We start from the raw sequence: 230,686 nt of genomic DNA, 5'->3' as shown, positions 1-230,686 counted from the left end.
AATTGTTTCAATTGTATAGCTAACATTAAAAAAATCTTTTTTAACTTCAAAATCACTAATTTCACAAAAAGATGGCAAAACCAATTTAAGCATATTAATTCTATCTATATATGAAATGACTTTTTGTTTTTGTTTAAAAGGAGAAATTAAAGTAGGAACAACAATAATTTTGTCTAATTCATAATTATTTTTTGCTTCATTAATTAAATTTATATGTCCCATATGTACAGGATTAAATGAACCACCAAATATTCCAATTTTCATATCTTCTCTTTTCTATTTTTTAATATCATTATCAAAAAATTTAACATTAAATGATTTATGTTCTTGTTCTTCTTTTAATAAATCTTTTCCTGTTTTTAAAACATTCTTTTTTAAAGAAAAATTAACTTCATTTATTATTTTATCAACCTTATAAAATTTTCTTGGTTCAACTTTTAAAATTTCATCAAATAAAGAAACATCCTTACCTATTTCTAATGTTTTTTTTAAATTGTTAACATATATTCCAATACCTCTAATTGGATATTCTTGCTTAAAATTAAAAAACAATTCTTTTCCTACTTTAAATATAATTTCTGAATTATTAATATAATGATTTAATAATTTTTGTTTAACCAATCATTTTCCATTTTGATTTCTTATTCTTAATGAAATTGCATTCCCAACTAGATTTTTATCATTTAATTTTATTGCTATATATTTAGATAATAAATCAATAACACCCATTAAAACATCTTCTTTTGTTATTCCTCCATTTTCAAAAGTCATTTCTTTTCCTTTGCTTTTTGGATCTAAAGTAACTTCTAAAGCATCACTTGATATTCCATTTGCTTTATTTATATATTCTTGAGCAAATTTTCCAAAAGTAGATATAGCTTCTAAAGAATTAGGATTTAATTGTGCTAACTTTCCAATAGTATCAATACTTAAATTTAATAATTTTTGTCCATTACTTTTACCTATTCCAAAAAATTTTTCAATAGGTAAATTCCATATTGATTCTTCTAAATTTTGTTGATTTAATAAAAATACTCCAAACGGTTTAGCTAAATTAGTAGCCATTTTTGCTAAAAATTTATTATATGAAATACCAACACTTATGGGAATTCTAAATTCATCATAAATATCTTGTTTAAGATTATTTGCAATTTTTAAAAGATTAATATTTTTAACTTTGTCTGTCATATCTATTCAACATTCATCGATAGAAAATATTTCCATTTGATTAGAATATTTTTGTTGAATATATTCAAAAATATCATTTGATAAATCTAAATATAAATAATAATCAGGAACAACAAAAATGGTATTTGGACATATTTTTTTAATTTTAAAAACAGGATCACCAGCTTTAATACCTAAATTTTTTAACTCATAACTAACAGAAGAACAGATAGAATTTTTCTCATTTTTAGAAACAGCGACTGGTTTATTTCTCAAATTAGCATTGATAGCTCGATGTGCAGAAACAAAATATGAATCAAAATCTATATGAAAAATAATTTTATTTTGTTTCATATAGTTTATATTTTAAAAATTCAATAATCATTTTCGCACATCTCTTTCTATTGTCAAATTGTTTTATATTATCAAAAATATTTAATTCTTTTAATTTTTCTAATTCTTCTATATTTAAGTCATTTCCGTTAATTAAATTTTCATATCATTCTATATATTTTTGTATTTCTCCTAAATTTTTATTTTTAATTAAATCGATAAAAATGTCAGTTGATGACATAAAAATTGAACAACCTTTACCATTAAAAACAATTTTTTTTAAAATTTCATTTTCTATTTTAAATTCAATTGTTAACACATCACCACATGTTTCACCATATTTTGTAAAATCATTTTGAAATTTTAAACTTGAATCTAAATTATTGGGATTTAAATAATGTTGCATAATTATGTTTCTTTTTTCATCATTATTATATTTCAAGAAAATCACCCCCTTTTTTTAAGGTTTCAACCAAAATATCAATATCTTTTTTAGTATTATAAATTCCAAGAGAAATTCTTACAAAAGATTCATTTTTATCTAAAATATTTTTATTATTTTCAATAAAAGGAACACAAAAATTTCCTGATCTTACATATATATTATTTTTACCTAAAAAATGTGCTATATCTTGAGAATTAATATTTTTTATACTAAATAAAAAAACTGAAGAATTAGGTTTATTATAAACTCTAATATTTTCTATTTCATGTAATCTTTTATAAAGATATTCACTTAAAATTTTAATTTGTAATTGTGAATTTTTATATCCACCAATTATATTGTTAAAAAAATCAATAGATTCATTAAACATATAAATAGCAGCTAAATTTAAAGTGCCAGGTTCATATCCATTTATGCCAGGTTGCAAAATTAAATTGTTATCCTGAACACTTGCTATTGAACCACCACCATAAAACTTTGGACTTAATCTCTTTAATAATGATTCTTTTACTATTAAAAATCCTAATCCTGTTGGTCCATAAAATTTATTAGAACTAAAAGCTATAACATCTGAATAATTTAAATTTACTTCTTCATTTATAATTGCTTGTGCTGCATCATTTACTAGAATAATTCCTTTTGTTTTACATATTTCATATAATTTCTTAATATTAATATCTTGTTTAAAAGAATTATTAATTTGAGAAATAGAAATAATTTTAGTTTGAGAATTGATATCATTAAAAATGTCATCACTATATTTAATCTTAATATTTTTTTCTTTTAATAATGCCACTCAAGGAGCAATATTGGAAGAATGATTCATATAACTTAATAAAATTTCATCATTTTCATCAAGAATATCTTTTAACATTAAGGAAATTTTATTTAATGAATCAGTAGTGCCACTAGTATAAATAACTTCATTTAAATTAGAATTTGTTAATTTAGCCACTTTATTTCTAACTTCTTTAATAATTGAGTATATATTATTTCCTAAAAGAGAATTAGCTGTTCTATTACTAATACAAAATTTAGTATAAAATTCAGTAGATTTTTTTATAACAGAATAAGGTTTTTGAACTAGTGCTGAATTATCTAGATAAACTATTTTTTTAAGCATAGGAAAATATTTTTTATAATTCTTAAGTAATGACATATTAAATTAATTTTAATATTTTTATTAATATTAAAAAATATTTGTCAATTATTTAATAAAAAAAATTTTTTAAATATTGTTAAATAATAACAAAATTATTAAATAATATTTTTTCATTAATGACTATTCTTAATATTATTTTCAATTTGGAAATTAAATTTTTGTTATATTTATTTTTATAATTAAATTTAGTGTATCATCTTCATCAATATGGCTTATATATTGAAAAATGAAAATTGTTTAGAATATATGGAAAATTTAATAAAAATAACTAAACAAAAACCTATATTTGATGCTGTTATAACAGATCCTCCTTATAATATTTCAAGAAAAAATAATTTCAAAACAATAGGGAGAAATGGAATAGATTTTGGAAAATGAGATTATGAGTTTAACCAAACAAATTGAATTAAAAAAGTTTCTCCATTAATAAAAGATGGAGGAACAATTATTATTTTTAATGATTACAAAAATTTTGGAGAAATAGTTAAAGAATTAGAAAAACAAGGTTTTATCATAAAAGATTTATTAAGATGAATAAAAAATAATCCAATGCCAAGAAATATTGAAAGAAGATATGTTACAGATTTTGAATTTGCAATATGAGCAGTTAAAGAAAATGGAAAATGAACTTTCAATAAAAATAAAAGTAAAAAATATATAAGACCTGAATTTAAATATTCTATTGTATCAAAATCAATAGACAAAATACACCCAACTCAAAAACCAATAGAACTAATTGAAGAACTTATAAAAATTCATACAAATAAAAATGATTGAATATTTGATCCTTTTATGGGATCTGGAACCACATGCATTGCCTCTTTAAATTTAAAAAGAAATTTCATTGGTTGTGAAATTGATAAATATTATTTTCAAAAAGTAAAAGATAGAATAGAAAGAAAAGAAAATATAAAAAAAGAAATAATTAGATCTCCTTTATATTATTTAGGTGATAAATATAAATTATTTTCTCAACTATATAATTTTTTTCCTGCCAACATAAATAATTTTTATGATGTTTTTGCAGGAGGCGGAACAGTTATAGCTAATGTTAATGCAAAAAAAATATTTTATAATGACATAAATAAAAAATTAGTAGATATTATAAAAATATTTGCTGAAGAAAATGTTTTCAAAATACTAAATGATATATATATATATATATATATGGAAAACATAACTCTATCAATTTATTAGATCCTAAAACTAAAAGAGTTATTTCAAACATTTATAATTCAATTAAAAATCAATATAACTCATTAACTAATAAAAATTCATATGAAGCATCAATTATTCTCTTAATTTTAATAATTTATGGTTTCAATAGTCAAATAAGATTTAATTCAAAAGGAGAATTTAATATTCCTCCTGGTAAACAAATATTAAATGAAACAAGAAAACAACATCTTGTAGATTTTTCTATTTCTCTTAATAACAAAAATATAGAATTTTTTAGCTTAGATTTTAAAGATTTTATAAATATACATATTAATGAAAGTGATAAAAATGATTTTTGATATTTTGATCCACCATATTCCATATCAAATGCTACATATAATATTGGATGAACAAAAGAAGATGATAAAAAATTATTTGAATTTTTAGACTTATTAACTTTTAATAACATAAGATGAGGGTTATCAAATTTAACAAAATCTAAAGGGAAAGAAAATGTTGAATTAATTAATTGGGCTAAAAAATATAAAGTTTTTTATTTAAATAAAACATATATAAATTCTAATTATCAAAGAAAAAACAGAGAAGAAAAAGATGAGGAAGTATATATAACAAATTATGAAAAAACAAGATTTTAATAAATTTGGAGGTACTGAATTTAGAATATCAGAACCAATAAAAGAATATTATTCTGTATTATGTTGAATAAATCAAGAACAAAATAGAGATACTTTTTTATCAGAAAATTTTGATTGAAATGAAGAATTTAAAAAATATGTTAAAAAAGAAAAAATTTATAACTATAGTAATGATAAAAAAATTAAAAATAGATTTATTTTTATATTGGGTTATTTAAAAAAATGGGGTTTTATAAAAGAATTTAATAAAAATAAAAAAATAGATTTTAATATAGAAATTGATAAATTATTTTCAAAAAATATTTTAATTGAAGATTTATTTTTAAAAATAATGTATTTAAATTGAAATGAATTTCATTCAATGATAGATTTTATTTTTAAATATAAAAAAGAAAAAATAAATATAGATAAATTACGTTGAGCATTTTCAGTATTTGACTATAAAACAGATAAATTTGAAGAAATATATTCTTTATCAAAAGAAGAAATTTTAAATAAAATAATAAATGTAAATGAAATTAAAAGTATTAACTCAATTTTTAAAAAACCACCAAAAGAATTAAATTTATTAAATGAAATATTTAATTCTTTTGGTAAAAATAAATTAATAAAAGAAGAAGAATTTATAAAAAATAAACCTAAATTTTTTAAATATATAAAAAAAATATTAAATATTGAACCAAGACAAAAAAATATTAATTATTTTCTAGAAATAAACAAATATATAAAAAATAAAAATAAATGAAATTTTTTATTTGATTTAAAAAAAGCTTCTATTGAAATAAATATAGATGATGAATATAAAAATATGTTTGATACATGATTAAATAAATTCGGTTTTATTGTTAATAACAAAGAAAAAGAAATATTTAAAAATGATTTAATTTCATATTTAAACCTAAATAATTTAGAAAAAATAAATAATGAAAATTTTTCTATTCTAAAAATATATAAAGATGAAAAATTTGAAAACATTGAATATCCATTTTCTTTTGAAGAAGTAAAAAATATATTAGAAAAAATTCAAAATAATGATTTTAATTTTAAAAACGCAAATCAAAATATTCAAAATACCGCTAATTTTGTTTTAGCTGAATATTTTGTTAATTTATTTTTTGGATATAAATTAAAATTAAAACCTTTTAAATTCAAAAATTTTTGTAATACAAGCCTTGATAATAAATTATTCCCATCTTTTTCAGCTCCTGGTAATAATCCTGATTTTGAATATTTTGACAAAGAAAATAATATTCAATATATTATAGAAACAACAATACATAAAAATTTAAATGAACTTATAAAAAATGAAAGTTTTCCTATTTCTAACCATGCTAAAAATTCATATATTAAAAATAATTTCAATAATAAAAAGAAATTAAAATTGTATTTTATTAATTTCTTAAATTTTTCTTCTATCCAAATAGATGAAATGAATAAAGTTTTTATTGCAATTTTTAATACAGTATTAGAAAAAATTAAAATAAAAAATATATGTTTTAAAAAATTTAATGAATTAAAAAATTTAGAATCAATTTAAATAAAAATATTAATATTTTTTTATATTATAATTTTTTTGAAAATTGATTTATATCAATTTATCGTAGAAAGTAAATTAATGAAAAATAATAAAAAAATTATCTTAACCTCATTAAATTTAGGAATTTTGACTTCTTTTTTAATTCCTTCTTTATCTATTAAATGTGAAAAAACAAAAATAGAAACAAACAAAGAAAAAGATAAAAAACAAAAAAAAGAAATAGAAAAAACTTTATCTAAATTAATAGAATTAAAAGAAAAAATTAAAAATTATCAAAAAATAAATGATTTTAAAAATGCTTTTAATGTTTTGGAACAAAATATTAATTCTATAAACTTAAAAGAAAAGGATAAATACCTAAATATTGTTAAAGAAACTAATGATTTAGAAAAAGAAATTAATGATTTATTAAAAAATAAAATTATGAAACCTTCTATATCCAATAATGAAATTTCTCTTTTTGGAGAAAAGATTAAAGTTATTTCAAAACTCTCTGATTTAGGAAAAGGATATGATTCTCCCTACATCTTAGAAGAACTTAAAAAAACAATTAATCAAAATATTGAAGAACAATTAAAAATAATTGATAAATATTTTGAAAAACCTTTTTCAATTGATAACAAATATCAAAATAAAATATTTATAGATATCAATGCTTCTTTTATTAATAAACAAAATGGTTTAACTTTAGTTTTTAAATATTTAGATGATAAAAATAATTCTAAATACTCTGTTTTAGAATTTAATGATTTAGGTAAAAATAATATCTTTAACCCAAATCAACATCATTTCCATACTAAAAAAGAATTTGTTTTTTGAAATGGTCAATTAACTATTCCTAATCGATTACCTTTTGAATTTATAAAAATTAAAGATTTATATGAAGAATTTAAAAAAATAGGTAATAAAAAATATCAAGCAGAAGAATTTACTAATGTTTTAAGTGAAATTTATGAAAATTTCTTACGTATAAATACTACAAAATTAGAAAAATCAAGTAAAGATAGAAAAATAGAATATAAAATTGATTTATCAAAAACTCATACACATGGAGATGAAGAATTACATTATGTTATTATAAGATATGTAAATGATAAAGAAGATTCTATTATCCAAGGTACTATTTCAGCTTTTAAAACAACAAATCCTAATCCAGGAAATAACCATGAAGAAGAAAATGAAGATATTGCTAAAATAGGAGATTTAACTTTTTATTTAAATACTAAACACAAAAAAATAGAAAAATCTAAAAACGTTACTGGAAAGGAATTTACAGATATAGCACAAGATTTTGCTAAAAAAAATAATATTTTTTTTGAGGGTTTTTTACCAGAAGAAAAAGCTAAATATTTAGATGAAAATAAAATTTTTGATAAAGTTGAAGTTAATAATAAGGCTTTAGAATTATTAAAAGAATATGTAGCAATAGATGGAAATGTAGATAATAATAAATATAAATATTTCTTTGATTTTCAATATGGTCATAGTCATAATTCTCATAATTATCATTTAAGAGTATTTATTAAAAATGTTTTAACTAATGAAGTAACATTTAAAGATTTTCATATTGAAAGTTTTTATTGAAAATAATAAATAAAAAAGTAGTTTTAAAGCAAACTACTTTTTTAATTTATCTTGGATATATTTCATTTATATGAGAAGAATTTTCAAATCAAATACCTAATTGTTTATTACGGGATTCTCTTTCAGCATTTTTTATTAAATCAATATATCAAGTGTTTTCATTATAATATTTACTATTTTTATCTTTACTTATATAAGAAACTTTTGCTAATCCTTTAGCAATAATTTCTTCACATAAATTATGGACTACATTATTTTCATCTACATAATAAATAATTGCTACATATCTTCCATAATGTTCAGTAATTTCGGAAGTTCCACCTTTTGTTTTTTGAGGAACAACATATATTTTATTTTTAGGATTTGTTAAAATACTACTTGTAAAATTAGAAGCATTTAAAGCATGTTCATGTTGTAGTCCTTCCGTGGGAACAAATTGACCATTAGTATTTCTTTTATATTTTTCAGGGGTATCTATACCTGAAAAACGATATCTATGATTTTCATTATCAGTAAAAGTATCCCCATCATTTACATTAGATAAAGTTACTAATTTTGCCTTATTTGCCTCTAAAATAGAGGAAATAGGAAAAGGTAAATTAGTGAGATTAGGTATTGGATTTGGTTTATTAGCATTTAATTTAATATGATAATATCTAACAGAACCTCATGTTTTTCCACTAGGTTTATGTATTAAGGTAAAACCAACTTCTAAATAATCACCGTAAATATATCTAGGTTTTCTATTAGGAAATCATTTAATTTCATATACATTATTTAAATTATGATTTTCAACATTAAAATCATTTGGAATTAAATATTGTGCATTTGAACTATCAATAATTTTATTAGGATCTTTTAAAGAAAACTTTAAATTGTTTCCATAAGTATCAAATTCTTCATTAGAAGGAATTTTTTGCTCATTAGTGTTTATGCTTGTTTGTAAAGTAGTAATAACATAATTAGAAGGATTATTTTTATAAACTTCAACTATCACTTTTAATTTTCAAGTTAATTCATCATAATACACTTTTACTTTTTTAAAATAAACATTTTGAATTATTTTATTATTATCAACTATTAAATAATCTTTGTTTAAAACAAAATTATTTATTTCTTCTTTTGTATATTTTTTATTTGGATTAGTTAATTTAAGGGTAAAATTTTTGACATATTCTTTTAAATTTTGTTTTTCTACTTCATTATTTTTTCCATTAAAGATACAACTAGTTGAAATAGTTGTTAAAGTTAAAATAGGAATAGATGACAAAATACCTAATTTAAATGTTTTTTTCATAAGTCTCTTTAATAATTATATAAAATATATTAAATAATAAAAATCTAGTTAAGGAGCATAATGAAATATAAAAGAATTTTAGTTAAATTATCAGGAGAAGGATTTGCTAATGATGCTAAATCCTTATCAATTGATTATGACTTAGTAGAAAACATTGCTTTACAACTTAAAAAAATTGTAGATAAAGGTATTCAAGTAAGTGTTGTTATAGGTGGTGGTAACTTTTGAAGAGGTGCTAGTGCTGAAAAAAATGGTATCCCTAGAAATCGTGCTGATTACATAGGAATGTTAGCTACTATTATGAATGGATTAGCATTAAAATCAGGTTTTGAAAAAGTAGGTCTAAAAACAAGGGTTCAATCTTCCATTTCTATTGATCAAAAAGTAGCAGAAAACTATGTTAATGAAAAAACTTTGAAATATTTAGAAAATGGTGAAGTAGTTATTTTTGTAGGTGGAACAGGAAGACCTTACTTTACAACTGATACAGCCGCAACTCTATTTGCTTCTGAAATTAAAGCTGATGTAATTCTAATGGGTAAAAATAAAGTTTCTGGCGTTTATGATTCAGATCCTAAAATAAATCCTAATGCTAAAAAATTTGACACAATAACCTATGATGAAATTATGAAAAATAATTTACAAGTTATGGATTTAACAGCTACCATAATGGCAAGAGATAACAACATTAATTTAATTGTCTTTAACATTTTAGAAAAAGATTCAATTGTAAAAGCTTTAGAAGGCAAAATTGAACATACTGAGGTGCATAAATAATTATGGAATTAGATTTTTATATATTAAATTTTTTAGAAGATTCAGAAAAAGTAATTAACCATTGCAAATTTGAATTATCTAAAATTTCTACTGGAAGAGCAAATCCTAATTTAATTAAAGGGATTAGAGTTAACTATTATGATACACCTACCCCATTAGAAGAATTAACTAATATAAGTGTTCCAGAAGCTCAACAATTATTAATTAAACCATATGATTTATCTTTTATTCATGAAATAGCAAAAGCATTACAAGCGGCTAATTTAGGAGTTAATGCCATCAATGAAGGAGATAAAATAAGAATGACTTTCCCAACCCTTACCACTGAAAGAAGAAAAGAAATGGTTAAAAGTCTTTCTAAAATAACTGAAAATTCCAAAATAGGAATTAGAAACATTCGTCAAGAAGTTAATAAAAATATTAAAAATGATGAAGAATTAACTGAAGATGAAGAAAAAAGATATTTAGATTCTATTCAAAAAGAAGTAGAAAAACAAATTGAAATTATCAATAAATTAATTGAACAAAAAGAAAAAGAAATAATGACAATTTAAAATTAAAAAAAATAACGTATTTATCTATAAAAAAGTAAAATACGTTATTTTTTAATATATTATTTTTTTGTAATTTTGATTTTGTTCATTAATAAAAATTAAAAATTTATAAGTTCAAGAACTGATTGCTCCTGCAAAAATTGGTTCAATAATCATTGAAGGAATATGCCTTATAAACCAAAATTTAAAAGGTAAAACTGTTGGAATTGGTTTAATTAAATTATGTCTTAAATAAGTAGCAGAAACTGTTAAAACTACATTTAAGATAGTTGCTAATATTGATAAAAAAATAAATACTTGTATTTTAGGTTTATTTTTAAATCTAAATATTAGATATAGAAAGTAAATAATTAAAGCATTAATAATCCTTGGTAAAACAGCTATATCAAAGTATTGATATCTAATAGAAAAACCATAAATAATAGCAACCAATCATGAAGAAAAACCAAATCCTAATCCTGTAACTAGAGCTCCTAAAAAACCTAAATTGCAAATAGCAAAAGTCATTATAAAAGGTAAATATGTTACTGTAACTAATTTTGGTATTATTGGTATAAAACTAACGAAAGGAATATAAATAGTTAAAATAAAAAAACCTAAATATGCTGAAATTTTAGGTAATAAATGAATTAAGTTATTATTAGCATAAAAAACTTTATTCATAAATTTTGCATATTTGTTATATGAATTATTAGGCATTATTATTCTTTATTAGGGTTTATACTAGATAATAAATTAGTAATATCATCAATTTTCCCAATAAGGGTTAAAGCATCATTTTGATGTAAAACAAAATCTCCATAAGGTAAAAAAGAAGAACCATTTCTATTAATTAAAACAATAGAAACTCCATTAGAAGATCAATTTAAATTTTTAATTAAAACATTTTCAAATGCTTCATTTTTCAAAGTGGTTGTTCCCATTACAAAACCATCAGATAATTCTTGAAGATTTTCAGCGTTTTTACTAAAGGAAGGGTTAGCAGCAAACAAAGCAGTTCTTACTCCCGCTTCAAACTCTGGTCTAATAATGACATCCACACCAATTTGTTGTAAAACACGAGCATGTCTTTTACTTGTTGCTCTTGCAATAATATTAGAAACTTTTAATTCCAATAAACAAGCTATAACTTCTATATTATCAGGCATAGCTACTACAACAGTATTGATTTTTTGAATATCCAAAGCTTTTAAAGCATTAATATCGGCGGCATCAGCAATCACTACTTTTTGTACCATATCAGCAAAAGGTTTAGCTTTTTCTTCTTCTTTTTCAATCACTAAAATTGAACAATTCATTTTAGATAATTGAGAAATAACTGCTGAACCAAAACGACCAGCACCTATAACACAAATATCTTTATTGTCATTTTTGAATTTAAATTTCATTAGACACCTCATTGATTATTTTTATAAATACTTAATAATTTTATTATTAAATATTTATTTTCAATTCATTAATTTAAACTTGTAAATTACTCAAGCGATAATTCTTTTTATTCTAGTAGAAGTATATCTTTTAGAAGTGCATCTTTCTATAAAATCTTCAAAGGTTAAAGCATCTAAGTTTTTTAGCAATAAATTTTCTATACCTTCAGAAATTAAAGGAATGGTCTTAATTTTTTCAAGTTCAATTGATTTTAAAATTTGTTTAAAATCTTGAAAATAAACACTTAAATCTCTATACTTAATTTTATTTTTTATGGGACTATATAAAGAAATATCATCACCATTTTTAATTAAAGTTCTTAAATAAGTTGCAGATGCTATATTATCTTTAGGTTCTAAATCAAAATAATTAACTTCTCTTTTAATAGCTATTGGTTCAATATTAAGAACAAAATTAACAATTACTTTAATATATTCATAGGCTAAAATATCATTAGGAGAATCAAATCTTTTTAAATTTCAATTACTATAAACTAAATTCATAGCTTTAGGATATGAAGTTTTTTCTTTTTTCATTACTTTTTTAACTTCTTGAAAAAATTCTTGACCTTTTTCTTTTAATATTTTTGCATTTTTTAACATATTTGTAACATCAGCTGTTTCTGAACCAAAAACTAATTTATTTATTTGATAATCATTTAATTTTAAAATAGCATTTTTAGCATAAATATGTGCTGCTTGTACACTTTCTTCAAAGCTCATTTTTATAATTTCATTAATTCCATATTTTTTTAAAATTTCTTTTCTTTGCTCAAAGGTTAGTAAATTTAAGTCTCCTCTTTGCGTAAAAACATCAGTTAAAATAACAATAATTTCATCATTAGGGAAATGTTCTTTAATTCAATTTATTTGTAATAAGTGACCATTATGGAAAGGGTTATATTCAGCAATAATTCCAATCCTGTTTTTTTTCATTATTTATCACTTTCTTTTAAATTGAATCAAGTATCCAAATGATGAATTGCAAAGTTGATATTTACACTAACTTTTTTAGATAAATCCAATAATTCTTTTTTTAAATGTTGTTTATTAAAAAAATAAGTATTTTTTTCATTTTTTAAATTTTGAGTATTAACAGATAAAGTAATTTCTTTTTGAATATTTTTTGCATAATTGATTATTTCTTTGGAAATATCTAAAATTTTATTTGTTTTATCTCTATAAGACATTATAAAAACTCGATTACTATTATCAATAATATGCTCATAGACTTTTTTAGTTTGATTATTGAAAGTAATTAAATCTTTAAATCAAAAAGGAATATCATAGTCAAATTTAACATTAGAATAATTGGTTTTTAACTCATAAATTAAATTAACAAATTTAGTTAATAATTCTCTTCTTTTTTCTAAATTCTTAAATTCTTGTGTGTATTGATGAGGTTCTATATCTAAATGAATACCTTTAAAATAATTAAATTCTTTTTGAACATTTTTATATCATTCAATTTTTTCTTTTAACTCTTTTGAATTATTAATCCACTCTTTTTTACCTAGTAAAAGATATATATCAAAATTCTTTTGTTTCAATTTATCTAAAAAAATTTTTTCATTTTGTCCTATTTTATAGACTTTTACATAAATTTCTTTAATATTATTTTTTTGAGCAAATTCTAAATGTTCATTTGTAATTTTTTTATAATCCCAAATTCAAGTACCTATTTTATTAGGTAAATTTAAATAATTATTTTTATCTTTTCTATTTATTTTACAAGAAAATGAAAATACATTAGTACTAAAAACTAATGTGGGTAATAAAACAAAATTAGTTATTTTAAAAAATTTATTCATATATTTCATTTCTATAATAAATTAATTATCAAATTGACTTTGATATAAAGTAGCATAAAATCCATTTAGTTTTAAAAGTTGCTCATGATTTCCTTGCTCAATAATTTCACCATCATTAACTACCAAAATTTTATCAGCATTTTTAATTGTGCTTAAACGGTGAGCGATTACAAAACTAGTTTTATTTTTCATTATTTCCATTAATGAATTTTGAATAATTTTTTCAGTATTTGAATCAATATTAGAAGTAGCTTCATCTAAAACAAGAATTTTTTTATTTCCTAAAATAGCTCTGGTAATAGCTAATAATTGTCTTTGTCCTTGAGATAAATTGTCTCCATTATTTTCTATAATGGTTTCATATCCTTTAGGCATAGTTTCAATAAAATTATGAGCAAAAGTTAATCTAGCTGCTGCTTCTATTTCTTTATTACTAACTTTTTCATTTAATAAACGTAAATTGTTTTTAATTGTGTCATTAAACATAAATGAATCTTGTAAAACAATTGCTAACATATCTCTTAAATTAGCAGAAGGTATTTTTCTTAATTCATGACCATCAATAGTTATTGAGCCATTTTCATAATCATAAAATTTAGAAAGTAGATTAATAATGGTAGTTTTCCCTGCTCCTGTAGGACCTACAATAGCAATGGTTTGGCCAGGTTCTGCTATAAAAGAAGCGTTTTTAAGCTGATATTTTTGACTTTTTTGACTATATCTAAAATCAACATTTTTGAATTCTATCCTTCCTAAAACTTCATTTTCATTAAGAATTTCAGGATTTTCAATATCTTTAGGTACTTCTAAACTTAAAAGTTTATAAACCCTTGAACTAGAAGCTACTCCTACTTGAGAAGTTAAAACCATATTTAAAACACTTTGAATTGTTCCACTGTAGTTATACATTAAAGCAATATAAGAAAGAATTAATCCCTCTTCAAAAAGTGGGTTTCCAAAACCATATGAAGGAATATTATTATTTTTGAAAGTAACTGCTAAAGCAACAATAACTAAAATCAATAAGTTTGATACCACCACAAATCAAGGGTCAAAAATTCTTAAAACTGCATCTCCAACAAAAGCCTTTTTTCTTATGTCGGTACTTATTTCTTGAAATCTATTTTGTACTAATGATTTTTGATTAAAAGTTTTAGTAATTTTAGAATTGGTTAGCATTTCTTCTACATAAGCATTTAAATCACCAAATTTATTTTGAACCTTAATGTAATATGGTCTAGCTTTTTTAATCATTAAAACACTAATTGAAAATAACAGAATCGACATAGATAAAATAATAATACTTAGTAATCCACTAAAGAAAATCATTGCTATAGCTGATAAAACTGTGTTAAAAAAATTGGAAAAAGTTTCATTTAACATTTGTAGCATAGAATTAGACATATTATTAACATCATTAACCAATATAGAAATTAAATTACCTGATTTTTGTTTATCATAATAACTAATTGGCATTTTAAGTAATTTATTCATTACTTCTTCACGCATTTTTGCTGAAATTTTAAAAGTTAAATGAACAAAAATTCGGTTTTGAATAAATCTAAAAATTCCATATAAAACAAAAGCAGAAACAAGATAAATTATTCATATTGTGAAATTTTTATTATCAAATAAATCACCATTTTTTAAAACTTCTTCATTAAAGAACTTTTTAACAATCATTCCAATGATAGAAGAACCACCAACATAACTTAAAGCATTACAAATGGAAATAAAAATTCCAAAAAACAATAATGCACGATCTTTTTTTAAGAAACGAAAAAGATTTTTGAAAAGAGAAAAAGTTGATAATTTATAAACATCTTTGTTTTTTTCTGACATCTTTTCCTCCTATTGATCTAATTGATTACTAAAAATTTCTTTATATAAACTACATTCTTGAACAAGTTGTTTATGTTTTCCTTGTACCATAATACTTCCTCTAGCCATTACTAGAATATTATCAGCATCTTTAATTCCACTTATTTTTTGAGAAATAATAATCAAAGAACATTTGTAATTATTTTTAATATTTCTTAATAAATTTCTTGTGGTTAAATTATCTAAAGCAGAAGTGGAATCATCTAAAATGATAACTTTTGGCTTTCTTAATAAAGTTCTAGCAATAGATAATCTTTGTTTTTGTCCACCGGATAAATTTTTAGCCCCTTGTTTTATTTTATGATCTAAACCATCTTCAAAATTATTTACAAAATCATAAGCACAAGCATTTTTTAAAGCTTCATTAATTTCTTCATCAGTAGCATCTGGCTTAGCAAAAAGCATATTAGATTTAATAGTTCCAGTATAAAGTAATGCTTCTTGATAAACAATTCCTAAAGAACTATTTAAATTTTGAGTATCAATTTCATTAACTTCATCATTTCCTATTTTGATAGAACCTTCTTTATATAAGTAATTATTTACTAATAAATTAGCTAAAGTACTTTTACCAGAACCTGTAGGACCTATAATACCTAAAACTTGATTTTCTTTTAAATTAAAATTAACATTTAGTAAGGAATAATCAGGTGAACTTTCATAATATTTAAAAGATAAATCTTTTACTTCAATATCATAATTAGTAATGGTTTTATTATTTTTTCTTTCTTCTAAATTAATTTTATATTCAAAAATTTCTATAATTCTATTAGCAGAAATTCTAGCTCTAAATAATGAAACTAAAAACATACTCATTATTAAAACACCAAAACTAACTATAAATAAATAATCTAAAAAAACATTGATATTTACAATTAATTCTTTATTAGCTGCTAAATCATATGGTTTGGTAGTAACTTTAACTTTAACTACATAATAAATAACTGCAATCAATAAATTTATTAAAGCAAAAAATAAAGGATGGCCTATAGAAAAAATAATATTAATTCTAAATTGTAATTTGTATCAATTATTATTTGCTTTTTTAAATTTATCTTTACGATGTTCTTGTAAATTAAAGGTTTTTATAACTCTAGCACCTAAAATATTTTCATTAACATTCTTAGTAACTTCTTCAATAACTCTTTGATTTTTTTTAATACTTGGACTAGCTGCTAAACCAATTGAAATTACAATAATCATAATTAAAGGAATAATAATTCATACTCCAATAGACATTTTAGAATCAGTTAAAAAGGCTAAAATAGCCCCACCTATAACCATAATAGGAGCTCTTATTAAAGCTGTTGATCCATTAACTAAAAATTCTCAAAATTCTGCTACATCATTAGAAACTCTGGTAATAATACTTTCTACTTTAATATCAGCAATATTTTTTAAAGATAAATTTTGAATTTTAGCAAAAAGTTTATCCCGGTAAAATTTACTACATAATTCTGCAGTATAAACAATTAAAGTAGTAGCTCCTAACATCGCTAGAGCATTAAATATGGTTAAACCAATAAAAGATCATATCAATCCCATTTTTGCTTTATTGTAATCTAAATTTAAAAAATTAATTCTTCCTGAAAAGAAAATAATATCTACATTATGACCTTTAGGACTAATAATCAATTTAATAAATTGGGCTATAACATTTGACATAAATAAAGAGACAAAAACAGTAATAGAAATTAAAAAAGCACCAATAAAAAACAAAATTTTATTTTTTAAAGGAATCATTTTTAACATTTTGTACATTTTCACCTCCTTTTTATTTATTTTTATTAATTAATAAAAATAACCTTATTTATTATAAAATAATGTTAATTTTAAAAAAGCATTTTTTAAGATTTATAGGTTAAAAAATGCTTTTTTAAACCTAAATCTAAGAAAAAATTAATTAAAAAAATCTCATCATTATTAGACAAGATCTTTTTAATTATTTAGCATTTTTAACAATAGTTATCAATGAAGAAAATGTTGTTGGTTCATTAATAGCTAATTCTGAAAGCATTTTACGGTTAATAGTAACATTAGCTTTTTTAAGTCCATTAATGAAAAATGAATAAGACATTCCTTCAGCACGAACAGCAGCATTAATACGTGCTATTCATAATTTTCTAAATGTTCTTTTAACTTGTTTACGGTCTCTAAAAGCATATGTTCATGATTTAACAACTGCTTGTTTAGCAACTTTATAACCAATTGATTTATGTCCAAAGTAACCTTTAGCTAATTTTATTCATCTTTTACGTCTTGCTCTAGTAACAGTTCCACCTTTTACTCTCATAAGATATCCTTCCTTATATTTATTATTTATTGAAGTAAATTATTTTAAATAAACTAAATTAAAGCTTTAAATCTTTTAACATCACTGGCATGCATTTGAGCAGATTTTCTAGATTGACGTTTTTGCTTTGTAGTTTTATTTTGTGCTAAATGTGAACGATAAGCTTGTTCACGCATTATTTTACCTGTTCCAGTAATTTTAATACGTTTTCTTAAAGCTCTTTTAGTCTTCATCTTCGGCATAGTTTTCTCCTTCATTTGCATCTTCATTATCATCAACAATTACTTTTTTGTCAACAATATTATGCAATTTTTTGTATTTAATAACTTTATTTTTATTAGGTTGTAAATAAAGATCTAAAAATCTTTCATTAACTAATTTAGCCTCTTTTGTGATTTCAGCAATATCTTCTAAAGTTGCAAAAAATTTATTAAGAACAGCATGACCTAAATCTTGTCTAGCCATTTCTCTTCCTCTAAATTTCAAACTAATTTTTAAACGATCTCCATTAAGTAAAAATTCACGTGCTTTTTTACTTTTAGTCATTAAATCATGTTCTCCAATCATTGGAGTTAATCTAATTTGACGATTTTGAATAATAGTTTGTTTTTCTTTATTTATTTTTTGCTTCTTTTTACGTTCATATTTAAATTTTCCATAATCTAAAATTCTTGCAATAGGTTTAGGTTCTACAGAAATAACAACCAAATCAAGTCTTTGTTCTTTTGCTATTTCTAATGCTTCAGAAGTTGTTTTAACCCCTATTTTTTCACCATTACTTCCTATTAAAAAAACTTTAGGAAATGGAATATTTTCATTAATCATATGCTCAGCACTAGGCTTTTTATTTTTTTGAAATGTCGATTGTATAATGTACTCCTTCATAAAAATAAAATACAAAGTGACCTATGTCACTTCTTCTCTCACTATATTTAAAGTATAATAAAACTAACTTTAATTGTAGCGGTGAACCCAAGACTATTGGTCATCAGGTGAGAAGTTTATTCTACTTTCTGCAATTAAATATTGCTTTTTTATTTTAACATAAATTTATTTATAATATAAATATTATTTATGAGAAAAGCAGTTAAAAACAGAAAACATTTAAGCATTCCTTTTTGAGAAATAAAGAACAAAAATGAATGAATAGAAGAAATTTCATTCAATATTCCAATAGAAATATTGAAGTTTTTATGTCTTTCTATTTTATCAATAGCTTTCATTATGCTTCAATATCAATTTCGTAAAAATACAAATTATTTATCATTGAGAAAATTATATTTATTTAGTTTTGGATTAGCTTTTGGAGATTTAAATATTTTAATTATTTTAGGTTCTTTTGCTTCTTTAATTATCTGATGATTAACTCCAACATTTAGAAAATATTATTTTAGATGATTTAAAAAATATATTATGGTTGATTACTGAATTTTAAGAAAAAAAATTGTGAAATTTATTTGATTAAATTTATTAAGTATTTCTATTATTTATTATCTTTTCATAGCAAATTCAAGACATTCTAAATGATATTTATTAAACTTTAATGAAATAGTTGATATTTATAAATATGGTTGATTTTATAGTTTTACAAATTTTAAAAATAACTTACCACAAGCATTTTTAAATATTGGAATTTTTTTCGATTCTATTTACAATTTAATTTATATTATTTCTTTTGGGCCTTGATTATTATCATTAATTTCAATTTTAATAATTGTTTTTTCTTGATATGAATTGATAACTTTAAATCCTAAAATATATCGAAAAAATATGAATGCTTCTAAGAAAAGTTTACCAATGATTGAAAAATATTTAAAAAGAAAAAATAGTATTTTTTACTATACTCAAACAGTTTCTAAATATTTTCAATTTTGTAAAGATAGTGCAAATGTCTTAAAAATTCATTTTATTAATTGCTCTTTTAAAGATTTAATTAAACAAATAAATAGAAATATCTCTTTACTTTCAGAACATTCTGCTACTTCCAAATATTTCTATAAAATAGCTAAAAAAGTAAAAAATGATTATTTTAATAAAGATTTGTTAATAGATGAAAACAATGTAATAAGAGATGAAGATATTATTTTTGATACTATTAGTTCTTATAGTTTAGAAAAAAATTCTTTTGAAAGAAATAAACCAATCACTTATAGTATTGCTTCTTTACCTACTAGAATAACAACTATGGAAAATGAATTTTCAAATTTAGAATATCCAATTAATCATATTGTTACTAATGAATATGATCTTAGCAATAATGAAATTCAATTTGTAAACATTAATAGAACTATTAAAAATGCTCTTAATGAAATAGTTGATGAAGAAGATAATAAAAAAACAAAAGAAATATACAATATTGATATTGAAAAATTAGAAAAAGAAAATGAAATTAATAATAAAGAAGTTACTAATTTAACTAATATGGATACAAAAGAATTATTGTTAGAAGCTTCAACCATTCCATCAGAAGAACAAATAGAATCTAACATTTTTTCTTCTTCACTTTTTATCAATGAAAGTAAAGAAGAAATAAATAAAATCAATGAAACTATACTTGATAAAAACTTACATAACATAGAAGAAAAAACAAACAACATTAAAAATGAAGAAATAAACAATCAGACTAATAATGAAGAAGATGAAGAAGAATGAATTTCTCCTATTTTATAATAAGAAGGTAAAATGAAAGAAGTGATTTGAAAAGAAATAGAACCTATTATTTATAATGAACATAATAAAGATACAATTTATTTTTTAGAATTTATAAGTAAATGAAATCAAGAATGAAAAGTAATGAATAAAATCATTCAAAAAGTTGAAGAATATTTTAAAAATAATAATAAAGTTGTATTTCTTCAAATAGATGCTGATGAATCGAGTTTATTTAATAATTTAAATTCTAATTTTGAAGTTATTAGAATTCCTACTCATATTATTATGGTGAATAAAAAAATCATTTTTAAAGGATATGATAATTACCCCAAAGAAATTTTTATTGATGTAATTACCAATATTTTGAATTAGTTATGAGTTTAGAAATAATAGAAAAACTTAAAAATATTCCTTCTAATTCAGGAGTATATTTATGAAAAGACAAAAATAATAGAATAATTTATGTAGGAAAAGCTATAAATTTAAAAAAAAGAATGAATCAATATTTTAAAGGTTCAATTAATTCTTATAAAACCACTAAATTAGTTGAAGAAATAACTAATTTTGACTATATTATTTGCAATAACAATAAAGAAGCACTTATCTTAGAAAAAAATTTAATAGAAAAATATAATCCTGAATATAACATACTACTTTTGGATGATAGAGGTTATCCATACATTAAACTAAAATTAACTAATAAATTAGAAATAACATTTACCAAAAAAATAAACCATTATAAGAATGAAAATGAAATTTATTATGGCCCTTTTCCTGATAATTATGGTGCATCTACTATTTTAAAATTATTGCAAAGAGAATCATTTTACAAAGATGGACTTCCTATAACTAATGTTAATCAAAATTATTGAAAAGAACAATTCGAAAGAATCAAAAATATTTTAAGTTTTAAAAATTCTTTATATTTAAATGAATTAAAAAATAAAATGTTGAAAGCTGCTGAATATGAACAATTTGAATTAGCATTAGAATACAAAAAAAATATTGAATACTTAAATAAAATGAAAGAAAACCAAATAGTTGAACTTCAAAATCAAAAAAACATTGATGCTTTTATTTATAAAGTTATTGATGATAAAATTCATATTTTATTTTCTTTTTATAGATGAGGTATTTTAATTAATCAAGATTATCAAACCATAGAGATTCATATCGATTGAAAAGATTCATTATTAGATTTTTTAAATTTGTATTATAAAAATAAAATTATTCCTGATTTATTGCTTATTCCTAATGAAATAAATAATTTAGAAATTAACTTTATTAAAAATTCTAAAATTATTTCCCCTAAAATAGGAACTAATAAAAAAATTTTAGATAACACTTTAACAAATTTAATTGCTTCAATTGAAAAAAATAAATTTAAAAAAGATAAAAATGAAAATTTAATAATTTTAAATGAAATTAAGGAATATTTAAATTTACCAAAAGTTAACAAAATTATTATCTTTGATAACTCAAATTTTGGTAACCAAAATTGTGTTGGTGTGGCCATAACTTATCTAAATGGAATCAAAGCAAAAAACTTATATAAAAAATTTAATCATGAATTAACAATGGGTTATAGAAAATCTGATGTTGAATATATGAATGAATCTATATCAAGATTTTTTAAACATGAAGAAAATCTTGATTATGATTTAATTATTGTTGATGGTGGAATATCTCAAATTCATGAAGCAAAAAAAGTATTAAAAACTTTAAATTTACAAATCCCTGTCATAGGATTAAGTAAAGACAATAACCATAAAACAAAAAATTTTATTGATTTAAATGAAAAAATAAATCTTATACAAGATAAAAAGTGATTAAATTTTTTATCAGAAATTCAAATAGAAGTAGATAGATTTGCAAAATCTCATTTTAGAAATAAACATAAAATTTCTTCATTAGAAGGAACCTTAACGAAAATAAAAGGTTTGGGTAAAGAAACAGAAAAATTGTTACTTGAAGTATTTAAAACTTATTCAGCAATTTATAATGCTAGTGAAGAAGAATTAAGCAAATATATTTCTAAAAATTTAGCTAAAAAAATTAAAGATTTTAACAAATAATTTAATTTATTTCACTTATTTATAGTTAAATAAATTAAATTTATTTTTTTATTTTTTAAAAAATATTACTTAATACAGTTTTAAAAATATATAATTGTAAATATGTCTAAAACAATTTCAAATAATAAAAGAATATCATTTGACTATGAAATCATTGATAAATATGAAGCAGGTATTTCTCTTATGGGTTGGGAAGTAAAATCAGCAAGAGCCAATACAATTAGTTTAATAAATTCTTATTGTTCCATATATAAAGATGAAATTTATCTAAAAGATTCATATTTTAAACAATATATGAATGTTAAATGTAAAGAATTTAGAACTAGAAAATTACTAATGCATAAAAATGAAATTGTTAAATTAAAAAGAAAAATAGAAACTGAACATTTAACATTAGTTCCTACTAAAATTTATTTTAATCAAAGATCAAAAATTAAAATTGAAATTGCTTTGGTTAAAGGACTTAAAAAATATGATAAGCGTGAAAAAATTAAAGCCCGTGATGTTGAAAGAAAAATTGAAAAAAATCTAAAATTTTATTAAAAAAAGTAAAGTTAACTCGCTTTACTTTTTATATTCAATAAAATACATCTTTTTATATTCTCCATTTAATGCTAATAATTCTTGATGATTACCAGACTCTAAAATCTCACCATTTTTTATAAATAAAATTTTATCAGCATTTTTAATAGTATTCAATCTATGTGCTATAACTAAAATAGTAGAATTATTAATAATTTTTTTAATGGCTTCATTTATATATTGTTCAGTAATAGTATCAATATTTGAAGTAGCTTCATCTAAAATAATAATTTTCTTTTTTGCAAGAATTGCTCTAGTTAAAGAAAACAATTGTCTTTGTCCCTCAGAAAAATTATTACCATTGTTATTTATAATAGTTTCATATTTTTCAGGCAAAGCATTTATAAAATTATCTATTTGGGTTAATTTACAAATATTCAAAAATTCTTCATCGCTTATTTTTTCATTAACACATTTTAAATTTTCTTTTATACTTCCATTAAATAATTGAATATCTTGGGAAACTATACTTATATTATCTCTTCATGATTTTTCATTGATATCAAAAATAGAATTATTATCTATCAAAATATCACCTTTATTAGGAATGTAAAATTTTGATAAAAGTTTAGAAATGGTTGTTTTTCCAGAACCAGTTTCCCCTACTAAAGCTAACATTTCACCTTGATTAATTTTAAAATTAATATTTTTTAAGGTTTCTTTTTTACTATCTTTAAGATAAGAAAAATATACATTTTTAAATTCAATATTTGCCTTATTTATAGTTAAATTAGTCAAATTATCTTGATTTATTTCGGGTTCTAAATTTAAAATATTTTCGACTCTTGATACAGATGCAGCACCTTTTTGAATTGTTCCTACAATTTCAAATACTTCCATCAATTTATTTACAAAGGTATTGATATACATTGTAAATGTAGTTAAAATTCCAAAAGTCAAAGGTTTAATTCCTCCAGTATAAATATTTCTTGAAATACATATTGAACCAACTACAATTATTAAAACCATCATAATGTTTTTAATTAGAAATGTTGAAGGTCTAATAGCATTTCAATAATGAACATTTTTAAGAGCTGGTTCTACTAACGCTTTATTATATTCATCAAATTGCACTTCTATTTTTTTATGTTGTTGGTGTAAATTTATTAAAGGAATAGCATCAATAATTTCTTCTATATAACCATTTAATTTTGCTTTTGAATTTTGTAAATTAACAAAATTTTTGTGCATTTTTTTAAAAATTATTCTTATAGGAAAAATAAAACAAGGAATTAAAACAATAATCATTGTGACTAATAAAGGACTATAAACAAACATTAAAGTTATTACTGCTAAAAAGAAAATTAAAGTAGGAATAGCATCTAAAAACAATGGATAAAATGCTTCTCTTAAATTTTGAACATCATCGGTTAAGGCCAACATTAAATCTCCTGGTTTAATGTTTTCAAAATAACTAATTGGCATTTTTTGTAATTGTTTGTATAACTTAATTCTAATTTTTCTTTCAAAAGTTAAAATCATTTTATAAGTTAAATGACTTGAAATCATATTCAAAATTTGAGAAATTGTTAAAGCTAACAAAATATAAATAACAAAAAATCAATATTTTTTTTGACTAAAGATTTCCTTATTAAAACTTTGAGGTTTAAAGAAAGTATCAAAACCATAACCTATTAATCAAGAAATAGCATTAGTTAAAATAACTGAAAAAATAGTTAAAACAAAAATTGAAATCATTATTCATTTTTTAATTCCAAAATATGAATAAATTTTTCAAATTTTTTTAATGTTGTTACCTTTCTTTTTATTGTTCATTTTTACCTTCTTGCGAATAATATAAATCTTGATAATACTTATTATTTTCTAATAAAGTTTTATGATCTCCTTGACCTACAATTTTTCCTTTATCTAAAACAATAATTTGATCTGCTTCCTTAATCGAACTTATTCTTTGAGCTATCATAATTAAAGTAGAATCTTTAAATTCATTAATAATATTAGATCTTACTTTCAAATCAATTTCATTATCAAGTGAATTAGTAGCATCATCTAAAATTAAAATTTTAGGTTTTTTATATATTGCTTGTGCAATAGCTAACCTTTGTTTTTGTCCTCCAGAAAGATTTTTTCCTCTTTGATTTATTTCGTAATCATATAAATTTTCAAAACTATCAATATAATTAGCACAAGATAAATTTTTAATTTTATTTATTCAATCTAAATCAACATTATTATTTGTATTAGCAAAAGTCATATTAGTTTTTATAGTTCCAGATAAAATTTTGATATTTTGAAATACTAAAGAAATGTTTTCATAAAAATTTTTGGTATCTATTTCATTAATGTTTTTATCACTAATATAAATATTTCCAGAATCTGGTAAATATTCTTTAACAAGTAATTTAATTAACGTGCTTTTTCCTGAACCTGCTTTTCCTATAATTCCTACAAATGAATTAGGTTTAATTTCTAAATTTATGTCTTTAATTCCATTTTCTGAATTAGGATAACTAAAATTTATATCCTTAAAAACAATATTTGTATTTTCAATAAAATTTTGATTATTAACCATAGGAATAGATGAATTTATATTCATAATTTCATCAAATCTTTTTGCTGAAACCGCAGTTCTAAATACTCAATTCATTGTAAAGAAACTTCTAACCACCCCATGAGAAATCATTGAAATATAAATATTAAATTGGTAAATAGTTCCAATCAATTCAGTGGGATTGATATTTTTAGATTTTAAAATTACTCCTGCTATAATAGCAAAAATTAAAGGACTACCCAAACCTACAAAATAATCAACCATTTTTCAAACTATAACACCATAGTTCATTTCTTTCTTCATTATTTCTAAATAATGATTGTTTTTTTCTTGATATCTTAATAATTGTCTTTCTTCCAAATTGTAAGATTTAATTAAAGTTATATTGTTAATATCTTCTTTTGCAATAGCATTTAAAGCGTCTAAAGCATAATTTTCTTTACGGTATAAAGGAAAAACCTTAAAAATTAAAATTAAAGCACTAATTGCTAATAAAGGAATAATAATGGCTAAAGATATAGATAAAGATGGACTAATAATAAAAGAAAAGACTGCTCCAAATACTACAAAACCTGGGCTAACTATAAAACTTCTTGTAACTGTCATTAATCCTTCAGTGATTTTATTAATATCATTTGAAAATCTGGTAATAATTGTTGAATAAGAAACTTTATCAATTTCTTTTTTAGATAAATAAATAATATGATCAAATAATTTTTTTCTTAAATAATAAGCAGCTAAAACAGACATTTTTCCTGAAACTCAAAAACCCAAAAAAATGTTAATAAAAGTAATAATTGAAAATCCAAAAGTAAGTAAAGACAAAACTAAAATAGGATTTAAATTAGTATTAATTTTTCAACCTAAAAAATATATTTTTCGAATATTAGTATCAGCCATTATTTGAATAAATTGCTTTGTCAAAAAAGGCAAAATCATAAACAAAAGAGGATCTAAAAGAGCTAATAAAGCAGAAATGAAAATCAAAAATTTAACATTTTTAGGTAAATATTTCATTATTTTTAACATAAAATTCACCTCTTTTTTTGTTTAAAAATATCAATTTTTGTAGAAAAAATTATATATAAATTAGCCAAAAAAAGTTTATTATTTTGTCCTTATTTATATTTATTAATATAAAAAGAGTAAAATATTATTATTACTTTTTTATTTATATTAATTTTATCAAAAATGATAATTTTTAGAAAGGATGATATGAGAAAAGATGCACAGACAATTAAAAACATTTTAATGCACCCTGATTATTTTAATAATTGAAAAATTTCTATCAATGCTTGAGTAGCTTCAAATAGAGGAAACAAAAAAATTCGTTTTATTAGTGTAAATGATGGTTCTTGTGTTAAGAATTTGCAAGCAATTTTTAAAGATGAAAAATTTGATTTTAATCTGTTGGATAGTATATCTTTAGGATCAGCCATAAAAATTGAAGGAACTTTAAAAGCAACTATTGAAGCACAACAACCAATTGAAATGATTGTTGAGAGTTTTGAATTATTACAAAAAGCTGGAGAAGATTATCCAATTCAAAAAAAAGAAACTAATATTGAAACTTTAAGAGAAATTCCTCATTTAAGACACCGCACAAATCTATTTAGATCAATTATGTTAATTCGTTCTACTTTAATTCAAGAAATACATCGTTATTTTATGAATAGAGATTTTATTTGTGTTTCTTCGCCTATATTAACCGGTAATGATGGAGAAGGAGCTGGAGAAACTTTCTTTGTGGATACTAAAGAAAAAGAACCATTTTTCGGGAATAAAAATGTTACTCTAGGAGTTACTGGACAGCTTCATGCTGAAAGTTATGCAATTGGATTTAAAAACGTTTATACTTTTGCCCCTACTTTTAGAGCTGAACATTCAAACACTAAACGTCATGCTAATGAATTTTGAATGATTGAACCTGAAATAGCTTTTGCTAAATTAGAAGATGTAATTAACCTTAGTGATGATTTATTAAAAAACGTTATTAGAGCAACTATTGCTAAACATCCTATGGAATTTGAATTCTTAACTCAAAATGTTGATAATAATTTAATGAACAAATTAAATAATTTTCTTGATAAAAAATTAACCATTTTAGATTACAAAGACGCTTTAAAAATTCTAGAAAAAAATAAAAATAAATTTGAAATCAAAGATTTTAAATTCGGTTTAGATTTAGCTACTGAACATGAAAGATTTTTAGCAGAAGAATATGTTAATGGCCCTGTAGCAGTTATTAATTTTCCTAAAGTTATTAAAGCTTTCTATATGTATCAAAACGATGATAATAAATCTGTTGCTGCTTTTGATTTATTAGTTCCTGGTATTGGTGAATTAATTGGTGGAAGTCAAAGAGAATCAAGATATGACAAATTAGTTCAAAGATCTTTAGAAATAGGTATTAAACAAGAAGAATTACAATGATATCTAGACTTAAGACGTTTTGGAGATTCAGGTTCAGCTGGTTTTGGAATAGGTTTTGAAAGATTAGTAATGTATGTAACTGGAATGGATAACATTCGTGATGTTATTCCATATCCAAGAACCAATGGAAATATCAAAATGTAAAAATATCTTATACATAACAAATAAAGAAAGGAAAAAATGAAGATTTCAATAATTTCTCCCATTGTTAATAATGATAAAGAATTAAAAGAATTTCTTTCAGGAATGTATTATCAAAATAATCAAGATTTTGAAGTTATTTTAGTTTTTAATAATATGACTAAAAAAATGTATGCTACTATTGAAAGTTATTTAGATTTCTTTGGTTCACGATTAAAATTCATTATCAATTCTAATAAACAAACTTTACAAGACAACATTATTGCTGCTTGAAAAATTATATCTGGTGAATATTTTAATATTCTTTTTAGCAATAATACTATTAGATACTATTTTTTAAATAGTATGAAAAACTTAGTTAACCTATATAACACTGATGTTATTGAGTTTAAACCTAGATTAGTAGGTTCAATAAGATGAAAACCTTTGACTAGACTAGAACCAATGAAAAAATTTAATTTTAAAGAAGATACTAGTTTTTTAGCCTATGCTTATCCTTTTATTTCAAACAAATTATTCAAAAAAAGTTTAGTAGAAAATTTATTAAAATATCAACCAACTTTTTCTAATGATTATAATTTTGCTATTGAGCTAAACTATTTACTTTTAATGAATGCTAATACCTATGCTTATAATGATCAAAGAATTATAAGAGAATACATTAATTATGTTTCTTGAATGAATCCTAAAAACTTCATCAATCAATTCAAAAAAATTATTGAAATGGGAAAAACTAAAGAAACTAAAATTACTCAAGAATTAGAATATGCTAAAAATTACTTCTTTCAAGTTATTCTAGCTGGAATTTTAGGTCTTTCAACTTTTATAAGTAAAGATGAATATAAAGAAAAAAAATCTTATCATTTAATTGAACAATTAGATATGCTAATAGATAAAGAAATTGAAAACAATGAAAAGTTTTATAACACTAATATCTATATGCATAAAGAAAATAAAGAAATAAAATTTTTAAGAGAAAAACAACCAATTAAAAAATGAAACGAACTTTTATCTAGTCTTGAATAAAAAATTACATAAAAACATAAATTTATGAGTTAGATTAGCAATTAATTTACTTGATTTATTTTTTATCTCTATTTTGTTTTTTCTAAATTATTTTATTTTTTTAAAAAATCCATATCATCGAAAAAAAAATTATTATTTATTTTTAATTTTTTCAATTTTAATTCTATTTATTTATTTTTTAATTATTCCTTATTTCTTTAACATGCGAACTTTTGGAGTATTTGTTATTAGGAAACAAGTTATTTTCAGTGAAAACATTTCTAATAAAAAACATATCACTTTAATTACAGTTTTAAAAAGAGGAATATTTACTTTTTTCTATTGAACTTTTATTTTTTTAATTTTTATGTTTTTTATTAAGCAAAATGAAATTCAAGATTTTGAAACCATTACTCATTTACTTAAAGAAAAGAAAATAAAATCTTATAAAAATACTAAACTTTTATTTTTTTATGATTTTTTAGCAATTATTTCTTCAATATGAAGTTTCTTCATATTAATTAACTACTTATTGAGTATATTTAAAAAAAATAAACTAGGAATTAGTGAATTAATTAGCAAAACTAGAATTGTGGATTTAAAACATTTTAATCAAGATAATTTATTAGAAAAAGAAACTTTTTTTCCTAAAAAAATTAAAAATAAAACATTTTCTTATTTTAATGAAATTAAAGATAAATCTTTATCAAAGGGGGAAAATATAAATGACTAAAAAAGAAATGATTGTTCATGAATTAAATGAACAACAAAAAGAAGCAGTTTTATATTTTGATAGTCCATTAAGAATTATTGCAGGTGCTGGTTCCGGTAAAACAAGAGTTTTAACTAGAAAAATGGCTTATTTAATTAATGAAGTAGGTATTCCAGCTAGTCAAATTCTTGCTGTTACTTTTACAAATAAAGCAGCAAATGAAATGAGTGAAAGAGTTTATCAATATTGTAATTTGCAAAACAATGAAAAATTGAATATTAGTACTTTTCATTCTCTTTGTGCAAAAATTTTAAGAATAGAATCACAAGCTGCTAATTTAAAGTCTGATTTTCAAATCATTGATGAATCTGATAAAAAAGAAATTATCAATAAAATTTGTAAAAGTTTAGATTTAGATACTCAAGATATCACTGATAAAAATATCATTAAATTATTTTCATGGGCAAAAATCAATATGTATGATGATGAAGATTTAGCTACAATCATGAAAAAGAAAAATGAATACAACGAAACTATTATTGTTCTTTACAAAAAATACAATGAGATTTTAGAAAAAGAAAAATATTTAGATTTTGATGATTTAATTCTTAAAACTAATGAACTATTTAGAAATAACCCTGAGATAGCAGATAAGTGAAGTAAAAAATACTCTTTTATTTTAGTAGATGAATTTCAAGATACTTCTTTAAACCAATATGAAATTATTAAAGTTTTAACCTCTAAAAACACTCATATTAACATTGTTGGAGATCCAGATCAAACTATTTATAGTTGAAGAAAAGCAGATGTTAATTTAATTTTGAATTTTGATAAAGATTTCCTTGATACTAAAACTATCATTTTAAATACTAACTATCGTTCAACCAAAAGAATTTTAGCTGCTGCTAATAATTTAATTAAATACAATAAAAATCGTTTTGTTAAAGATTTAATTACTAAAAATGAAGAAGGTGAAAGTATAGAATTTAATCATGCTTTTAGTCCTGAAGCGGAAGCAAGATGAGTTGTTCAAAAAATTAATGAATTAAAAAAGAAAAAAGTTCAATTAAAAAATATCGCTATTTTTTATAGATCTAATTGATATTCAAGAGCTTTTGAAGAAGAATTAATTAATGAAGGTATTAATCACAAAATATTTAGTGGTCAAAAATTCTTTCATCGCAAAGAAATAAAAGATTCCTTAGCATTTTTAAGAGTTATTTATGATGGTTCTGATGTTTCTTTACACAGAATATTAAATGTACCACCTCGTAAAATAGGTGCAGTAGCTTTAGAAAAAATTGAAAAAAAAGTTGAAGAGGTAAATAAAAGCATTTATGACACTTTAATTGAACATTATATGGATATCACTGTAACCAAAGAAACTAAAAAAGAAATTGTTAAATTACTTAATGCTATTAGAAAATATCGTAAAGCATTGGAAACAAATAAAATTCATTTAGTTTTAGACAAGTTTTTAGAAGAAATTGGTTATTATGAATATATTAAAGGTGATGCTAATTTAAGAGGAACAGCATGAGAAAATGTTAAAGAATTAATTAGTTCTATTGCTGAATGAGAAAAAAGAAATCCAAATAAAGGAACAAGTGAATACTTAGAGCATGTTTCTCTCCTTTCTGCTGGAGATGAATTTGATAACTTTAATAATTATGTTTCTTTAATGACAGTGCACGCTGCTAAAGGATTAGAATTTGATAATGTTTTTATTGTTGGACTTTCAGATCAATTATTTCCACATAATCGTTCTTTAACTTCTTCTGATAATGAAGAAGAACAATTAGAAGAAGAAAGACGTTTAGCATATGTAGCAGTAACTAGAGCTAAAAATAAACTGTTTATTTCTGATTCACGTGGTTATTTATACAACCAAGTAGAAAAAACACCATCTCGTTTTATTTCCGAAATGGGAATTAATCTTAATGATTTTATTATTCAATATAATATTGTTTCTAATTTTGATGAAAATGAAAATGGTAAAAAAACAACTATAAAATTTGTTCCAGGAGATATTATTAGTCATACCATTTATGGAGAAGGTGAAGTTTTACAAGTTACTCCTTTTTCAATCGTTGTTAAATTTATTAAATATGATGCTCCTAAAACTTTAACAAAAAATCACTCTTCTATTAGATTATTAACTAAAAATCAATAATTTAATTAAACAATTAAAAATACCAAATCGGTTATGATTTGGTATTTTTGAATCTTTATTTGATTATTCTGATTTAAGTTGTCATTCAAATTGGTGAAGTGTTTTATTAGAATCTTTAATTCCAAATTCTCATCTCATTGTTTTCTTTATAACTTTTGTTGCTTTACCATTTTTTCCATTATAAGCACAAATATGTTTTTTAAATACTTCTAAATATTTAGAATTTTTATATTTATCTTGAAAATTAATTCTTAATGGTTTATCCGCTTCGCCTTGAGTTCTACCATATAATAAAGAACCATTCATTATGGTAACATCATATTTTTTTGTTTATGGCATAGTTATAGTTTTAATAGCATCAAAATCTTCTTTGTTTATATTTTTAAAAACATTTTCTATACTGTTTGTAAAATCTTGAATCATCTCATCTAACATTTGATCTTCTGTTTTTTCTTTTTGTTTTAAATCATTAAATTCTACAACTCTTGTAAAACTTTGATTTTGAGCATTAGAAACTTTAATAGTTACTTTTAAAGTACCTTTTTCATCATTAGCTTCTAATGTTTTTTGAACTGTTAATGATGGTAATAAACCTTCTGTATCAATTATTTCAATATCATTTTCTTTTACCTGAGAAGGCATTGTTTGTGATTTGTCTAAAGTATCCTTTAAATTAACTTTCAATTTATTTACATATTCTTGATCAAAAGTTGTTGCTTGAGTTTTAAAACCAGAAACTTCATATTCTTTTGAAATTTGTTTATCTTGTTGTTTAAGAGTAACTTTAACCTTCAAAGTACCAGTATTATTGTTAGCACTTCCTTGAACAATAGAAATTTCTTTTGTTATAGAACTATCGAAATTAACTTCATTATTTGATGAATTTAATAACTTAAATTTAGAAACTTCTAAATTTTCAGAAGCTAAATGAGTAGAAGCTTCTTCATAAGTTACTTTTGATATTTTTGCTAATTCATCACTTAGAACATTTTTAACAAAATCATTAAATTCTTGTTCTTTAAATTCACTATAAATTTTTGTTCCTTCTGAGTCTTGTGCTATATATCTATATTTAAAAGTAACTTTATTTTCAGCTTCATTTTTAGTGAATTCTGTTATTTCAAAATTTATTTGTTTATCAACTATTCCTTGTTTTAATTTTAATTTATTTTGTTCAAAATCTGATACTTTTATAGTGTTAGTTGTATCAGGATATTCTAATTTATTATTGTTTGCATATTCATCTAATTCACTTTTACTAATTAAATTATTAGCAACAGAAATAGTAGAAGTAATTAATTTTTTACCTTGTCTTTTATTACTTGATTTTGTATCATCTTTACCTAAATAATATGAAATAGTAATTTTTTTAGTTGCTTTATCATAACTAAACAAAGCACTTTTTTCATTTATAGGATTAACACTTGATAAAAAAGTAGTTTTTTTATTTAAAAGAGCAGATGATTTAATTTTAAATTTAAAATCATTAAAACTTTTTAAAGTATGTGATGAAACATCATATATTAATGTTTTATCACTTGATTGTTCTAATTCTTCTAATTTATTTAAGAATGAATATGTATTCATATCACCTTGAAATTCAAAAATATCTTGTGCTAACGGTTCTTGTTTTCTGATAAGTTCTAAATCAGTTTTATGACAATTAATATCAAATAATTGTGATTCTTCAATTCCATCTTTTTCAAAAGTTACCTTAAATTCTCTTGTACCTTTATTAATTTCAGAATTAGTTGCAGAAGAATGAGTATATTCTATACTTTTAATATTAATTCCTTCATCTGCTATTTTTTTTCATTCACTTGGATTCTGAGAATTAGGTAATAACCATTCAAGTTTATTTTTTAAAATGTCTTGAGTTAATTCATCTGCATCATATTCATCAAAATTAGAATTATCTTGATGATCTTTATTTGTAAAACTAATCTTTTTTACTATTTCTTTAAATTCATCTTTTGTAATTTGATGTTTAAATCCTGTAATTTTTACTTCTTTATATGAAGATTCTAAAGTTCCATTTTTGTCTTTTAATTTAAATTTAGCAATAATTGCATCTTCATTAGGAACTAATTCAATTTTTTGATAAGTAATTTCATATTTTGATTCTTCATAATTAGAAAATTTTAAATCACTTGAAACAACTTCTTTAGCAAATTTTGTTGCTTTATTTTCTACATCTACTTTTACTTTCGCAGCTTCTTCATCTAAAATTTCAATAGGAGTTTTTTCATGTAAGAAATCAGAAATTTTGATTTCTTTTTCATTTGATGTTAAATTATGTTTTTTATCTTTTAATTTAAATTTAACCAAAACTGCATCTTCATTAGTTACTCTTGTAACACTTTGATCTACAACTTCATAAGTTTCTGTATCACCAGTGTTTTCAAATTTTAAGTTTGTAGTATTTATATCTTTAGCATATTTAGTAGCTTTTCCTTCAACATCAACTGTTACTTTTTCTAATTGTGCATTTAATAATTCAGTTGGAGTTTCTTCGTGCTTAAATCCATCAATTTCTAAAGTTTTTTCTTCAGAAGTTAAATCTAAATCTTTAACTTTTAATTTAAAAGTAACTTTAATTTTGTCTTGTCCATCTATTTTTTGTACTGATTTTGCAGAAATTTCATAATTTGCACCAAAACCTTCAAATTTTAAATCTTCAGGTTTAATATCTTTAGCTAATTTTTCTGTTTTATTTTCTACATCAACTTTAACTTTAGCTAATTCTTCTTCTAATAATTGTTGTGGAGTTTTTGTAGTTGTTTCTTTAAAACCGCTAATTTCTAAAATTTTTTCGACACTAGTTTTTTTAGTAGTTTTATTTTCTAATTTAAATTTAACTAAAATAGTTTTTTCATCTTTTACTTCAATTTTTATATCTTTCACATTATATTTATTAGAATCATAGTTTTCAAATTTTAAATCTTCAGGTTTAATATCCTTTGCTAAAATATTTGTTTTATTTTCTACATCAACTGTAATTTTTTGTAATTCTGCCACAAATTCATCAGTAGGGGTTAAATTTTGTTCTTTTTTAAAACCTGAAATAGTAATAACTTTTTCAGTGCTTTCTTTTTGTGATTTTTTATTAAATAATCTAAATTTAACTTCTAATGTTTGATCTTTAGCTTTAATATCAATTACTTTTACACCATATTTTTCTTGATCATAATTAGAAAATTTAACATCGTTTAATGTTACATTTTTAGCTAAAATATCTTTTTTATTATTAACATCAGCTTTAATTTTATTTAATTGTTCATCAAAATTTTCAGCTTTTTCTTTTGGTTTACTATCATCTTTACATTTAGAAGAAAGAGAAGCTGGTAATGTTAACAATGTTACTGAACCTAAAATTGTTAACAGTTTAAATTTATTCTTTTTCATACAAAATTGTCTCCTATTTAATTTATAATAATTTAAGATGTATTAATTTTATTACAAAGTTAGTTTAATAGGGTCTAAATGTTAATATTTTCATAAGGTTTTATAGTTAAAAAACTTAAATTATGAAAATAAATATTTTTTCTTTATTATGCTTATTTTAAGGAGAGAAAATGAAAAAAACAATTTTAATTGTTATTGATGGTCTAGGGTTAAGAGATGAAAAAGTTGGAAATGGTTTTAAATTAGCAAAAACACCTACTTTTGATGATTTATTTGCTAATTATCCTAATAGTAAATTACAAGCTAGTGGTCAATATGTTGGACTTCCAGAAGGACAAATGGGTAATTCTGAAGTAGGACATTTGAATATTGGAGCTGGAACTATAGTTTATACAGGATTATCTCTTATTAATAAAAGTATTAAAGATAATACCTTTAAAAACAATGAACAATTTTTAGAAGTTTTTAAAGATGTAAAAACTAATAATTCTACTTTACACTTAATGGGATTGCTAAGTCCTGGAGGAGTTCATTCATTAGAAGATCATTTATTTTATTTATTAGATGCTGCATATGAATATGGACTTAAAAAAGTTTCTATTCATGCTTTTGGTGATGGACGTGATGTGGCACCTAAATCTATTAAATCTTCCTTAGAAAAATTACAAAGTATTTGTGATAAATATAATTATCAAATCGCTTCTATTGGTGGAAGATTTTATGGTATGGATCGTGATTCAATGTTTGATAGAGTAGAAAAACATTATAATGCTCTAATAGGTAAAGATGGAAATCACTTTGATAATGTTTTAGCTTATCTAGATAAACAATATCAAGAAAATATTACTGATGAATTTTTAATTCCCGCTTTTAATCCTCAAGCAAATTTAATAAAAAACAATGATTCAATTATTTTCTTTAACTTTAGACCTGATAGAGCAAGACAAATGACTCATTTATTTATTGGTTCTTCTTTATATCCTAATACTCCAATGAATCCAGTTAAAATTAACAAATTCTGTTCAATGATGAAATACGAAGGAATTAAAACTATAGTTGCATATGAAGAAATGCAAATCAATATGCCAATTGGAAGGGTTTTAGAACAAGCAAATAAATCACAATTAAGACTTGCCGAAACCCAAAAATATGCCCATGTTACTTACTTTATGGATGGTGGAAATGATATTGAATTTAAAAATTCAAAAAGAATTATGGTTCCATCATTAAAAGTAGAAAGTTATGCTGACGCTCCACACATGTCTGCAAAAGAAATAACTGATGAATTATTAAAAAATGCTCTTAATTATGATGTAACTATTATGAATTATGCTAATCCAGATATGGTTGGCCATACAGGTGATTTAAATGCTACTATTGAAGCAGTTTCATTTTTAGATACACAAATTAAAAGAATTAAAGATTGAGCAGAACAAAATAATGTTACTTTCTTCATTACCGCTGATCATGGAAATGCTGAATTAACTGAAGATATCCATGGTAATCATTTAACTAAACATACTTCTAGTCCAGTAATGTTCATTTCTAGTGATAAAAGTTTAAAATTAACAGATGGAAAATTAGCCAATGTTGCTCCAACCATTTTAGAATATATTGGAGTTAAACAACCTAAAGAAATGGATGAAAAATCTTTAATTATTAAATAATAATTATTGCTTCTCAATAATTAAAGATTATTAAACAAAAATTAAAAAAAGTATTTCCAATAACAAGAAATACTTTTTTTAATTTTAAACCATTGGATCTCAAGGTTCTAATTCAATAATTTTATCTTTTGCTTCTTCTAAAATTGATTGATCTACATATTTTTTGTTAACTACAACTTCAAAATTATATTTATCAAATCATTCATCAGTCATTGAGTAATAACCTTTTTTACCTACTTCATCACCTCATGAATTTTCTACTTCTCAAGTTATAGGATTACCTTTATCATCTAAATTAACTCCTACAAAAGCCATAGCATGACTAACAGGAGAAACAAAATATCTTACTCTTTCTTCTTTATTTAATTTATTTTGGAAATTAAATACTTCTTCATAATTAAATAATTTAGTATCAAAAATTCCAGTTTTATTATCAGAATAAGCACCCACATCACAACCAAATCACACAGGTTTATTATCTTTTAAAGATGCAATAGTTGCTTTTTTCATAACATCTAATGTTACATTGATGTTATTAACTACAGGAGCTTCTGAAACTGATTTTCAATATTTGTAATTAATAGTTGAATTTTTAGCATGTTCAGGACGTGGATCATCTACTAAATCTACTAAATCTAAATATTCGCTATCAGTATATTTTTTAAGAAAATCTAAAGGAGTAATATTTTCTATTTTTTGATAATTTTTATCTTTATCACGGTATTCATAAGTAAATTTCTTTGGTGGCATTCCAAGAGATTTTACTAGCACTTGATAAATAGTATATAAACCATCATTTTTAATTTTTAAAATACTTTCTGATGATTCCTTATTTTCTTGAGCTTTTTTAATATCTACAATAGTGTTAATAGTAACATAATGTAAAATAGTATTCATTTGGTAAGTATTACTTGAACTAAAAGTTTCAGGCATTGCAGATTTTGGACAAATTCCATATTTAGAAATTAAATTAGGAATAAAACCTCAATATCCACCATCACTTACTGGATCTTTATATAAAGTTGTAAATAAACGAGTATCAATAGTAAAACTTGGATTTTCAATAGCAATATTAAATAAACTATTAGCTTTTTCTAATTTGTCATAAAAATGAATAAAATTTTGTGAAAATTCAAATTCTTCAACCTTTAAAGATTCTAGAATTTTTGTTTTCATAACATTGAAAGTAGCAAAAATTCAACATCTACCTGATTTTTTTTGATTGGTAATTCCGGCTTTTTTTGTTTCTACTGAAAATTGAAAGCTATGATTTCTTAATACTTCGTTATTAAAAGAAACTTCATTAGGTCCAACTTTAGCAACTGCATTTTGAATAATTAAATTAGTTTTATCTTTAGCATATTTTTTAGCAAAATTTTCTAATAAATTTTTATCTATATTCATTTTTTCTCCTTATTTATAGTTAGATAAAGAAACTTGTGATATTTAAAATCACAAGTTTAAATAAAATTTTTATTCTTTTAAATCTTGAGGATCATTAATAATTTTTTCTATTTGTTCTCATAATGTTTTATATTCACCATAGTTAAGTTGTTTTTCTCAACCACCATACATTGCGTTACTTGGAGTTTGAACTAAAAATTGTTGTCATTCTAATTCAGTAAAAGTTTTTGTTTTATTATCATATCTTTTACCTTTAGTTCCCTCAACTTTGGTTAAAAGTTCTTTAATAGTATCAATATATTTATTTCTTTCTTCCATTGGTAAATATTTATAAGCATCATCATAGAAATCATTAAAGTCATCACCTATTTTCATAGTAACTCTTAATTTAACTTTATCTCCGGAATTAGCATCAGATTTTTTAAAGTTTCATCCTTCGGTGTTATCACTCATAGCATTCATTCTTGTATTTTTAGAAATATTTTGTCTTCCATTCATTTGCATTCATGGGGCATCATCATAAGAATTTTCACCTTTAATAGGATTAACTTGTTTCAATCAAAACATTCAATCTTTAATATATTGTTTTTTAACTCCAGCTCTTTCTAAGTTTTTCTTTAAACCTTCAATAACTTCTTTCTTTTGGTTCATATTTGAATTAAAGAATACTTGTCCACCTTTTTCAAAAACATAATTGATAAAATCAATAGCTCCAGGAATAGCTTTTCTTATTCCTTTAATATCATATTGTTCTTTATCACTAGGTTTAAATCCATCTCTCATAGATTTAGCTTCTGAATAATCATTAGCAAAAACAGTTTCATCAATATCCATAAATACAGCAGGAATAAACTTACCATTTTCTGGATTAGTTACTGAACCAGTTGTATGATTAACTTTAGTTAAATCAAATTTATTTTCTGCATTTTTAATTAAATTATCAAAAGCAGCTTTTGCTAAAGCATAGCTTTGTAATTGAGCCACCTTAGCTTCTGCTGATTTAACAAATCAAACTACAGAACCAATTTTTCCGGCATTTTTATTTAATTTTTGGATAATTTCAACTTTTTGTTGTTGAGTTAAAATATTTTTAGTATCTAATGAATCTACAAATTCTTGTTTTTGAGCATCTGTTAAAGTAGGAAATTTTTCTTGAAAAAAAGTTAAAAAATCTTGATAAGTAAATTCTTTTTTAGGTTCTGCTTTATTTTCATTAACACAAGCAGCAGATAAGGAAATCATTGGGGCAACACTAGCTAAAGCTAATCCACCAAACAATATTCTTTTATTTAATTTCATATTTTTTCTCCATTTTATAATTTGTTAATATTGCTTAAAATAGTTTATTTTGTTTAAAAAAGCTAACAAAATAGGTAATCAAGCATACTTATATTTATTAATTATTTATTATATATAAAATAATATGTATATATAATATATATAAAAATATTTTATTTATATTAAGTAATGATGGTTCTTACCAAGGAGAAAAAATGGCAACTAAAAAAACTGAAATAACAAGCACAATTGTTCAAGAAATTGGTATTCTTTCAGAAGCAGCTAATGGATATAAAAAAGAAATTAATTTAGTTTCATGAAATGGTTCAAATCCTAAATATGATATTCGTGATTGAAGTTCGGATCACCAAAAAGTATCAAAAGGAATAACCTTAACCAAAGATGAATTAATTGCTTTAAAAGATGTTTTAAACAAAATGGAAATTTAATTTTTAATTTAATTAAAATGTGGAAAATATCTTTTTTCACATTTTTATTTTTGTTAAACAAAAAATAAGGAGGAATTAAATGTTAAATTTTTTGGAAAATAGAATTCAAAAATCTATTGCTAAAATGGCTAAAAAAACTGTTGTAAAAGAAGAAGATATTTTAGAAGTTACAAGAGATATTAAATTAGCCCTTTTAGAAGCTGATGTTAATTTAAAAGTGGTTAAAGAATTTATCGCTAATGTTAAACAAAAAACTTTAGATTCTAATTTAGTTTCTTCTTTAAACGCTTCTCAGCAAATGATTAAAATTGTTCATGAAGAATTAGTTAATATTTTAGGTGGACAAGTTCAAGAATTAAAAATTACTTCTAAACCTTACATCATAATGATGACAGGATTACAAGGTTCGGGTAAAACAACTGCTGCTGCCAAATTAGCTTATTATTTTAGAAAAAAGAACTATTGTGAAAAACCTATATTAATTGCTGCTGATATTTATCGTCCCGCTGCTATTCAGCAGTTAATTACACTTGCTAAAAGTATTCAAGTAGATTATTATGAAGAAGGAATAAATACTTCTGCCCAACAAATTGTTACTAATGCTTTAAGAGTTGCTAATGAAAACAAAAATGATTTAATTATTATTGATACTGCTGGACGTTTAGCTATTGATGAACCTTTAATGAATGAATTATTTGATTTAAAAAAAATTTCTTCCCCAAATGAAATTTTCTTTGTAGCTGATGCTCTATCAGGTCAAGATATTATTAATGTTGCTAACGCTTTTAATGATAAATTAAAATTAACTGGTAGTCTTATAACTAAACTAGATTCAGATGCAAGAGGTGGGGCTGCTTTAAGTATCACTAAAGTATTAGATTTACCAATTCGTTTCATTGGTACTGGTGAAAAAATATCTAATCTTGATTTATTTTATCCAGAGCGTATGGCTGATAGAATCCTAGGAATGGGAGATGTCAAAACTTTAATTGAAAAAGCAGAAGAAAATATTGACCCTTCAATGGCTAATAATTTAGTTGCTAAATTGATTAAGGGAGAATTTTCTTTAGATGATTTGATGAATAATTTAGCTCAAATTAAAAAAATGGGTAAAATGTCTAAATTAATCAAACTTATCCCAGGTCTAGCTAATAAAATATCTGATGATCAAGTTGATAAAACAGAAGCTAAAATGGCAATTTATGAGATAATTATTTCCTCTATGACTGCTAAAGAAAGAAAAAATCCCAAACTTTTAAGAAATGCTTCTCGTAAGGAAAGAATATTAAAAGGTTCAGGAAGAAGTCCTCAAGAGTTTAATCGTTTGTTAAATGATTATGATGCAATGGTAAAAAATATGCAAGAAATGCTTAAAAAAATTAAATCTGGGGGATTTGGAGATTTATCAGGAGTGATTAAATAATGCATAATAAACCACCTATTTTTAAAAATCCATTTTGAAATTATGATGGCACAGGTAATCCTTTACATGGTTATTTTGGAATGGATAAATATTTATATTGAACCATTATTGCCTTTGCTTTTATAGCATATTTTCTAATATGAGTTTTTAGAAGAACAATTCATGATCATTTTAAAACTAGTGATGATGGAACTAAAAAGATTCAAAGATATTATTTAATTTTTGTATCTCTTATTCTTTTATTTATGCAAATATTAAGAACAATATGAGTAGTTGATAAAAGTTATGGGCGCATTTGAGAAGCAATTCCTTTACAATTTTGTCGTTTAATTTTGATTTTAATTACCGGTTTAATTATTTTTAACAAAATTGAATATATTCCTTATATAACTCCTTTTTCAACAGTTGCTGCTTCTATAGCGCTTATCGTTAGAGAAATGCCAAAATCCGTTGGTATTGATTCATATTTATTTTGAGATTTTCTTTTAATTCACCTTTTTATTTTAATTTTTCCAATGGTAATTTCTTCTATTAAACAAATTAGATTTACTATTTATGATTCTATATTTAGAATTTCCTTCATTGTATTTTTTGCTTCTATAGGATTTATCATTAACATTGTTACACTTAAATTTGCTCCAAAAGAATGAAGAAGTAATTTCTTTTTTATAGCCCCAAATGAATCAAATGGGTTACCTTTATTTAAAAATAAACCTTCTTTATGACCTTTAACTTCCTTAGTATATTTAAGTTTTTGCTTATTTTGAGAAACTCTTTCAGGTATTACATATTGCTTACAAGATAAAATTTATATCAATAAAATTGATAACTTTTGAATTTTTAAAATCAAAAAATCAGATAATTTTAGAAAATTCTTTAATATCAAACATTGAAGATTATATAAACCTAAAAAAGCTCTTATTAATTATTCTAATAAAGAAGATTTAGATAATGAAAATATAGATTTTGAATTAGATAATCAATAAACTTGCAAATTCAATTATTTGCAAGTTTTTTTATCTACTTCAAATTGGTTTGCTATATGTATTTTTATTTTGATTTCTTTAATTAGTTATAATAAGATAACTATGAAAAACAAAACTAATTATTTGCCTCTAATTTCAATTTTAATTCCTGTTCATAATAGTGAAAATGATTTTAATTCTTCTATAAAAACCGTTTTAAATCAAACCTATCAAAATTTAGAAATTATTTTTCACAATGATGCTTCTACTGATAATACAGAAAAAATATTAAAAGAACTTTCTAAAAACGATTCTAGAATAAGATACATAAATTCTTATCCTAATGTAGGTATAGGAATATCCAGAGATAAATTAATTAAAGAAGCAAAAGGTGAATTTGTTTTTTTTATCGATAGTGATGATGATTTAGTCAACCCAAAGATTATTGAAAAAGCTGCTAAACATTTAAAAAATAATTTAGATATCTTATCAACTCAATTTAAATATAAATTTGATTATAAATTAGGAAAACCTATAATCAATAATATGGTTAAAAGCTTAAAAATTAAACCAACCGCTATTCAATATTATTCAGAAACTACCATTTTTTCATGAGGACATTTTTTTAGATTAAATTTTTTAAAAGAGGCAAATGCAAATTTTGGAAAAATAAAAAATTATGAAGATATTGCTGAAATGGGAAATTTATTTTCAAAATGTAAAAATTTTAAAAAAATAAATTTATATTCAATAATTTATCACCGAAAAAATAATTCATTATCTTGTTTTGATCAAAATTATCAAAACAAGATAATTCAAATAAATAAAGCTTATGAATTAAATGTAAAAATTATTTCTAGTAATTTAAAAAATAATTTAAGTTTTAATGATTTAAATAAAATAATCAATAATGTTTTTATGGAACATTTGTCTTTAATAAGTGTTTATTATTTAAATATTAAAAATAAAGACTTAAAAAAAGAATTTAAGTCTTTTATAAATAATATTTATTTAGAAATTCTTGATATTTATCAAGATTTTGATATTAAAATAAAATATCATCATATTTCTGATTTACCAATTTTTTTAGTCAAATTTTTATTTAAAAAAAATTAAAAATTCCTATTTTTTAAATTAATTAAATTTTTTTTGATGTTTTTGCAAAAAGTGGACATATATAAGTGGAGGTAAATTTATGTATAAAAAAATCACCAAAACTCAATTTCTCAATGATATAAAAATTATCAACATCCTATATATGTTGTAGAATTAAAACAAAAGGAAAATCTTTTAGAATATAAAGCAATTTGTAAACTAGATGATTTAAAAGGTCCCAAAACCATAAAGGAGCCTCATATGACAGTGGGAAATTTAACCATTCAAGAATTAACTAATATTATTAGTGATGTTTTTGATAAAAAATTTGATGAAAGATTAAAACCTATTCAAGAGGACAAAAAAAATATTAAAGAAGATATAAAAGAATTAAAAACAGATGCTAAAATGCTTAAATCATTTCATATTAAAGAAATTAAAGAATATAATAAAAATAATAAGTAATTTTTCATTGTACTTTGTAAATTAATTTATTTATAAAATAAATAAATATAAGTAAAATATAAAGGTTATGAATAACAATAAAAATAAGGTTAAACTTTTTTTTAAAAATATTTGAATAAAATTTAAAATCTGAAAGCAAAACACAACCAAAGTTAAATATATATTCATTGTATATTTATTATTAATTATTTCTGCTTCTTTAGTTTTATTAACTCCTATATCTTATCAAAAGGGTATAAAAGTTTCTTTTTTAGATACTTTATTTACTACTATTTCTGCTTTCAGTGATACAGGATTAACTACCGTTAACACTTATAAAACTTGATCTATTTTTGGACAAGCAGTTATTGCTATTATGATTTTTATAGGTGGTTTGGGGTTTTTTGCTCTTAAAATTTTTATTGTTAATTTTCTTTTTCAAAGAAAGAATCAATTATCTGATGTAGAGTTAGTTAGTTATGAACGCGGTGGTAACTATGGACATACTTCTAAATTAATTTTTTCTTCTTTAATTTTTTTAATTTCTACTACTTTCATTTCTGGATTTATTTTAACTTTTTATTTTTATATTGTTACTCCTAATGCTACCACAAGAATTGATGCTTTATGAGAAACTAATCCTGAATATCATTTTTTAAACCCTAAAGGTAATTGATCATTAGCATTTAGATATGGGTTTTTTCATTCTATTTCTGCTATCAATAATGCTGGTTTTGATATTATTAGTTCTCATTCTTTAATGCCTTATTATGGTAATTATGGTTTACAAATTATTTTTGTTATCTTACTTTTTATAGGTGGTTTGGGATATCCTGTTATTTATGATTTAGTTTTATTTTTTAAAGCAAAGATTTTAAAAGATAAAAAAATACAAAATTTTAAATGAAGTTTATTTACTAAAATATCATTATCTACTTACTTTTTAGTTTTAATTTTTGGTTTTTTAATTACTACCCCTTTTGAAATTCTAAATTCTGATCCTGATAAATTTTTTAAATCAAATAAATATGGAAGTAAACTACAAAAAATTTGAGCTTTAATTTTTATGAACTTATCTACTCGTTCTGCTGGTTTTTCAACTATTGAATTATCTGATTTAACAAAAAGTACTATTTTAATTTTTTCAGTTTTAATGTTTATAGGAGCAGCACCTGCTTCTACTGGTGGTGGAATTAGAACTACTACTTTAGGTGTTGTAATTTTAACTATTTTTTCAAAAATCTTTGGTCGTCCATCTGTAAGAGTTTTTAAACGCAAAATTGATGATGAAAATACTAAAATGTCTTTATTAGTTTTAATCTTAAGTAACTTTTTAGTCCTTTTTGTTTCCTTAATCTTAGCAACTAGTTTTAATACTTATGGTGGTTCAATTGATAGCAATCAATTTAGTTATTTAGATTTAATTTTTGAAGCTTCTTCTGCCTTTGGTACTTCAGGTTTAACCACTGGAATTACTCCTAAATTAAACATACCTTCTAAAATAACTTTATTAATTTTAATGTTTATAGGACAATTTGGGGTTAGTTCTACTTTACTTGTGTGAGGTAAAAAGAAAAATTATTCATATAAATATGAATATGTTAGTGAAAATATTGCTATTGGATAAAAATGAATTTAAAAAAATTCATTTTTTTTAATAAAAAAAATTGTGTGGCCTTATAATATGGCTACTTATGAACATAGAAAATAATGAACAGAATTTAGACAATAAAATCAACAAAAGAAAAGATTTTGTAAATAACATTATCAAATCTTTTAAATTTACTAGTTTAGATATAGCTATCTGTGGTATTTTTTTATCCATTCAATTAATTACAATGGTAATTAGTAGAATGACAATTTTAAGAATTATTCCCTTAGATTTAGAATTTCTATTCTACATTATCTACGGAGCAATTTTAGGACCTTTTAAAGGGGCTTTGCTTGCTTTTATGGGAGATGTTTTAAATATGCTCATTGGTGGAACTATAGGACTATGATATTATGGATATGCCTTAGTATCAATCTCTATTCCTATTATTAGTTTTTTATTTGTATATTTATTTAAAAAAAATAAATATTTTCAACTAATATTTCCAATTTTTGTAATTACTTTAGCTATAAGTATTGCTATTTTAACCTTATTAAAATTTTCTAATAATGGACGAATCTTTTTACAAACTTCTAGAAAAGGTAATAAATATCCCATTTCTATTAGTATTATCATCATAATTATGAGTATTTATATTCTTTTTGCTCTTTTAACTGTGATTGCTTTTTTTGTTATTTATAAAAAAACTCAAAAAGAAAAATGAAAAAATTATTTATTAATTTTTAGTTTAATTATTTTTATTATTGTAATTTTTAGATGAACTTTTGGTTCTATGCTTTACATTGATTATTTTAATAAAATTAAAGCACCACAAAGTCCTAATCCTATGTCTATTAAAGAACATTATTTATTATTTACTTATCCTATTATTATTAAAAGCCTTTTTACTATACCTATTTATACTGTAATTGCCACTCCTATTTTTAATGTAGTAGAGATATTAAAAGAAAAATACCTAGATAAAAATAACAAAGTTTCTTATTAATTTATATAATTAAATAATTATGAATGAAGTTTTAAATAATCATTTAACCAAAAGTAGAAAAATAAGAATTGAAATTATCAATGTTCTTTACAAATATGAACTTTTAGAAAAAAACATTCTTTTAGATAAATTATTTGAAGAAGAAAAAGAACTTTCTAATGAAGCTTTTAAAAAAATAGAAGCTATTAGCAAAAACTATAATTTTTTTAAAGAAACTATTTCTTTATTTTTAAATAATAATTGACAATGAAATCGTATTTCTCCACTTATACGAGCAATTTTGATTTTAGCTGCTTTTGAAATGATGATTATTGATCAACCTAAAATAGTTATTAATGAAGCTATAGAAATTACTAAAATGTATTTTGATAAAGACAATGAATATAAAATGGTAAATGCTATTTTAGAAAACATTTATAAATATTATTTAAAAAATGAATTATTAAACAAATAATTATAAGCTTATAATTATTTTAAAGTTATATAGTAATATATAACTTGTAGAAAGCACTTTATATAATGAAAAATAAAAAATGATTTGTGTTAACCTTATCATCAAGTTTTATTACTTTGCCTTTAATTACCTTTAATGTTTCATGTAATTGAAAAAATAATCCATCTGAACAAAATGAAGAAAATAGTAATATTCCAGAACAATACCAAGAAGCATATTCTAAACTTAAAGAATTTAAAAATGAATTATTAAATACTCAAAAAACTTTATTTCAAGTTTTAAATAAACCTCTTGAAGAAAATTTAAGCAAAGATTATCAAGAACTAATTAATCCATTTTTGAAAATTATTCCTAATTTAATTGAAAATGAAAAATTAAATAATAGTCAATCTTTAACTTCGAAAATCAATGATTTACTACAAAAATATCCTTCTAATAACACATTACAAAAAATCATAGGAACTAAAGAAAAACCAAGTATTTTAAATAAAATCTTAACTAGTTTAGTTAGTTTATCAGAAGATGCTTTTCAGCAATTAAATGCTAATGCTAACTACTTTCAATATGATGAAAATAGTAATTTAAGTATTCATAAATTAGTTCCTCTTATTTATGAAGGACTAGAAAAAATTGAAAGTGGGCAAATTATTCCTATTTCTGAAATTGAAAATTATTTAAAAGAAGCTTATAGCTATATAGCGAATAGAATTATGCATCCAAATCCCAAGAGTTTAAAAAATTTAGAAGAAATTGAAAAAATTAAAGATAATGAAATTGATAAACTTATCAAAACTTACAATAATTCTTCTGCTAGCGGACACAATCATTCACATTCTAGTTTGAATATGCTTTGAGAATATAATTGAAATATGCATTTATTAAATAAATATTTAGCTTCTTCTAATAATGAGTTAAATATTTCTAAATTAGAAGAATTAGTTAAAAATGAAAATCAAGAAATTAAAGATTTTATTGTTATTTTAAAAAATATTATTAGTAAGTGAAATACTTTTTCTTGAAGTAAATTAACTTCTTGAGAAAAAACTTTAGAAAAACAAAATTACTTTATGTTAATGAATAAACGATTTAAACTCTTAAAAAATCAACTTATTGAATTAAGTAAATTATTTAAAATAACCAATACCAACAATATTTTTCCTAAAATATCTTTAGCTGATGGAACTGAATTATAAAAAATATGAACTCTTACTTTGAGTTCATATTTTAATTTAATTAAATAATTTAAGAAATAAATGAAACTGAATTTGCAGTAGAACCATTAGCAGTTTTTAACGCACATTTCAATTTAACTTCTTTTATTTTAGTTCCTTTATTACCATTACCATGTTGATTTCATAATTTAACAGTAATAGTAGCAGTATTTTCATCTGTACGTTCTACATTAGTTATTTCATATCCAAAGTAATCTTTATCATAACCAGATAGGGTTAATCATTTAGGTTCTATTTTTCCTGTTGGTTCATTTATAGCGGTATTTAATTGAGATGAAAATTCTGGTGTCGCTTCTCATTTTGTTATATTTTTAGCTTGTGTAATAAATTCTTGATCTCAATCAGTTTGATAATTTGTGCCACTAAGTTTTTGAGCTATTTGTACTTCTAAAATACCTTGGCTATATTGAACACCAGTTTTGGTTCTTATAGAAATGGTTGCTAATAATTTTTTTCCTTGACGTGATACACTATCAATAGAAACATCATATAAATCTTTATCATATCCTGTAACATTTAAAAATGTAGAAGGAATTTGTAGACTATCATTATTTATAAAATCATCTTTTTGAGAAGGAGCATCCTTACTTCATTCTAAATTCATTTTCATAAATTCTTTTTTCCAAATTTCATCTCAATTAAGACTTTGAGAACCATGAATAATAGAAGCTTTAATTTTGAAAATATTAAAGAAATGAGTTAATCTTTCAAAATATCATTTTCCATAGCCTTTTTGATCATTACTTAAAACATAACGACCTTTTTGTTTATTTAAAACATCATTGTATATCATTTCAAGAAATCCAGATGCTACAACATTTCCTTTGCTATCTTTAGCACCTTCTAATTTTGCTTTAATACCTTTTGGAAAATCATCAGTATTACTATTGTGATCAACTTTATCAGTTAATGTTTCAGATTTAACAATATCATCATATACTGAAGCAGTATAGTTTCTTTCTATAAGAGAATTTACTTCATCAACTAATAACTCAAAAGCTTGGAAAGCTTCATCTCTTTCTTTAATAGTGTTATTTAAACTTGAAGTAAGAGTTTCAATATTTTTTAAAACACCATAAAGACTATTAGTATTTTCGCTATCTGAAATATGACCTAATGAAGTAATTAATTTTTTAATAGTTTCTTCTTCGATTGTCTTAACTTTTGCTTCATATTCTTTAAAAATTGATTCAAATTTTTTCTTTTTTCATTGATCTTTTGAACCATTGTATGAATTTTGTTTTTTTGTAGGAATTTCTTTAAGTATTTTTAAACTATTTTCTATTTTTGAATAAATATCTTTAATTTCACTTAATTCTTTATCTAAAGGAGTTAAATCAAAAACAGCAGAATTACTAAAAATTTGATCATTCATAGTTATTTTTGCTTGTTCATATCCTTTTGTTTTATAGTCATCTTCTACTACTTTATATGCTTGAAGCATTTTGGTTAATCTATCTTGAAATTTAGCAATCAATTCATTAAAATAAAGTTTATGTTGTCCCGTTGTTGATGTGTATTTAGAATCATTGTAATTTTCTATAGTAACATATGATCAATATGAGTTTGGAAAACCCGCATCTGTTAAAAGAGATTTAAATTTTTGGATATTGTCATTTTCAATTTTATTTTTATAACTTTCTAATGATTGTTTAAATGAATCTTCACCAATAATAGCTTTTTCTAATCTAGAAACTAATTCTTTTATTTTTTCATAAAAGAATTTGGTTCTTACATTATTTTTATGATAATTACCATTATTTGTTTTGGAAATGTATTCTTTAATACTTAAATTATCCATTGTTTGTTTAACATTTAGTGCTTCAGTAATTTCCTTATGTAATAATTTATTAGAATCAGAAATAGCAATTAAATTGTTTTCTAAAAATTGATACTCATTATACAATTTTTCATATTGTTCTCTTTCATCAACAGTTTTAGAAGTTGATAATTGAGTATAAGCATTATTTAATTCTTCATGAATAGCATTAAAATATGCTAAAGTTCTAGATTCATAAAAACTAGATTTTTGTTGATCTTTATAGTTGTAAAACATTTTTTCTGCTGCGTTATCAAGAAAAGTTTTAAATTCTTTTATGTAATTTTCATAACCTGCAACTGCTTTTACAATTTCAACTTTGTTAATATTTTTATCATCATCTCTATATTTAGAACAAACTATGTAGTCTTTATAATTATCTAATTCAGAAGAATTGATAATTTTATAATCTTCAATACAGAACTTATTATTTTTGTTAAAAAATTCTTTTTTTCAATTTAGAATATCTGTAAAAATATCTTGTATTGCTTGTACTTTTGCTGCCTTTAATCTTTTCGCTTCTTCTAATCTTGCATTTAAACTATCATAAAAAGTTTGATTTCTAGAAGGAGTTTTTTCTTCACTACTATTTTGATATCCTTCTGCTTCTTTTAACAATGCATCAACTATATTTACATAATCTCTATGTATTTCTTGATAAGCTATTAAATCCCTACTAAAATCAATTTCATTAGAAGAACTAGAGTTTAATGTACCTCATTGGGTTGGATTTGTTCCTAAAGTCATAAAAGTTTTATAATTACCTAATTTTTCAGGAGTAATATAAGTATTATGTTCAATATTTAATTCAGTTACTAAATTAGCAACTTTTTCTTCATATTCTTTTAATTCATTAACTTTAGCTTCATAAGTTTTAACTCTTGAAGTAATTTGGGCAGTTAAATCTTGCAATTCATTTTCATCAATATATCTAGGGCTTTTTAAATCTCCTTTATCAAATGCTTTATTATTTCAAGCATCATAAATAGGTTTTAAACCATCAATAGCATTTTCTCATATCGCTGCTAAATATTTACCAGTTTGTTTTCCTCTATTAAATTCTACTTCTGCTTTTTTAGCAAGTAAAGTAATTCAAGCATCAGTAAATGCTTTTCTTGATTTTTGATATGATTCAAATTTTGTAAAATAAGGATCAAAATATTTAGTATCAATTTCTGCGGCTTTATTGTTAGATGGATCACCTCATAATAATTTTAAATTATCTAAATTATTATTATTTTTGTAAGTATCAATATCATTAAGAACTTGAGATATTTTTTGATCTAAATCATCATAAGGTTTTTTATATTCAATGTTCATTTTATAGGTTTCTCTATAAATAGTCATTTTATCAGTGATATATTTTTTTAGAGAATTATAGATAGAAGTAATATCAGTTAAATTTTTATTAGTTTCTATAATTTGTTTAAAGTCAATACCTTTAATTGAATATCATTTTGAATAAACAACAGTGGTTTTATTAGGATTATCATCAGTTGCTTCTTTAACAATTTTTGAAAATCTATAATTAACAGTAAAGGTTTTTGAATTTTGATCAAATTCTAAAGCTTTTAATCTATTTGGATTATTAACAGAACTAACCCCTGCATATTCTACTTTAATAGAATCATCAATATAATTTTCAGAAGTTTTATCTTTAATACCAAAGTTAATAAATTTATTTATTAAATCTCTAGTATATGCTTCTCTATCAAGATTATCTTTGATTTTTTCATTTCAAATTTGTTCAATATCTTTATTCAATTCAGGGTGGTTTTTAGGTTCAACTTTTAAGTTTTGATTATATTTATCGAATTGTGAACTAATAGTTTTGAAACCATTATCTGAAAAGGTTCTAACAGTACCAAAAAGAATTCTAATTCCAGCAACTACTTTGTAAAATTTATCAATAATAGTTAATCTACCTGTTACATCATCTGCATAAAAGGTAGTTTCAATATCATATTTTGAAGTAATTTTAGAATCTAATGAACCTTTAATTTTTTCTGAATTAATTTCTGAAGGAAAACTATTTATTTTTAAATTAGTATTATCAATAATTCTTTTAACACTTTTTAATGAATTAATTTCTTGATCAATAGATTTTAATTGTTTTTCTGCTTCATTACTCTTTGAAGAAATAAGATCGTAATTATTTTTAAAATTTTCTCATTTTTCTTCAATATTACTATTTGAAGCTAAAGCATTATAGTAATCGGTTTTTAATAATCTATATACTTCTGTATATTTAGGATCACTAGCTGCTTTATCTAAAATTTCTTTAGCTTTTTCAACTTTAAATTGCATATCATTACGAGTTTCTTCTCTGTATTCATGTTCTTTCTTAACTTCATTTAAAGTTTTTAACAAAATTTCAGTTTTTTCAATAAAACCTTTTTGATCTGTATAAGAAGCGGTAGAATAGTTTTCTGCTTCTTCAATTTTTTCATTAAGTTTTAATTTCAAATCTCTATCCATGAAATTAAATTTTTCTTTTCCGACTGCTTTATCTAAATAAACTTTAGCAGCATTAATTTGATCAATTAATGCTTCTTTAGCAATGGTTTTATTTTTATCTTTATTATTTGCTTGATATGTTCAAACCCCAATACCTGCACCAGCTGCTGCAAGAGCTAAAGAACCACCTACTGTTAAACCAATAATTAAATTCTTTTTACTTTTTTTGTTTGTCATCCCCATTGGATTATATGGGGCAGGCATACCATAACCAGGATTATATACACCAGGTAAAAGTGGTTGTTGTAAGGTAGGTAAATTAGTAAAACCAGTATAAGGTGCTATTTCTTGTGCTTGATATAATGATGGAACATTATTAGGATTATTTTGTGGAGTTGCAGGAACCAATGCTGGAGCATTAGATAAATCCGGACTCATAGGTTGTTGAACTTGATTAGGAAAAACATTAGCATTTTGCATTTGCATATTATTTTGTGCTAATGGGTTGGGTTGTTGATTTAAATTTTGGTTAGCAAAATTTTGTTGTTGACTCATTATTGGATTTTGATTGAAAGCATTGTTTGGTTGAGTAAACTGATTAGGTTGTTGATTTTGAGCAAAAGCTTGCATAGGATCTTGTCCATTTACTTGCATTGGATTTGGTTGTTGCATATATTGAGGATTAACAAAATTATTACCTTGTGGATTCATAGGGTTTTGCATCATATTTTGTTGTTGAACATTATTTTGATTTTTATTCTTTTTCATAATATTTCCTTTACATTAGATATTTAATTTTGTTAACTAAATATTACAGAACCTCATTGTGTACTTGTTTTATTAGCAATTTCCATTAAACTAGTAACTTGAATTGCAATTTTATCTGGATCGGGTTGAGTAGAAAATGTTTCACTAGCTTTTTCACTTTCAGATTTTAATTGTTCATATAATCTTTTTGATTCTTCACTAGTTCCTGATTCATTATACTTTGTTTGATTAGAAGTTAATCAAGCTTTAACTTTTTTATTTCTTTCATACAGAATTTTAGATTGGTTTTTATGTTTATCTACTTTATTTTTAAAGTTTACTAAATCTTGGTTTTGAAATTCATTAATTTTATTTCTTAAAGTATTTTCATCATAATTATTAGAGTTTAAGAAATCTTTATATTTTTTTTCAATTTCTTGTGCTTCTTTTTGTAAATTATTTCTAGCACCAGAATTATTTGATTCATAATCTCCTGAAACCAAAAGATAATTATTATTAAAGTAATTATCTGAATTTGAGGGGTTATAAACTTGTGATTTTCATTCTTTATTAGAGTTTGTTAATAAATCTCACAATTGATTCATAACTTCTTTTTTATCTTCATATCTTTTTTTTCTATTTTTTCAATCTGCTAAAATTTTTGCAAAAGTATCTTCTCATTTCTTCTTATCAATTTCAACTATTTTATTATTTTCAAATGATTGAACAAATTCTTTTTGAGTTTTTATATAGTTATCAAAATTACTATCAAAAATTTCTTTATGGCCTTCTTTTGTTTCATTATCATAATTCTTGTTTACAGTATTTTTAATAAAATACATTATTGATTGATTATTATTTTCATCAAAAATTTCATTATTTGTTTTTTCAAGTAATAATTTTTTGGCATGATAGTTATTTGTTGCTTCGATAGTACTATTAACTGAAACAGTAGTTTGTAATTCTGAAGTTGAATCAGTTTTTTTAATGAATTTTCTAGTTTCAACATCATAGCCAACAATTAATTCATGTTTAATAATATAAGTTATAGAAACTCTTCCTTCACTTTCTAAATCAATACTTTTAATTTCATATTTAAAATTAGAGTTTAACTTAGTTCTATTTTCAATTTTCATTGAGAATAATTTTGATAATTCTGAATTTTTAAAAATATTTTCATTAGATTCAAAATTATTCACACCCAAACGACTAATTCATTCATCATTCTTTTTTCTAAATTCTTGAACTAATTTGTTTACTGCTTCTTCTGTTCATTCAGGTTTTTGATTTTCAGAAAGTAAAATAGGAGTTGCATTCAATGTAGGGGTATCATTGGTATTTTGAATACTTTTGCTATTTTTAACTCCACTAACTACTTTTCCTCTTTTATCACTTACCAAAACTTTTTCATTAGTTCCATCCAATGGATAGTAATATTTAATGTTTAATTTTAATTGTCCAGTTTGATCATTAGGAATTAAATCACAAGTTGGTTGACCATCAACTTCTGATTTATAGTATTTTTTGTGGATATTTGTATCTTCAGCATTTAAGTTAAATACTTGATCTATATTACTACTATTGAAATCTGAAGGGTATAAATTTGAACTATCACTATTAACAGCATAATGAATATCTTGTAATCTTGAAACTTCATCTAAGAAAGTACGTAATTTTAATGAATATTCATTTTGAGAATTTCTAAATTTTTGAACTTCTGCTTCTAATAATTTTCTAGTAGTTTGAACATCTTTTAAGTCAAGATATTTAATTAATTCATCACATAACAATTCATATCTAGTTTTAAAATATCTTCTAATTTTTTCAAAACTTGATCCACCTGAAGCACCATTATTGTCAACTGAATTTAATCTTTCTTTGATTGAATCTCATAAAGATTTATCACGTGATTCAAATTTTTCAGTATCTTTAATGTTTTTAATTAAATCTTTTTGTCTGTAATAACCTTCAAATTCTTCTTTATAACCTACAACCTTGTTTTTAATTGTTGATAAAGTTGTTTTAATAACTGCTATTTGATTTGACTTTTGAACTTCATCAACCATTTTTCTAATTTCATCTTTAGTTTGTTTGCCTAATTCTGCTAAATAATCAGATTTTTCTGATTCTGGTTTTTCATTTAATGAATTAACTAAATTTGATAAACTATTTTCTTGATTTTTAATTTCTTGTAAAACAGAATTTTTTTGATCTTTAGCTGCTTTTTGTTTCAAAAAAATAGAAGCTGTAGTAATTCCACCAGCTAAAACAACTAATCCTACTGATACACCAATTGATGTAGCAATAATTTTTTTCTTTTGTTGCTTTTTAATTTTTTCCGCAACATTTGGATCATACATTGCATATTGTGGATTAAAAGCAGGTTGAACAGTCATTAACTCATAAGTGAATTGATTTGTAGGCATAGGCATCATTGTTGTTGGAAACATAGAATTAGGATCCATACCTTGATTTTGAACTAATGCTAAACTATTATTTGCATTTGGATTCATACCTGGTTGCATAGGATTTTGTTGTCCCATCACCATATTTGGATCTACTCCTGGTTGCATTGGGTTAGGTTGTTGTCCCATCATTGCGTTTGGATCAAAATTTGGTTGCATAGGATTTTGACCATTTGGTTGCATTGGGTTAGGTTGTTGTCCCATCATTGCGTTTGGATCAAAATTTGGTTGCATAGGATTTTGACCATTATTGAAATTGTTATTATCCATAAATTTTCCCCTCATAAATTAAACAAATAACAACTTAATAAAATAAGTCATAATTTATATTATTAATATATAAATAAATTGTAATATAAAATGCTTAAATACAGATAGCATAAATTATTTGCATTTATTTTATTTTTTTCACCTTATTTATAGTTTGAAAAATAAAAAATTACCTATTAAAAAATAGGTAATTAAGTAGTGATAAATTAAATATATCAAATGGTACGCTCTAGAGGACTCGAACCTCCGACCCAATGGTTAAAAGCCATTTGCTCTACCGCCTGAGCTAAGAGCGCATTTAATAATATCTAATTTATAATAACACAAAAAACTTTTTTAAAATATTTTTTGTAGTAAGTTTATAATTAAAAATATGTACGGCCATGTAGCTCAGTTGGATAGAGCACAAACCTCCTAAGTTTGGTGTCGGTGGTTCAAACCCGCCCTTGGTCGCCATTTTTTTATTTCTTATTCATAAATTAATTTTCCTTTAACTTTTTCTTTTTCAGGTTCAAGTTCAATGATTTGAAGTTTAATATTATCTCCTGGTTTTAAAATTTCACTAGGGTTTTTAATGTAATGATTGGGATCTTTTTTAAGTGCTGAAATATGAATAAAAGCAGATTGTTTAATTCCAATATATACAAAAACTCCAAAATCAGTAACATTTAAAACTGTTCCATCAATAATATCATTTAGTTTTAAATCATTGATTGATAATACATCTTTTCTTAATTTATATCCCTCTTTACTATCTCTAATATCTTTTGAAGGGTTTTTTAATGAATCTAAAATTAAGTTAATGTCATATTCATTAGAATTTAATTCTTCAGCTAATTTTTTAGGGTTTTGTCTTTCTAATAATTGAAGATCAATTTCATCTAAATCCAATTCAATTAATTGAATAAGTTTTTTAGCTAAATCATAAGATTCAGGATGAATTTGTGTCTTATCAAAAAAGTTTTTAGAATCATGAATTCTTAAAAAACCTACTGCTTGTTCATAAGCTTTTGCTCCCAATCCTTTAACTTTTTTAAGTTCTTCACGATTATTAAATTTTGAATTTTCTTTACGATATTCAATAATATTTTTAGCAGCAGAAGTTGATAAACCAGAAATATATTTTAAAATTTCTTCAGTAGCGGTATTTAAATCTACACCTACAAGGTTTACTACTTTATCAACTTTATATTTTAATTGTTTTTCTAATTCTTTTTGATTAACATCATGTTGATATTGACCAACTCCTATTGATTTAGGATCAATTTTAATCAATTCATTTAATGGATCTTGATATTTTCTTCCAATATTAATTGCACTTCTTTCTTCAACATGAAGATTAGGAAATTCTTTTTGTGCTAAGGGAGAAGCTGAATAAACAGAAGCACCTACTTCAGAAACTACAGCATAAGCAATATCTTCATTAGGATTTTTCTCTGATCTTTCTTCAATAATAGAAGCAATAAAAGCTTCGGTTTCTCTAGAAGCGGTTCCATTACCTATGACAATAACATTAATTTTATAAAGATCTAAAAATTTGTTAACAATTTCTTTTGCTTTTTCTACCTGTTTTTTAGGAGGATTAGGAAAAATAATATTTTTTGCTAATAAGTTACCATTAGCATCTAAAGCAACAATTTTACATCCATTAACATAAGCTGGATCAATTGCTAAAACTCTTTTATTTTTAACCGCTGGAAACAAAAGCATTGATTCAAGATTTTCTGCAAATAATTTAATTGCTTCTTTTTCTGCTCTTTCAAATAAATCATTTTTAATTTCTCTTACAATTGATGGGATAATCAATCTATCTAAAGAATCTTTTAAACTATTAAAAATAATTGAACCAGTTCTTTTGATTTTAAAATATTTATTATTTAAATCATAAATAATTTTCTTTTGGTTAGTTTCTAAATCATAATTTAAAATTTTTAAATTTTCTCCACGTGAAATAGCTAAAACTCGATAGTTAGGAATATGATTTATTTTTTCTCTAAAATCATAATATTGTTTAAAGTTTTCTTTAGTATCTTCAGCATTTTTCTTTAATGAAGTAACTATTTGTCCATAATTTAAATATTGATCTTTAACATAATTTCTTGTTTCAATATCTTGTGACATAATTTGAGAAATAATAAATTGTGCTTGTTCAAGTGCAAATTCCACTGATGGAACTTTATCATTTAAATATTTTTCTGCTTCTTTAAAAGGGCTGAAAGTTTCATTATCTGCATCCATAATAGCTTTAGCTAAAGGTTCTAATCCTAAAGCAATAGCTTCTGAAGCCTTTGTTTTTTTACCAACTTTAAATGGTTCATAAATATTTTCAACTTCGGATTTGGTTTCAGCAGCTTTAATTTTATTTTCAATTTCTTCAGTTAATAAATCTTTTTCTTTTAAAATATTAATAATTGCTTCTTTACGTTTATTTAATTCTACATTGTAAACATAAATATCATTGATTTGAGCGATTTGTTCTTCATCTAAACCATTTGTAGCATTTTTTCTATATCTAGCAATAAAAGGTATAGTTGCTCCTTCTGCCAATAAGTCTAAAACTACTTTAACTTGTTCTTCAGTTAATTTAAGTTTTTTAGCAACAAAAGTAATGGAAATATTATTCATTTTTTCTCCTTGTTGTATCATAAAATAATTATTAAATTATATATATTTTAATTTTTAAGATACTAATAATAAAAAAGTTCTTACAAAAATGTAAGAACTATCTTTTTAACTATTTGTAATATTAAAAAAATCTAAATATGATTTTCCTGCTTGTTTTCTTTGAGCATGTAATTTTTGTAAAGATTCTGAAATGGTTCTTCGATTTTTAAATTCACTTCAAGGAACTAATAAATAAGTAGTTTCATAAGCATCAATACTTTTATGATGAATATTATGTTTATCAATATTACTTGATTTAATCGGATCATCTCAAGTGCAATCAACAAAATAATATTTATTATTTACTTTAACCATATTTCAAGCATGACCCTCCACTTGATTATTACTGTTAATTGCATCACCAGTAATATACCATGAAGGAATATTTAAAAAAGTCATAAATTTTTGAAACATTCTAGCATATCCTTCACATACAACATCGGTTTTAGCAACAAAAGCATATGGACTTCTTATTTTATATTTATTAGTTTCATTATCTTGACCTAAAAAATATTCAGTATTTTCAACAATTCATTTATGAACTGCTTTTATTTTTTTAATATCATCAAAATTTTTACTAATAATTTTAGGAATCACATTTCTTACTAATTTATCCACTTCTAATTCTTCTCCAGCATTTTCAGTTCGATAATCAAAATTAAAAGAATAAGCATTATTTAAGGGATTTTTAAAATATTTAGTAAAGGTTATATCATTAAAATAATTTGAACCACCAGTTAAGTCATAAACCATATCTAAAATATTTGTACCATCATCCGGATTTTTATCACCTTCAAAAATAAAAGGTTTAGAATAAGGTTTGTTATTAACTTCTGCTCTTCCAGAAGTTAATAATTTTTTTCTAAGGTTAAAAATATAATCTTTGTTTAAGTATTTAGTGGAATTAATTTTATTTATAAAATCTAACTTTTCATAATCAACATAATAAGCATCTTCTATATCAAAAACTAATTCAAAATTTTTAATAACTTTATTTAAATATTCATCTGTTTCTTTAAAAACTTGCATATAAAAATCATAATTAATTGAAAGATCTGAAAAATTTTGAGTATTGATGCTTTGTATAACTTTTTGAATCCAAGATTTATATGGTAATAATGTTGAATCATTTATAGATTTATTATTTGATCTGTTAGATAGATCTAAATAATTATTAATAAAATTTAAAAATGCTATTTTGTCATTTAAATATCTATTTTCTCTAAAAGAATATTTTTCAAAAACTAGATTAGTTACTTTAATAATTTTATTTTTTAATTCATTAACAGTATTTATTCATTCTCTAACAACATTATTACTATTAGAAAATTTTGCTTCTTCTTTACCCAAAATATTATTAATTTTATTTAAATAAAAAGTTTTTTCTTTTTCATTAATTTTAATCATTTCATTAGTTATTTGTTGTCTAGCAATTTTTTCGGTTATAGGATATATACTGGAAGAATTTGAATTATTATTTTGAGAATCTTTATCAAAATTATTTTGTTTATTTTTATCAATATTTTTTTTAAAAAAATTAGTAGGAAAACAAGAACTAGAAAAAATAACAGTTGCAAAAACTATTAAACTATTTAAAAATAAAATATTATTTTTTCTATGATTTTTCATATCTTTTATTATAAGTAAAAATTTTATTTAAAAATAAAAATATGAATTTATAAATACATACAACATTATTAAAATTAGTGAGTTATTAGTTTATTAAAAATAAAAAATTCCTATTTTTCAAATTAATTAAAATTTTTTTGACATTTTTGCAAAAAATGGACATATATAAGTAGGTAATACACCAAAATTAAATTTTTTAATTAATGGAGAAAAAATGATAAAAAATAAATTAACAAAAACATATATATTTAAACAAATTTCTAAATATGATGATATTAAATACTATATGATTAATATTAATGAAAATAAAATTGTAAGATTTATTATTGATTGTAATTTAGATAAACTAAAAGTAGTAGAACCACCAAAGTAGCCAGATATGACGGTAGGAAACTTAACCATTGAACAATTAACTAATATCATTAGTAATATTTTTAATAAGAAATTTGATGAAAAATTTGATCAAAAGTTTGATGAAAAAATCAAACCTATTATTGATGAAATTTCATTAATTAAACAAAAAATGGTTACTAAACATGATGTAATAGAAATTATTGAGCAAAGATTAAAACCTATTGAAAATGATGTTAAAGAAATGAAAGAAAATATTAAAATGCTTAAATCATTTCATATAGAAGATATTAAAAAATATAAAGTTCAAAAATAATTATTGAAAATTAAATTTTCAGTTTTAATAAAAATCGGAAAATTTAATTCCGATTTTTATATAACAATAAATTAAAATTTTATTTTTGGTTTTTAAACATTAGTTTTAGTAAAAACATATCAAGTTCAATTCTTAACAGGAATAACATCAAAATTTTGAGAAAGAATAATATATGTAATTAATCCTGCAATAACTAATAAAACTAAAAAATCTCTTCATGAAAAACTTAATTTTCTATATCTTGTTCTTTTAGCATATGGATCATATCCACGGGTTTCCATAGCATTAGATAAATCATCAGCTTTTGAAAAAGAAGCAATAAAAAGTGGAATAACTAAAGTAGTAAAAGATTTTACTTTTTCTTTAAATTTGCCATTTTTAAAATCAACGCCACGAGATGCTTGTGCTTTCATTATTCTTTTAGATTCATCTAAAAGAGTAGGAATAAATCTTAAAGCTAAAGAAATAATCATAGCAATAATATGAACAGGAATAAATAAAAATTTTAATGGTCACATTAAATCTTCTAAAGCTCTTGTTAATAAAATTGGTTTAGTAGTATTTGTTAATAAAGAAGTAGTAATTATCATCATATAAACTCTTAAAATTAAAGATAAAGTTCTTATAATGTTTTCTTTAAAAACCCCATATCCTAAAATTTTTCCATTATCTATTTTAACTTTATTAATTCATCATTCTTTTCCAAATCAATTAATAATATGATAATCTTCACCTTTTAAATTATTAACTGTATATAAATTAACTAAAAAAATAACAATTCCAATTAAAATTGGCATTTTTCATAAAGTTATTAAAGGTAATATTCTTCTATTAGCAACAATAAAGGCTATGAAAATAGGAATTAGTAATAATAAACTAGTAATAAAATAATTACTAATAAAAACTAAAACAATATAAATAATATTAATAATGATTTTGACTCTAGGGTCAAGTCTATGAATAAAACTATCTCTAGGCAAATAACGACCAAATATAGATTTCATTATTTACCTCCTTTAGTTTCTAAATATAAATTTAAATAAATAACTAATTCTTCTAAAGTTTTTACCTTAGGTACATCTATACCTTTATTTCTAAGTTCATTAGCAAATTCTAATAATCTAGGAGGTTCTAATTTATTTTCATATAAAAAATTAGTATCATTTAAAACTTCATAAGTTTCACCATCTTTAACAATTTTTCCATCTTTAAATAAAAGAACTCTTTTAGTAACTGATAAAACATTATCTAAATCATGTGTAACTATAACAACTGTTTTACCTTGTCCATTTAATGCATTAAAAATATTTAAAATTTCTTTAACTCCAGCAGGATCTAATCCAGCAGTAGGTTCATCTGCTACAATAACATCAGGTTCCATAGCTAAAATACCTGCTAATGCCACTCTTCTTTTTTGACCACCTGATAATCCAAAAGGTGATTTTTCCAAATAACTTTCATCAAGTCCAACTAATTTAAGATATTTTTTTGCTCTTTCATATGCTTCTTCTTTTTTAACTCCAAAAGACATAGGACCAAAAGCAATATCTTGTTTAATAGTTTCAGAAAAAAGTTGATATTCAGCAAATTGAAAAATAATTCCAACTCTTTTTCTTAAATCCTTTGATTTTTTAACTTTAGTTCTAAAGTTTGTTTCAAAAATAGTTTTTTTATAAGTTTTGCCAAATCTCTTTTTTTCTATCTCAATTGGATATTTTTTTCTTAAAGAAAAAGAATCTATAAATTTAATATTTTCTTTTGTTTTTTTATTAAATTTTTCATTTTGAAAAACTCATTCAATTGAACCTGAATTAGGTAATAATAAAGCATTTAAATGTTCTATAAAAGTGGTTTTTCCTGAACCTGTTTGCCCTATTACTCCTACATATTCTCCCTGATTAATTTGAACACTAACATCATCAAGAGCTTTTGTTTCTAAAGGAGTTTTTTTATCAAAAATATGAATTAAATTATTTATATTTATTTGCATAATTGATTTATCAATTCCTCCTTATCATATGTTTCTTCAATTCCATTTAATTTTTCACTTAATTTGTAAATAAAAGGAGAATCTATTTTAGCTTTTTCAATAATTTCAGGATTTTTTAAAATTTCTTTAGGTGAACCAGTAGCCAAAATTTGTCCTTTATAAAACACAATACAATAATCTGCTAAAATTGCTTCATCCATATCATGTGTAATAGAAATTAAAGTTTTACTTTGTTCTTTTTGAATTTTATGAATAATTTCTAAAATTTTTCTTTTTCCAGCAGGATCAAGCATAGAAGTCACTTCATCAAAAATAATAATTTTAGGATTTAGAGCAAGAACAGAAGCGATTGCCACTCTTTGTTTTTGTCCACCAGAAAGATACTGGGGTTCTCTTTCTAAATAGTCAATCATTTCTACATTAGTGGCTAATTCATCAATAATTTTTTTCATTTCTTTTTGTGGAACTCTTTGATTTTCAAGGCCAAAAGCAATATCATCTTCCACTGAAGCCCCAATAAATTGATTATCTGGATTTTGAAAAATAATTCCTATTTTTTTTCTTATTTCTTTAATAGTCCCTTTATTTATTTCAATGCCATCAATTTCAATTTTTCCACTTTTTGGTTTATACAAAGCAACTAATAACTTAGAAAAAGTACTTTTACCAGAACCATTATGTCCTAAAATAGCCACATATTTACCTTGTGGTATTTCTAAATTAATTCCATCCAAAGCATTTGTTTTATTACCTGGATATTGAAAAACTAAATCAGTTATCTTAATCATGTATTCTATTATAATATGAAGCAAAAAAATATAACTAAAAGCAATTAAAAAAATAATTGGTTAATTTATAAAATCATTTGTTCTTTTTAATAAATAAACTTTTATTTATATCTAAAAGGAATATTAGAAAAAATAATAATTATGCTTTTTAATATAAAATTATTATATTAATATTTATTAATATAAATTATCAAGAAAGGAGAATCAATGAGTTTTAATAGCAAAATGATTTTTCTATGACCTTCACTTCTTCTAAAATATCTAAAATTAATGAGAAAAGCAAGGAGCTATAAAAGAAATCCAGAAGGTCTTTTCCCATTAGAAAGAAATAATTTATTGTTAGCATATGCTAAAAAATTTGCTAAATGATACAATGTTAAACTAATAATTGAAGGTTATGAAAATTTACCCAATAATGGGCCGGTAATCCTAACTCCTAACCATAAGTCAAACATTGATCCTATTTTGGTATTAGCAGCATTAGAATCACAAAGAAAATCTGAAAATATTCCAAATAAAATGCCTTGTTTTTTAGCTAAAAAAGAATTAGAAAAAAACAAAACTATAAAAAAAGTTGCTAGTTTATTAGATACATTTTTTATAGATAGAAATAATATTCGTGAAGCTATAAAAACTCTAAACGATTTTGGAACTTTTATTAAAGATTATGCTAGGTATGGTGTAATTTTTCCTGAAGGAACAAGAGTAATGGAAGATGATTTAGGTGAATTCAAACCTGGTGCATTTAAAATAGCAATGAAAGAATATTTACCTATTATTCCTGTTGCCATTAGTGATACAAGAGATGCTTTAAACAAAAAAAGAAATAAAAAATTAATTATTAAAATTAAATTCTTAACCCCTATTAAACCAAGTAGTTTTATTTCAATGGATACTAAATTTTTAGCTGAAAAAATTAGAAAATTAATAGTAGAAGAATTAGAAAAAATGAAAGAAAATAATTAAAAAGGAAAAATATGAATAGTTTATATGAAACAGATGATAAACGTTTTGACATTAAATTAGAAAATTTTGATGGACCTCTAGATTTATTATTAAGTTTAGTTCAAGATAAAAACGTTAATATAATGGATATAGATTTGGCAGATTTAGCAACTAAATATTTGGCCATTATTCAAAATTTAAAAGAACAAGATATTGATATTGCTGGTGATTATCTTGTTATGGCTGCTACTTTGTTACAATTAAAAACTAAAATGGTGCTTTATACTCCAGAAGAAAAACCTGAAATTGAAGAAGATAAAAGAGAAATTTTAAGAAGATTAGCAGAATATCAACAATTTAAAGAAATAGCAACAGTTTTAAAAACAAATGAATTAGATAGAAAAAATATTTTTATTAAAGCTCCAAGTAATGTTGAAGAATTCTATGCAGAAGCTGATCCTTCAAAATTAGATGGTAATTCGAACCCAATTACTTTAATTAAAGTATTAAGACAAATGTTTGAAAGAACTTATGCTCAACACTTAAGACAATCAAAGTTAGAAACATTTACTTTAACGCCTAAAGATCAAATACCCTTTATTAGAAATTTATTTAAAAATAAAGATGAAGTAACTTTTGAAGAAATTTTTGTTCTACCATCAATAAATCACTTTGTGATAACTCTAATTGCAGTTTTGGAACTTTCAAAAAGACAAGAGATTATAATTAATCAAAAAGAACAATATGGAATAATAACATTTATTAAAGGACCTGAATATGAAAAATAAAATATTAGAAGCATTATTATATGTACAAGGTGATGAAGGATTAACCTTAAATCAAGTAAAAGAAATTTTTGGTTTACAAACTATTGCTGAAGCTCGAAAAGTAATGAATGATTTTTTTAAAGATTACAATGATAAAGATGGAGCTTTAAAAGTTGTTAATTTTAATGATGTATATAAATTAGCTACAAGAGAAACATATAAAGATTACATTACAAAAATGGTTCAAGTAGTTAAAAAACAAAGACTTTCAGCTGCTGCTATTGAAGTTGTTGGAATTGTTGCTTATAGACAACCAGTTACTCGTTCAATGATAAACAACATTAGAGGAGTGGCTAGTGAACAAGTTTTAAACTCATTATTAACAAAAGGAATGGTAGAAGAAGTAGGGATTTCTCCCACTCCTGGAAATCCAATTTTATATGGAATAACCAATAAATTTTATGATTACTTTAAAATTAAATCATTAGCTGAATTACCTAAATTAACTGAATTTAATTTCGTTGATGGAACTGAAAATGAAGCAGAAGACTTTAATTTATTTGATAGTCAACGTCAAGATTAATTAAAAACTAAAGGTGCATTTTTGCACCTTTATCTATTTATTTTTATATGTTTAAATACCAATGCGATTCTAATGATCAAGGAAGAAATTTATATAAAATTACTATTAAACTTTTTCCTTATTTACCTATTTCAAAGATAGAAAAGATGTTTAGACTTAAAGAAATTAAAGTTAATAATAAACGAACTAATAATAAAAAATGATTACTAAACAATCAAGATGAAATTATTTATTATTGTAATTATAAAACTAATTTGAATTTTGAAAAAAATGAATATATTAGTGAAATAAAAAAACCAAAATTAAAAATAATTTATGAAGACCAAAATATTTTATTAGTTGAAAAAGATCATAAAACAAATGTTCATAGTGAAGTAAATTGTTTAGATGAACAAGTATTAAATTATTTAAATTTTCATAATAATTCTCCTTTTAAACCTTCTCATATTGGAAGATTAGATAGAAACACAAGTGGAATTATGATTTATGCAAAAAATTACTCTACTTTAAGATATTTACTAGAAAATAAAAATACTATTCAAAAAACATATTTATTAAAAAATAATATGAAAACCCCAATTAATCAAATTGTTAAAAACAAAATAGAAATTGATGAAAATAATAAAAAAGTAAATGTTTATAATGAAAAGTCATCAAAAGGTAAATTAGCAATTACTCATTTTTTTAACATTGATAAAAACATTTATGCTGAAATAGAAACTGGAAGAAAACATCAAATTAGAGCAACAAGCGCTTGATTAGGATATCCAATTATTGGAGATCAAAAATATAATAAAAATTTTTCTAAAAATGATATGCGTTTATTTTTGCATTGTTATAAAGTTCAATTTAGAAATTTGGAAAATGAACTAAGTTATTTAAATAATAAAGAATTCATTTTAGAACCCAAAAAATGAAAGGAATAAAATGGTTAAACCAACAAAAGAACAACTTATAGAAATTGTAAAATCAATTATGTTAGAACCTAAACCAGAAGTTATAAACCAAATTTTAGAAGATTGAAATAATTTAGAAGATGAATTAAAAGTTCTAAATAAAATTGATACAACAAATATAGAACCTTTGTCTCATATAGATGAAAAACCTTTGATAGATTTTCTAAGAGAAGATGAACCTAATATGAATTCATCAATAAGTAAAGACAATATTTTAAGTAATGCACATCAAAAAGATACTGATTATGTAATAGTAAATGATAAGGTGGTTAAATAATGAAATTAATTAACTTAGGTGATTTTGAAAAGGCAAAAAAAGAACTTTTAAATGATGATAATAATGCAGTTTCTTTTATTTATGAAAAATCTATTAAAAATTTAAATTCTAAAAAAGCTTTATTAAATGATGCAATTTTTACTATTAAACAAAATTTTGCTACTAATGATGCAATTACTAATAGCTCTTCACAAATTCTAAAAAATTTTTTTCCTCATTATAATGCAACCGCAGTTCAAAAATTAATTAATGAAGGAGCAATTAAAGTTGCTAAAGTTAATTGCGATGAATTTGGACTTGGAGGAACAGGAACTTTTAGTGGTTATGGATTAATTCATCATCAAAAGGATAAAAATCGTTATGCTGGTGGTTCTTCTTCTGGTTCTATAGCTACTTTTACCAAAAATATATCTTTTGCTTTAGCTTCAGATACTGGAGATAGTGTACGTTTACCAGCTTCATATTGAGGAAAAGTTGGATTTAAACCTAGTTATGGAGCAATTAGTAGATATGGAATGTTTGCTTATGCTTCTAGTTTAGATACTGTTGCTTATTTTGCTCATAATGTTAATGATATTGCTTTAGTTTCTCAAAGTTTATTTGGTAAAGATGAAAAAGATTTTACTTCTAAAGATATAGATTTAAGCAATATTAAAAAAAGCAAACCTCAAAAACTTATTATTTTAGATCTAGATTTTTTAAAACCATATGTAAAAAATAATTATGATAAGTTAATTAAAAATCTTCAAAAAGAAAATATAAAAATAGAAATAATAAAGCCAAATAAATATTTACTTTTTGCTATTAAACCAGTTTATAACATCATTTCTTTTTCTGAAGCTTCCTCAAATTTATCTAATCTAAATGGGATTAGTTTTGGAAATACCATAGATGGCGATAATTGAGAACAAATAATGACTAACACTAGAAGTAAAGGTTTTGGTTATATGGTTCAAAAAAGATTAACATTGGGTTCATATTTTCTTCATTCAAATAATCAAAAAGATATGTTTGTAAAAGCACAAAAAGTAAGAAGAGTTATTAAAAATTATTTTGATAAATTACATAAAAGAACAGATTTGGTTATTTTTCCTTGTTCTTCAGGTATAGCACCTCTTTTTAATGAAAAAATTAACAATGGTTATATGGACTATATTTTAACTGGTGCTAACTTAACTGGCAATCCTTCCCTTTCTCTTCCTTGAATAAATTACAACAACTTGTTTGTTAATTTATCCTTAGATGCTGCTATTTATAAAGATGAAAATTTATTATCATATGCTTTATGATTTGAAGAATTTATAAAAGGAGATAAATATGAATAATTTTGAAACTATTATTGGTATAGAAATTCATTTAGAATTAAATACTAAAACCAAAATGTTTTCTCCAGCTCCTATTGATTTTAATGCTATTCCTAACACTTGTGCTAATCAAATAGATTTGGGATATCCCGGAACCTTACCTTTAATAAATAAAGAAGCAGTTATTTCAGGAATAAAATTAGCTAAAGCTTTGTCTATGGAAATTGATGATGAATTACATTTTGATAGAAAGAATTATTTTTATACAGATTTACCTAAAGGTTTCCAAATTACTCAATTTTATAGACCAATTGGTAAAAATGGTAAATTAAAAATTCAACTTAAAAATGAAGAAAAAATTATAAATATAGAAAGAATTCATTTAGAAGAAGATACTGCTAGACAACATCATAATGAATACACTCAATTAGATTATAATCGTGCTGGTGTTCCTCTTATCGAAATTGTTTCATATCCTGAAATGTGTTCTTCTGAAGAAGCAGTTGCTTATGTAGATATGATTAGAAGAACTGCTTTAGCATTAGGCATTTCTAATGCCAAAATGGAACAAGGTTCTTTAAGAGCAGATGTTAATGTTTCAATTAGACCAATAGGATATCAGGGATTTGGAACTAAGGTTGAAATTAAAAATATGAATAGTTTCAAAGCAATCAAAACTGCTATAGATTTTGAAATAAATTATCAAAAAGAACAAATTCTTAAAAATATTCCTATTTTGCAACAAACCAAAAGATTTGATGAAAATAGTCAAAGTAATATAGTAATGAGAACTAAAACTTCTGCTATTGATTATAAATATTTCCCTGAACCAAATATTCCATTTATTAAGCTAAGTAAAAAATTTGTTTCATCTGTTAGAATAAATGAATTGCCTTGAGAAAAAAAGGAAAGATATCAAAGAGAAAATATTTCTCCTATTTACATAAATAGTTTATTAGATGACATAGATTTATCTAAATATTTTGATTCTATTAAATATAAAGATCGTGAAAAATTATCTAAATTGTTTTTTGCTGAAATTGTTTCATTAGCAAATTTCAAAAATATTCATCCTTTAAATTTAAATATTTCTAATAAATTACTTGAAAAATCGTTAGAACTATTAGATAAGGAAGTAATTTCAGGTAAATCATTTAAAAAACTCATTACTTTATTGCCCAACTTTAAAGGTGATTTAAATAAACTTATTAAAGATAATAGTTTAGAACAAATAAGTGATAAAAACATTTTATCTAAAATGATTAATGAAATAATTGATACAAATCTTAACCTGATAAATGAATATAAAGATAGACCCGAAAGAGTTATTAAACAAATTTTAGGAAATGTAATGAAAATTTCTAATGGACAAGCAAATCCAACTATTGCTAATGATTTAACGTTAGAAATTCTAAAAAATAAGTAAAATTAAATTAATATGAAAAAAGAATATCAAATTATTCCTTTTTGAAAAGAAAAGAAAATAAAAAATATTTATAACAGAGAATTAAAAAATTCTTGAATAAGTAAAAATATTGTAAAAAAACAAGAAAATAAATTTGTTTTTTTTGAAAAAATTATTAAATTTTTCATAAAAATTATTTTATGAATGGTAATTTCAAAAGTTGTTCTTAAAAACAAAACTAAAACTAATGAATTAATTGATCGAACTTTTAAAAAATTTAATTCAAAAGATTTTGGCTTTATCCCATATTCTACTGCTTTTTATTTTCTTATTTCTTTTGTCCCTATTATCACTTTACTTATTTTTATGCTTTCAATTATTCCGGGATATGAAAAAATATTTGTTGAACAAATTATCAATAAAATTTTGCCTGGGGTTTCTAGCTTAATAGATTTAAGCAAAAGTTTAACATCTTTAAATGCTGCTGCCACATATACCACAATTATAATTTTGTTAATTTCTTCTATTTGATTAGCATCATCGGGTTTTGGTAAATTTATATATTCTCAAAATTATATTTATAATCATTCTAATTTAGGGAATTGATTAAAAAACAGGCTTAAAGGAATGCTTATAGTTATTGGAATTATCGTTTATTTATTTTTAACTTCTGCTTTTTATATATTTTTATATGACGCTTTTAATAAAAATATAAGTAACTCTTTAGCACAAAATATATATTTTTATACTTCTTTCTTAATTTATTTATTTATTATCACTTATCTTGGAATAGGAATGTTATACAAAGCTGCTCCTTCTTTTAAATTATCATGAGCAATGATAAATCCTGGAATACTAATTACTACTATTCCTATTGTTATATTCATAGGTTTATTCGGTTCTTTAACTTCTTTAATAAATTATGGGAAATATGGAATTGTAGGAATCTTTATGTATGTTGCTATTTTTATAAGTTTTTTAACTTACTTTATGTATTTAGGAATAGTAGCAAACGAAGCTTATTACAAAACTTTCTTTTCAACTCGTACTATATCGAAAAATAATAAATTTAATTAAAAATATGTAGAAATTTAACCTACATATTTTTCTTTATTTTACTATAAACAAGTGGAATAAATTATTTTTCTATAACTAATTCTATTTTAAAAGTTCCTATAATTAAATCATTAACTTTTAATAAATATTCAATTAAATGAAAATTTGGTTTAGTTTCTAATTTTTCTAATAAACTAATAATTTCTATTTCTCCAACTGTTTCTATATTATATTTATTTAAAACTTCTTGTCCTAAAACAAATTCTAAATTAGAACCTACTGAATTAATATATGCTTTATCATTTTCTATTTTTATAGAAACTAATGTATTGATTTCAGGGTCATTAAATTCATAATGATAAAATCCATCTTTATTTTCGAATTTCAATAATTCTGAAGTGAATTCAACTTTTCCAGGTTGACCATTTTGCACATATTCTGACTTAAATTTTAATTTCATTTCTTTAATCTTTCTTTTATTATTGTTTCGCCAAATAAATAAATTGCTTTAGCTAATTCAGGGCCATGCTCTACATAAGTAGTTGCTAATCTAATAGGCATAAATAAATTTTTACCTTTTTTATTAGTTAATTTTTGAGTTTCATTAATTGTGTTTTGAATATTTTCGATTGTAAAAGTAACTTCATTTAAAAGTTTTGAAAAAGTTTTAATAACTTCGATATCATTATTCTCTATTTGTGGGACAATTGTTTTTGAACTATCATCATATATTTTTTTATATTCTAAAATTTGAGAATAAGTATAAGCATTTTGTTTATATGTATCTACAAATAATTTAATTCATTCTTGATTTGATTCTTTACCAAGTTTTAATATTTTTATTAATTCTAATGTATCAATATTTTTAATATATTGTTTTGAAAACCATTGCATTTTTTGAATATCAAATTTAGAAGGAGATTTGCTTAATCTACTTGGATCAAATGCTTTAATAATTTCTTCATATGACATTATTTCAATATTTTCAGCAGGTGATCAACCTAATAAAGCTAAAAAATTAAAAATTGCATGAGGATGGTAACCTTCATTTTTATAATCTTCAATAAATTGTTTTAAAGAAGTATCTCTTTTTGAAAGTTTTTTTCCTTCCATATTTGTTATTACTGTTAAATGTCCAAATAATGGTGGTTCTCATTTTAAAGCATCATAAATAGCTAATTGCTTAGGAGTATTAGTAATATGTTCTTCACCTCTTAAAACATTAGTTATCTTCATATCATGATCATCAACAACTACAGCAAAATTATATGTTGGATAACCATCACTTTTTTGAATAACTCAATCACCAATTTCGTTAGAGGCAAAAGATATTTTTCCTCTAACCAAATCTTCCCATTCATATGTTTTATTCTTTGGCATTTCTAAACGAATAGAATAAGCTTTTGCCTTATCTCTTTTTTCAATTTCTTCTTTAGAAAGCTTTAAATAATTTCTATCATATCTAAATGAAGGAATACCTTTTTTATTGCTTTCTTCATGTTGTTTTTCTAATTCTTCAGCAGTGTCATATGCTTTATAAGCTAAACCTTTTTTGATAAGTTCGTTCGCTATTTCTTGATATCTTTCAAGTTTTTCACTTTGGCGGTATTTGCCACAATTAGGATTAGGTTTAAATGGGCTTTCATCAGGAATAATTCCTAACCATCTTAAATTATCTAATTGCGATTTTTCTCCATCCTTTACATTTCTTTTAACATCTGTATCTTCTAATCTAAATACAAAATCTCCACTAAAATGTTTAGCATATAAATAACAAAATAATGCTGTTCTAGCTCCACCAATATGTAAATATCCAGTTGGACTAGGAGCATATCTAGTTCTTATTTTTTTTATATTCATAATGTTTATTATTATACATTTATATTGATAAAAATAAAAATAGTAATAACTTTTTTAATTATCACTATTTTTATTTTTATTCCTATTTTATAGGTATATTCATAAAATTTATTTAGTTATTTCTAAGGTTTTATTATATATTTCTATAAAAAGATTTTCATCAATTTCTCTTTGTGCAAAAAGAATATTTTTAAAACATTTAAATATATAAATGATTCTATCTTGAACATTATCAAATTTTACATTTGTATCAAATGAAGAATAATTTAATGCTCAAATAATAAAATATTTATAAAATCCTTTTTTAGTTCTTATGTAAGAAGCGTTATTAATATATGAAAAAATCATATTTAAATTTAAAACATTTTCTCTAAATATCCATTTTTTCTTTCTTATAGTGAAATTAATATTATTTTTATAATCATATTTAAACAAATCAAAATTTTCTATTTCATCATAAGTTATTTTTATTTCTTTTAACTTTTTTTGTTTTGCGATATTTATACATATTTTTATCATTACATAAAATGTGTATATTAATGAAGCTATAGAAATTCCTAAAAATGTCATATGACTAACTTGATAATCTTCATATTTTAGTTTATTATTCAAATTCATATTTAAAACTCGATAGTAATCCAAAATAACTAATACAAAAAATAAGCTTATTATTATATTTATTAAAATTGAAAATATATTTTGTAATAAGTAAAACTTCAATTGCTTTTGTTGAAACTTAAAAAATACATTCTTTTTAATAGATTTATCAATAAAATTATTAAAAATATGAATAACACCAGTATCAATAATTGGGATAACTGAAAGAAAAGCAAAAATTAATGTAAATAATAATTCCATAAAATTCCTTTTATTCTAAAATCTTTTTTAAATATTGTCCGGTAAAACTATCAGAAATTTTTGCTACTTGTTCAGGTGAACCTGTTGCTACTACTTTACCACCATGAATTCCTCCACCAGGACCTAAATCAATTAAATAATCACAAGATTTAATTACATCTAAATTATGTTCAATAGTTATAATAGTATCTCCTCCATCTACAATACGATTTAATACATTTAATAATTTTTTAACATCATGAGTGTGTAATCCCGTTGTTGGTTCATCTAAAACATAAATAGTTTTTCCAGTAGGTTTTTTTTGTAAATAAGTTGCTAATTTAATTCTTTGTGCTTCTCCACCTGAAAGAGTTGTAGAAGATTGACCTAATTTTATATAACCCAAACCAACATCTATTAAAGTCTGTAATTTATCTTTAATAATATTTCTATTAGCAAATAAAATATATGCTTCATCTACTGTTAAATCCAAAACATCAGCAATATTTTTATTGTGATATTTTATTTCTAATGTTTCTCGATTATATCTTTTTCCATCACATTGATCACAAGGTATAAAAACATCGGGCAAAAAATGCATTTCAATTCTTATATAACCATCGCCATCACATTTTTCACATCTACCACCAGGAACATTAAAACTAAATCTTGATTTAGTATAACCTCTACTTTTTGATTCTTCAGCAGAAGCAAAAATTTCACGTATATCATCAAAAACAGAAGTATAAGTAGCAGGATTTGATCTAGGAGTTCTACCAATTGGGTTTTGGGTAACTTGTACAATTTTGTCTACATTGATTAATCCAGTAATAGATTCAAAACTTCCTACTTTTTTATTAATTAATGATTTAGTTAACATTTTTTCAATACCTTTAACTAAAATTTCATTAACTAATGTACTCTTTCCTGAGCCAGATACACCAGTAACCCCTACTAATTTTCCTAAGGGAAATTTAACTTCAATATTTTTTAAATTATTTTCTTTGGCTCCTTTAATAACTATAACATTGCCATTACCACTTCTTCTTATATTAGGAACTTCTATTTTTCATTCTCCTGATAAATATTTTCCCGTAATTGATTTTTGAGAATTTTTAATATCATCTATGGTTCCTTGAGCAACTACTTTACCTCCATGAATTCCTGCTTCAGGTCCTATATCAACAATGTAATCTGCCATTCTCATAGTTTCTTCATCATGCTCAACAACAATCAAAGTATTTCCAATATCCACCATATTTTTTAAAGTAGCAATAAGTTTTTCATTATCTTTTTGATGTAAACCAATAGAGGGTTCATCTAAAACATATAAAACTCCAGAAAGCTTAGAACCTACTTGAGTAGCTAATTTAATTCTTTGACTTTCTCCACCAGAAAGGCTTTCCGCAGTTCTATTTAATGTTAAATAATCTAACCCTACATTTTCTAAAAATGAAAGTCGATTTATTAATTCATTTAAAATTAAATTAGCAATTTTATTTTCTTCAGCAGTTAAATTTAAATTTTCTATAACTAATAAAGCATCATGAATGGACAATTTAGAAAAATCTTCAATATTTAAATCATTAACTTTAACTGCTAATGCATATTTATTTAATCTAGCACCTTTACATACTGAACAAGTAAAAGTCCCCATATATTGTTTTAATCAATCTCTAATTCTTTCAGAAGTTGTTTCTATGTAAAGTCTTTCAATTTTAGAAACAATACCTTCAATTTTTTTACTTCTTCGTAATTTATTACCATTAACTGATTCTAAAACATATTCAATTTCTTCAGTAGAACCATACTTAATAAGTTTAATTTCTTTTGCAGTTAAATTTTCAATAGGAGTATTAATATCAATATCATAATGTTTTAATAAAACTTCAAATTCTTGTCATTCAAGATTTTGAGAATTAACAGTATTTTGAAAATATTTAATTCCACCTTCTTTTATACTTCTTCATTTTTCTGGAGCAATAGCATCAAAATCAGCCTTTAAATCTACTCCTAAACCTTTACAATTTTGACACATTCCATAAGGAGAATTAAATGAAAATAATTTAGTGTCAATTTTAGGCATATCAAAATCTTTGTAAATGCAAGAGTGTTGTTTAGAATAAGAAGTAATATTTTTATCAATCACTTCTACTTTAACCATTCCTTTACCATAATCAATTGCAATATCAATAGCTTCTGCTAAACGATTATAATTTTCTTCATTTAGAATTAAACGATCAATAATAATATCTATATTATGTTTTTTATTTTTATCTAACTCTATTTTGTCATCTAAGGTATAAATTTGTTCATCTATCTTAACCCTTATAAATCCTTCTTGTCTCAATTTATCTAATAAATTTACAAAAGTTCCTTTTTCATTTTCAATTACCGGAGCATAAATAATTATTTTTGAATTTATATCATTTTTATAAATGGAATTAATAATGTCTTTATTAGTTTGTGTTTTGATTGGAATATTATGATTTGGACAATAAGGAATTCCTATTCTGGCCATCAATAATCTAAAATAATCATAAATTTCTGTAATGGTTCCTACTGTTGAACGTGGATTATTGTGAATAGTTTTTTGTTCTATAGAAATAGAAGGAGATAATCCTTCAATAGAATCGACTAAAGGTTTAGAAGTACCTCCCAAAAATTGTCTAGCATAGCTACTCAAACTGTCTACATATCTTCTTCTTCCCTCTTCATAAATAGTATTAAAGGCAAGAGATGATTTTCCTGAACCAGAAAGACCAGTAAAAACTACTAATTTATTTTTAGGTATAGTTAAATCTATATTTTTTAAATTATTTTCTTTAGCTCCTTTAATAACTAAAAAATCATTATAATTGCTCATTATTTTTCTCCTTATTTAACTATAAAATAGTTATTTCCTTTAAATTTAATTCTAATGAATAAAGTTTTAAATCTTCTCCTTTTTCAAAACAATCAAAATTAAGGATTTGCTTAATATCATCTATTGTTCCATAATCATTATTCAAAAAAATAAAATAGCTTAAAAACTTTAATGCATCTTTTTCATATTCTAAATAGTCGTAAAGTCAAAAAAGTCCATCTTCAAAAGAAAGTTTTTGAAGACATTTTTGAGTGCTTTCTCCACCATAATACACAAATAAATCCGGATTAGAAAAATGGTGATATTTTAAAAAAATTAAAAGTAATACAATAATGAATTCATCATATTCATCATCTAAATCTATTAATATTTTATTTTCATTGATTTTTTTAGATAAATAATTTTTAACTTCTTTATCTAAAATTGGAGAATTAATTAATATTTTTTTAATTGCTTCATAAATAGAAAATTTACTAAATTTAAGAGTTTTAAGTTTAGAGTTGCTTTTAATTGAAAATAAATTTATTAGCATATTTACTCCTTATTTTCAATTTCTGAAATTAAATCTCTAATTTCAATTGCTTTTTCATAATTTAATTCTTTTGCCGCTTGATTCATTTGCTTTCTCAAATCATCAATTATTTGTTGTTTTCCCAATTTTGAATTTTTGTCTTTTGCCTCATTTGTATTTTTAAAATAAAATTCAATAGCACCTTTTAACCCATCACCATTTATTGGTTCAGGAATAGGTTTGATAATTGTTTTGGGTACTATATTATGTTTTTGATTATATTCAATTTGTAAAAACCTTTTATATTTATTGTCTTCAATAGTTTCTTGCATACTTCTAGAAATCGTATCAGCATAAAAAATAACTTTACCATTAGCATTTCTTGCTGCCCTACCAGAAATTTGAATTAAACTTTTAGTACTTCTAAAAATTCCTTCTTTATCAGCATCTAATACCATAATCAAACTAACTTCTGGTAAATCAATTCCTTCTCTTAATAGATTAATACCAACCACCGTATCATAAATACCTTTACGCAATTTTCTAAGAATTTCATTTCGTTGAAAAGTATTATATTCAGAATGAATATAAGCGATTTTTTCATTTTTAGTTTGAAAATATTTAGTTAACTCTTCTGCCATTCTTTTTGAAACTGTTAAGATTAAGGTTCTTTCATTTTTTGCTTTTTGTTTTTGCAATTCATCATAAATATTTTCTATTTGGTTAGTTGAAGGTCTTACTTGAATAATAGGATCTAGAAGACCTGTTGGTCTAATAAATAATTTAGTTATAACTCCTTGTGTTTTATTTAATTCATAATCTGCAGGAGTAGCAGAAATATATACCTTTTGAAATTCTTCAAATTCTTCTTCAAATTCTTCAAATTTTAAAGGTCTATTATCTAATGCTGATGGTAATCTAAATCCATAATCAACTAAAGTTTTTTTGCGTGAATGATCACCATTATACATTGCATTTAATTGAGGTATCATCATATGTGATTCATCAATAAAAAGTAAAGGTTTAATTTTAGATAATTTAAAATAATCTAATAATGTATATGGTCTTTCCCCTGGTTTTCTACCATCCAAAAATCTTGAATAATTTTCTATTCCTGAGCAAATTCCAAATTCTCTTAATGAATCTAAATCATTTCTTGTTCTTTCTTCAATTCTTTGTGCTTCCAAAAGCAAATTATTATCTTGAAAATATTTAATCCTTTCTTCTAATTCAATTTCTATTTCATTACAAGCTTTTTCCATTATGTCGTTACTTAAGGTATAAGCATCACCTGGAAAAATTTTATATTCTTTAAAATCTTGAATTTTAATTCTTGTAATTTTATCACATAAGCAAATATTTTCAATTTCATCACCAAAAAAATCAATACGTATAAGTTCATCACTGGCATAAGATGGTTTAATAAAAATTGAATCACCTCTAACTGTAAAATTACCTGTATTTAAATCCACATCATTTCTTTGGTAATTTCTTTTAACCAATATTTTTAAAAAATCATTACGTTTAATTTTTTGTCCTACACTTATATTGTAAATGCTTTGAAAATATTCATTTGGATTTAATTCACCATATATGGCCGCAACTGAAGCAACTACAATAGTATCTTTATTAGTTAAAATAGAATTAATAGCTGATAATCTCATAGCATCTAAATCATCATTTATTTTGCTAGTTTTATCTATGTAAGTATCACTAGATGGTAAATAAGCTTCTGGACGATAATAATCAAAATATGAAACAAAATATTCAACTTTATTATGAGGGAAAAATCCTTTTAATTCACTATATAGCTGACTTGCTAGAGTTTTGTTATGAGATAAAACTAAGACTGGTCGATCAATTTCTTTTATAACATTTGCTATAGTAAATGTTTTCCCAGAACCTGTAACCCCTTGCAAAACTTGATTTTGCATTCCTTCTTTTATATTATCAACCAATTCTTTGATAGCTTCTGGTTGATCACCAGAAGGTTTATAAGAAGAAACCAATTCAAATTTCATATCATTTTCATATTGTCCATTTTTCATAATTAAAATTATATTTATTATTAAAAAATAACTCCAAAAATAGAGTTATTTTATGTTTTTCTTACAATTATTGTTCTGCTGGTTGTTCAGCACTATTTTTATTAACTTCTAATAATTTTTCTTGTAATTCTTTTATTTCAGCATCTTTTTTAGCTAATTCATTTAAATAATCATTATTCTTATCTTTAATAGTAGTTTCTAATTTTTCAATCTTAGCATATTTAATATGCATCATAAATTGAACTACATAAATTGTAACTTGTAATACTTGTCATACTAAAGCATTTAATATGTAACCTTGAATTCCTAAATTTGCTAATCCAAAAATTCAATATAAAATTCAACATACATTAGCAATTAAAAACACAACTACTAAACCTAATGACATTCCTTTAAAATTTTTAGTTTCAAATGATTTAAGGATTTGAGGAGCAAAAGCAAAAGTAGTTAACATAGGAACAATAGTTGATAATACAGAAGTTGTATTAGCATCAAAATTAACTTTCATAAAGGTTCCTATCATTCCGGCAATAATAGAAGATATTGAGATGGAAGAAGCAATGCCTAAAACTACTCATTGCATTTTTTTTCTTTTTTCACCACTTGCATATTTATACAATGTATATAAATCAGCAATATAAATTAAAGAACAAATTGCGTTAGCAAAAACCGCTGGTACTAATTTATCTGCTGAAAAACCTCCAAAAATTACTCAACCATTTATAGCAACAAAAAATATTCAAAATGAATAATATTTAATTTCTCCAACTTTTTTTTCTTTTAAAATTTTCACTAATTGTGGAATACTCATAGAAATAGTCATAATGGCTGCTACAAGTCCAAATAAAGAGGCTAAGAAACCTGAAGTTTGATAATTAGATTTCATACCAAAAAATTCAATAAATTTTTCCATAATATTATTAATTATAAATAAAAGATGTTTATGTAAAAGAATTTTTATTATATAAATTTAATTACTTTGTTTTATAATAATCTACTATATTTTTTGATAGAAACATTTTATTTTTAAAAAAGGAGGTGATTATGAATTTTGAAAATTTTAGAAAAAATTTTATTAATGTTATTACATCTGATAGATATCATGATTTATTAGAAATATATAATTTAATACACTTTGAAACTATTCAATGAATGAAGAAAAAAAATATTGTTTTTGTTTGTTTACCTATAACTACACAATCTATATCTAGCCCAATGGGTATAGGTTCTGACTCAAAACCATATAAAGTAAAATCAATTGAAAATAATAATGAATTTTATTTAGCAGATTCTATGCAATTTTATTTAGAACTTTTGCTAAGAGCAAAAAATTTAAATAAAGTTGGATATTTCACTAATACTTTCAGAGGAGAAAATGTAGATAAAAGACATTTACATCAATTTAATCATTTTGAAATAGAGATAAAAGGAGATATAAAATTATGTAAAAATTTAGCTTTTAATTATATTAAATATATAGTTAAAAAAACTATTTTAAATCTCAAAGATAACAATTTAATAAAAACCAATTTAAATAATTTGAATGATTTTATCAACAAAAAATATTACGATTTAGATTATTTTGATGCTATATCAATATTAAAAAATGATTGTCCAAGTGGTATAACAAATAAAAATAATATAAACTCAATAGGGGAAAAATACTTAATTAAAAAATTTAATAATAGTGGTATTTTTTTAAATAATTTTCCAGCAAAATTAGTACCTTTTTATCAAAAAAATGTTTCTAATAGAGCAATAAATTCTGATTTCTTAATAGGAATAGGTGAAACCATTGGAATGGGTCAAAGATGTGAAACATATGAAGAAACAATAAATTCCATTAGATTACATAATAATAATCCTAATGAATATAATTGATACTTTAAAATGAAAAAAGAAAAACCTATGCAAACTTCTGGATTTGGTGTTGGAATAGAAAGATTAATATTATTTTTAATAAATGAAGATGATATAAGAAATGTTGTTGTTTTACCAAGGGATACAAATGAAAATATTGAACCATAAAAATGAATTATTTGAATTATTGAATAATTCATTAATAGAATACAATAAAAAAAACACAACTAATTTATCTTTAATTATTACTGGTTCTTATGCTTTATCAGAATATAAATTAACTAATAGAAAACCAAATGATATAGACTTATCATTTGTAGGTAATACAAATTTTTATGTTGAAAAAGATTTTATTTATTTTTTGAATTCAAAAATTAATTCTTTTATAGAAAGAGAAGATGATAATTTAATTACGCTAAATTCAACTAAATTTGGAAAAATTGAATTTGTTTTATTTAATCATATAGATAAAAGCTGAATAAAACCTATAAATGAATTTTTATATATTGTTGATTCAATTTTTTTAATATTAGGAAAAATAACAATGTTAAATTACATTATGTCTGATTATTATTTACATAATGATAAATATGAAAAAATTACAAATACTTTGAATGACATTATTTTTATAGATAATAAAATAAATTTTTTCGAAAATGTAAATTATGAAGAAATAAAAACATACTTATTCGCAATAATAAATAATTCTTGTTTAATTTTCATTTATTATAAATACGATAAATTTTTATGGTGACAAAAATATAATTATTTTATTGAACAAAATAAAATTTTTATGCCTATATTTTTGAAAATAAATGATTTTTTTGAAAATATAAAAAAAATAAAAAATATAACTAATTTCATTTCCTTTAATGAAATTTTAGTAAAAAATTTTTATGATGGATTTATGAAGAAAATAATAAATGATTATGATTTTATTTCGCCTTCAGGAAATGAAGATATATTTATAAACAAAATTTTTAATAATATAAATAAAATAAATGGTGGTTATATCTTAAATGAAAATGAAACTTCAAATCTACTATTCATATCGCATTCAGATGAAGCTACTGGTATTTTAGTAAATGATCAAATTTATAATTTAGGTACTATAAATTGAAAACCAACAAATAATTTGGACTTATATGATAGAAAGGGTAATAAAATTTATCAAAACATAAAATTTAAAATAAATGATAACTATATTTTTTCAACTGAAAAAAATATAAAAATAAATAGACCTAAAATTGAATTTTTAAATAAAAATGAAATTAAATTAAATAATAAACAACCATATTTTATAGTTTCTAATGAAAAATCAACAATAAAAAATTTTAACTTTTCTAATAGAAATAATGATAATAAAATAAATGTATTTTTATTAAAATGAGTAATTCAGAATTTTACAAAAATACCTAATATTCTATTAACTAAAAGTGAAGAAGTTGGACTTTCAGGAATAAAATCATTGAAAAAAAATATAAAAAGCAATATGTGTATTAATTTTGAAGTATCAGAACAAGACAATTGAGAAAAACATGGAATTTTAATAAGAATAGCTGATTTTTTTACTCCATTAAAAATTGATTTTTTTGACAAAATAAGTAATTTATTAAATATATACTCAATACCATATGATATTTATTATGGTTCGGGTTCTACAGATATAACTGAATTAAATGATATAGATAATTCTATTACAATAGCAATACCATCTAATTCAATACATTCAATGTCTTCAATGATTAACATAATAAATATTATTTATTTATTAAAATCAATTTGAATATTAAATGAAAACTTAAATTAATAAGGAATCTATATGCAAGCTAAAAATAAAACTAAATATTCAAGTTCTTTAATTTTATCAATGATAGGTTCAGAAGCATTTAAATTAGGAACAGCAGTATATATCTATAAATTTACTAATAGTTTTTGATTAGTTTCAATTTTATATTTACTTATTCAAATACCTACTTTCATTTCTTACTTATTAAACTATAAAATAACTAAAAAAGGAAATTTAAAACATATTCTTTTAGGAACTGATTTGGCAAGTTTTATAGTCCTTTCTATAATATTAGTTGGTTATTTTATAATTATTAAAACTAATAATTTATTTGGTTTTTCTATCTTTTTATTAGTAATAAATTCTCTTTTGAGTATTATTCATTCTTTTAGATTTATAGCTTTAAAAACTATCATTTATTATGTTTCTGATAATGAAAAAGATATAAAAACTTATAACATCTTAACAACTATTTCAACTTCCATAGCGCTTTTATTAGCACCTATATTTTCTTTAATTTTGTTTAGTAAATTACCTTTTTGAACTCTTATATTATTAAATATGGTTACTTATTTTATTTCTGGATTTTTATATTTTTCATTTAAATTAAATGAAAATTCACTTGAATTAGTTAAAGAACAAAAAGAAGATAATCCTAACCAAAATATTAAACAAAATAATATTTTAAAATGAATTTATACTTTCTCTGCTAGTTTTATTATAGGCATATTTTTATTCCCAAAACAATCTGGAATGTCACAATTTTTTAAAATTATAGATTTTGATCCAAATAAATGATCTTTCTTTTTAACTATTATTTTTGCTATTTTTGGTTTAATAGGTAGTTTATTATCTTTAATTATAAGAAATAAAAATATTAAGTTAATTTGAGTTTTAATACCAATGAATTTAATCTTCTTAATAATTATTCCTATTTTATTTGTAAATATAGATAATAAATTTAAAAATATAGCATATTTAATCACTATTGGATTTCAACAAATGCTTTATTCATTCTTCATTACTATTTTTTATACTAACTCTTACTTTTTATTTAGTAAAGATAAATTTAAAAATAACACAATCTATACATTAATTTTTAGAATTATAAGTTCATCAATAATTATTATTTTATTAACTTTAATAACTAATAAATTTAACTATTTCATTAGTTTTGCAATATTTGCTTCACTAATAACTATTAGTAGCATAATAATTGTTATTAGTGAAAATTTAATAATGAAAAACAAAAAAAATAACAAGTAAAATTAAGCTTGTTATTTTTTGAATCCTATATTTCTAGGCAAATACAGTATGTTTTGTAAATCATTGTAACATTCTAACCGGTAAAAAGAAAATTCCATAAATACCAAATGTTACTAATGTTAAAAGTAATCATTTAATATAAGGGCCCAATAATTGTACTCCTGTTCCATTAAATTTTAATCTTTTTCCATTTATAACAGTATGTGAAATAAGTCATCTATTAAAAAATACAATAACTCATGGTAAAGCTAAAAATAATGTAGCAGCAGATAAAATTACTAATAATACAAATAATAATCTCATCCCAAACATACCCCATAATTGATCCAGTTCATTGTGATTCTGATTTGTAAACTTGATTTTCCATAATTTTCCTTAATTTATTTAAATTTAATAAATATTATTTAAATTAAAAAATCTCAAAATTGCATAAATATGTCAAATTGGTCTATTTTTGTCAATATTTGATGTTTTAATTGAATTAAAAAAACTTTTTGTTGTGGATTTAACAATTTGCTATTTACCCAACTTATTAAACCTTTTAAATCATAAATATTAAAGTATTTATATTCATTATCAGTAATTTTTCATTCTGATAATAAAAATGGAAAAATATCTTTAAATAAAATATCATAAAAAGTTTTATATTTTTTCGGATAAATCAATCAAAATTGCAATGTTTTCTGATACTAAATTACTATTTATTGATAAAGGATGTTTCCATATTTTTTTATTAATGGATTCTCTTATATAATATCACTATATTTTTCTAATATTTGTTTTGCCATTTGTTTTGATTTTTGAAACATAATTTCTGTTTTATTAGCTAGATAAACTAATTCATTATCCGTTATTGATGAATTCATTTCATATTCATATTTTTTATCTTTTTTACATGAAACTGACATCATACTAATAAAAGGTATAGAAGCAATAAAACTTAATCCTCAAAGCATTTTTCTTTTCATATTTTATTAATTCCTTTCTATTATTAGAATAATACCAATAATAATAACTAATTTAAAAAACGTATTTACCTATAAAATAGATAAATACGTCAAATTATTAAATTTTTAAAGTTTGTGTAAACGTTTAATTTCTTTAAATTTTTCTAATTCTTGATCACTAGATAATACAAAATGATCGCCATTTATTTTTTGTCATTTAGGTTGATTATTTTCATCATAATTATGCATTGTTAAATCATATTGGTACCCCAATAAAGAACCTTTTTGTGATTCGATTGAAGGGACTGCATCTAATAAAGATTTAGTATAAGGATGAATTGGATTATGAATTATTTCTTCAGTTTTTCCAACTTCTAATAAAGTACCTTTGTTGATAACAGCTATTCTATCCGATATATATTCAACCATTCTTAAATCATGAGCTATAAATAAAATAGTTAAATTAAATTTTTCTTTTAGTTCATTAAAAATATTGATAACTTGTGCTTGAATAGAAACATCTAATGCAGAAATAGGTTCATCAGCAATTAATAATTTAGGCTTTAAAATAACTGATCTACATATACCTAAACGTTGTTGTTGTCCTCCAGAAAATTCTAATGGGAATCTTCCTAAGGCTGATTCATCTAAACCTACTTGTTTAAGCATATTGATAATTAGCATTTTTTTAATTTGCTTATTATTAGAAGATGATAATTTTTCTTTTTCTGTTTTTGCATTATCCATATATTCTTTTAAGGGAAGATATATACTAGGTTTATCTTGGCTTCTTAAAACAATTTGTTCATATATTTTTTTAAAAACATATTCATTTGATATCTCAGGACTTTTATTAATTTCTTTAAAAGCTTCAGAAATTTTTTCAAAAAGTGGATTTTTTGAATCATTTTTGTTAATTTCTTCATTTAAGTAAGATATTACATTTTGATCAAAATCAATTTGAAATAAACCTTTTAGATTTTTACTATTAGTAAGTCCTTCTGAAACTACTCATTCAACATTTTTATAAGGATTTAATGAATTAGTAGGATCTTGAAAAATCATTTGAACTTTATTAATCATAAATTGAACTAAATCTTTATATGTTTTTGAAATTTTAAAACCTTTATACATATTTTTAGGAATAATTCTATCTTCAATTTTTATATAACCAAAATCATGTGGAGTTAAACCAATAATTGCTCTTCCAGTAGTAGATTTTCCAGAACCTGATTCACCAACTAATCCTAAAACTTCTCCTTCATAAATATTTAAATTTAAATTTTTAATAGCATAAAATTTTTTTGTTCCTGAAGTATAAGCAATATCTAAATTTCTAATTTCAACCAAAGTTTTTTGATTTTCTTTATGAGAAAGCATTTGTTCTGTCCCATCTATAATTAAACGACATTTTTGCTTTCCAAACATTCCTTTTTCACAATAATATTTAGACATTATCACCTTCTTTATTATCTGATGATTTTTGATTTAAATTATTTTCTTCTTCTGATTTTCCAATAAGTTCTTGCACTAATTGATTATGTATATTTGCTTTATTTTTATAAAAATTAAAAATATCCTCTTTTACATAATAATTTTTTCCATATAAAGAAATAATTTTTTCTTCATATTTTTTTCAAAGTTTTTCAATTACTTTTGGAGGTGTTACTTTTTGAGAATGTTCATTTAATAATTCTGATTTTACAAAATGAGTTGGTGATATTTGATAAAATGATGGTTCTTTTTCAAAATCTATTTCTAAAGCATATTCATTTCTTACTGCAAAAGCATCGCCTTTTATATTATTTAAATTAGAAGGAACTGCTCCATTAATAATATGCAATTTTTCACCAGTATTGAAATCTGGCATAGAAGAAATTAAACCTCAAGTATATGGATGCATAGGGTGCATTAAAATTTCTTCTTTGGTACCCGCTTCAATAATTTGACCAGCATACATAATATTAATATAATCAGCTATAGAAGCAACTACTCCTAAATCATGAGTAATAAAAATTGTAGAAATTTTAAAGGTATTTTGTAATTCTCTAACTATATCTAAAACTAAGGCTTGAACAGTCGGATCTAAAGCAGTTGTTGGTTCATCCATAATCAATAATTTAGGTTTTAAGGAAACAATGGCTGCTAAAGCAATTCTTTGTATCATTCCACCAGAAAGTTCATGTGGATAACATTTCATTACTTTTTCTGGATTATTGATTTTAGTTAATTCTAAATATTTAATTGCTTCAAGTTTTGCTTCTTTTCTCTTTTTAACAATTTTATTTATAAGCATGCCTTCTATTATTTGTTCACCTACTTTCATAGTGGGATCTAAAATAGACATTGGGTTTTGAAAAACTGCTGAAACTATTCTTCCTCTTAATTTTGAATTTTCTCAATCTTTCAAGGTATAGTTTTGAACTTCCATTCCATAAAGTTTTACTGAACCACTTTCAAAAATAGCATTATTCCCTGTTAGTCCATATAAAAGAGAAGTAATTACTGATTTACCAGAACCTGATTCACCTATAATTGCATGAATACAACCTTCATAAGTTTTAAAACTAGGTCCTCTTAAAACAATACTTTTTTCTTTAGGGTTAGCTGGATTAGCAAAAGATAAATATACATCTTCCACTTCTGCTACTATTTTTCTTGGCTTATTAAAAACAAATTCCATTTTTGCATTTTCAATATATTTTTGAAATTCTTCGAATCTATTTTCTGGTTTTTTTATTTTAAACCAAATAGGAATAGTTGTGGTAAAAAAATGTTTAGTGTTTTTATATAAATTAACAAAAGATTTACCTAAAGTAACTCAAAAATTTTCTTTTTTAATACCTTCCATAATTCTTATACTTTTGGGTTCTGGTTTATTTTGATATTCTAAATAAGTTTTAAATAATCTTGAATAACCTGAATCATTTAGAGAAACTTCAGGCTCAAAAATTTTTAGCTCTTTTGGAACAATAATTTGTTCTTCCTCTTGAATTTCTACATTATTAGTTAATAAATTTTTAATATTACTTTGAGTTGATGTAACTTTTTCTTCTTCAATTATTGTTTCTTTTTTAATTTCTTCACTAATTTTTATTTTTATATTTTTAGTTGCTTTTTTTTGTTTTAATTCATTTTTATTATTTTTTTCTTGTTCTTGCATAACATATTCCTATCTTTGTCTTAATAAACTATCTTGAACAGCAGCAGACATTAATTGAATACTTGTAGTAACTAAAATAAGCATAGTAGAAGGAATTAAAACATAACGTGGTGAAGTAGCAAAAATTTTAGAACCCTCATTAATTAAATTTCCTAAAGTTGATTTATTAGGAATTGAAAGTCCGATGAAAGCTAAAGAAGTTTCAGAAAGAATAACACCAGGAATATGAAACACAATTTCTGTAATCAATAAAGGTAAAACTACTGGTAAATAATTTAACAAAACTCTATATGTAGGAGTGCCTAATATTCTAGATGCTGAAACTCATTCATAATTTTTTGCTCTTAAAACTTGAGAACGCATTTGGTTAGCTATTCCTGTTCAAGAGGTAAAAGTTAAAGCAAACACAATTACTCAAAATGTTGGATTTAAAACAATAGTAATAACAATTAAAACAATTATTGAAGGAACATTAGAAATTATTTTAATTATAAAAGTCATTATTTTATCAAACATACGATAATGTCCCATTAATATTCCAAAAAATAAACCTAAAGTTACTTGAATAATTGTAGTTACTAAAGCTAAGGCTAAAGAATATCTTAAACCTCATCATAATCTAGCAAAAATATCTCTACCTTTTCCATCAGTTCCTAAAATATGACCATTTTGAAAAAAAGTATTAAAAGCATGATTAGTATTTAATGATTCGGGATTTTGAGTAAAAAAAGGAATAATTAAAGCACATAAAATTAATAAAGCTAATGTTACAAAACCAAAAATTCCACCTTTGTTTCTACTATATCTATAAAAAAATTCTATTCATGGTTTTTGTTGAACATGCATAAATGAAGTTTCACGATATTTTATAATTTCACCCATCAATTTGTATTTTTGATAATTGATAGGTTGTAAAAATTTATTTGGTACTAATTTTTCTTCTTCAATTTCTAATTGGGTTTCTAATTCTTTAATTTTTGACATATAAATTTTACCTCCTATCTTTTCTTTCTTACACGTGGGTCAATTAATTCATAAAGAACATCTCTTAAGGTATAAGATAAAATGGTAATTAATGAAAATAATGAAACCATAAATAAAATAATATTGTAATCTTTTGAAGTAATGGCTTGAAGTAATAAACCTCCAGAACCAGTAATAACAAAGATTTGTTCAACAAATAATGAGCCTATAAAACTTCCGAAAATAACCACTGGGAAAAAAGTTGCTATAGGAAATAATGAAGGCTTAAGTGCGTGTTTTCAAACAAAACGGGTTTTTGATAAACCTTTTAAATAGCAAAATTTTGCATGTTGAGAATTTAATTCACGATTTAGTTCAGCTCTTATATATTTAATATAAACAATAATTGAACCTAAACTTAAAGCTAAACCTGGTAAAACATAGGTTGCTAGATTTTTTTCATCAAATAAATATGGAATATTTAATGCTCTTCCAATTAAAAGTAATAATAAAGCAAAAACTAATGAAGGAATAGATGAAAAAATTGAAACTACAACCGTTGCTATATGATCAGGTAATTTATCCGGATTCATTCCAACATAAACTCCAATAGGAATTCCTATTCCTAAAGTTAATATAACCGAAAAAATACCTATATAAAAGCTTTTTAAAAATCTAACTCATATAAAATCATTAATTTTAGATCCTGGAAAAACTGAAAATGATAATCCAAAGTCCCCTCTTAAAAGATTCTTTAAATAAATCCCATATCTTTGCCATAAAGGTAAATTAAGTCCATATTGAGCTTCAATAGCTTTTTTCTGTGCATCATCTAAATTAGATGAAATAGCAGTAGAACCAGGAACTGAATTAATCAAGAAAAAAGTAATAGTTATAACAATTCAAGCGACTACTAAAAATTCTAAAATCATTAAAAGTGCTTTATTAACTCCTTTAATGGCTGGGTTTTGAATATTTAATATTTTTTTATATCAAGGAATTTTTATTTTAATTTTATTTTCAAAATCTACAAAAGAATGGTTATAAGTAACTTTTTTAGAAGTTTCTAAATTTTTTATTTCTTGTTCATCGAAAATTTGAAATTGATTATTTTCATTTGAATTCATTTATACTCCTAAAATTCCATCTTTGTAGGTAAGGTTTTAATTGGTGGTTTTTTAACATCATAAGCATATTGTAAAGAATAAGTAAATAAGCTTGAAACTCCGCCAACTCTAGAAATTTCTCAATAGGTATCTACTTCCATTAATGGTACTACTGGTGCTCCATCACGAACAATTTTTTCTAAAGCAGCAATTAAAGCAATAATTCTTTTTTCTGTATATTTTTGTGCTTTTTCTTCTTCTGTAAATTGTCCAGCAAAAAATGCAGAATATCTTTCAGTAAATTCATTTATAGTTTCATTATTTTTAATTAAAGCTAAATCAATAATTTTTTGTCAAATATCTTGATCAATTCTTAATCTTTCTCTAGTTTTTTCAGTCTCTGGAGGAATATTTAAAGTTCCATCAGATTTTCTAGTAATTCCTAATTCATTAAAATAAGTTTGATAAGTTCAAGAACCAGCAGGATTATTTCTAAATCCAGAAGACTTTTGATCTTTTTTATTTATTTCATCAGGTTTAAAGAATACTCTTACATATGAATATGAATCTGTTCCAAAAGTATCAAAATTACGATAAATAATATCAAATTCACCTTTTGTTCTTGAATCTTCATAAACATTTTCTGGCAACCCTTTAATTTCTAAATCAATAAAATTACCAAAAGCTTTTTGTAAAGCATCTTTCAAACCTATTCCTGCATTAAGTTGTTCATCAGTAGAATTATGAATAAATTTTAAAGTTATCTTCTTTACATTAGGATGTTTCTTTTTAAAATTTTCTAAGTATTTTTTAGCAATTTCAGGTAAATAACTTTTATCGGTACGATCAACATGTTCAAATTTAAAACTTTTTGATAAATGGTCAATGTGAGAATAATTTTGAACAGGAACTAAATGTTTATCATCCACTTTTGTTAGCATATCATCATGATCAAAACCTAATTCAGTAGCATCACCAAAACTTGAAGAACTTTGGCCAAAAGCAGTCCAAGTGTTAACAGGGAAAGATGAGTTTCAACCCACAATATTTAACATTGCATTTCTATTTATTGCATAATAAATAGCGTTTCTTAAATCATTATCATTTAAATAACTATTACCATTGGTTTCTTTATCTAAATTAAAAGCTAATGCAATGGTTCCAAAACCAGCAGATTTATTCATATTTTTACGATATTCTAAATTAGACCAATAATCAATTTGTTGAATAGCAGGAATTCTAGTTGAGGCAATATAACCATCATCATACAACGCAGAATTTAAATTAGAATCTGAACTAAAGAATAATTTAATTTTGTTAGAAATAGTTCTATCAGAAGAATAATACTTTTTATCCTTAACTAAAGTCATATATCCTTGAGGACCAAAAACTAAATCATCAATTTTAAAAGGTCCATTAGTTAAAAATGTTTTTCTATCCAAACCAAAGTTATTAATTCCACCAATAGATTCAATAAATTTACGATTAACTGGAATTAAAGTACTATTTATATCGCTATATGCATTACTTAAAGATGTTGGTTCATAAGATTCATATTCTACTCTTAAAGCATATTCATCATGAGAAAATACTAATCTTTTAGCATAAGTTGACAAATCTATATTTTTTGCCGCTTCATTAGGATCTTTTTCAGTTTCATTCAAAAGAGATAGTTGTTCATTATATGATAAATTTTTAAATTCTTTATCCTCTTGTGCTAAAGCAACTTCATATTTCTTTTTAAAATCTTTGGCTTTTTGTAATAATTCTGAAAAATCCCATTTTTGATATGGATCACTAAAAGTATATTTTCTTACTTTTGTAGCAATTCTTTTAGGAATTTTTTGTAATTGTTGAGGAGTATATTTATTGATGTCATATTCAGGATTAGGTAACATTAATTCACTAACTTCTTTAGTAGGATCAAAATTAGGAGAATAAGGAATGGAACTAATAATTTCATTATTAGAATGATCAAAATATAATTTTCCAGAATACAATCCAAATTCTAATGCTGCTTCTCTAATTGCATCTACTTCTTTTTCATCACCTTCATTTTGAGAAGGTCATAAAGCAGAAAAAGGTTTTTCATAATCTTTATTTATTTCTCCAGTAGCTTCATAAATTAATTTACCATTTTTATCTTTTATTAATTTTGGATAACCGAAAGGATTTTTATATGCTTCTTTATATTTACGCACATAATTTTGTTGTGCTTCAATCATTTTAGAAGTAGATTTAATTTTCTTTTGTAATAAATCAGTTTGTTTTTGACTACCAGTATTAAAATCAGCAATGTAATGTAAAGCATCTATATAATCATCCGATTGTACTAAATCATTATTCGATCATCTACTTAAACCATTATTTAAATTCATTGTCATAGATAAAAATTTATTATTAGCAGTTCTAATTGCATGAATTTGTTGAAAGGTTCCATTAGGTCCCACTAAGGTTCCAGTAGTTGCGCCAAATTGATCTAATGAATAAAATTGTCCAGACGGTTGAGTAATATTATCAGCATAATTTTTTAAAAAATCATTCATAGTATTAGAATTTTCATCACCACCATAAATTCCCATTTTAATCTCTGGTAATGAATATAATCTTTTTAAACTTTCATTGGGTCCTGATTTTAAAGGTGCTTCTACCAGGGAAGGTAAAATTTTATTTACAGACAAATATTTAATGTAATTTAAAGAATTTAAAGGAGCGGTAGCTAATCCTAAATCATAATCAATTTTTTGACTACTACAAGATACTAAAGCTATAGGACTAAATGCTAATGGTAATAAGGTAGCAAAAAATATGGTTTTATTTTTTTTCATCTTTTTCCTTTCTAATATACATTAAATTGATTTTGTACTTTGTAAATGGCTTTACCATTTTCTCATCTTACTGAAGTAGGTGCTTGTGAATAAGTTTTACCATTTTCTGAAACAGATTCAGTTTTACCTAAATACATTTCTGAAGCAAAAGTTCCTTTTTCATCTGAAGCAAAATATACTTCATATTCATTTCCAGGAGTTAATAAAGCATTAGAATATTTTGAAACAATAGCATAATCACTAACATAAGAATCAAAACCTATTCCAGCAATAATATTTCCTTTAGAATCACTTCATTTGTATTTTTCTTCTGCTAAATAATGTCTTTTAGTTTTATTTTTATCTTTGGAATTTTCTTCATTATCTAAATGTTGTTCTTTGTAATAAAACATATTATTACTGTTCTTAATATTAATAGGTAAAGTTTTAATTTCTCCAGTTTTCAAATCTTTAAATGCTAAATATTTAATATTGCCTTTTTGAGTTAAATGTTTTGGTAAATATCCATAAAAAGCAACTGCATCTTTATCTTTATCTCTTCATATTCCGCTTAAAGTTCTTCTTCCTACACCTTGTGATTGGATGTAATATTGTCAATAAGCCCTAGCTCTAGTTTTTACTCTATTACCTTCTAAATCAGTTATTCTAATAGAATCATCTTCAATATCTTTTCCTTCATCATCATATAATTTAAAGTTTAAAAATTCACGATATCATCTATCTTTAAATCAACCATTATTATGAGTTTGAAGTTTTCCAAAATATGAGTTTCTAAAATTGAAATTATCTTTAAAATCTTCCTTATCAGATAAAGCTTCTCTTTCTTTTTTAATTCCAAAACTGTTTGCTATATTTTGTTGTTCCTCATCTTCAATTTGATTTCCATACAATAAAGCAGCTAAAACTGATGCTTTAGAATCTTTATTATCTTCATCTCTAAATTTAATTAATGATTTTAATCATTTCTTAGTATCAGTAGCATCTACAACATATTCTAATCCAGTAGTTGCTTCTGAAATTCCACTTAAATATGAAGGCATATTACCAAAATTTGCTTTTGAAGGTGAATAAGTTATTTGTAAATTATCTCTATTGATTACTTCAGCAAAATTATAAGTATAATCTGTGAAAAATTCATTAAAACGTCTTTCATTTTTTGAATTAAAGTAAGCTAAAGCATCAGCGGAAGGTGCTATTTTCTTAAAGGTTCCATTAACAAAAGTTAATAAAATATTTATTAAAGTTGCACGTTTATTAATTAAACAAGCAAGCATTTGTTCAGTTTGTAAAGTAATTTTATTATCTAATAATAAATAATCAACTGAAGTTAAATGATTAACATTAATTCCTGCTCCATTAGCAAAATCTTCAATAGTTTTGATCAATTGATCTAATCCAAATTCAAATTCATTATCTTTTCCAAAAACATTAAATTTATTTGTTTTATATTTACCAAAACCTATTTTTTGATCAAAAATTCAAGCTAAATCTGGATTAGTTTTTAAATCCATTAATTTGAATGATTTAGTAAAAGCAGCAAGTGGACTTTTGGCATAACGAGCCATAATTTCATTTGCTAAATCTTGTTCTGTACCATGTTCTACTAAATTTGTTAATTTAGTTTTAAGGGCAGCATCTAAACTTTTATCCTGTAATAAAGCAACTTTTAAAGCTCTACGAAACGCTCCAATATTAAATTTAGTTTTAACATAAGAAACATCTCAATTTACCTTTTTATTGACATTATCCAATTTTGCTCTAGTTAAATCTATTGAATTAAATTTCATTCATTCTTTAACTGAATTAAAGAAAATATCATCTCCATAAAGTTTATTAGAACCACTAATATGATAAATAGAATTAAATAAAGAATCGATAATATTTTTACTTAATAATGCAGAATTTAAGAATAATTTTCTAGTTTTTTGCATATCAAATAAATCTTTTAATTGTGGATTAGGAAATTGTCCAACTAATTTTCCATCATCACCTGTTGCTAATCATAAATGTTTTTCTAAACTATTACCCACTAATGAAGATCCATATTTATTTAAAGGTTTAAGAATTTGTTTTACGTTAAACTCACCTAAAGCGGAACCTAAATCTTCATATAAAATATTATTTTCAAAAGCGTTTTCTAAATTAGCATTTGAAACATATGATTCATTAGAATTAATATAAGTTTCAAAACCAGAAGCAGTTGAAATTCTTGTTCCATTAGAACCACCTAAAACTGCTAATTCTAATAATTCTTGATAAAAAGTCGACTTATTAGTTAAGTTGACAAAATAATTATCTTTGTCTATATTCGAAGGTAAGGGTTGTCCATAAATATTTCCTTCTTCATAGTAATGAGTAGGTTTTGATAAGTGTTCAGCAGTCATATTGCCTTTGGCAAAATCACGGTTGTTAACATATTCTTTATATCAATCTTGTGTAGGCTTGTAGTCTTTAGCAGTTCTATTTAATTCAGCTAATTTTGTAAAATTAATTCCCATTTTCGGATCAATAGTTAAAGCAGTAGTCGAATCATCTCATCCATTAATTAGGAATTTTTTAACAATTAAAGTTTCAATATTTCCTTGAACTTCTTTAATTTGATTTAAAATGTATTCAACTGCTTTTTCACCATAACCATCTTTATAGTAAAGATCTTCATTTAAAGGAGCATTGATAATAGGATTATTTTTATTATCATTTATAAAGACTTTTTTGAGAATAAATTTGCCTCTTATTCCTTTACTTTTATCTTCAGGAACATATTCAAAATCAGCAATTGCTTTTTGAATGTTTAAACTTCCATCAGAATTTAATTCAATATCGATAGGTTTGCCAGCGCCATCTTTTAAAATACCTTTAAGAATTTCTAAAGAACCCTTTTTAAATACATATCTTTTTTTGGTAGCATCTCAAACCATATATTTAGCTTCACCTGAAACAGAAGGATTTAAAGTTCCTGAAAAAGTATCTAAAGTATTTGTTAACCAAAGATCAAATAATGATATTCTTTTGTTTTTATCGTTTAAAGCTTTTCTTCTTTCTTCTAAAGCTTGTTTCATACCTTCAAAGTTTTGAATAAAACGACGTCTTTTGTTTTTAATAGCTTTAGTAACATCCGGATCATTGATTTCAGTTCCTCAAATGTCTTCTTGCTTTTCTTCTTCATAACCAATAATTTTTCCTTGGTTATCAAATTTTGGATACATAAATGATGGATATTCACCATTTTTTTCATCACGAACATATTTTCCATTTAAATATGATCTAGTTGCTAATTCTAAGTTAGTTCTAGCTTTTAAGTATAAATCTAAAGCTTCACGACTATAGTAATTGGTAATACCTGGAGTTGCACCTGGGGTTAAAGCTGAAACAAATAAATTACGATTATTTGGATTTTTATCCCCTAGATTTTGAGCGCCATTTAAAGTCATATGATGTCCATATTCATGAGCAGCAACAAATTTTAAGAAATCAATAGCAATGCCTTTAAATTGTGGATTAGTAGCTTTTAAAATTGCTCATAAACCAATTCTGCTATCTTTAGTAAAACCTAAATATTTACCATTTTTAATTACATATTTAATTTCTCCAGTTTCTTCATCAATTTCTTGTTCAAGATGAGGACCTTCTAATCATTCAGCGGCATAAGGAACTTTTTCTAAAACTTCATCAAGTAAATTTTCATATCCATCACTATATAAAGCATAGCCTTTTTCTAAATTACCTTGTTGGTTTTTAATATCTCCTTCTTCTCTTAAAATACGAGGAACCATAACTTTTTTATAACCCAAAGTAGCTAATAAATCAGTAGCAGTTGATAAAATATTTCTATTTGCTTTAGCATCAATACCAAATTTAGCATAAGTGTCAGTAGATTTATAGCCAAAGTGAGTTCATTCTTCTTTATATGAAGCCTTTTCTCTTAAAGTGAAAACTAATTTTCTTTTATCTTTATTAAAACTCGAAACTGAAACTTTTTTAATTAATTTATCAATTGCTTCTTCAGTAGTATCTTTGGTAATAATTCCTTTTTTAAGAAGTTTTTCTCTTAATTCAATTTTTGTTTTAGCAAGGATTAAATCATTTTCATTTTTAATTTCATGATAATTTTGATTTGATGAAAGTAAATATTCTCTACTTTTAAAAATTGCTTTAGTAATTGCAACTTCTTTATTTAATTTAGAAGCAGCATTAATAGCATTTAAAATAGCTTTATTTTTAATAGATAAAGGATTATTATAGAATTTAACAACTTCAGAAAAAATAGAGTAATTTATAAAATAACTTTCCAAAGCACTTAAACCTTCTTTAAAATTGCTTTCTATTTGTTGATTATGAATATTTGCTTTGGCTAAAATAACTCTATTTTCATCATTTTCTTTATCAATAATTCCTTCTTTTTCACTAGCTAAAGAAATTTTATTAGTGGTAATTTCATTAATGCTTGTATTTAATTTATTTAACTCTATATTTAAAGTTGCTAATTCTTTTATTAGTTCATCTTTTTTAGGATCGGTAGGATTTAAAGTTGCAAGTTCATCTGTTTTTTTGGCTATATTTTTGTTAATTTCTTTAACTTTTTCTTTTTGATTTTCTAAAACATAATCGCTTAAATTTAAGTAATTTTCTATATAAGAAAGATGTGAATTAACTTTAAATGTTAATTCAAAATTATCATATATACCTTTATAGTAATTTTCTAAAGCTTCATTAAATTCTGGTAAAGCTTTTTTATATTTTTTATCAAAATCTAATTCTGAAAATTTTGAAATTTCTTTTTTATATTCTAAAAGTTTTTTATTTTTATTTGATTCTGCCTTATCTAATTCCTTAATAGTCGCATTTAATTTTTCTAATAGATTTTTAATTACGGGATCATTTTTTAAATCATTGTCTAAATGAGCATAACTTTTTGAAATAAATCTTTTATTAATTTTTTCAAGTTCTTCATTAAGTTTTTCTCTTTTTGTTTTTAAATTCTTTTGTTTAACTTCAAGCGCTACTAAAGCATTGTCAACTTCTTCTTTTGCTAAACCTAATAACCTTTTAATTTCTATACTTTTTTCATTATTTTCTATTAGTTCTTCTTCCAATAATGTTAAAGCATTTTCATAAAAAGGTAAAAATTTAATTCTATTAGAATCAGTGATATCTTTATTTTTAAGTTCTTTAATTATTTTATTAACTATTTTAATTTTAATAGTTAATTCAGCTTCTTTTTGTTCTACTTCTTTTAAGTCATTACCACTTGTTACATATTTATTAATGGCACTATCATATTCAGAAATTGCTTCTCTTAATTCTTCTTTTTCTTCTTGTTTTTCAATATCTCTTTGAAGATTTTTAATATAACCAGTTAAACTATTAGCAGAACTTTCATTTTGATAAGCTTCTTGATAAATAGGAGAATTTAAAATTAATTCTTGATTTCTTTCTTTAATTTTTCTTAAAAGCTCAACAAATTTTCCTTTCCCTTTATCTGGATCAAAATTCAATACTGATGGATAATCATTGTTTAATTCATCTTTTAAAGTAAGTAATTCATTTTTATCCTTATCTAAATCTAATAATTCTTTTTTAAGTTTTTCAACCAATGTTAAAGTATTACTATTGTTTATTTCAATAGCACCTTGTTCTTTAGCAATTCTTATTTGTTCTTCTAAAACTTTTAAAGCTTCTTTTTTACCATTTAAATTTTCAATTTTTGTTTTTATATTCGCATTATTTTGTACTGTATCATAGAAAGTTATATAACTTTGTAGATCTAATAATGAAAAATTACCTTTTAAAGCATTTATTTCATTTTCTTTATCAACTATTGTTGCAGTTTGAGTATTCAAAATTGCTAAATATGAATCACATTTTTCTTTAATTTCATTAGAAGTTGAAATATTTTTCAAGTTTTCAATTGCAATTTTATTATCATTTAAATTTGTATTTAAACCATTAATAGAAACAAGCAATTCATCAATTCGTTTTTTGATTTTTTGACTTTTTTCTAGATAATTTTCTAATGCTCCTAAAGTAATTTCATCATCTATTTCTGTAGCATCTTCTAATATATCTTCTATTGAACTTTGAGCACTATCTAAATCTTTTTTCAAATTTTTATATGATTCAATAATTTGTTTATAAATAGCATTTGTTGCTTCTAATTTTTCATTTTCATCTTTTAAATAAACCTTTATATCTTCACTTGTATTAACATCATCAATTAATAACTTATTAGATTTAATTTTTTCTTCATTATCTTTAAAGAATTTTTCTAAATCTTTTTGAGTTTTTTTAGCCTTTTGAATGGTAGTTTCAATTAATGATTTATGGGTTCCTGTAGCAAAAGTTTTAATTTGATCAAATTTAGAGGTATATTCAGTTTTTTTCAAATTGAAAACTTCTGTTTTTAAATCTTCAATTTCATTTACTAAAGTATTTTTTTCTTGTATTTTAGTTATTAAATCTTTTGATTTTTGGATAACTTCAGGAGTTGCTTTTAATAATGGAACAATTTCATCTATATGATCTTCATTTTTAAGTAAATCTAAAATATAACTTTGTTTTTTATTTTCAAAGTCCCTTGTTTTATCTTCAATTATTTTAATTTTTTGTTCTAATTCATTTGATAAAGCTTTAGTATATTCTTCTACATATTTTTGATAATATTCAGCTAATTTAGGATCATTAATGTTGATTGTTCTTAATAAATAATTCAATTTAAATTGAATAAGTCTTATTTGATAATCTTTTTTAATAATTTGAATTTTAGTTTGATAATATTCATTTTCTTTAGTTTTATGTTGTTTTGTTAAAACTAAAGCATTAGTTAAATTAATATCAAATTTAGCCATTTTAGAAACTTCAGCATATTCTACATAATTAGGATCAGATTTTAAGGTCTCTCATTTACTTTTTTCAAGATTTAATTGATCTTGCAATGGTTTAATATAGGTATTAAATACATTCCAATCAGTAGTTCAATTAGGATGATCTTCTTGTGTTTTTTTAAGTTGCTTTTCTAATTCTTCAATTTTCTTTGCTAAATTTTTATTGTTTTCAACAAAAGTTTTTTTAGAAATATAAAAAGTTTCTCATTTTGTTTTAACTAATTCTAAATATTTGCCTAAATTTTCAAAATTATTTTTGCAAAAATCTTCCCATTCCTTAGTTGAATATAAAGGAGAATTCAAACTTTTAGTTCCAGGCATTATAAAATCTTTAATCTTTAAATCCCCTTCTTCATATGAAGAAGTTTCTTTATCATAAAAATAGAAAGAATGGAATAATAAGTTAAAAATTTTTCCTGAATACTCATTATTTAAACTTTTGCTTTCTTCATCTATTTCATATATTTTTTTAGTTAAATTTAACTTTTGAGAATTAATTGATTTTAATTCTTCAATTAATTCTTTATATTGCATTTTTACTTTTGCATTTGGATGAGCTTTATTATAATCTTCAACTAAAGATTTAAAATATGGAGAATAAGCATAAAAATTATTTGCTTCTTCATCATTTAAATTATTTTTGTCATTTAAGAAATTATTCAAATTATGAAAATCTCTTCAATTTAAATAATTATTAGTTGCTGTTAGTTTTAAAGCTTCATTACTAATTATTTGATTTGGTAAATATGCTAAATCTTGGTTATAAACCACCAAAGAATCACTTAATAATTCTTTTTCATCAACTTTTGAAGGTAATTTTAATAAATTAAAAATGTCTAAATATTTATTTTGATAATCTTTAGCAAAATTAAACATTCTAGTCGCATATTCTTCTTGTTTTAAAATATCATTGCTTGTTTCAAATTTTTTTGCTAATAATTCTAAATAATCATCATTTTTTACTTTAATAAAAGTTTCAAAAATATTTAATTGTTTTTTAAATAAATTTAATCTATTTTCTAATTTTTCTAAAGTTTTAGGATGAGAATCATTTAAATTTTTTAAATCTATTTTTAACTCTTTTAGTTCATTATTTAATTTGGTTAATTTTGCTGTTAATTCTGGATTTAATGGACTTGGATTATTAGCATTAAATTCATCTATTTCCTTTTGTTTTTTTTCTATTAAAGATTCTAATTCTTTTTTATTACTTTCATAATCTGTATTTTCATTTTTAATATCAATTATTGAAGAATTAATTCTTTCTTTAATAAGAGAAAGGCCTTGATTTACTCTAACAATTTCTCTACTATAAATTTCTTTAACATAATTTAAAGCTTGATTTAAACTATAACAATTAGGTAAATCTATATCAGTGTCAGTTAAAGCGTTATGTATTTTTATTTTATTAAAAGCATCATATAAATTATATGAAGTACCATCAGTAAAAGTTAATTTTAAATATCTATCAATAACATTTTCTTCATTAGCACCATTGTTTTCAAAAGTTACATCTGCAATATATTTTTCTTGTAAATCTTCTACATCTATGTCATTTAAAATACCAAATTTATCATATTTTTTGTATTCTTTAATTTTTTGTTTAAGATTATTTTCTGCTTCTTGACGGTTTTTTCCTTGAACAATTAATGAATAATATATTTTATCTAATAATCTAGATTTTTCATAATCTCTTAAAGTATGATTCTTTAATTTTTCTGTTCATTTTGTATTAGGTAATACATATACTTTGCTTCCTATTAAACTTCTTGTATCAACTATATTTCTAAATGAATATTTTTTAGTTGCTTCATTAGACATATTTGCAGCAGCATTATAACCAGGAGTATTAGTTAAAATTTTATTTACTTGTGAACTTGTTAATAATTTTTTATTTAGTTTATATAAAAGAGCATCAGACGAATTACCTCTACCACTTAATTCTGAATAAGCAGCCAAAGTTCCAAAAAAGGCATCTGGATAAAATTTTATGGTCATATATTCTTTATTTTGATCACTATGCGAGCCTAAAGTAATACTATTCCCTTTCATTTCTACACCTTTTACTATAGAAAATTCTTTTAAAGTTACAATTTCAGGTCCTCATGAAACATTAAACATAAATCAATCTGTAAATTGTTTGAAATCTTTTGCTGTAACTGCTTCTAAATATTCATTAAAAAAATCAAAAGAACCATACTTTATATTTAAAGTAGGATATCTTTTATTAACATTATAAAAATGCTGAACATATTCCTCAACAGTCATTTTTTTAGTTTTACCATTTTCTTCAAAAAACACTTCATCTTTATCTAAATCTACATTAGCTAAAATTTTACTTTTATCACTAGTTAGAAAATAACTTTTTGCATCTTTAGTTTGAACAAACTTATTTTGTAAAAAATAAGGCTTAGTTGGGTTTTCTCTACCTAATCTATCTGATGATTTTTTAGAATAAGCATATAAAGATCCAAGGGTAATCGAAGTAGCTAAAATTAATGCTCCAAAAGAAATAGCATATTTAGGTCAAACTTTTGTTTTTCAATTCAGTTTATGTTTTTTCATATATACTCCTTAAATAACTCTTACATAATAAAATAAAGTAGACATTATTTTTTGCCTACTTTAATATTATTTATAAAAATATTTAATCAAACATTAAGCAAAAAATCAAAAACATTCTATTGTTTTTTCATATCAATAGAGATATTATTTTTTATGTTGCGTGTTCAATTTTTCATTATTAACATAATGTATTTATTATATATTAATAATAAATAATGAAATTAACAAAATAAAATTTCTTATTTCCTATAAATTGCATTCCAATATTAAACAAAATGAACCACCTAATTTTTTTAAAAAATAAAAAAATTCCCAAAATTAAAATTAATTAAAATTTTTTTGGCATTTTTACAAAAAATAGACATATATGAGTGGGATAAAAAATATCCTAGAAAGGAGGTAAAGTTGCCTATAGACAATGAAATCAAAGAAATTCTTGTAACTAAACAAGAGTTTAATAAAAAATTGGTGAATTTGTAAATCCACAGTTACAATTAAATATATAAAAGATTTAAAACTAGTGGAATGCAAGACACTTTGTGATTTGAGAAATTTAAAAGTTCCTAAGCCACCAAAGGAGCCAGATATGACAGTTGGAAGTTTAACTATTCAAGAATTAACTAGTATTATTAAAACTGTAGTTGTTGAAAATACCCTTTCAAAAAAAGATGTTGTTCAAATGTTAATCAAAGATTAAAACCTATTGAAAAAAGACTTGATATTGTAGAAAAAAATTGATAATTTAGATAAAAGAGTTACTAGATTAGAAAATCTACATATAAATGATTTAACCTAAAAACTTAATTTCTTTCTTTCAAAATAATTAAAAAATTGCTTGTGATAAGCAATTTTTTAACAAATTAAACAGTTTTAATAAGTTCTTCTTTAGATTTGTTTTTACCTTTTAAGTTATCTCTTTCCACATGTAGGATTTGAATAGCTTCATTACCACGTGTGTGTTCTTCTTGTTTTTGTTTTCTTCTAAAACTTAAAATAGCTGCTTCTAAATCTTCTAAACTATTTGCTTCTGCAATAATTTCTTGGCTTGATACTAATTTTGCTTTGTATTTATACATAAAATCTCCTTATTATAATTTCTTTTGCATTTTTTTGTTTTTAGCGGCTTCTTTTGCATTTTTTGCTAAATCTTCACTAGCGATTTTAGATTCTTTTGTTTTAATTATATTTTCTTCTGTTTTATTAATGTTATGAATTTCTTGAGTCATAGTTCCTAAAATTTTTTCACCATCTTTTTTAACAGATTCCTTTTTCTTTTTTGCTGCTAATTCTTCAAAAAAACTTACATTATTTTGTTTTTTAGTTTCTTTTTTAGAAGATTTAACATCTTTTAAAGAAACTTTTGTTCTTTTGGTTTTTGCTTTTTGTTTATCTTTTTTAATATTTGATGATTTTGTTTCTTTTTCTTGAATTACTTCTTCATCTTTTGTATCTTCAACATTTATTTCTTCTGTTTCTTCTTGAATGTTTATTGTCTCTGTATGATGAATAACATTATTTGCATCTTTTAATTCATCTAAATCTTTTTGTTCTTGTTCATTAGATACTTCTTCAATTTGTTCAATATGTTCTTGATTTTCATCTAATAAAATTTTTTCAGAATTTTCAATTTCTATTTTTTGATCGTTAGATAAATTTTGAATTTCTTCATTATTTGTTATTTCAATAGATTTTTCAATATTTTTATTTGAAATAACTTCTTTTTTTTTGTTCTTCATTAGTTTTAGAAACATTTAAATTTTCATTTATTTTTTCATCAGTAATTTGTTGAGATTGTTGTTCTACAACCATATTGTTTTCTTGGGCTGTTTTTTCTTTATTATTTAATATTGCATTTTTATTTTTCTTAGCTAATTTAGTCAATTTTTTTTGTTCTTTTTTAGCAAGTTTTAATCTTTTCTTTTCTTCTTTTTTTTGAAGTTTAAGACGTTTTTTTTCTTCTTTTGCTAATTTTTTTTGTTCTTTTTTACTTAAAGGAGGTTGCTCTTTTAAAATTTCTTGTCTAAATTCTTTTGTTGTTTGTTCATTAACGAAATCATTAGTTGAAGATTTATCTTCATTTTCTACTCTGCTACTACTGGAACTACTTTCTTCTTCTAATGATTTTGATTCATTAATATTTTTATCATCATTTTGTTTTGTTTCTTGATTAGAATTCAATACTGACACAACTAAAGCCGGTTTAATCAATCTATCATACAATTTAAAACCTATTGAATGTACCATTTTAATTGAATGATCAGGTAAATTAGGATCTTCAACTTGTTCTAATATTTGTTGTGTATTAGCATCAAATTGTTCTCCAACTGTTGGATAAATTAAGTTAATATTTCAATCTGAAAAAACATTCTCCAATTGTTTGACAATCATATCAAAACCAATAATAAAATTCTTTACAACTGGATTTTCATTTTTCTTACCACCTAAAATAGCCATTTTTAAACTAGCATATGGTGATAAAAAATCTTCCATAAATTTTTGTAAAGCATACATTTTTGCTTCTTTTTTTTGTTCTTCAAATAATTTAGAAGTTCTTGCTTTTTCTTCTTTAACTTCATCTTCTGCTTTTTTTGAAACTTCTAAAAGTTTTATTTTAAAAGTTTTATTCATATTTTGAATTTCTTGATTATGTTCATTTGTTTTTTTGTTTAGGTTTGTTTTTGTTTGTTCAAGTTCTTTCTTTAATTGTTCTATTTCTTTTTTTGTTTGTTCAAGTTCATCTAAACATTTTTTATATTCAGAAGGTTCGTGTTCATGAATAATAATTTCAAATTTAATATTTTTACCTTTAAATGGTTCATATTCATATTTATCATCTGCTTTAAACTCTAAAATAAAGTTTTGACTATATTTAGTATTTAACAATAATTTATCAAAACCAGGTAAAAATTCATCAGCACCTAAAATTATGGTTTTATTGGTTAATTCAGGTTGTTTCATTTTAACACCGTCTACATAAACAATAACGGTAGCTCTAATTTTGTCTCCTTGTTTAAACATAATCATAGGATTTTCTTTTGGCATATTAGAAGTGGTTATATTTTGATTTTGCATATTTTTTTGATTATTCATATTTACTCCTTAATAAATACTATCCTTGTTTTTTGTTATTCATCAAATCTTCTAGCATTTGAATTGCTAGCAATCCTTTTTCATAGTTCATCCTTGATGAACCAACAACACTTATTTCTTTAATTTTATTATTTTTTAATTTTTTAGAAATAAAAGCACTATTATCAGGTCTAATCGCAATTTTAATATTTTGTTCTTCATCTACATTTGCTTCAATTGTTTTCCATATAGACTGATGTTCAATTAAATCCAAAATTTTAGGAAGATCTTTTCGAGAAATCTCATTAGCTAAAATAATATTATTTTTTCCATAAATTTCATTTTCTTCAGAAACTTTAAATTCAAAAATATCATTTACAAAAGATTCTATTAAAGTTTCACAATTTTTAATTACTCGAGAAAGTATAGGAATTAACTGATTTACCTTTTGAGATAAAAGAACTAATGGGGTTTCTAACAACCTTTCTTTAAAAATTCTTATCGCTATTCTTAAATCATCAATAGAATTTTTTTCATCTTTTATTGTTATTAATTTAGATTGAACTTCACCATATGAAGTAACTAAAATAATTGTTGCTTCTCTTTCATTAATTGGAACTAATTGAATTGATTTTAAAGTAGCATCAGAATTATCAAGAGAAGTAATTAAAGTTAAGCCTGTAATTTCACTAATATTTTTAGCAGCTTCTTGAATAGTTGTATCAACTGAAATTCTTCTTTGGGAAAATAAATCTTTTAATTTTTCTCTTAACTCACTAGCATCATGAGATATTAAATTTTCACTATAATATTTAAAACCCAAAATAGAAGGAATACGACCACTAGAAGTATGAACTTTTTCTAGCATTTCTAATTTTTCTAGATCATTCATTATGTAACGAACTTTTGCTGAAGATGCATTCAAATTGTAGTGTTTAATTAAATATTCCGAACCTATTGGAACACCTTCTTCAATATATAGTTCTATGATTTTCTTTAAATATTCATTCTTCTCTTCACTCAATTCGAAATTCATAATTAAAATTATACCTTAATTATATAAAAATGGTAATGTTTTAAGAACAAAACTTATAGATAAATCAAATTTATTTTTATCTTATTTTGCTTAAATATAGACAAAAAAAGAAAAATAAAAAAACAAAGTCGAATATGGCTTTGTTTTTTTAGGCTACAGGAATTACTTTCTTTTTTCTTCGTAAAATCCCTTTTCAAAAAGCAATTAAAATAAGGGCTAAAGGTAAAAGAATTGTCAAAATTACAACCACAATATAAATTCTAAATCACATTTTATTTCTATCTTTTTTAGAAGCTTCAATTTGATTATGTAATTCTACAGATTTTTCACCTAAAAAATCATCTAAATCTGCTAATCTCTTTTTATCTATTAATTTCATAGTAATAAATGCTGCTATTAATGAACCCATTATAGTGAAATTAATTATTGTGAATAAATTAACATTTCCAAATGCTCTTTCTAATCATTCTTTTCAATTTAAATTAATAGCTACAAAAGAAATTACTTTTCCATTTTCATCTAATCCAAAAGTTCATGCTCCTGAAACATATAATCCATAAACAATTAAAGAAAATAATCCATAATAAGTTAAAACAAAAACTAAAATTCAGGTTAAGTTAACACCTTTTAAAACTATTCTACGATATGCTAAATGAAAAGCATTAGAAGAAACATAATCACCCGCTTGAACTGCATCTCTATATCTTTGAATTGTATGATTTCAAGTAGAATTTTCAATTAAATTTTTTATACAAGCAAAAAAAGATATTAATCCTGTTATTCCGAACATTACTAAATATCCAACATTTTGTCTACTTAAAATTTTAGGAAATAAATTAGTATATATAATTGTAAATGCCACAATAGACAAAAGCATTATAGATAATCAAATAAAAGCTAAGGTTAATTTTAAAACCTTTTCTGCCCTTATAACTTTATAAACTCTAGGAGATAGTTGATTTTTAGGATCTCTATAAACTTTGCTATCAAAACTGCTAAAAGAAGAAATTTGATTGTTTTGAACAATTTCTAATGTAGCACTATTTTTTATTGGCACATATTTCAAACTACTACCTCCTTTATTTATTTCTATTAATATTTATTATATATAAAGAAAAAACTTTATTTACAAAAGATAATTAATTTAAATTCTGCCATTTTTAGCATAAAAAAATGAAAAATAGGAATTTTTTAAAATGTTTTAGAAAAAAATAAAAATATTTTTAAACTTTTTGCAAAAATTGGACATATATAAATGGAGGAAAAAATGCAAAAAGATTTAATTAATTTTTACTATAAAGATTTAATCTCCATTAAAGAAAAAGAAGAAGCAGTAAAAACCATTTGCAAAATGGAAAAAATAAATGCTGAAGCTAATAGGAGAATAAAACTTTTGCTTAAAACAGATGAAAAAAATCTAGATTATAAAACTCTTTTATTATCAAATAAAAATAATCATTTTAAAAAAGTTCTAGATTCATTAGACCCACTAAGTTATTTAATAATTTTAAACACTTACATTAAACAACATAATGACAAAGATTGAATGGATGAATATTTTTCAAGATCTACATATTACAAAAGACGCAAAATTGCATTAGAGGAGTTTCTTTATTTATACTTTTGTTAATAATTATCCAATCCATCAAAAAAGTCATATTTCATTAGATAATGAAAAAATAAATAAATATCGAAATTATAAATTTCATTCTAGTAGTGAAATAAAAATCGATGATCCAGAACTTAAAGCCAAGTATTATGAACAAAATGAAAACCTCAATTTTGAATTTTTAATTAGAAAAGTCTTAGCTGGCGATGTTTTTGAAATGTATTTCAAATTCCCTAGATATTATGATTATGAAAAAATATATGTTAAAAGCATTTCTATAAATAATGAAAAAGCAATTACTTTTTCAGAATCTAAAAATGAAAGATTCAATTTTTTTCATACCATTTTTAAAAAGAAATGATCAGAAGTTAAAACTATTAGTGTTACCATTGCAACAAAAACTTCATATGAAGAAGCAAAAGAAAATACTATTCAATTAATAAAAACAGATGACAACAACAATCATATTGAACAATCTATTATTTTTAATGAAAATAATGAATTAAAAATAAGTGTCCCTGAAGTTTACCATCTAAAAGTGGAACATCAAAAAATTACTCCAGAAAAATTCTATAAAGATATCATAGTTAAAAGAAATAAACTTTTAAATACCAAAAAAATAACTAGTATTGCTTCGATATATTTTATTCAAGATAAAAGAATATATGATGATGAAAACCAAAAATCAAGTATTTTTGATGATATTATCGCTGATGAAATTCGACATTTAATAAAAATAAAACAAGAATTACCATTTGTTAATATAAATAAATTAATCACCTATAAAAAAGGTGAAAAAGAAAATTCTAATATTTTAAATTATATAAATTATGGTTTATATGAAAAAGAAATTATTTCAAAAGAAAAGAAAATTTATGATTATGAAAATAAAGCCTTTATAAATTCATTTGTTTCTAATACAAATGAAGGAATAATGATTCCTTATCATTATTATGGTGATTATTCTGGTACATTTGAATTTCAATATAAAATAAATGATAAAAAAACTATTAAATTGAATTTGAATTTTTTAGATAATGTTCAACAACCTTTATTACATCCTAATTATGGAAAAATAAAAATGAAATATCAAGAAAAAGATGAGTCTTACTATAAACCTATTGAGTATTTTAGATATTTTATGAACAATGAAAATATTTTAAAAAATCTTGTTTCTAAAACTAAAATGCAATTTATAGAATTAGAAAATTATTTATTAAAGGAATAAAAAATGCTTACAAAAAATGCAAAAATTTTTATGTCAATAGGTATAGGTTCTATAGTAGCCGCTTCCATTGCTGCTCCTATAAGTATATATTTAATTAAAAAACAAAATCATAGTGATGAACACTCAAAAATAAAAAAACATAATGAAGATAAAATAGAAGAATCTGTATTTCCTAATTTAGAATCTAAACAATATTATGATTTTATAAGATATACAGAGAATGGCACTTTTTGAGATAAAAATATTGTAGGTGCTGTAATATCGGATGTCATAAAAACTTTAAAAACTACTGATGGTGAAATAAAATTTGATTATAAATTTTCTGAAGAAAATAAAAAAGTAGAAATTTATTTTGAATGAAAAAATATAGATACTAATCCTATTTATAAAACTTATACTTTTTCTATACATAAATAATCTTTAAGTATAATTAAATTATGAATATTGAAGAAAAGATTATTAAAAAAATACAATCTTTAACCAAAAAAAAGGTTGATATAGATTCTACAATAAATGAACTAGCATTAGATTCGTTAGATTTAGCAGAATTATTATTTGATGCTGAAGCTGAATTTAACAAAACTATTGCCGATGATGATTTAAAAAATCTTAAAACCGTTAAAGATATTATAGAAATGTTTTCTAAATAAAAAAAACTCCAAATTTTGGAGTTTTTAATTTATTTTGCTGAACTAACTTCTTTAACAAAATTTAAATTTGTATTATCTTTATAACCATTTATTCTTTTTGCTAAATCAGCATATTGAGCAGGTGATAAATCTGCCATAACAACTTCTAACTTGATTTTTAAATCACCAGTTGAAGTTTTTGTTCTAACACCTTTTCCAGGTAATTTTAAGATAGTACCATTTTTATAGGAATTTTTCATTTTAATACGTTCTATACCATAAGGTGTGGGGATTTGAATAGTATTTTCCAAAACTATATCTAAGAAAGAAACTGGAACCTTTAAATATAAAGTATCACCTTCACGTTTAAAGAATTTATGTGGAGAAACTTCTATAAATAAGTATAAATCACCAGAAGGGCCACCATTATTACCTTTTTGTCCATATCCTTCAACTTTAATTTTTTTGCCATTTTCAGTACCAGGTGCAATATTAAAGGTAACAGTTTTAATTTTCTTAAGAATTTTTTCACCATTACATGATAAACATTTTTCAGTAATAACTTTTCCTGAACCTTTACATCTAGGACAGGCAGAAACAACTTCAGTTTTTCCAAATAAAGTAGTCTTTACAACCTTTACTTTTCCTAAACCTTTACATTCACCACAAAGTTTAATAGCACTTTTTGTTTTAGCACCAGTTCCATGGCAAGCTAAACAACTTTCATATTTGCTTAATTTTTGTTCAATTTTTTTACCAACCATTGATTCATGAAATGAAATCTTTATTTTGGTAATTAAATCTTGACCTCTTGATGGCTTTGTAGAACTAGTAGAAGAACTACCAAAAATATCTTGACCACCACCAAAGAAAGAACTAAAGAATGAATCAAAGCCACCAAAACCAGATGAAGATGATGAAGAAGAAGATGAAGCGGCATCAGGACCATCTGGACCATATAAATCATATTCTTTTCTTTTTTCAGCATCACTTAAAGTATCATAAGCTTCATTAAGTTCACGCATTTTCGCATCACTAGAACCATCTTTTAAAACATCAGGGTGATATTTCATTGCTAACTTACGATAAGCTGTTTTTATTTCTTTATCAGTTGCACTTTTGGCAACTCCTAAAACTTCATAATAATCTCTTTTACTAGCCATAATGTTTCTATTTTAGCACATTTATATGTTAAGTGCTAATTATATTTACAAAATCTAAAACATAAGTATTTAATTATGATTAAATTTTGGATTTTAATAATGAAAAAAAGTTTAAATTTAAATTAAAAAAATAATCAAAATAAAATTTCCTAATCAATCTAATTTATAGACTAATTAGGAAATTTTAATGAATATATTTTTTAAATAAATCATCTTTTTTATTGATTTGATATTGACATTTAATAAAAAATATTAAGTAAATTATTGAATAAATAATCCCTAGTGAATACATTATTAAAGAAGTTATTTTAAAGCTTATCATTTTTTAGCAATAAGATAATCACTATGCAAAGATATAGTTATAAATAAAATAAGACTTAAAACTATAAAAATAGTTAAATATATAATTCATTTAGCATTTTTTATAGTTTTATTTTCTTGCTTTCATTCATATAAAACAAGTGCTTTAAATCATATAAAAATGAAAAGAAAAACAAACATAAAAATTAAGAATAAGTAAAATAAAGCAGTGCCTCTAACTAATTTTTTTTATAAATTAAGTTTAAAGCATTAATTGATAATACTAAAATTCCTAATAAAGAGAAAATAAATAAAGAAATAATAAATAATAATCATTTCGTGTTTTTATTCATATTACCTCTTAAAACTGAGATCATTTACAAATGTTGCCCAATCTATAAATGTTCCTCCTATATTAATAATAAGGCCTATACCTACAAATAAAACTAATAACCCTATAAACAAAAGAATATTTTTCATTTTTTCATATTCATTCCTTTAATATTTTTCCTAAATATAAAAATATTTTGTCCTATTTCTAAAGACAAAATATTTTGAATATATTATTTTCCTAATTTAGCAAAGTAAGTTAAAGTTCTTACTAATTGTGAAACATATGACATTTCATTATCATATCAAGCAAACAATTTATAGATTTTTTGTCCATTTGCTTCTTGAACTTTTGTCAAAGTAGAATCAAATATTGAACCATAGTGTGAATTAATAACATCAGAAGAAACAATTTCATCTACTTCATATTTCATAGTTTCGTTTGCTGCTTTTTTAAATGCTGCATTTAATTCTTCTACTGTAGGTTCTTTTTTCAATTGAACTGATAAATCAACAAATGAGCCTGTAATTGTAGGAACACGTAATGAAAATCCATCTAATGCTCCTTTTGCTTCAGGAATTACTAAACCAATAGCTTTAGCAGCACCAGTTGTTGAAGGAACAATATTGTGTCCTGCAGCTCTAGCTCTACGTAAATCACCTTTTCTATGTGGACCATCTTGTAACATTTGATCACCTGTAAATGAGTGAACAGTGGTCATAAATCCATTAATTAAACCAAAGTTTTTAACCAAAACATCTACAACAGGTGCTAAACAGTTAGTAGTACATGAAGCACCAGAAATAATTTCATCATCTTTAGTTAAAGTTTTGTGGTTAACATTATAAACAATAGTTTTAACATCTGAACCAGCAGGTGCTGAAATAACAACTCTTTTTGCTCCAGCTTCAATGTGTTTGTGTGCCAAATCTTTTTTAACAAAGAATCCAGTACATTCTAAAACAATATCAATTTTTAATTCACCTCATGGTAAATTAGCAGGATCTTTTTCTGAAAGAACTTGAATTCTTTTGCCATTTACAACAATAGCATTTTCTTCAACTTCTACTTTATATTCTAAAGGTCCAAATGCTGTATCATATTTTAATAAATGAGCTAACATTTTAGGATCTGTTAAATCATTTATAGCAACAACTTCAACTTCTTTATTGTTGGTATCTAATAAGTTTCTTAAGGTTAAACGACCTATACGTCCAAAACCATTAATAGCAACTCTTTTTGCCATATATTCTCCTTATATTTAAATTTATAAAACAAGCTTGTTATGTATTTAAATCAAATACTAATTCATTATAATACATTTTATTTTTCATATATAAATTGCTATAAAAACCAAATTAAAATAATAAGAAAATGCTTCCATATTTTTAAAATAAAAAAATAAACTTTCAATTTAAATCTCAAAAATGGGATTTTTTTTATTTTTATTTTTTTAATAAATATCTATTGGATATTTATAAAATCCTTTAATATATTACATAGACACTTTTAAGGAGGTATTTATGAATAAAAAACCTATCATTTTTAGTGATGTGGATGGAACTATTTATACCAAAGATAATTATGTTTCTAATTTCAATTTAAATATCATTAAAAAAAATAATGTTAGTTTTAATATCGCTACAGGCAATCCTATTTGTCCAAGAATGTTAAAATTAGCAAAATTAACCAATGCTGATTATATTATTGGATCATCAGGTGCACAAATTTATGATAATAAAAGGTTTAAATTTGTTAATGAAGTTGAAATAAATCCTTCTACTGTTAAAAAAATTTTTGAGTTATTTATTAAACATAATGTTTCTGCTGCAGCTTGATCTAGTGATGTATTTTATGTTTTTAGAAATGAAGATATTGAATTTTTAAATCAAATTTATTTTAGATATGAAACTTTTGATCAATTTGAACTTATTGAAAATTTAAAAAATATTAAAAAAGTTTCTAAAATAGAAGTTTATTTTGAAAATACTTCAAATGTTGATGAATTAATGAAAGAAATGCAAAATTATGATGTGCAATTAATTAAAACTCATATGAATTTAGAAATTTTACCAATTGGTTCATCAAAAGGTTCAGCTATTATGTGAATGCTAGAAAATGTTTTTAAAGGTTATCAAAAAGATGATGTTATGACCATAGGTGATTCAGAAAATGATTTTTCTATGTTCAATGGATTTAATTTTTCTTATGCTATGGATAATGCTAAGGATGAAGTTAAAAGCAAAGCAAAATTTGTAACCAGTAATGTTAAAGCTCATGGTTTAGCTCATGCTGTTTTAGATTATATGAAAAAGAAAAATTTCCCAATTAATGACAATGAATAATTATTAGAATATTAGGTTAAAATTTTAGCTTAATATTTTTTATATATTTATCACAAGCAAAAATTGCATCTATCCGCAAAAATTGCTTGTGATTATTAAAAATCATAATAAAATTTAGAATATAATTATTACAAGCAAAAATTGCATCTATCCGCAAAAATTGCTTGTGAAAGACTATTCTTATGTTAATACCAAGAAAACAATATCTAATGCAATTAATATCAAAAATGAATAATAATAGAATTAAAGTTATTACCGGAATAAGAAGAGCGGGTAAATCATATTTATTATTTAAATTATTTAAAAATTATTTATTAGATTCATCAATAAAAGAATCTCAAATTATAGAAATATCTTTAGATGATATTAATAATATTAGGTATAGGAATCCTTTTAATTTATTTAAATATTTAGAAAAAATTAAAAATGATAAAAAATATTATATTTTATTGATGAAATTCAATTTTCAATCACCGAAAAAAATCCTTATACATCAAATGATAAAGATAATATAACTTTCATTGATGTTCTTCTTTATTTAATAAAAAAAGAAAATGTAGATATTTATATAACAGGAAGCAATTCTAAAATGCTATCTAGTGAAATTTTGACACAATTTAGAGATAGAGCAGATGAAATATATGTTACTCCTTTATCTTTTAAAGAACTTAATGAATATTATAAAGACCCAAATATAACATGAAAAAATTATATTGTTTCTGGGGGTATGCCTAGATTAATAGAATTAGAATCATTTGAAGAAAAAAGTAAATATTTAAAAACACTAATAGAAGAAACATATTTAAAAGACATCATTGAAAGAAAAGAACTTAAATCAAAAGATGAAATATTAAGCACTTTGTTAAATTTTATTTCTTCATCAATAGGTTCTTTAACTAATTCTTTAAAATTAGAAAAAAGATTTCGTTCTGAAAAAAAGATATCTATTAGTCATAGTACAATAAACAATTATTTATCTTATTTTGAAGAAGCATATCTTATTAAAAAAAGTAAAAGATATGATATCAAAGGTAATAAATATTTTTCAACTATTACAAAATATTATTTTACCGATATAGGTTTAAGAAATGCTATGTTAAATTTTAGACAAATAGAAGAAAAACATATAATGGAAAATATTATCTATAATGAACTCATAAGAAAAGGATTCAATGTGGATATAGGCGTTATTGAGCATAATGCATCAGAAGACAATAAAAAAATAAGAAAACAACTAGAAATAGATTTTGTTATTAACAAAGAAAATAAAAAATATTATATCCAATCTGCTTTTTCTATACCAAATAAAGATAAACTTATTCAAGAAATAAAACCATTAACAAAAATAAATGATTCATTTCAAAAAATAATAATTCTTAAAGAAGATATTGTACCTAGATATGATGAATTCGGAATTTATTACATTGGTATAAAAGATTTTTTATTATTGGAAGATTTATTTTTTTAATTAAAAAAGGAAAATATGAAAAAAGCTTTAGAATTAGATCAATTTTTTACTTGCACAGATACTGTTAAAAAATGTCTCAATACATTAAAAGATTTTTGTATAAAAAATCAAATAGAAACTAAAAAAATATCATTTTTAGAACCTTCTGCAGGTAATGGTCAATTTATAAAAGAAATAGAAAGTATTTTTAATAATAAAAATATATTAGCATATGATATAGAACCTAAAAATAAAAATATAATACAACAAAATTTTTTAGAATTAAATATACCTAAAAATATTAATATGATTACAATTGGAAATCCTCCTTTTGGATATAAATCTGGATTAGCAATAAAATTTATTAACAAATCTAGTGAAATTACCAACATTATTGCTTTTATATTACCTTTACAATTCACTAGATGAAATGTTCAAAAACAAATTAATGCAAATTTAAAATTAGTTTATTCCTCTGAACTTCTTCCAAAAAATTCTTTTTTTGTTGAAGAAACGATAAAAAATATAAATTGTATATTTCAAATTTGAATAAATAAAGAAGATAAAAGATTTTTACATCTCCAGGATTTAAGAATAAAAAAAGCCCCATCAATTAAAAATGAAGATTTTATCTTGTATATTCATAACAATACGAAAGAAACTCTTAAATATTTTGATAAAAAAAAATATGAATGAAATTTTGCTGTTCATAGACAAGGTTTTTATGATTATTCAAAAAAAATATTTAATCCTGAAGAACTAATAAAAAATAGACAATATCTTTTTGTAAAATATGTAAATCCCATTTCAAAAGAAATATTTAAAATATTAGACTTTGAAAAACTTTCTAATTTAAATACTGTAATAAAAGGTTATTCAAATTCAAATGTTGTTGCTGAATATGAAAAAATTAAAAAGGAAAAATTTAATCAATAATGAATGTAGATAAAGCAACTAGAATTTTAAATAAAATGGTGATTGATAAATTTAATGAATCTAGCATTAATGAAAAAGAAAAAATTATTCATGAGTTTTTAAGTATTGATAACCATAATAAACCAATTAGTTTTAGAAATAAAGATTACAAAGAAATAGAATATTTTGCTATAAATGTTAATCAAGAATTTAAAAATATTATTTCTTCCATATTAAATAAACACATAATAAAAATAGAGGAAGCTAATAAAAATAACAAAAGAGATTCAGATGTTATTATCAGTTATATTAATGAAAATAAAAATATACAAACTATTAATGGAGAGTTAAAATTTGGATCAAAAACTGATGCTAACATAGGATTAAAAACTTTTGATAAAATCTTTACAATAACAGATAAAAATAAAAGTTTTTTAAAACTTTTCCAAAATATAAAAGAAAAACAAATTGATTTTATTCAAACCTTTCCAAACAATACTGAAGAAGAAATATTAAAAAATCTTGAGTTCAATATAAATAATTTATTAAAAGAAATAAAAACATTTAATATTATCATTAATAATGAAAATTTAAACAAACTATTAACAACAACTGGTTCAATAGATAAAATAAAAAATGATTTTCCTTTATTGAAATTTAAAATAAATTGGAATAAAAGTATAAATAATTCAATTAAAGAAATAAATGATTTTATTCCTAGTAATACATGAGAAATTGAATCCATAGACGTTTCAAAAAATTCAAAAATTAGAATTCAATTTATTATTTCAAGTGAAAATAATTTAGTTAAATTTTTACTTAATTGGAAAAATTCTTACATTTATAATGGCAAAAAATATAAAGCAAAATGTGGTTTAGGCACATCTTCTTTTAATGTATGAATTCATAGAAAAAATTAACCAACAATATATTTAATATATTGTTTTTTATTTATTCTTTTTAAAATAGAATTAAAATTATATTTATAATGAAAAAAGATAAAGATTTTAATAATTTTGAAGCTATTGTTATAGGTGGAGGACATGCAGGATTAGAAGCAGCTTTTGCTTTAAGTAAAACTGGTCATAAAACTGCACTAGTTTCTTTTGATTTAGAACATTTAGGAATGTTACCATGTAATCCTTCTATTGGAGGTCCTGCTAAGGGAATTATTACTAGAGAAATAGATGCATTGGGTGGTATGCAAGGACTATGAGCTGATTTAGCAACTATCCAATTAAAAATGTTAAATGAATCTAAAGGTCCAGCAGTTAGGGCTTTAAGAGCACAAATAGATAAAAGTAAATATTCTAAAATGATTTTAGAATATGCTAAAAAACAACCTAATTTAGTTTTAATAGAAGATACCGCAGAAGAAATTTTAGTAGATAAAGATAATAAATTCATTGGTTTTAAATTAACCAATAAAAAAATTTTAAATGCTAAAGTAGGAGTTATTACTACTGGTGTTTATATGAACTCTAGAATTTTAAGAGGTAATGTTATAACCATTAGTGGTCCTGATAATCAAAAAACTACACCTAAATTAAGTCAATCAATGGACAAAGTTGGTTTTACTATTCAAAGATTAAAAACTGGAACTCCTCCAAGAATTTACGCTGATAGTATAGATTTTTCAAAAGTAGAAAAAGAAATTTTAAAAGATATTAATCTTTCTTTTTCAAATCGTTCTAATGTAAAAATGCCTACTCAAATTGCTTGCTATTTAACTTATACTACCCCAAAAACTCATCAAATTATTTTAGATAATTTGGAAAAATCTGCAATGTATTCAGGTTTAATTGAAGGCATAGGTCCTAGATATTGTCCTTCTGTAGAAGATAAAATTGTTAAATTTAAAACTAAAGAAAGACACCAGATCTTTTTTGAACCTGAAACTGAAGATCAATCAATAATTTACATAAATGGATTATCTACTTCAATGCCAGTTGAAGTTCAAGATCAAATGATAGCTTCAGTACCAGGTTTAGAAAATGCTAAAGTTCAAAAATATGGATATGCTATAGAATATGATGCTATTGATCCCTTAAATTTAAAACCCACTTTAGAAACAAAAATTGTTAAAAATCTTTACACAGCTGGACAAATAAATGGAACTAGTGGATATGAAGAAGCAGCAGCGCAAGGTTTAATTGCTGGAATTAATGCATCGCAAAATTTAAAGAAACAAGAAGAAATTGTTATTTTAAGAAATCATGCATATATTGGAGTTCTAATTGATGATTTAGTAACTAAAGGAACTAAAGAACCATATAGAATGTTAACTTCTAGAGCTGAATATCGTTTATTATTAAGAAACGATAATGCTGATATTAGATTAGCAGAATATGCTTTAAAAACTAATATGATATCTCAAGAAGAATATGATAAAGTTATCAAAAAATATGAATTAATTGACAATAAAATTCAAGAAATTCATACTTCTTATCTATCAACAAAAAATCCTTTAGCTAAAAAATATAATGTGGAAAACGGTATTTCTTATCTACAACTTTTAGCACGTCCTGAGGTTGACCCACATGATGTAATTCCAGATTTTCCTTATTTAGAAGAATTAACTTCAATGGTTAGATTATATGGATACATTAGAAAACAAGAAGCAGATGCTAAAAAAGCTATAAGACTAGAAAAAGTTTTAATTCCAGAAAATATTGACTACAAAAATGTTCCCAATATTGCTATTGAAGCGCAACAAAAACTTATTAAAGTTAATCCTGCCACCATTGGCCAAGCTTCTAGAATAAGTGGAGTAAATCCTGCTGATATTCAAATGCTTATGTTTTATATTGAAAGTCAAAATAAAAAATAATGGAAATTCAAATAATTGCAGTAGGTGGATTAACTTTAGAATTTAAAAATGTTTTTAATAAGTATATAGAAAGCGTTTCTCATTTTACAAAAATAAATATTGTAGAAATTAAAGAATTTTCAGAAGAAAAAAATATTGAAATTAAAGTTAAAAAAGAAACTTCCTTAATTCTTTCAAAAATTAACAAGAATAACTTTGTTATTCTTTGTTCATTACAAGGTAAACAACTAAATTCCATTGAATTTGCACATCTAATTAAAGAACAAGAAAATAGAAATCTTACTTTTATTATTGGTGGATCTAATGGTGTAAATGAAAATGAATTTAATAATGTTTTTAAATTGTCTATTTCAAAAATGACGTTTCCACATCAACTATTTAGATGTTTGTTAGCTGAACAAATATATAGAGCTTTTTCCATATTAAATAACAAAAAATATCATAAATAATTTATACTTAAAATACTTATATTTTAAAAGAGGAGGAAAATGAATAATAGTTCAAGAACTGATTTTTCTAATTGAAACATTTTTTCTAAATGATCAATTAGAAAAATTTCATTTGTTGCTATTTTAATAGCAATTTCTGTAACTTTTACCATCATTGGTGTTCAAATTGTTCCTCTTGTTGCCATTCCTACTTATAAAATTAGTTTTATAGGTTTACCTGTTAAAATTTCTGGTTTTATTTTCGGGCCTTTAATTGGTTTTATTGTTGGATTTATTAGTGATTTCATTTCCTTTATGATGATACCTAATGTTTTTAATCCTTTGTATACTTTAGCTACCACAGTAGATGGATTAATTTCTGGAATTGTTGGTTGATTATTTGTTAAATTTTTAAAATATTTTTTTGGTGGAGAATTTAGATATACATATTTAGAATCAGAAATGGTTAAAACTAAACATCGTATTGATGATTTAATAATTTATAGTCCTGAATTAACACCTAAAATTAGAAAAAAAATTAATGCTTTACAAAGAAGAATAATTTTTTTAGGTGAAAAAAGAAAAAATATCTTAATTAATGGAACCAAAAATCAATTAATGAACATTAGTCTTACTACTGCCTTAATTATTCTTTCCATTATTTCTTTATTAATAATTTGAGTTGTAGGATTTAAAATTAGCCAAAAGATTTTAGATCAAGGTGTTATTTCTAACAGAATAGCTATTATTTTAATAATGTTAATTGGTTATGCTTTTATGTCTATTTTTCTTATTATTGCTAGATTTAAGATGAAACCAAGTAAATACTTAATAATTGTTCCTATTGTTATTTTCTCAGCTATTATTGAACTTATAAATGTTCCTTTATTATCTTTAGCTGATGTAACTAGTTTTACAAGTGGAACCAATAAACAGGAAAAAATATTTTTATTTATTTTTCAACATATTTTCTTTAGCCCTATTAAAATTTGATTTAATATGTTTATTATTTTCTTTACATATAATGTAATCGCTCCTTTGATTTATAAAAATGAAGATATTTATTATTAAAAAATATGTACTTTTGAATAGGTACATATTTTTTAATAATAAATTTTTAAATTAAATTAATTCATCATAAACATCATCACCAGTTTCAGTTACAATAGGAGCACCAAAATTTTTAGCAATAATGTTTCCTAATGTACCTAAACCATTAAAGTTTGGCAAAACACGTGGTTTTTTAAATTGTTTAGAATAAATAGTTGCTGGTAAAAATTCACGAGTATGATTAAATCCTGGATATAAAGGATCATTTCCATGATCAGAAGTAATAATTAATAAATCATCTTCTTTCATAACTTGAATTAATTTAGCAAGTTTTTGATCTAAAGTAGCAATATTTTCAGCATAACCATTAACATCACGACGATGTCCATAATGCGAATCAAATTGAACTAAATTAGTAAAAATCAATTCTTTTGAAGTATCTTTAGAAGCCAAATCAATAGTAATGTCCATTCCATTAGCATCTCCATCTGAGTGGAATGATTCAGAAACACCTTGACCTACAAAAATATCATTAATTTTTCCAATTGCTAAAACTTTAACTCCAACCTTTTGCAATTCATTTAAAATCATTGGACGAGGCACATTGGCATAATCATGTCTATTAAAAGTTCTTGTATAATTTCCATTTTCTCCAATAAAAGGACGAACAATAATTCTACCTACATTTCATTCAGGTTTAGAAGAACAAATTCTTCTTGCTTCTTTACCGTATTTATATAAATTATCTAAGCCAATTCATTCTTCATGAGCAGCAATTTGTAAAACTGAGTCCATTGAAGTATAAACAATAATTGAACCATCTCTTTTTTGTTGTTCAGCATATTCATTAATCATTTCGGTTCCTGAACCTGATTTATTACATACTATTTTTCTTCCATCAAAAGCTTTACTCAATTCATTAATCAATTCTTGAGGAAAACCATTTTCAAAAAAAGTTGGAAAAGGAACTTCTGTTTTAATTCCCATCATTTCTCAATGACCTGCTAAAGTATCTTTAGCATTAGAAACTTCTTGAACTTTTGCTGTATAAGCAATTTGATCTGGCATATGATAATTACCATCTAAAGTTGCTATATTACCAATACCCATTTTTTTTCAAGTATCTATTTTAAAAAGTTTAGATTTAGAAGCGGATAAAATTGTGTTAGCTCCTGAATCTCCAAATGCCTTTTGATCTCTATCGGCTCCAATACCAAGACCATCAGTAACAATCATTATTACACGATTAAATTTACCCATTTTTTCTCCTTCATTATCAAATAAATTTATAAACAATAATAATATAAATTATATATATATTAAATATATAATGAAAAAACATAATAATTATAAATTTATAAATTCCAAAAGTAAAATACCTCTATTTTAAGCACTTATTAAAGTATTAAATTTTTAATGTTGTGATAAGACAAAAAATAAATTTGAAAACAACAAAAATTAATTATGACTTGATATCATAATATGTATATATGTTTTTAATAAAAATATAAAAAATGACCAAATGGTTATTCTTTTTTACACATAAATTTATTAAACTAATAAATAATTTCAAAAATGAAAATTAAACTAAAGGAATTCATACTATTAAACTTTATTAAAATTGAAATGTCTGCTTAAAAATTCACGATTATAAAATCGTGAATTAAATATTTATTACTCTTGGTTTTCTTGAGTGTTTTTTATTTCATTTTCATTGGCTAAAACTAATGAATTTTTAGCAATCATTGCTTTTTTAATTTTAATTCTTTTAGATATAGCTTTTTCAAGTAGATCCATTGGTAATGACATTCCTCAAATAATGGTATAAAAAGTAAAGGCACCAAAAAATGTAGCTGGAACATACAAAATAGTAGTCATTCAAGGTTTAAGATCTTTAACCCCTGGAATATCTGAAAAGAATGGAGAAGGTTTTCTGTGTGACATATTAAATAAATTAGGTCAATAATTGGTTTTATCTTTTAATTGATAAATTATTTCATTTCCCATTGTTATTAAAGAATATTCAACAATAAATACAATTCCTGCTCACATAAAAGTTTCTAAATTAAATTTAACAATTTTTCTAAAAGCAGTTCAAAGCCCTAAAGCCATTAAAATACCATGATAAATCATTGTATGATTAGAAATAAAAATATTCGCAATAAATACATCGCCAGGATAAAACATTACAAATAAACCGCATCATAAATTAAATACACTTAAATATGATAAGAAAGCATTAGATGCTTTTTCATATTTTGAAGGAATTAATAAATAAATAGGAATGATATAAAGTGGCATCGAACAAAGCATTAAAGGTATAAATTCTGGATGATTTTTTCATGTTGAAAAATCTCTTCCTGAACCATAAATTTGTTTTAAAAGTTCTACTACAAACAAAATTAATCAAAATGAAAAAAAGATTAATTTTGTATTACCTTTAGAAGGGTTTTTAAAAAATATAATCATTAAAGTAGCTATTAAAATAAAAACGCCAAATCAAATTAAATGAAATAAACCATATGCTTTGGGACTACCATTAGCAAATTCTTTGCTAAATGATAAATATAATTTATTTTCTTGAAATGGAGACAAAGTTTTTGTTGCTAATGATAAAAAATCTGTCATATTTCATATCCTTTCAGTTAAATAAATATCTAAAAAATATATGAATATGATAGCACTTTATTTTTAAAAGGAAAATTTTAAGGGGTTTTATAGTATATTTATTTATATTAAATAAGCAATAAATTTCATTTGAGGTAATTATGAACAAAAAAAAGAATTTAAAATTTTTATTACCAAGTTTAATAGTAGGAATGGTTATTCCTAGTTTTTCTGCTTCATGCTGTTGTAAAAAAGTTCCTAATGAAGAAAACAAAATTAATTGAAAAATTGAAAATTACAAAAATAAAATCAATTACCTTTTAAATTTAAATAAAAGTAATTTTAAAAATGATGAACAATTATTAAATTTAAAAAATGAAATTGAAAGCATTTCAAAAAATAAAGTAAATGTTAAAGAAAAAATAGATCTTTTTAAAGATCATTTAGTTAAATTTGATGAAGATAAATATATTCAAAATTTTGAAAAATATCTCAATTTGCATGAATTATTACCTCTTTTAAAAACTAGAATTGAAGATTTAAAGAAGGAACTAGAAAAAATTAATCAACAAGAAATAGGTAAAGAATTAGATTTAAAATTCCAATCATTAAGTGTTTCTTTATTAGATGTTAAATCAAACCCCAAATTTACTATAAATCAAAAAATGGAAGATTTAAACTATAAAAAAATTGCTTTAGATGTTGTAGGTGAAAAAGTTGAAAAACTTTTTGCTCCACATAAAAAACAAGCAATACAAGAAATTAAAACTTTAGTTTCCAATTTATTAACAATTGTAAAAGAATGAAATACTATTGATATAGATCCAGAAGATGCTAATGAAAAAGATGATTATGAACAAAGTATTCTATTTAAAATTGAAAAACAGCAACTTAATTTAAAAGATCAAAGTTTTGCTGAATTAGTTAAAACTAAAAATCTTTTAAACAAAATTGCTATAAATATAAATTCTATTAAAGATAACAATATTGATAATTTATTAACCCAATTACAAGAAGGATTTGAAAATATCAACGCTCTAATTGACCAAAAAAATAAAAATGGTGAATTATTATTTGAAATAACGAATGAAGAAAAAAGTAAATTACTTGAAGCACAAAAAATATATAAAGAAATTAAAAAAGATATTTTAAATTATGAAACCACTCAAGTTATTGAGTCAAAAAATAAATTAGATCAAATTGTTAATGACATAAATTTAATAATCAACAAATATGAAATGATTTTAGCAAAAGATTCATTAAAATTTGCTATCGAAGAAGCTAATTTGTGGTTATCTGATGCAACTGGTCAAGCTGCTGGTATATCTAATTACAAATTACTAGAAATAGAAATTAATAAGGCCAAAAATCAAACTTATGTTGATTCTTTAACTTATCAACAAATTAATGAATTAGTTCAAAATATTGAAAAAATAATCAATAATTGTATGCTTCATTATACTTTAAGAAAATCTATTGATGAATTAATTATTAATTCTAATGAAATTATTGAAGAATGAAAAGTATTAGGTAATAATCAAAATGCTCAAGATTTGCAACAAATTATTGATCAAAATAAATACATAAATGATGAAAATTTAACTATTCAAGAATTAGAAATTAAAGAGAAAAAAATAAAAGAAGCAAAAGATAAATCATTTGTATCTTTATATAAAACTAAATTCTATGCTAAATTTACTGAAGCAACTGAAGTTTTTGAAAATCTAAAAACTAAAGGTTTACTAGATGATGCAGAAGAATTAGATCAATTAATAAAAACTACTAAACAAAAAATTATTGATGGGGAATATGGTTCAGATAACTACAAAGATGAATATCAATTTTTTGTAGATAAAATAGAACAATATAAAAAATTACTTTAACAATAAAAACCATACTTAAAAAAACAAGTATGGTTTTTATTGATTTACTTAAATATTTTATTTGTTAAAATAAAATATGAATGACGATGGTTGCTCGAGTGGTTGAAGAGGATAGTCTCGAAAACTATTAATGAAGTTTTTCATTCAAGGGTTCAAATCCCTTACCATCGGCCATTTTTTATTTTAGTCTTCTTTTCAATGCTTCTTGCAAATGAATATAATATTTTCCTTTATTATCTTTTCAATAAGCTTCAAAATCTTCAATATATCTTGTCATTGATAAATTAAGAGTATATACAATTTTTGGATTATTTATGTATTTTATAGCTTGTTCTGGTAAAAAATTATAATCATTACCGTCTATTAAAGCATTAAGTCTAACAATGTTTTGAACTAATTTTAAAGTTGTTAAATAAAACTTATATTTATCTCCTCTTGCAGCTATTCTAGATAGATTAGAAGATAAATAATCTGTTTCTCCAATTAAATCTAAATATAATTCAATCTCATCTACAATTTCTTTTTTAGATAAATATTTAATTTTTTTAATACTTGGTGCATTAATTAGGGGAACTTTATTAAATTCTTTTATTTTAGATTGATATATTATTTTATGTGCATCTTCAAGTTTAGAAAAAATTGCTAAGTCAAACAATGTGTCATCAATAATTAAAGATACAACATTTTTTCTTTTCAAAATAGAATCTATCTTGGAATCATTAGTTAAAAGATTCCTTAATGATAAAGCATTGATAGGGGAAATTACTGCTATATTAATGTCAGAATATCTATTAAAATTACCATTAACTAATGAACCTGTTAAAAATGCTGAATCTAAATAGATATCTTCCAATTTGTTTTTAATATAATCAAAAGCTATAATTTTATTTAATGGAATATTTTCAAAATCATTTATAGAACTAATGTTAAATATTAAGTTACTATAACCAAATCAAATATTATTTATTTGATTACTTTCTTCTTTTTTAGCATAATCATTTATTCCATCAATTAAATTCTTTTCAGAAAAATTAAAATATGGAATTTCTTCATATTTTTCTGGTATTAAAGTTTCTAAACATTTTTCTTTTGGAGTATTAACATAAAAAACATAAGTTGAAAGAGGATCTATTTTATTTAAAATTAAATTTAAATTTTCTTCTAATCCAGAAAACTCAACTATACAATTTTTTGTTTTTAAAATTTGTTTCAAAAGTTGTTTAAAAACTAATTTTTCTTTATCTTTTGTGAAAGAACCATATTTTTCTCTAATATTATCAATAGAAATAACTTCAAAATTAGTTAATTCTTTTAATTTTTGAACATATAATGATTTTCCTGAATTTATATTTCCAACAACAAAAAATCTTATAAAATTTTTTCCTTTAAAAACTTTAATTTTATGTGTTTTTAGATAAATAAATATTGTAATAATAGACATTAGTGAATATAATAAAATTGCATTATGTAATATTATTATCAAAATATTTTCATTAAAATTAAATGAAATATTTATAGTAAGTAAATATAAAATAATGGAAGCTATAAAGATAAAAAGTTTTTGGATTATCAAAATATGAACAATTCCACTAGATAATATAAAAGTGTTAACAGCAATATTAATTATAAAGATAACAAAACTTAATAAATAAATAAAATAAATATTAATATCAATATTTTCTTTTTTTATAAAATAAATTCCAATAGAAATAGATAAAAGAAAAATAAAAATAAACAAAAAATTATAAAAATTATTTTTTAATGAATTAAAATGTTTCTTTCCTGTTTCTTTTGAAATTCAAAATATTAATGGAGAAAATAAAACTATAAAATTTAAATAATTATTTTCTAAAATAGAACTTAATTTATTATTAAACATATTTTTTAAAAAAACATAATAAGCAATTATTTGTAATGAAAAAATTATTAAATTAAATATGATTTTTTTTAAATCCTTTTTTAAAAAATAAAAAGTAATTTTTTTATGAATAATTTTTGTTTTATTAACCTTTAATTTAATTAAATAAGTTAAAAGTATAGATATTAAAAAAATAGATAAAGACAAAGTTTTAGAAATATTTTTTAAGATCATTTCATTCATTGAAATGTGAATAAATTTTTGAAATGTAAAATCAAAAAGAATATTAAAAGATATATAAATCAAAAATAAAATAATAAATAAATAATTTTTATTTTGAAAGCACAAATAAATAAAGAACATTGATGAAATTAAAATCAAAAAATAATTTAAGTTGTTAATCTCAAAATTTAAAATAATATCTAAATTTTTAAAAATGTTTTTGAAATTTTGATCAATAAATTTTAAAGTAAAAGGAATAAACATTCCTATTAAAATAAAAATAGATAAAGAAATAAATAACATAAACAAAAAGAAATTTTTAAAATAATTGTCTGTGTTTTCCTTATCATTTAATTCTTTTCCTAAAAGAAAAAATGAAGAAAAAATTGATGTTGGTATTAATATGAAATAAATTATTTTTATATAAATAAATTGATTATTTAATAAATTAAAATTTTCAATTGAATTAGAATTAACTTTAAAAACATCTTTTCAAAAAATTTGTTGATAAAACAATACAAACAAACTAATTAAAAAAATAGGCAATATAAATTGTCAATCTATTTTTTTAAAATACTTTTTAAATTTCATATTTCTCTCTCTTTCATCTATACTCAATATTATTAATAATATTGTAATAAATTAAACAAAAAAGTATCAATTACGATACTTTTTTGATATGGTGCGCAAAGAGGGACTTGAACCCTCATGCTGTAAAGCACTAGAGCCTAAATCTAGCGTGTCTGCCAATTCCACCATTCGCGCAAAAATTGATTAATTGGTATGCTTTATACATTTTTTACATTAAATAAAAAATGTATCCTATTGGATGCATATATGGTGCCGTCTATAGGACTCGAACCTACGACCTACTGATTACAAGTCAGTTGCTCTACCAACTGAGCTAAGACGGCTTAAATGGTCGAAGATAAGGGGCTCGAACCCATGACCTACGCCTTGTAAGGGCGCCGCTCTCCCAACTGAGCTAATCTTCGAAAATGGTAGTCTGTACGGGAATCGAACCCGTGCGTGCATGGATGAAAACCATGTGTGTTAACCGCTTCACCAACAGACCAAATATGGCGCCGATTATAGGGTTTGAACCTACGACCAACTGGTTAACAGCCAGCTGCTCTACCGCTGAGCTAAATCGGCAATAATAAATGCTTTTCTATTATATATAAAAATATAACTTCTATATTTTATATAATAATTTAATTTTTTTATAAAAATTTTGTAAGAAAAAACATTTGTTTTATTTTGAAGAAAATTCCTCTTCAAATTCTGGTTTTTGTGTTTCTACTGTTGGTATAAATTCATCATCATTAACACATAACATTAAAATTCCACCCACTAATGAGCAAAATAACAAGGTAATAATCCCCATACTTGTTAAATCTTTTCTTGATTTTGCTTTATTAATTGTTTGTAAAGCTAAAATACCAACAATCACAGGAATGATCAATCAACAAAGTAAAACCATACCTATGATAATAAAAATTTTTGCTACTTTTAACATAAAAAAATTATATATAAAAGTAAAATAAACATTTTCAAAATATTAATAATCTATAATTAATTACATACTATATTTGTTAGTTATTAAATTAAAATTGGAGGAATATATGAAAATAGGTTCATATAAAGATGCTTTAAATGCTATTAAAAAATATGATAATATTATTATCTTTCATCACATAAGACCTGATGGAGATTGTTTAGGTTCACAAGCAGGATTAGCTGAATTAATTAGACTTAATTTTCCAAAAAAGAAAGTTTTTACTATTGGAGATAATGTTCACACATTTGATTTTATGAACTATTATTACCATCCTTTAGAAATGATTGATTACAATAATTCTTTAGGAATAGTTGTAGATGCTTCGAGTTCAGATAGAATTGAATGTTCAAAATTATTACTTGAAAAAAAATTTAGTGCAACTTTAAGAATAGATCATCATCCCAATGGCAGTGACATTGAATATGACTATCTATGGGTAGATGAACACTATGTAGCAGCTGCAGAAATGATTGCAGAACTATCAAAATTATCTAAATGAAAAATTAATGAAAAAGCTGCAAAACATATATTTTTAGGAATGGTAACTGATTCTGGAAGATTTTTATTCCCTGATACTTCTGCAAGAACCCATGAACTTGCTTCCTACCTATATGAAAAAGGCAAAATGAATCCTCAACCTATATTTAAAGAATTAAACAAAAGAACAATGAAAGAAATTAAATACATTGGTGAAATTCTTTCTAATTTTAAAAAAGAAGGTAGAGTTTTATATTTTAATGTTACAGAAGAAATACTTAAAAAATATGAAATGAATGATTTAGAAGCAGCAATTTATGTAAATGAATTAGGTAACATTGAAGATAATTCTTGCTGAGCATTCTTTATTCAACTAAAAGATGGAAATATTAGAGGAAGATTAAGATCTAATGGCCCTAAAGTTAATGAAATCGCTAAATTACATAATGGTGGGGGGCATGATAATGCTGCTGGTTGTATGTTAACTTCATGAGATGAAGTTCCTACAGTTTTAGCTGAATTAAATAATTTAATTAAGGAGTTTGGAAAATAATATGGCAAATTCACATATGCAAATAGGAAGTTTAAATGAAGCAACTGAAAAAATTAAACAATATGATTCAATAGTAATCTTCCATCATATTAGACCTGATGGAGATTGTTTAGGTTCACAAGCAGGATTAGCTGAACTTATTAAAACTAATTTTCCTAAGAAAAAAGTTTATAAAGTTGGTGATGCAAATGGATCATTTAGTTTTTTAAATTTAACTTTTGATAAAAATATAACTAATGAAATTTTAAAAAAATCTTTAGCTATTATTCCAGATGCTAACTTTAAAGAAAGAATTCAAAATCGTGAACTTTTAGATAAAAATTTATTTGCTGAAACTTTAAGAATAGACCATCATCCTAATGAAGATGACTTAGATAAGTGTACACGTTGAGTAGAATCTAATCGTATTGCAGCAGCAGAAATGGTTGCAGATTTAGCATACACAAATAAATGAAAAGTTACACCTTATGCAGCAAAATGTATTTTTACAGGCATAGTAACTGATTCTGGAAGTTTTAGATATAGTGATACTTCCGCAAGAACTCACTTTTTAGCTTCATTTTTATATGAGTCTGGTTTAAATACTGATGATGTTTTTTCAGGATTATCAGCTACTAGTCTTGAAGATATTAAATTAACTCAAATATTATTAAGTAATTTAAAAACCAATGGCAAAGTGGCTTATACAACTATTGATTTAAAAACCACAAAAGAATTAAATAAAAAACCTAATGATGTTGTAAGACCTAATATGATAGGAAATATTAAAGGCTATCCATTATGAGTTCAATTTAGCGAAGAAGAAGATGGAAGAATCCGTACTGAATTTAGATCTAATGGTCCATGTGTAAGAAATGTTGCAATCAAATGAAATGGTGGGGGGCATGAAAGAGCTTCTGGAGCCATTTTAAATTCATTTAAAGATGTAGAAAAAGTTGTAGAAGATTGCAATTTAGAAGTTTTAAGATGAGAACGTGAAGGAAATGAAAACCAAGTAAAATAAAATGTAGGAAACCCTACATTTTTTTATTTAATGACAATCAATAAATGTGACTTTTACCATATTTTTTATATTTATAAATTGTAAAACCATTAGGAATAATAATGCTATTTGGATCATTTGTTTCCATAATTAATAAACCATTATTATGTAAACAATTAGAATTGATAACTTCAACTAATGTTTCATTAATAAGTGAATAATCAAGAAAAGGAGCATCAAAAAAAATAAAATCAAATTTTAAATTAATTGCTTTTTCTTTTAGAAAAGAAATAACATCACCTTTATATAAATCAAAATTTTCAATTCCTAAAGCATTAATATTTTTAATAATTACTTCTTGAGGAATCTTATTTTTTTCAACACCTATCGCCTTACAAGCACTATTACTGAGTGCTTCAATAGACAAAGAACCACTACCACAACAAAGATCTAAAACCACCGATCCTTCTAAATCAAATCTAATTGAATTAAAAATCGCTTCTTTATTTTTATCAGTAGTAGGTCTAGTGATTTCTAAAGGTGGTTGTTCCAATATTCTATGTCTATATTTGCCTGAAATTACTCTTAACATAATATAAAAATTATAAATTGTATTTCTAAAAAACAAAATATCTTATTTATATTTTTTACAAAAAATACTATAAAATAGTTAAATACAAAAAAATATAAATTTTATTTGCTATACCATTATATGGTTAAATTTATATATTATTTATAATATATAATATTGAATATGAAAAAAGAAACTTTTGATTATGACTCCATTCATATAGTTAAACTACCTAATAATGTACTTAGAAAAATTTCTAAAGATGTTCCAATTCCTTTATCTCAAGAAGATATAGATTTAGCAGAAAAAATGATTTTTCATATTGATGATAGCCAAAAAGATGATTCAAAATTTCAAGCAGGTGTAGGTGTGGCTGCAGTTCAATATGGAATTTTAAAAAGGGTTTTTTATATAAATAATCTTTTTGATACCAAAGAAAAAGGAATGCGTGATGTTTTATTTAATCCTAAAATTATTTCTAAATCTAAACAACTTGCTTCCTTATCTGAAGGCGAAGGATGTTTAAGTGTTCCATTAAATTGAAAACATAATCAAGTTCATGGATATGTTCCAAGAAGTTATAGAATTGTAGTTGAAGCATATTCTTATTTTGAGAGAAAATGAAAAATATATGATGTATTTGGTTATAGAGCCATTATTATGCAACATGAATTAGATCATTTAGATGGACATGTGTTCTTTGATAGAATAAATACTGAAAATCCATTTGATAAAGAAGATTTAATAATTATTTAAAAAGGAGAAATTATGCTACAGGATGTAATTATAAATAATAATAAATTAGATAGTTTTTTTAGTGGGTTATTAGATGCGGCAAGCAAACCTTGAATGATGGCCATTCCTATTGTTTTAACAATTATTGTTTTTGCTTTTGGAATAATTTTAGGTATTTTTAGAGGAGTTGTAGGTTTTTTAATAAGTTTTATTGCTAACATCTCAGGTTATATAACAGGAACTTTTACTGCCGGACCTATTCTTGATGGAATTAATAAAAAATTACCAGATAATAATTTTTATCATCAACATTACAATATATTTAAAAGTTTAACAATTCCATTAGTTGTTTTTCTTTTCATTATTTGTTTTGCAATTGCTGGTGAAATTATTTATTGAATTTTAAGGAGGTTGTTATTAAAACCTATGAATATCAATAAAAATAATGGTAAATCAAATGCTGTACATCGAACTCTTGGAGCAACATTAGGAGTAATTAGTGTAGTTCCTGTTGCTATTTTTACAATCAATAGTGCTGCTGTTGTTTCACATAGTAATGTTTATTCTAATTTCAATGATAAATTGGTTCAATATTTAACCTTTAAAAGAGGTAAAGGTTTATCTTCTGAAATGTCATTAGTATCTTCTGGTATGAAACTTTATTTACAAAAAAATGATCATAATGAAAATGGTGTTAAAAACTTTGTAAACCTTATTGGTGGAATGATAAAAATGAATCCTGAAGGGGTTGAGAATGTAGAAAAAGGTTCTAAAAATGAAGAACTAATTAATAAAAGTAAAACTTTTATGAAAGATACTCTAAATTCTGAATTAGGTGAAAAATTTATTGGAAACTTCATTCAAAAATGAAGAATATCTGGAGGTAAAAACTTTAATAAAAAAGATATTGAAGATATAACCCAAAAGAAAATAGATGATACTATCAAAAAAATTGGAACTATTGGTGGTGTAACTGAAAAAGGTAAAGAAAGATTTGCTAATGCTATCAAAAGTACTTTAGGTGAAGAATATACCAAAAATAAAGAATTAGTTGATCAAAAAATTAAAATGATTTCAGATTCCTTATTTAAATAAACTACAAAAAATCTTGTTTTTTAGCAAGGTTTTTTTATTATTTTTTATATATAACATATAATAAATAATTATGGAAAAATCAATGTATAACTCTATATCTAAAATCAATGAAAAATATGATGAACTAATAAAAAAACTAGAAACTAAGGAAGTTGTTGAAAATATTAAACTTTTTACCAAAATTACAAGAGAAGCAAATTCAATTAAAGATATTGCCAGAGTATTTAAACAATACATAAACGCTGAAAATAACTTATTAACTGCTAAAGAACTTTTAAATGAAAAAGACAAAGATATCATAGAATTAGCTAAAAATGAAATTGATTTATACAATGAACAAATGAAAAAATATGAAGATGAATTAAAAATTTTAATTCTTCCTAAAGATGAATCTGATGAAAGAGATGTAATTATTGAAATAAGAGGAGCAGCTGGTGGAGATGAAGCAAACATTTTTGCTGGTGATTTATTCAAAATGTATTCAAAATGAGGAGTTGATAATGGATATAAAATAAAAATTATCGATTCTTCAACTGCTGTAGCTGGTGGTTTTACTCAAATTGTTTTTTCTGTTAAAGGAGAAAGAACTTTTGCTAAATTAAAATTTGAATCAGGAGCACATAGAGTTCAAAGAATTCCTGTAACTGAAACTCAAGGTAGAATACATACCTCAACTGCTACTGTTACTGTTATTCCTGAAATTGATGATGATGTAGAAATAGAAATTAATCCACAAGATATTAAAATTGATACTTATCGATCTTCAGGTGCTGGAGGTCAATCAGTTAATACGACTGATTCTGCTGTAAGAATCACACATATTCCTAGTGGAATTGTTGTTTCTTCTCAAGATGAAAGATCTCAAATTCAAAATCGTGCAGTTGCAATGACTATTTTAAAATCAAAATTATATGAATTAGAAATTCAAAAAAAACAAGCAGAAGAAAAAGGATATAGAAAATTAGCTGGTCATGGGGATAGAAGTGAAAAAATAAGAACATATAACTATCCTCAAGATAGAGTAACAGATCATAGAATTGGTTTTTCAACAAGTTTAAAAGTTGTAGTTGAAGGAAAATTAAATCCAATAATAGACGCATTACTAGCAGAAGAACAAAAACAAAAAATTGAAGAAGTAAATTTATAATGGCTACTAAAGATGAATTACTTTTAGAAAAAAGAAGATACGGACTTGAAGAAACTATATCACCAGAAGAACTGGAAAAACTATCACTAGGATACCCTATTCAAAAAATTATGGGATATATAGAAAGTGATAACATAAAAATTAAATTAGATAGAAAAGTTTTAATCCCTAGATATGAAACTATGGAACTTGTTGATATTATAAAAAATAATTATTTAAAAAATAATATAAAAGTATTAGATATATGTTGCGGTTCCGGATATATTGGACTAGCATTAAAAAAACATAATCCTTCAATTGAAGTATATGCTTCAGATATTGATGAAGAATCTATTTTGTCAACACAAGAAAATGCCATTTTAAACAATTTAAAAATTAATATATATAAATCTGATTTGTTTGAAAAAATACCCAAAATTAAATTTGATTTAATTATTTCAAATCCACCTTATCTAGACAAAAGTGATATTTTAGATAAGTCTGTATTAAATTTTGAACCTCATAATGCATTATTTGCTAAAGAAAATGGTTTCTTTTTTTATAAAAAAATCTTACAAAAATATTCTAATTTTCTTAAAAAGAATGGATATATTTTTTTTGAAATAAACCCTATTCATAGTGAAATTTGAAAAAAAATTAAAAATGCACAAATACTAAAAGATATAAATAATAAAAATAGATTTGTAATTATAAAAAACTAAATTTTAAAGATTCCAAAAGTAAAATACACCTAGAAAAAATCTAGATGTATTTTTACTACCTTTTTTGTATAAAATTTAAGTGTAAATCACTAAACAAAAAAACTTATGAATATAAGTATAAACATTTTATAAGGAGTATATTTTCTAGTTAAATTTTTGATAAATTTAACTAGAAAAATTTTAAAAACTAATATTTTGTTAATATTTTGATAAGCACTTAAAATAGAGGTATTTTACTTTTGGAATTTATAATAATTTATTTTTTAATATATTCATTACCTAATTTAGGTGGTTTTTTTATTGCATTTTTTATTAAAACATAGAATTATTTTTTATAAAGTTTCATTGTATCTTCTAATAAATTCATTAAACAAATTGAAAATAAAAGCAAGTTGCATATTACCATTAATTTCAATTTCATTTTGAGCACTTTCAGTTAATTGTAATTCTGAAAGTTTATCTTCTGCAATAGAAACAGCTCTAATTAAAAAAGCATTGATATTTTGTTTATTTCAGTTTTCAGGTTCATCTACATCTATTTCAATTTTATTTTTATTTTTTGAATCTTCAAGATTTTTAATTATTATTATGCTTCTTTTATCTAAAGTTTCTTTTCAATCAATTTCTATCATTATTTACCTTCTTTCATTTTTTTTATTTTACATTCATGTGCTTGTTGTCTCCTATAAAAAGCTTCCATACTTCCTTCAAGATACAATGATTGTGGGGTATCCATTTTTTGATTATTATCAATTTTTTCATTTAATATAAATTTATTTTCAAATTTTTCATTAAACATATCTGTGGTAATTGTATTTCCATCTATTAAAGTTCCAATATTAGCATTGTGGGTTACAATAAAAACTTGTTTTCCAGCTTTTACTTGTTCATTTAATAAAGGCACAATTTTTTCATAAATAGTTTTATTATCTAAATTATCTTCTACTTGATCTAATAATAAATATTGTTCATTAGATACATTAGATAAAGTTTTAATAGCATGAGTAACTCCAAATAAAGTTTTTTGTCCGGTAGATAAGTTTTTATATTCTTCATCACCAGCATATACTTTAATTTTATCTTTAATTAAATCTTTGACTATTTTTTTTATATCATAAGAATTTTTTATTGAACCTAATAATACATCTGCAACAGTGTGAGTTTTGTTAGATGAATTAACTCATTTATTCAAAATAGAATATTTTTCTTCTTCTAAGTCTTCATTCAATATAAATTTTTCTAGTCTATATTCAATATTTTCATTTTGAGGATCTTTTTCATTTAACTCTCAATTGATATTAATATCTTTTTTTATTATTTGTTGATATTTATTTTTCATTTGTTTTAAAATAATCCCCATATTTTTAAAATAATCTATTAAAGTAGCTTTATCAACTTCAGCTTTTTTGTCATATTCCAATTGTTGAGTAAATTCATTTTTTGCTTTTTTAAAACTTAATGAAAAACAATTTAATGCTTTTTTATTTTTATTTAATGCTTCTAAATATTTTTTATAAATTGTAATAGATTTTGTGTTTTGTTCTATATCTAAGTTTAATTGTTTATAAAAATCTTTTTTAATTTGTTCATTTGTTTCAAATATTATTTCATTATTGTTTTCAAACAATAAATCTTTATATTTTAAATTTAGACTTTTTATATTTTGAATAATATCTTCAATTTTTGATTGTTTTTGATCTATTTTATTTTCTTCATTTTCAATTGAATAATCTAATAGTGCTAAATTTTGTGAGAAAAGATTTTCATATAAACTAAAATCTTTTTGAAATATGATTCCTAATGGTAATGGTTTTTCTTGCAAAAGAGTATATTGTTGTTGTTCTTTAAAGAGTTCTTCAAAATCATTAAAATCTCTTAACATATCATTACTATAAGATATTTTTTCTACAAATCTTTTTAATGCTTGTTCTTTTTGCTTTTCAATATGTTCAGATGAATCTAATGAATTTTTTCTATTATCATTTTGACTAATGAAACCAGGAAGTTTTTTTTGAATTTCTAATATTCCTTTTTCTTTAGTATTATCTCTACTTTCTGATTCATAAATATAAACAAAATCTTGTGCATTAATTTCTGTATCATCTATATTTATAGATGCTATTTCAAAATTTGCTTTATTTCGTAATCAATCATAACCATTTTTAAATATTTTTTTATTAACTATTGCTTCAGCAATAATTTGTAATAAAGTACTTTTTCCTGTACCTTTTTCTCCAACAATAATATTTACTGGATTATCTAAATTTAAAGTCAAGGTTTTATAATTATTCTTTATTTTTATATTTTTTATCATATTCCAACCTCTTGAAGCTTGTTGTTTTTTATATTGTTTTTAATTTCTTTATAAGTTAAATTATTTGAATCTTCTACTTGAATATAAGAACAGTATTTTCCATATTGAGGGTATTTACTTCATGTGTGAGTATCGCTAAAATATACAACTGGAATTTGATTATTTTCTTGTAATATTTTTTTCTTGTTCTTACTATTAAAATCTGTGACATCTAAAGCATCAATTTGCTTATTTTTTATATCGTCTCAACTCATATTATCTTGAGCTTTTCCAGCATGCGGAAAAACCATAAAATCAAAACCATACTGATTAAATAAATTTATTGCTTCTTCATAAGTAAATTTATTATTATTGAATCTAAATTCTTTTGTTGTCAATTGGTGCAATTTTTCTAAATCATTTTCTGGATTGAAAATAAAGATTGATTGTCCTATTTGATTATTAAATTTTCTTAAATTAACTTCAATCCCGGGTAAAAGTAAAATATCAATTTTTTGTTCTTTAATTATTTGTTGTCTTTTTAAGTAACTATCTAAATAAAAATTGTCATGATCAGCAAATGATGTTATTCTAACTCTATGTTTTTGTAATATTAATAATTTTTCTAAATCAGATTCTGAAGATATGTTACTACCAGTAAATGAAGAATCAGTGGAATGAACATGCAAGTCTATTTTTACTCAATCCATAAGTACCTTTCTATCTTAAAATAAATTAAGATTTATTTTATTTTTTTTAGAAAATAAGTAATCATAAATTTCTTCATATTTACTTACAGAAATAACTTTTGTGTCATTAGATAATATAAATTTTTTAATATCTTCAATATCACTTTCATTGCTTTTTGGTATAAAAATGATATTGTTTTTATTTTCTATAGCCCCTAATATTTTATTTTTTATACCACCAACTGGATAAACAAAACCTTTAGAAGTTATTTCACCAGTCATAGCTATTTTTTCAGAAATAGCCAATCCTTTTAATTCTGATAAAATTCCTGTTACTAGAGCTATTCCAGCACTTGGACCATCTTTTTCAAAACTTCCAGGCATATTTAATACAATTTTTAAATTATTAAAGTTTATATTGTTTAAACCAAATTTTTCAGTGTTATTTTTAATATAAGCAATTGCTACCATTAAAGATTCTTTAGTTGATTCTTTAATAGAACCTAAACATTCAACTTCAAAATGGTCATTTTTAATTATGGTGACTTCAGTTTCAGATACACCACCTCCACCAATTCGTGTAACATAAAGGGTATTAACTAATCCAGGTGTGTTGCATTCATTATTTTTAACATTATGATTTTCTATTTTTCCTAAGATTTTAGAAATGTTATCAAATGTAAATTCATAACTAGTAATTTGTTTTTCATTAATTAATTTTTGTATATGGTGTGCTAATTCAATTAAAGTTGCTTTTAATTTTCTAACGCTACCTTCTCCATCAGTATAATTTTTTATGATATATTCAATAGCCTCATCATCAAATGAAAATAATTTGTTATTTAATATTTCTTCTTTACGTATTCTAGGTATTAATATTTTTTTTGCTATTGATATTTTTTCTAATTTAGTATAAGGTTGTAAATTAATAACTTTACATCTATTTAATATTTCTGGTTTTATTTGTTCTATATAGTTAGCTGTTAATATAAAAATTGTTTCCGATAAATCATATGGAATTTCTAAAAAGTTATCCTTATAGTTTTTGTTTTGTTCAGGGTCTAAAATATCTAATAAAAGTGAATCTAATGATGCACCTTCTGCAAGACCACCTTTATTTCCCATTTTATCCACTTCATCTAATAGGATTACAGGATTAGAAGTTTTGGCATTTTGATAAGCTTTTATTAAAACTCCAGAATGAGAAGATTTATATGCTCTACTGCAACCTTTTATGAATATATCATCAGAGCTTAAACCATTTAATGAAATTTTTTCAAATTTTCTATCTAAAGCATATGCAATAGTTTTTGCAATTTGGGTTTTTCCTACACCAGGAGGACCAACTAATAAAATTGGTTGATATTTACAGATATCCCCAAGCTTACTATCAAACATTTTAGGTGCTAATAAAATGTTTTCATTGTTTTTAAATGTAATAAGATTATTATTTATTTTTTTTCTTTTATAGATCATGGAATGAATTAAATCTAAAATTTGATTTTTTATTTCAGATTGTCCATAGAAATATTCATCAAATCTTTTATTAATTTCATTGATATTGTAATTTTCTTTAGCAATAATTTTTCAAGGTAAATCTTTTATTAAGTTAGTTACTCTTTGAGTATAGCTGCTTTCTGACATAAACCCTTCACTATTTCCATATTGAGGGTTCAATTTTTCTAGTTCTTCTAGAACATATTCAGGATATTTATCCTTTAAATCATATTTATATTCTAAGCAATAAATATTATTTTTTTTATCAAAACTTTGTTTTGATTCTGTTGTGAACTTCATTTTAAGTCCATCCTTTCATTTTTTAATTAATAGCAAGAAAATTTAAAAAAATGAATTTTTAAAATTTATTAGTATAGATTCATATACAAAAATTTGTATTAAAAAATAACCTAATCAAATCGCTATTATTTTGTGTAATGAACTTAAGAATGATATTAAATTGAAACAAATCAATTATCTTTATTCATGCTTGACTTATGAAATTTTCTAGCCAATAAAGGGTGAAAATATATTAAGTTTAGCAATTGTCATATCATATTGATAAGTTATTACATAAAAAGTATAGCACATTTTTTAATATATAAATTCCAATATAAATTCCAAAAGTAAAATAACTCTAATTTAAGTACTTATTAAAAAGTTAAATTTATTAAATTCTGAAAATGAAAATGTTTTATTGTATTTTAAGCTTTTATTTGGAAATAATTTTAATCATTATGATGATAATAAAATCTTATAAATAGATATTAAATTATGGTTATTCAATACTTATAATTTTTATTATAAGAAGTATTATTAAAAGTTTTAACAATTATTATGAATTGTCTACTAATTTAACAGAACCATTTAAATATTTAATTTAAAAACTAGTATATGTCAATATTTTGGAGTTGTATAATTCATATAGGTACTAGGTACTTGTAGAACTTTTTATATTAAAAATTCAAGTGCAATACAATTAAATTTTATTTTGATTGTATTGCACTTGAATTTTTAATTAAGAAATAGGATCCATAAAACTTAAATCCTATTTTAAAAATTAATTTTTTTTCCATATTTATCTATATTTTAGATAAATTAGTTAATTTTATTTAATTTATTATTAAAATTATAATTTTGAAAATTTAAATTTTTATTTTCTCTTTTAAGAATATATTCAAATAAATTTTCATCCAATTCTTTAATAAAATGTTTAAATATAGCATATATTAATTTATGTGGTATAGCACTTGCAGGACCAGATTCTGATAGTTGTTCATTTACCATTTTATTTTTCTGATTAATTTGTTTACCTGAACGCATAACAAAATCCATTGCTCCCATTCCTGAATTTGTATTTCTAGCTTTTATCATTTTTTTTAAAGAAGCAATTCCTATCATTCTACTATCCAAAGAAAAATTTACCTTTACATTTGGGTCATCTTTTAAAACATAATATTTTTGTCCATCTATAATTTTAATTTCATATGGAGGGACTATTTTACCTTTTTCTAAATTCATTTTTATATTAGATAAAAAAATAGTGGGTTTAGAAGTTAAAAAACCATATTTACCTAGTGAAGCTTCATTTAAGAAAAGATTTTTTTCAAAAAAATATGATTTGTTATATTTAATATATTTTCACATTAAAGAGTGTTTTGGATTTTCTATATATCAATATTTAGGTTTATAGAATTCAATTAGTTTTATTGTGTTATCTATACAACGTTGACCCAATCTTTTTATAAATAATTGAACTTCACCATTTAAATTTTTAGTAAAACCACCTTTTAATTTTTCAAATTCTTCTAATGTTCTTTCAGTTAAAGAAGTTTTAGTTTCATCTTCATATTTTCAAAAACAAGTCCCCCCACCTTTCATATTTAAAACACAAGAAAAAGATTGACAAAGCGGGGAAGCAACAATAATATCGGGATGAGGGAAATTTTTCATTTTATCTATAATGTTATCTTGTGATAAATCAATTTTAATATGATTTTTTCTAATAGGTTCAGTTACATCAAAAGTATAAATTTCAAAATATTCTTCTAAATCAAATTCTTTTATTGTATTGAAAACACTATTTTGACCACCACCAAATAAGTCTCAAACAATATATTTAGTTTTCATTTATTTCTCCTTCATTTATATAAAAATTTAATAAATCATCAATATTGTTTAGAAAATTTGTAGATTTTAGGTAAGTTAAAAATTGCTCATATAAATTTTCATTTTTTAAAGAATTAATAATATTTTCAAAAGTTTCTTTTGATAATTTTTTATCAGAATTATGAATACTTTGATGACAAATTTGACATAATGGTATTAAATTAATTTTAGAGTGAATAAATTTTCAATTCAATTCTTCTCCCTCATTTAATCATTGTTTTTTAAATAAAGATCTAGGGATAAAATGATGAAAATCAATAGGAACATTTAAATTAGTACCTTCTAATGATTTTTTAGTATTTTCTCAATCTATTTTCATTCTACATTTTGTTTTATTGAATTTATGTACAAAACAAGAATAATTTGAAAGTTCATATAAATCTTTTTTGTATAAATAAGGAATTGCTGGATCATTTTTTGAATGATAAATATTAGAAAATTTATTTTTTGAAAAACTCTCATTAATATTTTTTGACATACTTACATATTCAAATAATTGAGAAAATTCATTATTATCATTTAGTGTAAGAAATATGTATTTAACTTTTTTATTATTTTTTTTATATTGTAAACCTAAAAATTCACTATATATATTTAAATCAGAAAAGTTAAAATTTATAAAACTATTTGAACAATCAACTTTTTTTGAATAATCAAAAAATCAATATGAACTTAATATAAAATGAATTATTTCATTGTTTTGATCTTTATAAGAAGAAATTAATATTACATCTTTTTCATTTTGAGCTTGTTTTAAAAAAGAATCATTTCTTATTCTAATTTGTTCTGGATTTGTTTCTAAACACATAGAAGTTATATGAACAAATATTAGTGAATAATTATCAAGTCTATAATTTGAATTATTTTGTAAAAAATTAAATAAATTAGTTTGAGCAAATTCTTTATAGGATAAATTTATATTTTTTAATTTATTTTGTATATCTTCATATAATTTCATATTAGTAAAATAATACTAAAATAAAACAATATATATAAAAAAAAGAATTATTTATATAGTATTTTTATTCAAATAGAAATTTTTTTTGAAATTATGAAATTTCTGTTTTTAATGGTTTTTTATTTATTAAAAAACAAATAAAAAAATAGGATTCATAAAACTTAAATCCTATTTTTAGAAATTAATTTGTAGAGTAAAAAATGTTTTTTGCTTTTTCGGCAGTTTTTCTCATTGTCCTAAGTTCAGAAAAATATATTTTGCTTCATTTTTTACGACTAACAATATATAAAATACCTGGAAATATTAAAAGTAAAAACAATATTAGAAATGTTTTAAATACAAATTGTTTTTTTAAATATGCTTCTTTTACTTTTAATAAATGAATATTAAATTCTCTTTCTAAAGTAACTAATTCCATATAATTTGCAATATTATTATCTCTATTCATTGTTACTCTAGTATCGGTAACACCAATTGTTTGTCATCCAAAACTTGAAAATAAATCAATTAAATCTTGTTGTTGAAAAGAAAAGTAACTTTTTGTATCAATAACTTTTGTTTCTAAAGCCATAACCCCCCACTTTTTAATAAAAATTAAAAAAACATAGATTGGAAAAATCAAATACAACACAATTTGAATAAAATTTAATTGTGTTGTATTTGATTTTTTTAATATAAAAAGGTTCTATAAACACTGAAAAACTCATATGAGTTATAAAAATCCAAAAATATATCAAATTTTTTATAACAAAATATAACTAAAATTTTGTAGAATAAAAAAACTACATTTAATTAAATAACTAATAATTTTTATTATTGTTGCTTTCAATTAGAACCGTTTTCAATCTATAAGAAGTATAGTTTTAATAATAGATAACAATTTGGTAAAAAAATTATTAACTTTAATTAAAAGTAAAACTGAATATATAAATATTTTATTAAACAAATTTAAAGAAAAAAGAGAATTTTTAGTTAAAAAAGCAAAAAATAGTCTAAAAAAATGGAAAAAAATAAAAAAATTCCCAAAATTAAAATTAATTAAAATTTTTTTAGCTTTTTTACAAAAAATGGACATATATATATGGAGGGCAAAAAATCCTCCAAAAAATCTAATTGTCAATTTTATTTCAACAACATCAATTTTTTTATTTTAAAACACAAGGTTTTAATTAATTTCCAATTTTATTCATATATTTTTAAATAAATTTAAATTCTTAAATAACAAAATTATCTTTTTATTTCAAATAACTTTAAAAATTGAGCATTTGTAATTTTCTTTCTTTATAAACCTTACCTTTCAAATTTATATGAATAAAAACTCTTCATTTTCATTATTTCCACACCCCCCTTTCTAAATAAAATATCCATATCGAGGTTCAATTGAGAAATTTATTAATTTACTTGTCTTTTAAATATGAAGGAAATAACTTCTATATATGAAAGGCTTTAAAACAAAAAGAAAAAATAAATTTAGATGATGTTAATTTATTTTTAAAAACTTTAGAACAAGAACATATAAAAGTTACAACTATATATGATGATGATTACCCAGAAGTTTTGAAAAAATATGATGCTTTACCATATGTTATTTTTTACAAAGGTGATCTAAATATTTTAAATAATAAAATCATTGCTTTATCAGGTGATTCTTTAGATGAAAATTCATTAAATTTTTTAAATAATTCTTTACCTATATTTTCTAAAAATAATGCTTTAATTATCGGTTCCTACAAAGCATTAGAAAAAAATATTATTGAGTATTATAGAAAAAATGATAAACATATCATTCATGTGTTAGCTTCAGGATTTGATTTTTTTAATCAAGAAATAAAAGAAAATGAGTTATACATAACTCAATATCCTATTGGTTGTAATATTAAATTTGATAGATTAAGAGAAAAAAATTCAATAATAGCTAAAATAGCTGAATCACTTGTTATTTACAATTCAAATATTAAATCTAGTATTCAAAATATGGTTACATATTTTACACAATATGGAAAGGAGGTATACTGCTACCCTAGTTTAAATGAAAACGATGGAAATTTCGCTTTAATTAGAGATGGTGCTCAAATTATAGAAAATTCCATTGAAATATGTTATTACTTATAATTTGTTTCTAAAATTTCTTCTTTCTACAAATATATGTGTTCTATTAATTTTTTTATAATATAAAAACTCCTTTCTAATATTATCCCAATTTAATAATAGTAATAATATATTTGCCTCCTTATATATAAGGAGGTTTTTCAATAAAAATGACTAATATTAAATACAAAGGTATTTAAGTATGCTAATATAATTATTAAATACAAATTTTATTAAAGGAGTAATAATGCTAGAAGTAGATAATCTATCAAAAATTTTTAGTGATAAAAAATTATTTGAAAATGTCACCTTAAAATTTACTGAAGGAAATACATATGGAATTATAGGAGCAAATGGTGCTGGTAAATCTACATTTTTAAAAATATTAGCAGGAGAAGTTGAATCAACTTCTGGTTTTGTAAAAAAAGATAAAAATGCTAGATTAAGTGTACTTTCTCAAGATCATAATGCTTATAATGAAATGATAGTTACAGAAGTAGTTATAATGGGTAATTCAGAATTGCATAAAATTAAAGAAGAAAAAGATGCTATTTATGCTAACCCTAATGCCACTATGGAGGATTATGAAAAAGCCGGAGAATTAGAAGATAAATATGGGGAATTAGGAGGTTGAACTGCTGAAAATGATGCTCAAGAACTTCTTTCCGGTTTAAATATTCCAAAAGAAAAATGAGAAGTTCAAATGAAAGAATTAACTGCTAATCAAAAAATAAAGGTTTTATTAGCAAAGGCACTATTTGGTAATCCTGATATTTTAATTATGGATGAACCTACTAACCATTTGGACATTCATTCTATTAAATGACTTGAAAACTTTTTAATTGACTATCCTCATATAGTTATTGTTGTATCTCATGATAGTGATTTTTTAGATTCTATATGTACTCATATTGTTGATATAGATTACAATGAAGCTAAAATGTATACAGGTAATTACTCTTTTTGAAAACAATCTTCTGAATTAGCAAAAGAAATGATGAAACAATCTAATGAGAAAAAAGAAGTTCAAATTGAAAAATTAAAAACTTTTATTGCTCGTTTCTCTGCCAATGCTTCAAAATCTAGACAAGCAACTAGTCGTAAAAAACTTTTAGATAAAATTACTCTTGATGAAATTAAACCTTCTAATCGTAAATATCCTTATATAGCATGAGAATTAAATCGTGATTTAGGAAAAGATGTTTTAACAGTTGAAAATTTAAGTTATAAAAATCCTAATGGTGAATATTTATTTAGGGATGTTTCTTTTACCTTAGCAAGAGGTGAAAAAATGGCTCTTTTAGGGGAAGATGACATTGCTAAAACTAAATTATTACAATGTTTAGTAGGTGAAATAAAGCCCACTTCTGGAAGTATAAAATGAGGTCAAACTATTAAAAATAGTTATTATCCAAATGATAATAGTAAATATTTTAATGAAGATATGACCATTATTGAATGATTATCAAAATGGCCATTAGAAAATACAACTGAAGAAACTAGAGATGTTTCTGATCAAAGAATGCGTGGTTTTTTAGGAAGAATGTTATTTTCAAATGATTCTGTCTTTAAAAAAGTTTCAGTCACATCAGGGGGAGAAAAAGCAAGGCTAATGTTCTCAAGAATGATGCTTTTAGAAGCAAATTTTATCATTTTAGATCAACCACTTGATCATTTAGATACTGAAAGTATTGATTCAGTTATAGAAGGGGTCAAATCATATAAAGGTGGAGCAATATTTACAACTTACAACTCTGCTTTTATAAATAATTGTGCTAATGTAATTTTAGATATAAATCCAAATAATAGTTTTATATTTCATGGTAGCTTAAATGAATATGAAGAAGCTATGGGATGAAATAAAGAAATTAAAAAATAATTTTTATTGTATTTATCTATAAAACAAAAAGAAACAACAAAAATACTTCGTTTCTTTTTTTAATTTTTAAATATTATTATTAATCAACATTAAATTCTTTAGCAAGATTTTTTATAAGGTTTATTAACTTATCAATTCTGTATTTTTCTTCAACAGTATTGTATTTTTCTTCATAAATATTTTTAAGTGTTGCAATATTATATGGAGAACTAAAAAAAGTTAAAAGGTTATTTTTATTTCTTTCTTCTATAATATCTAAAATTTCATTCAAAATAAAACTAGAATATTTAGCATTTTCCAAGCCTAAATTATCAATAATCAGAAAATTAACCTTTTTTAAAAGTTCAATAACTTTTTGATTTTTTTCTTGTTTTTTTTCTTTGCTGTTTTTAACAATATATTGAAATAATTTGTCATTCAAAATATAAGATGTTAATATTTTATTAGAAGCAAAAAAATTAGCAAAAGCTTGCATTAAATAGCTTTTTCCTGAATTAGATTTTCCATATAAATATATACCATCAATATTCCCAAAATTATTTTTTTGTAAAATAGATTTTGTTATATTTTTAAATTCTTTTAATATATTTTTTCTATTACTTGAAGATAAATTAATTGTTTTTAACAAACAATTTTCATCTGGTTCAGAAATATCAGTCAAAATTAAATGAAGAAAACGGTTTAAACCATTAGTGAAATTACTTTGTGTCTCTTTTTGAACAAAAACCAACTTTTTGTTTGCTTCTCTTCTTATTTCATAACCTATTTTGGCATTATCACTATTATCAAAAAATTCCTTTATTTTAAGAAATGAAATAATATTATTTAAAATTTCTTCATCAGTTACATTCATTGTCTTTATTAAATCTAAAATTTTAGGTTCTGATTTAATGAATTCAACAACTTTTTTTTGATCGTAAGTTTTTTCATTTTGTTGATTATTCATTAGTTATCCCCTAAAATATTTGATTTTTGTAAATTTTCAAAATATGAAAGTTTATATAAATCTTTTTTAGAAACTGCTGTTTTATTTTTATCTTTCATAATAATATCTAAATGTTTTTCTAATGCTATAAAAGAAATAACTTCTTTTTTTATTAAATCTAAAATTATTTTTTTGACATAATTTAAATTTATTTTTCCATTAACTTCTTGCGCATAAAAGAAAACTAAATTAATACAAGGGTCAATCATTCCTGCTTGTCTTGCTTCTTTAATTAATTCTATTATTCCTTCTGTAGGAATTTGATATGAAATTTGAGAGAAAAAATATCTAGAATCTGTTTTTAAAATTGCTTCATAAGGATTATCATATTCAAAGTTTTTTAAATCTAACTTTTCTTGAATATCTAAATTAATTTCTGTTGTATCACCTAATAAACTATGATCAAATTCTTTCGCTTCTTGCAATACCTCTTTTAAACAAGCTAATTCTTCATTTTCATCAAAAACATCATTATATTTTGCTGAAACATTTTCAAGATAATGTGAATTAGTCATTTTTAAAGAAACTTTATTTTCACCCAAAAGATGTTCAAATCTTTTTTTGCCTATAATTTTTGACAATTTATTAGAAAGTAAAACATTCTTTTTAAAAGTGATAGCATCCAATGGTTTTTCCATTAAAAAAATAGTAGCATGATTTATTTCATCAATAAAAGTTGAAAGTAAAGATAATGATTCTAATTTAATTCTTGCATCATTTAATGCTTCTAAATTCATACCTAATAAATAGGTTAAACTTTCATAGTCATACATACCTTTTTCATTAATTACATCATAAGAAAGATCTCTTAAATATTCATATAAGAGAATTGCATTAGTAGATAAAATTGGAGTATAAAATTTACGAAGATTTATTAAATCTTCTCCTGAAATCCCTTTTTCTTTTTTTATTTTAAAAAATGGATAGCGAATATTTTTTAACATAATTTTTCTCCTTTTTATCTTTCTTTTTTGTTGTCTATATTTATTCTATTAAATATATAGAAAGTATTTTTTAAAGATTAATAAATATTTACTTTTTATTGTTTTATTAGCATAGATATCCACAAGTCTTTAATATTAAAAAGTTGAAAATTTAAATAAAAAAAGGCATTTTTTAGCCTTTTTGTATATTTAATATTTTTATTAACAAAAGAATTTTGCTATTTTTTTACATTTTTTAACAATAAAAATAAACAAAAATTAAATTTCTTCTAATTGATTTAAAATGGTATCTAATTCTAATTTTTCTAATAAAGAAATAGGGGTTTTTTTATCTATAAAAAATTGATAATTTTCAATATTTTTATCCATATCTACTAGTCTATTCAATACTGCTAAACGTTTACATTTAAAAGCACTTTCTTTATCAATAATTAATTTATTTTTAACCGATTCTTTACATTCATCTAAATGTTCATAAATATTTTCCAAAGTATGATATTTATTAAGTAAATTAATAGCAGTTTTATCCCCTATTCCTTTTACTCCTCTTAAATTATCAGAATTATCCCCTGCAAGTCCTTTAAAATCGGGAATTTGTTCTGGTTCTATTCTGTAGTAATCATAAAAATTTTCATAATCAATAGTTATATATTCTTTATTGTATGAATCATATTTATAAACAATAGTATTTTCATTCACTAATTGCAAAAGATCTTTATCTTTAGAAAAAACAATGTTTCATAAATAATCATTCGAAGCAGCTAATGTTGCTATTAAATCATCTGCCTCATCTCCAGATTTTTCTAATCAAGGAATTTTCAAATCCGTTAATAATTGCTTAACATATTTAAATTGTTCAAAAATAATAAGCGGTGCTTTTTCTCTACCTGCTTTATAATCCGGAAATTCTTGTTTTCTTCATGTGTTACTATCAGAATCGAATGCTACAAACATATATTTTGGTTTAAATTTTTTTATTAATCTAAACAAAGTTGTAAAAAATACATGAATTCCATTAGTAGTAATTCCTTCTTTGTTATGCATTGGTTCATAATAAGGACTATAAGAAGCATAAAAAGATTGGAACATTAATAAATTACCATCAACTAATAAAAATTTTTCGATCTTAGGCATTTATAACTCCTTCAATATCTTTAATTCTAAAAGTATCATTAACACAATAAAGATTTAATTTAGCTAAATTACCTACTTTTAAAGGTAAATATTTTTTAGTTTCAGAAGTAGTTAAAAAACTAGTTCCAATATAACTACTATCGCGATATTTAATTATGTATAAATCTCTATTTGGTAATTTTTTATATTCAACAATTTCTACAACGAATTTACCTTCTTTATAGCGAAATAAATCAATTAATTTAAATTCTTCCTTTTCATAAGGGACAGTTAAAAAGGCATTATAAATTGAGCCTAAATATTGTTGTTCTTTAGAAGCTTCATATGTTATGTTTTGTGGTTTTTTATATTGTAAAAAATCAGCATATTCAAATCTTTTTATTTCATTTTCTTTGTCTTCTGGATCCTGAATATCCATAATTGCTTTAAAACTTTCAGATATTAAATTAAATGTGTTTTCTACAGTTTCCATATTACCATATCTTCTAAAGGCATTAGATTGGATTAAAAGATTAATATTGTTATCTTTTAATCCAATATCTTTTAATCTTAAAAAAAGTACCATTAAATTATTTCAAGAAGGAATAGTTTTTTGTAACTTAGTAATTTTTTCAACTGTTTCCATTCCTAAACCCTTAATCATTTCAAAAGGTAAATAAATAGAATTATCTACAATTACTGCTTCTTTACTAGAAAATTGAATATCAGGAGATTTTACTTTACAATTTAAATTTTTAATTTCATTAGCATATTTATTTATTTTTTCTTGATTTCCAGAAGCATTAGAAATTAAAGAAGCATAAAAATATAAGGGATATCTAGCTTTATAATAAGCCATTTTCATTGTTAAAAATGAATAAGCCACCGCATGGGATTTATTAAAACCATAATCAGCAAATTTTTCTATGTTATCATAAATTTCATTAATTAAAGAAGAGGGAATTTTATTTTTAATAGCCCCTTCATAAAAAATACTTCTATAGGCTTTCATTTTAATTTCATCTTTTTTAGAAATCGCTCTTCTTAATAAGTCAGCTTGACCAAAACTCATAGAAGCAACTTTTTGTGCTATTTGCATAATTTGTTCTTGATAAACAATAATTCCATATGTTGATTTAACTATATCATCATAAAGAGGATGGATTTTTTTAATATTTTTCGGGTTTTTCTTATTATTACTATATTCAGAAATATATTCCAAAGGCCCTGGTCTAAATAAAGAAATAATAGCGTATAAATCATTAAAAGAATCTAAATGAACTTGTTTAATAGTTTTACGCATTCCATATGATTCTAATTGAAATAAACCCTCTGTATAACCTAAATTAAGCATAGCAAAAGTAGTAGGATCATTTAATTCTAAAAAATCCTTCTTCACTATATTTTCAAAAAATTGATTAGGTTTAAGATATTTTTCCATATCTTTAATTTCAGTTAAGGTTTTTAACCCTAATAAATCAATTTTTAGCAAACCAAAATTTTCCAAATAATTCATTGGTAATTGAGTTTGAAAATATAAACCATCATTTGTGGGGCAAGTAGGAACAATATCTACAATTTTTTTAGATGATAAAACAATACCTGCAGCATGAGTTCCTTGTTGTCTTGGTTGTCCTTCAATTTCTAAAGAATAAGTTAAAAGATCAGGATAATCTTTAATTAAAGATTTAAATATTGGATTATCTTTATAAGCGCTTGCTAAAGTTTCCCCTACTTTTAAAGATTTAGAAATTCTATCAACAATGGGTAAATCAATATTTAAAATTCTTCCAACATCTCTAATTGCCATTTTGGCACCAATAGTTTGAAAAGTTGAAATTAAACAAACTTTATCTTTGCCATATTTTGTAAATAAATAATCAATAAGTTCACTTCTTCTATTATCCTGAATATCAATATCAATATCAGGTCATGAAACTCTTTCTGGATTTAAAAATCTTTCAAAAAGTAAATCATGTTCTAATGGATTAATTTCAGTAATATCTAATAAATAAGAAATTAAAGAACCAGCAGCCGAACCTCTGCCAGGTCCTATAGCAATATTTTGAGATTTTGCTCATTTAATTAAATCAGCAATAATTAAAAAATATTGTTGAAAATTTAAATTACAAATAGTTTCATATTCATAATTTATTCTTTGTAAAACAGCTTGTGAACTAAATCTAATTAAATTATTTTTCTTATTTTTTAATCCTTCATTAAGCATTGATTTTAATCTAAATTTAGCATCTTCATTAGATAAATTATCAAAGTTTGGTAAATCAAGAGTTGGTTTAGGAAAAACTACATTACATTGTTCAATAATATTGTCAATTCTTTCAATAATAATTTGATTATTGGTTGGATTATCTTCAAAATTAAAAAGTGGTTCTTTTGATTCTTGCAAATTTGAAATTTTTTGAATTACTTTTAAGGTTTCATATTGATCTCTTCATATAACTTTGTTTTCTTTGACTAAAATAGCATTAGAAATTGAAACATCTTCATCATTTACAAAATAATTTTTAAAATCAAGTTTATGTATTTTATTTGTTTTAGCATACAATCCATAGACTGGATGATCAATTACAAACAGATTTTCATCATTTAATTCATCAAAATTAATAAAAATGTTAGATAAGGCTTTTAAACTTAAATTATTAATTTTAATAAAACCTTGATAGTTTTTAGCTAAAACTATGAATCTATAATCTTGAACATCTAAATCAATTCCTATAATAGGTTTAATATTTTCTTCATCACATTTTTTTAAAAATATTCCCAATCCAAATAAATTATTATGATCGGTTAGAACTGCTGTATCTAATCCATTTTTTTTAGTTTCTAAGACCAAATCATTAATTTTAATTAATGAATCTAAAAAAGAATACTCTGTATTATTGTGCAAATTAATAAATTTTTTCATATTTGTCTTTCTATTTAATTTATTTAATATTAAAAGCACTAAAAAAACATCTAGTGCTTTTAACTTTTTAGATTATTTTAATTTTAATGTCTGAATCAGCAAAAGAAATATCTGAATTATAAATAACATTAGATTGTTTTTTAAAAAATAGATGCATTTTGATATTTCCAGAAATAAGAATAAAACGATGCGAATTAAATAAATTAGGAAATTTTTTTCTAATTTCTATAAAAGGAAATTGTTTTTGAATAAAATCATTGATAGATTCGTTGTTTTTAATTTTACCTTCAAATAAAACTTTTTCATCATCTATAAATCAAGAAATTTTATAAGTTTTTATTTGTTCTTTATTTGTAATTCCTAAAGAATCCATTGAAATATCTTCTAAAAAATAATCATTATAAATGATACTTACTTCTTTATTTCCCAAACTATCAATGTATCCTTTCATAGTGTTATTAAATTTATAATCACCTGAAATATAATAACGAATATTATTGTGAACAAATTTACTAAACAAATCTTGAATATAATTTACTGAAATTTTTTCAAAAAATAATCTTTTAGGATTTAAAGTTTTTATAAATTCATCTTCTTTATTTATTTTTGACGAAGTTATAAAATAATTAGGCAAAATAATTTGTTCTTTCTTTTTCGTTTCTAAAATTTGTTGAAGCATCTTAATTCAATAAATATCTTCTTCTTTATCCACTTGATACATTATCATTAATTTGATGGCATAATTACTATCTATAACATTTTGCACAATCGATAGACAAGGAATTATGTTTTTTCCATTTACTAAAAATAAATAATTTTTATCTAATTGACTCAAACTTAAAGTAAAATCGCCTTTAGGTTTAGAAAAATTAAATTTGGTATTTATTGTTCAATTATTAAAAATTTCACTAATCGCCCAATCTTCTTCATTTTGATAAACTACAATACTACTTGAATTGCTAAATGAAGATTTAACAGGAGAACCAATAAAATAAAAAGATCTTGTAGTTTCTATTCCATCTTTTTTTATTGAAACATCTATATATTGACCAGCTTTAAAAAAAGAAATTTTTTCAGCGGTAACAAAAGTTAAAATTTTTATATTATTAGCAACATTAAAAATGTTTACAATATTGCCAGCTTGATTTTTCGGAAAAAGATTAGAAGCAACTAAATTAGGAGCAGTATAAAAAGGAATATCTATATTTGAACCTTTTTTCTTTAAAAGCTTCAAATATTTTTTTTCTGCTTTGGTTTTTTCTTTTATAAACTCAAATTGATCAAGCATTTTTCTCCTTTTTATTTATTTTTTTCTATATTTTTCTTATAATCTTTTTCAAATTGTTCAGAATAATCATTAACATTGTCAAATTTAATATTTTTGGTTTTATAATTATTTTTTTTGTTTTTTATTGTTGTAATTTTATTATTTACAATCATTTTTTTAGATATTTTCTTCTTTTTATTATTTAATAATTTAGTTTTTTCTTCTAAATCATCCATTGAATTTCTTGGAGGATAAATTATATATACAAAATCATTTAATTTTTGTTTAGAAATATTTCTCTTTGGCACTTTTAAAAGTTTAGGAGAAAACATTTTAAATTGATGTTTAGAATTTTTATATACATGTATATTATCTAAAATTGCCACATTCTCTCTATATTTATGATTTAAAACAATAGATAAAATTGCATGATAAATTAATAAATCGGATTTTTTAGCTCTTAATTTTGTTAAATGTAATTGATGTTTAGTTCTAGGAATTCTTAACTTATATTTTTGAGGAAAAATAATTTTAGAAGAATTAATTATGACTAAAGCTATATCATTTTCTTTTCTTGATTTTATAATTTTACTATTTTCATGTAATATTAAATTTGGTTCTATTTTATGATCAAGAATTTTTGAAGCAAATTTAACAATAGTGTTAAAACTTATTTTAGCAGCATCAATTAAATATCAATCTTTTGAAGCATATTTCTTTTCAAATTCAGTAATGCTCTTCAAGAAAATATGGAATTTTCTTTGCTTTTTAACTTTTTTATTTTTATTCTTTTTAGCTTTTAATAATTTTGCTTCCTCTTTAAGAGCATTGTCTGTTTCTCTAATTTCTTCAATAACTTCAGTGTTAACAACATCTTCTTCAATAACAATATTTTCTTTTAAATCATCTTTAGCAAAATAATCAAAAATTTGTAAATCAAGAGCATCTTTGTTTTCCATTTTAAGAAGACTTTCACCCTTCTTAAGTTTAATTGGTTTAGATATTTTTATTTCTTCATTTTCATTAATAGAAGAAAAATCTTCAAAGTTTTCTAATAATTTTTGTTCATTAGTAGAAGGTAATTTTAATTTTTGTTTCTTAATTTCAAAAATTTCTTTTTGTTCTTCAATTATTTCTTTTAATTTATTTTTATTGCTTTCTAATTCTAAATTAACTAATTTTGTTTCAAAAATTGAAGTTAATAAAGCATTAGAGGTTGTAAAGCCAAAAATTCCATCTTGTGTAGCAAAATGTAATCCTTGAATATTTTCTTTGCTTAATTGATTTTTAAGAGATAAAAATATGGGGTTATAAGTAAAGATTTTTTTACCCAAAAAAATACCTGATTTATTTTTAGTATATTTTGCAATTTTAATGGGTGAAAGAATATAAGAAGCATCTAAATTTTCAAATAAATTATACCCAATTACTTTTGATACAAAATTGATCATCATATTTTGAATATAATTTTCATCCAAATAAATCATTTCTATTGGTCTATTTAAAAAGAAATTTCCATTATATATAACTTCAATATTTAAAATTACCATACCTTTTTCATTTAATTCAGGATTAACAAAATTTAAACATTTAATTAAAGCATTATTTATAATAATTGCTTCTTTAGAAATATTTTCATCAATATTTTTATAGTCATCATCATTGTAAATATAAGTTAAATAACTTTTTAAATTAGTTTTTGCTAAATTTGTTCTTAATCCTAAGTTAAAAAACAAAGTTTGTGAATTGTTCTTTTTTACTAAAGTATTTTGCAATTGAAATTTAGGTACTATATCTTTTCCTATTAAGTGAGCTAAAACATAATTATCTTGATAAGAGCTAATAATTTGATTAGTTAAAAATGTACCTCTTGAAGTTTCCACTGCTTGAATTTGATTATTTGAAACAATGATTTTTTTAATTTCAGTATCTAACAAAATATCAGTACCTTTATTGATAGCAAACATAAAAAGTTTTTCAACTAAATCTTGTGTTTTATTAGTTAAAGTTGCAATTCCAAAATTAATTACTTCATATAATTTAACTAAAAATCATCATGCTGGTAATTCTTCATTAAATTCTCCAAAAGAAAGCATAAAAGCACTTAAAATTCTTCTTAATTCAGGGTTAACTTTCAAATCATTATATAAATCTTGAACAGTATAATCAAAATATTTATACGCTTTATGATAATTTTTATTTAATTGCGACATTGAAAAATTTTCAAAATTTAAATAAAATGCTTGTTCATAAATTTGATAATATTCGTTAGCAATTATTATCATTTCTTTTAATTTAGTTCTAGATCCCGGTGCTATATTTTCAATATTATTTAAAATATTTCGATTATCATATGGAATAGTTTGAATAACTTTTCTTATTTCACTCTGTTTATCCAATATATAAGTCAAAATATTACTATCAATTTTGTAGTCAACAGTAATATTTAATTCATTTAAAATCTTTAATAATAAACCTGGATTATCTTGAGTACCTAAATTGGTAAAAAAAGGAGTAGTTAAATCAAAGGAAAACTTATTTTTAGAAATAGTTTTATTAATACCACCTATTTCTTTTTGTTCTTCAATTACTAAAACATTTAACCCTAAATAAGAGGCATAAGCAACAGAAAGTAAGGATTCTAAATTAGAACCTAAAACAATTAAATCATATCTTTTTTTCATTTTTATTATTTCTTAGTAATTTCATCCAAATCTAAATCATCAACTAAATTAATTAATTTAGTTAATTTTTGTTCTATAAGTTTAGAACGATCAGCAGCAGCTTTTTTAAGTGCTTCATCTTTTTCACTATTTTTTACTTTTTTAGCAGGTTTTTTCTTAGTTGCTTTTTTTAATTTAGCATCATTTGCCGCTTTAGTAGCTAACAATTCATCAATAGACATTTTTGCTTCTGCAGCAGTTGCTTTAGGAACTTTAGTACCTCTTTTATTTTCAACAATTCTAGTTGATGGGTTTTCTACTTCTTCATAACCACCATTTAACAATTGAGAATAATTATTTTCTAATGGTTTAGAATCAACAAGTAAAACTGATCTAATTGCATTGTTAGTATCATCATTTTTAGGTTTAGTAGTTCTTTTTCTTGTAGCAGGTTTTTTTGTTGCTGTAGAAGTTTTCTTTTTAGTGGAAGCTGTTTTTTTAGCAGTTGTTCTTTTTTTTGTGGTTTTTTGCTTCTTAGTTTCTTTAACGGGCTCTTCTTCAATAGGTTTTGATTCTACTCTAGATAATTTTTCTGGTTCAATTTCAATAGTATTAGCTTGTTGTAATTTTTCATCAATAGGGGTTGTTTCAACAACATAAAATTTTTTCTTTGTTTCTTTTACTATTGGTTCTTCTTTTATTAACTCAATAGCTTGTGGTTCAATTTCTTCAATTGCTTTTGGTTCTTCTTTTTGTTCTATTGATTTTATATTATTTTCTGCTTCTACTGACAATGGTTTAGATTCAACATTTTCTAAAATTGGAATAAATTCATTTTTTTCAACATAAACCACACTAGGTTTTTGTTTTTTATATAAACCTGAAGCAAGTTCATTTTGATTTTCATTGTATCTTTCTAATAAATAAGCTTTACGTTCATCAATTTTAATTTGGTTAACATCAATTTGTGGTTCTTCTGATTTTGGAGTTTCAATAGGTTGTTTTTCAACATAAATTATTTTTGGTTCATTTTCTTGATACAAACCTGAAGCAAGTTCATTTTGATTTTCATTGTATCTTTCTAATAAATAAGCTTTACGTTCATCAATTTTAATTTGGTTAACATCAATTTGTGGTTCTTCTGATTTTGGAGTTTCAATAGGTTGTTTTTCAACATAAATTATTTTTGGTTCATTTTCTTGATTTGAATTTATTTTTTCTTCTTGTAATATTTGATCTTCAATATTTTGGTTATTGTCTTTTTCTTCAACCGCTTCTAATTTTTCTAATTTATTTTCTTCTACTATTGCTTCTTCTAATTGTTTTTTATTTTCATTCAAATTTTCTTGTTCTTGTATTTTTAAAGCTTCTTCTAATTTAACTTCTCTTAAAGGTTCTTCTTTTTGCTCTATTTTTTCTTTTTCCTTACTTTTTTCTAATTTAACTTTTGATTTTTTGGTTAAAACCTCTTTTTTATCGTAAAAAGCATTTCCATATCCAAAACATAATGGAAGTAAAATGAAAAATAAAAAAGTTACAAAAATGAATAAATATAAAATCAAAAATAAGTTATCTACAGTAAATCATGAATTTATTTTTGCTATATTATCTAATGTATTATTTATAAAACTATCAATTGCTTTATTTTTTAAATATAATTCCTGTAAAGGTAGAAAAATACCAAAAGTTAAGAATATTAAAAATGTAAAAATAACAAAAATAGCTAATAACTTATCTAATTTTCCTAATTTAAAATATTTTCTTTTTTTACCAATATAAATCATTGATAAAATAAAAACTAATAAAAAACCACCCGCTATACCAGAACCGAAATATAACAAAATAATTTGTTTAAAAAATAATTCTAAAATGTTATTTATTTTTAATTTATCATATATTAGATCTTTAATACCATATCAAATTCCTAATAATAAAACTACTAATAACAAAATTGATGTAAAAAATATAGCAGCACCCGCTACTCTTTTAACAACATTTTTATTAGTAACACTACTTTTTTCTTGAGCTTCTTGTTGCATAAAATTCCTTAAAATCAATATAATATATAATTATTTATATTATTATATATTAATCAACTTAATATATAGTTTTGCTATATAAGAAAATATTAAAAAGCATCTCCAAATTATTGTGTTAAAGATGCTTTTTTAATACATTATTTAAACATTATTTATATTATTAAAAAATAAACTTACATAGTGATATTAACCAAAAAATGTTTTAATAAATATTATTAATTCAAGATTATTAAAATTTGTATCTTTTAATATCTTCAACATGAAATGATTTAAGCATTTTGATATTTTCTTTGATATATTTTTAATATCATTCTCAATAACATCAAAACATTTTTCAATAGGTTTTAACCTTTGATCAACAATTTCAATAACATCTTCTCTTGAAAGTGTATTTTCAACCACCACAGTTTTGATAATACTGGTTAATTCTTGAATGTTTAAGTTTCCTACAGTCATATCAGGCTCCTTTGATGGTTTAGGAACTTTTAAATCATTTAAATCACAAGTTGCTTCACATTTTATTATTCCCAAATCTTTTATATATCTAATTGTAAACTTTGGATTTTGAAATTCTCCAATTTTTTTATTAAATTCTTTTTTTGCTTACTAAAATTTCATTATTGTTATATTTTTTCATTAGAATCCTCCTGGTAAAAATGAATATATTAAAATAGCTTTATTCACTTATATATGTCTTTTTTATGAAAAAAGTAATAAAAAAATAATAATTTAACAAAAATGGGCTATTTTTACACTTTTGTTAAATTATTAAGTAGAAATATGAAATTCTAAGTTTAAAGATAAATATTTAAATTAGATAAATTTAATAAAAACACAATTATTTATTTTTGTAATAATTTTCAATGTCTTGAACGTGAAAAGATTTAAGCATTTTGATATCTTCTTTTATTTCTTTTATATCATCTTGAATGGGTTTTATTTCTTGTCTAACAATTTGAATAACATCTTCTCTTGAAAGTGTATTTTCAACCACCACAGTTTTGATAATACTGGTTAATTCTTGAATGTTTAAGTTTCCTACAGTCATATCAGGCTCCTTTGATGGTTTAGGAACTTTTAAATCATTTAGTTTACAAATAGCTTTGTATTCTAAAATATTTTCCTTTTGTTTTAATTCTACAACATATATAGGATGTTGGTAGTTTTTTATGTCATTTAGAAATTGGGTTTTAGTGATTTTTTTATACATAGAATTTACCTCCATCTTATATATGTCTGTTTTTTGTAAAAATCTCAAAAAAATTTTAATTAATTTTAATTTTAGGAATTTTTTTAAAATAAAAATATCTTCAAACTTTATTTTGAAGATATTTTTGGTGAAAAATCAAATGGTGCCCAAGACAGGACTTGAACCTGCACGGATTTCTCCAGTAGATTTTGAGTCTACGGTGTCTACCATTCCACCACTTGGGCATACCTCTTAATTTTATCTTAAATTAATAATGATTTTTAATTCTTTCATAATTTTTTTTATTTTTAATGTAATATCATTTTAAAATTTCTTCTTCTGAATAATTTAGAAGTTTTGCACATCCTAAAGTTAAAGCTAACATTTCTCCAATAGAATATTTATTAATACTGTTTATAGAACTAGAAATAGTTGAAAATAAAATACCCAATTGCTCATTAATATCATTTGACATTATTAATGGCTCAATTTCGGGTTCTACATTTAATTTATAAGCAAAAGAACCTAAAAAATGTAATAAATCAGCAAATTCTTCTAATGCTTTTTCATTATCTACATTCTTTTTAGCTTTTCAATATTTAAAAGTTTGAATTTCATTAGCAAATTCTGCTGTTTCTACAAGCAAAGCAATAATTTGCATTCTACGATATTTATTTTTTGATTCTTCATCTTTTGAAAAATTTAAATCATTTCTATTTGCTATCGCTTCATCTAAAGCTCTTTGCATTTTAAAAATTTCCGATAAATTCATAATGAAATAATACCATAAAACAAAAAGAAACCTTTTAAGGTTTCTTTTAGGTGTATTTAAACAAATGGTGCGAACGAATGGACTTGAACCATCGACCTCACGATTATCAGTCGTGTGCTCTAACCAGCTGAGCTACGCTCGCATAATTCTTATTTATTTTATCATATGTAAAACAAATAAGAAAGTAATTATTATAAAGAATAATATTAACGTTTTGAGAATTGACGTGCACGACGAGCTGAATTCAAACCAGGTTTTTTACGTTCTTTAGCACGAGCATCACGTGTTAACATTTTTGCTTCTTTTAATTTATTATGATTAGATTCAGATACTTCTAGTAAAGCTCTTGCAATACCTAATCTAATTGCTCCAGCTTGTCCTGATAAACCACCACCATGAACATTTACTAAAATATCAAATTTATTTTGATTTTCTGTTAAAACAATTGGTTGTAAAGCATCTTTAATATATAAATCAGAATTTAAATAAGCTTTAGCTTCTCTTTTATTAATAACAAATTTTCCTTTTCCAGGACGTAAAATAACCCTAGCAGTAGAAGATTTTCTTCTTCCTAATCCACGGTATTGAACAATATTAGCAGCTTGTGATAAAGGTTTGGTAGTTGTTTTTTTAGTTGTTGTAGCCATAAACTATTTTACCTCCAAAATTTCTGGTTTTTGTGCTTGTTTATCATGTTCTGCACCTTCATACACAAATAAATTATTTCTTTGTTTATTTCCTAATTTAGTGTGTGGCAACATACCATAAATAGCTTTTTCTACTAAAGCACAAGGTTTCTTTGCTCTTAATTTAGCTGCAGTTATACTTTTTAAACCACCTGGGTATCCTGAGTGTGAGTAATAAATTTTATTTTCTTCTTTTTTTGCTGTAAAAATTGCTTTAGCTGCATTAATAACAATAATATTGTCACCCATATCTGCGTTTGGGGTAAAAGTTGGTTTGTTTTTTCCTCTTAAAGCAGATGCAACAAAAGTGGCTAAACGTCCAATAACTTGACCTTCAGCATCAACAACAAATCATTTTTTATCGCTTTTTTCACGATTAACAATAGTTGTTTGTCTCATCATTTCTCCTTATTATTTTTAAATATTCAAAACGTTAAATTTCAAAAAAATATAAATGCTTTATTATTATAACTAATAAATAAAAAAGACAGGTATTTTTTATAACATAAATTACAAAAAATTTAATGTAATAAATTAGTTAATTTTTACAAAAATTAACAATTACAAAATAGAACAAAAAATATTTTTATTCTAGTAATTTTTTGTTTTTAACTCAATAAAAATTTTGTAATCATTGCTCTAAATTATTTAAATAATTTTCGACTTCATCCAAATTTTTTGTAGTGTTTTTCTTAATTCATTCTGTTGTAAATAAAAAACTACTTTCACTTTTAAAAGTTTTTATGTTCATGGTTTTTTATCTACGTTCATTTTCATCTGTTTGAATCTGTTTGAATCTGTTTGAAAATTATTTTCATCATTTAGATAATTTAATTTTATAGATTAACTTCTTCTTTATTAGATATTAATTCGGTTTCAAAAAGGCTTTGTTCTAAATTAGTTATATTTTCAAATGTTTTTATATATATTTCATCAGCTTTTTTAATTTGAATTTTTTTCTTTTCCAATTTATCATCAATATCAGTTGTTTTATTATTTAAATCATAAAATAAAAAAAGTTTTATAAATTCTAACAAGTTCAAATATGAAATTAAATTATAAAAATAATTTATTTTTGATTTTCCTTCACAATCTATTATTGTGTAGTATTTATTTAATATATTTTTATTATTTGCAATAATTTCATTTATTAAAGTATTGTCTAATAAACCTTCATTCCTATTTTTCAAAATATTTTATAAATTTATTTTTTTATGCGAGATAAAACTGTAATACAAGCTGTTTCTGCTTTTAAAATTCTTTTCCCTAAAGAAATAAATTGGCAATTTTCTTTTTTTGCTATTTCTATTTCTTTTTGTGAAAAACCACCTTCAGGTCCTATAAAAAAAATAGAATTTGTTTTTAAAATAAAATCATCATAATTATCATTATCATAATTTTCATATGCTAAATATTTATGAAAATTTCAAAATGTTTTTAAAACATTTTGAAATAATTGTGGTTGTTCTAATTCAGGTATTTTATTTCTAAAAGATTGTTCTGAAGCATTTTTTAAAATAGTTAAAAATCTATCTTGTTTATCTTTAATATATTTTATTAAAGAATGATCACAATATTCTGTAATAGTAGGAATAATTTTAGTTACTCCTAATTCTGTTGCTTTTTGCAAAACTAATTCAAAATTTTTCATTTTAATAATGGGTAATGCTAAAATAACAGAATTATTGTATTCATGATTAATATTTAATTTTTTAATAATTTTTGCTTTATTTTCTTCTACTACACATTCATAAAATTCATTTTTAAAATTTAATAAAATTTTTTCATCCGGTCTTAATCTAATTACTTTTAAATGATTTATTAAATCTTTATCTAATTCAAAATAATCATTATTTTTTTTATTAACAAAAAATCTAAACATTTTTCCTCGTTTTTTAATTAAAAAACAATACAAATTTTTCTGCATTGTTTTTTATGAAGGTCTTAAATTATTATGTGGTGGTAATTTTGGTGTTTGATTTTCATCATCATTATCTTGATTTTTATCAGATGAATCATCTTTATTAGAATCATTTTCTTTTTTATCATCTAACATAGTTTGAGAAATAACTTCTTTTTTTTGTTGTTGATAATTCAAAATCATTTCTACAACAAAATAAATAATTAAAGTAACAGCACCACCCATAATTGCTACATCTGCTACATTAAAAGTACCTATTTCTCTTCCTATTCATTTTTCTAAAAAAGGAACATATAATATATCTAAAACAGATCCATTTATGTATACAAATCTATCTATCATATTCCCTATATTTCCTCCTGCCATCATCCCTATAAGAGCAACAACAGTTTTTCGTTCATACATAAATAATGGTAAAACCAATAAAAAGATAAATACTAAAATACTTAAAGTTTGAATCAAAATGGTTTTTCCTTCAATCCTAGGAGAAAAAGTTACACCCGCATGTAATACTGAGCGTGAACCTATAATTCCTCAATTAAATAAAATTCCTGATTTTGCAGCTTTTTTTTCAGCATTTTCTCACTTAAATAAAGTTATTTTAGTGATTTGATCAGTAAAAACTACAAAAATTAAAACTAAAAAGAAAATAGAATAAGCAACAAGAATTCTTTTTTTATTTTCTTTAAGTTTTTTTATTCATTCATTAATAAAATTTTTAATTTTTTGCATTTTTAGTCCTTTTTATTAACTATACTATAACATAAAGGACATAAATTATCTACAATTTTTGATTTTGGAAAATGATTTCAACATCTTAAACATTTTTCTGATTCAAAAATGTCAATAGAATTTTTTAAACCAAATTCCACTTTTCCTACCATTAGTAAAAATTTTAAATCTAATGATTTAATAAAATCACTTTTTGTTTTTATTACAACTTTAGCTTCATTTGATCTTTTTATTAAATTGTTTTTAATAGCATTCTCTATAATAACATTTACTTCATCTCTTAAAACAAAAAATTCATCTCATTGCTTAAGAATTTTTTCATCAAAGGTATTGTTTTGTTCTAATCTTTCTAAATGTACAGAAATTTGTTTATCTACTTTTGATTCAAAATTATCATAAGCATCTTCAGCGGTAGCAGGTAATATTGGAGCAATAGCTTTAATTAAAAAATCAGTAATTTCATAAAAATTGGCTAAAGTCATCATTCTATTTTCAGAATTAAATTCTTCAATATATAAAATGTCTTTTGTAATACTCAAATAAAAACTTGATAATTCCACAATAAAATTATTTAAATGTTTTACAACATTTATTAATTTATATTCATCATATGCTTTAATAACTTTTAATTTTGTTTCTATAAGTTTTTCCTTAATATAACTATGAACACCTTTCCTTACAGTTTGTGGATTGTATTTATAGTTATTTAAGTTCCCTAATAAAAATTTAATAGTGTTTCTAATTTTTCTATAGATTTCTGCATTTTGATTCATAATTTGTTCTGAAATAGAAACATCATTAGAATATTCACTATTTGCTACTCAAAGTCTTAAAATATCAGCTCCATATTTTTGAACCATTTTTAAAGGATCAACTGTGTTTCCTTTGGACTTAGACATTTTTTCACCTTTACCATCTAAAACAAAACCATGAGAAAGTAAATTTTTGTATGGTGCTCTTCCAGAAAAAGCTACAGAATTAATTAAAGAAGAATTAAATCAACCACGATATTGATCGCTTCCTTCTAAATATAAATCATATGGCGCACTATATCTTGAATCTATGTCCACTCCTAAAAAAGTTGTTCCAGAATCAAATCAAACGTCCATAATGTTATTTTCTTTGGTGAAACCTTGATTTTTATATTTTTCAGGTAATAATTCTTCTGCAGAAGAATCAAATCAAATATCACTACCATATTTTTCTACTAAAGAAATAATATGTTCAAATAAATCTTCTTTTAAAACAGGTTTTTTATCCCTATCATAAAAAATAATAATTGGGACCCCTCATTTTCTTTGTCTACTAATGGTTCAATCATGACGATCAATTATCATATTTGATAATCTCTTTTTAGATCATTCTTGTGAAGCATTAACTTTATCTAATTCATCAATAATTTGATGTTTAATTTTATCAATAGATACAAATCATTGGGGGGTGCCTCTAAATAAAATTGGTTTATGTGTTCTTCAATCATGAGGATAAGAGTGAAGAATGGTTCCATTATTTAAAAGTTGATGTTTTTCTTCCAATTCTTTAATAATTAATTCATTAGCTTTTTCATAAAATTGGCCTTGATATTGTAATCCTTTTTCGTTAATAGTTCCATTATCTTCTATATGCATAATCATATTAAGGTTCTCTTTAATTCCAATTTGGAAATCATCTTCTCCAAATAAAGGAGCAATATGAACTAATCCTGAACCAGATTCTAAATTAACATGATGTCCATATACAACTGGACAAAGATTTTTATTTAAAGGAGATAAATATTTTAAACCTATCATTTCTCTAGATTTAAATTCAGAAATTATTTTTGCTTCTTTAAATTCTAAAGTATCAATAACTTTTGTAAATAATTCTTTAGCAACAATATAAAATTTTTGTTGATATTCAAAACGGACATAAGTAATTTTTTCACCAACCGCAACACCAGCATTAGCTAACAAAGTTCAAGGAGTAGTAGTTCATATAATTAAATTATCTTCTCTTTGAAATTGTTTATTTTTATTTAATTCTTCAACTTTAAAAGCTACAAAAATAGAAGGAGATTTAATATCTTGATATTCAACTTCTGCTTCAGCAAGAGCTGATTGAGAAGAAGGAGATCAATATACAGGTTTTAAACCTTTATATACCAAACCATCAAAAACCATTTTTTTAAATAATCTTAATTGTTGGGCTTCAAATTTTTTGTCCATTGTAATATAAAATTTTTTAAAATCACATAAAAGATTAAATTTTTGAAATTCTTGTTTTTGCTTTTCAACTTGACTTAAAGCATATTCAGCTGCTTTTTTTCTAAGTTCAGAAGTAGATAATTCATCTTTAGATTTAATTTTTGATTCTAAAAGCATTTTATGTTCAATAGGTAAACCATGTGTGTCTCATCCGGGAACAAAAGGAGTATAAAAACCTCTTAAAGATTTATATCTAATGATAATATCTTTAAGAATTTTATTCATAGCATGCCCCACATGAATATCTCCATTCGCATATGGGGGACCATCATGTAAAATAAAAGGAGTATTGTTTTTGTTCTTTTCTAAAACTAATTCATAAATTTTTTGCTCATTTCACCTTTGAAATATTAATGGTTCTTTGGTAACTAAATTTGCTCGCATATCAAAATTAGTTTTAGGCATTATCAATGTTTTTTTTAAATCAATTTCATTATTCATATATCTCCTTATTTTTTGTTTTGAATAGTAGTTTTAATAAAAGTATCAAAAAGTGGATGTGAAGTTAAAACTCTAGAATTAAATTCTGGCTGGTATTGAACCCCTACATAAAAAGGATGATTTTTTAATTCACAAACTTCAATAGTATTTGAATTAGGATTAAATCCTGTTAATTTAAAGTTATCATCTTCTATTTGATTAGTTCATTTTGAATCTAAATCATAACGATTACGATGTCTTTCATAAATTAAATCTTGTTTATAAATATTATGAATTAAAGAAGATTTAGTAAGAAGTATTTTGTCTTCACCTAAATGTAAGTAATTTTCAATTTCAGGATGTGTATTTTTAAAAATAAATGTTCCATTTGGAATATGTTTTTTAAATTCTTCTGAAGTAGGACTTAAAATATTTTTTCTTTGTGCTTGTTCAATAATCATTGCTTGAAAGCCAAAGGCTAAACCTAAAGTAGGAATTTTATTTTCTCTTACATAATTAGCAATTCTAACTTTAGCTTCAAAACCTCTAAAATTAAATCCAGGTAAAATTACTGCTCCATCATAATTATTCAAAATAATGATATTTTTATCATTTGCTAAAGTTTCTACATCTAACAAATCATAATTAAATTTTACTTCTTGATGAATAGAAGCTATTTTTAAGGCCATAATAATTGATAAATATGAATCTTCTAAAGCAGCATATTTACCTACTAATGCTATATTAATATTCTTTTTATTTTCTTTACGATTTTTTTCTACAAATTGTTTTCAAGGTAATAAAACCTTACCATCAAATTTAGATTTCATTTTAAAATGATTAAGAATAATATCACATATATGTTGTTCTTCTAAATACAAAGGAATTTCAAATATATTAGCCATATCTGGAATAGAAATTACATTTTTAGGATCTAAAAATGAAGATCTTGCAATTTTAGTAATAATACTTTCATCTACTTCACCTTGTGATCTCAATAATAAAACGTTAGGATTAATGCCAAAAGATCTTAATGTAGCAATAGAAACTTGTGAAGGCTTAGATTTATATTCTTTTGAAGCAGATAAATATGGGACAAAGGCAATATGATTAAAAAATACATTTTCTGGATACATTTGAGCAAATTTACTTATAGCATAAATGAAAGGATTAGATTCTATATCTCCAACTGTTCCACCTATTTCAATAAGCATAAAATCAGGTTCATATTTTTTAGCATTATCTAAAATAATATTAATAATTTCATCTATAACATGAGGAACAATTTGAACAGTTTTTCCTCCATATACTCCATTACGTTCATTAGCAAAAATTCTTGTATAAATCTTCCCACTAGTAAAACTTGAATCTTTAGATAATTTAACATCTATAAATCTTTCATAATGACCTAAATCTAAATCTGTCTCTCCTCCATCAGCAGTTACAAAAACTTCACCATGTTCAATAGGAGACATTGCTGAGGGATCGATATTTAAATAAGGATCTAGTTTTATAGCAAAAATTTTATATCCTCTGGCTTTTAATAAATTACCAATACTTGCATTGGTAACTCCTTTTCCTAATCCTGATAAAACCCCACCAGTTTCAAAAATAAATTTTGTTTTCATATTACCTTCTTAATATAAGAGTAAATTTAATATAATAATTTTATATTAAAAAATAATTTGAAAACTCTTATTATGAAAAAAGGTTTCAAATTATTTTTTCTTTTTTTAAGTTAAAAATTCATTTTTTATTCTATTTTGTTTTAGTTAATTCCCAGATATTATCAATAATTTGATGTTTTTGAAAATTAAATTTTCACCCATCTTTTATATTATTTGTTTCATTAACTAAATCCTGATTAGTTAAATGATTATGAGGATTTACATATTTAAACCCATGTAAAGAAACTGTGTAGCGTTTAGATAAAGCAGGTTTGTTTTTATGAAAAACTTTCATTTTAATTTCTACTGAAGCTAAACCTTCTTTTTCATCATATTTATCTAAAACTTCTATAATTTCATATTTCAAAAATTTATATTTTAAATTAGTATTGGGAATGCTAAATTTCTTCATTGCTAATAGATAATCAGCTGTAAAATATTTTAATTCTGCTTCTGGAATTTTATTTATTAATTCTGGTTTTTTATCAATTTCTTGTTTTATCTTGTTATTAGATAAAAGACTATCAATAAAATCATTCATTTCCTTTTTTGTATTTTCGTCAACTATAGGAGTTGGAGAAATTTTTCAATCTTTTTTATTATTGATTACATCATAAAATTCTTTGTACTCATTAGTACAACGCAAAACTGCCGCATTACTAAAAATAATGCTTGAAATTGATGCTATTGGTAAAATAATTTTTTTATTAAAAGTTAATTTCATTTTGTCTTTCTAAATTTTCAATGCTTATTTATTGAAATTATACTTTTTTATTAAAAAATAAAAATTCCTAAAATTAAAATTAATTAAATTTTTTTGACTTTTTACAAGAAAAATACATATATAAATAGAAGTAAATTCTATATATAAAAATAATTAAAATTCAAATTTATAAAAAACATAAAAACTACCAGCAACCTATATTTTTTAGAATTAAGAATAAATCATTTATTCATTTTTTATAAAAAAAACAAATTGTTCGTTTGACAATTTGTTCAAAAATTATTTTAAAGGTAAAACTTTATCAATATAAAAGTATTTAAATAATGGATCGGCTACATGTTTATCTCTAAAATCTTGGGAATTTAAAACTAATGAATGATCAAATAACATTTGGTTACCAGGATCATTAGGATCTTCATAATTTGTTTCATGATCACTTCAAGTTAAATCAATAGGATATCAACCTTTTTTACCATTAATATCTAAATAAACTTCATTCCAAGCGTGTAATTCAGAATCATTTTTGGGATCTGTTGAATGTGAAATTCCATCTTTATAACCTCTACCACCAATATATCTATTAGGAATACCTAAATAGTATAAGAATAATGATAAAGTTCTTGCATAACCATCACAAACTACTTTATTTTTTGATTTTAAAGTGATGTTATATGGATCAGCTAATGAAAGACCCGAAGCATTTTTATATGAATTTAATTCTTCATCACTAGCATATTCATATTTCCACATTATGTAATTTACAACTGCTTCAACTTTTTGTAAATCAGTTCATCTTTCATCAACTATTTCATTTAATTTATTTATAATAAATCATTTTAAATCTTCAAATTTTTCATCTTGAGTTAAAAATTTAAGTCCATTTTTAAGTGTAATTTCAGTTGCATCTTGTTTTTTTTCTTCTACATAATCTCAATTTGTAAAACTAAAATCATAATCATATCCATCACCAGTTAATAAATATGCCTGTCTTGCTAATTCTAATTCAATAGCTGAAGCCTTTAAAATTTCTTCTTTCTGATCTTTTGAATAAGGTTTTTTAGGATCTTCAAATTGGGATATATATTCATTTAATCATTCAGGAGCATCTTTAAACTTATATGTATCTTTTGAAAATTTTTTAGCTAAATTTAAAGTAATTTCTTTATTTTTTCTTTTTAATAAGGCTTGTCTAAGTTCTTCTTTTTTTGGTTCATCTTGTTTTTGATTAATTTTCAAACTATTTAATTTTTTTTCTCTATTTTTTTGAAAATAACCATATTCTTCTTCAGGAACTAAATCTAGCATTCTAGCGAAAATTTTAATAATTTGTTCATCAATAATTCCAGTAGTTTTTGTTTTTTTATTTCCATAAATAAGATCGATTGAAATTATTGCTGATTCTATAAATTCTGATTCTTTTGATTTTCCCTGTTCTATATAATTTATAAATTTAGTTGCCATCCCATCTAAATTACTTGAGGCTTCTTCAATCATCTTATCAAATTTATTTTTGTAATATTCCTTTAAATTGTAATCAGAAATTTTTTCAAAACGAGCAAATTTTTTCATAGCTATACGTTTATATTTACTTATTTTTTCTAAATCAATATGTATTCTTTGAAAATATTCATTATATAACTCAGTAATTCTTTCTTTAGATATTTTAGCATTAGGTATATTTAAAAATTTTTCTAATTTATATATAGCAATAAAAGTAGAAGCAGTCGCCTGTAATAAAACTCTATCAACTTTTTTATCTTCCAATTCATATGATTGCAAGTCATATCATTTTTTATCTTTATAAACATCATGAGTAAGATTTTCATATGAAAAAGAAGTTAAATCATCTTCTTTTTCAATTTTCTTACCTAATTCTTGATTAAGTTGTGGATTTTGATTTTCATTTGGTTTTTGATTTGGATTATTTGGTGTATCATCCTTTTTACATTTAGCAGAAATTAAAGAAATGGGTAAAATTACTAAACTAGAACTAGCTAATGTAAGAAAATATTTTAATTTGTTTTTAAGCATATCTATTCCTTTTTATAAGTTATGAATTAATATAATAATTATAAAATATAAAGCCAAAAGATAAAAAAATCTTACTTCATCATATAAAGTAAGATAAAAATATTATTTTAAAGGAGTTGCTTTATCACTATAAAAAATTCTAAATAAAGGATCAGCCATATGTGAATCTCTAAAATAATCATCTTTTAAAAAGTATTTGAAATTATAATCAATACCACTTTTTGTTTTGCCATCATTTCATGTTAAATCAACTGGATATCAACCTTTTTTACCATTAATATCTAAATAAACTTCATTCCAAGCGTGTAATTCTTCACTTCCATTAAGTTCACCCTTACCACCATAATATCTAGTTGGAATATTTAAGAAATACATAAATAAAGCATAAGTTCTAGCATATCCATCACAAACTACATTACCACCAGAAACAATATTATATGGATCAGCTAATGAATAACCTTGAGAATTTTTATATTTCTTAACTTCACTATTAGTAGCATAATTATATCTTCATAAAATATAATTATGCACAGCTTCAGCTTTTTGTAAATCGGTTCATCTATCATCAATAATTTGATTCAATTTATTGATGATATATTCTTTTAATTCTTTTCATTTTTGTGAAGAAGTAGTTCATTTAAACCCTTTTTCTACATCTACATAGTATTTATTATTATTTTTAGCAGGATCTAATGGATTGTATTCATTTAATAAACTAAAATCAATATTTCAACCTTCTCCCATTGCTTTATAGATATAACGTGATAATTCTAATTCATGAGCAACAGCATGCATTAATCATCATTTAGTATCATTATCAAATGGTTTATTTGGGTTTTCAAATTGAGATATATATTCCGCAAATCAATTAGGATCACTTTCCATATTAAATTCTTGATTATATTTTAAATCATATTCAAGTTTATATCTATCTTCGCTATGTTCTGAAACTATTTTTCTTAATTTTTCCAAATAAGAATCAGAATGAGTTTGATACATTTTTAATTTAGAAAGTTTTTGTTCTTTATCTTTTTCAAAGTAATTATGTCCTTTTTCAGGAACTAAATTAATTAACCTTTTAAAAGCTTTAATTTCTTTCTTATTTTTATTGTTATTGATAGCACTTTTTGCTTGATTAACAATTGTAGCAGCTTTTGTTTTTAATTCATTTAATAATGATTGATTATTTTGTTCTAAAAGTTCTCTAAATTTAGAATCTAATTTTTCCATTAAAGTTTCTACATCATTAATTACTTTATTAACATATGGAGAAAAAAATGAATATAAATCATAGTCACTATTTTTAAAATTAGTAAATCTTTCTTCTATTAAAGTCCAATATTTTGTATATTCTTCAACAGATTGATATACTTTTTCAAATGTTTCATCATACATTTCTTTTATTTTTGATTGATCAATTTTTGTAGAAGAATAACTATTTAAAGCATATTTTCTATTATATTTAGAAACCACTGAAGTAACATCTATTTCATTAGAACTATGATTATGTGAACTTAATTTATAAAGTGATTTTTCATCTAAATTTAATAATTCTTCATATGAATAAGATTTCAATTCATTTAATTTTGGAGGATTAGTTAAAATACCACCATCATTAATTTGTGGATTTGAATTACCTCCTGGATTTTGATTATTGTTGCCAGGATCCGGATTAGATGGGTTTTGATTATTTCCTGGATTAGTTTGATTATTAGAACCTCCAGGCAATTCTGGTTTTTGTGGGTTATTTGTAGTATCTTTACATGACAAGGTAAAAATCGGTACTAATAAAGGACTAGTAAAAGTTAATAATGCAGGTAAAATGAATTTTACTTTTTTCATATATTGCTCCTATTAAATAGTTTAATAATTTTTATAAATTATAAATATTAATTTTAAAAAATAAAAAAAACACCTAAAAAGGTGTTGATCACATAATGAAATGGTGGCTCCGGCAGGGATCGAACCAGCGACACACGGAGCTTCAGTCCGTTGCTCTACCAACTGAGCTACAGAGCCATGGCGGTCCAGACGGGAATTGAACCCGCGATCTTCTCCGTGACAGGGAGACGTATTAAACCACTTTACCACTGGACCATATGGTTGCGGAGATTGGACTTGAACCAATGACCTTCGGGTTATGAGCCCGACGAGCTACCAAACTGCTCCACTCCGCGACATATATTTAGTTTTATTTTTGTTTGATGCTCTTTATAAAAGAGCAAATGGCGGGTGATGAGGGATTCGAACCCCCGCGGGCCGTGAAGCCCCTGATAGTTTTCAAGACTATTCCCTTCAACCAGGCTTGGGTAATCACCCATGGTGGACCTAACAGGATTCGAACCTGTAGCCAACCGGTTATGAGCCGGTTGCTCTAACCGTTGAGCTATAGGTCCTTAACAGCTAGATTTCCATATGGTAGCGTCGAAGAGAGTCGAACTCTTGACCTTCCGGGTATGAACCGGATGCTCTAACCAACTGAGCTACAACGCCATATAAATGGTGGAGAGTATGGGATTCGAACCCACCGCCTCCTGCGTGCAAGGCAGGCGCTCTAGCCAAATGAGCTAACCCCCCACAATGGTGAAGAAGACAGGATTTGAACCTGCGACCACTTGGTCCCAAACCAAGCGCTCTACCAAGCTGAGCTACTTCTCCACATTGTAATGCTATAAATAAGCATAAAAAATTATATAGTATAAAACAAAAATAGAATTATATTATTTTTGACTTTTTTACTTTTTTGAGATTTATTTTAATAATCTCTTTTGTTATGATAGCATAAGTTAAAAAAATTGTAAATATTTTTTATATATCTATATTAAAAACTTATAAATTGCAAAAAACCTCTATTTTAAGTACTTATCAAAATATTAGTAAAATATTAGTTTTAAAATTTTTCTAGTTGAATTTATCAAAAATTTAATTAGAAAATATCACTTCCTATAAGAATTAATTAAATTTTTTACAAAAATAAATTAAACAAATATTTTCTTATACTGAAAGAACATTGGAAATTTTTGTGTTACTATAAATATTTCTAGCATAAGAATTAACAAAATTCATAAATTTTGTAATATCTTTTCCAACATAAAGATCAATAGAATTACCTTTAGGAATGTATCTACGTAGCATTTATGGCTATTTTGAATACTTTCTTTTTCTGCCGAAGAATATAGATAACAATGATAAATATCTTTTATACTTTCTATAATTTTCGCTTTCGTTATCTATTGTTAATATTTTAATATTTAAGTCATATTGTTTTATAAGTTTTATTAAATTTTCTTTTACACTTTTATCAGATCATTGAGTAAAAGCAAAATAAACATTCTTATTTTTCTATTTAACAAAGTTAAAATGCTATAGCTATCAAATTTAACACCAATTACTATATCAAGTTCATAATCATTATTATTAAGTCTTAAATTTATAGATTCTAGTCTTTCAGTTATTAGCTTACCTATACTTTTTTCTTTACTTCATTTTTAATAGCTTTTTAATGTTTTTGCCCTTATCGCAGATAAATATGGAAAAATATTTAATTCAATACTTATTTTTTACCTTTTTTAATTAAAGAATTTCTCTTAATTGTCAAGAAGAAATATGATTTGAATTCACTTTCAAATTATTTTTATTTAAAATTTCTCTTCAATTATTTTCCTCAATTATAAAGTGTTCTTACTTATATTCATAAGTTTTTTGTTTAGTAATTTAGACTTAATTTTTATACAAAAATCAATTTTATTTTTTATCATATATAATTATTTACCTTTCTTTTCGGACTTAAATTTTATACAAAAAAAAGTAGTAAAAATACATCTAGATTTCTTCTAGGTGTATTTTACTTTTGGAATCTTTAATCTATAAAAGTTTTTTAATCTTGAAAAACAACAGAAAAATAAAAAAAGCCCATATAGGGCAATGTTCTCTGAAAACTGAATAGTATAAAATGACTAGTGATGATTCATTAAAATATCTTAAATACACATTACTTTTAAACCTATCAATTTATTAGTACTAGTCAGCTGAACACATTGCTGTGCTTACACTTCTAGCCTATCAACCTCGTCGTCTACAAGGAATTTCAAGGGAATACTCATCTCTGAGGAGGCTTCCCACTTAGATGCTTTCAGCGGTTATCCTTTCCATACTTAGCTACCCTGCTATGCTGCTGGCGCAACAACAGGAACACCAGTGGTATGTCCGTTCCGGTCCTCTCGTACTAAGAACGGCTCTCATCAATATTCCAACGCCCACATCAGATAGGGACCAAACTGTCTCACGACGTTCTGAACCCAGCTCGCGTACCGCTTTAATGGGCGAACAGCCCAACCCTTGGAACCGACTCCAGCTCCAGGATGCGATGAGCCGACATCGAGGTGCCAAACCTTGCCGTCGATGTGATCTCTTGGGCAAGATAAGCCTGTTATCCCCAGGGTAACTTTTATCCGTTGAGCGACTGCTATTCCACAATAAACAGCCGGATCACTAAGTCCTGCTTTCGCACCTGCTCGACTTGTAAGTCTCACAGTCAAACACACTTTTACCTTTGCGCTCTACATATGGTTTCTGACCATACTGAGTGTATCTTTGAACGCCTCCGTTACTCTTTAGGAGGCGACCGCCCCAGTCAAACTACCCACCACGCACTGTCCCCCTACCGGATTATGATAGCAGGTTAGAAACTCAACATACCAAGGGTGGTATTTCAAGGTTGACTCCACCAGGACTAGCGTCCTCGCTTCAAAGTCTCCCACCTATCCTACACATGTTAGGCCAAGTTCCAATACGAAGTTGTAGTAAAGCTCCATGGGGTCTTTTCGTCTTGATGCGGGAACCCAGCGTTTTCACTGGGACCATAATTTCACCGAGTCTAGTGTTGAGACAGTTGAGAGATCATTGCGCCTTTCGTGCAGGTCAGTATTTAGCCGACAAGGAATTTCGCTACCTTAGGACCGTTATAGTTACGGCCGCCGTTCACCCGGGCTTCATTTCAATGCTTCGCATAAGCTAACAAATCCATTTAACCTTCGGGCACTGGGCAGGCTTCACCCCCTATACATCACCTTGCGGTTTAGCAGAGAGCTGTGTTTTTGATAAACAGTTGCCCCTCACAATTTACTGTGGCCTATATAAATATAGGCACCCCTTTTCGCGAACTTACGGGGTCATTTTGCAGAGTTCCTTAACACTAGTTTTCTCGCTCGCCTTAGAATACTCATCTTGGGGACGTGTGTCCGTTCTCGGTACGGGTTTCTATAAGAATATACGGTTAGAAGCTTTTCTAGGAAGCGTGAAATCATTCAATTCCTTGCGTATGCATCATACCTCCCGGTTATACAATGCGGATTTGCCTACATTGACCAGTAAATATTTGCCCCCAAATCCAATAATGGGTAGAACTATCCTTCTCCGTCACTCCATCACACTTATAGAAAGTACAGGAATATTAACCTGTTATCCATCGGTTACGCTTTTCAGCCTCACCTTAGGTCCTGACTAACCCTGGGTGGACGAACCTTGCCCAGGAAACCTTCCCCAATAGGCGTCGTAGATTCTCACTACGAATCGTTACTCATACCGGCATTCTCACTTCTTATCGCTCCACCAGTTCTCACGATCTGACTTCGTCGCAATAAGAACGCTCCTCTAACGTACATAAAGTACCCGTGGCTTCGGTATCGTGTTTTAGCCCCGTTACATTGTGGGCGCAAAACCTCTTGACTAGTGAGCTATTACGCACTCTTTAAAGGATGGCTGCTTCTGAGCCAACCTCCTAGTTGTTTATGAAGTTTCACAACCTTTTCCACTTAACACGATTTTGGGACCTTAGCCGACGATCTGGGTTGTTGCCCTCGCGAGCCGGGACGTTAGCACCCCGGTTCCGACTGCATGACAGTACACACTGGTATTCGGAGTTTGATTATAGTCAGTACTGCTAGGCGCAGCCATTCCATATTCAGTGCTCTACCACCAATGCTTAACATCACACGCTAGCCCTAAAGCTATTTCGAGGAGAAACAGCTATCTCCAAGTTCGATTGGAATTTCTCCACTATTCACAAGTCATCCAGGCACTTTTCAGCGTACTGTGGTTCGACCCTCCACTAGGGGTTAACCTAGCTTCAGTCTGCTCATGAATAGATCACATGGTTTCGGTTCTATATCAACATACTAATTCGCCCTATTAAGACTCGATTTCTCTACGGCTACGCTTTTTTCCGCTTAACCTCGCATGTTAACATAACTCGCCGGTCCATACTGCAAGATGTACGCCATCACCCATTAACGGGCTCTGACTAATTGTAAGTAAGTGGTTTCAGAATCTATTTCACTCCCCTCTCGGGGTTCTTTTCACCTTTCCCTCACGGTACTAGTTCACTATCGGTGTCTAGTTAGTATTTAGCCTTACCAGGTGGTCCTGGCAGATTCAGACAGGGTTTCACGTGCCCCGCCCTACTCAGGATACAGTCAAGAGATTTAAAGATTTCGCTTACGGGGGTATCACCCTCTTTGCCGCTTCTTCCCAAAAGCTTCTGCTATCATTTAAATTTTGTAACTCTATGTAGACTGTCCTACAACCCCAATAAAAATTGGTTTGGGCTATTCCACGTTCGCTCGCCGCTACTGATGGAATCATTATTTATTTTCTCTTCCTCATGCTACTAAGATGTTTCAGTTCACATGGTGTCTCGATCATAACCTATTGATTCAGTTAATCACAACTAGGCATAACCCTAGTTAGGTTTCCCCATTCGGAAATCCCCGTTTCAAAGCATATATCCGGCTCCACGAGGCTTATCGCAGGTAATCACGTCCTTCATCGACTTCTAGACCCAAGGCATCCACCACAAACTCTTACTTATTTAAAAGTACAATATAAAACCTATTGTTGATGTGTATTTTAAGACATTTCAATGAATCATTATTATTTACATAATGATTACTCGATGAATCAAAACAAATTGACAATTATTTGTTAATTTTATTTTTGATGTCGTTGTAATATCAAATTTACTACTATTCAGTTTTCAAAGAACAATTGAGAGAATGTTCTCTCAAAACTAGATATTAGCTAAAAGATCAAAAGCTACATGACTTAATAAATAAAATAATGATCTTTAAAAGGTTAAAACTTCTTTTGAACAAGAAGATGTTTTGTACTCCGTAGAAAGGAGGTGATCCATCCCCACGTTCTCGTAGGGATACCTTGTTACGACTTCACCCCAGTCACCAGTCCTGCCTTAGGCAGTTTGAAAAAACCGACTTCGGGCATTACCAGCTCCCATGGTGTGACGGGCGGTGTGTACAAGACCCGAGAACGTATTCACCGTAGCGTAGCTGATCTACGATTACTAGCGATTCCGACTTCATGAAGTCGAGTTGCAGACTTCAATCCGAACTGAGAACGACTTTTTGAGATTTGCTCCATGTCACCATATTGCTTCTCTTTGTATCGCCCATTGTAGCACGTGTGTTGCCCCACTCGTAAGAGGCATGATGATTTGACGTCGTCCCCACCTTCCTCCCAATTACTTGGGCAGTCTCCTTAGAGTCCTCAACTAAATGTAGTAACTAAGGATAAGGGTTGCGCTCGTTGCAGGACTTAACCAAACATCTCACGACACGAGCTGACGACAACCATGCACCATCTGTCATTCTGTTAACCTCTACTATATCTCTATAGCTTTGCAGAAGATGTCAAGAGTGGGTAAGGTTCTACGCGTATCTTCAAATTAAACCACATGCTCCACCGCTTGTGCGGGTCCCCGTCAATTCCTTTAAGTTTTACTCTTGCGAGCATACTACTCAGGCGGATCATTTAATGCGTTAGCTGCGTCGATGAGTCTCCCATCAACTAATGATCATCGTTTACGGCATGGACTACCAGGGTATCTAATCCTGTTTGCTCCCCATGCTTTCGTCTCTCAGTGTCAGTGTATGTCCAGTTAGCTGCCTTCGCCATCTTGGTGTTCTTCCATATATCTACGCATTTCACCGCTTCACATGGAATTCCGCTAACCTCTACATAACTCTAGCTTGCCAGTATCCAACGCGAGTTGGGGTTGAGCCCCAAAATTTAACGTCAGACTTAACAAACAACCTACAGACGCTTTACGCCCAATAATTTCGGATAACGCTTGCAACCTATGTATTACCGCGGCTGCTGGCACATAGTTAGCCGTTGCTTTCTAATAAGGTACCGTCAAGCTAATATCATTTCCTATACTAGTTTTTCTTCCCTTACCACAGCCCTTTACAACCCGAAGGTCTTCATCAGGCACGCTGTGTCGCTCCATCAGACTTTCGTCCATTGTGGAAAATTCCCTACTGCTGCCTCCCGTAGGAGTCTGGGCCGTATCTCAGTCCCAGTGTGGCGGATCAGTCTCTCAACCCCGCTAAACATCATCGCCTTGGTAGGCCATTACCTTACCAACTAGCTAATGTTGCGCACCCCGATCTCTCAGCGAAGCTTTGAAGCTCCTTTTATGTAATCTTCATGCGAAAATCACAAGTATTTGAAATTAGCGTCCGTTTCCGGCCGTTATGTCAAACTAAGAGGTACGTTAAGTACGTGTTACTCACCCATTTGCCGCTAAGTTATTGCTAACTCCGCTCGACATGCATGTATTAGGCACACAGCCAGCGTTCATCCTGAGCCAGGATCAAACTCTCGAAAAAATTGACTGTCATGTATAATAATATCTAGTTTTCAAAGAACATTTCATTAACTCATTAAATGCTTAATAAATTAACTTTACTATTATATACATAAATTAAAATAAAAATTAAAAAATTTTATTTATTTTTTTATGAATATATTTTTCTATCTTTTGAAGTATATTTAATAACCTAACTCAAAAAATAGTGTTTTAATTATACACTAACAAATAAATTATATATGATTAAAAAAATAAGTCGGTTTCGACTTATTAATATTATTTATTATTAGGAAATATATTTATAGGAAAAATTTTATTATTTTGTTTATTAGTAGAAAGTTGAAGAACTACACCATTTAATTGAACTGGGTTACTTGATACTTTAAATTTTATGTAATCTCCATATCTCATTTTACGATAAACTTCTTCAAAATTAGCACCTATTGCTGCATTAAATGGTCCACACATTCCTGCATCTGTTATATAACATGTTCCATTAGGTAGCACATGAGCATCATTAGTTTGTACATGAGTATGAGTACCTAATAAAGCATGAACTTTACCATCTACATATAAACCAAAAACATTTTTTTCACTAGTGGTTTCACCATGGAAATCTATAATATGAAAATCTGATGATTGTCCATATTTTTCTAATTCATCAAAAACATCAAAAAAGTTATTTGCATATTCTTCACCTCAAGGAGCTAATAATTGATTAAAAGTAATACCCATAAAGGAGGTTACTCTTATAGTAATATCATTTTCTAATGCAAAAACTTGGGTTCCATGCCCAGCATATGATGATTGAATATTTAAAGGTCTTATTACATCTTCATTATTAATAATAGATAATATATCTTTTTTTGCTCAAACATGGTTCCCTAAAGTAAAAGCATTAACACCAGCTTCTTTCATTTTTAAATAATCTTCTTGAGTCAATCCTTTTCTTGAAGAAACATTTTCACTTTGAGCTATAACGAAATCAATATCATATTTATCTATCAATTCTTTTAAATTATCTTGAAGACACTTAACACCAGGTGCTCCAAAAACATCACCTATAAACAAAACATTAACTTTTTTTTCTTTATTCATATCTATAAATATTCTTTCTATTTTTTTTATTCTAATTCTGCTTTAGTTGAGTTTAAAATTTTATTTTCAATTTCATTCTTAAAATCAAGATTATTTAATAAAAATTCTTTAAATTGTTTTTTACCTTGAGCTATATTTTTATCTCCATATGCATATCAGGAACCTTTTTTAGAGAAAATATTTTTTTCTACTCCTAAATCTATTAATTCTGATAAAGCATCAATTCCATGAGAAAAAACAATTTCAGTAGTAATACTCTTATATGGAGTAGATAATTTATTTTTTACTACTTTCATTTTTACTTCATTACCGGTGATATCTTTACCATCAGTAATGGTAGTAGATTTTCTAACTTCAATTCTAATAGAGGCATAAAATTTTAAGGCTCTACCACCAGTAGTAGTTTCTGGATTTCCAAACATAACTCCTATTTTTTCTCTTATTTGATTAATAAATAAAATAGTAGTTTTATTTTTACTTAAATTTCCAGTAATTTTTCTTAATGCTTTCGACATTAATCTAGCTTGTGAACCAATTTGCTGATCTCTCATTTCTCCATTTAATTCTGCTTCTGGAACTAATGCTGCTACTGAATCAACTACAATTAAATCAACTGAACCTGATTTAGCTAAGATATCAACAATCTCAAGTGCTTGTTCTCCTGAATCAGGTTGAGATAAAATTAATTTATCTAAATCAACACCTAAATTTTTAGCATAAATAGGATCTATAGAATGCTCTGCATCTATAAACGCTGCTAGTCCATTTCTTTTTTGTATTTCGGCAATCGCATGTAAACATAAAGTAGTTTTTCCGCTACTTTCAGGACCATAAATTTCTATAATTCTACCTTTAGGGTATCCACCTATTCCTAATGCTTCATCTAATAGATAAGAACCAGTAGGAAATGTATCAATTTTTTCTACTTGCTCATTTTGACTAAGTAGCATTATTGATTCATCTCCAAATTTTTTCTTAATTTCATCAAGAATTTTGACTACTTCTTGATTTTCTAAAACGTTATTTTTTTTATTCATATTTGTTTTGACCTCCACCTATATATGTCTTTTTATTAGGTGAAAGTTAAAAAAATAAAAAATTTTAACAAAAAGGGCCTCTTTTTGTTAAAAATATAAGATTTTTACTTTCTAAGTTGTAATTCTGATAAACATTTATTGTAAGTTTCAAAATCATTTTCTTTTAAATGTTGTAATAAAATTCTACGTTTTGTGATTTTTGCTAAGAAACCACGACGTGAATGGTTATCATGTGGATTTTTATCAAAATGAGTTTTTAAATCTTCAATTTCAGCGGTTAAAATTGCGATTTGAACAAATGAATTTCCTGTATCTTTAGGATTCTTTCCATACTTTTTAATAATTTCAGCTTTTTTTCTTTTATCGATCATATTAATCTCCTTAATTGATTAAATGTTTAAACCTAGTCATATGTTAAATATTAACCAAGCATAAATTAAGCATTATTAAATGCATATATAATTCTATAACAAGTTTTATTTAATGTCTAAATAATATTTTTTAATTTTTATAAAATCATCTTTTTTAATAACTTGTTTTTCTCCATCAGCAAAAAATCTAATATTTTTTTCTACAATAATATTTACATTTTGAATATCTTTATTTTTATATTTAAAATCTAAAATTTGAATTTTATATTTTTGATCTTTTACCAAAAGAGCACATTTATATTCATAATCATTATATTGCATTGTAGAAGCATATATTCCATTAGGCAACATAACTAAATTTTCTTTAAAAGATAAATTATGCTCTAAATCTAAATTAGCATTAAAAGAATAAGGCATAACTAAAAGTGTATTAACTAATTCTATATCTCCTAATTCTAAAGATTCTTTAATAAAAGAAGAAGAAATTTTTGCAGAATTTTGTAATTTTAAAATATCTATAGAATAAATTTGATTAGGAAATTTTTGTTCTAAAAATTCATAATTTCCTTGCCCTTGATAACCAAAATGAAAATCTTTACCAATAATAATTTTGAAATCTTTATTATTTTCAGTCAAAATATTTATAAATTCCTCTGCTAAATAATTTTTTACTTTACTATATTCTAATTCTATTGCATATTCAAAATTTAAATTTGCAAAAATTTGTAGTCTTGCTTGTAAATTTGAAAAAATAAATTTATTAATATTTTTAGGTAAATTCTCAACATCTTTAAAATAAATTAAAACAATATCATGTTCATTATTTTGTTTCAATTCTTTTGCTTTTTCATAAAGTTGATGATGTCCTATATGAAAAGATTCAAAAGCGCCAATTATAAAAATAGGGCTTTTGAATCTAGGAATATTATTAAATGGATAAATAGTTAAATCAGTCATATAAAAATTATGCTACTTAAATTAATTTTAATTCTTGCAATTTTATATATGCACCATCATATTCACAATCAAGTGCTACATCATTAGCAACTTTTTTTAATTCATCTGAAGAATGATCCATAGCCACACCATAAAAAGCATCTCTTATCATTTCATAATCATTAGAAGAATCGCCAAAAGCAATTAAATTATCTCGAGAATAACCTAACATTTTACATAAAGTATTTAAGGTTTCTGATTTAGTAATACCTTTAGGGCAAATAAATAATCCATTAGTTCATAAAGAATTAACTTCTAAATCCATATGTTTTTTTTGAATTAATTCATTTGCTTTTTTTGAACATCAATTACTATTTTCTATTCCTTTAGCAATAAGCGTAATGATATGCATATGATCTTTTTCTAATTTATCATAATCAACATAAATCATTTTTTGATGATGAGGTCTTAAAAATCAAGTATCAATATTAGTTCCAGGAGAATAAAAACCATATTTTGTATCCATTATGGTAAAACCAGTACATTGTTTTGTCTTAATAAAAAATTCATAAATGGTTTTAAAATCGTCAAAATTAATAACCTTTTCAAAAACAAGTTTTTTATTTTGAACATCATAAATAAAAGTTCCATTAGCTCCAATAAAATAATCTAAAGTAGGGACTTTATCTAATAAATTACCTATAGTAACAAATTCTCTAGCAGAAGCAATTACTGTAATAATATTTTGTTTTTTTAATTCTTCAAACATTTTAGCAGTTCTATCACTAAATTCAGTTATTCCATTAGGTAAAATAGTTCCATCAACATCAAAAGCAGCAATTTTAATTTGTTTTTTTAAAACATTTCTATCTAAATCTAGCATTTTTTCTCCTTAATAATACAATTACCAAAAAGTTTTTTGGATTTTACAAAATTATTTGTTATTTCTACAATTCCATAAATTTGATTTTCTTCTTTTTCTAACAAATCTCTTGCAAAATAAATCCCATTGTTTAAATTTGTACTTAAAGTTTTTCCCATTAAAAGTTCATATTTTTCCTTTTTGGAACTATCGAAATACATATTAGGTAAAATTTGTTGGTATTTAATTTTAACAAAGTTTTTATCATTTAATAAAGATTTAGATAAATTACTAATAGAAATTCTTTCTAATTCCTTCATATAAGCAAATGTATTAAAAGCTATTGCTACATCATTAACTAGTGATCTTATATAAGTTCCATTAGAAACTTCTAGTTTCACATCTAATTCTTGATTAATTTCATCAAAATTTAAAATTTCTGAATTAAAAATAGTTATTTTTTGTTCATTTAATTTAACGTTTTGGTTTTTTCTAGCTAAATCATATGCTCTAATACCATTAATTTTTTTAGCAGAAAAAATAGGAGGTAATTGTTTTATTTGTTTTAAAAATCATTGATTAATTTTTTCTAAATCATTAAAAGTGACTTTATATTCACTTGTATTAACAATTTCTCCTTCTTCATCATAAGTAGAAGTTTGAGTTCCAAATTTAATTTTAGTAATATATGTTTTTCTTTTACTATCTATATAAGAAATTAATTTAGTATATTCATCTGTAGCAACTAATAAAAGTCCAGTTGCTAAAGGATCTAATGTTCCTGTATGGCCTATTTTTTTTATTTTATTTTTATTAGCAAAATCTTTTATTGCTTTAAAAGATGAAATATTTTTTTCTTTATATAGTAAATAAAACATATATACTTCCTTAAATTAAAATAAAAAAATTCCAAAATAAATTTGGAATTTTATTGGTATCTTTTTAAGATAAATGGAGCAAATGAGGGGAATCGAACCCCCGTATCCAGCATGGCAAGCTGGTGTTCTACCATTGAACTACATTTGCAATTTAGATATTCTATATTTTACAACATCTAAATAATTATTTTTTAAAAAATCCCTAGTTTCTTAAATCCAAAATTTATTTAATCTTAATATGGGTTTTGATGTTTAAAAGCTTTTAATAAATTTTTAAATAAAGAAACAACAGTTAAAGGACCTATACCTCCAGGAACTGGGGCTATTGCCTTAACTAAATCTTTAATATCTTCTAAATCAACATCACCAATTAATTTAGTTCTTTCAGTTGCATCATCTAAATTGCAACCAACATCAATAATAGTTACACCATCATGAACATTTTTTCTTTTGATTAATTTAGCTTTTCCAGCAGCAGCAATAATTAAATCTGCATTTTCTGTTCCTCTTAAACCAGAATTAATATTATAAGTAGAAACTAAACCTTTACGTTTTTTAAGTAAAAAGGCAATTGGCTTACCAACTAAATTAGATCTACCCACAACTGAAATTTTCTTATCTTCTATTTCTAAATTGTAGTAATCTATTAAAGTTAAAATTGCCATAGCAGTAGCTGGAGTAAAATAAAAAGCATTATTAGAATTATAAAAATTAAAACTATTTCTAGTAGAAAGACCATCAATATCTTTTTCAAATTGAACACTATCTAAAATTACTTGAGGAGCAGTGGTATTAGGTAAAGGTAATTGAATAATTACACCATCACTTTTTTCATTAATAACATCAATTTGTTTTAATAAATCTTTTTGACTAATATTTTCATCATATTTATATAAAGTAGCTTCAACGTCAAGTTGTTCTGCTTTTTTTAGTTTATATTCAATATATTTATTACTTGAAGGATTATCTCCAACTTGAACAATTGCTAATCTTGCTTTTCTTCCAATGTTTTGACTTGCTTCTTTAAATTCAGCAATTAATTTTTGAGTTTCAATTTCATCAATTTTTTTACCATCTAATATTTCCATTTTAATCCTCCAATTCTTTTGTATATTTTGATAATTCTTCTTGATATTTAAGTAATTTTTCTTTTTCTAAATCCACTTTTTCTTTAGGTGCTTTATTTATGAAATTAGCATTAGACAAAATTGTTTGAGAGCGATTGATTTCAAATTCTAATCTTGTTATTTCTTTTTCAATTCTTTCAATATCTTTTTCTTTATCTTCTTGCGTAAGTTTTATAAATAAATTACCAAAAGATAAAGTTATTAAAGAATCTTCATTTTTTTCTATATAAGCATTAGCAAGAAAATTAACAATTGAAATTTGATTATCATCTAAACTAAAATTACCATAATAATTAATTATATCTTTTTTTGAAATACCTTTCTCATCACGATATTTTCTTAAAGTAAAAACTAACTCAATTATTTGTTCTACTGATAAATGATTTTTTGTCTTATTTTCCTTTTTTATAGTTATTTTAGGATAATTTTTTAAAAGTATTTCTTCATTAAAAACTTCAAAAAATAAATAATCTGTAATAAAAGGTAAAAATGGGTGAATAATAATTAAAAAACTTTTTAAAATTTCCAAAGCAAATTTTTTATTAGGTTTAATTTTTAAAAATTCTACATATCAAGATGAAAAATCATTGTAAATAAATTTTGCAATATTATTTCCTATAATAGTAAATTCATATTTTTTCATTGCTTTATCAATATTATTTTTTAATAAAGCTAACTTATTTTGAATTCAATAATCAAATTCAGAAACTTTATTTTCATCATTTGGTAAATTTTGAATATAACGAACTATATTTCAAAGTTTATTATTTAAGGTTCAAGCGCTTTTTACTTTATCATCAGTATATTTTAAATCATAACCTGGAGAAGAATTAGTAATAAGAGCTCATCTTAAAGAATCAGAACCAAATTCATTAATTACTTCAATAGGATCAACACCATTATTTAATGATTTAGACATTTTTCTATTTTGTGCATCTCTTACTAAACCATGAATCAATACTTCATTAAAAGGCTTTTCATTCATAAAATGTAAACCAAAAAAATACATTCTTGAAATTCAAAAGAATATTAAATCATAACCAGTAACTAATAAATTAGTAGGATAATATCTGTTTAATTTAGAATCTTGATTAGGTCAACCTAAAAAAGAAAAAGGAGCTATTCCTGATGAAAATCAAGTATCCAAAACATCTTCATCTCTAGTTCATTCTTTGCCAGGACATTCTTCTTGAACTTTAATTTGATCTTTATAATACCAAGCAGGAATTTGATGTCCTCATCAAAGTTGTCTAGATATATTTCAATCATATATATTTTCAATTCATTGTTTAGCTATCTTAATGAATCTTTTAGGAAAAAATTTTACTGTTTCTTTAGAAATCAAATGATTTAATAATTTTTTTGATAAAACATCCATTTTAACAAATCATTGAGGTAAAACTAAAGTTTCAATAATAGCATCACTTCTTTCGGAAAAACCAACATTTGAAATTGTTTCTTTTTCTTTTAAAATTAAATCTTTTGATTTTAAATACTTAATAATTTCAATTCTTGCTTTTTCTCTAGTCATTCCAAAAAATGGAGAATTTTTTTCACTTATTAAACCTTTTTTGTCAATAGTTTCATGTATTTCTAAATTATGTTTTTGAATAATTTGAATATCAATTTCAGCATGAGCTGAAAGTTTCATTAAACCAGAACCAAATTTTTTATCTACATAACCATCGGCAATAAAAGGAATTTCTTTATTTGTTAAGGGATGAATAATTTTAGCATTAGCATATTTTAAATATCTTTGGTCAGTTGGATTATAAACTACTGCAACATCTGAAAGCATAGTTTCTGGTCTAACTGTAGCTATAGTTACATATTCATTAGAATTTTTTATCAAAAATTTAATGTAATACATAGTTTGTTTAGTTGGTTTATTAATTACTTCTATGTTTGAAATAGCAGTCATTAAAATGGGATCTCAATTAACAGGTTTTAAACCTTTATAAATAATTCCTTGATTATATAATTCTATAAATACCTTATTTACAGCCTTATTTGACAAATTATCTAAAGTAAATCTTTCATTTTTATAGTCCAAACCAAGTCCCAATTTTGCTCATTGTTCTCTTATGGTTTGAGAATATAAATCTTTTCATTCTCAGATTTTATTAATAAAATCTTTTTTGCCATAATCTAAACGACTTTTATTTTCAGTTTTTAATAATTCTTTTTCAACTCTTGCTTGTGTAGCTATTCCAGCATGATCCATTCCAGCAATGTAAAAAGTGTCAAAACCATTTAATTTTTTGTATCTAATAACAGTATCTTGTAAATAAGTATCTAAAGCATGTCCAATATGAAGTTTACCTGTTACATTTGGAGGAGGTAAAAGAATAGAAAAAGGTTTTTTAGTTTCATCATGTGTACTAAAAAAAAGTTTATCTTCTCATTTTTTAGAAATTTTAGCTTCAAATTCTTTGGGATTGTATATTTTTTCCATTATTTTTACCTACTTTTACATACTAAAATTAACATTTATAATTATACCTTATAAAAAAAGATGCTTTATTTGCATAAAGTCATCATTACTTATTTTTTTTATCAATATTGGTTTTAAGGATTGACATGAAAGCTTCTTGAGGAACTTCAACAGTTCCTAACAACTTCATTTTTTTCTTACCTGCTTTTTGTTTTTCCAATAATTTTTTATATCTAGATGGATCAGAAGCATGTAATTTAGCTGTAACATCTTTTCTAAACGCTTTTATTGTTTCTCTAGCAATAATTTTTCCACCTATAGCCGCTTGAACTGGAACTTCAAAATTTTGTCTAGGAATAGCTTCTTTTAACTTTTCACATAATTCTCTAGATTGAGGATATGCTTTGTCTCTATGAGCGATAATTGAAAAAGCATCTATCTTATCTCCATTTAATAAAATATCAACTTTTACTAAATCAGAATCACGATAATCGATTAATTCATATTCAAAAGAAGCATAGCCTTTTGTTGTGGATTTTAATCTATCAAAAAAATCAAAAATAATTTCACCTAAAGGCAATTCATATTCTATTTTTGAGCGATTAGAATCAATATATTCTAGATTTAAATAGGTTCCTCTTTTTTCTTGACATAATTCCATTGTATTACCAATATATTCATTAGGAACTAGAATTGTAGCATGAATGTAAGGTTCTTGGATTTTTTCAATAAAAGTTCTATCAGGAAGCAAAGAAGGATTAGAAATTTTTTCAATGTTTTTATTTGTCATAAACACTTTATATTCAACTGAAGGAGAAGTTGCTATAACTCCAATATTATATTCACGATTTAATCTCTCTTGAATAATTTCCATATGAAGCAAACCTAAAAAACCAACTCTAAAACCAAATCCTAATGCTTTAGAAGTTTCTTGTTCTCAAGTTAAAGAACTATCTGATAAGGAAATTTTTTCTAAACTATCTTTTAATTCAGCATAATCTCTTGTATCAATTGGATAAAATCCAGTATAAACCACAGGTTTTTTTTGTTTATAACCAGGTAAAGCTTCTTGTGCTGGATTATTACATAAAGTAATAGTATCTCCAACATGAACTTCTTTAGCATCTCTAATAGCCGCTGATATCCATCCAACTTCCCCAGCTTCTAAAAAATCTTTTTTTTGCTCATTGGGATTTCTAACCCCAAGCTCAATAACATGATATTCCATATTATTTGACATAAATTTAAATTCATCATTAGTAGAAATTTTCCCTTGAAAAACTCTAACTAACATTACCACACCTCTATAGGGATCAAAATAAGAGTCAAATATTAATGCTTTTAAAGGTTTATCATCAAAAGCATTTTTAGGATAGGGTACATAATCAATAATAGCTTGTAAAACTTGTTCACAATTTAAACCCGTTTTTGCTGAAACACAAACTGCATTATCACAAGGTAAACCTATAACATTTTCTATTTCTTGTTTTGTTCTTTCCACATCAGCAGAAGGTAAATCAATTTTATTAATAATAGGAATAATTTCTAAATTATTTTCAATTGCTAAATAAACATTTGCTAATGTTTGAGCTTCAATTCCTTGTGTTGCATCAACTATTATTAATGCTCCTTCAGAAGCAGCTAATGACCTAGAAACTTCATAAGTAAAATCAACATGACCAGGAGTATCAATTAAATGAAACACATAATCTTTATATTTCATTTGAACCGCATTTAATTTTATTGTTATTCCTCTTTCTCTTTCTAAATCCATTTGATCTAAAAATTGATTTTCCATATCATGAGAATTAACTGTATTACTTAATTCTAAAAGTCTATCTGCTAAAGTTGATTTTCCATGATCTATATGAGCAATAATTGAAAAGTTTCTAATCTTTGTCTTATTCATAGTAAAAATTATATTTTAAACTAGTTAAAATATAAAATAACAATCTTTTAATTTTTTATTTTTTCTAAATTAACTATAAAATAGTCTAATAAATAAAAAATATACTATGTGTTTTTCATATTTAAAAAAGATATATTTTTGTTTCTAGCTTTTAAAAATTTCTTTCTCTCATTAGTCATTTCATTATTTGGAATTTGTAAATATTTTTCATCAATTTTATTGTTTATTTTTTGATGAATTTCTGGATTCCATATAATCTCCCCATTTATTTCAGAGTAAGTAAAATAATTTTTATCAAAAAAACCATGTACATCACGTGATAAATCCAACAAATTATTAGAAGAAATAATTTGTTGCTTTGAAGTTTCTATAATATTTTTATATTCATTTGTTTTATCAATATTTTGAATATTTATATTTTTCATAGAAGAAAATAATTGTATTAAAGAACTAATAGATTCATTTTTTATATCAGAAACATTCTTAATATGTGCTCTTTCATAATCTTTATCAGCATTAAAAACTTTAATAGAAATAGGTAAATTTTTTCTAAAATTTTCAATACTTTTAATCAATTGTTTCTTAATATTAATTAATTTATCAAAAGATTCCTTTACATCATTAGCTAAAAAATCTATTGTATCTTGTTTAGAAGTTAAAGAATTAAATTCTTCCATTCCTAAACAAAAAATTTCTAAAAACTTTATTAAATTGGTATGTTTAGAATTTAATAATTCTAAATATGCAGGATGTACTTTTTCTAATTTTTTTAAATCAACTTTTAAAAAATCATTTATATTCTTTTTATCTATTAATGAAAATTTAACAATTTTGTCAAAAAACATAATAAAATTTTCTCGTCATTTTTCAACAAAATTTGCTTCAGATATATACATTTGTGCATTATTGGGTTTTGAAAAACTCCCTGTTGGATTATTTCCTGAAATAATAGCAATAACATTTTTTAAGGTACTTTTATATTTATTTTTAAACCATAAATTTGCTAATCTTAGTTGATTTTCATCTAATTCTAAAATCAAATTTGATTTTTTATTAGGTCTTATGATTTGATTTTTTGTATTATTAAATATATGTCTAATCAAATCTTCTCTTAATTTATAATTTGAATTTATTGTTTTAAATCAACTTTCTGTTGTATATAAATCTAATTTAATTTTAGAAAATTGTACATATCAATCATAAATTTCACCAGTTAATGAATTTCCCGAAAAATAAAGAATTCCTTCACATTTTCCAGAATTTTTTTCTCAATTTTTAGTACTAAATTTATATGAATAAGTTTCGACATTTATAGACATTTTATTATCTCCTCAAATATTTTTTCTAAAACTTCAACACTTATAGAATTGCCACAAATATATAACATTTTGCTTTCGTTTAACAATTTTGTTTGTAATACATTCTGATAATCTTTATTTTCAAACCCCATATATAAAAATGCTTCCTTTGATGTTATGTATCTCAAAGTTTTATTTTCTTCAAAATAAAACTTTAATCTGCTATTTGCTCCACTAGCAGTTAAAGTTGGTCCATAACCATGAGGTAAATATATATATGCTTCTGAATTAAAATTTGTATAATCAATCAATCTCGCTTTTGTAATCTTATTTTTTGTTTTATAGAAATTTGAAATTTTATATTTTTTAAGTAAATCTAAATATTTATTTGAATTTGAAATATTTATAATTTTGTTTAAATTATTTTTATTCTCAATAGGTGGTGGAAAATAAAAATCTTTTTTCATTTGATTTTTTAAAATGGAAACTAAAAAAACACGTTCTCTATTTTGAACGCTTCCATATTCTGTTGAATTAACAACTTTTCATTTAGAAACATAACCTAATGAATCTAATTTTTTAATTCATTCATTAAATTGATTAATAAATTTTTTACTTGTTAATGCCTTTACATTTTCTAAAAGTAAAACCTTTGGTAAATTATTTTTGTTAAATTCTAATATTTTTTCAACTTGTAAAAGTAATCCAGATCTTGTATTTTCATTAATTCCTTTTTGTTTCCCTTGTTGTGAAATATCTTGGCAAGGAAAAGAATAAGTAAAAATATCAATATTTTTAGGTAATTCTCTTAAATCATTTATATTAATAGAATTTAAATAATCTAATCCCCCCCCCCGAGGTTTTAAGCTTTGTTTTTAAATATTTAACATTTACAAAAGAATATAAATAAGGAAATAATTTTCTTAATTTTTCTTCATTTATATTCTTAAAATAATTTTTATTAACGATATTTTTACTATTAGCACTGAAGGGAAATTTTTCTAATATTTCTATCATTTGTTCTTTGGATAAATCCATTTCTTTATTTATCAAACCATAATTGATACTAATGTATGCTACTATTGCATCAATATAAAAATCACAAGCACCTAAATTAATTAATTCAAAGTGCATATTAGTTGAAATATTTTTTAATGCTTTTGTTTGTGCACCCATTCCAGAAAATGCTTCATACAATTTAATTGTTTTCATCTTAACAATTTTAACGCATTAAAAATTTTTAATAACAAAAGCACACCTAAAAATTGATATGCTTTTGTTATTTTTCTCTATAAAATAGTAATATTCATTAAAATTATTTAAGTTTATGTTTTAATATTTTATTTTATTTTTTTATGTTATTTTTAATCAAAAATAACATTGTTAATTGATTCTAATTATCTACTGCATTATCAACAATTATTAGTTAATTTATGTTAATGTTTTATAAAAAACCGAAGAAAAAAATTTCTTTCGGTTTTTTGTTTAAAAATTAATTATCAGAATTTTTAGCATTGGTCATTGCTCTCATAACAGATTTGATTTGTGCTTCTGAAGCTTTTCTCCCCATTTGCATAAACATAACTCTAATCATTTTTTCAGTGATAGGAGGGTTTTCTCTAATTTGTTTTTCAAACATTTTTTTTGTTATTAAAAAACCTAAAAAAGCCCCAATAAATCCTAAAAGAATTCCTATACCAATACATATTCCAATTCAAGCACCTGTACCCATTATTTCTCCTTATGCTATATTTATTTATATTTTAATATAAAGATATTACTTTTTTATCACTTTAATATAATTTGTTGTTCCATCATTATCTTTATCTAATTTGAAATATATTTTTAATTGGTTATTGCTTTTAAAAAAGTTAGATCATTTGTTATTTGTATGGCCGTAATCTTTTGGATTTAAATTAGGATAAGATTTTTTAAAGAATTCTACAACTTGTGAAAATTGTATATATCCTTCTTCATCATCTTCTAAAAGATTCATAATATTTCTTATTTCTTTTATCAATCAACTTATTTCTTTTTCATTATTAGATAAATTTGTTTTTTTAGAATTTAATTTATTTTCTTTTTTACTATAACCTTCAACATTTATAAAATTATCAAATAATTTTTGATATTCTTGATTGGTTTTATTTGTTCCCGCTCCTATTACTTTTTTGTTTCTTTCTTTAATTTTTCTAATTAAAGGAGCAAAATCGCTATCTGAAGAAGCAATACAAAAAGTATCTATATAATCTCTATCAATTAATTCCATTGTTACAATGGTTAAGTTTATATCAGCAGTGTTTTTCTTATCTTTATGATTTATAGTATCTACTTCTAAATCTAAACCATATTTATTCATTTTTTCTTTTAAGTTTTTATCATTCAAATTATTATAAAAGGCTTTTTTAATAATAATTTCTTCTGTCGAAATATTTAATTCATCAAATAATGTGTGTATATGATCATCATTGTTAAAGTTTTCATAGTCTATTAATAATGCGGTTTTACCAAAAAATTTTTCTTTAGTTGACATAATTTGCTTGGTATAAAAAATAGATGCTTAACACATCTATTTTAAAAGTTTTTAATTATTTATCAATTTTAACTTTAACACTAGGTCCCATACTTGCACATACAACAATGTTTTGAATATAAGCACCTTTTACAGCAGATGGTTTTAATTTTTTAATTAATGAAATAATGGTTTGAGCATTTTCTGTTAAAGCTTTAACATCCATACTTGCTTTACCAATAATGGTATGTACAATACCTGCTTTATCAGTACGGTAGTTTGCTTTACCTTTTTTAAGTTCTTCAACTGTTTTTTCTGGAGTAGGTGAAACTGTACCAGTTTTAGGGTTAGGCATTAAACCTTTAGGTCCTAATTTTTTACCGTATTTTCCTAATAAAGGCATCATTGTAGGGTCAGCAACCATAACATCAAAATCAAAGTTATCTTCTTTAATTTTTTGTTCTAACGCAGGACCATCAACTACAATATCAGCACCAGCTTTAGTAGCTAATTTTTGTTTTTCTATATTATTTGTAACTACTAAAACTCTTACTTTTTTACCAGTACCATTTGGTAACAATACTGAACCACGTAATTGTTGATCAGCTTTTCTAACATCAAGATTTAATTTTAAAACTAATTCTAAAGTAGCATCAAATTTTGTATAAGCATTTTCTTTTGCTAAAGCAATAGCTTTGTCTAATTCATAAATTGCTGCTCTATCAAATGAATCATAAGCAGTTTGAAGTTTTTTACCAATATGTCTAGCCATTAGTTTTCTCCTTCAGTGTCAGCTAATAATTTAGCTTTAGCTTCTGCTTTTTCATCAGAAATAGTTTTAACTTGAATTCCTTGACCTTTAGAATCTTTTAAGTTAGCTTGTGCTTCTTGGATAGCTGCTTCTTTAGCTTTACCAGCTTCAGCATCTTTTTGTGCTTTTTTAGCTTCTCTTTTAGCTTTAATTACATCATCATAACCTTCAACTAAAATACCCATATTTTTAGCAGTGCCAGCAATAATATGCATTGCTTGTTCTACACTATCAGTATTTAAGTCGGGTAATTTATATTCAGCAATTTGTTTCAATTGATCCAATGTAATAGTTGCTGCAATAGTAGTTTTTGAATTTGCAGAACCTTTTTGAATATTTGCTGCTTCTTTTAATTTATAACTTGCAGGTGAAGTGAATAATTTAAATTCAAATGATTTATCTTTATAAACGGTAATTTGAACAGGAACAGGTTCACTACCTCTACTACGAGTTGCATCATTAAATGCTTTGGTGAATTCAGGCATATTGATACCAACTCCAGCTAAAGCTGGACCTGGTTTTGCTTGACCGGCATTAAATTGTAATTTTGCAACACGAACAACTTCTTTTTTAGCTGCCATGTTTATCCTTTCAATAAATGTGGTACTAATGATATTTTTATGTATCTCCCACTAGTTAGAGGCAATTTTATATTTAATAAATTGCGTTTGTATTATACAACAAAAACCACCTTTTTAGGGGTGGTTTTATATTATGATTTTTAAGCTTTTTTTTGTAATTTTTGCTTATATGGAATTATATGAATATGAGTATGAAAAACAGTTTGTCCTGCAGGTTCATTAGTATTAATAATTAACTTGAAACCACTTCCTGGGAACTTATCAATAATTTCTTCTTTTGCTAATTTTTTAGCTATTTTTATTAAATAAATTGTTTCTTCTTCACTAGTTTCTAAAATGTTTTTAGTTTTATTTTTAGGAACTACCAAAAAGTGACCTTTTCTTATAGGAAACTTATCATAAAAAGCAATACATAAATCATCTTCATACAAAATGTTGCTTGGTATTTCTCTATGTATTATTTTTAAAAATATATCATCCATATTAATCTCTATTTTTTAATGAATTTTTCGTTTTTATACAATTCTTTTAAAACAGGATCATTAATTTCTAATAAATATCCCAATGTATAAAATGCTGATTTAGCAGTTTCATATAACGAATTGTCCTTTAAATAAAGTAAATATGACAAATCATCTAAATGTTTTTCAAATAAAGAACCTTCAAAAGTAAATTTATTTACTTTTTGATCTTTACCATCTTTATCTTTTTCAGTAAAGGTTTTTGATAAAGGAGCTATTTGCATTAAGTAAGCAATTAAAGTAGTATTACCTGATTTAACTAAATAACCATTAGGATTTTTTGATAATTCTTCAGCAGTAATTAAAGAACCTAAAACTGGTTGATAAAAACCATATTTATTCTTACGGTTAGTATTTGCTAAAAGATCTTTTTTATCTCAATTTAATCCATATTTTTTAGCATCATCATAAATTATTCCTTGGTAACCTTCTAATTTTTCTAAAGTTTCTTTTTCTTTTTCTAATTCTTTAGAACTTAAATCAGCTACTTGTTCAAGGTTCATTTTTTTAGCTTTTTGAGCATCTTTAACATATTTATTAAAATCTTCATATCCTTTGATAGAAGGATTATATTGAATTTTACCAGCAACACCATTTTCGCTAGTAGTTGAACCTAATCATAATTGAGATGGTTTTTTATTAATTACATATTTTAATAAATTGTAATTTTTATTTACATATTCTTTAGAATTTTTTTCATAATCTTTATCAATTTTTTTAAGTTGATCAACATTTTCTAAAGTTAAATACTTATCAACTAAAATAAATTTTTCAACTTCATCTCTTATTTTAGTTTGACCAGTATTTCATAAAGTTAAAAATTGTTCTTCAGTAGGAACTTGATCTTCCTTAACTTCTTTAATTGAAAAATTGGTTTTTTCAAATTTTCCATTATTTCATTTATAAAATTGAATACCTTCGACTTTTCAATCAACTTCTTTTTTTAAGAAAAATTGACTATCTGAAGCAATTTTTGATCTTCAATAAAGTTTAAAAATTTTATAAGCATCTTTAAATAATTTATGATTTTTATCATTCATAGCTTTTTCATAAGCTAATGGATCTTTTGTAAAATCTAATCCATATAATGAAGAAATAGTATTTTTAGTTCATAAACTTTCCATTTCAGCTTTTCTAGCTTTTTCATTTAAAAAGTTTTTTTGTGCTGATAAAGTTGAACTATCTTTTTCTATTCCACAAGAAATAGCAACAGTGGGAATTAATGCTAAAGATGAAGAAATAGTTCCTAATAAGATTTTTTTATTTAATTTCATATTTCTTCCTTTCTTATAAATCTTCAATATCAAAAAGTTTTAATATATGATTTAATAATAATTCTTCAGCAGTTTTGCTTTTATCATAAGTTCCATCTGCTTTTGCTAAATATATTTTCTTGTTATCATCATCTTGTTTAAAGTTGCTATTTAATTTATTTTCAAGTTGTTTTTTAAGTCATTCAGTAATAGCTTTGCTTGAATCAAGAACTAATTTTTTAGCTTGACCAGTTTTCATAGTTTTAGCAGCAGCACTAATATCATTTAAATCTTGATCAGTGTATTTTTCTTTGGTTTCTAAAGTATTTTTAAGATTAAAAATATTTTCTTTAGTTTTCATAAATGTTCTAAAATCATTGTTTCCAATTAAGGTATCAACAATATTTAAATCATTTGCTAAATTGGTATTTATTGCCTTAATTACATTAAATGAAGGAATAGGTAATTTAGAATCTTCATTTTGGATTTTAGTTTCATAATCTTTTTTGATGAATTCTTTTAATTGTTCAACACTTTCAACTTTTTTGTATTTTATTAACTTAATACCTTTTGAAGTTAAAACCAATCAAGTATCAGGTAAATCTTTAACTTTATAAATAGTGTTGTATTTTCCATTAGTATCAACAAAGATTTTTTTAATTTTTTCTAAAATCATTGTTTTATATTTATCATCATCATATTTAGGTTTTGAATCAGATTTTAAAGGATTAATTGCTTCTTCAATTTTTTGTCCATATTCTAAAGCTGCTTTTTTATTTGCTTCTTCTTTATTTTTATCTATGTAATCAAAAGTTGGAGAAACATTTCCTCCCAAATCAGTAACCATTTCATTTGCTATTTTTTTCAATTCTCCAAATAAATCAATTTCTTTAATGTTAGCAGCATCCACACTAGAAAAAGCTTTTTCTAATAAACTTAAACCTAAATCTAAATTATCTTTTCCAAAAAGTGATAATCCACTAGTAATACCAGTTGAACCATAATTAGTAGAAGAATCTAAAGAAAAAGTTTCTTTATCAGTTAATAAAGTATTGTAAGTTTGTTTTTTTCAAGCATTAGCATCTGAATCTTTGATATTCATAAAGTTTTCTAAAGAATCAAAAGTTTCTTTTAATCATTCATAACCTTGTTTATATTCATAGTCAAAAGCATTATTTTTCTTATTCATCAATCAGTATGAGAATAAATATTTAATTGCTTTACGATCAGCTTTTCATTCTTCTTTTTCTTTAGTAGGAGCAGTGCCAGGAAGTACAAATGAATTAAAAATATATGGTTTTTTAGTAGCAAAATATTCTTTTAAAAAGATAGAAGCATCTTTTCATTCATTTACAAAACTTTTAGTCATAAAAGTGTGTGCTTTACCAATTTCTTTTCCATTTTTTACTTTTCTAAAATAGTTTTCGTCCTTTTTATAGAATTTAAAAACTTTTTCGCCTTTTTTAACAAGAATTTCTGAAGTAGCTTTACCATTAGCGTCTAATTTGTAAATATTACTATTTGCTGTTCTATCAATTTCACTACTTTTATCATCACTACTCAATTCAAATCTTCTTAAAGCATCTTTTCTAATTTCTTTAAAAGTTTCTTTTTCAATAGCTTCATCTATAGTTTTTGCTTTATCATAATTTTTTGATAAAAATTCTTTAAAGAAACCTTCTCAAGTTTTAGCACCGTATCTACTTTTATATCCAGATTCCGCATCTTTTAATAAATTTCTATGTTTTGTTTTAATTTCATCAATAGATTTTAATGCTAAATTTTCATTAATAGTTTCACCACTTTGAAGAGATAAATTTCAAAGTCTTTGATATTCTTTAGAAGCTTTTTGTTCTTGTTCATATAATCAATAAATAGCTTGTTTGGCAACTTCAGAAATTTTTGCTGAATTGTTTAAATATTGATTGTTATTTTTAGCTAATTCTTGGATTTGCTTTAAAGTATAAGTATAAGTTTTACCATCAATGTTATATGTATATAACTTAGAATCATCTGCTAGAGCAGGTTTAGTTTTTACATAAGTAGAATTAACAACTAAAGGAATAGTAATAGCTGAAACAATTGAAGCACCTAAAACGGAACCAGCAACAATTAGTTTTCATGAATGGTTTTTCTTTTTAGTGTTTTTAATTGTTTCTTGTGGTTTATTCATTTCTTGTTGGATTGCATTTTTTTCCATCAATCTTTCAAAGAAACTTTGTTGTTTTTTACCCATAAGTATCCTTTCTAAAAACTCTATTATTAATAGTTAATAAATATATGTATATTTTACTTTAATAATATTTATTTAATTGTTATAACTAAAAAAATATGAATTATTAACATTTTGATAATAAAAGAAGATTTTAACAAGGATGAACGCATAAATAAAATGCTGTTTTTTATTACTTTGTTATAATAAAAATTATGAATAAAAAAGACAAATTTTTAATGGTTTTTTTAACAATTATCACCTTTGGATTTATATGAATTTATTGATCTAAACTTAAAAATAAAGAGGAAAATGTAATTAAAAAATCTTCTAAATTACCCTTCAAAATAGAAGAATTAGTAAATTATTTAGGTGGAAAAGAAAACATAATTTCTGCTACTAATACAATATCAAAAGTTAAAATTGAAATTCAAGATAATGAAAAAATAGAAGTTGAAAAAATTAAAAAAATAAAAGGAATATCAGGAATAGTAATTGGTAATTTTTCAATTTCTCTAATTGTAGGAAATATTTCCGAAGAATTAACTAAACAATTAAATAATTTAAATAAATAATCCTAAAAATGTAAGAATGGACAATGTTATGAAAATAGATAGTCAATATCAAGTTATATTAGATAATCTTTTAGATGTAGCACCTAATGATGCTGCTATTTTTACAAAAATAAATAATAAATATGCTTTTGATTTCAAAAGAATTTTTGGTGAACAAGCATTTAATTATGTATATCAACAAAAAAACTTTGATATGCCTATACTAGAAGTTAACTTATTAAAAACCATTAATGAGTTAGAAAATATTGAAAATCCAGAAGAAATTAAAAAAATCCTTACAAATAATAGTTATGAAATAAGTGATAATTTACTACGTCTTTTAGATAAAGATTTAACTTTAGGAAAAGAAAAAATTATTAATGATATAAAATTAAATTTTCAAAAGCAAAGTTTAAAATGAAAATTATTTCTTAATAAATCAAAAGAAATTAATAATGAGACAAATATTTGACCAATGAATTTAGGTTTTTTATTTGTTAAATTATCCATTGATGGAAAAAGCATTTATGGTCCTTTATTTTTTAAAGAAGTATATATGGAAATTAGAAATAGTAGACCATTTTTAATTTCAAATGGAGAAATAAAAGCTAATGAAAAATTGATGTTTTTATTAAAAAATGCTGGTTTTGATTTAACCATCACAGATAATTATTCAAATTTTACAATAGAAGAATTAACTAAATTTGTTTATGAACAATGAAAAGATGTATATAACTGTTATGAAAATATAAATGATAATTTTGAAAAAATATATCCAGAAAATATCACTAATGAAACATTAGAATTTGCCAAAGGAATTGTTTTAGGTTTATTCCAACCATTAGGTGGATATGTTAGAAATAGAATGATGCAAATTCTTGGAAACAATGAATTAAATGACATTCTTTCTGTTGAATTTAATAAAAATATTTATAAAAATAAAATTAGAGATGCTATTTTAAACCCTAAAACTAGTATTTTTAAAATTACTTCTACTAATTTATCGCAAGATAAAGCTATTGCTTCTTCTCTTAATCAAAACACCATTATATGAGGTCCACCAGGAACTGGAAAATCACAAACCATTGTTAATTTATTAGCAAATATTTTGGTATACAAAAAAACTGCTTTAGTTTGTTCACAAAAAAAAGCAGCACTAGAAGTTATCAAAAATAGAACGGGTGAATTAAATCAATTTTGTTTATTTATGTTAAATTCTAAAAATATGAATAAAAAAAATTTCTATACTCCTATTAGAGATTATTTAGATTTTTTAGAAAATTTCGATAATAAAGCTAACATTTCTCCTTTAAACATAATTAATAAAAAAGAAATTAATTATGTTGAAAATATAAAAGAAATATCAGAAGATAAAAGATTTATTGAAGTAAGTAAAATTGTTTCAGAATTAAAAGAAGTTTGAAATTCTTTAAATCCTAATATATGAAAAAAAATATTGGAATTACCTAGAAATTTAAAATATGCTGAACCAATAAATTTTGATAACTCAAAATCTTTTATTAAATCTTGATTAAAAGTTAATAATCTTAGATTTAAAATTTTAAATCACAATAATTGAAAAATTAAATCTTTAGGTATGAATGTTTATACAACATTTAAAGATATATCTTTAAATTTAGAAAAAATAACTAAAAATCTTCAAAAAATAAAAGAAGAAGATTTTGAATACATTAACAAAGTTATAGATTTATTGCCAGATTGAGAAAGAACAAATATTTCTGATATTAAAATGTTAAAAAATTTTATTAGCAAAAATATCATTGATAAAATTTCCAATTTTACAAAAGAACAAAAAAATGAATATATAGAATTTGCTGCTTCTGTGAGATTAGCAAATTTAGAACCATATAAATTTATTAAAAAATTCTCTAATATGATTAAAATCTTCTTTCCTGTTTTAATAGTTACTCCTGATGCTGATTTATCTGCCTGAGAAAAAGAAGAATTTGATTATGGAATTATGGATGAATCTAGTCAAATCTTTTTAGAAAAAGGTTTACCAATTTTATATTTAGCTAAAATTAAAATTTTAGCTGGTGATGATAAACAAATGAAACCAAGTAATTGATTTGGTATACGCCAAAATGATGATTCTATTTATGGGAAAGTTGATTCATTATTAGATTTTGCAACTAGTTTAGGTTTATATAGCATTTTATTAGATAAAAATTATCGTTCTAATTATGCTTCTTTAATGACCTTTAGTTCTAAATATTTTTACAATTCAAGTTTAGATGTAGTTGATTCATTTCATAATGAAAAATTAGAACCTATTGAAGTTATAGACACTAATGGTATTTGAGAAAATAATAAAAATGAAGTCGAAATTCAAAAAGCTATAGAAATTACTTTGAAATATCTGCCTTTTTATGAAAAAATCATTTTGTTAAGTTTTAATGCTAAACAACAAGATGCTATAACTAATGAAATATTTAATAACTATCCAGAATTAGAACAAGCTATTGAAAATAATAGATTGTTACTAAGAAATATTGAAAATATCCAAGGCGATGAAGCTGATTTAGTTATTATGTCAATTGCTTATGATAAAAATACTCAAATTCATAGTACTTATGTAGGTCGTTCTGGTGGTATGAATGCATTAAATGTGGCTATTTCTAGAGCAAAAGATAAAATGATTGTAATTAAATCATTAAAAGCAGATGAACTTATATTAACTACTGATAATGAAGATGCTAAATTATTTAAAAATTGACTAAGATTTTTAGAAATGTCTAATTTATCAAGACAAAATTTTTTAGATATTAATCAAGCAACTATTTTAGAAAAAACTACTGAATTAAAATTAGATTCTCCATTTAATGAAGAAATAAAATCATTTTTAAATAATTTAATATTAAAAAATGAAAACTTATCTTTATGTGAAAATGAATCAATTGGAACAATCAAAATTGATTATGTAATCAAAAAAAATGATATTCCTATTTTATGTTTTGTAGTGGATGAATATAAATATAGTAATAATTTAGAAACATTCTTAACCTTTATGGATTTAATTAAATTTATAAGAAATAAAGGTTATACAATTTATCATTTAGATAGAATAAACTTTGAAAAATATAAAGATGAAATAATTAACACTATTTCTTCTATAAATAAAGAAAAAAACTTAAAACCTATTTATGAAACAAAAGAAATTCCTCTTGATTCACAAGAAAAAATAGAACAAAACAACCAAATAAATCAAGAACTACCAAGGGAAGAAAAAAACACTAAATCATTTGATGAAACCACCAAAGAATGAGAAGGTATTTTAAAAGATTTTGATAACAATAAAAAAGAAAATAAGGAATAATATGGAAAAAATATCTATGAAACGATTATTAAAATTCTAAATACTAATAACAAATATATAAATGAAGACAAGAAAATATTACAAGCAAAAGTTTATGAAGATATTTCAAATTATAAATTCCAAAAATAAAATAAACAATACTAATTAAATACATAATTAAATATAAAAAATAAAATTTATATTAGAAAGAAAAAATGAAAAAAAACTTAGAAAATGAATCAAAGTCTCTTGTGAGTGAAAATAAGTTTACTTGGATAAACTTTTATCAAGAACTTACAAATAAATTATTAGATGAGAAACAAAAAAATCAGAATTTTAATTTAAAAAAATTTATATTACAAAATAATATAAGTAAAAATAAAGATGAAGAAATTATAGAAAAACATATTGAAGAAAAATTTAAAAATTATGAAGATATAAATCCTTTTACATTGTTTGCAATATTTAATTATAGTAATAATAGTGAAAAATCTATTTACAATAGAATATCAATATAGCAAAATATATAGGTAAAATTTTTCATATTAATCAAGATTTATTCCCTAAAGATCTTAAAGGAATTCCTACGGTATTCGCATGACAATTATTTATAAATGATGAGCAAGATATTAATGAAAAATTTTGAAAAATATTCGAATCAACAATAAAAGTTACTAAAGCTGAGAATGATGAATATAACGAAAAAAATGAAAAGTATTTTAATGACTCTTTACTGGAGGCATGAAATAGTAAGCACATTAAAGGGATGATAACTATAGGATTATTTTGAATAAGACCTAATCATTTTATTAGTTTAGAAAAAAATAATATGTCAGAAATAAAAAAATTACTTAACATTAGTGAAAATTCATACTATAAAAATATATTAAGAGATTCTGATAAAAAAACTTTATCTAAAGAAGAATCACCAAAATATTTAGAATTGTGTAAAAAATTAAAACAAGAATTGAATATAGATTTTCCGCAATTTTCACTTGATGCATATAATAACAAATTAAATACTAAAGAAGAAAATGCTATAGTTTTTGATCTAAAAAGCAAAAACTATATTTTGTTTGGACCTCCAGGAACAGGTAAAACCTATAGCGCTAAAAAAATGGCACTTAAAATATGTGAAAATAAAGAAGAAAATATTTGATTCACTACATTTCATCAATCTTATGATTACGAAGATTTTGTGGAAGGTATAAAACCTGAAACTAGTACAAAAAATATAGAATATAAAATAAAACCTGGAATATTTAAAAAAATATGTGAAGAAGCAAGACAAAATCAAAACAATAATTATGCATTAATTATTGATGAAATTAATAGAGGTAATATATCAAAAATTTTTGGTGAATTAATCACATTAATTGAACCTTCCAAAAGAGCTGGTGAAAATAATCAAATTATTGTAACTTTACCTTACTCTGGCGATAAAAATAAATTCAGTGTTCCTAAAAATGTTTACATTATTGGAACTATGAACACTGCTGATAGATCTATTAGTATGATAGACGTTGCTTTACGTAGAAGATTTGATTTTATTGAAATGATGCCTGATGCAAATAAACTTGAAAATATAACTATTAAGATCAATGATTCTAAAATTAATTTAAAAGAAATGCTAGAAACAATTAATAAAAGAATAGAAGTACTATATGATCGTGAACATACAATTGGTCATACTTATTTTATGGAATTAGCAAATGAAAATTCTTCATTTGATGATTTAAAAAAGATATTTAAAAATAAAATTATTCCTTTGCTGCAAGAATATTTTTATGAAGATTATCATAAAATTCAAATGGTGCTAGGAGATTATCAAAAAACAGATGAAAATAAGTTTATTCAATCTATTGAATATGTTAACAAAAATATTTTTCCTAAACTAAACGATGATTCTCTTGATATACAAGAAAAAATATATGAAATTAATGAAGATGCTTTTGACAATCCTGATAGTTATATAAACATATATAAAACAGATCCAGAAGAATAATATTAAAAATTATGAAAAAAATCTCAGTAAAAGAATATACAAAAATTACTTATTCTAAATCAATCAATAATCCAGAAAAATATTTTGTTATAGACAAAGATTTTTTTGATGATTTTCATAATTTTATTACAGGTTTTAATAATCTTGGTACAAATAATGAACCTTTGGACATCGTTAAAGTAAAATATGAAAAAAATATAGGAACTGTGATGATTCCTCAAAATTATGTTGGTGTAATAGAAACAAAAAAAGAAACCAAATTGAAATTTTACCGAAAGTATATACGAACAGTGGACAAAAAGAAGAAGAAAAGATAACAAAAAAAGTTTTTATTAAAATGTTAGAATCTATGAAAAATTTAATTAGTAAAAACTTTAGTGGTACAAGTCTTGATATTGATAAATTAAGTATTTATGAAATATATATCCGCATATACATAAATGAAGTTGATTTATTAGTCAAAAAAGGTTTGAAATCAAATTATGTTTTTTGTAGTGAAAACATACATAAAATTAAAGGTAAATTAAATATTAAAAAACACATTACTAAAAATATTGCACATAAAGAAAAATTTTATTGTAATTTCTGTGATTTTAAACTTAATAGACCTGAAAATAGAATTATTAAATCAACGCTTTTAAAAATATATTTTAAATCCGAAAATTCCACAAATAAAAAACGTCTTTCACAATTATTAAATTTTTTTGAATTTGTAAACCCTTCAATAGATTATGAAAAAGATTTTTCTTTGATTTCTCAAACTAGAGAATTAAAAGAATATGACTTAATTTTAAAATGATCTAAAGCTTTTTTAAAAAATCAAAGTTTTACAACTTTTTCTGGTAATTTTAAAACAATATCTTTGCTTTTCCCTATGGAAAAATTATTTGAAGAATATATTGCTTTTCATATAAAAAAAATTATTAATAATGATAAAAAAATGAAAAATTGAAAAATTTTATCTCAGGATAGATCATATGAATTATTTGAAGAACCAAAAAAATTTCACTTAAAACCTGACATAGTTATAACTAGAGATGATAATTCAAAAATTATTATCGATACTAAGTGAAAAAATCTTATTAATAACCCTGATAAAAACTATAATATTTCTCAACAAGACATGTATCAAATGTATGCTTATAGTCAAAAATATGATGCCTTAGAAATTTGACTTTTATATCCTTTAAATGCAGAATTTGTCAAAAATAATATTGAAGAGAAAAATAATGAAATATACTTTATAAGTAAAAATTCCTCTGGTAAACCCGAAACCATCATTAGAATATTTTTTGTTGATTTAGTTAATATTGATCAATCATTAGAAAAATTGAAAAAGAATTTTTTAAACCCTTTCTATATAGCGGTGGATATTTGTGAAAAAGTTTTATTCCAAAATCTAAAAAACATAAAAATAAAGTCGACAAAAAACAGTGCTATAAAACTCACTTATGATTTTATAATAAACAATTTATGAAAATCTAATATTGAAGCAAAAGAAGAATTGGAACAAGAGATAATTAAATTGTGAAATACTATAAAAGAAAAATATAAAAACTATGAAAATAACTTTTATAATGATTTAAATGAATTTGAAAATAAAATAAAAAATTTATACAATCAATATAAACAAAAATAAACTGAAAATTGTGAAACTTGAATCTATAAAAATATTAAATTCAAAACTAATATTTTTAATGAAAACTTAAGATAAGGAACATTTTACCTTTAGAATTTATAATTTTTATCTAAAATCTAATTTTCTAATAACTTTAAATCAATAATTTGATTTTTATCAATTGGTTTAGGTTGAATAAACATAATCATATATATAGGTAAATAAATAACTTTATTTTTTTGTTCAATATTACCATTACATAAAACATATCCTTTTTCTAAACCAAATAATTTATCATCTAATAAATTATTCAATGCAGAATGTCTTTTATAATCTTTTCCGCTTTTAACTTCTATTGGTATTACTTTATGTTCTTTTTCAATTAGAAAATCAATTTCTCCATATTTTTTATTTGAATGATAATATAAATTATAATTATGTGCTTTTAACTCTTGAGCAACAACTGACTCATAAATACTTCCATAATTACCAACATATTCATTTAATATACTTACTTGATTACCTTCATACATTTTATATGTCAATAAACCTATATCAGATAAGAATAGTTTAAAAAGTGTTCTTTCTTTACTAACTAAAAGTGGAAAAGTAGGATTATTAACGTTATAAACAAATAATCCAACCCCACTATTTTTTAATCATGTAAAAGAAGTGTCATATTGATAAAATCTTGCTTTTTCATTTAAATTTTTAAGTATAAAACGTTTATTTTGAGCATTTAATTCACTAGGAATTAAATCATAGATATCTTGAATAAGTAATTTATCTTTTTCTCCATATTTAGAAATATCAAATCTATATGATTGATCTATTTCTTTTAAATTTTGATTAACATTATATATATTATTAGTTTCTACAAAGGTGGTAACTGCTTTTGGCATTCCTCCAATTACTAAATATATATGAAATAAATTTAAAAATTTCTTATGAATAATTTCATCAATAGGTTCTACTTTTTCATAACAATTTTTTAAATATTTAATTGTTTCTAAATTTGTTCCTATAGCTCATAAAAATTCTTCAAAATCCATAGGATACATTTGGATTGTTTCTAAAAAACCAGCTGGTATAGACAAAATCTCATTCATTTTTATACCTAATAAAGAACCAGAAAAAATGAATCTATATTTTGAGTTTTGAATTAAAAATTTAATAGGAGTAATAGCATCTTTTGCTTCTTGTATTTCATCTATGAAAATAATAGTATTATTTTCAATCATTTTCGTTTGAGATAATGAAGAAATCTTTAACAGCAAATCTTTAGAATCCTTTGCAGTATTAAATGCTTCTAAAGCTAATTTGTTCTCTATGAGATTTAATTCAACAACATTATTTTTAGTTTCTTTTAAAAATTCTTTAATAATTGTAGTTTTACCTATTTGTCTAGCACCATCTATAAGAAGAGCACTTTTGCTTTCTTTATATCATTCTCTTATAGTTTCTATAATCTTTCGTTTTAACATATTTAATTTCCTAATGTAGTTTTATAAAATAGTCTTTATAAATAAAAATTGCATTTTTCTAACTTAATTATAGTATAAAAATTGCATTTTTCTAACTTAAAAAGAGGGGTTAAATTGCATTTTTCTAACTTTTTTGAAAAGGTAATTTAAAAACACATAGCTAGAATGAACTATGTGTTTCGTTTTTTTATGTTAATTATTATATAGGTTTATTAAAGAACTTCTACAGAACCACCAGCAGCTTCTACTGCTTTTTTAGCAGAAGCACTAATAGCATGTAAACTAATAGTTAATTTTTTAGTTAATTTTCCATTACCTAATAATTTAATAGGTAAATTACGTTTGATAATGTTTTTTTTGAATAAACTTTCAGCATTAACTATTTCATTTGTTTTGTAATTGTTTTCTAAAGTATCTAAATTGATAATTTGGTATTCAATATGGTTAACATTTTGAAATCCTCTTTTACCAATTCTACGGAATCAAGGAGTTTGACCCCCTTCAAATCCTAAACGATGTCCACTACGTTTATTTTGTCCTGATTGACCTTTACCAGCTTGTTTACCTTTACCAGCAGCATGACCTCTACCCACACGGTGTTTATCTTTTCTAGCACCTTCAGCAGGTTTTAATGAATGTAAATTTCTTTCCATAGTAATCTCCTATAATAGATCTTTCACATCTTTATTTCTAATTGCTGCAATTTCTTCAGGCATACGCATTGCTTGTAAAGCTTTTACAGTTGCTTTAACAATATTTGCTTTTGAACGTGAACCATAAGTTTTAGTATAAATATCAGTATAACCAGCTAATTCAACAACAGCACGAACAGTACCAGAAGCTATAATTCCTTTTCCTTTAGGAGCAGGTTTTAATAATACTCTTGATGATAAGAATTTTGCTTGTTGTTCATGTGGAACGGTGATTTTATTAAAAATAGGAACGGATACTAAATTATTAGTTGCATCTTTAACTGCTTTTTTAATTGCATCTGGAACTTCATTAGCTTTACCATGACCAAAACCAACTTTACCTTTGTGATCACCAACAACAACAAAAGCAGCAAATGAGAATCTTCTTCCTCCTTTTACAACTTTTGTTACTCTAGCAATATCAATAACTTTTTCAGTTAATTTTAATCCTGCATCAAAGGTTTTTGAATTAAAGTTTTCACCATTGTTTTTTGATTTATTTTTGTTTTCAGAATTACGATTGTTATTAGGTTTTTTTTCTCAAATTTGTTCTTTGTTATCTTGTTTGTTTTTGTCATTCATTTTATTATTAAATCTAGGATTTTTGTTAACTACTTCTTTAGTTGCATGTGAAGATTTTTCTACCATAGGTTTTTTAACTTGTTTTTCTTGATTTTCACTCATTAGAATTTAACTCCTTTAGCATTTTCTCTAACAGCTTCTGCAAAAGCTTTAACTCTTCCATGATAAATATAACCTGAACGATCAAAAACTAATTCTTTAATTTTTAAAGTAGTAATTAATTTAGCCATTCTTTCTCCTGCTTCTTTAGCAGAAGCAATATTTCCATGATATTTTCCATTTTCTAAGGTTGAAACACTTGCTAAAGTATTTCCTTTGGTATCGTCGATCAATTGAGCATAAAAGTTTTGGTGAGATTTAAAAACACATAATCTAGGTTTTTTAGCAGTACCTGAAAGATGTTGACGAATTTTTAAATGTTTATGTTTACGAGCATCATTTCTTGAAACCATAATATTTCTCCTTTTAAACTGCAACTATTTAGAAGCAGTTTTTCCTTCTTTACGACGAATTTTTTCACCTTTATATGCAATTCCTTTTCCTGAATAAGGACTAGGACGACGAACATCATGAATAATTGAAGCAAAATGACCAACTAATTCTTTTTCAATTCCACTAATGGTAATTTCAGTAGGTTTAGGACAAACTACTGTTAAACCTTGAGGAATATCTAAATTAACTAAATGAGAATAACCAACAGCTAATTCTAAAACAGTACCTTTAAGAGTTGCTTTATAACCAACCCCTTTAATTTCTAATTCTTTTTTAAAGCCTTCTGAAACCCCTTTAATCATATTAGAGATTAAAGAGTTAGTAGTTCCATGTAATTGTTTTGTATGTTTTTCTTCATTTGCTCTTACAGTAGCAATTGTGTTATTTTCAATAACAATAGCAATTAAATTTGAAAATTCTTTAGTTAAAGTTCCTAATTTACCTTTAGTTGTTAAAGTTGTTCCATTTAAAGTAACTTCAACTCCTGTAGGGATTTTAATGATACGATTTCCAACTCTAGACATAGTAAATTACCTATCAAATGTAAGCGATAACTTCACCACCTACATTTTCCTTTCTAGCTTGTTTTTCAGTCATCATTCCTTTTGAAGTTGAAATAATTGCTGTACCATAACCTGAAATAACATTAGGTAAATCGTTGGTTTTTACATAAACTCTTAAACCTGGTTTTGAAACTCTCTTAATGTCAATAATTGCACTTTGAGAACCTTTGTATTTTAAAGTAACATCTAAAACTTTTTTGGTTTTTTCGCCAATAACATTTACTGCTTGAACATAACCTTCTGCTAAAAGAATATCTAAAATTTTGGCTTTTTCCATTGAATAAGGAATAACTACATTTTTATGTTTTCTTTGATTAGCATTTTTAATACGCACAATCATATCTGAAATAGGATCAGTTAAAAACATCTTATCAACTCGCTTTCTTCATGCCTGGAATTTTTCCTTCATGAGCTAAATTTCTGAAACAAATACGACATACTTTGTATTTTCTTAAAACAGCATGTGGACGCCCACATAATTCACAACGTGTATAAGCACGGGTAGAAAATTTAGGATGACGTTTTGCTTTAACTTTTAATGATAATTTTGCCATAATTATTTTTCTCCTTTTGCGAAAGGTAAACCAATTAATTCTAATAAACTTCTAGCTTCTTTATTAGTTTTAGCAGTAGTGATAATTTGGACATCTAATCCCTTAATTCTACGAATTTTATCAAATTCAATTTCAGGGAAAATAATTTCTTCTTTAATACCTAACATATAGTTTCCTCTACCATCAAATGATTTAGGGTTAGCACCTCTAAAATCACGAATACGAGGCATAGCTACATTAATTAATTTTTCAAGAAAATCTCACATTCTAGTACGTCTTAAAGTTACTTTACCACCCATAGGCATACCTTCACGTAATTTTCAAGAAGCATTTGATTTTTTAGCTTTAGTTTCAAATGGTTTTTGACCAGAAATAATTGTTAATTCATTAATTACTTCTTCAATTGCTTTTGAATTTGAAACTTCTTTTCCTGCGGTCATATTTAAAACAATTTTTTCAATTCTTGGAACTTCCATTAAAGAAGAATATTTATATAAGTTTGTTAATTCTTTAACAACTTTTGAATCATAGTGTTTTTTCAAATCCATAATTAAATTTCCTTCTTGGTTTTTCTAGCAAGTCTTGCTTTAGTTCCATTTTTGTTAACTTTTGTTCCAATTTTTGTGTAAGTAGCAGGAGTACTTTTGGTGCCTTTTTTAACTAAAAAAGCAACATTTGAAGCATTAATAGGAGCTTCAACTTCCTTAATTCCACCTTCAGTATCAGTTTGAGAAGGTTTTTTGTGCTTGGTTACTTTATTAATATCTTTAATAATTACAGTGTTAGCTTTATGATTTAATGAAACAATTCTACCGATTTTGCCTTTTTCTTTTCCAGCAATTACGATAACTTCATCATTTTTACGTAATTTAATTTTATTCATAAAATCTCCTTACTAAAGTACTTCAGGTGCTAAAGAAACAATTTTACTATATTTAGTATCACGTAATTCTCTAGCAACAGGGCCAAATACCCGAGTTCCTCTTAAAGTACCATCTTCTTTTACTAACACAACTGCATTATCATCAAATTTAATATGTGAACCATTAGCACGACTAATTCCATAACGGGTTCTCACAACCACAGCTTTAACAACTTGTCCTTCTTTAATAGCTCCATTAGGTAAAGCTTTTTTAACAGAACAAATAACTACATCACCAATATTAGCGATTTTTTTTCTTGAACCACCTAAAATTCTAATTACACCAATTTCTTTAGCACCTGAGTTATCAGCAACATTTGCTTTTGATAATTCTATAAGCATAATTAATTTGCTCCTTCAATAGCATGTTCTTTAATAGATACTAAACGAAAATGTTTGGTTTTAGATAAAGGTCTAGTTTCCATAATAGTTACAATATCATTTAATTTAGCTTCATTATTTTCATCATGAACTAAGAATTTTTTACTTGATTTGTAACGTTTTGAATATAAAGGGTGAGCTTTATAGGTGTCAACTTGAACAGTAATGGTTTTAGTTCCTTTAACAGAAACAACTTTACCCACTAATGTTTTACGAGTATTTCTTTCTTCCATAATTATTTAGCCTCCCCTTCTCTTTGTTTAATGATGGTTAAGATTTTAGCAATATCTTTTCTAACAGCTGAAATTTTGTGAGATTGATCTAATTGACCAGTTGAATTTTTAAAACGTAGAGTTCATAATTCAGCTTTTAAATCAACTAATAATTTATTTAATTCTTCAGTTGACTTTTCTCTAATATCTTTGAAAAGCATTAATTATTACCTCCTTGTTCTGCTTTAGCTTGTTCTTCAGTTTGTCTTGCAACAATTTTTCATTTAAGTGGTAATTTATGTCCACCTAATCTTAAAGCTTCACAAGCCATTTCTTTTGAAACACCTGAAACTTCAAACATTACTGTATTTACTTTAACAGGTGTATATCATTTTTCTGGGTTACCTTTACCAGAACCCATACGAACTCCAATAGGTTTTGAAGTTTTAGCAAAGTGAGGGAAGATTCTAATAAAAACTTGTCCTTCACGACCCATATGTCTAGTAATAGCAATACGGGCTGATTCTATTTGTCTAGCATCAACTAAACTTGCAGTTGCTGCTTGCAAACCAAATTCACCATAAGCAACAGTGTTACCACGGTATGCTTTTCTTTTATTATATGGTCTTAAAAAAGGTTTACGATATTTAGTTCTTTTTGGTTGAAGCATTTTTTTCATCTCCTTCCAAAATATCACCTAATGAAATTCATACTTTAATTCCAATAGCACCATAAGTAGTTCTAGCGGTTGCAGTTGCATAATCAACTTTTTGTCTTAAAGTGTGTAATCTCATTAATCCTTCTGAATAACCTTCGGTTCTAGCCATATCAACACCATTTAAACGTCCTGATACAGAGGTTTTAATACCTTTTGCTCCTGCTTTTAAAGCATCACGAATAATTTGTTTTTGAGCAATACGAAAGCTTTCACGGTTTTCTAATTTAACAGCAATTGCTTCTGCTGCTAAACGAGCATTAAGTTCTGGTTTATCAATTCCAACAACTTGTAAATTAATATCAATTTTTTTATTTTTTAAGTATTTTTTAACTTGTAAAGTTAAAGCTTCAATGTTTTTACCACCTTCACCTAAAATTACAGCAGGTCTAGCAGTATTTACATATACGGTAATTTTGTTGTTTTGATTTCTTTTAATTTCAACTTTACCAATTGAATATTTACGTACTAATTTATCAAAAAATTTGTAGATTTTTGCATCTTCAACTAAATATGAACCATAATTAGCTTTTTCAGCAAATCAAATAGTATTATGGGTTTTAGTTACACCATAACGAAAACCATTTGGATTGACTTTTTGTCCCATAAATTATTCTCCTTCTTCCAAAGTAATTGATATATGTGAAGTACGTTTTAAAATTTTGAAAGCGCTTCCTTTTGAATGAGGTTGAAATCTCTTCAAAGTAGGTCCTTCATTAACTAAGAGTTCTTTAATAAATAATTTAGTTGCATCCATCCCATGATTATGGGTAGCATTTGCAATAGCTGATGATAATAATTTTCTAATTAATTCAGATGCTTTTTTATCAGTGTTATTTAAAATACCATTTGCTAAAGCAACACTTTTACCTCTTACTAAATCAGCAACTAATCTTGCTTTTCTAGCAGAAATTCTTTGCATATAAACATGTGCTTTTGCTTGTGGTTTATTAACTTGTTGTGTTTTTGCCATAACTATTTTTTACCTTTATCAGCACCATGACCTGTGAATGTTCTAGTAGGAGAAAATTCACCTAATTTATGTCCCACCATATCATCAGTTACATATACATCAATAAATTGTTTACCATTATGTACTTGAAATGTTAAACCAACAAAACTTGGGAAGATAGTTGAACGTCTTGATCAAGTTTTAATAGGTTTTTTAGGTAATTTCTTTTCTATAATAGCATCAACTTTTTTGAGTAATGATTCATCAGCGAAAGGTCCTTTTTTAAGACTACGAGCCATTATTTAGTATCCTTTCTTCTTCTAATAATTAATTTATTTGAAGATTTCTTAGTTTTTCTTGTTTTAACTCCAAGAGCTTTTTTACCTCAAGGGGTAAGAGGAGCTTTACGTCCAATTGGTTGTTTACCTTCACCACCACCATGTGGGTGATCTACTGGGTTCATTACAGAACCACGAACAGTAGGGCGAACACCTAAATAACGATTACGTCCAGCTTTACCAATATTAACAAGTAAGTGTTCTTCATTACCTACTTCACCAATGGTAGCACGACAATGTGAAAGTATTCTACGTGTTTCACCAGATTTAAGTTTTAAAACAACATATTTACCATCTTCATCTTTACCTAAGATTTGTGCAGAAGTTCCTGCACTTCTAGCAATAATTCCACCAGCACCAGGTTGCATTTCAATATTGTGAACAAAGGTACCTTCAGGAATGTTTGCTAATGGTAATGAGTTTCCTAATAAAATATCAGTTTCATTACCTGAAATAATTTTTTGTCCAACTTGAATTCCTTTAGGAGTTAAAATGTATCTTTTTTCTCCATCAGCATAAACAACTAAAGAAATGTTTGCTGATCTATTTGGATCATATTCGATAGTTTTAACAATAGCAGGAATGTTGTCTTTATTACGTTTAAAGTCAACTAAACGGTAGTATCTTTTTACTCTACCACCATGATGACGTACAGTAATTTTTCCTTGGTTATTACGTCCAGCATTGTATTTTAATTGAACTAACAATGACTTTTCAGGAGCATGACCAGTTAAATTATTTTTGTAGTCAAGGGCAGACATATTTCTACGACCATTACTAGTTGCCTTGTAATGTTTTATTGCCATTATTGAATTTTCTCCTTGCTTAAAAATAGATGTGGATTTTTCTTCTAAGCAAATATTTTTCCACTATTTTTCTTCTTTTTTAGTTGTTGCTTTTTTAACTGTAGTTTTTTTAGTTTCTCCTTCTTTTTTAGGAGCAGCTTTTGAAGCAACTTTTTTGGTTACAGTTTCTTTTTCAGAAGAAGTTTTTTTAGATAATTTAGCAGCTAATTTTTCTTCTACTGCTTTTTCTTTTTTAACTTGTTCTTCTGATTTTTCTGTAACTTTTTTCTTGGTTTCTTTAGCTTCTTCTGGGTAGAAATTAATTTTTTCTCCTTTAGCTAAATAAACATAAGCTTTTTTATATCTATTGGTAAAACCATTAAATCTACCAACACGTTTTGGTTTTTTACCAACTTTAATGATGTTAACTTTATCAACTTTTACTTTAAAAATAAATTCAACTGCATGAGCTATTTGATATTTGTTAGCATATCAATTAACTTCAAAAGTTACAACATTATTGTTTGCTTGTAATAAATTGGTTTTTTCTGTTTGAATAGGCTTTTTAATAATTTCTGTTACTTCCATTATTTAAGTCTCCCTTCAACAATTTCTAAACCTTCTTTTGAAATAATCATTACATCAGCACCAATTAAAGATTCAACACTTAATGAAGTTGGTTTACAAATAGAAACATTAGGTAAGTTTCTTGCTGAACGATAAACAATTTCGTCATTTGTAACAATTAATACAGTTCTTAATTTATTTACTTTTAAAGTAGTTAACTTATTAAGAATTTCTTTAGTTGAAATACCTTCAAGTTTTAAATCATTAACAGCAACTGCTTTTTCAGCGGCAAGCATTGTTAAAGCAGATTTTAATGCCAATTTACGAACTTTTTTATTTACTTTAAGAGTGTAATTTCTTTCTGGTGTAGGTCCAAATGCTCTACCACCACCTACAAAAACAGGTGATCTTAATGAACCTGCACGAGCTCTACCAGTTCCTTTTTGTTTTCAAGGTTTTTTACCTGAACCTGAAACTTCTGAACGGTTTTTAACATCATGTGTACCTTGACGTAATGAAGCTCTATCTGCAACAATAGTATCAAATATAGCTTGTTCATATATTTTTTCTAAGAAAAATACTTCTTTTGATAATTTTGAATTATCAAAATTCAAGGTAACTTTTTTAGGTTGTTTTTTAGAAACTTTTTCTGCTTTTTTAGGAGCAGGTTTTTCAACTTTAGTTTCTTTAACTTCTTTTTTAGGTTCTTCAACAGGTTTTGCTTCTGCAACTTTTTTAGTTGTTGCTTTGGTTGTGGTTTTCTTAATTTTTGGTTCTTTAACTTCTTCTACTTTAGTTTCAGCAGCTTTAGTAGATTTTTTGGTAATTGTGGTTTTCTTAGGTTTTACTTCTTTTTTAGGTTCTTCTGTTTTTTCAACAGCTCTTTTCTTAGTTATTTTAGCAACAATTTTCTTTGCTTTTTCAGCTTGTTCAACTTCAATAGAAGATGAAGAAGTTAAAGCATCAATCAATTCATTAACTGCTTCTTTAACTTTTTCTGCTTTTTTAGCAGCTTTTTTATCTTTTTCAGTAGGTCCAATAACTTTGGTTACAGTTTTCTTTTTAGGAGCAGCTTTAGTAGCTTTTTCTTTTTTAACTTCTTCAGCCATTATTTATCTCCTTCTTTAGATTCTTGTTCCATTTTAGCTTCAGCATCTAAAATCAACTTTTCTAATTCTGTTGAATTCATTCCAACTGTAACTTCAATATTGAATTTTTTAGCTTTTTCCATTAACTCATTCATTTTCATAACTTCTTTCATATCAACAAGTTTAATAGCTTCATGAGCTTGTAAACCTTTGATTGCTTCTTTGATAGTTACAAAAGAATTTTTAGCTCCTGGAATTGAACCTTTGATTAAAAGTAAATTATTTACTAAATCAACTTTTACAATTTCTAAGTTTTGAACTGTAGTTCTAACATTTCCTAATTGACCAGGCATTGTCATACCTTTAACAACTTTATTTCCACTAATGTCCCCTAAAGAACCAGTTTGTCTAACAGGTTGTGATCCACCACCACCACCGTGTGATTTAGGACCAATATGTTGGTTTCATCTTTTGATGGTACCAGCAAAACCTTTACCTTTTGAAGTTCCTGTTACGTCAACTAATTGACCAGCAGCAAAAATATCTGCTTTAACTTGTTGACCTAATTCGTAACCTGACATATTACGAATTTCTTTTACGTATTGCTTAGGTGTTGTTTTAGCTTTTTCAAAATGACCTTTTTCTGGTTTATTTGTTCTAGAAGATTTTTTATCAAAAACTCCTAATTGAATTGCATCATAACCATTTTGATCTTTTGAAAGAATTTTAGTAACAACATTTGGTTGAACTTCAACTACAGTAACTGGGATAGCAAAACCTAGTTCAGTGTAGATTTGAGTCATTCCAATCTTACGTCCTAAGATTCCTTTCATCATTTTCTCCTTATGAAAATTTTTCTCTTATAAATTTAATTTATAACGACTGTAGCTTGCTTATAGCAAGTCAGATTTATTTAGTTGTAATGTTAATTGAAACACCAGAAGGTAATTCCAATCTTTTGATTTGATCTAATGCTTTATCATCAAAATCACTAATAACAACTAATCTTTGAAATGTTCTAGATTCAAATTGTTCACGTGATTTTTTGTTAACATGTACTGATCTTAAAATTGTAACTACTTCTCTTTTGGTTGGAAGAGGAATAGGGCCACTAACTTTAGCTTTATTTTTTTCTGCAACTTCTACAAGCTTTTTAGCAGCAAAATCAGCTTGAGCATGATCAAAACTTTTAATTTTGATATTTAATTTACTCATTGTTGTATCCTTTCGTTCATTAATGAACTTTACTCCACAAAAATTACTTACTACCACCTCTACAACATAATTTTGTGATAGTAACAACCTTTTGCTTCATAGTAATAGTTGCGTTAATATTCTATTACAAAACCTTAAAAAAATAAGTAAATAATTAAAATTTTAATTATTAATATATTAATATAAGGAACTTAAATAATAAGAAAAGTAAAAAGTCATTTTTTCAATGTTTTTTTAAACATTTTTTAACTTTTTACTTTTGTTAAAATTATGTTTTTTACATTATAAAAAATTTTAATTATGTTTTTTTAATAACATTATGTTTCTAATAATCTTAAATACACTAAAAAGCATTGTTTTGTAATTTTTTTATATATTTTTAACTTTAAAATTTAGTTTTTCTACAATATTATCTATTATATATTTATAAAAAATAGTAATTAATCATTTATAATAAAGAGGTATTTTCATATGTATGAAATATGTCATATAACTTTAATTTATTATAAAAATAATGAAAATTAATATACTATAAGGAGAACAAATAAATGACTAATATAAGTGTTTTTGCTCTTGGTGGTTTAGATGAAAATGGTAAAAATTGCTATGTTTTAGAATATAAAGAACAAATTTTTATCATAAATTCTGGTACAAAAGTGCCTATTAATTCTAATAATGGTGTTGATACTTTAATCCCAAATTTCACATATTTAGTTAAAAATAAAGACAAAATTAAAGGTATTTTTATTACTGATGTTAAAAATGAAAGTTTTTCTGCTTTACCTTGATTATTAATGCAAATACCTGATTTAAACATATATACATCTGCTTTTAATAAAATTTTAATTTTGGATAGATTAAGCAAATATAAGCTTAGTGAAGTAAGTTATAAAATACATTTAGTTAATAAACCTCTTGATTTTGGAGAAGTAAAAGTTAATGCATTTGAATTAGCTGGTTCAATGCCAGGGCATTTTGGTATTGATTTTGTAACAAAAGATGGGGATATTTTATTTTTAAGTAATTTTGTTGAAGGAAATTTAAACATTTATGGGAATCTTCAATTTAAAAACATTAAAGAAAAAATAACAAAAAATAGAAAAATTTTGGCTTTAATGGTTGATTCTGGAATGGCAAACCATTCAGGAAAAGCTATTGATAAAATAGGTCTTCCTTTATCTGTAAAAGAAGCCTTTAAAAAAGCTAAACCAAATGAAAGAATAATTGTTGGTGCTTATGATGAGGAAATGGTTGCTATTAACCAAATTTTAAATTTAGCAAAAGAACAAAAAAGACCTATTATCACATATGGAAAAACTTATGGTCAATTATTATATTTAATAAGAAAAATTCATCCTAAAATTGAATTTCCTGAAATTATTGATTATAAAACTGCTAATAAAACAGAAAATGCAGTTATATTAATAACCGGTTCTGCTGAAAGACTTTATTCACGTTTTTTAAGAATAACTGACAAAAATGATGTCTTTTTAACTCTTAAACCTTCTGATGTGGTAATGATGATTGCTCCTCCTGTTAATGGTCTTGAATCTCTTTTAGCGGTGGCTTTAGATGAAGTAGCAAGAATTACTCCTAAAATAGTTGAAGTAGACCAAAATGAATATTATCGTCATCGTCCAGCAAGAGAAGATTTATTAAATCTTGTTCAAAATATAAAACCTCAATATATCATTCCTATTCAAGGACTATATAGATATTTAGTGGATGCTGGTAAATATATGTGTGAATCTATTAAATTAAAAGAAAGCAATTGTTTGATTTTACAAAATGGAAAAATAGCCCATTTTATAGATGGAAAATTAGCGTCAACTAATGGTAAAGTAAAAGAAGTTGGAGATACCATTATAGATGGTTTTGGTATTGGTGATATTTCTTCAGAAGTTATTGCAGAAAGAGAAATGTTAGGCAGAGAAGGAGTTATTTTAATCACTTCTTTATATAATTCAAAAACCAAAAAATTAACCGGTAAATTACAAATTAATTATGTAGGTGTAATTAGCAAAGAAGATAAAAAAGCAACTACTGAATTAATTAAATCTACAATTTCTAATATATTAACCACTGAAAGTTTTAATGGACTAAGAGATATTCAAGAAAGATTAAGAAGACAAATTAGAAAAAGAATTTTTAAGGTAATGGATAAAGAACCAGTAGTTATTGTTACATTCAATAATATTTAATATAAAAATTAGGCCTTTGCTTAAGCCTAATTTTTTATTCTAAATGTTTTTCTAATTCTTTAAAATATTTAAAAATATTTGGTTTAGCTGTTTTTAAATGAAAAAAAATAGATTCAATAGTTAGAAAAGATTTATCTAAAAATTGATTGTATTCTTCTTCACTTTCAAAATGAACTTCTCTTCCCATACCATATTCATCAGGGTCTTTAGAAAAAAGTAAATCTATTAAAATTTCTCTTTGTTTTTTAGTAAATTTTAAATTTGTTTCTGGTCATATTTTCTTTTTAGTTATCATATATAACATTGTTTCTTGTTTTTTATAAAAGAAGTCTAACCACATATCAATATGATATTGTTTCATTTCTGGTTTTTCAGCTAAATCATATGTAATAATCATATCAGGATCAAAATTCTCTAAATCAGTTCCTCTACCAATTAAATCCACTAAACTAGCAATAGGATGAAAATTTTTCAAATTATTAACTTTTGAAAAAGTTGTTTTAATTGTTTTTAACAATTTTTCCATTTGACTAGCATAAGTTTTAATTGCTAATTCATTAATTTGTTTTTTAGTTATTTCTTTAGTAGTACTATTTATATTTAATTTTTTTAAGGTTTCTTTATTTAAAGACATCAATTTATTTTCAACAATTTTATTTATAACTAAATAAGTTTCAATAATTATTTTTTTACCATATTCATCAATAAATTTAAATTCATCATCAAATAAAGTTCTACTATGAATTTTTTTACCTTGAAGCATTTTAGCAAAACTACTTTGATCATTAGCAAAACAAACTTCTTCTGAACCAACCATTTTTTCAAATGGTTTTTGAGTTTCTTTATCAATATATTCAAATGAATAATAGACATCATCATCTAATGTAACTACCCGTTCTGGAGAAGTTGTTTCTTCTTTATAAATAAATCATGAATCAAAATCTTTAATATCAGAATTAAATTCTCCAATATTATAGTCATCTTCATTTAAAAATCTTAAATAAGCTAAAGGATTACTTTCCAATTCTAAATTAGGAATTGTATAAATAGCATATTTACATCAAAGAGTTTTTTCTTGATCATTAATTTTAAAATCTATATTTTGAACAAGAGGCAAACTAAGATTTAACTTATTTTTTATCATTGTTCCTTCAATAGCATCTTTAAAAAACCCATTACCTAATAAATGTCCAAAAATAAAATCTTTTTGATTATTGATGGTTAATTTTTTGAATTCTTCATACTCTTCTTTGCCACCTAAATGAGAAAATAATCAATCAAAATCTTTATCTTTTATTATTGTTTCTAATTCAAATCTTTGATAATTTTGTATTTTTTCATTAAGCATTTCTATCTCCTAGAATATCAATAAACTAATAATGATAAAAAAACTAGTGCTGTAATTAACCCTGAAATTAAAATAATTAAAATAATAGAAGATATAGCTCTTCTTTTGCGATAATTTTTTAAAACCTTTGGATCACTATAACATTCTCTCATTGCTTCATTAACTTTTAAATGTAAATTATCTTTATTTAGTTTGGATATATCATCCATATCCATAACTTCAGCTTTAAATTTAGAAAAATCCGCAGATTCTTTATTTTTTATTAAATTATCATTTTTAACATCAAAATGTTCTAAATTATTTGTTTGTTTTTCATCATTATTCATAATTTTAATTTTATCAAAAAAGTATAAAAAAATGGTGGAGATGTCGGGAATTGAACCCGAGTCCACACAACAACTTATTTACTAAACTTCTTACAGTTTAGAATATTTTTAGGCTTAACGAAAATTACAATACAAAATTTTCTAAAACTCTTATAATAACGACATTAAAAATTCATCATAAATAAAATGTTTCTTTATAATATATCCTCTAAACCCATCTAATAAATTGAGGAAAATTCATTAGATGACTTACTTAGCAATTAAGCAAAAGAAAGATTAGCACGAACTTGATTTTGGTTTACAAAAGCAAGGTGTGAATATTCTTCATATTCACTGGTTTTTTTGTTTGCACATAAAAAGCCTAGTAGCATTAAGGTTTGCAAAACCACTGATTTAATAAACAGCCATTGCATGTCGAAGCCATTACACCCCCATACATAAATATTATATATGTAAATAATATAAAAAAAATCAAGACAAAAAGTCTTGATTAAATATAGATTAATTATCAGTATAAAATAAAACTCTTGTTTTTTCAGTAGTGTTTACCATTAATTCTTTTTCTTTAAAAAATACTTTTTCTCATTTTTTAATATTGATTATATAAAGTATTCCTGGAAAAATCAATAATAAAAATAAGATTAAAAATATTTTGAAAACAAATTTACTTTTTAAAAAAGCAGCATTCATTAAATTTAAATGTCTAGTAAAATCTTTTTCTAAAGCTACTAATTCTAAATAATGATTAATATTATTATCTCTATTCATTGTTACTCTTGTGTCAGTAACTCCTATTGTTTGTCATCCAAAACAAGAATAAAAATCAATAGTGGTTTGTTGATCCAATGAGTAATATAGATTTGTATTTATTACTTTGGTTTCTAAAACCATTTTTTCTCCTTTATAAATTTATAAATTGCTATGTTTTAATCTAACTTAAAAATCGCCCATCTCATAGAAATAGGCGATGTTAAAAATAACAATAAATTATTTATAAATAATTGTGTGTGTGTGTGTGTGATTATTTTAAGATTAAAAAACATAACTTATATATTATAAATAAAATTATTTTGCTAAGTCTTTAAATATAATGTGTTTTATTGAGAAATTTTTATATTAAAATTAATTGCATTTTTGTTTTTTAATTAATATCTAATTAAATCAATTAAATTTTCCTTATTTACCTATAAAATAAGGAATTAAATAAAACATACTGTTTTAAACAATATGTTTTATTTAATAATAATTCCTGCTTGTTGCATTATATTTAGTGCCATCTTATGGTATGTAGAAGCTTTATGATTTTTAGCATCAAAAGTAGAAACTAAATTCTTATATACAATTACTTTTTTATTTTGTTTCTTTTCATTAAAATATGTTTTTAATGAAAGAGCTAATTGTAAAATACATATATCAGTGCAACAACCAATAATTTCATATTCATCATAATTTTCATAATTTAAATTTTTCAAATTATGAAAGGCATTAGTTGAATTCTTAGGCATAATAGATTTTACAAAAGGCATTAACTCATCTATTATTTGTGCTTCATCAGTTCCTTTTAAACAATGTAAAGGATAAACTTGCATTTCTATATCATCTTTACGATGAGAATCACAAATAAATAAATTGTCAATATTTTTATTTTTATTTAAAAAACTTACTTGTTTAGGAACAATTTTTGCAATGTTTTTAGATGCTAAACTTCCTTCTTTAACAAAACCATTTAGCATATCTACAACAAAAATTATTTTTTTCATATTAGATAATATTTCTGAAATCTTGAAGAATTCAAGCTTCATATTCAAGTTTAACTTTTTGTAAAACTTTCTTTGAAGCACTTCATAATTTGGAAGTCATCATATGTTTTTTTTCTAATTCTTCAATGTTTTTTCAAGTAGTTTCCATTGGTTTAAAAATTCTTTCTAAATTTAAGCCTAGTGTTAAAACTTTTTTAGTGATATTTTGTCATTCTTCATTATTTTTTGATTTTTGATTTTTGATTTCACTTAATTCTTTTTCTTTTGCTTTTTTGTCTTCACCAGTTGCAACATTATATTCATTTTGTAATTTTTCTTCTTTAGCTTCTAAATCTTTTTTGATTTGTTCAATTGCTGCTTTATCTTTAACATAAGCATCAAGTTTTTCTCTTAATGGTTGATAGTAATTATTACATTCATTAAATAATAATTTAGCAGAAATAGAAGGAACTTGCAATGTAGCAACTACAGCTATACTAGCAACAGCAATTATTCCAGAAGGAATAGCGGTTCCTAAAATAATTTTTTGTTTTTTAGTCATTTTTCTCCTATTAACCTTCACTTACTTTATTGAAAAATTCTCTATGTGCTTGACCTAGTCCTATTAATTCACTACCTATTGATTTAGCAGCATCTAATATAGGGTATCTAGATTTATCAAATTCTCTTAAAATTGCTTTCATTTCTTTTGAACCTGATGGATAAATTTTATACAATCTTTCATATTGACCTTTTCATAAATTATCAAACATAAGACCATAAGGCGCTAATTCTAATTTTAATTTATCAAAATTTCCCAATGACAAGTGAGGTAATTCTTGATTTTTAATCTTTTCAACTAATTTTGGAACTTCTTCTTCATAGTATTTAACAGATACATCTACTATTTCTTTAATTTTTGTAACTCCATCTTTTTTAAGACTATCATTATCGTTAAAGGTTTCAAAAATAGCTTTAAATGCTTCAGTCATAGCAGCTTGACTTTTTTGGAAGAAAGCTACTGCTTTATTTTTAATACTTTGAATTAATTCTGGAGTTGCAACATCTTCTAAAAAATTTGTTCCTGAAGATTGCGAAGAAGTTTTTAAAGCAGCTTCCATAACTTGAATAGTAATTTCATTAATTAAAATAGAAGCATCATGAATTGCATCAGAAATTAATTCAAAATATTTAGGATGAAAATGAATGTTAGCTAAAGGTTCTTTAAATGCTCTAAATAATGCTGTATAGACATTCTTTTGAGCTTGAATCAATGTAGAAATATTATTTTCTATAATTTCTGCTTTAGCAGGATATTGTGCTTTTAAAGAGTTTTTAAAAACTACAAATTGCTCATCTACTTCTTTATTTACTCTTGCTTTAGCATTATCTAAAGTTTCATATAATTTTTCTTCATTTTCTTTTTCTTTAACAGCTGGTAAAATCACCTTTAATTTTTCTAATAAATAATTTTTATATTCTTTTAATTTTTGAATAGGAGTAAAAACATCTCTTTTGTTTTTAGTATATTCAAGATATTTAGCATAAAAATCAGGAGCTAATGTTTTAACAGGTTCATGATTTGATTTTTTAATGATGTAAGTTATTTTATTTTCTGAATTAGAAATAATTTCATTAATTTCATTTAATTCATTAACATAAGTTACATTTTTATAGATTTCATTTAATTTATTTAATTTCGAAATTAAGAAAACAAAGTTTTTTTCTTCTTTATAAGAAGCTTTAATTTTATCTATTTGTTCAGAAATATTTTTGTCGTTATAGCCTATTTTATGGGCTAATTCAACAATTTTTTCACTTTCAATTTTTGATAAATAAGTTTTAATTAAAGTTTTTTGTTGTTCTACTAAAACATAAGAAGCAGCAAAATTTTTAAGTTCTAATGTAAATTCTTTATATAAAGTTTCTACTTGATTTTCATCAGTATTTTCTGAAAATTTCTTAAACAATTCTTTTAATTTGTCTGATTGAATTGATTCTTTTTTATCAATAAATTCATTATATTTTTTAACAATTTCTTTAGCTTTATCTATTTTAGTAGTTAAAATAGATGAAGACATTGCTTCTAAAAATGAATGATATAAATTAATAACATTTGTAAATTCTTTTACAAAACTTTCTCCATTAATAGAAAGATCATTTTCATTATTTGTTACTAAATTATTGCTTTTAATAAATAATAAATATTCTTTAAATTTAGCAGTTAATTCATCAAAAGAAGCCTTTAATGAAGATGAATGTTCTTCTACTAATTCTTTTTTGATTTGTTCAATTTCAAATTTCTTAGAAAGATCCTCTAAAATTTTATTTTCATTTTTAACAAAATTTTCATAAACAAGTTTTAAATTATTATTGATAGAATTTTTGTATTTTGTTATCAAAGAGATTAATACTTTATGATTTTCAAAAACCTTATTCCCTTTTTCTATTTCGGATACAATAGGAAGAATTTGTTTTGTGTATAAATCATTAAAAAGATTATTAATTTCTTTTTCTTTTGCTTCATTAAAAATCTTTTGGTCTTTAGCAAAATCTCAATATGCTTTATTAAAAAACATTTCCTTTAAAGTTTTAACTTCTTCAATAGATTTCTTTTTAAGATTTTCATCATATTCTTTAAGAATTTTTTTATACTCTTCTTCTTGTTTTTTAATTTCTTTTTCTAATTCTTCTTTTGCTTTTTTAGATTTTTCTATTTCTTGTTTTTTATTTTTAATTTCATCAATTAATTTCTTTAAATTTTGTCTTTGTTTTTGATCAAAAGATTGATCTGAAATAACAGAATCATTTTTTTCTGTATCTCCCAAAACATTATCAATTCTACTTAAATTATCTTGCTTTCATTTTTTAACTTCTGTATTACCACAGCTTGCTGATAAAAATGCTACAGTTCCTGCTATAGGAACACTAACTAAAGATAAAAATAAAATTTTATTTTTCTTCATTTTTCTCCTAAACTATTGGTTATTTTTTATCAATTTTTTATTTATTTATAATTTATTATTATATATATTATTTTATTTATTAGTAATATTTGAACTATTTAACAAATTTTACCTAGGAAAGGTTAGATATGAATAAAAAACAAAAAGCTCTTATCATTACTGGTTCGATTTTAGGAACTGCTATTTTATCTTCTGCTATCACTTATACAACAATTTATTTTATGCATAAAAGTAAAAAATATCAATCAGATGAAATAAAAAAAACTACAAAACCTAATGTTATTGAAGCAAAAAATATGATTAAATATAATGAAAAAATTAATTACGTAGCCTTAGGTGATTCTATTTCCGCTGGATATACCAACTTTTTGCCTAGTGATCATCCTGGGGATATGGATGAAAATGGTAATATAACTGGTGCTAGTTTTCCTTCATATTTAGCTCAATTAATAAAAAATGAAAATCCTGAAAGATTGGCTTCATATAAAAATTTTGCCATTTCAGGGGCTACTAGTCATGAATTTATTTCTGCTTTTAATTGAAATTATTTACCAAAACACAATATAACTCCTACTGATGGAGGTCCTAAAAAAGATTTTGCTGCAATGAAAGAACAAATTATTGAAGCAGTTAAAAAAGCAAATTTAATTTCTATTAGTTTTGGTGCTAATGATTTCTTTGAAATCTTAGAAACTTTATTAAAACAAGATAGATATAAAACCCTATTAGATGATTTTAAAAACGATAAAGCAAAAGCAATTTTTAATATTTGATACTTAATGGGTGAGATTACTGATGAAATAAAGAATAGAATTGATACTTTACTTACCGAAATTAAAAAAATTAATAATAAAGCAAACATAATGATGGTTTCTTATCCTATGCCTTTTAATCGTCTAACTAAGGTTATTGATTCAATTATTTTGGGTCTTTCTGGAATTAGTAACTCAGCTATTAACATTTTAAATCAACAAATAATTAAAGCTGCTGCTTTACAAAACGGTGTCCAATTTTTAAATGTTTATGACCAAGAATATTGAAATCTTAATCAAAGCAAATTAAGTAAATCAGTTATTGATATTCACCCAACTCTATATGGATGAAAAAAAATGGCAATGGATGCTTATTTAAAATTAACCACAGGTTACACATCTAAAGAGCAATTTGATTATGAACAATATGACCTAGAAGGTATATTCCATAAACTACCTTGATCACAAGATTTTGTTAAAGAAGATGAAGCACAAAAAGTTATAGATACAACTAAATCATATTCAGAAATCGTCTATCAAACCTTCAAAAAGAAAAATTATGAAGAATTTCTATATAGTTTAAAAGAAGAAGATGATCCAATATTTAATGGTGATGAAGTTGAATTAGAATGAAAAAATGGCCAAATAATTAGACATAAAACTGGTAAAAAAATAAGAGATATATATACATATAAACAAACTGGTAAAAGATTAAAATCTCATACTTACAAATGAACAATAGATAAAGTTTTAGAAAATCTTGATTCATGAGAAATTTTTAAACAATTGGCAGATAATGAAAACTCATTTAAAAAATTAATGAGTGGTAAGACAAACGGTAAAGATAATAAAGAATTATTTAGAGAATTATTTGATGTTCCAGGAAAAAGTTTTATTGAAAATCTTTTAAATAATTTCCAAGAATATTTTGATCATGTTGGTTTAGATGGAGAACCTATTTGAAAAGAAATTGACAAAAATAGTTTCTTTAAACATTTTTTAGTTACTATTTTAGATGGAGAAAATAATTATAAAAATCTTATTGCTCCATTTTTAAAAAGTGATTTATATAAACAAAACAAAAATGAATGAATAAAAATTGTCAGTGCTTTATTTAATAAATTTAATGACCAAGGTTCTAAATTCATTAGAAATATTATTGATTTATACTTTGATTTTATTTATAACGAAAATGATCCTTTTTCAATGAAAAAGGATAATGCTAAAAAATACTTTTTAAAAGTATTTAATAATAAAAATATCAATGTTTTCTTAATGAATATTATTGAATATTTAATTAAAAATGATAATAATGATGCTTTATTAGAAAAAAATAGTTTTCATGATGTAATTGCAACTATGATACAAGATTCAACTATTAATTCTACATTTAAGGCTAATATAGAAAAATTATTAATGAGTTTTATAAATGATAAAGAATATGTAAATCTTCTTGCCGAAAAATTATTATTATACAAACTAGATGGTATTAAAAATAAGAAACATTACATAAATGACCCTGATAACATTTTAGGTTTAACCGACAATGATAAAGATAAAGCTATTAGAAGAGTTAATAAATATTTTGATTTCGTTAAACAAAATAAAGATGGTGCTCAAACTAAATTAGTAGATCATTTCATTAAAACCATAGTCACAAATAAAAGACTTATATTTATAGAAAAATTCTTTCATCAATTAGATTTAAAAACACTTTTATCTCCAGAACAATATGAAGAAATAAAAAAGATATAAATGAATAACTTTAATTATGTTTTAGCTTTATTTATTGTTTTAGGAATAATATTTTTCCTAATATCTTTAATATTTATATTTTTATATACAAAAGTTAAAACTAAAAATTACACTGATAATTCTGGTCTAATAGTTGTTAATATTGATTGAAAAAATAAAAAGATCATTAGAGAAACAAATAATTTTTTGAGCAAAAATTTGCCTTGAGATATAGGAAAAAATAAACTTAAAAAAAATATTTTTACTAATGTTGAGAATTTTCTTAATGTAATAAATGAAAAACATAAAGAAAATATTGTTAAATATTTTAATAATCCTACTAAAAATAGGTAC

195 protein-coding genes, 19 tRNA genes, 2 rRNA genes, 1 other RNA gene and 2 pseudogenes (2 of these 219 cut by a window edge) are annotated in these 230,686 nt (G+C 23.7%); 69 read left to right on the top strand and 150 right to left on the bottom strand.

The genetic code is table 4. The features are described from left to right. The 4 genes in view from ACJA27_RS01490 to ACJA27_RS01475 are tightly spaced (at most 12 nt apart) and all read right to left on the bottom strand, a layout consistent with a single transcriptional unit that may run on beyond the window. Positions 1-264, bottom strand: the beginning of a protein-coding gene (locus ACJA27_RS01490) for a nicotinate-nucleotide adenylyltransferase (RefSeq protein ID WP_406618226.1). 870 nt of this gene lie to the left of the window's left edge; the window shows 264 of its 1,134 coding nt (coding positions 1-264); the start codon lies at positions 262-264; its stop codon lies beyond the left edge, outside the window. Positions 265-276: 12 nt separating this feature from the next. Continuing rightward, the gene (locus tag ACJA27_RS01485; protein WP_406618225.1) at positions 277-1,521 is read right to left on the bottom strand and encodes a Y-family DNA polymerase; all 1,245 of its coding nucleotides are present in this window, start codon (positions 1,519-1,521) and stop codon (positions 277-279) included. Then, entirely contained in the window at positions 1,508-1,942 is a 435-nt protein-coding gene (locus ACJA27_RS01480) for an iron-sulfur cluster assembly scaffold protein (protein ID WP_406618224.1), read from the bottom strand. Before ACJA27_RS01480 ends, ACJA27_RS01485 begins: the two co-directional genes overlap by 14 nt. After that, the gene (locus tag ACJA27_RS01475) at positions 1,932-3,104 is read right to left on the bottom strand and encodes a cysteine desulfurase (protein ID WP_406618223.1); all 1,173 of its coding nucleotides are present in this window, start codon (positions 3,102-3,104) and stop codon (positions 1,932-1,934) included. The genes ACJA27_RS01480 and ACJA27_RS01475 overlap by 11 nt, the downstream gene beginning before the upstream one ends. Positions 3,105-3,353: 249 nt before the next feature. On the opposite strand from ACJA27_RS01475, the gene ACJA27_RS01470 reads away from it, so the two are divergent. The 4 genes from ACJA27_RS01470 to ACJA27_RS01455 all read left to right on the top strand — a co-directional run bounded on the left by ACJA27_RS01470 (position 3,354) and on the right by ACJA27_RS01455 (position 8,048). Then, positions 3,354-4,304 (top strand): DNA methyltransferase, encoded by a 951-nt coding sequence (locus ACJA27_RS01470; protein WP_406618222.1) that lies wholly within the window; start codon positions 3,354-3,356, stop codon positions 4,302-4,304. Next, entirely contained in the window at positions 4,199-4,921 is a 723-nt protein-coding gene (locus ACJA27_RS01465) for a DNA adenine methylase (protein WP_406618298.1), read from the top strand. The genes ACJA27_RS01470 and ACJA27_RS01465 overlap by 106 nt, the downstream gene beginning before the upstream one ends. After that, a complete protein-coding gene (locus ACJA27_RS01460) occupies positions 4,902-6,458 on the top strand; it encodes a hypothetical protein (RefSeq protein WP_406618221.1) in 1,557 nt (518 codons plus the stop codon). The genes ACJA27_RS01465 and ACJA27_RS01460 overlap by 20 nt, the downstream gene beginning before the upstream one ends. 78 nt (positions 6,459-6,536) lie before the next feature. Continuing rightward, positions 6,537-8,048: a hypothetical protein gene (locus ACJA27_RS01455; protein ID WP_406618220.1), complete on the top strand. Its 1,512-nt coding sequence runs from the start codon at positions 6,537-6,539 to the stop codon at positions 8,046-8,048. A 40-nt stretch (positions 8,049-8,088) separates the two neighbouring features. On the opposite strand, the gene ACJA27_RS01450 is transcribed toward ACJA27_RS01455, so the two are convergent. Continuing rightward, positions 8,089-9,339 carry a thermonuclease family protein gene (locus ACJA27_RS01450; protein WP_406618219.1) on the bottom strand — a complete coding sequence of 417 codons (1,251 nt, stop codon included), beginning with the start codon at positions 9,337-9,339 and terminating at the stop codon, positions 8,089-8,091. A gap of 57 nt (positions 9,340-9,396) precedes the next feature. Between ACJA27_RS01450 and pyrH the strand changes: the two genes are divergently transcribed. Next, positions 9,397-10,116 (top strand): UMP kinase, encoded by a 720-nt coding sequence (gene pyrH / locus ACJA27_RS01445; RefSeq protein ID WP_406618296.1) that lies wholly within the window; start codon positions 9,397-9,399, stop codon positions 10,114-10,116. A 2-nt stretch (positions 10,117-10,118) separates the two neighbouring features. Next, the gene (frr, locus tag ACJA27_RS01440) at positions 10,119-10,670 is read left to right on the top strand and encodes a ribosome recycling factor (protein ID WP_406618218.1); all 552 of its coding nucleotides are present in this window, start codon (positions 10,119-10,121) and stop codon (positions 10,668-10,670) included. A 51-nt stretch (positions 10,671-10,721) separates the two neighbouring features. Here frr and ACJA27_RS01435 read toward each other — a convergent pair whose 3' ends face one another. The 9 genes from ACJA27_RS01435 to infC all read right to left on the bottom strand — a co-directional run bounded on the left by ACJA27_RS01435 (position 10,722) and on the right by infC (position 18,907). Beyond that, positions 10,722-11,369 (bottom strand): hypothetical protein, encoded by a 648-nt coding sequence (locus ACJA27_RS01435; RefSeq protein WP_406618217.1) that lies wholly within the window; start codon positions 11,367-11,369, stop codon positions 10,722-10,724. Positions 11,370-11,371: 2 nt separating this feature from the next. Next, the gene (locus ACJA27_RS01430) at positions 11,372-12,058 is read right to left on the bottom strand and encodes a potassium channel family protein (RefSeq protein ID WP_406618216.1); all 687 of its coding nucleotides are present in this window, start codon (positions 12,056-12,058) and stop codon (positions 11,372-11,374) included. Between the two features lie 54 nt (positions 12,059-12,112). Next, positions 12,113-13,033 (bottom strand): nucleotidyltransferase, encoded by a 921-nt coding sequence (locus tag ACJA27_RS01425; protein ID WP_406618215.1) that lies wholly within the window; start codon positions 13,031-13,033, stop codon positions 12,113-12,115. Continuing rightward, entirely contained in the window at positions 13,033-13,908 is an 876-nt protein-coding gene (locus ACJA27_RS01420) for a hypothetical protein (protein WP_406618214.1), read from the bottom strand. The genes ACJA27_RS01425 and ACJA27_RS01420 overlap by 1 nt, the downstream gene beginning before the upstream one ends. 21 nt (positions 13,909-13,929) lie before the next feature. Next, positions 13,930-15,750 (bottom strand): ABC transporter ATP-binding protein, encoded by a 1,821-nt coding sequence (locus ACJA27_RS01415; protein WP_406618212.1) that lies wholly within the window; start codon positions 15,748-15,750, stop codon positions 13,930-13,932. A gap of 9 nt (positions 15,751-15,759) precedes the next feature. After that, positions 15,760-17,550, bottom strand: a complete 1,791-nt coding sequence (locus ACJA27_RS01410; protein ID WP_406618211.1) for an ABC transporter ATP-binding protein — start codon at positions 17,548-17,550, stop codon at positions 15,760-15,762. Positions 17,551-17,731: 181 nt separating this feature from the next. Further along, complete coding sequence (gene rplT / locus ACJA27_RS01405) at positions 17,732-18,082, bottom strand: 50S ribosomal protein L20 (protein ID WP_406618210.1); 351 nt, start codon at positions 18,080-18,082, stop codon at positions 17,732-17,734. A gap of 53 nt (positions 18,083-18,135) precedes the next feature. Beyond that, positions 18,136-18,324, bottom strand: a complete 189-nt coding sequence (rpmI, locus tag ACJA27_RS01400) for a 50S ribosomal protein L35 (protein WP_406618209.1) — start codon at positions 18,322-18,324, stop codon at positions 18,136-18,138. Further along, the gene (gene infC / locus ACJA27_RS01395; RefSeq protein ID WP_406618295.1) at positions 18,305-18,907 is read right to left on the bottom strand and encodes a translation initiation factor IF-3; all 603 of its coding nucleotides are present in this window, start codon (positions 18,905-18,907) and stop codon (positions 18,305-18,307) included. The genes rpmI and infC overlap by 20 nt, the downstream gene beginning before the upstream one ends. Positions 18,908-19,156: 249 nt before the next feature. Here infC and ACJA27_RS01390 point away from each other — a divergent pair, with 249 nt between their 5' ends. The 4 genes from ACJA27_RS01390 to smpB all read left to right on the top strand — a co-directional run bounded on the left by ACJA27_RS01390 (position 19,157) and on the right by smpB (position 23,352). Continuing rightward, positions 19,157-20,752 (top strand): hypothetical protein, encoded by a 1,596-nt coding sequence (locus tag ACJA27_RS01390; protein WP_406618208.1) that lies wholly within the window; start codon positions 19,157-19,159, stop codon positions 20,750-20,752. Between the two features lie 12 nt (positions 20,753-20,764). Beyond that, complete coding sequence (locus ACJA27_RS01385) at positions 20,765-21,106, top strand: thioredoxin domain-containing protein (protein WP_406618207.1); 342 nt, start codon at positions 20,765-20,767, stop codon at positions 21,104-21,106. 2 nt (positions 21,107-21,108) lie between these two features. Then, positions 21,109-22,809, top strand: coding sequence for a GIY-YIG nuclease family protein (locus ACJA27_RS01380; RefSeq protein WP_406618206.1), 1,701 nt, complete (start codon positions 21,109-21,111; stop codon positions 22,807-22,809). 102 nt (positions 22,810-22,911) lie between these two features. Continuing rightward, positions 22,912-23,352, top strand: coding sequence for an SsrA-binding protein (gene smpB / locus ACJA27_RS01375; RefSeq protein WP_406618205.1), 441 nt, complete (start codon positions 22,912-22,914; stop codon positions 23,350-23,352). A gap of 21 nt (positions 23,353-23,373) precedes the next feature. Here the strand turns inward: smpB and ACJA27_RS01370 are convergent, their stop codons facing one another. Both ACJA27_RS01370 and ACJA27_RS01365 read right to left on the bottom strand, forming a co-directional pair. Beyond that, entirely contained in the window at positions 23,374-25,167 is a 1,794-nt protein-coding gene (locus ACJA27_RS01370) for an ABC transporter ATP-binding protein (protein ID WP_406618204.1), read from the bottom strand. Continuing rightward, a complete protein-coding gene (locus ACJA27_RS01365; protein ID WP_406618203.1) occupies positions 25,157-26,932 on the bottom strand; it encodes an ABC transporter ATP-binding protein in 1,776 nt (591 codons plus the stop codon). The genes ACJA27_RS01370 and ACJA27_RS01365 overlap by 11 nt, the downstream gene beginning before the upstream one ends. 186 nt (positions 26,933-27,118) lie before the next feature. On the opposite strand from ACJA27_RS01365, the gene asnS reads away from it, so the two are divergent. The 4 genes from asnS to ACJA27_RS01345 all read left to right on the top strand — a co-directional run bounded on the left by asnS (position 27,119) and on the right by ACJA27_RS01345 (position 32,367). Continuing rightward, entirely contained in the window at positions 27,119-28,480 is a 1,362-nt protein-coding gene (asnS, locus tag ACJA27_RS01360) for an asparagine--tRNA ligase (protein WP_406618202.1), read from the top strand. 36 nt (positions 28,481-28,516) lie between these two features. After that, entirely contained in the window at positions 28,517-29,503 is a 987-nt protein-coding gene (locus tag ACJA27_RS01355) for a glycosyltransferase (RefSeq protein ID WP_406618201.1), read from the top strand. A gap of 346 nt (positions 29,504-29,849) precedes the next feature. After that, positions 29,850-30,215 carry a hypothetical protein gene (locus tag ACJA27_RS01350; RefSeq protein ID WP_406618200.1) on the top strand — a complete coding sequence of 122 codons (366 nt, stop codon included), beginning with the start codon at positions 29,850-29,852 and terminating at the stop codon, positions 30,213-30,215. Beyond that, a complete protein-coding gene (locus ACJA27_RS01345; protein WP_406618199.1) occupies positions 30,208-32,367 on the top strand; it encodes an ATP-dependent helicase in 2,160 nt (719 codons plus the stop codon). Before ACJA27_RS01350 ends, ACJA27_RS01345 begins: the two co-directional genes overlap by 8 nt. A 63-nt stretch (positions 32,368-32,430) precedes the next feature. Here the strand turns inward: ACJA27_RS01345 and ACJA27_RS01340 are convergent, their stop codons facing one another. Then, on the bottom strand, positions 32,431-32,673 hold the full coding sequence (locus tag ACJA27_RS01340; protein WP_406618198.1) for a hypothetical protein: 243 nt from the start codon (positions 32,671-32,673) through the stop codon (positions 32,431-32,433). Positions 32,674-32,697: 24 nt separating this feature from the next. Next, positions 32,698-35,772, bottom strand: a complete 3,075-nt coding sequence (locus ACJA27_RS01335) for a lipoprotein 17-related variable surface protein (RefSeq protein WP_406618197.1) — start codon at positions 35,770-35,772, stop codon at positions 32,698-32,700. A gap of 170 nt (positions 35,773-35,942) precedes the next feature. Here ACJA27_RS01335 and gpmI point away from each other — a divergent pair, with 170 nt between their 5' ends. After that, positions 35,943-37,439 (top strand): 2,3-bisphosphoglycerate-independent phosphoglycerate mutase, encoded by a 1,497-nt coding sequence (gpmI, locus tag ACJA27_RS01330; RefSeq protein ID WP_406618196.1) that lies wholly within the window; start codon positions 35,943-35,945, stop codon positions 37,437-37,439. Between the two features lie 84 nt (positions 37,440-37,523). Here gpmI and ACJA27_RS01325 read toward each other — a convergent pair whose 3' ends face one another. Next, positions 37,524-38,843: an aminopeptidase C gene (locus ACJA27_RS01325; protein ID WP_406618195.1), complete on the bottom strand. Its 1,320-nt coding sequence runs from the start codon at positions 38,841-38,843 to the stop codon at positions 37,524-37,526. Positions 38,844-38,912: 69 nt separating this feature from the next. Continuing rightward, positions 38,913-40,142, bottom strand: coding sequence for an HAD family acid phosphatase (locus ACJA27_RS01320; RefSeq protein WP_406618194.1), 1,230 nt, complete (start codon positions 40,140-40,142; stop codon positions 38,913-38,915). A 194-nt stretch (positions 40,143-40,336) separates the two neighbouring features. On the opposite strand from ACJA27_RS01320, the gene ACJA27_RS01315 reads away from it, so the two are divergent. From ACJA27_RS01315 to ACJA27_RS01275, 9 genes are all read left to right on the top strand, one after another. Then, on the top strand, positions 40,337-40,570 hold the full coding sequence (locus ACJA27_RS01315; RefSeq protein WP_406618193.1) for a YdbC family protein: 234 nt from the start codon (positions 40,337-40,339) through the stop codon (positions 40,568-40,570). A 79-nt stretch (positions 40,571-40,649) separates the two neighbouring features. Continuing rightward, positions 40,650-41,993, top strand: coding sequence for a signal recognition particle protein (gene ffh / locus ACJA27_RS01310; RefSeq protein ID WP_406618192.1), 1,344 nt, complete (start codon positions 40,650-40,652; stop codon positions 41,991-41,993). Further along, the gene (locus tag ACJA27_RS01305; RefSeq protein ID WP_406618191.1) at positions 41,993-42,979 is read left to right on the top strand and encodes a hypothetical protein; all 987 of its coding nucleotides are present in this window, start codon (positions 41,993-41,995) and stop codon (positions 42,977-42,979) included. The genes ffh and ACJA27_RS01305 overlap by 1 nt, the downstream gene beginning before the upstream one ends. Positions 42,980-43,081: 102 nt before the next feature. After that, positions 43,082-44,074: a glycosyltransferase family 2 protein gene (locus tag ACJA27_RS01300; protein ID WP_406618190.1), complete on the top strand. Its 993-nt coding sequence runs from the start codon at positions 43,082-43,084 to the stop codon at positions 44,072-44,074. A gap of 240 nt (positions 44,075-44,314) precedes the next feature. Next, positions 44,315-44,518, top strand: a complete 204-nt coding sequence (locus ACJA27_RS01295; protein WP_406618189.1) for a hypothetical protein — start codon at positions 44,315-44,317, stop codon at positions 44,516-44,518. A gap of 67 nt (positions 44,519-44,585) precedes the next feature. Beyond that, entirely contained in the window at positions 44,586-46,124 is a 1,539-nt protein-coding gene (locus tag ACJA27_RS01290) for a TrkH family potassium uptake protein (RefSeq protein WP_406618188.1), read from the top strand. 67 nt (positions 46,125-46,191) lie between these two features. Next, complete coding sequence (locus tag ACJA27_RS01285) at positions 46,192-47,094, top strand: ECF transporter S component (protein WP_406618187.1); 903 nt, start codon at positions 46,192-46,194, stop codon at positions 47,092-47,094. A gap of 19 nt (positions 47,095-47,113) precedes the next feature. Further along, positions 47,114-47,548: a transcription antitermination protein NusB gene (locus ACJA27_RS01280; RefSeq protein WP_406618186.1), complete on the top strand. Its 435-nt coding sequence runs from the start codon at positions 47,114-47,116 to the stop codon at positions 47,546-47,548. Positions 47,549-47,613: 65 nt separating this feature from the next. After that, positions 47,614-48,741 carry an MAG5150 family histidine triad lipoprotein gene (locus tag ACJA27_RS01275; protein ID WP_406618185.1) on the top strand — a complete coding sequence of 376 codons (1,128 nt, stop codon included), beginning with the start codon at positions 47,614-47,616 and terminating at the stop codon, positions 48,739-48,741. A gap of 49 nt (positions 48,742-48,790) precedes the next feature. On the opposite strand, the gene ACJA27_RS01270 is transcribed toward ACJA27_RS01275, so the two are convergent. The 3 genes from ACJA27_RS01270 to ACJA27_RS01260 all read right to left on the bottom strand — a co-directional run bounded on the left by ACJA27_RS01270 (position 48,791) and on the right by ACJA27_RS01260 (position 56,834). Continuing rightward, the gene (locus ACJA27_RS01270; protein ID WP_406618184.1) at positions 48,791-53,824 is read right to left on the bottom strand and encodes a hypothetical protein; all 5,034 of its coding nucleotides are present in this window, start codon (positions 53,822-53,824) and stop codon (positions 48,791-48,793) included. Between the two features lie 32 nt (positions 53,825-53,856). Continuing rightward, entirely contained in the window at positions 53,857-56,538 is a 2,682-nt protein-coding gene (locus ACJA27_RS01265) for a hypothetical protein (protein ID WP_406618183.1), read from the bottom strand. A 220-nt stretch (positions 56,539-56,758) separates the two neighbouring features. Then, positions 56,759-56,834 (bottom strand) — tRNA-Lys (locus ACJA27_RS01260). Positions 56,835-56,917: 83 nt separating this feature from the next. Here ACJA27_RS01260 and ACJA27_RS01255 point away from each other — a divergent pair. Next, positions 56,918-56,994: transfer RNA gene (locus tag ACJA27_RS01255), tRNA-Arg, on the top strand. A 12-nt stretch (positions 56,995-57,006) separates the two neighbouring features. Here ACJA27_RS01255 and ACJA27_RS01250 read toward each other — a convergent pair. After that, on the bottom strand, positions 57,007-59,163 hold the full coding sequence (locus tag ACJA27_RS01250) for a helix-hairpin-helix domain-containing protein (protein WP_406618182.1): 2,157 nt from the start codon (positions 59,161-59,163) through the stop codon (positions 57,007-57,009). Positions 59,164-59,268: 105 nt separating this feature from the next. Continuing rightward, positions 59,269-60,831 (bottom strand): transglutaminase domain-containing protein, encoded by a 1,563-nt coding sequence (locus ACJA27_RS01245; protein WP_406618181.1) that lies wholly within the window; start codon positions 60,829-60,831, stop codon positions 59,269-59,271. Positions 60,832-61,045: 214 nt separating this feature from the next. Here ACJA27_RS01245 and ACJA27_RS01240 point away from each other — a divergent pair, with 214 nt between their 5' ends. Further along, complete coding sequence (locus ACJA27_RS01240) at positions 61,046-61,204, top strand: hypothetical protein (RefSeq protein ID WP_406618180.1); 159 nt, start codon at positions 61,046-61,048, stop codon at positions 61,202-61,204. Between the two features lie 6 nt (positions 61,205-61,210). Continuing rightward, positions 61,211-61,498 (top strand): hypothetical protein, encoded by a 288-nt coding sequence (locus ACJA27_RS01235; protein ID WP_406618179.1) that lies wholly within the window; start codon positions 61,211-61,213, stop codon positions 61,496-61,498. Between the two features lie 92 nt (positions 61,499-61,590). On the opposite strand, the gene ACJA27_RS01230 is transcribed toward ACJA27_RS01235, so the two are convergent. The 3 genes from ACJA27_RS01230 to ACJA27_RS01220 are packed head-to-tail and all read right to left on the bottom strand — an operon-like array spanning position 61,591 to position 64,276. Then, entirely contained in the window at positions 61,591-62,502 is a 912-nt protein-coding gene (locus ACJA27_RS01230) for an energy-coupling factor transporter transmembrane component T family protein (RefSeq protein ID WP_406618178.1), read from the bottom strand. After that, positions 62,502-63,488, bottom strand: coding sequence for an energy-coupling factor transporter ATPase (locus ACJA27_RS01225; protein ID WP_406618177.1), 987 nt, complete (start codon positions 63,486-63,488; stop codon positions 62,502-62,504). The genes ACJA27_RS01230 and ACJA27_RS01225 overlap by 1 nt, the downstream gene beginning before the upstream one ends. After that, the gene (locus ACJA27_RS01220; protein ID WP_406618176.1) at positions 63,479-64,276 is read right to left on the bottom strand and encodes an energy-coupling factor transporter ATPase; all 798 of its coding nucleotides are present in this window, start codon (positions 64,274-64,276) and stop codon (positions 63,479-63,481) included. The genes ACJA27_RS01225 and ACJA27_RS01220 overlap by 10 nt, the downstream gene beginning before the upstream one ends. Positions 64,277-64,483: 207 nt before the next feature. Between ACJA27_RS01220 and ACJA27_RS01215 the strand changes: the two genes are divergently transcribed. The 8 genes from ACJA27_RS01215 to ACJA27_RS01180 are packed head-to-tail and all read left to right on the top strand — an operon-like array spanning position 64,484 to position 71,590. Further along, positions 64,484-65,242 (top strand): lysophospholipid acyltransferase family protein, encoded by a 759-nt coding sequence (locus tag ACJA27_RS01215; RefSeq protein ID WP_406618175.1) that lies wholly within the window; start codon positions 64,484-64,486, stop codon positions 65,240-65,242. 11 nt (positions 65,243-65,253) lie between these two features. Then, the gene (locus ACJA27_RS01210) at positions 65,254-66,009 is read left to right on the top strand and encodes a segregation/condensation protein A (RefSeq protein ID WP_406618174.1); all 756 of its coding nucleotides are present in this window, start codon (positions 65,254-65,256) and stop codon (positions 66,007-66,009) included. Then, positions 65,999-66,571: an SMC-Scp complex subunit ScpB gene (gene scpB, locus ACJA27_RS01205; protein WP_406618173.1), complete on the top strand. Its 573-nt coding sequence runs from the start codon at positions 65,999-66,001 to the stop codon at positions 66,569-66,571. Before ACJA27_RS01210 ends, scpB begins: the two co-directional genes overlap by 11 nt. 47 nt (positions 66,572-66,618) lie before the next feature. Next, a complete protein-coding gene (locus ACJA27_RS01200) occupies positions 66,619-67,497 on the top strand; it encodes a pseudouridine synthase family protein (protein WP_406618172.1) in 879 nt (292 codons plus the stop codon). A gap of 1 nt (position 67,498) precedes the next feature. Further along, positions 67,499-67,804, top strand: coding sequence for an Asp-tRNA(Asn)/Glu-tRNA(Gln) amidotransferase subunit GatC (locus ACJA27_RS01195; protein ID WP_406618171.1), 306 nt, complete (start codon positions 67,499-67,501; stop codon positions 67,802-67,804). Beyond that, complete coding sequence (locus ACJA27_RS01190; RefSeq protein WP_406618170.1) at positions 67,804-69,129, top strand: amidase family protein; 1,326 nt, start codon at positions 67,804-67,806, stop codon at positions 69,127-69,129. The genes ACJA27_RS01195 and ACJA27_RS01190 overlap by 1 nt, the downstream gene beginning before the upstream one ends. Continuing rightward, positions 69,122-70,534 carry an Asp-tRNA(Asn)/Glu-tRNA(Gln) amidotransferase subunit GatB gene (gatB, locus tag ACJA27_RS01185; RefSeq protein WP_406618169.1) on the top strand — a complete coding sequence of 471 codons (1,413 nt, stop codon included), beginning with the start codon at positions 69,122-69,124 and terminating at the stop codon, positions 70,532-70,534. The genes ACJA27_RS01190 and gatB overlap by 8 nt, the downstream gene beginning before the upstream one ends. A gap of 12 nt (positions 70,535-70,546) precedes the next feature. After that, on the top strand, positions 70,547-71,590 hold the full coding sequence (locus ACJA27_RS01180; protein WP_406618167.1) for a YihY/virulence factor BrkB family protein: 1,044 nt from the start codon (positions 70,547-70,549) through the stop codon (positions 71,588-71,590). 61 nt (positions 71,591-71,651) lie between these two features. Here ACJA27_RS01180 and ACJA27_RS01175 read toward each other — a convergent pair whose 3' ends face one another. The 7 genes from ACJA27_RS01175 to ACJA27_RS01145 all read right to left on the bottom strand — a co-directional run bounded on the left by ACJA27_RS01175 (position 71,652) and on the right by ACJA27_RS01145 (position 80,604). Further along, entirely contained in the window at positions 71,652-72,029 is a 378-nt protein-coding gene (locus ACJA27_RS01175; RefSeq protein ID WP_406618165.1) for a hypothetical protein, read from the bottom strand. Beyond that, positions 72,020-73,423: a glutamate--tRNA ligase gene (gene gltX / locus ACJA27_RS01170; RefSeq protein WP_406618294.1), complete on the bottom strand. Its 1,404-nt coding sequence runs from the start codon at positions 73,421-73,423 to the stop codon at positions 72,020-72,022. The genes ACJA27_RS01175 and gltX overlap by 10 nt, the downstream gene beginning before the upstream one ends. A 114-nt stretch (positions 73,424-73,537) precedes the next feature. Beyond that, positions 73,538-74,287: a hypothetical protein gene (locus tag ACJA27_RS01165; protein ID WP_406618163.1), complete on the bottom strand. Its 750-nt coding sequence runs from the start codon at positions 74,285-74,287 to the stop codon at positions 73,538-73,540. Between the two features lie 10 nt (positions 74,288-74,297). After that, entirely contained in the window at positions 74,298-77,132 is a 2,835-nt protein-coding gene (gene uvrA, locus ACJA27_RS01160; protein ID WP_406618162.1) for an excinuclease ABC subunit UvrA, read from the bottom strand. Positions 77,133-77,151: 19 nt separating this feature from the next. After that, on the bottom strand, positions 77,152-77,664 hold the full coding sequence (locus tag ACJA27_RS01155; RefSeq protein WP_406618161.1) for a hypothetical protein: 513 nt from the start codon (positions 77,662-77,664) through the stop codon (positions 77,152-77,154). Between the two features lie 2 nt (positions 77,665-77,666). Then, the gene (gene uvrB / locus ACJA27_RS01150) at positions 77,667-79,691 is read right to left on the bottom strand and encodes an excinuclease ABC subunit UvrB (protein ID WP_406618160.1); all 2,025 of its coding nucleotides are present in this window, start codon (positions 79,689-79,691) and stop codon (positions 77,667-77,669) included. 67 nt (positions 79,692-79,758) lie between these two features. Beyond that, entirely contained in the window at positions 79,759-80,604 is an 846-nt protein-coding gene (locus tag ACJA27_RS01145) for a PQ-loop domain-containing transporter (protein ID WP_406618159.1), read from the bottom strand. Between the two features lie 131 nt (positions 80,605-80,735). Between ACJA27_RS01145 and ACJA27_RS01140 the strand changes: the two genes are divergently transcribed. The 3 genes from ACJA27_RS01140 to ACJA27_RS01130 are packed head-to-tail and all read left to right on the top strand — an operon-like array spanning position 80,736 to position 84,606. Next, positions 80,736-81,719, top strand: a complete 984-nt coding sequence (locus ACJA27_RS01140; protein ID WP_406618158.1) for an asparagine synthetase A — start codon at positions 80,736-80,738, stop codon at positions 81,717-81,719. Next, on the top strand, positions 81,700-83,361 hold the full coding sequence (locus ACJA27_RS01135; protein ID WP_406618156.1) for a hypothetical protein: 1,662 nt from the start codon (positions 81,700-81,702) through the stop codon (positions 83,359-83,361). Before ACJA27_RS01140 ends, ACJA27_RS01135 begins: the two co-directional genes overlap by 20 nt. A gap of 12 nt (positions 83,362-83,373) precedes the next feature. Further along, positions 83,374-84,606 (top strand): hypothetical protein, encoded by a 1,233-nt coding sequence (locus ACJA27_RS01130; RefSeq protein ID WP_406618155.1) that lies wholly within the window; start codon positions 83,374-83,376, stop codon positions 84,604-84,606. A gap of 33 nt (positions 84,607-84,639) precedes the next feature. Here the strand turns inward: ACJA27_RS01130 and ACJA27_RS01125 are convergent, their stop codons facing one another. From ACJA27_RS01125 to ACJA27_RS01060, 14 genes are all read right to left on the bottom strand, one after another. Next, positions 84,640-84,909: a hypothetical protein gene (locus tag ACJA27_RS01125; protein ID WP_406618154.1), complete on the bottom strand. Its 270-nt coding sequence runs from the start codon at positions 84,907-84,909 to the stop codon at positions 84,640-84,642. Between the two features lie 101 nt (positions 84,910-85,010). Beyond that, positions 85,011-85,271 (bottom strand): hypothetical protein, encoded by a 261-nt coding sequence (locus ACJA27_RS01120; RefSeq protein ID WP_406618153.1) that lies wholly within the window; start codon positions 85,269-85,271, stop codon positions 85,011-85,013. Positions 85,272-85,352: 81 nt separating this feature from the next. Beyond that, complete coding sequence (locus ACJA27_RS01115) at positions 85,353-85,574, bottom strand: hypothetical protein (RefSeq protein ID WP_406618152.1); 222 nt, start codon at positions 85,572-85,574, stop codon at positions 85,353-85,355. A gap of 105 nt (positions 85,575-85,679) precedes the next feature. Continuing rightward, positions 85,680-87,008: an ABC transporter ATP-binding protein gene (locus tag ACJA27_RS01110; RefSeq protein WP_406618151.1), complete on the bottom strand. Its 1,329-nt coding sequence runs from the start codon at positions 87,006-87,008 to the stop codon at positions 85,680-85,682. Beyond that, positions 87,001-88,716, bottom strand: a complete 1,716-nt coding sequence (locus ACJA27_RS01105; protein WP_406618149.1) for an ABC transporter ATP-binding protein — start codon at positions 88,714-88,716, stop codon at positions 87,001-87,003. The genes ACJA27_RS01110 and ACJA27_RS01105 overlap by 8 nt, the downstream gene beginning before the upstream one ends. A 9-nt stretch (positions 88,717-88,725) precedes the next feature. Next, positions 88,726-89,700, bottom strand: a complete 975-nt coding sequence (locus ACJA27_RS01100; protein ID WP_406618148.1) for an ABC transporter permease — start codon at positions 89,698-89,700, stop codon at positions 88,726-88,728. Between the two features lie 14 nt (positions 89,701-89,714). Further along, a complete protein-coding gene (locus ACJA27_RS01095; protein ID WP_406618147.1) occupies positions 89,715-90,806 on the bottom strand; it encodes an ABC transporter permease in 1,092 nt (363 codons plus the stop codon). An 8-nt stretch (positions 90,807-90,814) separates the two neighbouring features. Next, entirely contained in the window at positions 90,815-93,613 is a 2,799-nt protein-coding gene (locus tag ACJA27_RS01090) for an ABC transporter substrate-binding protein (protein ID WP_406618145.1), read from the bottom strand. An 11-nt stretch (positions 93,614-93,624) separates the two neighbouring features. Beyond that, positions 93,625-103,059, bottom strand: a complete 9,435-nt coding sequence (locus ACJA27_RS01085) for a PDxFFG protein (protein WP_406618144.1) — start codon at positions 103,057-103,059, stop codon at positions 93,625-93,627. An 860-nt stretch (positions 103,060-103,919) separates the two neighbouring features. Continuing rightward, the gene (locus ACJA27_RS01080; RefSeq protein WP_406618143.1) at positions 103,920-104,135 is read right to left on the bottom strand and encodes an MAG6790 family protein; all 216 of its coding nucleotides are present in this window, start codon (positions 104,133-104,135) and stop codon (positions 103,920-103,922) included. Between the two features lie 12 nt (positions 104,136-104,147). Beyond that, the gene (locus ACJA27_RS01075; protein WP_406618142.1) at positions 104,148-104,795 is read right to left on the bottom strand and encodes a hypothetical protein; all 648 of its coding nucleotides are present in this window, start codon (positions 104,793-104,795) and stop codon (positions 104,148-104,150) included. Continuing rightward, complete coding sequence (grpE, locus tag ACJA27_RS01070) at positions 104,761-106,149, bottom strand: nucleotide exchange factor GrpE (RefSeq protein WP_406618141.1); 1,389 nt, start codon at positions 106,147-106,149, stop codon at positions 104,761-104,763. The genes ACJA27_RS01075 and grpE overlap by 35 nt, the downstream gene beginning before the upstream one ends. 19 nt (positions 106,150-106,168) lie before the next feature. Beyond that, positions 106,169-107,164 carry a heat-inducible transcriptional repressor HrcA gene (hrcA, locus tag ACJA27_RS01065; protein WP_406618140.1) on the bottom strand — a complete coding sequence of 332 codons (996 nt, stop codon included), beginning with the start codon at positions 107,162-107,164 and terminating at the stop codon, positions 106,169-106,171. Positions 107,165-107,312: 148 nt separating this feature from the next. Continuing rightward, positions 107,313-108,221, bottom strand: a complete 909-nt coding sequence (locus tag ACJA27_RS01060) for an MSC_0882 family membrane protein (RefSeq protein WP_406618293.1) — start codon at positions 108,219-108,221, stop codon at positions 107,313-107,315. Between the two features lie 210 nt (positions 108,222-108,431). Here ACJA27_RS01060 and ACJA27_RS01055 point away from each other — a divergent pair, with 210 nt between their 5' ends. From ACJA27_RS01055 to ACJA27_RS01040, 4 genes are read left to right on the top strand one after another with little or no spacing between them, the layout of a single operon-like run. After that, entirely contained in the window at positions 108,432-108,794 is a 363-nt protein-coding gene (locus tag ACJA27_RS01055) for an MG284/MPN403 family protein (RefSeq protein WP_406618139.1), read from the top strand. Next, positions 108,778-110,001: an MHO_1580 family protein gene (locus ACJA27_RS01050; RefSeq protein WP_406618292.1), complete on the top strand. Its 1,224-nt coding sequence runs from the start codon at positions 108,778-108,780 to the stop codon at positions 109,999-110,001. The genes ACJA27_RS01055 and ACJA27_RS01050 overlap by 17 nt, the downstream gene beginning before the upstream one ends. A 3-nt stretch (positions 110,002-110,004) precedes the next feature. Further along, positions 110,005-110,418 carry an MHO_1590 family protein gene (locus ACJA27_RS01045; RefSeq protein ID WP_406618138.1) on the top strand — a complete coding sequence of 138 codons (414 nt, stop codon included), beginning with the start codon at positions 110,005-110,007 and terminating at the stop codon, positions 110,416-110,418. A gap of 20 nt (positions 110,419-110,438) precedes the next feature. After that, entirely contained in the window at positions 110,439-110,651 is a 213-nt protein-coding gene (locus tag ACJA27_RS01040; protein ID WP_406618137.1) for a phosphopantetheine-binding protein, read from the top strand. Between the two features lie 29 nt (positions 110,652-110,680). Here ACJA27_RS01040 and ACJA27_RS01035 read toward each other — a convergent pair whose 3' ends face one another. Beyond that, entirely contained in the window at positions 110,681-111,793 is a 1,113-nt protein-coding gene (locus tag ACJA27_RS01035; protein ID WP_406618136.1) for a DnaJ C-terminal domain-containing protein, read from the bottom strand. Positions 111,794-112,656: 863 nt separating this feature from the next. Beyond that, a complete protein-coding gene (gene gap / locus ACJA27_RS01030; protein ID WP_406618135.1) occupies positions 112,657-113,670 on the bottom strand; it encodes a type I glyceraldehyde-3-phosphate dehydrogenase in 1,014 nt (337 codons plus the stop codon). A gap of 277 nt (positions 113,671-113,947) precedes the next feature. On the opposite strand from gap, the gene ACJA27_RS01025 reads away from it, so the two are divergent. The 8 genes and pseudogenes from ACJA27_RS01025 (at position 113,948) to ACJA27_RS00990 (ending at position 121,460) form a co-directional block, all read left to right on the top strand. Then, positions 113,948-114,769: a Cof-type HAD-IIB family hydrolase gene (locus tag ACJA27_RS01025; protein WP_406618134.1), complete on the top strand. Its 822-nt coding sequence runs from the start codon at positions 113,948-113,950 to the stop codon at positions 114,767-114,769. A gap of 182 nt (positions 114,770-114,951) precedes the next feature. Beyond that, positions 114,952-115,379 (top strand): annotated as a pseudogene (locus tag ACJA27_RS01020) (AAA family ATPase); the annotation flags it as partial. Next, on the top strand, positions 115,359-116,237 hold the full coding sequence (locus ACJA27_RS01015; RefSeq protein ID WP_406618291.1) for an ATP-binding protein: 879 nt from the start codon (positions 115,359-115,361) through the stop codon (positions 116,235-116,237). The pseudogene ACJA27_RS01020 and the gene ACJA27_RS01015, both read left to right, overlap by 21 nt. Positions 116,238-116,252: 15 nt before the next feature. After that, complete coding sequence (locus tag ACJA27_RS01010) at positions 116,253-117,152, top strand: hypothetical protein (RefSeq protein ID WP_406618133.1); 900 nt, start codon at positions 116,253-116,255, stop codon at positions 117,150-117,152. After that, positions 117,152-118,051: a hypothetical protein gene (locus tag ACJA27_RS01005; protein ID WP_406618132.1), complete on the top strand. Its 900-nt coding sequence runs from the start codon at positions 117,152-117,154 to the stop codon at positions 118,049-118,051. The genes ACJA27_RS01010 and ACJA27_RS01005 overlap by 1 nt, the downstream gene beginning before the upstream one ends. A 68-nt stretch (positions 118,052-118,119) precedes the next feature. After that, a complete protein-coding gene (gene mnmG / locus ACJA27_RS01000; protein ID WP_406618131.1) occupies positions 118,120-119,961 on the top strand; it encodes a tRNA uridine-5-carboxymethylaminomethyl(34) synthesis enzyme MnmG in 1,842 nt (613 codons plus the stop codon). Beyond that, on the top strand, positions 119,958-120,410 hold the full coding sequence (locus tag ACJA27_RS00995) for a 23S rRNA (pseudouridine(1915)-N(3))-methyltransferase RlmH (protein ID WP_406618290.1): 453 nt from the start codon (positions 119,958-119,960) through the stop codon (positions 120,408-120,410). The genes mnmG and ACJA27_RS00995 overlap by 4 nt, the downstream gene beginning before the upstream one ends. Positions 120,411-120,449: 39 nt before the next feature. Continuing rightward, entirely contained in the window at positions 120,450-121,460 is a 1,011-nt protein-coding gene (locus ACJA27_RS00990; protein WP_406618130.1) for an ECF transporter S component, read from the top strand. Positions 121,461-121,511: 51 nt separating this feature from the next. Here the strand turns inward: ACJA27_RS00990 and ACJA27_RS00985 are convergent, their stop codons facing one another. Together ACJA27_RS00985 and ACJA27_RS00980 are read right to left on the bottom strand one after the other, a co-directional pair. Further along, the gene (locus tag ACJA27_RS00985) at positions 121,512-122,699 is read right to left on the bottom strand and encodes a phosphopentomutase (RefSeq protein ID WP_406618129.1); all 1,188 of its coding nucleotides are present in this window, start codon (positions 122,697-122,699) and stop codon (positions 121,512-121,514) included. Positions 122,700-123,113: 414 nt separating this feature from the next. Then, entirely contained in the window at positions 123,114-124,067 is a 954-nt protein-coding gene (locus ACJA27_RS00980) for a hypothetical protein (RefSeq protein WP_406618128.1), read from the bottom strand. Positions 124,068-124,207: 140 nt separating this feature from the next. Here ACJA27_RS00980 and ACJA27_RS00975 point away from each other — a divergent pair, with 140 nt between their 5' ends. Both ACJA27_RS00975 and ACJA27_RS00970 read left to right on the top strand, forming a co-directional pair. Then, positions 124,208-125,929 carry a hypothetical protein gene (locus ACJA27_RS00975; RefSeq protein ID WP_406618127.1) on the top strand — a complete coding sequence of 574 codons (1,722 nt, stop codon included), beginning with the start codon at positions 124,208-124,210 and terminating at the stop codon, positions 125,927-125,929. Between the two features lie 84 nt (positions 125,930-126,013). Then, positions 126,014-126,103: transfer RNA gene (locus ACJA27_RS00970), tRNA-Ser, on the top strand. 4 nt (positions 126,104-126,107) lie between these two features. Here the strand turns inward: ACJA27_RS00970 and ACJA27_RS00965 are convergent. From ACJA27_RS00965 to ACJA27_RS00935, 7 genes are all read right to left on the bottom strand, one after another. Further along, positions 126,108-128,600, bottom strand: a complete 2,493-nt coding sequence (locus ACJA27_RS00965; protein WP_406618126.1) for an O-antigen polymerase — start codon at positions 128,598-128,600, stop codon at positions 126,108-126,110. Positions 128,601-128,689: 89 nt separating this feature from the next. Next, a tRNA-Leu gene (locus tag ACJA27_RS00960) sits at positions 128,690-128,774 on the bottom strand. A gap of 73 nt (positions 128,775-128,847) precedes the next feature. Next, positions 128,848-128,923: transfer RNA gene (locus ACJA27_RS00955), tRNA-Thr, on the bottom strand. Between the two features lie 5 nt (positions 128,924-128,928). After that, positions 128,929-129,004, bottom strand: a tRNA-Val gene (locus tag ACJA27_RS00950). 4 nt (positions 129,005-129,008) lie between these two features. Next, a tRNA-Glu gene (locus ACJA27_RS00945) sits at positions 129,009-129,084 on the bottom strand. A gap of 5 nt (positions 129,085-129,089) precedes the next feature. After that, positions 129,090-129,164, bottom strand: a tRNA-Asn gene (locus ACJA27_RS00940). A 100-nt stretch (positions 129,165-129,264) separates the two neighbouring features. Next, complete coding sequence (locus ACJA27_RS00935; RefSeq protein ID WP_406618125.1) at positions 129,265-129,528, bottom strand: hypothetical protein; 264 nt, start codon at positions 129,526-129,528, stop codon at positions 129,265-129,267. Between the two features lie 106 nt (positions 129,529-129,634). Between ACJA27_RS00935 and ACJA27_RS00930 the strand changes: the two genes are divergently transcribed. Together ACJA27_RS00930 and ACJA27_RS00925 are read left to right on the top strand one after the other, a co-directional pair. Continuing rightward, entirely contained in the window at positions 129,635-130,600 is a 966-nt protein-coding gene (locus ACJA27_RS00930; protein ID WP_406618124.1) for a DHH family phosphoesterase, read from the top strand. A gap of 16 nt (positions 130,601-130,616) precedes the next feature. Continuing rightward, a complete protein-coding gene (locus ACJA27_RS00925; RefSeq protein ID WP_406618289.1) occupies positions 130,617-131,603 on the top strand; it encodes a DHH family phosphoesterase in 987 nt (328 codons plus the stop codon). A gap of 13 nt (positions 131,604-131,616) precedes the next feature. Here the strand turns inward: ACJA27_RS00925 and rsmD are convergent, their stop codons facing one another. Continuing rightward, positions 131,617-132,174: a 16S rRNA (guanine(966)-N(2))-methyltransferase RsmD gene (rsmD, locus tag ACJA27_RS00920; protein WP_406618122.1), complete on the bottom strand. Its 558-nt coding sequence runs from the start codon at positions 132,172-132,174 to the stop codon at positions 131,617-131,619. A gap of 162 nt (positions 132,175-132,336) precedes the next feature. Here rsmD and def point away from each other — a divergent pair, with 162 nt between their 5' ends. From def to prmC, 4 genes are all read left to right on the top strand, one after another. Next, the gene (gene def / locus ACJA27_RS00915; protein ID WP_406618121.1) at positions 132,337-132,909 is read left to right on the top strand and encodes a peptide deformylase; all 573 of its coding nucleotides are present in this window, start codon (positions 132,337-132,339) and stop codon (positions 132,907-132,909) included. Positions 132,910-132,921: 12 nt separating this feature from the next. Further along, positions 132,922-133,983: a hypothetical protein gene (locus ACJA27_RS00910; RefSeq protein WP_406618119.1), complete on the top strand. Its 1,062-nt coding sequence runs from the start codon at positions 132,922-132,924 to the stop codon at positions 133,981-133,983. Positions 133,984-134,053: 70 nt separating this feature from the next. Then, positions 134,054-135,130, top strand: coding sequence for a peptide chain release factor 1 (prfA, locus tag ACJA27_RS00905; protein WP_406618118.1), 1,077 nt, complete (start codon positions 134,054-134,056; stop codon positions 135,128-135,130). Continuing rightward, complete coding sequence (gene prmC, locus ACJA27_RS00900) at positions 135,130-135,831, top strand: peptide chain release factor N(5)-glutamine methyltransferase (RefSeq protein WP_406618117.1); 702 nt, start codon at positions 135,130-135,132, stop codon at positions 135,829-135,831. The genes prfA and prmC overlap by 1 nt, the downstream gene beginning before the upstream one ends. Before the next feature lie 332 nt (positions 135,832-136,163). On the opposite strand, the gene ACJA27_RS00895 is transcribed toward prmC, so the two are convergent. The 7 genes from ACJA27_RS00895 to ACJA27_RS00865 all read right to left on the bottom strand — a co-directional run bounded on the left by ACJA27_RS00895 (position 136,164) and on the right by ACJA27_RS00865 (position 144,008). Then, positions 136,164-136,463, bottom strand: coding sequence for a hypothetical protein (locus ACJA27_RS00895; RefSeq protein WP_406618116.1), 300 nt, complete (start codon positions 136,461-136,463; stop codon positions 136,164-136,166). After that, complete coding sequence (locus tag ACJA27_RS00890) at positions 136,463-138,145, bottom strand: hypothetical protein (RefSeq protein ID WP_406618115.1); 1,683 nt, start codon at positions 138,143-138,145, stop codon at positions 136,463-136,465. Before ACJA27_RS00890 ends, ACJA27_RS00895 begins: the two co-directional genes overlap by 1 nt. Next, positions 138,139-138,834 carry a PHP domain-containing protein gene (locus ACJA27_RS00885; protein ID WP_406618114.1) on the bottom strand — a complete coding sequence of 232 codons (696 nt, stop codon included), beginning with the start codon at positions 138,832-138,834 and terminating at the stop codon, positions 138,139-138,141. The genes ACJA27_RS00890 and ACJA27_RS00885 overlap by 7 nt, the downstream gene beginning before the upstream one ends. 15 nt (positions 138,835-138,849) lie before the next feature. Then, complete coding sequence (locus tag ACJA27_RS00880; protein WP_406618113.1) at positions 138,850-140,610, bottom strand: S16 family serine protease; 1,761 nt, start codon at positions 140,608-140,610, stop codon at positions 138,850-138,852. 798 nt (positions 140,611-141,408) lie between these two features. Further along, positions 141,409-142,440, bottom strand: coding sequence for a C5 methylase (MAV1virus-like) protein (locus ACJA27_RS00875; protein WP_406618112.1), 1,032 nt, complete (start codon positions 142,438-142,440; stop codon positions 141,409-141,411). Then, positions 142,430-143,437 carry a hypothetical protein gene (locus tag ACJA27_RS00870; protein WP_406618111.1) on the bottom strand — a complete coding sequence of 336 codons (1,008 nt, stop codon included), beginning with the start codon at positions 143,435-143,437 and terminating at the stop codon, positions 142,430-142,432. Before ACJA27_RS00870 ends, ACJA27_RS00875 begins: the two co-directional genes overlap by 11 nt. A 181-nt stretch (positions 143,438-143,618) precedes the next feature. Then, entirely contained in the window at positions 143,619-144,008 is a 390-nt protein-coding gene (locus tag ACJA27_RS00865) for a hypothetical protein (protein ID WP_406618109.1), read from the bottom strand. A gap of 809 nt (positions 144,009-144,817) precedes the next feature. Between ACJA27_RS00865 and ACJA27_RS00860 the strand changes: the two genes are divergently transcribed. Both ACJA27_RS00860 and ACJA27_RS00855 read left to right on the top strand, forming a co-directional pair. Continuing rightward, positions 144,818-145,549, top strand: a complete 732-nt coding sequence (locus ACJA27_RS00860; RefSeq protein WP_406618108.1) for a DNA-processing protein DprA — start codon at positions 144,818-144,820, stop codon at positions 145,547-145,549. A 223-nt stretch (positions 145,550-145,772) separates the two neighbouring features. After that, positions 145,773-147,404 carry an ABC-F family ATP-binding cassette domain-containing protein gene (locus ACJA27_RS00855; protein ID WP_406618107.1) on the top strand — a complete coding sequence of 544 codons (1,632 nt, stop codon included), beginning with the start codon at positions 145,773-145,775 and terminating at the stop codon, positions 147,402-147,404. A 79-nt stretch (positions 147,405-147,483) separates the two neighbouring features. Here ACJA27_RS00855 and ACJA27_RS00850 read toward each other — a convergent pair whose 3' ends face one another. From ACJA27_RS00850 to ACJA27_RS00585, 54 genes and pseudogenes are all read right to left on the bottom strand, one after another. Then, on the bottom strand, positions 147,484-148,350 hold the full coding sequence (locus ACJA27_RS00850; protein ID WP_406618106.1) for a DnaA ATPase domain-containing protein: 867 nt from the start codon (positions 148,348-148,350) through the stop codon (positions 147,484-147,486). Beyond that, entirely contained in the window at positions 148,350-149,333 is a 984-nt protein-coding gene (locus tag ACJA27_RS00845; RefSeq protein ID WP_406618105.1) for a DNA replication protein DnaD, read from the bottom strand. The genes ACJA27_RS00850 and ACJA27_RS00845 overlap by 1 nt, the downstream gene beginning before the upstream one ends. 258 nt (positions 149,334-149,591) lie before the next feature. After that, entirely contained in the window at positions 149,592-150,467 is an 876-nt protein-coding gene (locus tag ACJA27_RS00840; RefSeq protein WP_406618104.1) for a 5'-3' exonuclease H3TH domain-containing protein, read from the bottom strand. Then, complete coding sequence (gene dnaE, locus ACJA27_RS00835) at positions 150,460-153,372, bottom strand: DNA polymerase III subunit alpha (RefSeq protein ID WP_406618103.1); 2,913 nt, start codon at positions 153,370-153,372, stop codon at positions 150,460-150,462. Before dnaE ends, ACJA27_RS00840 begins: the two co-directional genes overlap by 8 nt. Before the next feature lie 67 nt (positions 153,373-153,439). Next, positions 153,440-154,660, bottom strand: a complete 1,221-nt coding sequence (locus tag ACJA27_RS00830) for a hypothetical protein (protein ID WP_406618102.1) — start codon at positions 154,658-154,660, stop codon at positions 153,440-153,442. An 11-nt stretch (positions 154,661-154,671) separates the two neighbouring features. Further along, positions 154,672-157,323 carry a hypothetical protein gene (locus tag ACJA27_RS00825; protein WP_406618101.1) on the bottom strand — a complete coding sequence of 884 codons (2,652 nt, stop codon included), beginning with the start codon at positions 157,321-157,323 and terminating at the stop codon, positions 154,672-154,674. Between the two features lie 5 nt (positions 157,324-157,328). Then, positions 157,329-159,341 carry a hypothetical protein gene (locus ACJA27_RS00820; protein ID WP_406618100.1) on the bottom strand — a complete coding sequence of 671 codons (2,013 nt, stop codon included), beginning with the start codon at positions 159,339-159,341 and terminating at the stop codon, positions 157,329-157,331. A gap of 186 nt (positions 159,342-159,527) precedes the next feature. Then, positions 159,528-159,872, bottom strand: coding sequence for a hypothetical protein (locus tag ACJA27_RS00815; protein ID WP_406618099.1), 345 nt, complete (start codon positions 159,870-159,872; stop codon positions 159,528-159,530). Between the two features lie 307 nt (positions 159,873-160,179). After that, positions 160,180-160,551 carry a hypothetical protein gene (locus tag ACJA27_RS00810; RefSeq protein ID WP_406618098.1) on the bottom strand — a complete coding sequence of 124 codons (372 nt, stop codon included), beginning with the start codon at positions 160,549-160,551 and terminating at the stop codon, positions 160,180-160,182. 140 nt (positions 160,552-160,691) lie between these two features. Then, positions 160,692-160,775 (bottom strand) — tRNA-Leu (locus ACJA27_RS00805). Positions 160,776-160,798: 23 nt separating this feature from the next. Next, the gene (locus ACJA27_RS00800) at positions 160,799-161,302 is read right to left on the bottom strand and encodes a dUTP diphosphatase (protein ID WP_406618097.1); all 504 of its coding nucleotides are present in this window, start codon (positions 161,300-161,302) and stop codon (positions 160,799-160,801) included. A 65-nt stretch (positions 161,303-161,367) separates the two neighbouring features. Beyond that, positions 161,368-161,444 (bottom strand) — tRNA-Ile (locus tag ACJA27_RS00795). 64 nt (positions 161,445-161,508) lie between these two features. Continuing rightward, on the bottom strand, positions 161,509-161,949 hold the full coding sequence (rpsI, locus tag ACJA27_RS00790; protein ID WP_406618096.1) for a 30S ribosomal protein S9: 441 nt from the start codon (positions 161,947-161,949) through the stop codon (positions 161,509-161,511). A gap of 3 nt (positions 161,950-161,952) precedes the next feature. Continuing rightward, positions 161,953-162,387, bottom strand: coding sequence for a 50S ribosomal protein L13 (gene rplM / locus ACJA27_RS00785; RefSeq protein WP_406618095.1), 435 nt, complete (start codon positions 162,385-162,387; stop codon positions 161,953-161,955). Between the two features lie 187 nt (positions 162,388-162,574). Continuing rightward, positions 162,575-162,739: a hypothetical protein gene (locus ACJA27_RS00780; RefSeq protein ID WP_406618094.1), complete on the bottom strand. Its 165-nt coding sequence runs from the start codon at positions 162,737-162,739 to the stop codon at positions 162,575-162,577. An 85-nt stretch (positions 162,740-162,824) separates the two neighbouring features. Further along, positions 162,825-163,178, bottom strand: a complete 354-nt coding sequence (locus ACJA27_RS00775) for a hypothetical protein (protein ID WP_406618092.1) — start codon at positions 163,176-163,178, stop codon at positions 162,825-162,827. Between the two features lie 14 nt (positions 163,179-163,192). Then, entirely contained in the window at positions 163,193-163,870 is a 678-nt protein-coding gene (locus ACJA27_RS00770) for a 16S rRNA (uracil(1498)-N(3))-methyltransferase (protein WP_406618090.1), read from the bottom strand. A gap of 51 nt (positions 163,871-163,921) precedes the next feature. After that, on the bottom strand, positions 163,922-164,641 hold the full coding sequence (locus ACJA27_RS00765) for a signal peptidase II (protein ID WP_406618089.1): 720 nt from the start codon (positions 164,639-164,641) through the stop codon (positions 163,922-163,924). 2 nt (positions 164,642-164,643) lie between these two features. After that, the gene (ileS, locus tag ACJA27_RS00760; protein ID WP_406618088.1) at positions 164,644-167,325 is read right to left on the bottom strand and encodes an isoleucine--tRNA ligase; all 2,682 of its coding nucleotides are present in this window, start codon (positions 167,323-167,325) and stop codon (positions 164,644-164,646) included. A gap of 8 nt (positions 167,326-167,333) precedes the next feature. Beyond that, entirely contained in the window at positions 167,334-168,932 is a 1,599-nt protein-coding gene (locus ACJA27_RS00755; RefSeq protein WP_406618087.1) for a CTP synthase, read from the bottom strand. 130 nt (positions 168,933-169,062) lie between these two features. Beyond that, positions 169,063-169,695, bottom strand: a complete 633-nt coding sequence (locus ACJA27_RS00750) for a hypothetical protein (RefSeq protein ID WP_406618086.1) — start codon at positions 169,693-169,695, stop codon at positions 169,063-169,065. 279 nt (positions 169,696-169,974) lie between these two features. Further along, entirely contained in the window at positions 169,975-171,726 is a 1,752-nt protein-coding gene (locus ACJA27_RS00745) for a transglutaminase domain-containing protein (RefSeq protein ID WP_406618085.1), read from the bottom strand. Positions 171,727-171,828: 102 nt separating this feature from the next. Continuing rightward, entirely contained in the window at positions 171,829-173,568 is a 1,740-nt protein-coding gene (locus ACJA27_RS00740) for a transglutaminase domain-containing protein (protein ID WP_406618084.1), read from the bottom strand. A gap of 101 nt (positions 173,569-173,669) precedes the next feature. Next, a tRNA-Phe gene (locus ACJA27_RS00735) sits at positions 173,670-173,745 on the bottom strand. A gap of 1 nt (position 173,746) precedes the next feature. Continuing rightward, a tRNA-Asp gene (locus ACJA27_RS00730) sits at positions 173,747-173,823 on the bottom strand. Positions 173,824-173,826: 3 nt separating this feature from the next. Beyond that, a tRNA-Met gene (locus ACJA27_RS00725) sits at positions 173,827-173,903 on the bottom strand. Positions 173,904-173,952: 49 nt separating this feature from the next. Beyond that, positions 173,953-174,045 (bottom strand) — tRNA-Ser (locus ACJA27_RS00720). 1 nt (position 174,046) lies between these two features. Further along, positions 174,047-174,122: transfer RNA gene (locus tag ACJA27_RS00715), tRNA-Ile, on the bottom strand. Between the two features lie 20 nt (positions 174,123-174,142). Then, positions 174,143-174,219 (bottom strand) — tRNA-Met (locus tag ACJA27_RS00710). Positions 174,220-174,226: 7 nt separating this feature from the next. Further along, a tRNA-Ala gene (locus ACJA27_RS00705) sits at positions 174,227-174,303 on the bottom strand. A 4-nt stretch (positions 174,304-174,307) separates the two neighbouring features. Then, positions 174,308-174,384: transfer RNA gene (locus tag ACJA27_RS00700), tRNA-Pro, on the bottom strand. 336 nt (positions 174,385-174,720) lie between these two features. Continuing rightward, positions 174,721-175,208: pseudogene (locus ACJA27_RS00695) on the bottom strand (IS30 family transposase); the annotation flags it as partial. Between the two features lie 511 nt (positions 175,209-175,719). Then, positions 175,720-178,600, bottom strand: a 23S ribosomal RNA gene (locus ACJA27_RS00690). 299 nt (positions 178,601-178,899) lie between these two features. Further along, positions 178,900-180,410 (bottom strand): 16S ribosomal RNA (locus ACJA27_RS00685). The 16S and 23S rRNA genes sit together here, the layout of an rRNA operon. A gap of 257 nt (positions 180,411-180,667) precedes the next feature. Continuing rightward, positions 180,668-181,489 carry a TIGR00282 family metallophosphoesterase gene (locus ACJA27_RS00680; RefSeq protein ID WP_406618082.1) on the bottom strand — a complete coding sequence of 274 codons (822 nt, stop codon included), beginning with the start codon at positions 181,487-181,489 and terminating at the stop codon, positions 180,668-180,670. A 26-nt stretch (positions 181,490-181,515) separates the two neighbouring features. Next, a complete protein-coding gene (gene recA / locus ACJA27_RS00675; RefSeq protein ID WP_406618081.1) occupies positions 181,516-182,526 on the bottom strand; it encodes a recombinase RecA in 1,011 nt (336 codons plus the stop codon). Positions 182,527-182,630: 104 nt separating this feature from the next. Further along, positions 182,631-182,897 (bottom strand): 30S ribosomal protein S15, encoded by a 267-nt coding sequence (rpsO, locus tag ACJA27_RS00670; protein WP_406618080.1) that lies wholly within the window; start codon positions 182,895-182,897, stop codon positions 182,631-182,633. Between the two features lie 105 nt (positions 182,898-183,002). After that, entirely contained in the window at positions 183,003-183,854 is an 852-nt protein-coding gene (locus tag ACJA27_RS00665; RefSeq protein WP_406618079.1) for an FAD synthase, read from the bottom strand. 16 nt (positions 183,855-183,870) lie between these two features. Beyond that, positions 183,871-184,716 carry a YcsE-related riboflavin metabolism phosphatase gene (locus ACJA27_RS00660; RefSeq protein WP_406618078.1) on the bottom strand — a complete coding sequence of 282 codons (846 nt, stop codon included), beginning with the start codon at positions 184,714-184,716 and terminating at the stop codon, positions 183,871-183,873. Continuing rightward, entirely contained in the window at positions 184,710-185,573 is an 864-nt protein-coding gene (gene truB, locus ACJA27_RS00655) for a tRNA pseudouridine(55) synthase TruB (RefSeq protein WP_406618077.1), read from the bottom strand. Before truB ends, ACJA27_RS00660 begins: the two co-directional genes overlap by 7 nt. Positions 185,574-185,647: 74 nt before the next feature. Continuing rightward, a tRNA-Gly gene (locus ACJA27_RS00650) sits at positions 185,648-185,721 on the bottom strand. 85 nt (positions 185,722-185,806) lie between these two features. Next, the gene (locus ACJA27_RS00645; protein ID WP_406618076.1) at positions 185,807-186,661 is read right to left on the bottom strand and encodes a tetrahydrofolate dehydrogenase/cyclohydrolase catalytic domain-containing protein; all 855 of its coding nucleotides are present in this window, start codon (positions 186,659-186,661) and stop codon (positions 185,807-185,809) included. 1 nt (position 186,662) lies between these two features. Continuing rightward, positions 186,663-189,155, bottom strand: a complete 2,493-nt coding sequence (locus tag ACJA27_RS00640) for a valine--tRNA ligase (protein WP_406618075.1) — start codon at positions 189,153-189,155, stop codon at positions 186,663-186,665. Positions 189,156-189,240: 85 nt separating this feature from the next. Then, positions 189,241-191,043, bottom strand: coding sequence for a translation elongation factor 4 (gene lepA, locus ACJA27_RS00635; RefSeq protein ID WP_406618074.1), 1,803 nt, complete (start codon positions 191,041-191,043; stop codon positions 189,241-189,243). 104 nt (positions 191,044-191,147) lie between these two features. Then, positions 191,148-192,362 carry an MAG4270 family putative restriction endonuclease gene (locus ACJA27_RS00630; protein ID WP_406618073.1) on the bottom strand — a complete coding sequence of 405 codons (1,215 nt, stop codon included), beginning with the start codon at positions 192,360-192,362 and terminating at the stop codon, positions 191,148-191,150. Next, on the bottom strand, positions 192,353-193,126 hold the full coding sequence (gene dcm, locus ACJA27_RS00625; RefSeq protein WP_406618288.1) for a DNA (cytosine-5-)-methyltransferase: 774 nt from the start codon (positions 193,124-193,126) through the stop codon (positions 192,353-192,355). Before dcm ends, ACJA27_RS00630 begins: the two co-directional genes overlap by 10 nt. A 37-nt stretch (positions 193,127-193,163) precedes the next feature. Beyond that, positions 193,164-193,553: a DNA (cytosine-5-)-methyltransferase N-terminal subunit gene (dcm_N, locus tag ACJA27_RS00620; protein WP_406618072.1), complete on the bottom strand. Its 390-nt coding sequence runs from the start codon at positions 193,551-193,553 to the stop codon at positions 193,164-193,166. Between the two features lie 280 nt (positions 193,554-193,833). Further along, positions 193,834-194,073 (bottom strand): YneF family protein, encoded by a 240-nt coding sequence (locus tag ACJA27_RS00615; RefSeq protein ID WP_406618071.1) that lies wholly within the window; start codon positions 194,071-194,073, stop codon positions 193,834-193,836. A gap of 45 nt (positions 194,074-194,118) precedes the next feature. After that, positions 194,119-194,874 carry an NYN domain-containing protein gene (locus ACJA27_RS00610; RefSeq protein WP_406618070.1) on the bottom strand — a complete coding sequence of 252 codons (756 nt, stop codon included), beginning with the start codon at positions 194,872-194,874 and terminating at the stop codon, positions 194,119-194,121. A 55-nt stretch (positions 194,875-194,929) separates the two neighbouring features. Then, on the bottom strand, positions 194,930-195,625 hold the full coding sequence (gene rplA / locus ACJA27_RS00605) for a 50S ribosomal protein L1 (protein WP_406618069.1): 696 nt from the start codon (positions 195,623-195,625) through the stop codon (positions 194,930-194,932). Next, positions 195,625-196,245 (bottom strand): 50S ribosomal protein L11, encoded by a 621-nt coding sequence (gene rplK / locus ACJA27_RS00600; RefSeq protein ID WP_406618068.1) that lies wholly within the window; start codon positions 196,243-196,245, stop codon positions 195,625-195,627. Before rplK ends, rplA begins: the two co-directional genes overlap by 1 nt. A 140-nt stretch (positions 196,246-196,385) precedes the next feature. Then, positions 196,386-196,727: a histidine triad protein HinT gene (gene hinT / locus ACJA27_RS00595; protein WP_406618067.1), complete on the bottom strand. Its 342-nt coding sequence runs from the start codon at positions 196,725-196,727 to the stop codon at positions 196,386-196,388. Between the two features lie 8 nt (positions 196,728-196,735). Continuing rightward, positions 196,736-198,040: a HinT-interacting membrane complex lipoprotein P60 gene (locus ACJA27_RS00590; RefSeq protein WP_406618066.1), complete on the bottom strand. Its 1,305-nt coding sequence runs from the start codon at positions 198,038-198,040 to the stop codon at positions 196,736-196,738. Positions 198,041-198,053: 13 nt separating this feature from the next. Then, positions 198,054-200,255, bottom strand: a complete 2,202-nt coding sequence (locus tag ACJA27_RS00585) for a HinT-interacting membrane complex protein P80 (RefSeq protein WP_406618065.1) — start codon at positions 200,253-200,255, stop codon at positions 198,054-198,056. Positions 200,256-200,446: 191 nt separating this feature from the next. Between ACJA27_RS00585 and ACJA27_RS00580 the strand changes: the two genes are divergently transcribed. From ACJA27_RS00580 to ACJA27_RS00555, 6 genes are all read left to right on the top strand, one after another. Then, positions 200,447-200,806 carry a PTS transporter subunit EIIB gene (locus tag ACJA27_RS00580; RefSeq protein WP_406618064.1) on the top strand — a complete coding sequence of 120 codons (360 nt, stop codon included), beginning with the start codon at positions 200,447-200,449 and terminating at the stop codon, positions 200,804-200,806. A 28-nt stretch (positions 200,807-200,834) separates the two neighbouring features. Further along, positions 200,835-204,122: a DEAD/DEAH box helicase gene (locus ACJA27_RS00575; protein WP_406618063.1), complete on the top strand. Its 3,288-nt coding sequence runs from the start codon at positions 200,835-200,837 to the stop codon at positions 204,120-204,122. Between the two features lie 194 nt (positions 204,123-204,316). Next, complete coding sequence (locus tag ACJA27_RS00570; protein ID WP_406618062.1) at positions 204,317-204,619, top strand: hypothetical protein; 303 nt, start codon at positions 204,317-204,319, stop codon at positions 204,617-204,619. A gap of 248 nt (positions 204,620-204,867) precedes the next feature. Then, positions 204,868-206,106 (top strand): McrB family protein, encoded by a 1,239-nt coding sequence (locus ACJA27_RS00565; protein WP_406618061.1) that lies wholly within the window; start codon positions 204,868-204,870, stop codon positions 206,104-206,106. An 11-nt stretch (positions 206,107-206,117) separates the two neighbouring features. Continuing rightward, positions 206,118-206,423 carry a hypothetical protein gene (locus ACJA27_RS00560; RefSeq protein WP_406618060.1) on the top strand — a complete coding sequence of 102 codons (306 nt, stop codon included), beginning with the start codon at positions 206,118-206,120 and terminating at the stop codon, positions 206,421-206,423. Continuing rightward, entirely contained in the window at positions 206,330-207,745 is a 1,416-nt protein-coding gene (locus ACJA27_RS00555; protein ID WP_406618287.1) for an McrC family protein, read from the top strand. The genes ACJA27_RS00560 and ACJA27_RS00555 overlap by 94 nt, the downstream gene beginning before the upstream one ends. Positions 207,746-207,861: 116 nt before the next feature. Here ACJA27_RS00555 and ACJA27_RS00550 read toward each other — a convergent pair whose 3' ends face one another. From ACJA27_RS00550 to rpsJ, 21 genes are all read right to left on the bottom strand, one after another. After that, on the bottom strand, positions 207,862-209,208 hold the full coding sequence (locus ACJA27_RS00550; protein WP_406618059.1) for an ATP-binding protein: 1,347 nt from the start codon (positions 209,206-209,208) through the stop codon (positions 207,862-207,864). 212 nt (positions 209,209-209,420) lie between these two features. Next, on the bottom strand, positions 209,421-209,861 hold the full coding sequence (rplO, locus tag ACJA27_RS00545; RefSeq protein WP_406618058.1) for a 50S ribosomal protein L15: 441 nt from the start codon (positions 209,859-209,861) through the stop codon (positions 209,421-209,423). Between the two features lie 9 nt (positions 209,862-209,870). After that, complete coding sequence (gene rpsE / locus ACJA27_RS00540) at positions 209,871-210,584, bottom strand: 30S ribosomal protein S5 (RefSeq protein ID WP_406618057.1); 714 nt, start codon at positions 210,582-210,584, stop codon at positions 209,871-209,873. Next, complete coding sequence (gene rplR / locus ACJA27_RS00535; protein WP_406618056.1) at positions 210,584-210,934, bottom strand: 50S ribosomal protein L18; 351 nt, start codon at positions 210,932-210,934, stop codon at positions 210,584-210,586. Before rplR ends, rpsE begins: the two co-directional genes overlap by 1 nt. A gap of 24 nt (positions 210,935-210,958) precedes the next feature. Then, on the bottom strand, positions 210,959-211,498 hold the full coding sequence (gene rplF / locus ACJA27_RS00530) for a 50S ribosomal protein L6 (protein WP_406618055.1): 540 nt from the start codon (positions 211,496-211,498) through the stop codon (positions 210,959-210,961). Positions 211,499-211,508: 10 nt separating this feature from the next. Beyond that, positions 211,509-211,904, bottom strand: a complete 396-nt coding sequence (gene rpsH / locus ACJA27_RS00525; RefSeq protein WP_406618054.1) for a 30S ribosomal protein S8 — start codon at positions 211,902-211,904, stop codon at positions 211,509-211,511. Position 211,905: 1 nt separating this feature from the next. Then, positions 211,906-212,091, bottom strand: a complete 186-nt coding sequence (locus ACJA27_RS00520; protein WP_406618053.1) for a type Z 30S ribosomal protein S14 — start codon at positions 212,089-212,091, stop codon at positions 211,906-211,908. Positions 212,092-212,093: 2 nt separating this feature from the next. Further along, positions 212,094-212,639 (bottom strand): 50S ribosomal protein L5, encoded by a 546-nt coding sequence (gene rplE / locus ACJA27_RS00515; RefSeq protein WP_406618052.1) that lies wholly within the window; start codon positions 212,637-212,639, stop codon positions 212,094-212,096. Positions 212,640-212,641: 2 nt separating this feature from the next. Continuing rightward, positions 212,642-212,974, bottom strand: a complete 333-nt coding sequence (gene rplX / locus ACJA27_RS00510; RefSeq protein ID WP_406618051.1) for a 50S ribosomal protein L24 — start codon at positions 212,972-212,974, stop codon at positions 212,642-212,644. Between the two features lie 12 nt (positions 212,975-212,986). Then, on the bottom strand, positions 212,987-213,355 hold the full coding sequence (gene rplN / locus ACJA27_RS00505) for a 50S ribosomal protein L14 (protein WP_406618050.1): 369 nt from the start codon (positions 213,353-213,355) through the stop codon (positions 212,987-212,989). A 2-nt stretch (positions 213,356-213,357) separates the two neighbouring features. After that, positions 213,358-213,627 (bottom strand): 30S ribosomal protein S17, encoded by a 270-nt coding sequence (gene rpsQ / locus ACJA27_RS00500; RefSeq protein ID WP_406618049.1) that lies wholly within the window; start codon positions 213,625-213,627, stop codon positions 213,358-213,360. A 2-nt stretch (positions 213,628-213,629) separates the two neighbouring features. Then, a complete protein-coding gene (rpmC, locus tag ACJA27_RS00495) occupies positions 213,630-213,827 on the bottom strand; it encodes a 50S ribosomal protein L29 (RefSeq protein WP_406618048.1) in 198 nt (65 codons plus the stop codon). Continuing rightward, entirely contained in the window at positions 213,827-214,276 is a 450-nt protein-coding gene (gene rplP / locus ACJA27_RS00490) for a 50S ribosomal protein L16 (protein WP_406618286.1), read from the bottom strand. The genes rpmC and rplP overlap by 1 nt, the downstream gene beginning before the upstream one ends. After that, positions 214,254-214,928: a 30S ribosomal protein S3 gene (gene rpsC, locus ACJA27_RS00485; RefSeq protein WP_406618047.1), complete on the bottom strand. Its 675-nt coding sequence runs from the start codon at positions 214,926-214,928 to the stop codon at positions 214,254-214,256. Before rpsC ends, rplP begins: the two co-directional genes overlap by 23 nt. 3 nt (positions 214,929-214,931) lie before the next feature. Then, positions 214,932-215,294, bottom strand: a complete 363-nt coding sequence (rplV, locus tag ACJA27_RS00480) for a 50S ribosomal protein L22 (RefSeq protein ID WP_406618046.1) — start codon at positions 215,292-215,294, stop codon at positions 214,932-214,934. A gap of 2 nt (positions 215,295-215,296) precedes the next feature. Beyond that, the gene (gene rpsS, locus ACJA27_RS00475; protein WP_406618045.1) at positions 215,297-215,572 is read right to left on the bottom strand and encodes a 30S ribosomal protein S19; all 276 of its coding nucleotides are present in this window, start codon (positions 215,570-215,572) and stop codon (positions 215,297-215,299) included. Next, the gene (gene rplB / locus ACJA27_RS00470) at positions 215,572-216,417 is read right to left on the bottom strand and encodes a 50S ribosomal protein L2 (RefSeq protein WP_406618043.1); all 846 of its coding nucleotides are present in this window, start codon (positions 216,415-216,417) and stop codon (positions 215,572-215,574) included. The genes rpsS and rplB overlap by 1 nt, the downstream gene beginning before the upstream one ends. Positions 216,418-216,480: 63 nt before the next feature. Further along, positions 216,481-216,984, bottom strand: a complete 504-nt coding sequence (gene rplW, locus ACJA27_RS00465; RefSeq protein WP_406618042.1) for a 50S ribosomal protein L23 — start codon at positions 216,982-216,984, stop codon at positions 216,481-216,483. Then, a complete protein-coding gene (gene rplD, locus ACJA27_RS00460) occupies positions 216,984-218,072 on the bottom strand; it encodes a 50S ribosomal protein L4 (protein ID WP_406618041.1) in 1,089 nt (362 codons plus the stop codon). Before rplD ends, rplW begins: the two co-directional genes overlap by 1 nt. After that, complete coding sequence (gene rplC / locus ACJA27_RS00455; protein ID WP_406618040.1) at positions 218,072-218,884, bottom strand: 50S ribosomal protein L3; 813 nt, start codon at positions 218,882-218,884, stop codon at positions 218,072-218,074. Before rplC ends, rplD begins: the two co-directional genes overlap by 1 nt. 76 nt (positions 218,885-218,960) lie before the next feature. Next, the gene (gene rpsJ, locus ACJA27_RS00450; protein ID WP_406618039.1) at positions 218,961-219,266 is read right to left on the bottom strand and encodes a 30S ribosomal protein S10; all 306 of its coding nucleotides are present in this window, start codon (positions 219,264-219,266) and stop codon (positions 218,961-218,963) included. A gap of 548 nt (positions 219,267-219,814) precedes the next feature. Here rpsJ and ACJA27_RS00445 point away from each other — a divergent pair. Then, positions 219,815-221,467: a ribonuclease J gene (locus tag ACJA27_RS00445; protein ID WP_406618038.1), complete on the top strand. Its 1,653-nt coding sequence runs from the start codon at positions 219,815-219,817 to the stop codon at positions 221,465-221,467. 34 nt (positions 221,468-221,501) lie between these two features. Here ACJA27_RS00445 and ACJA27_RS00440 read toward each other — a convergent pair whose 3' ends face one another. The 7 genes from ACJA27_RS00440 to ACJA27_RS00410 all read right to left on the bottom strand — a co-directional run bounded on the left by ACJA27_RS00440 (position 221,502) and on the right by ACJA27_RS00410 (position 227,846). Then, positions 221,502-222,815: a hypothetical protein gene (locus tag ACJA27_RS00440; protein WP_406618037.1), complete on the bottom strand. Its 1,314-nt coding sequence runs from the start codon at positions 222,813-222,815 to the stop codon at positions 221,502-221,504. Positions 222,816-222,817: 2 nt separating this feature from the next. Next, on the bottom strand, positions 222,818-223,141 hold the full coding sequence (locus ACJA27_RS00435) for a hypothetical protein (RefSeq protein ID WP_406618036.1): 324 nt from the start codon (positions 223,139-223,141) through the stop codon (positions 222,818-222,820). Positions 223,142-223,173: 32 nt separating this feature from the next. Further along, positions 223,174-223,574: a transfer-messenger RNA gene (ssrA, locus tag ACJA27_RS00430) on the bottom strand. Positions 223,575-223,642: 68 nt separating this feature from the next. Then, the gene (locus ACJA27_RS00425) at positions 223,643-224,032 is read right to left on the bottom strand and encodes a hypothetical protein (protein WP_406618035.1); all 390 of its coding nucleotides are present in this window, start codon (positions 224,030-224,032) and stop codon (positions 223,643-223,645) included. A 341-nt stretch (positions 224,033-224,373) separates the two neighbouring features. Beyond that, positions 224,374-224,901: a cysteine hydrolase family protein gene (locus ACJA27_RS00420; protein WP_406618034.1), complete on the bottom strand. Its 528-nt coding sequence runs from the start codon at positions 224,899-224,901 to the stop codon at positions 224,374-224,376. Between the two features lies 1 nt (position 224,902). Continuing rightward, a complete protein-coding gene (locus ACJA27_RS00415; RefSeq protein ID WP_406618033.1) occupies positions 224,903-225,442 on the bottom strand; it encodes a hypothetical protein in 540 nt (179 codons plus the stop codon). 10 nt (positions 225,443-225,452) lie between these two features. Next, positions 225,453-227,846 carry a variable surface lipoprotein gene (locus tag ACJA27_RS00410; protein ID WP_406618032.1) on the bottom strand — a complete coding sequence of 798 codons (2,394 nt, stop codon included), beginning with the start codon at positions 227,844-227,846 and terminating at the stop codon, positions 225,453-225,455. Positions 227,847-227,974: 128 nt separating this feature from the next. Between ACJA27_RS00410 and ACJA27_RS00405 the strand changes: the two genes are divergently transcribed. Both ACJA27_RS00405 and ACJA27_RS00400 read left to right on the top strand, forming a co-directional pair. After that, positions 227,975-230,353, top strand: a complete 2,379-nt coding sequence (locus ACJA27_RS00405) for an SGNH/GDSL hydrolase family protein (protein WP_406618031.1) — start codon at positions 227,975-227,977, stop codon at positions 230,351-230,353. Next, a protein-coding gene (locus ACJA27_RS00400; RefSeq protein ID WP_406618030.1) for an MHO_4530 family protein crosses the window boundary here: on the top strand, positions 230,354-230,686 show its start. The gene runs 1,299 nt beyond the window's last position; 333 of the gene's 1,632 nt are visible here — the first part of the coding sequence; it begins with the start codon at positions 230,354-230,356; its stop codon lies beyond the right edge, outside the window.

Origin of the sequence: Mycoplasmopsis lipophila, from assembly GCF_045276895.1 — a bacterium.
Classification (GTDB): domain Bacteria; phylum Bacillota_I; class Bacilli_A; order Mycoplasmatales; family Metamycoplasmataceae; genus Mycoplasmopsis; species Mycoplasmopsis lipophila.
Note: the sequence above shows the minus strand (reverse complement) of the source record. Positions and strands in the feature narration are given on the sequence as shown.